Consider the following 230,686-nt stretch of genomic DNA (forward strand, 5'->3'; position numbering starts at 1 on the left):
CCGTCGGGGGTGGGCCGGCGGGGCGGAATGTGGACGGGCCTCCCGTCCGGCCCGGATGTGGAGGGAGGGCCCCGGTCAGCGCTGCACGCCGAGCACCGACGCCTCGACGCCGGTGGTGTCCCACCCCGCGCCGGTCGACTGCAGCACCGACCCGTCGGACATCCGGAGCAGCAGCGCGTTGCCGCTCCCCCCGGCGATCGCCGTCGCGCGACCGTCCGGCTTCGCGAGGGTGTCCCACTGCCCGCCGACGGTGGTGCGGACGATGCTCGAGCCGGCCGTCGTGCGTCCGACCGAGGCGACGTCGAGCTCGTCGACCCAGGCGGCTCCGACGGGGTCACCGTCGGCGGCCTGCACGCGGACGGGCGGGCCGAGCGAGGTCGGCGCACGGTCGGAGCCGCGCGTGATGGCGACGACGTAGAGCGCGGCACCGTCGTCGGTGTCGAGGAGTGCCAGGGCTCGCGTCGAGTCACGGGACACCTGGAACGACACCAGCCTGCCCTCGGGGAGGGTCGAGGCGACGGTGTGCGGGTCACCGCCCAGCCCGTACGCCGTGATCGACCGGGTGTCCGACCGCTGCGCGACCCAGACGAAGCCTTGGTCGTCGATGCTCGGTGGCACGAGGTCCTCGCGGGTGTCGATGCGCAGCGGGTCCTTGCCGGACCGGACCACGAACACACCGTCGTCGTTGCCGACGGCTGCGGACGTGCCGGATGCGGAGAGGGCGAGCGAGTTCGGGTCGAGTCCGGCGATCCGGTCGCTCAGTCCGCCGCCGAGCGCGGTGACGTCCCCGGTGCCCGGTGTGGCGTACCCGGCGACGCGGTCCTGGACGACGAGGGGTCGAGCGTCGACGTCGGGGTTCCGCTGGGCACTCGTGCCGCTGGAGTCGGGCAGGGGCAGGGCGACGCCCTCGACGGTGAGGTCGACCGAGGAGATCGTGGCGACCGAGGAGAGCGAGTCGGTGAGCTGTTCGCGCATCCGGACCTTCTCGACCGTGTTCGCCCGGAGCGCCTCGCTCGACAGGTCGACCTGCGCGCTGCCGCTCTCGATCGTGACGGCGTTCAGGGAGAGCTGCGTCCCCTCTGGGAACGACGAGACGACCGAGCCCTCGAGCCACTCTGCGGGCCCGGCGAGCAGGGCGCTCACGATGCGTGTGCTGGTGGAGGAGCGGGCCAGGAACCAGCGCTCGTCGGGGACGAGGAACCGGTAGGTGGGGTCGTAGAAGTACAGCGCGTGCGGCTGGAACACCGAGGTGAAGTTGACGGGCGACAGGATGATGCCGTCGGGGGCGTAGGCGATGCGCCACTGGCCGTCCTCGCGGACGAACTGGAACGTCAGCGTCGAGGACGTCGGGCGGACCGCCTGGGTGTACTCGCCGTCGGCGTCCACCGAGGCACTCGCGGTGAGCGTGTAGGTGAGTTCCTGGTCGCCGACGCGTTCGACCTGGCCGTCGCCCTGCCGGATGGTGACGCCCTGCCGCGGGTTCCACTTCTGCGAGAAGCCGCTGCTGAGGAACTCGCGGGCGACGGCGTAGTCGTTCTGCGCACCGGTGGCGGCGTCGATGAACTGTGTCAGCAGGTCGGTCTGGTTCGCCCCGTCCTCGGGGCCGGTGGGACGGTAGTCGACGCCGCCGGTGGGCGACTCGTCGGTGATCGACTGGCCGGAGCGCACGGGGCCACCGGTCGGGATGGCGGCGCAGGCGGTCGCGCCGAGCAGCGTCACGGCGGCGAGCGCGGCGGTGAGCACCAGCCGGAGGCGCGCACGGTGGGTCGGTCGGTCCGTCCGGGTCATGCCGGGTCCTCCGTTCCGGTCGGTCCCGCGTAGGACTCGTCGAGCGCGGGCAGCGGGATCGCCGACGTCGGCGGGGTCTCGCTGCTCCGACGCGGCAGGGTGAGCACGAACGCGGAACCCTCGCCCGGTCGTGACCACACGTCGATGCGGCCGCCGTGCAGCTGGGCGTCGCCGAGGCTGATGGCGAGCCCGAGTCCGGTGCCGCCGATGGTGCGCTTGCGGCTGGGGTCGGCACGCCAGAAGCGGTCGAACACCCGGGCGGTGTCCTCGGCCGGCATCCCGACGCCACGGTCGCGAACCGCGATGGCGACGGAGCGGGAGTCGCTGTCGACCACGAGGTCGACGGGTCGGCCGTCACCGTGCTCGATGGCGTTGCCGACGAGGTTCCGGAGCACCCGGCGGATCCGGCGGGCGTCGAGCTGCATGGTGGTGTGTCCGCCCGGGGTGGCCAGGCGCAGCTCGATGCCGGCGCGGTCAGCCAGGGGGCGGAACTCCTCGACGATGTCGGCCGCGAGCGCCGCCGGGACGACGGGCTCGGTCTCGAGTTCGACGGCCTGGGCGTCGTACCGGGAGATCTCGAGCAGGTCCGCGAGCAGCAGTTCGAACCGGTCGACCTGGGCGTGCAGCAGTTCCGCGGACCGGGCGACGGAGGGCTCGAACGCGTGCCGGGCGTCGAAGAGCAGGTCCCCGGCGAGGCGGATCGTGGTGAGGGGCGTCCGGAGCTCGTGGGAGACGTCGGACACGAACCGCTGCTGGACGCGCGAGAGCTCGGCCAGCTGGGTGATTTGGCGGCTGACGGCGTCGGCCATGTCGTTGAAGCTCCGGGCGAGGGTGGCGATGTCGTCCTCGCCCCGGACCGGGATGCGCTCATCGAGACGGCCGGCGGCGATCTTGCGGCTGGTCTCGGCAGCGCCGCGGATGGGGACGACGACCAGGCGCACCACGAGCGAGGTGACCAGCGCGATGAGCACGATGAGGGCGACACCGCCGATCGAGAGGGTCTGGGACACGAAGTCCAGCGTCTGCTGCGCGTCGGACAGGTCGTACACGATGTACAGCTCGTACTGGCCGGCGCTCGGGATCTGCAGTGTGGACCCGACGGCGAGCCCCGGTCCGCGGCCGTCCGGCCCCTCCAGCCGGACGGGTTGCAGACTGAGCTCACCGGTGTCGGCGGCCACCCGTTTCCGCAGGTCGTCCGTGATCACGGAGTCCGGGAACCCGGTGCTGGCGACGTTCTGCAGGATCTGCGGTGTCCGGGCTCCGGGTGTGCGCTCGATCGCGATGCTCGTCCCGCCCGGACTGGTGGTGTTCGAGAGGATCGCGTTCTGCGCCTCGCTCTGCAGCGACTCGAGTTCGGTCTGGTTGTTGTCCTCGGCCGCGGTGGCCGCGTCGAAGATGTTCTGCGCCACGATGGTCGCCCGCGCCGACTCGGCCTCGATCTGGTCGCGGCGCTGCGCGTACACGTTGTTCGAGATGCTCACCATGACGGCGGTGCCGATCACGGCGACGGCGAGTCCCGTGGTCGCCACCGTGATCGCGGCCGAGCGGACCATCAGCGAACGACGCCAGAGGTACGCGATCCCGCGCCAGATCCGGCGGAGCCAGGTGCGGACCCGCCGGCGCACTCGGCGGAACGGCGCTGGGGCCGGGGCCGGGGCCGACGAGGACGACACGCCCGTCAGCTCTGCGCGCCGGCCCGGTACCCGACCCCGCGGACGGTGGTCACGATGCGGGGGTTGTCCGGGTCGTGCTCGATCTTGGCGCGGAGGCGCTGCACGTGCACGTTCACCAGGCGGGTGTCCGCCTTGTAGTGGTAGCCCCAGACCTGTTCGAGGAGCATTTCCCGGGTGAACACCTGGCTGGGCTTCTCGGCGAGCGCACGGAGCAGGTCGAACTCGAGCGGCGTGAGGGCGATGGCCGCGTCACCGCGGCGCACCTCGTGCCCGGGGACGTCGACGACCAGGTCGCCGACGTGCAGGACGGTCGCGTCGGTGGCGGTCGGCCGCAGACGGGTCCGGATCCGGGCGACGAGCTCCTTCGGGTTGAAGGGCTTAACGACGTAGTCGTCGGCGCCGTTCTCGAGTCCTGCGACGACGTCCGCGGTGTCGCCCTTGGCGGTGAGCATGATGATCGGCGTGCCGCTCTCGGCCCGGATGCGACGGCACACCTCGATGCCGTCGATGCCCGGCAGCATGACGTCGAGCAGCACGAGGTCCGGCTTCGTGGCGTGGAAGGCCTCGACGGCGTCGTTGCCGTCCGCGCTGAAGTCGGGCTCGTAGCCCTCCGAGCGGAGGACGATGCCGATCATCTCGGCGAGGGCCTGGTCGTCGTCGACGACGAGGATGCGCGGTGTCATGGGATGCGGACTCCGGAGGGCAGGGTGGGGCACCCAGGGACGGGTACTCTCCGCTCACGATAGCCGAGGCCCCGTCACCGCAGGTTTTCCGACAGGATGGGCACGGTCGCGCGTTCCGGCAGCGGCCAGGCGAGGGGGCAGGTCGATGGTCGACGACGGATGGCAGGTCCCGGGGACGGACCAGCCGCAGCACGGGTCGAACGGCCCGCAGCAGCAGCCGACGCCGTGGGTCGCGTCCGGCCAGCCAGGAGGCACGCCCTCACCCGGCACGTCCGCTCCCCGCACCGGCGGGCCGGCTCCACTGCCGCCGGCGTCCCGTCCGGTGATCCCGCTGCGGCCGCTCGGTCTGGGCGACGTGCTGGCCGGTGCCTTCACGGTCTTCCGCCGCAACGCGCGCGTGCTGCTGCTCTGGGCCGTCCTGCTCTCCGGGGTCCTCGGGCTCTTGGCCACCCTCGGGTCGGCGGTCGGTCAGCGGGTCCTGCAGAGCCGGCTCCTCTCCGCGGTCGACGGCGGCGGTGGTGGGGACGCGGACAGCATCATCGCCGGGACCGTGACCCTGTACGCGGTGCTGTCGATCGGCCTGCCGTTCCTCAGCTACCTGGCACGCGGGTTCCTGGTCGCCCCGGTCGCGGTCGACACCGGGCAGCGGGTGCTCGGACGGCGCGGGACGTTCCGCGGACTGTGGTCCCTGCTCGCCGGTCGTCGCGGGTCGGTCATCGGGTGGATCCTGCTGCAGCTCGCCGCCGGGATCGTGGTCGCCGTCGTCTTCGTCGTCGTCGTGATCGCGTTCGTCGCCGCCCTGGCCGCCGGGGACAGCTCGGCGGGCTGGTTCGTGCTGGTGGTGTTCCTGATGGTCCTCGGTTTCCTGGTGCTCATCGCCTTCCTGGTCACCCGCTTCGCCTTCACGGTGCCGACGATCGCGCTGGAGGGTCGCAGCGTCTTCTCTGCCGCAGGGCAGTCGTGGCGACTCACCCGCGGCGCGTTCTGGCGTACGTTCGGCGTCCTGCTGCTCGTGCAGGTCGTGCTCGGCGTCGCTGCGAGCATCGCCAGCATCCCGCTCACCATCGGGCTCACCCTGTTCTCCGGCGTCTTCGACCCGCTCGGACAGACCGCGGCGACCGGTGCGGCACCCTCGGCCGGCGGGGTCGTGGCCCTGGTCGTCGGCAGCCTGCTCGTGATCGCGGTGCAGTGTGTGACGGACGTCCTGAGCGCCTCCATCGTGACCTTCCTGGCGATCGACCGACGCATCCGCACCGAGGCGCTCGACCAGCGGATCGCTTCCCACATGGACACCGGTCAGCCCGCGGACCCGTTCGCACCGCACGCACCGGTGGCGCGGCCGTCCTGGGCGCCGGGCGCTCCCTGGTCGCCGCAGCAGCAGTGGGCACCGCAGCAGCCGTGGGCACCGCAGCAGCAGGGCTGGCCGCAGCAACAGCCGCAGCAGCCCTGGCCGCCGCACCAGCCCTGGGCCCCGGAGCGGCCGGACCAGCACGACCAGCACGACCCGCAGGACGGCCGCGGGTGAGCACCCCCGGTCCCGGGGAGGCACGCCGACTGCTCGAGCGCGAGCTCGCCCACCGTGACTACCAGGGCGCACAGGAGACCTGGTGGGACCGGGCTTCGCGGTCGTTCCTCGACTGGCTCGGTTCGCTCGCCCCGGACGGCGTCGGCTCCACCGGGTTCGGGCGCACCCTGCTCGTCATCGCGATCGTCGTGCTCGTCGCCGTGGTCGTCCTGGTCGTCGTCACCCGGGGTCTCCCCCACCGCCGTGCGCGTGTCCGTCCGGGTGCCCTCGGCGGTGTCTTCGACGACGACGACCTCCGGTCCGCGCGGGCCCTTTCCGCAGCCGCGGACGACGCCTTCCGCTCCGGCGACTGGGCGACCGCGGTCCTCGAGGGCTACCGCGCCCTCGCCCGCGGTCTCGGCGAACGGGACCTGGTCGTCGTGGTGCCCGGAGCGACCGCCCGAGCCATCGCCGACCGCGCCACGGTGCCCTTCCCGCAGCTCGCTGACCTGCTGCGCGGTGCCTCCGACGCGTTCGACGCCGTCCGCTACCTGGGGGTCGAAGCCGACGAGTCCGCCGCACGTCGCGTGCTCGAGACCGAACGCGCCGTCCGACAGGCCCGGCCCCTCCCCGCGGACCGACCGGCGGTCCCGGCATGAGCGCCGTGACGACGTCGGCGCCGGTGGGCCCGTCGGGTCGGGACACGACCACGTCCGCCACGGGTTCCGGGGGGCCGGGTCCCTCGGACCGCGGCGTCCGGATCGTCACCTGGGTCGCGGTCGTCGTCGTCGGCCTCCTGCTCGCTGCCCTGACCGCCGCGGTCGGCCGGGACGACCGCCAGCGGGACGTCCCGCTCGACCCGACCTCCACCTCGGCGAGCGGTTCGCGCGCGTTGGTCGAGGTCCTCGGACAGCAGGGCACCACGGTCGACGTGGTCCACGGCGCGGACGCCGTCGAGGTCGGGACGGGTGCCACGGTCCTGGTCGACGACTCCGCCGGCGTGCTCGACCGAGGTGTCGCCCGGCGCCTCGCGCGGACCGTCGACGATGTGGTCCTCGTGACGGGCGACCCCGGGGTCCTCGAGTCGTTCGGCGTGGACGCACGTCCGGCCGGCAGCACCTCGTCGACCCGCGTGGCGGCGACGACGACCTGCCCGATCCCGGCCGCGCGGGCCGCGGGTTCCGTCACCGTCGTCGGTGCGACCTACGACACGGACGATGCCGACGTGCAGCGCTGCGCCCCGTCCGGCTCCGGCGCCGACACCCGCTGGGGGCTCCTGCGCGCCGACACGGAGGACGGCCGGGTCACGGTGCTCGGCACGACCGGTGTCCTCCGCAACGACACCGTCACCCGCGCGGGCAACGCCGCCCTCGCGCTCGGGCTGCTCGGCAGCGGTGACCGCCTGGTCTGGTACGTCCCCACCCCGGACGGCACCGATGCCGCGCCGTCCCTCGGCGACCTCGCACCGCCCTGGGTGCCGAGTACCCTCGCCGTCCTCGGGCTGGTCGCCGTCGCCGCCGCGTCCTGGCGTGGGCGTCGGCTCGGCCCCCTGGTCGTCGAACGCCTGCCCGTCGTGGTGCGTGCCGCCGAGACCACCGAGGGGCGCGCGCGGCTCTACGCCCGCGTCCGCGACCGGACCCACGCGCTCGACACCCTCCGGCTCGCGGCACTCCGGCGGATCGGACGGAGTCTCGGACTGCCCCGGTCGGCGCACGTCGACGAGGTCGTCCGGCGGGCCGCCGCAGTGACGGGACGGTCCGCCGCCGAGGTCGGTGCCGTGCTCGTCGGTGGGACCACCGACGACGACCGGGCCCTCGTCGAGGGAGCAGCTGCCCTGGACGAACTCGAGCACGCGGTCGACCGGGCGCGCTCCGGGGACGTGGGACGGGCCTCCCGGCCTGCCCCGGACGAGCTGCCGACGCGACCGACCGGACCGACCGGGTCGCCCGCCGGACCGACGACGGCGACCACCCGCACACGACCAGGAGGACGATCGTGACCGACCTGCCCATCACCACGCCCTCCGGGCGCTCCGCCGGACCGACCCCTGGCACCGATCCGCTCCGCGAGGCGGTCGCCCGCGTCCGCGCCGAGGTCGGCAAGGCCGTCGTCGGGCAGGAGGGCGCCGTCTCCGGCATGATCGTCGGCCTGCTCGCCCAGGGCCACGTGCTGCTCGAGGGCGTCCCGGGGGTCGCGAAGACCCTGCTCGTCCGGAGCCTGGCCGCCGCGATGTCACTCGACACCAAGCGCATCCAGTTCACACCCGACCTGATGCCCGGGGACGTCACCGGCTCGCTGGTGTACGACGCCTCGACAGGCACGTTCCCGTTCCGGGAAGGACCGGTGTTCACCAACGTGCTGCTCGCCGACGAGGTGAACCGGACGCCGCCGAAGACGCAGTCCGCGCTGCTCGAGGCGATGGAGGAACGGCAGGTCAGCGTCGACGGCGCAGCCCGGATGCTGCCCGACCCGTTCTTCGTCGCGGCGACGATGAACCCCATCGAGTTCGAGGGCACCTACACGCTCCCCGAGGCGCAGCTCGACCGGTTCCTCATGAAGCTGACGCTCGACCTGCCGCCGCGCGAGGTCGAGTGGCAGGTCCTCCGACGGCACGCCGACGGGTTCGTGCCGCGCGACGTCCGCTCGGCGGGGATCGTGCCCGTGGTCGGCGTCGAGGAGGTCCGGGCCGCACAGCGCGCTGTCCGGGCGGTCGGCGCCCGTGACGACGTGCTCGCGTACGTCGTGGACCTGGCCCGTGCCACCCGCCAGGCGCCGTCCGTCCGCATCGGCGTCAGCCCCCGCGGTTCCACGGCCCTGCTCGCCGCGGCGAAGGCGTGGGCCTGGCTGACCGGCTACGACGCCATCACGCCCGACCACGTCCAGGCGATGCTGCTGCCCGTGTGGCGGCACCGCCTCCGGATCGCCGCCGACGCCGAACTCGAGGGCGTCGACGCGGACGGGGTGCTCCAGCAGGTCCTCGAACAGGTCCGGGTACCGATCTAGTGGCGCTCTCCGGCCGGTTCGTCGCGCTCCTGGCGGTCGCCGTCGTCCCCACGGTGCTGCTCGGCAGCGGGTGGGGTGCGTCGGCGTGGATCGGGTTGCTGGTCGTCGCGAGTGCCGTCGACCTGCTGCTCGCAGCGGACCTGCGCCAGGTCAGGATCGAACGGCGGATGCCGCGGCTGGCCCGTCGGGACGCCGGTGCCGATGGCACGCTCGTCCTCGCCAACGACGGCCGACGGGTCCTGCGCGGCCTGGTCCGGGACATGTGGGAGCCCTCCGCCGGCCAGGAGCCGCGACGCGTGCGACTGACGGTGCCGGCCGGTGAACGACGCACCGCACAGATGCGCTTCACCCCGTTCCGGCGGGGACGGCGGACCACCACCGGCATCGCGATCCGGGCCTCCGGGCCGCTCGGCCTCGTCGCCCGGCAACGCGTCGTCCCCGCCCCGGCCGAACTCGTCGTCACCCCGCCGTTCCGGTCACGCCGACACCTGCCGTCCCGGCTCGCCCGGCTCCGCGAACTCGACGGCGAGACCACGCTGCAACTCCGTGGTCACGGCACCGAGTTCGACTCGCTCCGCGACTACGTGCGCGGCGACGACGTCCGGTCGATCGACTGGCGTGCCACCGCGCGCCGCCAGGACCTGGTCGTCCGCACCTGGCGACCCGAGCGCGACCGCCGTGTCGTCGTGGTCGTCGACGCCGGACGCGCCGGTGCCGGGCGGGTCGACGACGAGCCCCGCCTGGACACCGCGATCGAGACGGCGCTCCTCGTCGGCGCCCTCGCAGCGGCCGCCGGGGACCGGGTCGATCTCGTCGTGCTCGACGACGCCGTGCGCGGACGGGTCCTCAGCGCGACCCGCTCGGACGTGGTGCAGCGGTTCGGCGAGACCCTCGCCCTGGCCGAACCCGAGCTCCGGCCGACCGACTGGGCCGCGGTGCCCGGGATCGTCGACGCCGTGACCACGCAGCGCGCGCTCGTGGTGCTCGCGACCAGCCTCGACTCCGTGGGTGCCTCCGGTGACCTGCTCACGGTCCTGCCCGTGCTCGCGCGTCGGCACGCGGTGGTCGTGACGAGCGTCGAGGACCCCGCGGTGGCGCGGATGGCGGTCGCCGACGGCAGCCGGGGCCGCACGCCGGGCCTCCTGTCCGGCGCCGGGTCCGCGGCCGGGCTCCGACCAGGACCCGGACACGCGGACGTGTACCGGCGGGCCGCCGCGGAACGGTCGCTGCTCGACGCCGACGGGGTCGCCGACGTCGCCCGCCGGGCCGGTGCCGAGGTGGTCCGAGGACTGCCCGAGGAGGTCCCGCCGCGGACGGCCGACGCCTACCTGCGCGCGAAGGCGGCCGGGAGGCTCTGACCGGCCCGTCCGAGACGTTGCGACACCGGGACGCTGCGACACCGAGACGCTGCGACACCGGGGCGGTCGCGCTGGGTCAGCCGGCGACGATCTCGGTGGCTCCGCGGTCGAACTCGTCGACGTCGCCGCGCTCCCCCGCGCGGTGTGCTCGCCCGCCGACGACCCACTGGTAGCCGAGGACCAGGGCGAGCGCCACCGTGCCGATGCCGATCTTCACCGGCCACGCCCAGTCCTGCCGCGTGACGGTCCCCTCGACGATGCCGGACATGAGCAGGGTGAGCACGAGGCCGATCGCGACCGTGATGAGCGCTCGACCGTCCTCGGCCAGCGCCTGCGCGCGGGTCCGGTGTCCCGGGGCGATCCACGACCACGCGATCATCAGCCCGGCCCCACCCGCCAGGAAGATCGAGTAGAGCTCGAGCTGTCCGTGCGGGGCGATGTAGAGGAAGAAGTCCCCGAGCCGACCCTGCGAGTGCATGATCGACGCCGAGACACCGAGACTCATCGCGTTCTGCACGATCGAGTACGGCACGAACAGTCCGGTGATGCCGAACGCCACCATGCTCGCGGCGATGTACGCGTTGTTCGTCCACACCTGCGCGGTGAAGGCCCCGAGACCGTGGTCGGAGTAGTAGTCGACGAAGTCCTGGGTGGCGTACTGCCGGAGTGCCGAGTCCGTCCCGAACGTGTCGACCGCGCCCGGCGTCGACGTGATCCACACGGCCGTGACGCTGGCGATGACGATCGTGGCGACCGCGACCCAGATCGTGACCCACCGGATCCGGTACAGCGCGGCGGGCAGCTGGAGGGCGAAGAACCGGACGACGGCGGTGACGGGGTCGACCGGCGTCCCCGTGAACCGCAGGCGGGCTCGGTGGAGGGTCAGCGAGAGCCGGTCACCGGTCGCGGAGCGCGGTGACACCTGCCGGATGCGGGCGAGGTCCGTCGCGGCCGCTCGGTAGTCGGTGAGCATGCGATCGACGTCGTCACCCGAGGTGGGGGGGCGTCGGGCGAGCCGGTCGAGCTCGTCCCACCGAGCGCGATGCGCCTCGGAGTAGGCGTCCAGGTCCATGCGCTCCCCCTCGTGCTGGTCGGAGCCACGCTCCGGGTCCACGACCGCTCGTGGTCCTGTTCCGACAGAATGATCCCATGTCGAAGCGCGCCACGCCCCGGGACCTCGCGGACCGCCGCTTCGTCCGCGCCCTGGACGACACCGATGACGCGCTCGTCGTCGGTGAGGCCGTCGCGCTCGACGTCGTGCCGGCGAGCATCGTCCTGCGGGGAGCCGGCGCACTGCTCGACGCGGTGTGCCTCGCGGTGCTCCTCGTGATGCTGCTCATCGGCATGTCCCGGGTCTGGCCGACCGGTGTCGACAGCGGCTGGTCGGCCGCGGCGCAGATCGTCGTGGTGGTCGTCGTCTTCGTGCTCGTCCCGGCGGCCGTCGAGACCGTCACCCGGGGCCGGAGCGTCGGTCGGTACGCCCTCGGGACCCGGGTGGTCCGGGTCGACGGCGGCGCGGTGTCGTTCCGGCACGCGTTCACCCGAGCCCTCGTCGGGCTGCTGGAACTCTGGCTCACGGTGGGCTCCCTCGCCCTGGTCGTCGCGTTGTTCGGCTCCCGCCCTCGACGCCTGGGCGACCTGCTCGCGGGTACCGTCGTGCAGCACGAGCGACTGCGCCGGTCGGTCGACCCGGTCGTGACGCTGCCGCCGTCGCTCATCGGGTGGGCGGGTGTCGCGGACGTCCGTCGGCTGCCGCAACGGCTCGAGAACCGGATCGCAGCGTTCTTCCGGGGTGTGGCCTCGGTGCAGACCGGACTCCGCGCCGAGGTGGCGCGTTCCCTGGCGGCCGAGGTCGCCGAGTACGCGCAGCCGGTGCCGCCGGTCCCGGCCGAGGAGTTCCTGGCCGGGGTGGTCGCACTGCGCCGAGCGCGTGACCTGCGGGCGTTCACCGGCCGGGCGCGCACCCTCGAGCGGGCGAGCACGCTCGCGGGGGCGCGTCCGCCGGGCTTCCCGCGCTGAGGACCCCGACGGACGCTGCCCCGGCACCAGGGCTCAGTAGCGGTACTGCTCCGACTTGTACGGGCCCTCGACCGGGACGCCGATGTACGCCGCCTGCTCCGGCCGGAGTTCGGTGAGCCGGACCCCGAGGGCCTCCAGGTGCAGCCGGGCGACCTTCTCGTCGAGGTGCTTCGGCAGCACGTGGACGCCGACCGGGTACTGCTCGAGCCGGGTGTGCAGTTCGATCTGCGCGAGCACCTGGTTCGTGAACGAGTTGCTCATCACGAAGGACGGGTGACCGGTGGCGTTGCCGAGGTTCATCAGGCGGCCTTCGCTGAGCACCAGGATCGAGCGGCCGTTGGGCAGACGCCACTCGTGCACCTGCGGCTTGATCTCGACCTTCTCGGCGCCGGGCATCGACTCGAGGCCGGTCATGTCGATCTCGTTGTCGAAGTGCCCGACGTTCGCCACGATCGCCAGGTGCTTCAGCGCGAGCATGTCGTCCACGCCGACCACCCCGAGGTTGCCGGTGCAGGTGACGACGATGTCCACCTGGGCCGCGACGTCCTGCAGACGGGCGACCTGGTACCCGTCCATCGCCGCCTGGAGCGCGCAGATCGGGTCGACCTCGCTGACGATGACGCGGGCGCCCTGGCCGCGGAGCGCCTCGGCCGCGCCCTTGCCGACGTCGCCGTAGCCGACGACGAACGCGACCTTGCCGCCGATCAGGACGTCGGTGGCCCGGTTCAGGCCGTCCGGCAGCGAGTGGCGGATGCCGTACTTGTTGTCGAACTTCGACTTGGTGACCGAGTCGTTGACGTTGATCGCCGGGAACCGCAGCCCGCCGGCGCGCGCCAGCTCGTACAGGCGGTGGACGCCGGTGGTGGTCTCCTCGGTGACGCCCTCGATGTCCGCGGCGATCCGGGTCCAGCGGTCGCCGGACTGCTCGAGCGAGGACGCGACCGTGGCCAGCACGATCTCCCACTCGGCGCTTGCGTCGGGGCCGGCGTCCGGGACCCGGCCGGCGGCTTCCGCGTCCGCGCCGGTGTGCACGAGCATGGTCGCGTCGCCACCGTCGTCGAGGACCAGGTTCGGGCCACGCCAGGAGACGGGCTCGGAGTCGGCCCCGGCCTCGGCTGCCTCGGCGCTCCAGTCGAAGACCTGGTTCGTGCACCACCAGTACTCGTCGAGGGTCTCGCCCTTCCACGCGAACACCGGGACGCCGGCGGGGGCGTCGACCGTGCCGGTCGGGCCGACGGCGACCGCGGCCGCGGCTTCGTCCTGCGTGGAGAAGATGTTGCAGCTGGCCCAGCGGACCTGCGCGCCGAGGGCGACCAGCGTCTCGATGAGGACGGCGGTCTGCACGGTCATGTGCAGCGAGCCGGCGATGCGCGCCCCGGCGAGCGGTTGCGCGGCGCGGAACTCGTCCCGGAGCGCCATCAGGCCGGGCATCTCGTTCTCGGCGAGTCGGATCTGGTGGCGGCCGGCCTCGGCGAGCGTGAGGTCGGCGACGCGGAACGGGACGGCGGCGCGGGTGTCGGTCGGCATGCCGCTCAGTCTCCCACGCACCGCCGACCAGGACGGTGTCGCGTGACGCCCGTGGACAGACCCACGGGGACGGCTGACGGTGCAGGAGGGAGCGAGGCGCGCCTCCCGTCAGGACGGGTGACGCTCAGGTGTGCGGGGCGGCGGGTCACGCCGGATCACGCGCCATCCCTGCGGGACCCGCAGCGTCGCGGCGTGCCGTGCGCAGAGGTCGTACCCGTGCGGTTCGACGCGCCCGGAGAGCGGCCCGACGACGACCATCGAGTCGGCGTAGTCGTACGTCAGGGTCGCCGAGGCGCCCGCGCCACAGGCGACCTTGCTGCAGATCCGTACGTCCATACCGGAGTCGACCCTACCGGCCGCGCCCCGGGGAGCCCGCGCGTGGTCCTGCCGCGTACGATGGCGGGATGCGCCGCAAGCCCAGGATCGTCACCCCGGTCGACCGTGCACGCGGTCGTTCCCGCCACGGTCGCGGCCACCGGTCGAGCGTGACCGGGCCGGAACTGGCCCCGGTGATCACCCGGGCCGAGGCCTTCGACCGCGTCGTCGGCGACACCGCGCACTACCTGGTCGGACTGTGGCCGGAGGAACTGACGGGCGTGGTGTTCCAGGTCGCGGACATGCCGACCGACACCGGCCTGCCCGACGAACTCCCCCGATGGCGCATCGACCGGGACGCCCGTCGCGTGACCGTCTTCCGGATCCCGGTCGAGCGGGTCACGCACAGCCCCGAGAAGGACGACGTGGACCGGCGGATCGTCGTCGAGACCGCGGTGTTCCGCGCCGTCGCGGAGCTCATCGACAAGGACCCCTGGGACCTGGCACCGGACCGCTACCGTCACTGGTGACGGACCGGTCGGCACCCGACGGCCTCGCTCGCTACGGGTAGACGCGCACCGGACTGGAGACCTCGGTCTCCGGGCGCACCGGGAACCCGGCGATGCCGTCGTCCCCCTGGTACGTCACTCCGGCCACAAGGCCCTCGGCGCCGCTGATCGTGACCTGCTGCGCACTCGGCACGGTCACGGTGGTGGTCGAGCCGGAGGTGACCTGCACCTCCTGCGCGTCGTCACCGGACCGCACCGTCACGGTCGCGTCCTGCCGCGTCGGGTTGACGAGGTTCAGGCGAGCACCGGAGCCGGCGGCGACCGCCGTGACCGTGGTGGCGGAGAGCGGCTCGGCCGACGCGAACCAGCCGAGGTCGGTCCGCCCGTCGTCGGTCGGGGTCGTCGTGCGTGCCCCCGCGACGATCGGCACGGACGAGTCGATCGTGAACGAGTAGCGGCCGTCCGGGAAGTCGTCGAGCGGCACGTCGGTGACGACGCCCGGCTCGGCGGTGGCATCGACCGTGGTCCCGCCACCGTCGGCCGTGGTGATGCCGAGCGTGACACGCGCGACCTCGGTGCCGGGGACGTAGAGACGCAGCACCGGAGCGGCATCGGCGGTGTCCTCGCCACGTTGCGCCCCCTCGGCGTCCTCGAGCACGACCGCGGGGATGACCTGGGTCCGTGACGGGGCCGCTCCGCCGGAGACGATGTCGAAGCCGCCGGGGGTGAGCGTCCGGACGACGGTCTCCTGCATGTGGGCGACGATCTGGCCGCCGGAGGACGTGACGTGCACGACCGTCGAGCCCTGGTCGGTGACGAAACCGGACAGCGGGACGACCTTCTGCGAGTTCGGGGCGACCACGATGCCGGTGGTCCCCGGTGCGCTGACGGTGCCGCTGGTGTCGGCGATCGACAGGTCGACGGTCGCGTTGACGTCGGTCGGGTTGCTGAGGGTGACGAGGCTGGTGCGACCGGTCTCGGTCGAACCGCCGACGAGCCAGGTCGACTGCGACGGGTCGTCACAGGAGGCTGCCCCCACGCCGACGACGTCGCCGTCGGACACGCTCTGGGAGCTGCTGCCCGCCACCTGCGGAGCGGTGTCGCCCGCCGGTGCGGTGAGGAGCGTCGGGACGCTGCTGCCGGTGCTCGCGCTGCCGAGCTCGCTCCGGTCGACCCGGTCGCCGGTGGTGGCGGTGGCGATCTCCGGCGACCCGATGGTGCTCGCGCGGGTGGCGTCGTTGCCGGCGTCGTCGGACAGACGCAGCGCGCTGCCGGCGCAGACCCGCTCGGCGGCGGCCGGCACCGGGGTGACGGTCCGCCCGGCCGGGTGCCCCGGGTCCGCGGTCGTGCCGATGGTGTGCGCGGCGGCGATCGTGCCGGCCGCGACGACCACGGCCACGACGGTGGCGGTGCCGCGGAGGGCCCAGCGGCGCGCGGTGCTCGTGCTCATTCGTCGCGCTCCTCGTCGAAGGTGGTGGCGGGTTCGTCGGCCTCGAGGACGTTCGACGTCGCACGGCGGCGGCGGGGCGCGGTCGGCACGGCGAGCAGTGCGGCCGCGCCGAAGACCACGCCGATGACCACGAGGTAGAGCACGTGGGTCGCCTTCGCGGCGGCCGAGCCCGTGCTCGTCCGGTCGACGTCGCCCTCGTAGTGGAAGAGCGACCCGCTGGCGGTCTCCCCGATGCTCGTGAAGCGGGCGTCCTGCCCGATCGCCCCGGCGGCCCGATCGTGGACCGCGCGGGCCTCGGCGTCGTCGGGAGCGTCATCGAGCAGGACGAAGCTGATGCCGAGGTCACGGAGCGCCGGCTCGGGGTCGTAGCCGCTGCGGCTCGCCAGGTTGCCGGCGAGCGTCGCCAGGCGGCTGCCGGACCGGCTCAGCGAGAGGGCGGTCGCGTCGAGGGTCCACTGGTCGTCGAGCGTCGAGCCCTGGCCGCGCTCGAGGGCGACCGCGAGCGACCCGTCGGTCTGCGGCTGGACGACGAGCGTGCCGACGTCGGGGTTCGCCTGCGCCTCGGCGTTGACGTACGCACTGAGCACCCGGCCCGAAGTCGGCTGGATGGCCGCACGGTCGAGGTAGAAGGCGGCGAAGGCGGGAGCCACCGCGACGGCCGCGAAGACCGAGGCGACGAGCCCGACGACCGGGGCCGCCCGGGGGACGGTGTCGATGCCGATGCACGCCGCGACGACGATCGCGAGCGCGAACACCGACAGGGCGCTGCCCGGCCAGACGATCGTGGTGGTGGAGCCGACGCCGGTGACGGCGAGGTGCGTCGCCCCGAACGCGGTCGCGTAGCCGAGCAGGGCGGCAACGAGCGCCGTGCCCGCCAGGGACCAGCGGTGGCCGAGGACGGCACCGATGGCGCACGCGGCGACCGGCAGGGCCAGCACGGCCATCGCGACCGGCAGCACGGCGTCGCCGAGGCCGAGCGGCGCGACGGCGGACAGCCAACCGTTCCAGTCCGGCAGCGGTTGCCCGATCGCCAGCTGCAGCGCACTCGGCGCGGGGGTGGCGGAGGGGACTCCCGGGTCCGCGAAGACGGCGAGCGGGTTGCCCCGGGCGATCTGCGCGAGCACGAGCGGGACGAAGAGCACGGCGGCCGGCACCGGCACGAATACCCGTCGGTGTGCGTGCCGCCAGCCGACCACGAGGGCGACGAGCCAGCCGATCAGGAGCACCGGCAGGAGCGACGGTGCCGACGCGGCGACGACCGCGAAGAGCAGCGCAGCCCCGGAGGCCGACGCCCACGACCGGTGCGCCTCGACCAGCGTCAGGAACAGCCAGGGCAGCAGCACGTGGGCGATCACCGCCCCGAGGTGGCCGGTGGTCACCGCGCCGACGAGGGCCGGTGCGACCGTGTAGAGGACGGCGCCGATGACCGGCACCCAGGTCCGCGTCGTCACCTTGCGCACCGCGGCCCACGCGCCGAGGGCGGCGAGCGGGAAGGACAGGAGCATGACGAGCACGATCGAGGTCGACGGCGACCAGAACGTGATCGAGCCGAGCACGGCGAGCACCGCGGCGAAGGGGTCGGACGGGCCGGTGGAGCCGGTGCCGAGGGAGTGCCAGCCGTAGCCGACGTTCCGCCAGAGGTCGCCGACGTCCGTGCTGAGCGGCAGCAGTCCCCCGCCGGTGAGCGCAGGCGAGCCGAGCAGCGGGAAGAGCGTCACGACGCTGAGCACGACGGCGGCCAGGACCACCCAGATGCCGCCGTCCGCCAGGAAGGACGCTCGGGCGATGGGCGCGTCCTCGACGCGCGCGAGTTCGACGTCGCGGGAGGTCGTGCGGTGTTCGTGCACCCGTCGCCAGCTGATCCGGAGCGGTTCGATCGCCCCCCAGCCGAGCTTCCGGTTCGCCGCGAGGGTCCGCCGGGCACGACCGACCCCACCGCCGAAGGCGACCGCGAACGCGGCGGCGAGCTCACCGCCGACCGCCGCCGGGTGCTTCGCGACGAGGTGTCCGATCGCCCGTCCGAGGGCGAACGGCACGAGGGTCAGCCAGTGGATCCAGAGGACACCGGCGGACGAGTAGGTCAGGCGGCGGTGCAGCTGCGCCTGGCGGTGCATCCGCACACGGCGCCGCTCGGAGACCTTCGCGCGGCCGAACTCCTCGATCGGACCGGCGCTGGTGGCCCGGGCGTCCGGGACGACGGCGACGCGGTGGCCGGCGAGGCGGGCACGCACGGAGAAGTCGAGGGCTGCGTCGACGTCCGGCAGCGCGGGGTCGAAGCCGCCGAGGCTGTTCCACACGGACCGGCGGACGAGCATGCCACCCGCGGAGACACCGAGCACGTCGGTGTGCCGGTCGTGCTGGCCCTGGTCGAGTTCGTCCTGGACGAGGGTGATCGAGCGCCCCATCCGCGTCATGCTCTCGCCGAACGCGGCGATGCGGGCCGGGTCGTCGACGTTGACGAGTTTCGGGCCGGCGATCGCGACCGAGGGGGCGATCTCGACGGCACCGAGGAGCGCGGCGAGGGTGCCGGGCGTGGGGCTGTTGTCGTGGCCGACCAGCCAGAGCCACTCGTCGACGCCGTCCTGGGCCTCGGCGCGGGGGGCGACCTGCTCGCCGTGCCGGACCGCCTCACCGAAGGGCCGCCCGGCCGCGATGCGGGACAGCTGGGCGCTGCCGCCGAAGGAGAGCTCGGAGGTCGACCCGTCGGTCGAGCCGACGTCGACCACCACGAGCCCCTCCGGCGGGCGGGTCTGCGCCGCCAGGGCGTTCAGGGTGCGGTCGAGATGGTCCGACCCGTTGGCTGCGACGAGGATCGCGGTGACGCGGGGCGTGGAGGCACTGGGCTGCATGACGGGAGCGACTCTACGGGCCGGGAGGCACGGTGCCGGCCGCGCACGACGGCGCGGCGTGAACCTGTGGGAGCCTCAGGCGCGCTTCCGGAGCTTGCGACGCTCACGCTCGGAGAGACCGCCCCAGATGCCGAACCGCTCGTCGTTCTCGAGCGCGTACTCGAGGCACTGCGACCGGACCTCGCACGAGGTGCAGATCTTCTTCGCTTCGCGGGTGGAGCCGCCCTTCTCCGGGAAGAACGCCTCCGGGTCGGTCTGCGCGCAGAGCGAGTCCACCTGCCACGCGAGCGGGTTCTCCTCGTCGGCCTCGGTCGACCGGCGGACGCCCGGGACACCGAGCGCGACGGGGTCGACGTGCCAGTCGTCCGGCACTCCGGCTTCGAAGTCGGATGCGCTCACCCTGATCACCCCTTGACGTCTCGGTTCGGGAACCTGACGACGATGTCGTCGGTGTAATTACATCGGTGTGATTACCCGGAGTCAAGTCGCGGATCATAGAAGCCCCTCCGGCTTCCGCCGTGGCATGTCCCCCATTCGGGCGTGTCGCGGCGTGTCTGCGGGCCTTTCGGGGGACAGCGACGCCCCGCGCCCGAAGTGGAGGCGGGGCGTGGCGGTCGTGCGCTGTCTACGCGGCGCGCTGCCGGGCCTCCCAGGCGCTCGTCACCATGTCGTCGAGCGTGTGTCGCATCGCCCACTCGAGGTCACGACCGGCCGCCTCGCCGGTGGCGACGATGCGTGCTGGGTCCCCGGCGCGACGCGGCGCGATCTCGGGCCGGAAGTGGATCCCGGTCCCGCGAGCCATCGCGTCCATGATCTGACGGACACTCACGCCGTCACCGCTGCCGAGGTTGTAGGCGCGCTCGAGCGGCTCGCCCGCCTCGAGCTTGCGTGCAGCGACCGCGTGCGAGTGGGCCAGGTCGGCGACGTGCACGTAGTCACGGACGCAGGTGCCGTCCGGCGTGGCGTAGTCGTCCCCGTTGATCCGCGGCGTCCGGCCGGCCAGCAGGGCGTCGAAGACGAGCGGGAACAGGTTGTGTGGGCTGGCGTCGTAGAGGTCCGGCTCCCCCGAACCGACGACGTTGAAGTATCGGAGCGACGTGGTCGTGAAGCCCGCGGCGACCTCCATGTCGCGGAGCAGCCACTCGCCGATGAGCTTCGACTCGCCGTACGGGGACTCCGGCGCCTTCGGGGTCTCCTCCACGACCACGTCGACGTCCGGCGTGCCGTAGACCGCGGCACTCGAGGAGAACACGACCTTGTCGACACCGGCGTCCGCCATCGCCCGGAGCAGGGTCGCCATGCCGGTGACGTTCTGCTCGTAGGTGTGCAGCGGCCGCTCGACCGAGACCCCCGCGTACTTGAAGCCCGCGACGTGGACCACACCCGTCACGTCGTGCTCGCGCAGCGTGCGGGCGAGCAGTCCGCCGTCCAGGATCGTGCCCTCGACGAACGGGACGCTCTCCGGCACGAAGGCGCGGAAGCCGCTCGAGAGGTCGTCCAACGCGACCGTGTCGATGCCCGCAGCGACCAGCGCGCGGACGACGTGGGACCCGATGTACCCGGCACCGCCGGTGACCAACCAACTCATGTCGCCACGCTAGCGGAACGGGCCGGTGGGACGGCGGACCGGCTGCCCCGCCGCCTCCCCGTCCCGGCGCCGCGCTACGCGCTACGCGCCGGTGGCGATGAAGACCGTCGCGGTGCGGCCGCTGCCGGCGTCGGCCTCGACCGACACGTCGCCCTCGTCCGGCGTGATGTAGCAGGACTCCCCCTGACGGAGCAGCATCGCCGAGTTGGTCCCGACCAGCGTGACGACGCCCTCGGTGCAGATCGCGATGGACGGACCCGACAGTGGGGCGGTACCACCCGTGCTGAGCCCGACCGGCCGCCCGTCGCTCGTGACGCGCACCAGTGCGAAACCGACACCCTCGGGCGCGAAGCGGTCGACGGCCGGGCTGAGGTGCTCCGGCTCGAGCAGCGGCGCCGGGTACGCCGTGAAGTCGAGCACCCGGAGCAGCTCCGGGACGTCGACGTGCTTCGGCGTGAGGCCGCCGCGCAGGACGTTGTCCGACGGGGCCATCAGCTCGATGCCCAGGCCGTCGAGGTACGCGTGGATGTTCCCGGCCGGCAGGTACATGGCCTCGCCTCGGGTCAGCGTCACGCGGTGCATGAGGAGCGAGACGACGACGCCCGGGTCCTCCGGGTACGTCCGGGCCAGGTCGGCGGCGGTCGCGGTGTTCGGCGAGACGGCGGTCCCGGCGGCGACGGCAGCGGCCACGGCCTCCTCGGCCAGGTGCCCGACCGCGCCGATCACGGCACGGGCGGAGTCGTCGGTCTCCTCGAGCCAACGCACGGTGTCCTCGAGTCCCTGCTGCAGGTGCACCACGAGCGGTCCGAGTCGGCCGGACCCGGCGTCGAGCGTCTCGACGTCGGCGAGCGCCTCGGCGACCGGACGGAACCCGCTGAGTGCCTCGAACCGGTCACTCAGCGCGACGACGAGTTCGGGCTTCGGGAACGGGTCCTTGTAGTTGCGGGCGGGGTCGTCGATCGGGACGCCGGCCGCTTCCTCGCGGTCGAAACCCTCGCGCGCCTGCTCGGGCGTGGGGTGCGCCTGCAGCGAGAGCGGTGCGGCGGCGGCGAGGACCTTGAGCAGGAAGGGCAGTCCGGTGCGGTCGTCGCCGAGGGCCGTCTGCGGCTCGGCGGCGATCCAGTCGAGCACCGTGTCCGCGCCGCCGACCATCGCGGGGTTGACCACGACGCTCGGGCTGCCGGGGTGGGCGCCGAGCCAGAGTTCGGCCTGCGGGACGCCGGTGACGGTCCGTCCGAGGAGTTCGGGGATCGCGGAGACGGACCCCCAGGCGTAGTCGCGCGGGGTGTTCGTGATGCCGAGGAACATGGGTCGAGCGTATCCGGCGGCGGTGGACGGGAGCGGCACACCACGTGCACGATCCGCGATACATAGACTCTCCGCGATGTCCGAGCCGATCCGCCCCGCCTCCGACCACGCCGACCGGACCCGCTGGGACATCCAGGGGCTGCGGGCGTTCGCGGTCCTCGCCGTCGTCGTCTACCACTTGTGGCCGAACCGAGTGCCGGGCGGGTTCGTCGGGGTCGACGTCTTCTTCGTCGTCTCCGGGTACCTCATCACCGGACACCTGCTGCGGGAGCAGGTCCGCTCGGGACGGATCGCGCTGGCGGCGTTCTGGGCCCGCCGGGCGAAGCGCCTGCTGCCCGGCGCCGCGCTGACGTTGCTCGCCACCGGCACGGCCGTGCTCGTCCTCGTGCCGAGCACCCTGTGGGGACAGTACGGGCGTGAGCTCATCGCGTCGACGGTGTACCTGCAGAACTGGCAACTCGCCTCGGACGCGGTGGACTACCTGGCCTCGGACAACGACCCGTCGCCGTTCCAGCACTTCTGGTCGCTGTCCGTGGAGGAGCAGTTCTACATCGCGTTGCCGGTGCTGCTGGTGGTGCTGGCCGCGGTCCGCCGCCACGCGCGCAGCGGGTCACGCTCCGCGTCCCCGGTCCACACCGCCCGACTGCTGCTCGGCACCGTCGTGGTGCTCTCGCTCGTCTGGTGCGTGGTCGAGACCCGCACCGCGCCGGGCATCGCGTACTTCTCCACCGCCACCCGGGCGTGGGAGTTCGCCCTCGGTGGGCTGGCGGCCACGCTGCGCACGGTCCCCCGCGCGGCGACGCCACGGGGGAACGGAGCCGACCGGCTGCGCGGCGGCGGTGCCTGGCTGGGCGTCGTCATGCTCGTCACGGCCCTGTGGACGATCTCCCCGACGACGCCCTACCCCGGCACCGCCGCCCTGCTGCCCGTGGTCGGCGCGGGCCTCGTGGTCCTCCTCGGCGGGTCGTCGGGCCTGACCGTGCTCGGTCGGTGGGCGCCGGTCGCGGCACTCGGCCGGATCTCGTACGCCGTGTACCTCTGGCACTGGCCGGCCGTCGTCCTGCTGCCGATCGTCACCGGGCACCCGCTCGGCACCCGGAGCAAGGTCGCGATCCTCGTCGGCAGCATCGCCCTCGCGGCGCTCACGACACGCTTCGTCGAGGAACCCCTGCGGTTCTCGGCCCGCGTGACGGCACTGCGGCCACGGCGCGTGGCACTCTGGGGCATCGCCAGCACCCTCCTCGTGGTCGCCCTCGGGGCCTCCACACTCGGCGCGCTCGAGGTGCAGCAGACGCAGGCGGCGGCCTACCAGCGGTCGCTCGAGACCGGCGACGTCCCCTGCTTCGGCGCCGCCGCCGGTGTCGGCACCGCGGACCCGTGCACCGACCCGCGACTGGCGGACGTCCGCGTCCCGGCGCCGGCCGCCGCGGGCACCGACGACGCCAACCGACCCGCGTGCTGGTCGAACACCACGCCCGACCTCGCCGTCTGCCGCCTCGGACCGGCGACCGGCTACACGAAGCACATCGCGGCGATCGGCGACTCGCACAACAACGCGCTGATCAGTGCCTACGCGGCGATCGCGCGCGAACGGAACTGGCGGATCGACGTCGCCGGGCACATCGGCTGCTACCTGACGACTGCCGAGCAGCAGGCACCGTCCGACGCCTACACGGCCAGCTGCAACGGGTGGAAGCAGGCGGCGCTCGCCTGGGTGCGGGACCACCCGGACCTCGACGCCCTCGTCGTCACGCACGCGGCGACGAAGAGCCCCGTGATCGTGCCGGCCGGCTCGACGAACGACGCCACCGTGGTCGACGGCCTGGTCGGTGCATGGCGGAACGCCACGGACGCCGGGGTGCCGGTGATCGCGATCCGCGACAACCCGGTCGCGGGCAACGACACCCTGGACTGCCTCGGTCGGATGACCGGCCCCACGACCGACGTCTGCGACTCACCCCGGGCCGCCGCGCTCGCCGCGTTCGACGGCTCCGCCGAAGCCGTGGCACGGCTCGGCCACCGTGCCGCGCTCGTGGACCTGACCGACCGGTACTGCACCGCCACGACCTGCCCGGCCGTGGTGGGCGGCGTCGTCGTGCACCGTGACCCGACGCACCTCACCGCCACGTTCGCGCGGACCCTGGCCCCGTCCCTCGGCAGCGCGCTCGCCGACGCACTCCGGACGCTCGGGCGGTGAGCGGCACTAACCTGTCCTCCGTGACGAACACCTGGCCACTGGCGCGCGGCTCCGTGCCCGAACGAGAGGCCTTCGCCCTCGCCGCCACGGTCCTGCTGACGCTGTCCGCCGGCGACGCCGTCCCGAACACGATCACGTGGTGGGGTGCCGCGGCGGTCTGGGCGCTCGAGGGCGCCTGGGGCGTCAGCGTCGTGGTCCGTGCCCGCCCACCGCTGTCCCGCACGCCCCGGGCGCTCTGGCTCTTCCTCGCCTGGTGCCTGGTCTCGGTGCTCTGGTCGCACTGGCGGCCGGCGACGCTGGCGAGCACCGTGGCCCAGGTGCTGTGCGCCCTGGTCGCCTTCGCGATCGCCTCGACCCTGACCTGGCGTCGGATCCTCGACGCGATGAGCCTGGCGTTCCGGTGGGTCCTCGGGCTGTCCCTGCTCTTCGAGGCCGTCGTCGCCGTCGTCGTCCGGCACCCGATCGCTCCGATCTGGACCGACTACGGCGACCGGGACGTCCCGGACGCGTTCTACTTCTCGCGCGCCGAGCTCTTCACCGGCGGACGGATCCAGGGGCTGCCGGGGAACGCGAACCTCCTGGCGATGGTGGCCCTGCTCGCCGCGATCGTCGTCGCCGTCCAGCTCGCCGAGGGCCGGATGCGCCGGATGCGGGCGATCGGCTGGCTCGTCGTCGCCGTGCTGGTGACCGCTCTGACCCGTTCGAGCACGGTGCTCGTGGCCGCCCTGGTCGTGCTGGTGGTCCTGGCCCTCGCGCTGTGGATGCGCCGGGTCCCGACCGAACGCCGCGCGCCCCGGTACGGGGCGATCGCGCTCGGCCTGGTGGTCGTGGTGGTCGGCACCGTCCTCGCGAAGGACACGCTGGTCGCCGTGCTGGGCCGGTCCTCGGACCTGACGGGTCGCGGGACGATCTGGACGGCCGTCTGGGGGCTCATCGAGCAGCACCCGGTGCTCGGCTTCGGCTGGATCGGCTACTGGTGGCCGGACATCCCGCTGCTGGCACAGCTCGCACCCCGCAACGGCGTGACCTACCTGCAGGCGCACGACGCCGCGCTCGACGTCTGGATGCAGACCGGCATCGTCGGCCTCGTCCTCTTCGCGGTCTACGTCGTGACGACGCTCAGCCGCTCCTGGGCGGGTGCCACCCGCGTGGGATTCGGCCCCGACCTCGCCCCACGCCCCTTCGACGCGGTCGGGCTGTTCCCGCTGCTCGTCGTCGTGGCACTCCTGGTGCAGGCGATCGCCGAGTCGCGGCTGCTCTACCAGGGGAACTGGGTGCTCTTCGCACTGCTCGCGATCAAGTCGCGGATCGTCCTGGTCACCGAGGAACCACCGTCGGTCGGCGACGGTCCACGGACCCCGATCGCGAAGCGCGCGTTCCGGTGGGCGGCGAACCCCTGACGAGGTGAGGCCTCCGGACGTCAGCCGTCGCGGAGGACGAGCGTGCACGGGACCGCGGCGCCCCACGGCTGGGTGCGGATGTCGAGGACGGCCGTCGGGTCCGCCCGGCAGGTCGCGACCGCGTCCCGGAACTGCGGCTGCCACTCCGGGCCGGTGCTCCGCTGGGCGCTCCCGGGGGCGTTCACCACCCACGTCGTCACCAGGACCGCGACCACGCACCAGCCGACGGCCGCCCCGACGAGGTGGGCCGCGCCTCCTGGCCGGGAGGCCCGCACCGCCACCCGACGACCGCTCCCGCCGGGCGTGACCACCCGGTCGACGAGGACCGCGGCGGCGACCACGACCGCGGCCGTGAGGAGCATCCCGGCCGCGGCCGCGTACCGGGAGGGCGTCGCGGTGAGGAGTGCCGCCGGGGCGACCTGCGACCACCGGCCGTCGGCGGACCGGTTCGCGAGGAGGGCCGCCGTCCAGACCACGGCGGCAGCGACGGCGAGCGCGAGGGCGAGGACCGCGGCGCGACCACGGCCGGTGCGCAGCGCGACCGCGCTGCCGAGCAGGACGACCACGAGGACCAGCGCGGACGGCACGGCGAGCACCCACCAGCCGTGGTCGACGACCTTCCCCGCCACGGCTCCCAGGTCGGCGTCCCAGAGGCCGCCGATCGTCTGCAACAGCCACCCGGCGACGACGTCGGGCACGGTCGGGTGCCCGGGGGTGGAGGCGCGCGGTGTCGTGAGGGCCGTCACGACCTGCGCGGTCGCGGCAGCGACGGCCGCGACGGTCACGGGCAGCGCCAGGAGGCGGCCGCCGCCGCGGGGTGCCGGCAGCCAGGCGAGCACGAGCAGCGGGAGGAACAGGACGGCCTGCGCCTCGGTCGCGAGCACCAGGACCGTGACGACGCCGAGGGCTCCGGCACCCCACCAGGTCCGGCTCCGGTGGGCCAGTGCCCACGGCGCGAGGAACAGCGCGAAGGTGTGCAGGTTCGCCGCGTTGCCGGAGACCTCCCACGGTGCCGTCGGCAGGGCCACCGGGACCACGGCGAGCACGAGCCGGAGCGGCCACGACGGCACGACGTCCCGCGCCAGGACGAACACCGCCGCGCACACCGCACCTGCCAGCAGGCAGGACGTCGCCGAGACGACGAGGGCGTAGTCGGCGACCGGGAACAGCAGCGCGAGGTCCACGACCAGCCGCGGCACGAGGTGCAGGTAGCCCGCGTAGGGGTGGAGCAGGCTCGCCACCGGCCCGAGTGCCAGGTGCTCGCGGAGGAACAGTCCGCCGTCCTCGGCCCACACGGTGCCGCGGGCGACCGGACCGAGGCGGAACCACGCGCTCGCGGCGGCGAGCACGCCCACGAGCACCACGGCGGACACCGCGGCGAGTGCCGACCTCCCGCCCCGCGCCGCGTGTCCCATCGGCCTCGACGGTAGTGCGGAGACCGACGATCCGCGATATCGACGCTCCGGGATGGCGTCGGACGCCCCCAGCGGGGTGCGCCATCATGGACGGATGACGGATGCCCGGACGACGCGAGTCGTGCTCGCGCGCCGGTACCTGTCCGCCTGGATCGGGTTCTCGGCCGGCGGACGGTTCAGCCAGGCGCTCGCGACCGCGATCGTCCTCTTCGCCTTCGGCGAGCCGACCGTGCGGGTGCTCGTGGGGACCGCCGGCACCTGGGCCGTGCTCGTCACGCTCGTCGTCCTGGCCGGCCTCAGCCTGCTCGGGCAGCGCTACCGGATCGAGTGGCACGGCGTCCTGCCGCTGTCACTGCTCGCGTTCGTCGGGTACTGCGGGCTCAGCGTGCTCTGGAGCGAGTACTCCTGGGTCGCGCTCCGTGGCTTCGCCGAGACGCTCGGCTTCGTCGGGCTCGGGCTCTACCTGGCGCTCGGCCGCGATCTCGTGCAGGTCATCCGGGCGTGCGGTGATGCCTTCCGGATCCTGCTCGTCGTCGCGCTCGCGCTGGAGGTCCTCTCCGGCCTGGTCCTCGACGTCCCGTTCCCCGCGTTCGGGATCCACGGCGACATCGCGTACGGCGGCCCGATCCAGGGCATCGGCGGGACGCGCAACGTGATGGGCTTCATCGCCGCCACGGCGCTCGTCACCTTCGTGGTCGAGTACCTCACACGGTCCGTCCCGCATTGGCGCGCCATCGGCTCCACCGCCCTCGCGGTCATCACGCTCATGCTCGTGCAGTCACCGATCACCGGGCTCGCGATGATCGCGCTCACGGTCGCCGCGCTGGCGATGTGGTCGCTCCGGCATGCGAGGCCGGCGTCCCGCCCGGTCGTCAACACGGTCCTCGGGGTGTTCGTGCTCGCGATCGGCACCGTCCTGGTGGTCGCGCGGAACCGGGTCCTGCCCGAGATCGGGGCCGCCGGCGGCACGTCGACGCGGCTGGCGCTCTGGTCGCAGATCCGTGACTTCATCGAGCAGCACCCGGTGCAGGGCTGGGGGTGGGTCGGGTCGTGGCCGAGCGAACCCGTCGTGCCGTACGTCACCTTCGTCGACCCGTCCGGCGTCCGCTTCACCTCGGGTCTCGACGTCGTCGTCGACGCCTGGCTGCAGGTCGGGCTGGCCGGCATGCTGCTGCTGGTGGCCGCGGCGCTGCTCGCGTTCGCCCGCTCCTGGGTCACCGCGACGACCTACCCCGGCGTGGCCTACGTCTGGCCGGCCGCCGTGCTCGTGCTGCTCGGCGTCACGAGCGTGGCCGAGAGCACGCTCCTGCACGGCGCCGGTCTGATGGTGTTCGTGACCGTGCTCGTCGTCTCGGCACGCCGTCGGTCCTGGCGTCGTCGGCTCCTGCACGCCTGAGCCGCAGACGGGCGGACCGGCGACTGCAGGACCGCGGGCGGCCGGATCGCGGGCGGCCGGGAGCGCGCGGGGCGGTCGAGCAGCGCGGCAGGTCTTCGTCAGGCGCGTCGCACCCGCGGGCGGAACCGGCGCTGGAGGCCCCACTGGGTGGTGCGGAGCATCGCCTCGACGACGATGGCCTGGCTCATCTTCGACACCCCGTGGACGCGGTCGCGGAACCGGATCGGGACCTCGACGATCGAGCCGCCGAGGTCGTGCACGCGCAGCGTCATGTCGACCTGGAAGCAGTAGCCCTTCGAGTCGATCTCCTCGAGTGCCATCCGGGCGATCACGTCCGCGCGGTACACACGGAAGCCGGCGGTGATGTCGTGCACGTCGAGCCGGAGCATGATCCGGGCGTAGGCGTTCCCGCCGCGGCTCAGCAGCTCGCGGTGCTTCGGCCAGTCGACCACCGACCCGCCGGTCGTCCAGCGGGACCCGATGGCCAGCATGACGTCGTCGGCCGGGTCCGCGTCGGCGACCGCCGCGATGAGCGCGGGCAGGCGGTCCGCGGGGTGGGACCCGTCGGCGTCCATCTCGACCAGCAGCTCGTACCCGCGCTCGAGTCCCCACCGGAACCCGGCGACGTAGGCCGTCCCGAGGCCGAGCTTGCCCGACCGTCGGAGCAGGTACACCCGGTCGTCGTCGGCCGCGCGGCCCGCCACGAGGTCACCGGTGCCGTCCGGGCTGCCGTCGTCCACGACGAGCACGTGCGCCTCGGGGACGACACCGAGCACCCGGTCGAGGATGTCGGCGACGTTCTCGGCCTCGTTGTAGGTGGGGACGATGACGAGGGTGCGTGGGATCTGGAGGTCAGCCATGGTTCTCTCTGCGGTGTCGTACGGGCACGGGCGCGTCGGCGTCCCCTGCCGGGAAGGCGTCGCTCCGGATGGTCGAGCAGTCTGGGGTCAGGTCAACAGCGCCGCGTCCTCGTCCTGGAGCACGTCCCACACGGCGGCCGACAGCCGGACCCAGGCCACCCCGGCCGCGATCGCACCGACCAGGACCGGCAGCGTAGCCCCGGCATGGTCCGTGCGACGATCGTGGGAGCACGCGCCTCGGGCGGCCGTCGGTGTGGTCACCGTCACGGGCTCGCCGAACGGGCCAGCGGCGACGGGGTTCATCCGGACATGATGCCGGACGGGTACCCGGGTGAGCGAATCCGCAGGGTACCGCGTGTCGGCGCGGCTCAGGACCACAGAGCGGTCGTCCACCCCTGCGCGGTGCCGTCGCCGGTGACCGGCCGGGAGGCCGTGGCCGGCCCCGTCCCGGAGGTCGCGTCCGTCGGCTCGGCGTCCTCGACGGTCCGAGAGCGGCCGCGGATCCCGTGCCCGTCCCCGTGCCCCCGGACGTCAGATCCGTCGAGCGTGGTGCGTGCCTCCGGCGACCGGAGTGCCGCGAGCGTCACGGCCACGGCCACGGCCAGCAGGAAGAGTGCGACCACCGCGACCAGCCCGAACCCGACGGGGCCGAGCGGGGTCTGTCCGGCCAGCAGCCGGAGCCCGAGCGTCGTCACCTTGAGGTGGAAGCCCTCGTAGTAGCCACGGTAGGCGACCGACCAGCCGTAGACCGTCATGAGCGCCGCCACCACGACGACGGTCCGACCGAGTCGGCGGCGGTCGTCCTCGTCCCGGACGAAACGGCGCCAGGCGATCGCGCTGAGCACCGTGAGGACGCCGACGAGGACGAAGTAGTAACGGCCCTGGATGCCGCCGATCGTCGTCGTCCGGAGGTAGGTCGACCAGTTGTTCTGCAGCCCGGCGGCGAGCGTGAAGAGGGGCAGGAGGGCGAGCAGCCAGGCCGTCCGGCGAGCGCCGCTCCGGAAGCCCCAGACCAGCACGACCCCGATGGCGACGACGCTGAGGGCGGCGATGACGATCGGGCTGGAGGGGTACTGCAACAGGCCGTACTGCCCCCAGAACGAGTTCGTCACCCGGTTCCACTCGGTGTTCACGAAACCACCGACGTCGGGGCCCTCCCCCGGAGCGAACTGCTCGGTGCGGATGGACTGCGGCAGGCCGGCGGGCTGCAGGGTGTGGAAGACCAACACGTTGCGCACCCACCACCACGAGGTGGCCAGCACCGGCACGACGAGCACGACGGCTCCGCGGAGCCACCGGCTGCGCCCCTGCCCGGCGATCACGACCGCCACCACGGCGAACGGCACGAGGGGCAGCGCCGTCGCCTTGAACGACACGGCTGCGGAGGCCGCGACCGCGAGCGCCACGAGGGTGACCCAGCCGCGGTCCCCCGTCACGATCCGGCAGACCAACCAGACGACCACCGCGCCGAGGATGATCACCGGGGTGTCGTTCGTGGCTGACGTCCCGATGAACCCGACCTGCGGGATGAGGAACAGCGACGCCGCGGCGACGAGTGCCGTGCGGGGCGAGCGGGTCACGCGCCGGACGGCGGCCCAGACGACCAGCGGCAGGGTGCCGAGGACGGCGACGTTCATGAGCCGCATCGCGTAGAGGTCGAGGTCCCAGCGGAGGTGCATGTACCCGATGAGGTGCAGCACACCGGCGGCCATGGCGTACCAGGTCGGCGGGTGCTGGGTCATCTGGTTCGTCGCGCCGTTGCCCGGCGCCGAGGCCAGGAGCGCCTCGAGCGTCGGCCGGTCGACCTGCAGGAAGCCGAGCCCCTCGGCCTGGCCGGCGCGGGTGGCGGAGAGCAGCTTCAGGTGCGTCGGGTCGGGCCACCCCTGACCCATCGCGAGCTGCACGGCGGCGTCCCAGTGCGCGATCTCGTCCGGCGACCCGAACAGCGGCTGGAGGGACGCCCAGAGCACCAGGACCGCGACGAACGCCAGGACGATCGCGGTGATGGACAGTCGTTCACGTCGGGACGACCGCACAGCGGTCCCAGGTTCGGTAGGCATCCCCGCCACTGTAGGAGATCCGCAGCTACTGCACCGTCACCGACTTGCACCCGAGTGCCGTGTCGGACGCACCGCCGGGGTCGACCGCGGTGACGCAGACCTGTGAGACGCCCGTCGGCGCTGCGACCTTCGCGACGTACCCCGCCTTCGCACCGGCTGCCGGGTACACCTTCTGGACGTCAGGACGCGCGGCGCCCGTCTTCGCAGCGGTGGTGGCCTTGCCGACGGTGACCCGGAGCGCGATCGGAGCGGCACCGGTGTCGGGGTCGTACGCCCAGCCGTTCACCGTCACGGCGCCCGCGCCGGGGGTGACGGAGTCGAGACGCCCGACCGGCGGGCTGGCGACCTGCACGGTCCGGCAGCCGAGCGTCGTGTTGGCGGAGCCGGCTCCGGTGTTGATCGCGTAGACGCAGACCTGGTGCGGTCCCGGCTTCGCCGCCACGGTCGCCTGGTAGCCGTGGGCTGCGCCGAACGCCGGGTAGGCCGCGCCGATGTCCGAGCGCGCGACGTCCGCGGGGAAGCGCTTGCCGACGCCGTCGACGTACACGTCGACGTTGATCGGCTTCGCGGTGTCGCCGTCGATCGCCCATCCTCGGACCGAGACGCCTCCGGACACGGGGGCGACCTGGTCCACACGGCCGTCCGGCGCCGAGGCGACGGCCCGGACCGTGGTGCAGGTGCCGAGCTGGGCGTCGTGCCCGGCGCCGACGTTCACCGCGGTGACGCAGACCTTCGCGTTGCCGCTGACGGCGGGGACCGTCGCCTCGTACCCGTGCACCGATCCGGCCGCCGGGTAGGCCTTGCCGACGTCGGCACGCGTGCGGTTCGCCGGGATCGTCGTCACCTTGCCGCCGACCGAGACCTTGACGGTGAGCGCGGTCTTCGGCTGGTTCGGGTCGTAGGTCCACCCGCGGACCGCGACGCCGCCGACGACGGTCGTGACGGAGTCGACCCGACCGTCCGGCGAGGCCTTGGTCACGGTGACCGACTTGCAGCCGAGGCTCTGGTTCTTCGTCCCGTCGACGCTGATCGCGGAGGCGCAGACCTGATGCTTGCCCGGGGTGGCCGCGATCGTCAGGTCGTACCCGTGGGAGTTGCCGGACCCCGGGTAGGCCTTGCCCACGTCGGGTCGGCTGGCGTTGGCGGTGTAGCCCGCTCCGGAGGAGTCGACGAAGACGTGCACGCGGGTGGCGGCGGTCGTCGTCGGGTCGATGGCCCAGCCGCGCACGGCGACGGCGTCACCGGCGTCCTGGACCGAGTCGAGTCGGCCGATCGGCTTCGCGGACGCGGTCGGGGAACCGAACCAGTCCGTGTACATCCGCCAGAAGTTGCGGTTGCCGTAGGCCGAGCACGAGTCACCGGTGCCGTAGAGGTTGTTCAGTGCCGCCGTGTTCGGCGTGTACGGCGTGTAGTAGTACAGCGCGGCGGTCGCCTTGTTCTGGACTGAGACCGACTTGGTGCCGCAGGAGGTCGGGACGTTGTACTGGATCTGCCGCACGCCGCCCGGGTTGAACCAGGTGAAGTAGTTGCTCGTGCCCGCGGGGTTGCCGTAGCGCTTCCACTGCCAGGCGGACCAGTAGACCTGGTTGCCGACGCCGGCGTACGCGGGATCGCAGTGGCCACCGACGTTGTCGGGGCAGGCGTAGCCCATGGCGCGTTCGAGCCGAGCGGCGGAGGGGTTCCGCGCGGTGGCGCCGCTGACCAGCGTCTGCTCCTTCTGGAGCGTCACGAGGATGACCTTCGGGCTGATGGAGCAGGCCGCCGCCACGCGGGAGATCATCACCGCGGCCGTCAGGTTCGACCCACCGGTCACGGCGCGGCACATCGGGTCGCTGCCGCGGGAGTTCATGCTGAACTTGCCCACGTTGAGGCACGAACTCGACGCGCAGGTGCCGACCTGCGTGTTGAGGAACGACTGGATCTGCGCGGCGGTCATCGCTCCGCCGTCGTAGAAGTTGGCGTCCGAGATGATGTTGCCCGCCGAGAACGACGAGCCCGTCACCGCGGACGCGGGCTCCTGCGAGGCGTTGGGACCGGACAGCTGGAAACCGACCAGCACACTCGCGACCGCGAGCACACTCGCGATGATGGCGACGACCTTCTTCACGTCGTTGGGCCTTCCGTTGGCGTCGACGGGGTTCTGTGGCGTGCGCGATGCGCTCTGCGCAATCGGTCGACCCCTGACGAACGACCGGTGCACACGGGTCACATCAGGCTACCTGGATCACAGTGATCACACAGCCCCCAGTCCGTCCCCCCGAACGGGAGGCCCGGCGCGCCACCGCCCCGCCCGCCGTGCACCGCGGTCCCGCCCTCCCAGGGACGCCTGAGCGTCACTTCAGCCGGGTGCGTCAGCCGATCGGCTCGAGCGCCGCCTCGACCCGACGCCGGACCGCCGCGCCGACACCGTCACGACGCCGGGCGTGACGAGCGTGGCGGAGGACGGCAGGGGCCTCCCGGCAGAGGCGCCACCACGCGGCCGGCGTGAGCTGTGCCGAGCCCGGACGGAGCAGGTCGCGGACCAGGCGCCCCACCGTCCGGAGGACGACCCGCAGGGCGAAGCCGGCCGAGGCGTTCCGCAGGACCACGGCCAGACGGTTCCGCATGCTCTGCGACCGGACGAGTGGAGAGTCGCTCCCCGAGCTGGCGGCGTGGCGGTGCACGACGACCGCGTCGGGGGCGTGCCGGACCTCGTACCCGGCGAGCCGGAGGCGCCACGCGACGTCGAGGTCCTCGTAGTACATGAAGAGGGTCGGGTCGAACCCGCCGACCTCCTCGAGCGGGCCGCGACGGAGGAACGCCGCGCCGCCGGAGAAGCCGAAGAGCGGCGCGGACTCCGGCCCGTCGTCCAGCGGCCGGAGCCAGTCGCGGTCACGTCCGTTGCCGGACCGGTCGAGCACCACACCGGTGCCGTTGACGAGGGTCTGCCCCACTTCTGCACGCCGCCAGCGTCGGCCGTCCGGCGCGACCAAGTCGTCGGCAGACCGCCGGTCACCGGACGCGACGGGGGCGAACCGGCCCTCGAGCACGACCGTCGCGGCGACGGCCGCGACCCGCGGTCCACCCGCGGCGAGGACCGCCAGGCCACGGTCGAGGAACCCGTGGTCGGCGACCGCGTCGTTGTTCAGCAACACGACGACGTCACCCGAGGACGCCGCGATCCCCCGGACCACACCCCCGGCGAACCCGGCGTTGGTCGGGTCGGGGACGACGACGACCGCTGGGTGGTCGGCGCGGTAGGCGGCCACCGTGGCATCGTCCGCCTCGTTGACGACGAGCACCACCTCGACCGAGGCGTCGACCCGCTGGGACAGCACGGAGGCGATCGCGCGGCGGGTGAGCTCGGGCTGGTGCCAGTCGATGATGACCACGGAGACGTCCACCGCGTCAGTCTCCCAGGTCACAGGTGTCCCGAGACCGCGTCGGTATAGTCGTACCCGCCTTCCGCAGGCACCCTCGCCAGCCGACGTATGGAGTCGTTCCGTGTCCACCTCCGCGCCCCGCGTGTCCGTCGTCGTCATCAACTTCCGGGGGACGGACGACACTCTCGAGTGCATCGCCCGCCTGAGCGAGGTCGACTGGCCGGCCGACCGCCTCGAGATCGTCGTCGTCGAGAACGGGTCCGGCGACGACAGCGAACAGCGGCTCCGGGCCGCGCTCGGTGCGCAGCAGAACGTGAAGATCATCGTGTCCGCCGAGAACCTCGGCTTCACGGGCGGCAGCAACCTCGGTGCCCGCGAGGCGAGCGGTGACGTCGTCGCCTTCCTCAACAACGACGCGAAGCCCGACGTCAACTGGGTCAAGGAGGGCATCGCCGGGTTCGCCCCGAGCCCCCGTGTCGCCGCCGTCGCCAGCAAGGTCCTCGACTGGGAGGGCAAGACCATCGACTTCGTCGAGTCCGGCCTCAGCTGGTTCGGCATGGGCTACAAGAACCACATCGCCGAGCTCGACGACGGCCGGTTCGACGAGCCGCAGGACCTGCTGTTCGGCACCGGGTCGGCGCTCTTCGTCCGCCGCGACGTCTTCCTCGAGGTCGGCGGGTTCGACGAGGGCCTGTTCATGTTCTACGACGACGTCGACCTGGGATGGCGCCTCAACCTGCTCGGCTACCGGGTCCGGTTCGCGCCGCGCTCGGTGGTCTACCACAAGCACCACGGCTCGATGAAGTCGTTCGGCGACCACCGCGAGATGTACCTGCTCGAGCGGAACGCCCTGCACCTGCTGTACAAGAACCTCTCCGACGAGAACCTCGGCGTCTTCCTACCCGCAGCCCTCGCGCTGCTCGCCCGCCGCGCGGTGGCGAAGAGCGGTCGCGACTCGGAGGAGTTCGACATCCGCCGCTTCACCGGTGCCCCGGACGAGTTCGACCCGACGACGCCGATGTCGAAGGAGGCGGTGGCCGGGCTGTACGCGCTCGACCAGTTCGTGTCGGACCTCCCCCGCCTGTCGGAGGAGCGCCGCCGCATCCAGGGCCAGCGTGTCAAGACCGACAAAGAGGTCTTCCGCCTGTTCGGTGACGCCTTCAAGCCGCTGTTCGAGGACGGCTACTTCCTCGAGGGCTACCAGGCCATCATCGAGGCCTTCGACGTCGAGCAGCCGATGCACCGCACCCGCGTGCTGGTGATCACGGGCGACGCCCTCGGCGAGAAGATGGCCGGCCCGGGCATGCGGGCGTGGAAGATCGCCGAGGCCCTCAGCGAACACAACGACGTCCGACTCGTGACCTGGAACGTCGCGAACCGCAAGACCGACCGCTTCGAGGTGTCCCGCGTCCCGCTCCAGCACGAGCGCGCCATGCGGGAGCACGAGGAGTGGGCCGACGTCATCTTCTTCCAGGGCTACGCGCTGCACCACTTCCAGACCCTGCAGAACTCGAACAAGATCATGGTCGTCGACCTCTACGACCCGATGCACCTCGAGCAGCTCGAGCAGGCCCGCGACAACGGTGACGTCGGCTGGCGGAACCAGGTGACCTCGACCACCGAGGTGATCAACCGGCAGCTCGAACGCGGCGACTTCTTCCTGTGCGCCTCCGAGCGGCAGCGGCTGTTCTGGCTCGGACAGCTCGCCGCGGTCGGTCGCATCAACCCGGACAACTACCTGGCCGACGACAACCTGAAGAAGCTCATCGCCATCGCACCGTTCGGCATGGACTCCACCCCGCCGGTGCACGAGCGCAAGGCGATCCGCGGGGTGACCCCCGGCATCGGTGAGGACGACAAGGTCGTCATCTGGGGCGGTGGCATCTACAACTGGTTCGACACCCCGTCGCTGGTCCGCGCGATCGCCAAGGTCGCCGAGACGCACGACGACATCCGACTGTTCTTCCTCGGCGTCGCACACCCGAACCCGGACGTGCCGGAGATGGCGATCGTGTCCGAGACCCGTCGCCTCAGCGACCAGCTCGGGCTCACCGGCAAGCACGTGTTCTTCAACGAGCAGTGGGTCGCCCTCGACGACCGCCAGAACTACCTGCTCGAAGCCGACGCCGGCGTCAGCACGCACTTCGCGCACATCGAGACGACGTTCTCGTTCCGTACCCGCATCCTCGACTACATGTGGGCGAACCTGCCGATCGTCACCACCGACGGCGACAGCTTCGGTGACCTGGTGGCCGCCGAGGGCATGGGCGTCGCGGTCGAGGAGCGCGACGTCGACGGACTCGCCGCCGCCCTCGAGTCGATGCTGTACGACCCCGAGGCCGCGCAGGCCGCCCGCGACGCGGTGACCCGCGTCCGCTCCGACTTCACGTGGGAGCAGGCCCTCTCCCCCCTCATCGAGTTCTGCAAGGACCCGCACGTCGCCGCCGACCGCGCGCACGAAGCGGCGGTCCCGGCTGGGTCGCTCGCCGCGGCCGGACGCCCCCGTGTGCAGCTGAGCCCGGCCCGGCAGCGCGAGCTCCAGTTCCACCAGATCGCGAACAGCCGTCACGGCATCTCCCGGGACGTGCGCCTGGCCACCTGGTACCTCCGCGAGAACGGCGTCTCGGGGCTCCGGGACAAGGTCCAGAACCGTGTGCGCATCATGCGGGAGAGCAAGAACGGACGCTGACGCCCGGCGGCCGCTCCCGGTCGCCGATGTACAGTGGTCCGTCGCCCGCGTCGAATGTGAGGAAACACCTTGAGCAACATCGTCACCGAGCGGTTCGATCGGCTCCGCCAGGAGCGGATGATCCCGGCCGGTCGGCCGGCCACCGCCGTCATCGGGTCGATCCGCGAGGTCTTCGCCCACCGGCAGCTGCTCGACCTGTTGATCCGCCGTGACCTGAAGTCCCGCTACAAGGACAGTGCGCTCGGGTTCGCGTGGACGCTGATCCGTCCGCTCGTGCAGCTCGCGATCTACTACTTCGTGCTCGGCAAGATCCTCGGCGCGTCCCGCAACATCCCCGAGTTCGCCGTCTACGTCTTCGCCGGACTGACCCTCTACGGGCTGTTCAGCGAGATCGTGGCCGCGGGCACGGCGTCGATCGTCTCGAACGGCGGGCTGATCAAGAAGATCTACCTGCCGCGCGAGATCTACCCGCTGGCGAGCGTCGGGGCGGCGCTGTTCAACTTCGGCGTGCAGCTGGTCGTGCTCCTCGTCGCGACGCTCCTGCAGAGCGGGTTCGCCTGGATCCGGCCCGACCTGCTCTACTTCTTCCCGTCGACGCTGGTGATCCTGATCTGGGCGACGGCCCTGGCGCTGCTCCTCGCCGCCGCCAACGTCTACCTCCGCGACATGCAGTACCTCGTCGAGGTCCTGGTGCTGCTGCTGATGTGGGCCTCGCCCATCGTCTACAGCTGGCAGCAGGTCGCGAACGCGGCGCCGCAGTGGCTGCTCACGCTGTACACCGCCAACCCGATCACCCTCGCCGTCCTCGGGTTCCACCGGGCCTTCTGGACCGCCGGCCCGGACTCGGAGTACCCCTCGCACCTGCTCCTCCGCCTGGTCATCGCCGGCGTCGTCGGCCTCATCGCGCTGGTGCTGTGCCAGCGGGTGTTCGCCAAGCTGCAGGGCAACTTCGCCCAGGAGATCTGACCCGATGACCCTCGACAACGCCACGCAGGAGACCCGCTCCCCGTTCTCGGACGCCCCCGCGGTCGTCACCGTGAAGAACGTCTCGAAGCGCTTCACGATCCGCAAGGACAACTCGCTCAAGGAGCGCGTCGTCACCCTGGGCCGCGCCGGACGTCGGCACAGCGAGGACTTCTGGGCGCTCAAGGACATCAGCCTCGACATCCCCGCCGGTACGACGATCGGTCTGCTCGGCCCGAACGGCTCCGGCAAGTCGACGCTGCTGAAGACCATCGGCGGCATCCTCGAACCGACCACCGGGTCCGTCGAGCGTCGCGGTCGCCTGGCTGCGCTCATCGAGCTCGGCGCCGGGTTCCACCCCGACCTGACCGGTCGCGAGAACGTGTACCTCAACGCCGCGATCCTGGGCCAGACGCAGGAGGAGACCGAAGCCCGCTTCGCCGACATCCTGCAGTTCTCCGGCATCGGCGACTTCATCGACACGCAGGTGAAGTTCTACTCATCCGGCATGTACGTGCGTCTCGCCTTCGCGGTCGCCATCAACACCGACCCGGACGTCCTGCTCGTCGACGAGGTCCTGGCAGTCGGTGACGAGCAGTTCCAGAAGAAGTGCCTCGACAAGATCCGCGAGTTCCAGGAGCAGGGCCGCACGATCATCCTCGTGTCGCACTCCCTGGGCCAGGTCCAGGAGCTGTGCGACTCGGCGGTCGTACTGCACCACGGCGAGGTCAAGTTCCAGGGCTCGGCCCGACTCGCGGTCAAGAACTTCCGCGAGATCCTCGAGGGCCGTCGTGTGGCCGAGGCCGAGGCCGCGAACCCGGAGGAGGACGCGAACCCCGGCAAGGTCGAGCACGTCGAGCTCGAGATCCCCGGCCGTGCCCCCGGCGCCGAGCACCACCACGGCGACGACCTCGTCATCCGCGCGACGTTCTCGCACGCCGACGTCCTGCCGGAGTGGCGCGCCGGCATCAAGATCGAGAACCACCTCGGTCACCCCGCCTTCGGTGTCGACAGCCGACAGCTCCAGACGCGGCACGACCCGCTCCGGGGTTCGGCCACCGTCGAGTGGCACCTCAACGACCTGCGCCTCGGCGGCGGGCAGTACTTCGTGCACGTGTTCCTCGCCAAGCCGAACGGCGAGCACATCGTCATCGAGCGCGAGGCCGCCCGCTTCGTCGTCGTCGACGAGGACACCCAGTCGGGGATCGCCTGGACGAAGACCACCGAGCGCCAGGTCAAGGGCTGACGTTGGGCGTACTCCCGGTGCTGGTCGACGCCACGTCGGTCCCGCCGAACCGAGGCGGCGTGGCACGGTACATCTCCGGGCTCCTCGCCGGGCTCGACGAACTCGACGAGCACGTCGACGTCGTGGCGAAGCCGGACGACGTCGCGTGGCTCCGTGGGCTCGCTCCAGGTCACCGGTACCACGCGGCTCCGGGCTGGACTTCCTCGCGTCCGCTGCGCCTCGTGTGGGAGCAGACCGGCCTGGTCGCCCTGGCCCGACGGGTGGGGTCCGCCGTCCTGCACAGCCCGCACTACACGTTCCCGGTGATCCGGGCCTCCCGGACCGTCGTCACCCTGCACGACGCGACTTTCTTCAGCGACCCGGCGGCGCACTCGACGCTCAAGGTGCGGTTCTTCCGCGCGTGGACGCGACTGGCACGGCGCTTCGCCCGCGCCACAGTCGCGCCGAGCGCCGCGACCGTCAGCGAACTCGACCGGTTCGCCGGCCGACCGCGTCGCGCGACCGTCGTGGCGCACCTCGGCGTCGACCGTGCGCTGTTCCACCCGCCGACGGACGCCGACCTCGCCGCGTTCCGGGCGGCGCACGAGCTCGCGGCGGACGCCGAGTGGATCGCCTTCCTCGGCACCGTCGAACCGCGCAAGCGCCTCCCGGAACTCATCGCGGCGCACCGGGCGCTCGGCGCCGAGCGGCCGGACGTCCCCGCGTTGCTCGTCGCCGGTGGGCTCGGCTGGGACGAGGCCGCCGAACGCGAGCTGACGGCGGCGGGTGACCGTCCGGGAGCCCCGCTGCGCTACCTCGGGTACCTGCCCGTCGACGAGTTGCGGGCACTGCTCGGCGGGTCGCGCATCGTGGCCTACCCGAGCATCGCCGAGGGCTTCGGCCTGCCGGTGCTCGAGGCCATGGCCTCCGGCGCCGACGTCCTGACCACCGACCGCCTGGCGATCCCGGAGGTCGGCGGCGACACCGTCACGTACACCGAGCCCGACGCCGAGCCCATCCGCGCTGCGCTGGCCGCTCTGCTCGACGGTGACCAGGCCGACCGCGCCGACCGGGTCGCCCGCGCACGTCAGCGTGCCGACGGCTTCTCGTGGGCTGCCTGCGCGCGGGCACACCTCGGGGTGTACCGGTGACCGCCGCCGCTGACGGCACCGTCGGCGACGCCACACCCGACGCCACTCCCGCTGGGTCCGGTCCGCGTGCCGCCATCGTCACCGTCTCGTACAACTCCGGCGACGTCCTTCCGGCGTTCCTCGCCTCCGTGCCGGCAGCGAGCGCCGGAGCCGTCCCGGTGGTCGTGGCCGACAACGACTCGACCGACGCGGACGCGCTCCGCGCCGTGACCGAGGCCGCGGGTGCCCGGTTCCTGGCACTCGGTGAGAACCGTGGGTACGGCGGTGCGGTGAACCGCGCGGTCGCCACGCTCGGGCCGGAGGTCCGCTGGGTCCTCGTGTCCAACCCGGACGTCGTCCTCGAGCCGGGGGCACTCGACCGGCTCCTCGCGACCGCGGAGGCCGACCCGGGCATCGGCGCGGCCGGTCCGCGGCTGCTCGAACCCACCGGCGAGGTGTACCCGTCCGCCCGGCTCGTCCCGTCCCTCCGGACCGGCCTCGGGCACGCGGTCTTCGCGAACGTCTGGCCCGGCAACCCCTGGACCCGGCGGTACCGCCAGGACGGTGAACACGACGGTCGTCGTGACGCCGGCTGGCTGTCCGGGGCGTGTGTCCTGGTGCGGCGCGACGTCCTCGACCGACTCGGCGGCTTCGACGAGGGGTACTTCATGTACTTCGAGGACGTCGACCTCGGCTGGCGCATCGGACGTCTGGGCCTCCGCAACGTCTACGAACCCGCAGCGACCGCCACCCACATCGGCGGGACCGCGACGCAGGGGTCCTCGGAGCGGATGCGCCGTGCCCACCACGAGAGCGCGTACCGGTTCCTGGCACGGAAGTACCCCGCGTGGTGGCTGTGGCCGCTCCGAGTCGTGCTCCGCGCTGCCCTGGCCGTGCGGGCCCACGCCACGAACACCCGCTGACACGGTATCGTCGGCCGATCCGACCGTCTCCCCCGGTGCCCTGAACCCGAACTCGAACCCGAACCCGGAAAGCCTGCCCATGACCCTCGCCGTCACCCTGATGGTCCGCGACGAAGCGGACGTCATCCCCGCCTGGCTCGACCACCACGTGGCCCAGGGGTTCGACGTCTTCGTCATCACCGACAACGGGTCGGTCGACGGGACCACCGACCTCCTCACCGCCTTCGCCGCGCGGACGGACGTCACGGTCGACCTGCGCCACGACCCGGTGCACCGGAAGCAGCAGGGCACCGTCGTCACCGGGATGGCCCGCGACGCCGCGCGCAGCCACCACGCCGACTGGGTCGTCAACGCCGACGCCGACGAGTTCATCCTGCCGGTCGACCGCTCCCTGACGGTGGGTGAGGTGTTCGAGCGCCTGGACCCGGTGGTCGGCGCGTTCACCGTCCCGGTCGTCAACATGACCGGGATGCTCGCCGAGTCCGGTGGTGGCATCGAGCGCCTGCACTGGCGTGACGACCGATCGGTCACGGAACTCCAGGCGATCGGTCTGATCGGCCCGCCGAGCACCAACGCCGTGCACGTCGGTGACCCCGACGTGACGGTCGTGCAGGGCAACCACCAGGTCAGCGTCGCGAACGGCGCCCCGGTGCCCGCCGGACTCGAGCTCGAGGTCCTGCACCTGCCCTGGCGGTCCTGGACCCAGTACGAGCACCGCGTCGACGTCAGCGGGCGCGCCTACGAGGCGAACCCCGACCTCACCCCGAGCCCGCGTCACCACGGCATGCGGGACCTCCGCCGTCTGCGGGAGGGTGTGCTCGAGTCGACGTTCGCGCTCCGCTTCGTCACCGACGACGAGGCGGCCGCGGGTCCTTTCACGCGGGACGACGGCATCGCGGAGGTGCTCCGTCGCGCCGGGTCGACCAGCCTGGACGGGACCCCCGACCCGGTCGTCCCCGAGGACCGACTCCGTCGGCTGCAGCAGGTCGGTCACGCGATCGTCACCCGTGACCGGAGGATCGAGTCCCTCGAGGACAGCGTCCGGGCCGGCGAGGCGACCGCGGACACGCTCCGTGCCACCGTGCAGTTCGAGCGCGACCGTGCGCAGGCGGCGCTCCGCGAGGTCAGGGCACGAGATGCGGAACTCGCGGCGATGCGCGCACGCCGTGTCGTGCGGATCGCGGACCGCGCGGGTGACGTGGCCCGACGGCTCCGCCGGGGCTAGCCAGCAGGCCGGCAGGCGCCGGGGCGCTCGGCATCGGAGCTAGCCGCCCGCCCGCTGCCGTCGCACCGCGTCGAGCAGCACCTCGGCCCGCCGGACGAAGGAGTGCTCGGCACCGACGCGGGTGCCCCGCTCGGCACGTTCCGCAGCCGACGAGGTCTCCCCTTGGTGGACCAACTCGCGGAGCTCGTCTGCGTCACGGTACGTCCGCACGGCACCGTGGAACAGCTCGTCCACGCCCGGCACCGGATCGGTGAGGACGAGGGCCCCCGTGGCCGCTGCGTCGAACAGCCGGTTGGACACGAACCCGTCGCGGGCCATGTCGTCCCAGTGGTCGTTGAGCACCACGCGAGCGCTGCGGTAGAGCGACGGCAGTGCCTCGTTCGCGACGAACACCCCGCGGTGCACGCCGTCCGGCAGCAGGCTCTCCCACCCCTCGCCCCAGACGGCGAGGTCGAGGCCGGCGGCGACGGCGTCCCGCACGACCGGCCGGAAGACCTGCCGGGTCTTGCCGACGAACGCGGTGTCGAGCCCGGCGTACTCGGGCGCCCCTGGCCCCGGGTGGAAGCGGGCGGGGTCCGTGGCCTGCAGGAGCGGGGCGACGTCGAGACCCGTGTCCGCCGCCACGCGGGCCGCCCACACCGGCCCGGCGGCGAACCGCAGGTCGTAGCGGGCCAGTTCGTCCGCCGTGACGAGGTCGGGGTGCGAGATGACCCAGAGCACGTTCGTCGCCGACGGGTGTACGGGGGTGTCGTCGAGTCCGCGGAGCGTCAGGGCGACGTCGTCCAGGTGCTCGGACAGCGGGCGGACGTGCGACTCGCGGTGGTCGACGACGACCTCCTGCCCGAGCGACCGGAGCGCCGTCGCCAGGTCACGGGCGAAGAACGTGTCGCCCCAGTCATCCCCGCCGGGGCCGGGGTGGGCGGCGATCCGGATCGACCAGCGCAACCGTTCTCCTCGGTCCCGCAGCGTGACCCGCTCCGCACCCCGCTCGGCACGGACGACCGGTTCGCGGAGGGCGACCGGGGCTCCCGCGGGGTCGGCGGCCGGGAGGCCCGGGACGAGTCCGGCGCGTTCCAGCGCGGTGATCGCGGTGCCGTCCACCCGCGCCCGCCAGTGGGCGAGGGCCGTGGCGGCGTCGGTGTCGTACCGACGCTCGCGGAAGACGTGTGTGCGGTACACACGGCCGAGTGCGACGACCACGCACGGGCCGCCGCCGGCGTCCGCGCTGTCGCGGGTGAGTCGTGCGACGGCGGTCCGGGTGTCGACCGTGCGGACCGGCAGCGCCAGGTCCGCGGTACGCACCGCGAAGCACGGTTCGTCGGCCGCGAAGACCTCGGCGCCGTCGAGCAGGTCGGCGTCCTCGGCCGGGTGCCCGCGCAGCAGTGCCGCCACCGGTGCCGTGCCCCGGACCAGGACCGCTCCGGCGCTGGCGACGACGTCGTCACCGGTCCGGACCACACCCACGGCCACCGGTGCACGATCGAGTGCTGCCGTCAGTGTCGCGTAGGCCTCGAGGGGCATCGTGACCGACGCGTCCTGCACGACCACCCGGGCGCTCGTGAGGAGTGGCCGAGCCGCGGCCACGGCGCCGCCCCAGGTGGCGGCGACGGTCGCACGGGCGACGACGTGGTCAGCTCCGGCGACGACGGCTGGGTACACGCTCGTCGGGCCCGCGTGGACGTCGTACACGCTGACGACGACGGTCGCGGCACCGGCGTCCCGCGCGGCCCGGACGACCGCCCGGTGTGCACCGTCGCGGAACGTCGTCTCTGCGACGGTGACGACGACGTCGACCCCGTGGTCACCGGGCCGTGACGGCTCGGTGACCAGCGAGGTGTCGACCGGGAGGCGCGGCTCGGCCGGACGGTCCGCCGCCGGTGCCGACGGGGTCGGTGTATCGGCGGGCAGCGGCGCGTCGACTCCGACCGGACGGCCGAGGAGCCGACGCAACCCGGACCGGGCCACCGTCAGCCGCGCAGCAGGTTCTGCAGGTAGACGCCGTAGCCGCCCTTGACGAGCGGCGCGGCGAGGTCGGCGAGCCGGGCGTCGTCGATCCAGCCGTTCCGCCAGGCGATCTCCTCGATGCAGCCGATCTTGAAGCCCTGACGGTCCTCGATGACCTTGACGTACTCGGACGCCTGCATCATCGACTCGAACGTGCCGGTGTCGAGCCACGCGGTGCCGCGGTCCAGGACCTGCACGCCGAGTTCCCCGGCCTCCAGGTAGCGCTCGTTGACGGTCGAGATCTCGAGCTCACCACGGGCACTCGGCTCGATCGTCTTCGCGATCTCGATGACCTTGTTGTCGTAGAAGTACAGACCGGGGACGGCGTAGTTCGACTTCGGCTCGGCGGGCTTCTCCTCGATGGAGACCGCGGTGAAGTCGTCGTCGAACTCCACGACGCCGTACGCCTTCGGGTCCGCCACGTGGTACGCGAAGATCGTCGCGCCCTGCACCTCGGTGTTCTTGCGGAGGTTCGTGCCGAGCCCGGTGCCGTGGAAGATGTTGTCGCCGAGCACCAGGGCGACGCTGTCGTCGCCGATGAAGTCCTCACCGATGACGAACGCCTGGGCGAGCCCGTCCGGGGACGGCTGCACCGCGTACTGGATGTCCATGCCGAGCGTGGAGCCGTCGCCGAGCAGGGCCTTGAACTGGTCGTTGTACTCGGGCGTCGTGATGATCAGCACCTCGCGGATGCCGGACATCATCAGCGTCGACAGGGGGTAGTACACCATCGGCTTGTCGTAGATCGGCATGAGCTGCTTGCTGATGCCCTTGGTGATCGGCCAGAGGCGCGTGCCGGAACCGCCGGCCAGGATGATGCCCTTCATGGGGATGCGTCCTTACTTCTTCGTGGTGCGGAGGGACTCGGTGTAGGCGAGGCACTCCTCGTACGTCGGCAGCAGACCCTGCTCGGCGGCCTGCTCGAGGGTCGGCGCGCTGGTGTCCTTCTCGGACAGGACCGGCTCGCCGATGCCGTCGGGGAGCTCGAGCGCGACGGTCGGGTCGAGGATGCTGATCCCCTTCTCGCGCTCGGGGTCGTAGTGCGCGCTGACCAGGTAGTTGACCGTCGAGGCGTCCTCGAGCGCGACGATGGCGTGCCCGAGGCCCTCGGACAGGTACACGGCGCGGCGGTCGACGTCGTCGATGCGGACGGAGTCCCACTGGCCGAACGTCGGTGACCCGACGCGGATGTCGATGATGTAGTCGATGAAGGCGCCGCGGACGGCCGTGACGTACTTCGCCTGGCTCGGTGCGACGAGGGCGTAGTGGATCCCCCGCGCGACGCCGCGCGACGAGATCGACATGTTCACCTGACGGAGGTCGAGCGGGTGGCCGACGGTCTCCTCGAGCACGTCCGCACGGTAGGCCTCGAGGAACGCGCCCCGGGCGTCACCGTGCTGGACGGGGGTGAACTCCCACGCGCCTTGGATCTTCAGTTCTCGGATCTGCACCGGGGCAGCCTAGCAAGAGGCCCGCACTCAGAGGCCGAGGGCTGCTCGCCAGTCGCCGTCGCCGGTCACCAGTCGCTCTGCGCGGACGTACGCCTGGGCGCGCTGCACCCGCTCGTCGGCCTCCCGGAACGCGGTGCGCAGCGCGTGCTGCCACGCGGCCGGGTCGTTCTCGGCGAGCAGTCCGCCGTGCTCGTCGATGCCGGCGTACGACGGTCGGTCCGAGGCGACGAACGGCAGGCCGAGCATGCTGACCTCGAGGAACTTGAGGTCGCTCTTGGCGTCGTTGAACGGGTCGTCGGTGAGGGGCGCGACACCGGCGGACCAGCGGTGCGCGTTCGCCCGCAGGAACGCCACGAACTCCGGGTAGTGCGTCGCACCGTCGGGCAGGTCCAGCCGGTCGAACCAGTCCGCGTCGGTGTCGGTCACGCCGACGACCTCGAGTCGGACCGCGCGACCGTCGTCGTCGACCAGCCCGTCGAACACGGGCCGCAGCAGCGCGAGGTCGTCGCCGTGCGTGGCGGACCCCATGTAGAGGACCCGGCGCGGGCCGACGGGGCCGGGACGCGACGGCCCGGTGCCCCACAGCCCGGGCTGGACGGCGTTCGGCACCACGACCGCCGTGGTGCCCGCTGCGGCGAGCACGGCGCGCAACGGCTCGGTCGACGTGACCACCACGTCGGCGGCCGCGACCACGCGCTCGACGGACGCGAGCCGCTCGGGGTCGTACTCGGCGCGGACGAGCCGGGCACGGGCCTCCCGGCTGAAGAAGTCGTCGTCCACCTCGGCGACGATCCGGGTGCCCTCGCGCCGAGCGCGCTCGATCGCTGCGTCGAGCGAGGCGAGCGGGAAGGCGTCGCGCTGGACGAGCAGCACGTCGAGGTGCGCGGTGTCCGTGCCGTCCGCCCATCGCACCGGTTCGACCTGCGCGACGCGGGCCGCGCCGGAGGCGGCGAGTGCCGACATGCGGCCGGTCACGCGGATGTGCGCGGACGCGGGGTGGACCCCACCGGCTCCGTGCACGACGAAGCCGACGAGTGGCGGTTCCGGCGCCGGGCCGGAGGCCGGTGCGACGTCCTGGTCGGGGCGTCGGGTGAGGAACCGGGCGACCCGGGAGCGCAAGGACGTCACGCCGTCATCCTGTCACGCGGTGACGGCCGGGACGTCGGCCGTGGGCGGCTGCGGGGCGACCGCCGAGCGCCGGAGCGACGCGGTCCAGACCAGCGTGAGCACCGCGGCGAGCGCCACGATCGCGAGCACGACGGCGACCCGGCTCACCGTCAGCGTCACCGGCTCGTGGAACGCCGGGCCAGTGAGGTCGACGATGGCGAACCAGTCGTACCCGGCGGCGGCCACCCACGCCGTGACGAGCAGCGGCGAGAGCACCCGGCCGAACCCGGAGAGACCGATCGCCATGACGACGGCGAGGACCGGGACGACCGGCAGGCCGTACCGCGCCTGGGCCGCGCCGCCCTGCATGGTGAAGCGGATCTGGAGGAAGACGACGAGCACGACGACCGCGACGAGCATGAGGGCGACGAGCACGTCGGCGACCCGGTCGGTGGCGTCCTGGCGCCGGCGGCGTCCGGTGACGGTCGTCGGGTCGGTGGTCGTCCGGTCGGTGGTCGCCCGGTCGGTGGTCGCCCGGTCGGTGGTCGTCGGGCGGGGCGCCGTCGGTCGGACGCGCCCGTTCCGGCGGAGCGCCGGGACCACCGCGACGACGACCGCGAGCAGGAGCGGTCCGACCAGGAGCACCCACGGCCAGGTCACGTCCAGCGTGAAGTGCCCGCGGAAGACCGAGAAGACGCCGGTCCAGAAGCCCGGGTCCGCCACCGTCTCGACGAAGCCGTGCTGTCGGCGGTGGAGGTGTGCCGCGGCCCACTCCGGCTGACTGCCCGCGATGTTCCCGGTCACACGCTCGTTCCGGAGGAAGAACCACCCGGCGGCGAGGGCCGGTGCGGCGGCGACGACGACGAGCGCGACGAGCTTGCCGACCAGGCCGTTCCACCAGCCGCGACCCCGGGCGCAGACGACGGCGACGAGGACCGCGACGACGAACACCGCGAAGGTGAGTCGGCTGAGCATGCCGGCGGCGGTCACCACGGCCGCGAGGACGACCAGGCGGGTCGAGAGGCCGCGACGGAGGGCCGTGGCCGCGACTCCGATGGCGAGCGCGCCGAAGGCGACGTTCGGCAGGTCGTTGTAGACGGCGCCACCGACCAGCAGGAACATCGACGTCAGGGAGACGACGACGGCGGCGACGCTCGCGGCACCGGGCCGGGTCGGCAGCACCCGGCGTGCGGCCCACCCGGCGGCGAGCACGGTGAGCCCGGCGAACACGGCGTTCAGGACACGCCCCGCGAGCACCGCGTGGTAGTGCTGGCCGCTGTCCCAGAGCGGCCCGACGACCGGCGCGAGGACCGCGTAGAAGAGCGGCGGGTGCTGGGAGACCCACTGCACCGGCGGGATGATGCCGAACGTCGAGTCGATCGTGAGGCCGTCCTCGAACACGGGCAGGTGACCGTGCCACACGGTGACGGCGTAGTCGAGGTGCGCTGCCTCGTCCCCGGAGTTGAACGGCGGGGCGCTGAACCCGATCGCGATCGCGGCGAAGACGGCGAAGAGGGCCGCCGCGAGGACGATGCCGGAGTGGAGGGTCATGGTCGGGCGGCGCACGATGAGCGATCCTCCCACAATGCGTCTCGGTCGGGATCGCCCGCACGGGCACACCGGCACCCTCCTCCGGTAGGTCGACGACATCACGTATGGTGAACGCGGCCTGAAACGCTCCCGCGCGCCATCACCTCGAGCATGCGCGCCCAACGACCAGATCGAGACGCCCGAACGCAGTGAAGCTCTTCATCCAGATCCCGTGCCTCAACGAGGAGCAGACGCTCCCCGCAGTCCTCGAGACGATCCCCCGGTCGATCCCCGGCATCGACGAGATCGAGATCCTCGTGATCGACGACGGTTCGACCGACCGCACCGTCGAGGTCGCGAAGGCCCACGGCGTGACGCACTTCGTCCGTCACGCCCAGAACATGGGCCTGGCGCGATCGTTCCGCGACGGCGTCGACTACGCGCTGCTGCACGGTGCGGACATCGTCGTGAACACCGACGGCGACAACCAGTACCCGCAGGCGCAGATCGCGGACCTGGTCCTGCCGATCCTCGAGAAGCGTGCCGAGATCGTCATCGGTGACCGGCAGACGCGCACCATCGAGCACTTCTCCGGCTTCAAGAAGCTCATGCAGCGCTTCGGCTCCTGGGTCGCCAGCCGCGCCGCCGGCCTCGACCTGCCCGACGCCGCGAGCGGGTTCCGCGCCTACTCGAAGTACTCGCTCATCCGGCTCAACATCGTCACGCGGTTCAGCTACTGCATGGAGACGATCGTGCAGGCCGGCTACAAGCGCATCGCGATCGCCAGCGTGCCGATCACGACGAACGCGAAGACGCGTGAGTCGCGGCTGTTCAGCAACATCTGGCAGCACATGTTCGAGTCCGGGTCCGCGATCGCCCGCGTCTACCTGATGTACCGACCGATGGCACTGTTCGCCTGGGTCAGCGCGGTGCTGGCCGTCTGCGGGCTCATCCCGTTCATCCGGTACCTGGTGCTGCTCGCGACGGACTCCGGCGGCAACCACCTGCAGTCGCTCCTGCTCGGGCTGGTCCTCGTCATCACGGCGGTGCTCGCGATGACGATCGGCGTCGTCGCGGACCTGACGCGGCTGAACCGGACCCTGGCCGAGGAACAGCTCGACCTGCAGAAGCTCGCCCGGTACGGTGACTGACCCCGTCCCTCCGGTGCGACGTCGCGAGTGGGTCGTCGTCGCCGCGGTGACGGCGACGTTCGGCCTGCTGCTCGTGCTCTGGGCGGCTCTCGTCCCGACCTTCCAGGCGCCCGACGAGCGTGCGCACTTCGACGCGGCCGTGCACGTCGCGATCGGCGACGGCTGGCCCGACCCGGGCGACCTCCGCGTGCTCGACGCGGTCCAACAGGCGAGCGGCCCCCGACCCGACAGCGCCCCGACCATGGGTGAGCTCCTGCGCTCGACCGGGGCTTCGTCGTCGGACACCGTCGACCAGATGACCCAGCACCCGCCGACCTACTACCTCGTCGCAGCGGGTGTGCTCCACCTGGTCGACTTCGAGTCGCTCCGGCCGCACGTCGCGCTGCTCGCGGTCCGGCTCCTCGGTGCCCTGTTCGTCCTGCCGCTGCCGGCACTCGCCTGGGCCACCGTCCGGCGGGTGACCCGGTCGCCCCGTGCCGCGCTGGTCGGGGCGTTCGCCGTCCTCGCCGTCCCCGAACTCGCCTCGATCGGTGCCTCGGCGTCGAACGACGCGCCCGTCGTGCTCTTCGCGGCGACCACCGTGTGGCTGGCCGTCCGGGTGATGACCGGCGACGACCGGGTCCGCACCGCGCTCGCCCTCGCCCTGTCCCTCGGTGTCGCGATCGTCTGGAAGGGCACCGCGCTCCCGCTGATCCCGTTCGTGGCGGTCGCCGTGCTCGTCGCGCCGATGCGTCGGGCCGGGGTCCTGCCGCGCGCCGTCCGGGCGCTCTGGGTCCTCGCCCTCGCCGCCGCCGTCGGCGCGTGGTGGTGGGTGCGCAACCTCCTCGTCTTCCACACGCTGCAGCCCAGCGGCTTCTCGGCCATCCGCCCGCCGAAGCCCTTCCCGACCGGGACCGGCCCCGACCCGGCCGCCTTCGCCGACGTGTCGTGGTCGACGATCGCCCGGACGTTCTGGGGCAGCTTCGGCGGACGGGCGCAGTGGATCCTCTCCCCCGTGGTCTTCGAGACCGCGACGGTCCTGGGTCTCGGTGCCCTGCTCGTCTGGGGCTTCCGACGCGCGCCGGGGCTCCGCGTCGCGATCACGCTCGCCGTGCTGCCGGCGACGATCTTCGTGCTGCAGACCGCGAACGCCTGGGGAAGCTACCGCGCCACCACGTTCATCGGCGCGACCCAGGGCCGGTACTACTTCCCCGCCCTGCTCGCGTTCATCACCCTCAGCGCGATCGCCTGGCGCCGTGCTGTCCAGACCGACCGCGGCCGTCGCCGGTTCGCTGTCGTCGTCGCGGCCCTGTCCGCCGCGATGGCGGTCTACGGCCTGCTGTTCACCTACGGGAGCATCGCCGAGCACTCCCGGATCCGGGTGACGCCACTCGGACTCGACGTGCTCGCCACGTCGTCCCCGGTGCCGGTCCCCGTGATGGTGGTCGGGTGGCTCGTCGCGGCCGTGGTGCTCGCCGCCGCGGTGGTGGTCGCCGCCACGCTGCGGCCGTCCGTCGACGACCCGCTCGGTACCGCAGGCGCCGGGACCGAGACCGGAACCGAGACCGAGACCGAGACCGTCCACCGTGGAGGGACGACCGCATGAGCACCACGCGAACGCGGACCCGCGCGGTGGCCGCCCGCCCCGCCGTCGATCGTCGACACGACCGACCGCCCGTGGGCCGTCGCGAGGCCACCACGGTCATCGGCCTGACCGTCGTCTTCGGGCTCGTCCTCACCCTCTGGGCGTACGTCAACCCGTCGCTCCACGGCCCGGACGAGCTCGCGAACGTCGACGCGGTGATCCATCTCGCGATGGGGCAGGGCTGGCCGCCGGCCGGTGACCTGCACTACCTGCAGGGCCTGCTCGCCCAGAACGTCCCGGTGCACCTGCCCGCCGCCACGGACCGTCCGGACTTCGCGACGATCGTCGGTGACGGTTCGGAGAACCCGCTCGTCAACCCGATGTCGCAGCATCCGCCGACCTGGTTCCTGGTGCAGGCGGTGGTCGCCCACCTGCTCGACTTCGCCGGCCGCCGCTGGGACATCGTCGTGCTCGGCATGCGCCTGGTTGACGTCGCGGTCATGCTCCCCGTCCCGGCGCTCGTCTGGGCGAGCGTCCGTCGGGCGACCGGTTCGCCCCGGACCGCCGTGGCCGCGGCCGCGACCCTCCTGGCCGTCCCACAGGTCGCGCAGCTCGGCTCGTCGGTGTCGGTGTGGGTGCCCGTGATCACCGCCGGCGTGCTCGCCACGTGGCTCGCGGTGCGTGTGCTCACCGGGGACCGCTCCTGGTGGACGGTCCTCGCCCTCGGCGGCGCACTGGCCGTGGGGACCGCGGTGATGGCCGGCGGCGCGATCGCCGTCCCGTTCGCGCTCCTGGCCGTGGTCGTGGCGCGGAACGGGTCCGGGCCACTCGGCCGCCTGCTGCGTGCGCTCGTCGTGCTCGCGGTCCCTGCCGTCACCACCGCGTGGTGGTACGTCGCGCTGGCCGTGCAGACCGGCACGCCGCAGCCCGATCCGTTCCCCGCCGTGTCGAGGTCGTGGCCCGCGCACGAGTCGCCCGCCCCGACGCAGTTCGCGGGCGCGTTCTGGAACGGCATGTCCAACTCGTTCTGGGGCCTCCTCGGCCGGTACGAGTGGCCGCTGTCGGCCGTGCTCGTCGACTCCTTCACCGTGATCGCCCTGGCGGCGCTGGTCTGGGGGCTCAGCCGCCGCACCGTGGACCGCCGCACCGTGCTGGTCGCCGCGGCCTTCCCCGTGACGGCCCTCGTCGTCGTGCTCGCCCGCGACTGGGCCACGTACGCCAGCCACCTCGGCGTCACCGTCGACCAGGGCCGGTTCCTCTTCCCGGCGCTGGCCGCGTTGCTCGTTGCCCAGGCCTGCGCGTGGCGTGCCCTCGTCGAGCGCGACGTGGTCCGGGTCCGCCTGGCACGCGCCGCGATCGTCGTGGCGCCGCTGGTCGCGGTCGCCGCGCTGGGGCTGCTCTACTCGGGGTCCTACGAGGAGCTCGTCTTCCGCATCTCGGTCGCGGGACGTCAGACGCTCTTCGGCTCGCTGCCGTACGGCGTCCGTCCGCTCGCGGCCCTCGTCGTCGCCACCGCGCTGGTCAGCCTCGTGACGCTCGTGCTGGCCTGGGGTGCGGTCGGGCGACGGGGACCGCAGCGCGCGTCGACCGCCTCCGCGGTCGGAGCGGACGACGCCGATGCTGCCCGCCCCGTCGGCACCGGCCCGCAGGACGTGCCCGGCGCCGACCAACCCGACCACGACCCCGACCACGACAACGGCGCCCGGTAGACTCACCGCCGACCGACCGCTCACCGATCACTGAAGGAACAACGCGTGAAGATCCTCGTCACCGGAGGGGCCGGCTTCATCGGCTCGAACTTCGTCCGCCGTACGCTGCAGGACGCCTACCCCGGCCTCGAAGGTGCCGATGTCGTCGTGTACGACGCGCTCACCTACTCGGGCAACCTCGAGAACCTCGCGTCGGTGGCGGACTCGCCGCGGTACACCTTCGTGCAGGGCGACATCACCGACGCCGCCAAGCTCGACGAGGTCGTCCCGGGCATCGACGCCATCGTGCACTTCGCCGCCGAGTCCCACGTCGACCGTTCGGTCCGCGACTCCGGCATCTTCGTCGAGACGAACGTCGTCGGCACCCAGCGTCTGCTCGACGCCGCACTCCGCCACGGCACCGAGCGTTTCGTGCACGTCTCGACCGACGAGGTCTACGGGTCGATCAGCGAGGGTTCGTGGGACGAAGAGCGCCCGCTCGAGCCGAACTCGCCGTACTCGGCGTCGAAGGCCGGCAGCGACCTGCTCGCGCGCAGCTACCACCGCACGCACGGGCTGAACCTCTCGATCACGCGCTGCTCCAACAACTACGGGCCGTACCACTTCCCGGAGAAGGTCATCCCGCTCTTCGTCACGAACCTCATCGACGACCGGCACGTGCCGCTCTACGGCGAGGGCGACAACATCCGCGACTGGCTGCACGTCGACGACCACACCCGCGGCATCGCGATGGTCCTGACCAAGGGCCGCGCGGGCGAGATCTACAACATCGGTGGCGGCACCGAGCTCACGAACAAGGAGCTCACCCAGCTGCTCCTCGACGCGACCGGCAAGGACTGGTCGTACGTCGACCGCGTCCAGGACCGTCTCGGCCACGACCTGCGCTACTCGGTCGACATCTCGAAGATCCAGGCCGAGCTCGGCTACGAGCCGCAGGTGCCGTTCGAGCAGGGTCTGGCCGACGTCGTGCAGTGGTACCGCGACAACCGCGCCTGGTGGGAGCCCCTCAAGGAGCGCGCGGCGCTCAGCTGAGCCCGGCGACGACGATGACGCGCACCCTCATCACCGGCGCGGCCGGCATGCTCGGCCGCGACCTCCAGCTCGCGCTGCAGGGCCGTGACGTGACCGCGCTCGGCCGCGCCGACCTGGACATCACCGACCCGGACGCGGTCGACGCGGCCGTCGCCGGCCACGACGTCGTGATCAACTCGGCGGCGTACACGAAGGTGGACGACGCCGAATCACACGAGGACGAGGCCGCCGCGGTGAACGCCACCGGCCCGCGGCTCCTCGCCGAGGCAGCGGTACGCCACGGCGCGAAGCTCGTGACGATCTCGACGGACTACGTGTTCGACGGCAACGGCACCGCGCCCTACGCCGAGGACGCACCCACCGATCCGCTGAACGCGTACGGGCGGACCAAGGCGGCGGGCGAGGCGGCCGTCCGACAGGTCGCGCCGGATTCGTCGTACATCGTGCGGACCGCGTGGATCTACGGCGAGCACGGCCCGAACTTCGCCGCGACCATGCTCCGGCTCGCGGCCTCGCACGACACGGTCTCGGTGGTCACCGACCAGGTCGGGCAGCCGACCTGGACCGGTGACCTGGCCGCCCGCATCGTCGAGCTCGTCGACCGGGACGCTCCGGCTGGCATCTACCACGGCACGAACTCGGGCCAGGGCTCCTGGTACGACTTCACGCGCGCGATCTTCGCCGAGAACGGACTGGACCCCGAGCGCGTGCTCCCCACCGACAGCGCGTCCTTCGTCCGTCCCGCACCGCGCCCGGCGTACAGCGTGCTCGGGCACGACGCGTGGTCCCGAGCCGGTCTCGCCCCGATGCGTGACTGGCGCGAAGCGCTCCACGCGGCGGTCGAGGCGGGGGCCCTGCGCCGCTGACTCGTCCTGACGGGGCGACGACGGACGGGAGGCGCGGTGCCAGCTGGCACCGCGCCTCCCGTCCGTCGTCGGTCCGGCGCGCTCCGTCAGCCGACGATCGCACCCAGCCGCTCGTCGAGCGGTCCGACGGCTGCCTCCGGCCGGAACCGCTCGGCAGCCGCAGCAGCTGCGGACCGGCGTTCGGCGAGGAGCGCCCGGTCCTCCGCCAGGGCACGGAGCGTGGCGGTCAGGGCGGCGGCGTCGCCCGGCGGAACGCCGATCACCGCGTCCCCGAATGCCCGTCGCTGCGGCGCGGTGTCGCTCGTCACGACCGCGAGGCCGGCGGCCGCGCACTGGTAGACCTTGTTCGGCACGACCTTGCGTGCCTTCGGCGTCGTGCCGAGGATGCCGATGCCGACGTCGTGCCCGGCGACGAGGGCCGGCAGCTCCTCGGACCCGACCCACGGGATCCACTCGGTGGGGGCGCCCCCCGCAGCAGCGGCCTGCGCCGCCTCGAGGTCCTGGCCGGAGCCGATCATCGTGACGCGGACGGGGTCCTCCGGCCGGAGTCCACCGATCGCGGCGCCGATCGTCGCCGCACCCTGGAGCGGGGTGAAGAGCCCGAAGAACACCACACGCAACGGCCCGTCGGTGGCGGCCGAGGGCGACGACTCCTGCGCGGCGTCGTACCACTGCGCCGTGGCCCCGACGGGGACGACGACCGCCTTCGTCCGCAACCGCTCGGGCACCAGGTCGCGGTGCTCGTCGGTGTCGAGGACCACCACGTCGGCGATCCGCAGCGCCGCGCCGTCGATCGCGCGGAGCAGCCGCTGCTTGAGGCCGGTGCCACCGACCCCACGGTCCTGCGCGGTCGTCGCGGCGAACACCAGGTGGTCGAGCACGATCGGCGTGCGCGGGAAGAGCAGGCGTGCGAGCCAGACGTCGAAGTGCCCCATGTAGCCGACGAGCACGGCGTCCGGCCGTCCGGCGGCCCGCGCGCGCACCGCCTTCCCGATGAGCCGTGACCAGCTCCGGACGAGTCGCCCGGCCATCTGCGCGGCTCCCGACCGGGCGCCGAGCATGGCGACGCGCTCGCGCGTGGAGAGGCCGAGCGGGACGTTCGCCTCGGCGACCACGTGTCCGCGCGCGCGCAAGCCGTCGGCGAGCACACGCACTCGAGGGTGGTCCGCCGCCTGGTATGTTCCGAAGGCCAAGATCCGCACGTGGGGCTGTCCTCTCCGATGCTCGCGCGCGCCGGATCCGAGCCGGCGCCCGATCAACCCTAGGTGAGAATGACCGAACCCCAGCAGCCCGCCGGACGCTCCCGGACGAAGACGATCGTCCGCGTCGTCGGCCTGGTCGTCGCCCTCGTGCTGTGCGTCGCCTTCCTCGTCCCGCGCGCCGCGGACATCGTCGACGCCTTCGGCCGACAGGACCCGCTGACCCTGGTCGCCGCGTTCGTCACGGGCGGGGCGGCCACCTACGTCACGTTCCTGTCCTGGCGGTCGCTGATGTCCGGGGCCGGACACCGGATCCCCCTGGGTGCTGCGCAGCGGGTGTTCTTCCTGTCGCAGATCGGCAAGTACATCCCCGGCTCGGTGTGGCCGATCGTGGCGCAAGCCGACCTGGGCCGCGAGCACCGGGTCCCCGCGGCGCGCAGTGTCGCGGTGGGCATGCTCACCCTCCTCATCAGCTGCGGCGCGGGCGTCTCGGTCGCGGCGGTGACCATCCCCTTCGTGCAGCCCGACGCGTTCTCGCGGTACTGGTTCGTCGTGCTCCTCGTGCCGGTGGTCCTCGCGGCCCTGCACCCGGCCGTGCTCCGTTTCGGGCTGCGTTTGGCCTCGAAGGTCACCCGCCGGGACCTCGGCACGCTCGAGATCAGCACCGGCGCCGTCGTCCGCGCGTTCGGGTGGGCGCTGCTGGCGTGGGTGGTGTTCGGCCTGCACATCGTCCTGGTGCTGGTGCCGCTCGGACAGGTCGACCTCCGCGTGACGACGCTCACCGTCGGCGCCTACGCCCTCGCCTGGCTCGTCGGCTTCCTGGTCTTCTTCCTGCCGGCCGGGCTCGGCGGACGCGAGGCCGTCCTCACCGCGCTGCTCACCGCCGGGGTGCCGCTCGGCGCGTCAGCGGCGGTCAGCGTCGCCGTGACCTCCCGTGTTCTCCTGACGGTCGTCGACCTGGTGTTCGCCGGGGCTGCCGTGCTCGGGGAACGCCGACGTCGGCGCGCGCCTGCTGTGGACGACACCAGCGACCTCCCCGGTTCTCCCGAACGCCACTGGTAGCCTCGTCAGTCGACCCCGGGACGACCCGGGACGCACCACCGAGGAGCCCTGCCAGATGACCACACTCCGCGTGATCGTGGACCAGGTGCTCGCACCGGTACCCGGCGGCATCGGCCGTTACGCGGAGGAACTGACCCGGCAGCTCATCGCGACCGCCCCGGACGGTTGCGACGTCGAAGCGGTCGTCTCCGCGTCCTCGGCCGCCGAACTGCAGCGTCTCCGGACACTCCTGCCCGGGCTCGCCGACCTCGACCGGCTCGCGCTCCCCCGTCGTGAACTGGCCCTCGCGTGGCAGGGCGGTCTCGCCCACGGCGCCTCGCACGGCATGGTGCACGCACCGAGTGTGCTCGCACCGCTGGTCAAGCACGACCGTGTGCAGGAACCGGGTCGGCAGACGGTCGTCACGGTGCACGACACGGTCCCGTGGACGAATCCCGAGACCCTGACGCCGCGCGGCGTGCACTTCCACAAGGCGATGGTGAAGCGCGCCTACAAGTACGCCGACGCCGTCGTGGTCCCGACCCACGCGGTCGCCGGACAGCTCAACGAGATCCACCGGTTCGACGACCGACTGCGGGTCATCGGCGGCGCACCGAGCGGGCGCCTGCGCGTGCCGGTCGACGCCGACCTCCGCGCCGAGCGCCTGGGCCTGCCCGACCGCTACGTGCTGGCCGTCGGCACGCTGGAGCCCCGGAAGGGCCTCACCGCGCTCATCGACGCGATGGCCCACCCCGACGCGCCAGCGGACGTCCCCCTGGTCATCTCCGGGCCGGACGGGTGGGGCGACGTGGACGTGCACGGCACCGCCGAACGCGCCGGGCTCGACCCGTCACGGGTGAAGGTGCTCGGACGGGTCGACGACGCCGACCTCGCCGTGGCGTACGACCGTGCCACCGTCTTCGTGTTCCCGAGCCTGGCCGAGGGCTTCGGGCTCCCCGTGATCGAGGCGATGAGCTTCGGCGTCCCGGTGATCCACTCCGACGACGAAGCCGTCAGCGAGGTCGCGTCCGACGCCGGTGTGTGCGTCGCACGGAACCCCCGGGACACCTACCCCGAGCGTCTCGCGCAGGCGATGTACCAGGTCGTCAACGACCCGCACCTCGCGGGCCAACTTGCCATCGCCGGTCCGGACCGCGCCCGGATGTTCGACTGGCGGGACTCCGCCCTCGAGACCTGGCAGCTGCACGCCGACCTCTGACTCGGGGCGTCGGTACTGGTCGGCGTCGGTACTGGTCGGCGTCGGTACTGGTCGGCGTCGGTACTGGTCGGCATCGGTACTGGTCGGTCCGGCAGCGTCACGGCTCGGCATCGATCGCCCGCTCCGCCGTGTCCCTGACCGGGAGGCCCGTCCTCGGCTGCCAGGATCGGCTCATGACCCGTCGTCACCCGTCCACGGCCCTCACCGCCGCCATCACCGTCGGCGTCGGGGCGGCCCTGTTCCTGACCGCGTGCTCCGGCGGCGACACCCCGGCACCGACCCGGAGTGCGACCGCGACGACGACCTCGAAGCCGACCCGGACACCCTCGCCCACCCCGCCGGCGACGGCGACGACCCCGCCCGACCCGTCTTCGCCCGCGACGTCGGCACCGGCACCGGGGAACGACGACGGCGCCGACGGCTCCGGACAGGGCAACGGCAACGGCGGTGGCGTCACCGACCCGGTCAGCGTCGACTTCGGCACCGTGAGCCAGCAGGGCATCGCGGCGGCCGGTGGTGGGAAGGTCGTCTCCCTCGCCGGGTCGGGCGACCTCTGGACCGTCGTCGTCGCCGGGCCCGACGGCTCACTGACGCAGTCCGTGGTGTCCGCCACGCTCGGCCGGGTCACCTCCGGACCGTTCCCGAAGGACTCCGACGCCGCGACGAAGACCGTGAACGCAGCACGTGCCGCCGGACTGCGGGTGGATGCCGACGCCGCCGCCGCGAAGGCCACCGCAGCGGTCCCGGGCAGCACCCTCGCCAGCCTGCAGCTCGGCGGGAGCGGTTCCGCGCCGACCTGGACCGCGACGGTGTCCGCGGGTGGGGCCAGCCGCACGGTGACCGTGGACGGCGTGACGGGCGCTGCCCGAGCCTCCTGACCGTCGACCGGTGCCACTGACCTCGCGCGGGCGCGGGCGTCGGGCAGGTCAGCGGGCGTCGCGGAGCGCCTGCGCCTTCCGCTCGACGGCCTGCTCGAGCTCGGTGGCGTACTCGGCGAGCCGGGCCGCGACCGTGGGCTCGGACGACCCGATGATGCGCGCTGCGAGGAGCCCGGCGTTCGCCGCACCGTTGATGGCCATCGTCGCGACCGGGATGCCCGCGGGCATCTGGACGATCGACAGCAGTGAGTCGAGGCCGTCGAGGCGGGCGAGCTGCACCGGGACACCGATGACGGGCAGGGTCGTCACCGAGGCGACCATGCCGGGCAGGTGGGCGGCCCCGCCGGCGCCGGCGATGACGACGCGGATGCCGCGACCGGCGGCCTCACGACCGAAGCGCATCATCTTGTCCGGGGTGCGGTGCGCCGACACGACGTCCGCCTCGTAGGGGATCCCGAGCTCGTCGAGCACGTCGGCTGCGGCGCGCATGGTCGGCCAGTCCGAGTCGGAACCCATGATGACGGAGACGAGGGGGTCGGGAGCGGCGCTGTCGGTCACCCTGCCGAGCCTAGCGGCGGGTGGCGGGCGTCACTCGCCGGGCGAGCCGGGCCAGCCGCACGAGCCGGGCGAGCCGGGCGAGCCGGGTCAGCCGCACGAGCCGGGCGACCGGACGGGTCCGTCAGCGGACCGTCACGGTGCGGCAACCGAACGAGGCGTCCCCGCCGCGGCCGAGCCCGGTCGCCGTGACGCACACGGTGTGCCGACCTGACGCGACGGCCAGCGTCCGCGCGTAACCGTGCGACGATCCGGCGGTGTACACGCGGTCGACGTCGGGACGGGAGCCCGAGGCGGCGACACCCGTCGGGCGCTGACCGTCGATCCGCACGGTGACGGTGACCGGGGTGCTGACCGCGTCCCGGTCGAAGGCCCACCCCGACACGGCCACGCGACGTGTCGCAGGGGACGTCACCGCGTCGAGCCGGCCGACGGGGGCGCTCGCGGCCACCGTCACGGTCCGACACACCGAGGTGGGGACGGCGCGGACGGGGGTGCTCGTGACACCGGGAGCGACGTCGGACACGACCGCGCACACCCGGTGCGTGCCCGCGGGACCCGGCACGACGGTCTGGAACCCGTGTGCTGCTCCGGCACCGGTGGCCCGTGCGACGTCGGGGCGGTCGAGGCCCGCAGTGGTGGTCGCGACGGTCCGACCGTCGACGGTGATGCCCACGGGGAGCGACGCGCCGGGCGCGTCCGCGTCGACCGTCCAGCCCCGGACCGCGATGCCCGCCGGGGCCGTGGTCGCCGAGTCCAGTGCGACCCGCGGCGCCACGGGCTGCCGCGTCGCCGGGGTCGGCGTCGGCGTCGGCGTCGCCGGGGTCGGCGTCGGCGTCGGCGACGGCGTCGGTGTCGGTGTCGGTGTCGGTGTCGGTGTCGGTGTCGGTGTCGGTGTCGGCGTCGGGACCGGGGTACCCAGTGCGGCGTTCGCGACGAGCGCTTGCGCGTACGCCGAGTACCACGTCCCGGCCCGGGGTCCGCCGTTGCAGGTGCCGTCACTCGCGCCGGGCGTCTTCACCCAGAGCAGTGCGTCGAGCGCGGTGCCGTCGGTGGCCACCCGGGGCGTCGTGCCGAGGCCGGCGCCCGGCGCGTTGCACCAGGTCCCCCGCCACCCGGTGCCGTTCCGCGACGTGTCGATCACGTAGTGCGACCCGCCCGTCAGGGCGGAGACCCGCTGTGCGTACGCCTGCTCCTGCGCGACCGGGTAGTAGTTCGCGACGTTGGTGGAGAACCCGCGGGCGGTCTGGACGCCGGCCTTGACGAGGCGGTCCGCCATCGTCGCCGCCGGAACCCAGTTCGAGTTCCCCGCGTCCAGGTACGCGGGGACACCGGCAGCGGTGAAGGCCGCGACCTCGCGCGAGAGGATCCGGTAGCGCTGCTGGTCCAACGACCCGGTGCAGGCACTGTTGCTGAGCATCGCGAGCGAGTCCGGTTCGACGACGACCACCGCACGCTTCCCGGCGACGAGTGACACGACCTGGTCGACCCAGCGGTCGTAGGAAGTCTCGTCGAAACCACCCGCCGAGTAGCCGCCGCAGTCACGCTGCGGGACCGCGTAGGTGACGAAGACCGCGGTCGTGCCGGTGGCGGCGGCACCGTCGGTGGCGGCGGTCACGGTCTCGGTCAGGGTGGTGCCCTGCGTCCATTCACCGAGCCAGGTCGCCACCGGGTAGCGGGCGATCGTCGAGGCGGCAGCGGCTCCGGCCGGGTCGGTCGTGCGGAGCGCCGCGGCGGCCTTCGCGGCCTCACTGGTCGGCGGGTTGTACTGTCCACCGCCGTAGACCTGTGCCGCGGTGCGTGCGCGGAGCTCGGTCGGGGTGGCAGCGGCTGCGGGGCTCGAGTCGGACCCGGACAGGACGAGCCCGGAGGCGACGAGTCCGACCGTCACGACGGCGACGGCGAGCGCGACGGCGGACGCCCTGGTCGTTCGCGGTGCCCTGGTCGAGCGCATGTGGGGTCCCCCGGGAGTCAGCGTGGTCAGCCTCCCCATGGCACCACGGCGCGCCCAGGACGACCACCGCCAGTCCGGGTGCCACCCGATGTGGTGGCAGGCGTCAGCCGTCAGCCATCAGGGGTCAGTCGTCGAAGTGCGCTGCTGCGGCCCGGGCGCGGTAAACGACGTCGTCCACGTCGTCTCCGGTCACCGTGACGTGGCCGATCTTCCGACCGGGGCGCGGGGCCTTGCCGTAGAAGTGGTACTTCGCCTCCGGGAACGCGGCGAGCGCCGCCGGGTACCGACCCGCCAGGTCACCGTCACCGGGCCCGCCGAGCACGTTGACCATGACCGCGACGGGAGCGTTCGTCCCCGTCGCGCCGAGCGGCAGGTCGAGCACGGCCCGCAGGTGCTGCTCGAACTGGCTCGTGGTCGCCCCGTCGATCGACCAGTGGCCGGTGTTGTGCGGACGCATCGCGAGTTCGTTGACGAGGATGCGGTCGTCGTCGGTCTGGAAGAGCTCCACCGCCAGGACCCCGGTGACGTCGAGCTCCTCGGCGACGCGGACGGCGATCGACTCAGCCAGGTCGGCGATCCGACCGGCACTCGCGGGCGCGGGCGCGATCACCTCGGCGCACACCCCGTCACGCTGCATCGTCTCGACGAGCGGCCAGGCGACGATCTGTCCGGACGGCCGTCGGGCGACGGACTGCGCGAGCTCTCGGGTGAAGGCGACGAGTTCCTCGACGAGGAGCGCCTGGTCCCCGCCGGACTCGGCCACCGCGGTGAACCAGTCCTCGACGTCGGCGGGGTCGGTGACGACACGGACGCCCTTGCCGTCGTACCCGCCCCGCGGGGTCTTCACGACGGCGCGTCCGCCGTGCTCGGCGAGGAACGCGCGGAGCTCGTCGGCGTCGTGCACGGCGGCCCAGTCCGGCACCGGGAGCCCGAGCTCGGTCAGCCGACGACGCATCGTGATCTTGTCCTGCGCGACCGCGAGCGGCGCGGGGCCCGGTCGGACCGCCACACCGGCGTCGACCAGCGCGGCGAGGACGTCCTGGGGCACGTGCTCGTGGTCGAAGGTGACGACGTCGACGTCCTGCGCGAACGCCAGGACGGTCTCGGCGTCGTGGTAGTCACCCTCGGCGGTCGCGGCGATGGCCGCGGACATGCCCGGTCCCTCGGCGAGGACCCGGATGTCGAGGCCGAGCTCCACCGCGGCGGGCACCATCATCCGCGCCAGCTGGCCACCACCGATGACCCCGACTCGCAGCGCCATCGATCAGCGTCCCATGCCGTGGTAGGCGAAGCCCGCGGCGCGCCAGGCGTCCCGGTCCAGGCAGTTGCGGCCGTCGATGACGACCGGGGTGGCGACGGCTGCGGCGACAGCGGCGGCGTCGAGCTCACGGAACTCTTTCCACTCGGTGAGCACGAGCACGATGTCGGCGCCGGTGACGGCCTCGGTCACGGTCTCGACGTAGTCCAGCTCGGGGTGCAGACGGCGCGCGGTGACGATGGCCTCCGGGTCGTACGCGGCGACGTCGGCACCGAGTCCACGCAGGCGCGCGGCGATGTCGAGCGACGGCGAGTCCCGGACGTCGTCGGAGTTCGGCTTGAACGCGAGCCCGAGGACCGCGACGCGCTTGCCGGTGACGTCGCCGCCGAGGGCCTGCGTGGCGAGTTCGACGACGTGCGCCCGGCGGCGGAGGTTGATCGCGTCGATGTCGGCCAGGAACGCGAGCGACTCGCCCACGCCGAGCTCGTCGGCGCGGGCCTGGAACGCGCGGATGTCCTTCGGTAGGCAGCCGCCGCCGAAGCCGAGGCCGGCGTTCAGGAACTTCCGGCCGATGCGGGCGTCGTGTCCGATGGCGTCGGCGAGGGCGGTGACGTCGGCGCCGACGACCTCGGCGATCTCGGCCATCGCGTTGATGAACGAGATCTTGGTCGCGAGGAACGCGTTCGCGCTGACCTTGACGAGTTCCGCCGTGGCCAGGTCGACGACGAGACGAGGGGTGTCCTCGGCGAGCGCGACGGCGTACACCTCGTCGAGCGCCGCGACGGCGGCTTCGCCCTCGGGGCCGGCGGGCACGCCGTAGACCAGGCGGTCCGGCGCGATGGTGTCCTGCACGGCGAAGCCCTCGCGGAGGAACTCCGGGTTCCAGACCAGCGTGGCACCGGGGACGGCCGCGCTGACGTCCGCGGCCAGGCGGGCCGCGGTGCCGACGGGGACGGTCGACTTGCCGACGACGAAGTCCCCCGCGGACAGGTGCCCGGTGAGCGAGGCGACGGCGGCGTCGACGTACTTCAGGTCGGCGGCGCCGGTCGGTCCCTGCGGGGTGCCGACGGCGACGAAGTGGACCCGCGCGCCGGCGACCTCGGCCATGTCGGTCGTGAACCGGATCCGACCGGAGGCGAGGGCCTCGGTCAGGATCTCGGGCAGACCGGGCTCGAAGAACGGTGCTTCGCCCGCCGCGAGTCGTTCGATCTTCCCCGGGTCGACGTCCACCGCGACGACGTCGTGTCCGAGCTTGGCCATGGAGGCGGCGTGGACGGCACCGAGGTAACCGCAGCCGATGACAGAGATACGCACGGGACGACGGTACCGGGTCGTCGCCCGGTCCACGAGACGGTGAACCGCAAGAGAACGCGCGGTTCCCCGCAGTGTCTCCGCAGATCCGAGTCGGAGCGTGCGACTAGCGGTCGTGTCGGGCGGTCCCGCGGACGATGTCGTCCCAGTCGGGTTCGCGGTGCCGACGTCGTGCCTCGTGCGCCTCGACCAGGTCGTGCAGCACGGCGACGACGAGGTCCGCGTGCGGGACGTCGGCGAGCACGAGCGCCGGGTCGTCTCCCGGGAACACGAGCACGTCGCCCGAACGGAACAGCCCCTGGGCGCCCTGTCGCCGCACGGTGACGTCGTACCCGCGCGAGTGCAGCAGCTCCCGGCGGGTCCGGGTGCCGAGACCGTGCGAGACCACGAGTCGCCGGGTGGTCACGACGTACCGCTGGGACATCCACCGCAGCAGCGGCACGACGCCGCCGAGCAGGACGAGCACGACGACCACGACCGCGACGACGACGTTGAGCCAGGCGAGTTCCGCGCGGAACACCCCGAAGCCGAACCCGCCGGCGGCCGCGACGAGCACGACGAAGACCGCGGGACGGACGAGTCGTCGGGCGTGTGGCCGGAGCCGGGCGACGACGAGCTCGGGGGCAGGCTCGTCCGTCATGGGCTCATGCATAGCGCAGGTGGGTGACGTCCCCCACCGCGACGCCCCTGGAGGCGCCGGTCCGGTCCCGGATCGTGATGCGGCCGTCGTCGTCGACGCCGGTCGCGTCGGCCTCGACCGTCGATCCGTCCGGCAGCTCGAGGCGCACCCGCTGGCCGACCGTCCCGCACACGGCCCGGACGTGCGAACGGACCGCGTCGGCGGCGGCACCTCCCGCGACGAGCCCGGCCACGGCCTCCTGGAGGCCCGTCCAGAGGTCCGTCAGGACCGCGTCGGCGAGTGCCGTGGCCGGTCCGGTCGCACCGGCCACGAGCAGGGAGGTGGCGGTCGGGGTGGGCAGCGCGCCGGCCCGGATCGTGAGGTTCACGCCGACGCCGACGACTACGGACCCGTCGGCGGCGACCTGGCAGAGCACACCGCTGACCTTGCGGCCGTCGACGAGGACGTCGTTCGGCCACTTCACGAGCACGCGGTCATCCGCGTCCGTCTGCGCGTCTGTGTCCGTCTGAGCGTCCGCGTCCGTCTGCGCGTCGGCGTCGGCGAGCACGCCGGCGACGGCGTCGCGAACGGCGGCTCCGGCGACGAGCGGCAGCCAGCCCCGGTCGCGCGGGTCGAGGTCCGCCCGCACCAGCACGCTCGCGGCCAGGGTCTGGCCCGCGGGGGCCACCCACGACCGGTCCAGCCGTCCGCGTCCGGCGGTCTGGTCGAGGGTCACCACGACGCTGCCGGAGGCCAGGTCCGGTGCGTCACGGAGTAGGTCGGCGTTCGTCGACCCCGTCGTCGGCAGCACCGTCATCGTCGCGCCGGCGCCCTGGACGGCGGCGCTGGCGGAGACGAAGTCGGGTGTGACCGGTGTGGACATGCACGCAAACCTACGGCCCGGAACCGTGGGGGTCCTCCAACGGGGGTGTCCCGCACCGCCGGTAGGGTGAGCGGGTGACCACAGGAGACACCCCCGATCTCTCGACGACCGCAGGCCGTCTGGCTGACCTCCGCGACCGGTACCACGAAGCCGTGACCGCCGCAGGCGAGTCCGCGATCGCGAAGCAGCACGCCAAGGGCAAGATGACGGCCCGCGAGCGGATCGACCAGCTGCTCGACGAGAACTCCTTCGTGGAGCTCGACGAGTTCGTCCGCCACCGCACCCACGCCTTCGGGATGGAGTCGAAGCGTCCCTACGGCGACGCGGTCGTCACCGGCCACGGCACCATCCACGGCCGACAGGTCGCGGTCTACGCGCAGGACTTCACGGTCTTCGGCGGTTCCCTCGGTGAGGTCGCCGGTGAGAAGATCGTCAAGGTGATGCAGCACGCACTGAAGACCGGTGTGCCGATCATCGGCATCCTCGACTCCGGTGGCGCTCGCATCCAGGAGGGAGTGGTCGCGCTCGGCAAGTACGGCGAGATCTTCCGCCTCAACACCGCGGCCTCCGGCGTCATCCCGCAGATCTCGATCGTGATGGGCCCGGCGGCCGGTGGCGCCGTGTACTCCCCCGCCCTCACCGACTTCGTGATCATGGTCGACAAGACCAGCCACATGTTCGTCACCGGCCCGGACGTCATCAAGACGGTCACCGGTGAGGACGTCGGCTTCGAGGAACTCGGCGGCGCGCAGACCCACAACGCGGTCTCCGGGGTGGCGCACTACCTGGCCGAGGACGAGACGGACGCGCTCGACTACGCGCGCTCGCTCATCGGGTTCCTGCCGGACAACAACCTGTCCGATCCGCCGACGTACGACGTCGCGCCGGAGCTCGAGACGACCGACGCCGACCGCGAGCTCGACGTCGTCATCCCGGACTCCACCAACCAGCCGTACGACGTCACCCAGGTCATCGAACACGTGGTCGACGACGGCGAGTTCCTCGAGGTGCAGCCGCTCTTCGCGCCGAACATCATGATCGGCTTCGGCCGGGTCGAGGGCCGCACGGTCGGCATCATCGCGAACCAGCCGCAGGCGATGGCCGGCACGCTGAACATCGACGCCGGCGAGAAGGCCGCGCGCTTCGTCCGGTTCTGCGACGCCTTCGGGATCCCGATCCTGACCCTGGTCGACGTCCCGGGGTACCTGCCCGGGACCGATCAGGAGTGGACGGGTGTGATCCGCCGCGGTGCGAAGCTCCTGTACGCCTACGCCGAGGCCACCGTGCCGCTCGTCACCGTGATCACCCGCAAGGCGTACGGCGGCGCGTACATCGTGATGGGCTCGAAGCAGCTCGGGGCGGACATCAACCTCGCCTGGCCGACCGCCGAGATCGCGGTCATGGGCGGCCAGGGCGCGGTGAACATCCTCTACCGCAGCGAGATCAAGCGTGCCGAGGAAGCCGGCGAGGACGTCGCTGCCGTCCGCACGAAGCTCGCGAACGAGTACACCTACAACGTGGCGTCGCCCTACCTGGCGGCCGAGCGCGGCGAACTCGACGGGATCATCCAGCCGCACGCCACGCGCGTGTCGGTCATCAAGGCGCTCCGGGCGCTGCGCGGCAAGCGGGCGAGCCTGCCGCCGAAGAAGCACGGGAACATCCCGCTGTGAGCCCACGCCACGCTGCCGACGTCCCGGCAGACGCCCCGACCCACGCCACCGCGTCGGTCGCGGACGTGCGTGTCGTCGGCGGGGACCCGACACCCGAGGAGCTCGCGGCCGTGATCGCGGTGCTGCAGCGTCAGGCCGACGACGCTGCCGCTGCCGGGGGTGCCCAGACGGAGTCGTCACCGCGGGACGGCTGGACCCGCTCTGCCCGAGGGATGCGCGGACCGCTCCAGCAGGGCTCCTGGAGCCGGTCTCTCCGCTGAGCCCGTTCGCGTCCGGTACCGGTCCGGTACCGCCGGCGGTCTGTACCCCGTTCGGTACCGACCGGTGTCGACCTCGGCACAGCGGCGGACGCACCGTTCGGTCTCCCCTCACTCGGGGGTCGTCCACGCCAGGAACCGCCGCAGATCGCCCGAATTGTCCCCCGAAATGACGACTGACACCCCCTGGTGCTGTTGGCATCATTGTCTGTGTTCGGTGTTCTTCGTTGAAGTGCATCGCCGGTCGGTGGCCGACTAGGGTACGAAGCCACCGCCGAGACGAGTCAGGGCGATATTCGGGTTGTCGCTCTGCCTCGGGTCGTGAACGGGCCGGTCGGTAGCTCCGACCGGCCCGTTCCCCGTTTCCGGGGCGTTCCCCGTTTTCCGAGGCGTTCGCGGTGTCCGAGGCGTTCCCTGTCTCCGGGGCGTTCGCGGCTCCCGCACCTGCGCTGGCGGATCGGCCGTCAGCCCTGGGTCGCGTACCGGTCGATCTCGAGCCACAGCGCGACGGAGTCGTCGCCGTCGTCGTCCTCGTCGTCGTCCGCTGCCCCGAGGGCTGCGGACTCGCTCTCAGCCGCGTCCAGCCGCAGTCCGACCACGGTCACCGCGGCGTCGGCGTTGTCCGGCACGGTCCGGACGATCACGTTGTCGGCGTCGGCCTCGTACGCGCGTCGCAGTGCGTCGGCGAGCTCGGCGTGCACACGCTCCTGTTCGACCGTGTCGAGGTCGTCCAGGCCGCCGTCGTCGTGCAGCTGCACGACGGCGCCGCGACGGCGCAGGCGCATGACCTCCGCCCGGACGTCGTCGGACAGCAGCGAGCGGCCGCGGATCTCGTCGCGGATCGCCTGCTCGAGGTGCAGGCTCTCGGCACGCTCGTCCTCGTCCAGGCCCCCGCACGTGTCGATGATGCGCTGGAGCATCGGCAGCGCCATCCGCGTCGTCTGGCCGAGCCGGACCTGTCGTTCGGACACGTGCGCGTCCTGCGCCGCCTGCCAGTCGACGGTCTCCTGCTCCGCGCGGACGAAGTCCCGGGTGATCCGGGTGGCGTGGCTCATCGCGATCGCGAACCCGGTGGCGACGGACAACCAGATCACGTTGCCGAGCGCACCCAGCTCGCCCAGTGCCTCCAGGCCGGCCCAGCCGACCGAGTGCACCGTGCAGAAGGCGACGCCGACCCAGGCGAAGCGACCGCGCTGCCGGACGGCCAGCACGACCATGAGCGTGCCGACGGCGGCGATCCACCACGTGGCGTACGTCGGGGCCACCGCCAGGTCGACGACGGTCGAGCAGACGAGGGGCATCACGACGGCGGTGGCGAGTGCGAACCACGCCACCCACACCGGCAGGACCGGGCCGCGCACCAGCAGCGCGAGAGCGGTCGCCGCCGCGTAGAGGACCATGCAGGCGACGATCGGTGCGGCCTTCGCCGGCGTCCCGGGCAGCGTGGTGACGGCGAGGACCAGGTGCAGCAGCGAGAAGAGCGCCGCGAGTCCGATGGCGACACCCGCCGGGATGGAGGCCCTCATGCGTCCGCTCCCGCCTGGCGGACCGAGCCGGTCCGGTGAGCGGAACGGTCGTCGGCGCGGAGCGCCGGCCAACGGAGCACGATGCGGGTGCCGGAGCCGGGGGCGGTGCGGAGATCGGCCTCGCCGTCGGCGGCGGCCATCCGCTCGATGATCGAGCGCCGGACACCGAGGCGTTCGGCCGGGACCGCGTGCGCGTCGAACCCGGTGCCGTCGTCGGCGACCTCGACCTGCACGGACGAGCCGTCCGCGGCGATCGTCACCCAGCGCGAGACGTCGTCGCCGGCGTGCTGCACGCTGTTCACCGCCGCCTGGAGCGCGGCCGAGGCGATCGCGTCCGCCGCCGAGAACGGCAGCGCCGGACCCGCCATCGGGAGGCTTCGCACCTCGACCGGGGCGCCGAGGGACGTGACGGACGTGGCGATCCGGTTCCGCAGGACGTCGAACGGCACGACCTGGTCATCCCCCGGGCCGTCGGCGGCGGCCGCGGCGAGGTGGTCGATCGCGTTCCGTGCCATGCGTGCGGCGAGGGTCTTCGCGTCCGGGGTGTCCGCACGCGCTGCGGACAGCAGCGTCGTGAGCACGCTGTCGTGCACGATGGCGTCGACCTGGACACGCTCGACCTCGGTGGCGTGCTCCCGGATCGCCCGTGAGTACCGACGGACCGCGGTGGCCTGGGCGACGTCGACCGCCGCCGCCGCACGACGCAGCACCACGATGAGGATCAGCGCCGCGATGCCGAGGACCGCGGTGTAGGCGCCGTCGAGGAACGCCCGCTGCGGGCCGACCGCACCGCCGGCCGGCGAGAGCCGCAGCACGACGTAGATGATCGGCACGAGGGCGTTGTAGACCGCGGCACGCCACGTGGCGAAGCTCAGCGAGGCGGCGATCGTGCCGACGTTGCAGAGCCACCACGGCCACGGGGACTGGTCGACCGGCAGCGATCGGTCGACCGTCAGCGGAAAGGTCAGCAGCGCGACGAGGAACAGCAGCGCGCAGACGGTCTGCGCCGCCTGGGACCAGCGCTGCACGATCGCCGAGACGCCGACCGCGACGAGCGACAGCGCCATCACGATCGCCGTCGTGGGTGCCCAGACCGGGTCGAGGTACGGCAGTTGCTTGAGGAGGCCGGGGACGTTCACCGCCCCGAACCCGATCGCGGCGATGGCCATCAGGATCGTGAACGCCCGGTCGAGCGACGCCTGGGTGATCGTGGCGCGGACCGACCGCGACGGATCGGCCCAGCCGGCGCCGCGGACGTGACCCGGACCGTTCCCGTCAGGTCCGGCGGGCCCGGCATCGATCGGACCGGCCGCGGCGGGTCCGGTGGCTGCGGGGGACGACGGACGCCGGGCCGCTGCCGGCCCGGCGTCCGCCGATGCGTCGGTGGTCACGAGGACCGACCGGCGCGGGTGTCGTCAGCGACCATCGCCGTCGGGGTCGATGCCGGAGTCGAGCCCCGGCAGGATCCCGTCCTCGACGGCACGGCGGAGCAGGTCGACCTTGGTCGGGGCGGGGCGACCCACCTCGACGTACTTCACGCGGATGCGGTCCAGGTACTCCCGGGCCGTGGAGTACCCGATGCCGAGCTGCTGCGCCGCCAGCTTGAGCGGCAGGCCCGAGGCGTACAGGTGCAGGATCTCACGTTCGCGACGCCCGAGCTGGGCCTTCGCGAAGTCCCGGTCCGCATCGATGGCGCTCGCCCACTCGAGGTTGTTGAGCACGTCACCCCGGGCCACGGTCGCGACGGCGGCCATCACGGTCTTCGTCGCGGACGACTTCGGGATGACACCGGCAGCCCCTGCGGCCAGAGCCTCCCGCACGTTCGCGACGCGGTCGGCGATGCTGTGCACGAGCACGGCCGAACCGGTGCCCTGCACGCCCTTGACGTTCTCGGTCACCGTCGAGCCGTCACCCAGCGACAGGTCGAGGACGACGACGTCGACCTCGCGCCCGCCGAGTTGGGCGATGTACTCCGGGACGCTCGCGGCGGTGAGGACCACCTCGAACCCCTCGTTCTGACAGGCCGCCTGGATCCCCAGTCGGACGGACTCGTGGTCGTCGACGATGGCGACCCGGACCGGCCGGGTCTCGGGACCGGCAGTCCCTGTCGTGCCGGTCGATGTGCTGGTGGTCGTGTCTCCCACGGTTGCCTCTCGTTCCGACAGCGCGCCGGGCCCTGATCCCGGTTGCCGTCGTCACCAAGGATACCCAGGTCAACCTCAGCTTCGTACCCCGCAACGGGACCCGGCGGAGCCGATCACCCGCCGGGGCTCAGGCGACCGGCACCAGCCGCGCCACGGTCTCCAGGTGGTGGGTGTGCGGGAACAGGTCGAAGGCGCGGAGTGCCTCCAGGCGGTACCCGAGATCAGCGAACGTCGCGACGTCGCGCGCCAGGGCGACGGGGTCGCAGGCGACGTAGACGACCTGGGCCGGCTGCAGCGCGGCGATCGACACGACGACCTCGCGACCGGCACCGGACCGGGGCGGGTCGAGCACGATCGTGCCGGCGCGGAAGCGATCGCGCTCCGGACGGGAGGCCGACTCGACGGTCCGGGACAGCCACCGGTCGACACGGCCGGTCTCGGCACGGGCGCCGATCCACTCGGACAGGTTCTCGAGCGCGTGCTCGGTCGCGCGGGTCGCACTCTCGACGCTCGTCACGCGGGCGCGCGGCCCGACGACGTCGGCGAGGGCCGCGGCGAGCAGCCCGACGCCGCCGTAGAGGTCGAGGTGCTGACCATCCGGGTCGAGGCGGTCACGATCGACCAGGTCCTGCACCGCGGCGGTGAGGACGGCGGGGGCCTGCCGGTGCACCTGCCAGAAGCCGTCGTCGTCCACGTCGAAGGTCCGTTCGCCGACGACCTCCTGCACGACCGTGGGGCGCTGGGCGTCGATGACCAGGCGTGCGCCGCCGGAGCCGCTCGGGCTGAGGACGTCGACGACCTCGGCGCCGGGCATCGAGCCGCGGCCGAGCGGCGCTGAGCCCTGCACGGTGGCGGTGGCCAGCGGGAGCGAGGTGACCGGGACGACGGTGTGCGACCGGGCGGCGAAGGGTCCGGGCGTGCCGTCGGCGTCGACGTGCAGGCGGACCCGGGTGCGCCAGCCGAGGCCGTTCGCCTCGTCGTCGCCGGGTGCGGCCTCGACGACGACCGGCGCGCCGAGCACGGCGTCGAGGTCGATGCGGCCGAACCGGGAGAACGAGTCGACGAGCACGTCGCGCTTGAGGGTCCGCTGGTGGGCGAGGGCGATGTGCCCGAACTCCGCACCACCGGGACGCACGGCGGGGTCGCGGTCCAGGCCGGCCTCGGGCCAGACGTGGTCCACCCGGTGCTCGCTCGGTTCGAGGACGCTCACGGTGTCGGCGCGCCAGAACGACTTCTTCCGGTCCTCCGTCACCCGGGCCACGACCCGCTCCCCGGGGATCGCGTCCGTGACGAACACCACGCGCCCCTCGTGCCGTGCCACCGAGATGCCGCCGTGAGCGATCCCGGTGACGTCGAGTTCGAGCAGTGTGCCGACGGATTCACCCATGGTTCGATGTTCCCATGCGTCTGTACCTCGCGAGCACCTCCCCCGCCCGTCGCGCGCTCCTGGCGCAGTCCGGGATCGAACCGGTGCTCGTCTCGCCGGGGGTCGACGAGGACGCAGTGGCGGCCACCGAGCGGGACCGACTCGGTCGCGGACTCACCGGACCGGAACTCGTGTCGCTGCTCGCGGTCGCGAAGGCGACGGCGGTCGCGGACGGGCGCGTCGAGCTGGCGGACGGCACCGACACCGGCCTCGACGGCATCGTCTTCGGCGGCGACTCCGCCTTCGAGGTCGACGGGGTGCTGTACGGCAAGCCGCACGACCCGGAGGTGGCCCGCGAGCGGTGGCGGCAGATGCTCGCCGCGGGCGGCGGCACGCTGTGGAGCGGGCATTGCGTCGTGGACCGGCGCGCCGGGGTCGGGGTGACCACTGCCGGGACGGGGGGCGCGGGACGGGCTGGTGACGCGCCTCCCGTCCGCCCCGTGGGCGACCTGGGGCCGGTCACACCGGGCGGTTCCGCGCTCGTCGTGGACGGTGACCGGGTCGTCGCGGTGGACAGCGCCGTGCTGACGTTCGCCGACGACATGACGCCCGCGGAGATCGACGCGTACGTCGCGACCGGCGAGCCGCTCGAAGTCGCCGGCGCGTTCACGATCGACGGGCGCGCCGCCGCCTTCATCACGCGGATCGACGGAGCACCCTCGGCCGTCGTCGGTCTGTCGCTGCCGATGCTGCGGTCGATGCTCCTGCGGGGGTTCGGGATCGCCTGGCACGACCTCTGGACACGGTAGGAGCCCGCCGGCGCGCTCGCCACCTCCCCGCCTGTAGAGATCCACCTGCTGCGCGCGGTGTTTCTTGTGGATGGCGGTCAAAACACGACCCTGGTGCACGAATACGCTGATGTCCCATGACCCGCATCAGCAAGGTCCTCATCGCGAACCGCGGCGAGATCGCCGTCCGCATCGTCCGAGCGGCCCGCGATGCGGGCAAGGCCTCGGTGGCGGTCTACGCCGACCAGGACCGCGACGCCCTGCACGCCCGCCTCGCCGACGAGGCCTACGCGCTGAACGGCACCACGAGCGCCGACACCTACCTGGTGATCGAGAAGATCATCTCGGTCGCCCGACGATCCGGCGCCGACGCCGTGCACCCCGGGTACGGCTTCCTCGCCGAGAACGCCGACTTCGCGCGCGCCGTCATCGACGCCGGGCTCACCTGGATCGGGCCGTCGCCCGACTCGATCGAGCGTCTCGGCGACAAGGTCTCCGCACGGCACGTGGCCGAGAAGGTCGGCGCCCCCCTCGCCCCCGGCACGATCGAGCCGGTGCAGGACGTGTCCGAGGTCGTCGCCTTCGCCGACGAGGTCGGGCTGCCCGTCGCGATCAAGGCCGCCTTCGGTGGCGGTGGCCGTGGCCTGAAGGTGGCGCGGGACCGGGCCTCCATCCCCGAGTTGTTCGAGTCCGCCACGCGCGAGGCCATCGCCGCCTTCGGCCGAGGCGAGTGCTTCGTCGAGAAGTACCTCGACAAGCCGCGGCACGTCGAGACCCAGTGCCTCGCGGACGAGCACGGCAACGTCGTCGTCGTGTCCACACGCGACTGCTCCCTGCAGCGGCGCCACCAGAAGCTCGTCGAGGAAGCACCGGCGCCGTACCTCACCGAGGCGCAGCAGACCCTGTTGTACGAGTCGTCGAAGGCGATCCTCCGCGAGGTCGGCTACGTCGGTGCCGGTACCTGCGAGTTCCTCATCGGCGCCGACGGCACGGTCTCGTTCCTCGAGGTCAACACGCGCCTGCAGGTCGAGCACTGCGTCTCCGAAGAGGTCACCGGCATCGACCTCGTCCGCGAGCAGTTCCGCATCGCCGAGGGCGGCACGCTCGACTACGCCGACCCGACCCCGCGCGGCCACTCGTTCGAGTTCCGCATCAACGGCGAGGACCCGGGCCGCAACTTCTTCCCCGCGCCGGGCCCCGTCCACGTGTTCAACGCACCGTCCGGCCCCGGCGTCCGCGTCGACTCCGGCGTGGTGTCCGGCGACGTCGTCTCGGGCTCGTTCGACTCGATGCTCGCGAAGCTCATCGTCACCGGTTCCACGCGTGCAGAGGCGCTCGAGCGGTCCCGTCGTGCCCTGGCCGAGTTCGAGGTCGCCGGCCTGCCGACGGTCATCCCGTTCCACCGTGCCGTCGTCGCGGACCCCGCGTTCGCCACCGACGACGCGACGCCGTTCTCGGTCTACACGCAGTGGATCGAGACGGACTTCGTGAACGACATCCCGGCCTGGAGCGGTTCCCCCGAGGAGCTGCCCGCGCCGGGCGAGCGCGAGAGCGTCGTCGTCGAGGTGCAGGGCAAGCGCATCGAGGTGACCATGCCCTCGATCGTCGGTGGTGGTGCCGGCGGCGCGCGTCGTCCGTCCGGCCCGTCCGCTCCCCCGAAGCGTCGGTCCTCCGGCGTCAAGGGTGGCCGTGCGGCGTCGGGTTCGTCGGTCGCGTCGCCCATGCAGGCCACCGTGGTGAAGCTCGCGGTCGCCGAGGGTGACACCGTGGTGAAGGGCGACCTGCTCGTCGTCCTCGAGGCCATGAAGATGGAGCAGCCTGTCCAGGCACACAAGGACGGCATCGTCACCGGCCTGAACGCCCCCGTCGGCCAGACGGTCTCCTCGGGTCACGTCCTGCTCGAGCTCACGTAGGTCCCCCCGCGGCGCCCGGCGCCCGGTGCCGATCGGCTGCGCACAACAGGAACCGCCCCGAACCACGGCTTCCCGCGGTTTGGGGCGGTTCCTGTTGTGCGGCGCAAGCTGGAACCAGCGGACGCAGCGTCAGCGGATCCGGCGGAAACGTCGGGTCTCGAGCGGGAGGCCCAGCCCCAGCAGCAGCGCTCGGAGCCGCTCCGTGTCCTGCGTCTCCGGCCACCCGAACCGACCGATTCGACGGACGTCGGACACACGGCGGAGCCGGTCCTCGCGGCGCTTCTCCTGGAGGAGGACGTCCTCCGCGGTGAGGCCCGCGGCGCGCATGGCCGGGTCCCGGTACTTCGCGGCACCGTCGAACTCGAGGACGACGCCGTGGTCGGGGAACCAGAAGTCGACCCGCGCCACGAAGCCCGCCGCGTCGTGGAACTCGGTCTGGAGTTCGGCCCGCGGCGCTCCGAGCTCGTCCAACGCCACACGGGCGATCGACTCCCCCACCGAGCCACTGCCCGGGTCGGCGAACTCGATCGCGAACCGTGCACGATCCCGGCCGTGCACGGCCCTCTTGACGTTCAGCTCAGCTCGGAGCGTCGACCGGTCGACACCGCGCTGGAGCGCGACGTCGAGGACGGGCACGGAACGTCGGAGGTCCTGCGTGAGCGCGATGTCGACGACGGTGCTCCGGAGGTCCGTGACCGGCCGGCCCGAGGACGCCCGGGCGAGACCCATCGACCGGCCCTTCCCGGGGTGCTTCCGCAGCAGCCGGAGGGACTGGGACGTCTCCCGCTCGGGATCGATGACATCGACGACCTCGGGGAACTCACCGCTCCAGGGCAGCCCGTGCAGGGCGAGGGCTGACACATGGGACAGCACGAGGCGCGGAGCGATCAACTCGTCGACCACGTCGAGGCGAGCAAGATGGCGGACGCGGGCGTCCGCCGCCCGCCAGTGCTCTGCGTCGACGAACCTGCCGGGTGCGAGCCGGACGAGTGCGCCCCGGTCGGCCGCTGCGACGAGGTCCCGACCGCGACGGCCGGTGGGGTCGACGCTCCCACCCCTGATGATCTCGAGTCGTTGCATCTCCTCAGCCTCACGGACGCCCACCGCCACCGCAGGACGTTCGCCGACCCTGTGGACGACCGCGCTGGCTCCCGCTGTCGTGCAGGAGCCCGGTTTCGACTGACGCCGCACAACAGGAACCCGCTCGAACCGCGGGATGCAGCGGCGCGAGCGACTTCCTGTTGTGCGCAGGCCAGGCGCAGGCGCAGGCGCAGGCGCGACGCGGCGACGCGGCGACGCGGCGGCGCCGCGGCGCCGCGGCGCCCTACGAGACCAGCGGGCGGACGGCCGCGGCCAGACGGTCGGCCAGCGCGGTGGCTTCGGCGGAGGTCCCAGCGACCGTGTCGATGTAGACCTTCACCTTCGGCTCGGTACCACTCGGGCGGACGATGACCCGCGCGCCACCGTCCAGGTCGAAGCGCAGGATGTCCGACGGCGGGAAGCCCTCGACCCCGTCGAGGAAGTCCGTCACCGACGTGATCTCGACACCGCCGAGGTCCGTCGGGGTGGACGTCCGCAGCGACGCCATGATCTCCCCGATGCGTGACAGGTCGTCCACGCGTGTGGCCACCTGCCCGGAGGCGAAGGCACCGAACCGCTCAGCGAACGCCTCGAGCTGGTCCGCGATGGTCTTGCCCTCGGCAGCGAGTTCGGTCGCCAGCGACAGCAGCTCCAGTGCAGCGGAGATGCCGTCCTTGTCGCGGATGACCTGCGGGTCGACCAGGTACCCGAGCGCCTCTTCGTACCCGAAGAGCAGGTCGGGCACGCGGGACACCCACTTGAAGCCCGTCAGCGTGTCCCGGTGCCCGAGTCCGTACTGCTCGGCGACGCGTGCGAGGGCGGGCGAGCTCACGATCGACGCGGCGAGCACCCCGGTCACGCCGGCGTCGGCGGCCCGTGCGGCGGCGCGCCAGCCGAGGAGCCATCCGACCTCGTTGCCGGCGAGACGCCGGTACGAGCCGGAGCCGTCCGGGATCGCGAGTGCCAGTCGGTCGGCGTCCGGGTCGTTCGCGATCACCAGGTCGGCGCCCACCGCGACACCCCGGGCGATCGCCAGGTCCATGGCTCCCGGCTCCTCGGGGTTCGGGAACGAGACGGTCGGGAAGGCGCCGTCCGGCTCGATCTGCTCCGGCACGACGGCCGGCTCGCGGAAGCCCGCCTGCGCGAACACCGCGCGGGCGGTCTCCCACCCGACGCCGTGCATGGCCGTGTAGACGACGGACGGCTGCGCGTCGGCCGGGAGGCCCGGGGCCGGTACGGTCGCAGCCGTCGCGTCCACGTAGGCCTGGACGAGCGACGCATCGGCGACGGTGTAGTCCGTCGCCCGGGTGAGCGAGCGGATGTCCCCGGATGCGACGACGTCGATGGCGGCGGCGATCTCACCGTCGACCGGCGGCACGATCTGCGAGCCCTCGTCGTCCCCGCCGAGGTACACCTTGTAGCCGTTGTCCCGCGGCGGGTTGTGGCTCGCCGTCACCATGACGCCCGCGCCGACGCCCAGGTGCCGGACGGCGAACGCGACGAGCGGTGTCGGCAGCGCCGAGGGCAGCAGCGTCACGTCGAGACCCAGGCCGCGCATGACCTCGGCCGAGTCCCGCGCGAAGACGTCCGAGTTGACCCGGCCGTCGTAGCCGATGACGACGCTGCGATCGCGGCCGGAGTCGATCAGGAAGCAGGCGAGCCCCGCGGCGGCCTGCGTCACGACGACGCGGTTCATGCGGAGCGGACCCGCTCCGAGCTCGGCCCGGAGGCCCGCGGTGCCGAACTCCAGCCGTCCGGCGAAGCGGGCTGCGAGCTCCTCCGTGTCCCCGGCGTCGACGAGCTGCTGGAGCTCGGCCCGGGTCTCGTCGTCGGGGTCCTGCTCGATCCAGGCCCTGGCGGTGTCGACGACGCTCACAGTGCCGCCACCACGCGGGCGAGCAGGTCGGCGATGACCGGCTCGGCCTGCTTGCCGGCCTCGAGCACCTCGGTGTGGGACAGCGGCGTCTTCTGGATGCCGGCTGCCAGGTTCGTGATGAGCGAGAAGCCGAGGATCTCCATGCCGGCCTGACGAGCGGCGATGGCCTCGAGCGCCGTCGACATGCCGACGATGTGCCCGCCGATCGCTTTCGCCATCTGGACCTCGGCCGGGGTCTCGTAGTGCGGGCCGCGGAACTGCGTGTAGACGCCTTCGTCGAGGGACGGGTCGACGGACTTCGCGACCGCACGGAGGCGTGCCGAGTACAGGTCGGTCAGGTCGACGAACGTCGCACCCTCGAGCGGGCTGTCGGCGGTCAGGTTGATGTGGTCGCTGATGAGGACCGGGGTGCCGGGCGTCCAGGTCTCCTTGATGCCCCCGGCACCGTTGGTGAGGACCATGACCGAGGCACCCGTGGCAGCGGCGGTCCGCACGCTGTGCACGACGCGACGCACGCCGTGGTTCTCGTAGTAGTGGGTCCGGGCACCGATGACGAGCGCGTGCCGTCCGTCGGCGAGACGGATCGACCGGACAGTGCCGGAGTGCCCGGGGACGGCCGAGGCACTGAACCCGGGGACGTCCGCCGCGGGGATCTCGGAGACGGTCTCCCCGAGCAGGTCGGCGGCCTTGCCCCAGCCGGAGCCGAGCGTCAGGGCGACGTCGTGGCGTTCGATACCGGACCGCTCAGCGATCACTGCCGCGGCGTCCCGGGCCACGTCGAAGGGGTCGACGGCGGGGTCGTTCAGGGGGTTCTCGGTGCTGACCATGCGCCGATCGTACCGGGCGGCCGGTCAGCCCAGCGCCTTCTCCACAGCCGCCGTGATCTCGCTCTGGTCGAAGTGGTTCCGGATCAGGATGACCTCGGCGTACGTCGTCCCGATGGCCTCGACGAACTCCTGGCTCGTCAGGATCACGTTGGCGTCGTCGGACACGTCCCGCACCGAGGCGACGTCCGCCGCGACGACCTCGGCCGTCAGTCCGAGCGAGGCGAGCGCCTTCTCCGCGTTCACCTTGAGGATGGCGCTCGCACCGATGCCCGCGCCGCAGATGGTCACGATCTTCATGCCGTCGTCACTCCCATGATGGCCCGGACCTCGTCGGCCGTGACGGCGGCAGCGAGCCGCCCGGTGACCGAGGCGTCGTTGAACAGGTTCGCGATCGCGCCGATCGACTCGAGGTGCGTCCCGACCTCGGCCACGGCCAGGCCGAGCACGACCGAGACCGGGTCGTTGTGCGGGTGCCCGAACACGACCGGTGCGGCGAGGGTCACGACCGCCAGACCGTCGCGCAGCACGCTGGACCCGGGCCGGGCGTGCGCGAACGCCAGCCCCGGCGAGATGACGATGTACGCCCCGTGTTCCTCCACCATGCCGATCATGGCGTCGGTGTACGCGTCGGTGGTCGCGCCGGAGGCCACGAGGGCGCCGCCGGCCGTCCGCAGCGCGTCACGCCACGACGACGCGGACGCCCCGAGGACGACGGCCGGGTCCGGCAGCGGCGGCAGGCCCATCGACTCAGGCCTCCGCGTACCCGGCGGTGATCGCGGCGATGATCTCCTCGCGGTCCTCCAGCGGCAGGAAGGTCCCGAGCGCGGCGTTGATCTGGAACGCGGCCAGGTCCTCGAGGTCGTAGCCGAACGTGCCGGCCAGCAGCGCGAGTTCCTTCGACAGCGAGGTGTTGCTCATCAGGCGGTTGTCGGTGTTCACCGTGACGCGGAACCCGAGCTGGTACAGGACGTCGATGGGGTGGTCGGCCAGGTCGTCACCCCACGCGGCGATGGCGCCGGTCTGCAGGTTCGAGGACGGCGAGACCTCGAGCGGGATCTCACGGTCGCGGACCCAGGACGCGACCTCGCCGAGGGTGGCGAGCATCGAGCCGTCGCCGCCGTCCGCCAGCGAGACGTCCTCGAACACGCGGACACCGTGGCCGAGTCGCAGTGCGCGACCGTCGACGAGCGCCGAGCGGATCGACGCGAGACCGTCGGCTTCACCGGCGTGCACCGTGACCGGGAACAGCTCGGAGGCCAGGTAGTCGAACGCCGCACGGTGGTCCGACGCCGGGAACCCGGCTTCGGCGCCGGCGATGTCGAAGCCGACGACGCCGTGGTCGCGGTGGCGGACGGCGAGCTCGGCGATCTCCATCGACCGGTCGGCGTGCCGCATGGCGGTGACGAGCTGGCCGATCCGGATGGACCCGCCGGCGGCGTCGACCGCTTCCTCGATCCCGGCCTGCACGGCTTCCACCGTCTGGTCGAGGGTCAGGCCACGCTGCAGGTGCTGCTCCGGCGCCCAGCGGATCTCACCGTAGACGACGCCGTCCGCGACGAGGTCCTCGACGAACTCCTTCGCGACGCGGGTCAGACCGGCTGCGGTCTGCATGACCGCGGTGGTCACGTCGAAGGTCTTGAGGTACTCGACCAGGGAGCCGGAGTTCGCCTGGTCGGCGAACCACGTGGCGAGCTCGGTCGGGTCGGTGGTCGGCAGCTCGACGCCGTCGGTCGCGGCGAGCTCGATGATCGTCGCGGGGCGGAGGCCGCCGTCCAGGTGGTCGTGCAGCGAGACCTTGGGGAGGTCGTTGATGACCGCTCCGGCGTCGGGCAGGCGGTAGATGGGGGCGGCGTCGCTCATGCGCCCAAGGCTACCGGTGGTCACCGGCCCCCGCAGGGCGCCGTCGACAACGGTGTGGACGACGACACTGGAGGCTCCTCACACGTCGTGTGGGGAGCCTCCAGTCCGGATGGTGCGATGCGGGCAGGCGGGCCGCTACTGGATCCGTTCGCGGACGATCGGTCCGCGCTCGGGCGCGGACTCCCCGATCGACCAGGCCCCCTCGAGCGACTCGAGGGCCCGCTCGAAGCGGGCCGGCTCGTCGGTGTGCAGCGTCCACAGCGGCTGGCCGGCGGTGACGGTGTCACCCGGCTTGACGTGCAACTCGATGCCGGCGCCGGCCTGCACCGGGTCCTGCGCCCGGGCCCGTCCGGCACCCAGGCGCCAGGCCGCGATGCCGAAGGGGAGCGCTTGCTGGGTGGTGAGCACACCGGACTCGGTGGCGGTGACGACGTGCGTCTCCGCTGCGACCGGCAGTGCGACCGAGGCGTCGCCGCCCTGCGCCTCGATCATCCGCCGCCAGGTGTCCATCGCCCGGCCGTCGGCGAGTGCGGCGGCCGGGTCGGCGTCGGTGACCCCGGCCAGGCGCAGCATCTCCTCGGCGAGCGAGAGGGTCAGCGACACGACGTCGGCGGGACCGCCGCCGGCGAGGACCTCGACGGACTCACGGACCTCGAGGGCGTTGCCGATCGTCAGGCCGAGCGGGACCTCCATGTCGGTGAGGAGCGCCGAGGTCGCGACCCCGGCGTCCTTGCCGAGGTCGACCATCGTCTGCGCCAGGAGCTTCGACTGCTCGAAGTCCGCCATGAACGCACCGGAGCCGAACTTCACGTCGAGGACGAGCGCAGCAGTGCCCTCGGCGATCTTCTTCGACATGATGCTCGACGCGATGAGCGGGATGCACTCGACCGTGCCGGTGATGTCACGGAGGGCGTAGAGCTTCTTGTCGGCGGGTGCCAGGCCGGAGCCCGCGGCGCAGATGACGGCACCGACGTCCTGCAGCACCGACGTCATGCGCTCGTTCGAGAGCGCCGCCTGCCATCCCGGGATCGACTCGAGCTTGTCGAGCGTGCCACCCGTGTGCCCGAGCCCGCGGCCGGAGAGCTGCGGCACCGCGACGCCGAACGTGGCGACGAGGGGCGCGAGCGGCAGGGTGATCTTGTCGCCGACGCCTCCGGTGGAGTGCTTGTCGACCGTGGTCTTGCCGAGCGAGCCGAACGACATCCGCTCCCCCGACGCGATCATCGCGAGCGTGAGGTCCCGGATCTCCCGACGCTCCATGCCGTTGAGGAAGATCGCCATCGCGAGCGCGGCCATCTGCTCGTCGCCGACGTAGCCGCGCGTGTACGCGTCGACGAGCCAGTCGATCTCGGCGGTGGACAGGGTCCCGCTGGAGCGCTTCGTGCGGATGAGGTCGACGGTGTCGAACGGCTCGACGGCCATGTCAGTGCTCCTGCCGGTAGGTGGCGAGGGTCCGCGGGCCGAAGGCGTCCGGCAGGACCTCGTCGATGGTTCGGATGCCCGAGACCGTCTCGAGGAGCATGCCCTCGGTGGAGTGCTCGAACAGCAGCTGGCGACAGCGGCCGCACGGCATCAGGGTCGCCCCGTCGCCGTCGACGCAGGTGAACGCGACGAGCTTGCCGCCGCCGGTCATGAACAGCTGCGACACGAGCGAGCACTCGGCGCACAGGGTCACACCGTACGAGGCGTTCTCGACGTTGCAGCCGGAGACGATCCGGCCGTCGTCTGTGAGCGCCGCGGCCCCCACCGGGAAGGACGAGTACGGCACGTAGGCGCGGCCCATCGCGGTCGTGGCCGCCTCGCGGAGAGCATCCCAGTCCACGTCGACGTCGACCTGGGCGCTCCCGTCGATCGGTGCCTCGGCGTCGGCCGGGAGGCTCGTGGCCGGGTCCGTCCAGACCGGCTCGCCGGTCTCGGGGTCGGTGCCGGCCCCGTGGTCTCCCGCAGCGTTCGTGTCGGTCATGTGGCGTGCCTCCCGTGCGTGGTGCGGTGTCGCGCGCTCTCGCGCGCCGTCGTGCGGTGTCGTACAGCGGGACACCGGTGTCGGTCCATCGAACCGCGTGTCGACGCGGTTCGACCGACGGACACCGGTGTCCCGCCGATCAGCTCAGTTCTTGATGTAGGGCTTGCCGGACGCCGCCGGACCGCGCGACTGCCCGACCAGACCGGCGACCGCGAAGATCGTCACGACGTAGGGCAGCATCAGCAGGAACTCGCTCGGCACCGGCGAGTTGATCGCACCGAGCGTGTTCTGCAGGTTCGACGCGAAGCCGAACAGCAGGGCTGCCAGCGTCGCCTTGATCGGGTCCCACCGGCCGAAGATGACCGCGGCCAGGGCGATGTAGCCCGCGCCCGCCGTCATGTCCTTCGTGAACGGACCGACCGCGTCGAGCGTGAAGTAGGCGCCGCCCAGACCCGCGATCGCACCGGCGAGCGAGACGTTCCAGAAGCGGGTGCCGGTGACGTTGATGCCGACGGTGTCCGCCGCCTCCGGGTGCTCGCCGACCGCGCGGAGGCGGAGGCCCCAGCGGGTCTTGAACAGGGCGAAGGTCACCAGGGCCACCGCGATGTACGCCAAGTAGACGATGACGGTCTGCTCGAAGAACACCGGACCGATCACCGGGATCTGGTGCAGCACCGGGATCTCGGTCTTCGGGAAGCGGATGCCGATGTTCAGCGTCGTCTCGGACGGCGAGAGCACCTGTGAGTACAGGAACCCGGTGAGCCCGGAGATGAACGCGTTGATGACCACACCGACGATGACCTGGTCGACGAGGTACTTGATGCTGAACGCCGCGAGGACGAACGACACGAGCACACCCGCGATGAGCGCACCGATCAACCCGACCCAGGCGGACCCGGTCAGCGAGGCGATGAGCGCCGAGGTGAACGCACCGGCGAGGAACTGCCCCTCGATGGCGATGTTCACGACGCCGACGCGCTCGGAGATGACCCCGCCGAGGGCGCCGAACACCAGCGGGACGCTGAGGCCGATCGCGCCGACCAACAGGCCGGGCAGCGGGATCGTCTTGCCGGCGGCTGCCCAGGTGAGGAACCCGACGACGAAGACGACCGCGAAGACGCTCGTCAGCCACAGCGGCACCGGACGGTACCGCCCGACGAGGAAGAAGGCGACGGCGGTGCCCAACGACAGCAGGACGACGACGACCACGCCGGTCGCCAGCGACGGCAGACCGACGTTCGGCAGCTGCACGAAGTCACCGGCGTTGGCGAGTCGGAACGTGGTCGTACCGCCACGGCGGACGCCGAGGAACAGCACGGCGGCGAGCACCGAGAACACGGCGAACGCGATCGGCGCCTTCCAGCTGCGGGTGGTCTCGACGGCTCGGTCGGCGACGGGGGTCGCCGGGACCGCGGTGGGACTGAGGGTGCTCACGCGGCGACCGCCTTCCGCTTGGTGCTCTTCGGGGTGCGACGCCGAGCGCCCGGCTGCGGGATCCGGAAGACCGCGCGGACGAGCGGCGGGGCCGCGATGAACAGGACGATGAGGGCCTGGATGACGCCGACGATGTCGATCGGGATGCCGTTGGCGGCCTGCATGGCGTAGCCACCGTTCTTGAGCACCCCGAACAGGATCGCGGCCCAGAAGGTGCCCCACGGCTTCGAGCGGCCGAGCAGCGCGACGGTGATCGCGTCGAACCCGATGCCGGCGTCGATGCCCGAGGTGAAGCCGGTCGTGACGGCTCCCTCGACCTGGTAGGCGCCGGCGATGCCGATGAGGGCACCCGAGATGACCATCACCCAGATGGTCAGCATCGGGACGCTCATGCCGGCGACGCGAGCGGCACGGGGGTTCTCGCCCACCGTGCGGAAGCGGAACCCGAGCGACGACTTGTTCATCAGCCACCACACGACGACGACCGCGATGAGGGCGACGATGAAGCCGAGGTCGATGCCGAACCGCGAGCCGAACAGCGACGGCAGGACCGCCGAGTCGCGGGTCGCCGGCGAGATCGGGTTCGGGCTGCCGCCGGCCTGCAGGAGGCCGGGGGTGCGGAGCATGAAGCTCACCAGGTACAGGGCGACGTAGTTGAGCATGATCGTCAGGACGACCTCGTTGGCACCGGTCCGGGCCTTGAGGAGCCCGACGATGCCTGCCCACACCGCACCGCCGACGATGCCGGCGAGGATCGTGAGCGGGATGTGCACGACGGCTGGCAGGTCGAACGAGAACCCGACCCAACCGGCGGCCGCGGCGGCCATCAGGACCTGTCCCTGGCCACCGATGTTGAACAGCCCCGTGCGGAACGCCACCGCGACGCCGAGACCGGCGGCGATGAGCGGCACCGCGTAGTCGACGGAGCGCGTGATCGGGGCGATCGCGGTCGCGAACGACGGGGCACCGAAGTTGATGACCGAGCCCTGGAACAGCGACGAGTACGAGCCACCGACGGCCGTCCCGACCGCCCGGAGCGTGTCGAGCGGACGGGCGAAGAAGTACCCGGCTGCGGCCTGGACGTCCTTGTCGGTGAGGGCGATGAGGACACCGCTGGCGACGAGGGCCAGGACCACTGCGAGGACGGTGGTCAGGACCGAGCCGTTCACGATGCTCCGCAGCGCGTCGCTCCAGCGTCCTTCGCGGCGCTCGCTGTCGGTCGCCGAGTCGGTCATCAGGTGCGGTGCGCCGGTGACCTCCTGCAGGCGGTCGTCGACGGCGGGGGTCACGTCGGCACGCGCCGTGTCGGCACGCGTCGTGTCGGCGTCGGCCGGGAGGCCCGTGGTCGCGTGGGTGGGTGTGGTGCGGTCCGACGGCGTGGTGCCGTCGTGCTGCGGCGTGGGGTCGCTCACGCGGCGAGCTCCGTTCCTGCGGGCAGTTCGCCCGCCATCATGAGTCCGAGGACGTCCCGGGGTGTGGACGCGGGGACGATGCCGACGATCGCGCCGCGGTACATCACGGCGATCCGGTCGGCGAGCGCGACGACTTCGTCGAGCTCGGTGGAGACGACGATCACCGGGACGCCGCTGTCGCGGGTCTCGACGATGCGCTTGTGGACGAACTCGATCGAGCCGACGTCGATGCCACGGGTGGGCTGCGCGGCGACGAAGAGTCGCAGGGGGCGGCTCAGTTCGCGGGCCAGGACGATCTTCTGCTGGTTGCCGCCGGAGAGCCGGCCGGCCGCGGTGGTACGGCCGGGCGTGCGGATGTCGAACTCGGCGATCTTCTCGTCGGCGAAGGCGTCCCGCTCGGCGGCGCGGATGGTGCCGGCACGGACGAAGTCGGCGGCGTCGGCGCGGTCGAGCATGAGGTTCTCGGCGATCGTGAACTCGCCGACCAGACCGTCTTCCTTGCGGTCCTCGGGGACGAACCCGACACCGGCGTCCAGGATCTGCTTGACACTGCGGCCGGTGACCTCGCGCCCGTCCAGGGTGATCCGGCCGGAGCGCACCGGCTCGAGGCCCATGATCGCCTCGGTCAGCTCGGTCTGGCCGTTGCCCTGCACGCCCGCGATCGCGAGCACCTCACCCCGGCGGACCGTGAACGAGACGTCGTCGACCAGCACGAGGCCGGTGGGGTCGGTGACGGTGAGACCCTCGACGACCAGGGCCGCTTCGCCCGGGGTGGCCGGGGCCTTCTCGACGACGAGTTCGACGCTGCGGCCGACCATCAGCGCCGCGAGCTCGCTGTTCGACGCGGTCGGGGACGCTTCCCCCACGACCTTGCCGAGGCGGATCACGGTGATGCGGTCGGCGACCTCACGGACCTCGCGGAGCTTGTGCGTGATGAAGACGATGGCGGTGCCGGCCTCGCGGAGCTGGCGCATGATGCCCATCAGCTCGTCGGTCTCCTGCGGGGTGAGGACGGCCGTCGGCTCGTCGAACACCAGCACGGAGGCGTCACGGGAGAGCGCCTTGATGATCTCGACACGCTGCTGGACACCGACCGGCAGGTCTTCGACCCGGGCGTCGGGGTCGACGTCGAACCCGAACCGCTCGGAGATCTCACGGACACGTCTGCGGGCACCGGCGAGGTCGAGACGGCCACCGAACGCCGTCTCCTCCTGCCCGAGCATGACGTTCTCGGCCACGGTGAAGACGGGGACGAGCATGAAGTGCTGGTGCACCATGCCGATGCCGGAGCGCATGGCGTCGCCCGGTCCGTCGAAGTGCTGGACGACGTCGTCGAGCAGGATCTCGCCCTCCTCGGCCTGGTACATGCCGTAGAGGACGTTCATCAGGGTCGACTTGCCCGCACCGTTCTCGCCGAGGAGACAGTGCACCTCGCCCGGTTCGACGGTGATCGAGATGTGGTCGTTGGCGACCAGGCTGCCGAACCGCTTCGTGATGCCGCGGAGTTCGAGCTTCATGTCGGTGAGTCTATTTCTGTCTCGGGCGCGCACGGGTCCCCGTGCGCGCGAGAACGCGGGCGGAGGAGTGATCCCCCGCCCGCGTTCGTCGGACTACTTGACGGATGCCTCGGTGTCGACCTTGACCGAGCCGTCGATGATGCCGGCCTTGATCTCGTCGAGCTCACCCTGCAGACCCGAGTCGACCTTGGACTCGTAGTCGTGGAACGGCGCGATGCCGACGCCGTCGTTCTTCAGCGTGCCGACGTAGGGGGTCTTCGAGTAGTTGCCCTTCGCGGCCTGCTCGACGACGTCCTTGACCGCGGGCTTCATGCCCTTCTCGATGGAGGTGAAGGCGATGTCCTTGTAGCGGGGGTCGGCCTCGTAGAGGTCGCTGTCCGCGCCGATGAGGACGGAGCCGTTGTCGGCGTCCTTGATCGCCTCCGCGGCGGACTGGTAGATCGGGCCACCGACGGGCAGGATCACGTCGGCGTCCTGGTCGAGCAGCGACTGCGCGACCGACTTCGCCTGGGTGCCGGCCTCGAAGCCACCGGTGAAGGAGCCCTTCTGGCTCTCGACGTCCCAGCCGACGACCTTGACGTCCTTCTTCTTCTGCTCGTTGTAGTACGCGACGCCGTCCGCGAAGCCGTCCATGAAGATGGTGACGGTCGGGATCTGCATGCCGCCGAAGGTACCGACGGTGCCGGACTTCGAGTACGACGCGGCCGCGTAGCCGGCGAGGAACGCCGCCTGCGAGGTGTCGAAGGTGATCGGCTTGACGTTCTTCGCGTCGATCGAGTTGTCGTCGATGATCGCGAAGTCGGTGTCGGGGTTCGCCGCGGCCTGCTTCTTCGTCGAGGCGGCGAGGTTGAAGCCGACCGTGACGATGAGGTTGCAGTTCTGGTTGACGAGCTGCTGGATGTTCGAGTCGTAGACGGTGGCGTCCTTGGACTCGGCGTCCTTGTACTGGGCACCGAGCTCGGACGCGGCGTCCTTCATGCCCTCGAAGCCGAGCTGGTTAAACGACTTGTCGTCGAAGCCGCCCGCGTCGGACACCATGCAGGGCAGGAAGTCGGACTTCTTGGACGATGTCGAGTCGGACGGTGCGGATGCGCAGCCGGCGAGCACGGCGACGGTGCCGACGAGCGCGAGGCCGCTCATGGCGACGCGGCGGGTACGAGATGACACGGGGGTTCCTCCGGGGAGATCGGGAGTCGGCCCGGAGTCACTGCGCACCGGGCGATCGTGAGGACAGTACACGACCGGCCGGGCGGTACAGGACCGGTCCGGAGCCCCTCCGACATCGGTTACGCGATCGCGACCGCGTCGTAACGCGCCGGAAACGCGATGGCTCGTCCGTGACCCCAGTTCGCGGGGTTTCGTGATGGAGCGCTACAGCCGGGCCCCGGTCTGGAGGATCGTGCAGGCATCCCGCACATCCGCCGGTCCGCAGGGTGGTTCAGAAGTCCTCGTCCGCGTCGCCGGGGAAGCACAGCGAGAGAGCCTGGACCGCGTACTGCCCCTCCGACACCGTCAGCCGGATCGAGTCGGTCCGCCCGCCACCACGACCCACGATGGTCGGGCGGTCCGCCGTCCCCCAGTGGTCGATCGTCATCCCCCAGTCGATCGCCATCCCCTGGTGCTGCCACCATGCCTCGGTCGCAGCGACGTCGCCGGCCGCGTCGCCCGGTGCCCGCGCGGGTGACGAGGTACCGCCACTTCGCACCCTGGTCGCCGCCGGGGAGCCGGCAGTCCTCCAGGTAGTCGGGGCCGGTCCGCGGCTGCCACCTCCCGCCGAGACGGCCGGTGACCGCCTCGACGTCGTCGACCATCTGCTGCTGCGCGACGTCCCGGTTCACGGTCGGTGCCCGGGTCGTCGTCGGTTCGGGTGCCGGTGCGTGCGCAGTGCAGCCGACGAGCGCCAGGACGACGAGAGTGCCGAGCCCGACAGCCCCCGCTTGCCAGCGGCGGCGCCGGCGGATCACGGTCTCACAGTTCATCGGCGTCCCCCGGGAAGCAGAGCGAGACGGCCTCGACGCCGTACAGGTCCTTCGCGACCGAGAGGCTGATCGACTTCGTCGTCCCACCGCCGCGTCCCGTGATCGTCGGCTCGTCGGCCGTGCCCCAGTGGTCGATCGACATGCCCTGCTTCCGCCACCGGGCCTCCGTCGCGGCCACGTCCGACGCGACCTCGCCGACCGAGGGACGCGTGACGAGGAAACGCCACTGTGCCCCCTGGTCCCCGTTCGGCAGTCCGCAGTCCTCGGCGTACTCGGGGCCGGTCTCGTGCTGCCACGCGCCGCCCAGCGCGGTGGTCGTCTCGTCGACCGCGGCGACCATCTGCCGTTGCGCGGTGACCTGATCGACGACCGGTGCCGCGGTCTCGTTCCCGGGCGGTGCCGGAGCGGGGGACGCACAGCCGACGAGCGTGCCGACGACGAGCACGCCCAGCGTGGCAGCGGTCCAACGTCGTGGAGTGGCCAGGTCAGAGTTCATCGGGGTCTCCCGCGAAGCACCGCGACAGTGCCTGGATCCCGTACTGCTGGTCAGCAACCGAGAGACTGATCGAGTCGGTGGCGTCCCCACTACGACCCACGATGGTCGGATGAGCGGTGAATCCCCAGCGCTGGATGGTCATGCCCTGCTGCTTCCACAGCCCCTCGACCTCGGCGAGGTCGCTCGAGACGTCCCCGACCGGACCGGTCCCCTGCCGCCAGTCTCCGCCCAGGCGTCCGGTCAGGTCGTCCACGGCGTTGATCATCTGCTGCTTCGCGTCGCGCTCGTTCACCGCCGGTGTCGCCGGAGGTGTCGGCTCGGGCACGCCTGCCGGACGACACCCGGTCAGCAGCAGGACCACCCCGAGCACCAGGGCTGCGGTACTCGCCGTCGCCAACGACCCGCTCGCTCTGCGGCGTACTCGGTCAGAGTTCATCGGCATCGCCAGGGAAGCAGAGCGATACGCTCTGGATCACGTACAGGTCCGGCGCGACGGAGAAGCTGATGGAGTCGGTGCGATCGCCGCCGCGGCCCACGACCGTCGGCTCGGTCTTGGTTCCCCAGCGATCGACGGACATGCCCTGCTCTCTCCAACGCGCTTCGACCTTCGCGACGTCTGCGGCGACGTCTCCGATCTGCGCGCGCGTGACGAAGAAGGTCCACTCCGCTCCGCGATCGCCGTTCCGCAGTTCGCACGCCTCGGCGTAGTCCGGCCCCGAGCGCACGCGCCAGTCGCCACCGAGACGCTCGGTCGCGTCGTCGACGACCTCGACGATCCGTTGCTGCGCGCTCTCGGAATCCACGACGGGGGTGCCGTCCGATTGCGGTCCGGGGGTCGTGTGTTGCGCGCAGCCAGCGACCGCGCCGCTGAACAGTGTGAGCATCAGGAGTGCTGCGGCCAGCCGACGATGACGCGTCCCCGTCGACACATCCCCGTCGTCGTACTCGATGTCGACCATCTGCTCCCCCCAGGTCACCCGCGGCCCCCCGCTGCGACCACCCACGGTAGTGCGGCATGCCACTCCTGGCACGCTGACGGGCGCTCCTCAGAGCACGTCGTCCCGCCCACTGATCTTCAGCGCGTCCACCACGCCCTTGACCCGCTGCGCGTTCGCGCTCGTGGTGACGAGCAGCGCGTCCGGGGTGTCGACGACGACGATGTCCTCGACCCCGATCAGCGAGATCAGCCGGTTGCTCTGCGACACGACGATGCCGCTCGCCGAGTCGGCCAGGATGCGGGCGTTGTCGCCCAGCACGGCCAGGTTGTTCTTGCGCCCACCGGACTGCAGCTTCGCGAGCGAGGCGAAGTCGCCGACGTCGTCCCAGTCGAAGTCGCCGGGCACGACCGCCATGCGTCCGGCGGCGGCTGCGGGCTCGGCGACGGTGTAGTCGATCGCGATCTTCTTCAGGGTCGGCCAGATGCGGTCGACCACGATCCCGCGCGCGGAGGTGTCCCACGCGGCGGCGAGCTCCTCGATGCCGGCCAGCAGCTCGGGCTCGTTGCGCCCGATCTCGGCGAGGAGCACATCGGCGCGGCTGATGAACATGCCCGCGTTCCAGAGGTACGACCCGTCGGCGACGTACTTCTTCGCGGTCTTCAGGTCGGGCTTCTCGACGAAGGACCGGACGGCGTGTGCGGTGGTCGCGCCCGCGACGTCGAGCGACTCGTCGGCGGCGTGGATGTAGCCGAAGCCGATGGCCGGCTCGGAGGGCGTGATGCCGATCGTCGTGATGAACCCGGCGCGGGCGGCGGCGACGGCTTCGCGGACGGACCGGCGGAACCCGCGGGCGTCGCCGATCACGTGGTCGGCGGCGAACGAGCCGATCACGACGTCGGGCTCGCGGCGGTGCAGGACCGCGGCGGCCAAGCCGATCGCCGCGGTGGAGTCCTTGGGCTCGCTCTCGAGCACGACGTTGTGGTCCTCGACCCCGGGGAGCTGCGACTCGACGGCGACGCGGTGGGCGCGGCCGGTGACGACCATGATGCGGTCGGGTCCGGCGAGCGGCTCGAGCCGGTCCCATGTCTGCCGCAGCAGGGACGACCCGGAACCAGTCAGGTCGTGCAGGAACTTCGGGGCGTCGGCGCGCGAGAGCGGCCACAGGCGCGATCCGATGCCGCCGGCCGGGATGATCGCGTAGAAGTCGTCGAGTGCGTCCGTCACGCGCCCACCGTACCGGCGCACCCATGCGGCAGCTGCGCGTCGTCTGGACGTGTCGTGGACGACCCCGGTGTCGGCGCACGGTCTGTTCACCCCTCGCGCGCACCGCGTTCACGTCGCACCCCCCGGTCGTCCACGCGTCGGCGTGAGCATGGGCCGTGCCATGAACGCACGCAGCGTGGAGCGAGGCAACGAGTCCCCCCGGACCGTCGCCGTCGTGACCGAGAGCTTCCTGCCCACCCTCAACGGCGTCACCACGAGCGTCCTCGCGGTGCTCGAACACCTGCGACGTCGCGGCCACCGGGCCGTCGTCATCGCCCCGGACACCCCCGGCCTGGCGGCCTGGCGGTCGCGCTCCGAGCAGGAGCGGCACCTGGGCTTCGACGTGCACCGGATCCCCGCGGTCGCGTACCGGCAGTTCCCGGTCGCGCTCCCGCACCCGGTCCTCGACACGATCCTCGCCGCCTCGGGCGCGGACGTGCTGCACGCCGCCAGCCCCTTCCTGTTGGGTGGGCGCGCGATCACGGCGGCCGGGAGGCTCGGCATCCCCTCCGTCGCCGTCTTCCAGACCGACGTGGCCGGGTTCGCACAACGGAACGGCCTGTCCGCAGCGGCCCCACTGGTCCGCCGGGTCCTCGGGCGCATCCACGCGGGAGCGTCGCTGACGCTGGCGCCGTCCTCGGCGACGGCCGCGATGCTCGCGGAAGCGGGCGTCCCACGGGTGGCCCGCTGGGGTCGTGGTGTGGACACGGCCCTCTTCCACCCGGACCGTCGCTCCTCCGCCCACGTCCGGGCCCTGCGCCGGCGGATCGCCCCGAACGGGGAGACCGTCGTCGGCTACGTGGGTCGGCTGGCACCGGAGAAGGAGGTCGAACGGCTCGCGGAACTCGGCGGCATGCCGGGCATCCGGGTCGTGGTCGCAGGAGGGGGTCCCTCCCGGGCGCTGCTCGAGCGGCGCCTGCGCCACCTGGACGTGACCTTCACCGGTCCGCTGCGCGCCGATGCGCTGGCGGACGCGTACGCGATGCTCGACGTGTTCGTGCACACCGGGGCCGCTGAGACGTTCGGGCAGACCCTGCAGGAGGCCCACGCGGCCGGCCTGCCGGTGGTGGCCCCGGCCGCCGGCGGACCGCTCGACCTGGTGTCGCCGGGTCTGGACGGCGAGCTGTACGACCCGGCAGCGCCGCTGGCGCTCCGCGCGGCGGTGGCGCGGTTGCACGCCGACCGGGCACTCGCCGAGCGGATGGGCTCCGCGGGTCGGCTTCGGGTCGAGGGCACGACGTGGGAGTCGGTCGGTGACGAGTTGCTCGCCCACCACGAGACGGCGCGGACGATCGGGGCTCCGCCGGCCGTGCCCCGCACCGCCCGCACCGGGTGGCACGAGAACGTCGGTGCCCGGACGTAGGATGGTGTCGTTCCACACGAACACGACGGCAACGGCGCGCCGATCGGTGCGCCGGCCCTACGGGAAGGCGAGCTCATGGCCGAGCAGACCGCAGGCGGGACGGCGACAGCCACCCCGCAGGTGACCATCGACGGTACGTCGATCGACGCACCTCGGACGCGAGCGCCGCAGGGCACGCTCTACCGCGGCTCGATCGGGATGTGGTCGTGGGTGCTGCACCGGATCACCGGCGTCGCCATCTACTTCTTCCTGCTGGTGCACATCCTCGACACGGCACTGGTCCGGCTCTCGCCCGAGGCCTACAACGCCGTCATCGGCACGTACAAGACGCCGCTGATGAACCTGGGCGAGATCGCCCTCGTCGCCGCCATCGTGTTCCACGCGTTCAACGGGCTGCGGATCATCCTCATCGACTTCTGGTCGAAGGGGCCGAAGTACCAGCGCGCCATGTTCTGGGTCGTCCTCGTGCTCTGGGCAGTGGCGATCGCGGGCTTCCTGCCGCGCCAGCTCATGAACCTCGTCGCCGACTTCAACTGAACCGAGGGCCGTCATGACCACCGAGACCGTCGCACCGCCCCGCAGCGCCGACGCCGCCCGCCGCACCACCAACTGGGAGAAGTGGGGCTGGATCTACATGCGGGCGTCGGGCGTGCTGCTCGTCGTCCTCATCTTCGGCCACCTCTTCGTGAACATGGTCGCCGGCGAAGGCGTCAAGCAGATCGACTTCGCCTTCGTCGCCGGTAAGTGGGCGAGCCCGTTCTGGCGGATCTGGGACACGCTGATGCTCTGGCTCGCGCTGATCCACGGCTCGAACGGCATGCGCACGATCATCAACGACTACGTCGGCAAGGCCGGGGTCCGCAAGACCCTGCTCGGCGCCGTGCTCGTCGCGTGTGTCCTCCTCATCGTCCTCGGCACGCTCGTGTGCTGGACGTTCGACCCGTGCCCCGCCGGCGCTGCCGCTGCGGACCTGCCGTCCTTCTGCCCCGCGCAGTAGACGTCGTACCGCACCCGCCGACGCCCCGCACGCTCCACCTCCTGATCGAAAGACCCCTGTGACCGACATCACCGTGCACCACCACCAGTTCGACATCGTCATCATCGGCGCAGGAGGCGCCGGCATGCGGGCCGCCATCGAAGCCGGGCCGAAGGCGAACACCGCCGTCATCTCGAAGCTGTACCCGACGCGCTCCCACACCGGAGCGGCGCAGGGCGGCATGGCGGCCGCCCTCGCGAACGTCGAAGAGGACTCGTGGGAGTGGCACACCTTCGACACCATCAAGGGCGGCGACTACCTGGTCGACCAGGACGCCGCCGAGATCCTGGCGAAGGAGGCCATCGACGCGGTCATCGACCTCGAGAACATGGGCCTGCCGTTCAACCGGACGCCCGAGGGCAAGATCGACCAGCGACGGTTCGGTGGCCACACCCGTGACCACGGCAAGGCCCCGGTCCGCCGTGCCTGCTACGCGGCCGACCGCACCGGCCACATGATCCTGCAGACGCTGTTCCAGAACTGCGTGAAGCTCGGCGTCAACTTCTTCAACGAGTTCTACGCGCTCGACCTCATCATGGTCGACGTGGTGGGCGACGACGGCGTCACCCGCAAGCAGCCGGCCGGCGTCGTCGCGTTCGAGCTCTCGACCGGCGAGCTGCACGTGTTCCACGCCAAGGCGATGGTCTTCGCGACCGGTGGCTTCGGCAAGATGTACAAGACCACCTCGAACGCGCACACCCTGACCGGCGACGGCGTGGGCATCGTCTGGCGCACCGGGCTGCCGCTCGAGGACATGGAGTTCTTCCAGTTCCACCCGACCGGGCTCGCGGGCCTCGGCATCCTGCTGACCGAGGGTGCCCGTGGTGAGGGCGCGATCCTCCGCAACGCCTCGGGTGAACGGTTCATGGAGCGCTACGCCCCGACCATCAAGGACCTCGCGCCGCGTGACATCGTCGCCCGCTGCATGGTGCAGGAGGTCGCCGAGGGGCGTGGAGCCGGGCCGAACAAGGACTACGTGCTGCTCGACTGCACGCACCTGGGCGCCGAGGTCCTCGAGACGAAGCTGCCCGACATCACCGAGTTCGCCCGCACCTACCTGGGCGTCGACCCGGTCGTCGAGCCGGTGCCGGTGATGCCGACCGCGCACTACGCCATGGGCGGCATCCCGACCAACGTCAAGGCCGAGGTCCTCTCGGACAACGACACCGTCGTCCCGGGTCTCTACGCCGCCGGCGAGTGCGCCTGCGTCTCGGTGCACGGCTCGAACCGTCTCGGTACGAACTCACTGCTCGACATCAACGTGTTCGGCAAGCGCTCGGGCAACAACGCCGCCGAGTACGTGCAGACGGCCGAGTTCCTGCCGTTGCCCGAGGACCCCGCGGCGAACGTGCGCGGCATGCTCGAGCAGCTCCGGGCCTCCACCGGGACCGAACGGGTCTCCGTGCTCCGCAAGGAGCTGCAGGAGGAGATGGACAAGAACGCGCAGGTCTTCCGCACTGACGAGTCCCTCGCCCGCGTGACGGAGACGATCCACACGCTCCGGAACCGCTTCATGCAGGTCTCGGTGCAGGACAAGGGCAAGCGGTTCAACACCGACCTACTCGAAGCGGTCGAGCTCGGGTTCCTGCTCGACCTGGCCGAGGTCGTCGTGTACTCGGCACGGAACCGCAAGGAGTCCCGCGGCGGCCACATGCGTGACGACTACCCGAAGCGCGACGACGAGAACTACATGCAGCACACCATGGCGTACCTGACGGGCGACCCGCACTCGTCCCTCGCCGACGACCACATCACGCTCGACTGGAAGCCGGTCGTGATCACCCGGTACCAGCCGATGGAGAGGAAGTACTGAGATGACCGACACCCTGGTCTCCGACGCGCCCCGCACCGACACCGTGCAGGACGCCCCTCCCGGATCGTTCTCCGTCACGGTGATCGTCCGCCGGTTCGACCCGGACGTGGACGACGAGCCGCGCTGGCAGGACTTCGACGTCATGATGCTGCCGACCGACCGCATCCTGGACGCGCTGCACAAGATCAAGTGGGAGCAGGACGGGTCCCTGACCTTCCGACGTTCCTGCGCCCACGGCGTGTGCGGCTCCGACGCGATGCGCATCAACGGCCGCAACCGCCTGGCGTGCAAGACGCTGATCAAGGACCTCGACATCTCGAAGCCGATCTACGTCGAGGCGATCAAGGGCCTGCCGCTCGAGAAGGACCTCATCGTCGACATGGAGCCCTTCTTCAAGTCGTTCCGGGAGGTGCAGCCGTTCCTGCAGCCGAAGTCGGCGCCGGAGAAGGGCAAGGAGCGCATCCAGTCGGTGGCCGACCGTGCCCGCTTCGACGACACCACCAAGTGCATCCTCTGCGCCGCGTGCACGTCCTCGTGCCCGGTGTTCTGGACCGACGGCCAGTACTTCGGCCCCGCGGCGATCGTCAACGCGCACCGCTTCATCTTCGACTCCCGCGACGACGCGGCCGACGTGCGCCTGGACATCCTCAACGACAAGGAAGGCGTCTGGCGCTGCCGCACGACCTTCAACTGCACCGACGCCTGCCCCCGCGGTATCCAGGTGACGAAGGCGATCTCCGAGGTCAAGCAGGCAGTCATGCGCGGCCGGGCGTAGCACTCCGATGCCGACAGGAACGTCATGGGCGGGCGCGCTAGGCTCCCGCTCATGACGTTCGCGGACACCCGCCCCATCCTGGATCAGCTCGGCTACACGGTCCGGTACGTGCAGCTCCCCGGCGAGACGCTCCACGAGCCGCCGGTGGAGGGTGCACTGCGCATCGTCCCGGTCGACGCCGGCTCCTTCGCGCTCGAGGTCGTCGACTACGGGACCGCCCGTCGCCTGGCCACGGCCGGCAACGAGGCCGACGCGGTCGAGATGCTCCGTCGCTTCCTGAACCGGCCGTTCCCGGACGCGCGCGACATCCGTCGCAGCGACCTCGACCAGATGCGGGACGGGTCGGCGTCGACCTACCCGCAGCTGGCGCAGCAGGTCGCCGCGACCGGTGACGCCGGTCTGACCATCCAGATCCCCGCCGGCGTCCCCGTCGACCGCATCGGCGGACCGGACGGCTACCTCCTGCACCCGCTCGAGACGCCGCTGCCGGCACGATCGCTGCCGCCGCACACGGCCGCCTCCCCCGAGGTGCACCGGTACGTCGTCGAGCGACCGTTCCTCGTCACCGTCCGGTTCGTGCGGCCGTGGTTCGACCAGCCGGGCGGTGCGCTCCGGTTCGAGATCGCGAACCCGACCTCGACCGTCCGCGACCTGGTCGTCGACGGATCGCTGGCCCGCGTCCGCGTGGTCTGAGTCGTCAGTCCGTTTCGTCCCGCGATGAAGCCCTCCTCCCCGACCGGGGCAGGAGGGCTTCGTCGTGGCGTGGTGCGTCAGCCGCGCTCGGGGCGGTCGAACCGCTGGCCCTCGGGCTTCGAGGGCAGGACCGTCAGCACGAGCACGATGATGCCGCCGACGATCGGGATGAACCCGAGGAAGTAGAACGGACCGGCCAGGTTCGCGTCGTGCAGACGCCGCCAGGTGATGGCGAGGTTCGGGATGACCACCGCGAGGCCGAAGACGACCAGGAGCACGGTAGCGATCCAGTACAGCGCGCTGAACGATCCGGTGGTCGTTCCCGTGGTCGGGTCAGTCCGCAAGTCCGACATGGCGCCACCGATGCCGAGCAGCGCGTACAGCACGGCCACCACGATGAAGCTGGCGAGGGACCACCACCAGAACTCGCTCCGGCTGGCGCGACCGTCGAACCGGACGTACTTCTTGAAGAACCGCTTGACCGCGTTCGGGAACGAGATGCCGTACCACGGGGCCCACAGCGGCGGCTCACCGTTCGGCCCGGTCTGGACGCCCTGACCGTAGCCCTGCGGCTGCTGGCCGTACTGGCCCTGCTGGCCGTACTGCTGCTGCTGGCCGTACTGCTGCTGGCCCTGCTGGCCGTACTGCTGTCCCTGCTGCTGCTGTCCGTAGGGGTCCTGCTGCCCGTACGGCTGCTGGTCGTCCGGCTTGCCGTACGGCTGCTCCGGGTTGTCGCTCACGGTGTCTCCCCTGGTGTCGAGTGGTGCTCGGCTCTGAGTCAACCAGGAACGGTCCACACCGGGGGGAACGTGACGACCCCCGACCGAGGGGCAGCCCCACGGGTCACGACGGCGGCCCAACCACCTGGCAGGGCCGCCGTGAGACGTCGATCAGCCGCGGTTCGGCTGGTCGAAGCGGGCACCCTCACGGACGGACGGGATGCAGCCGATCACGATGGCGAAGAGCACACCGATCGGCGGGATGATGAACAGCAGCGCCAGCAGGCCCGAGAAGTTCACGTCGTGCAGGCGGCGCACGGTGAGCGCGATGAACCCGACGAGGGTCGCGAGCGCCCAGAGTCCGCCGACCACGTTCGAGTCGCTGCCGCCGATGACGGTGTCGATCAGGTTCGTGACGATGTTGCCGATTGCCCACCAGAGCGCCCAGAACCAGAACTCGCTGCGGCTGGCACGACCGTCGAAGCGCACGTACTTCTTCCAGAAGCGCGTGAACGCCTTCGGGAACGGGATGCCGTACCAGGGCGCCCAGAGCGGGGGTTCGCCCTGCGCCACCGGCTGCTGCCCGTACGACTGCGGCTGGGCGAACTGCCCCGGCTGCTGACCGTACTGGCCAGACTGACCCGGCTGCCCGGGCTGCCCGTACGGCGACTGCTGCCCGTACTGCCCGGGCTGCGCGTACGGGGCCTGCTGGCCGTACGGCGGCTGCTGCGTCGGCTGCCCGGAGGGCTGCTGGCCGTACGGCGGCTGCTGCGTCGGCTGCTGCCCGTAGGGAGACCCGGAGGGCTGCTGCCCGTACGGCGACCCCTGCGACGGGTCGGGCTCGTCACCCGGACGCTTGGCGTACGGGTCCTGGGGGTACTGGTCGCTCACGGCGGTTCCTTCCGGGGTGCGGGGTCGGTGTACCCGCGGCGATCCGGACGGTGGTGCCGACCGCCGGGACCCGTGTCCCGCCGTCCTGCTCCCCCGCACACTGACCCCGCGCGCTGGACCCAGTGTGCCAGCCCCGGCTCCGTCAGGACAGCAGCGCCGCGACGGCACAAGTCCACGACACCCGCACAGCACCTGCCCGCGTCGACACCGCTCAGGGCCAGGGGTCAGGGCAGCAGCGCCAGCTTCCCGCCCGGGTGCCCCGACTCGAGCAGCTCGAGGGCTGCCCGTGCCTCGGTGAGTGGGTAGGTCCGGGCGACCGGCACGACGAGCTCGCCGCGCCCGGCCAGGTCGATGAGGCGCGCCCGCACCGAGTCCCGGAACGCGGCGCTGTCGGGCTGCGCTCCGCCGATCGCGGTGATGCCGGCCGCCTCCGCACGCCCGAAGGCGGCGATGGTCGCGATGCGACTCCGGTCCGCCACCAGGGACAACGAGACGTCGACGGCTTCGTCCGACCCGACGCAGTCCAGGGCCACGTCGACACCGGAGGCGGCGAGTTCGCGGACGCGGGCCTCCAGTCCGTCCCCGTACGCGACCCACGTACCGCCGTGTCCGCGGACGGTGTCGGCGTTCGCCTCGGAGGCGGTGCCGATCGCACGCGCGCCGACCGCGCGGAGCTGCTGGAGCAGGCTGACCCCGACCGCCCCGGAGGCGCCGTGCACGAGCACCGTGTCGCCCGGCCGCACGCCCGTGACGCGGATGAGGTCCGCCGCCGTCGTGCCCGCGAGCAGCAGGTTCGCGGCCTCCGGGAACCCGAGCGACGGCGGCTTGGCGAACACGTCCGCTGCGGGCAGCGTGAGCTCCTCGGTCCAGCCACCGCGGACCCGAAATGCCAGGACCTCGTCCCCGACGGTGACCGGGCCGGACGCGATCGTCGTGTCGGGTCCGACGGCGCTGACGACGCCGGCGACCTCGTACCCGATCGGCACGGGGAAGTCGGACGGGTCGCCCCGCTGCGTGTGCTTCGCGTCGGCGGGGTTCATCCCGGCGGCCCGGACGCGGACGGTCACCTCGCCGGGGCCCGGGGCCGGCACCTCGACGTCGACCAGTTCGAACACGTCACTGCCGCCCGGACGCGGTGCCACCCACTGCTTCGTCATGTCCGCGACGGTACTCGCGGACGTGACGGCGTCGTCGAGCGTTCGGTAGACCCGCACCGAGACGCGACGGGAGGCCCGGTACCAGCTGGTACCGGGCCTCCCGTCGGGTCAGATGACGCCCGTCAGGCGCGGGCGGCGCCGACCCGGCCCGTGAACGAGGCGTGCAGCGGGTGCTCGCCACCGAGGCCGGTGATCTCGGAGGCGATGTCGGCGTCCGATCGGTCCGAGTGCAGCAGCGCCTGCAACTCGACGCTCTGCTCGTCGTCCGCGACGTCGAACCGGAGTGCGGCACCCATCGCGTCGAGGAGCGCGGTCGGCTCGGTGCCGTTCTCGGCGAGGGCGGCGGCCGGCGACACGAACCGCTCGTCGCGGGAGAGCTTGCGCAGCGGCTGGCGGCCGACGCGGGTGACCGTGTCCGGCAGGTGCGGGTTCTCGAAGCGGCCGATGATGGCCTCCACGTAGGCCCGGTGCACCTCGGGGTCGAGCTCGTGTCGACGGACGAGCAGGTCGCTCGTCTCGGCGAGCACGGCCTCGAGCGCCGAACGGACCGCGGGCATCGCGACGGCGTCGGAGATCCGGTCCGCACCGGCGAGGAACCCGTGGTAGGCGACGGTGGCGTGCCCGGTGTTCACCGTGAAGAGCTTGCGCTCGATCGACGCGGCGAGGCCGTCGACGTAGTGCGCGCCCGGCAGCTCCGGCTCGGCACCGTGGAAGGGCGTGCGGTCGATGGCCCATTCGAAGTAGGTCTCGACGGTGACGTCGAGCCCGCCGCCCGGAGCCTGTGCCGGGACGATGCGGTCCACGGCGGTGTTCGCGAAGACGGCCTTCGCCAGGGCCTCCGCCCGCTCGTCCTCCGGCAGCGCGTCGACGATGAACTCGCGGAGACGGTCGGTGGCGTTGATCGCGTTCTCGCATGCCATCACGGCGAGCGGCGCGGCGTCGACGGAGCGCTGCTGCAGCCCCCTCGCGATGACGGGGGCGATGAACTTCAGGACCGTCGGGCCGACGGCGCAGGTGACGATGTCGGCGGTCGCGATCTCGGCGACGACACCGGCCTCGTCCTGTGCGCTGTTCACGGCGCGGAACCCGGTGACGACGTGGTCCTGGGCGCCCGCGCCGACCTCGTGCACGGTGTACGAGTCGGCAGCGGCCAGGGCGTCGATCAGCGGAGCGGCGACGTCGGCGAAGACGACTTCGTACCCGGCCTGGTGGAGCAGCAGACCGACGAAACCGCGGCCGATGTTGCCCGCACCGAAGTGGACGGCGGTGCTCACTCGTTGACCTCACCGAGGATCGCGAGGACGGCGGCCGCGTCGGGGGCCTCGGTCAGTGCCTGCACCTGGTCCTCGTCCGAGAACACGATCGCGATCTTGCTGAGGATGTCGAGGTGCTCGTTGTTCACGCCCGCGATGCCGACGACGAAGCGGACGTCGTTGCCGTCCCAGTCGATCGGGGTGGCGTAGCGGACGAACGACAGCGCAGAGGCCTTGATGGCGTCCTTCGCGTCGTTCGTGCCGTGCGGGATCGCCAGGTAGTTGCCCATGTACGTCGAGACGCTCTTCTCGCGCTCGAGCATGGCGGGGTAGTAGTCCGCGGTGACCGCGCCGACCTCCTGGAGGATCGCAGCCGCCTCCTTCATCGCCTCCGACTTGGTCGGCGCAGCGTCCTCGGTGTGGATGCGGATCTGGCTCTCCTGCAGGACGGGCATACGGTTCTCCTTGTTCGTGGTGGACGGCGGAAGAGGGGACGGTCGCCCGTCCCCTCCCCCATCGTGCTCTTGTCTTACTGGTTCTTGAGCTGGTCGACGACCTGGTCGTACTGCGGCGCGTTCATGAAGTTGCCGACCGACACGTGCTGTGCGTTCGGGTTCTTCTGCTTCGCGCGGTCCGTGAGCTCCTCCTGGGTGATGATGAGGTCCTCGTCACCCGAGAGGTTCGCGATCGCCTTGTTGACGACCGTGACACCCTCGATACCAGCCTTCTTGATCTTGTTCCGCAGGACACTCGCACCCATGGCGCTCGAGCCCATGCCGGCGTCGCAGGCGAAGACGACGTTCTCGACGCGCGTCGCCGTGGCGGTGCTGGCGGAACCGACGCCCCCGAGGGAGGCCTCGGCCTCTTCCTCGTTGGCCGGGGAGTTGGTGCCGAGCAGGCCCGAGGTCGCGGCGTTGACGTCGCGGCCCTTGTTCTGCTGGAGCTTCGCCATCGCGGCGCTCATGTCGCCGCCGTTGCCGGAGGCCAGGTCACGCTTGCGGCTGGCGATCAGGAAGAACGACGCGACCGCGAAGGACACGGCAGCCGACAGGACGACGGACAGGATGACACCGACGTAGCTGTCCTTCGCCGTCGCGGTCAGGACCGCGATGATCGAACCGGGCGACGCCGGGGCGACGAGGCCGGACTGGAAGGCGACGTTCGTGGCGACACCGGTCGCACCGCCGAGGATGACGGCGACGAAGAGGATCGGCTTCTGCAGCACGTACGGGAAGTAGATCTCGTGGATGCCACCGAAGAACTGGATGAGGATCGCGCCGGGAGCGGTCGAGCGAGCGATGCCGACACCGAAGAAGGTGAAGGCGAGCAGGATGCCGAGACCGGGGCCGGGGTTCGCCTCGAGGAGGAACAGGATGGACTTGCCGGACTCCTGCACCTGCTGCGCACCGAGCTGGTCGAGCACGCCGTGGTTGATCGCGTTGTTGAGGAAGAAGACCTTCGCCGGCTCGATGATGACGCTGGCGAGCGGCAGCAGCGAGCTGTCGACGAGGAACTTCACCGCGGCGCCGAGGCCCTCGGCGATGAGCTTGAACAGCGGGGCCAGCCAGAAGAAGCCGATCAGCGCGAGCACGAAGCCGAGGATGCCGGCCGCGTAGTTGTTGACGAGCATCTCGAAGCCGGGCTTGATCTTGCCGTCCCAGATCTTGTCGATCTGCTTGATGAGGTACGCACCGAGCGGACCGCAGATCATCGCGCCGAGGATCATGATCGTGCCGTTGGCGCCGATGATGACCCCCATGGCCATCACGGAACCGACGACCGCGCCGCGGGTCTCGTAGACCATCCGGCCACCCTGGAAGGCGATCGCGAGCGGGATGAGGTAAGTCAGGATCGGGCCGACGAGGCCGATGTTGGCCACGCCGTTCGTCTCACCGAAACCGCCGAGGACGCCCACGGGCGTCCAGCCGGTCTCGATGAAGAAGGCGGTGATGAGGCCCCACGCGATGAAGATCGCGATGTTGGGCATCACCATGCCGGACAGGAACGTGCCGAACTTCTGGACGGCGACGCGAGCGCCACCCCGCGACTTGTCGCGGGTGTCTGGCGCTGCAACGGACGACGTTGTCATGTGCGTTGACTCTCTGTGTGTGGTGCTGCTGCAGGGATCGGGTGTGGTGCTGTGGGATGGGGCGGGGTGCGGGCTCAGACGGCGTGCGCTGCGGAGGCAGCGGACTTGGCGGCCGCTGCCGTGCTCGCGGCGAGTGCTGCCTGGGCCATCCCGCGGGCTTCGTCGAGGGTGTGCTTGCCGAGTTCGGCGCGCACGTCGGCGAGGGCCGCGGGGGTCATGGAGAGCGTGGTGGCGCCGAGGCCGACGAGGACGACGGCGAGCAGCGGGTCGGCCGCGGCCTCGCCGCAGATGCCGACCGCCTTGCCCGCGTCCGCTCCGGCCGTGCCGAGTTGGGCGACGAGGCGCAGGACGGCGGGGTGCCACGGGTCCTGGTAGTGCGCGACGGTGCCGAGCATCCGGTCGGCCGCCATCGTGTACTGGGTCAGGTCGTTCGTGCCGATCGAGACGAAGTCGGCGGACTGGAACACCTGCTCGGCCATCAGCGCCAGGGAGGGCACCTCGGCCATCACGCCGGCGGTGCGGATGCCGAGCTCGCGAGCGAGGTCGACGAAGTACTCGGTCTCCTCGGCGTCGGCGACCATCGGGGCCATCACCCAGAGGTCGGCCTCGGTCGCGGCGTCGGCCTGCGCGAGGGCGGTCAGCTGGTCGCGGAGCACCTGCGGGTGGTTCCGGAGCGCCCGGAGCCCACGGCGGCCGAGCGCCGGGTTCTCCTCGTCCTTGTCGGTGAGGAAGGGCAGCGGCTTGTCGGCGCCGGCGTCGAGCGCCCGGACGACGACCTTCTTGCCGGGGAACGCTGCGAGCAGCTGCTCGTACGACGCCTGCTGCGAGGCGACGGTCGGGGCGGTGGGCGAGTCGAGGAACAGGAACTCGGTGCGGAACAGGCCGACACCCTCGGCGCCGAGGTCGACGGCGGCCTGCGCGTCGGCCGGGCTGCCGAGGTTCGCCAGCAGCGGGACGACGTGACCGTCGGCGAGGGCGCCGGCGGTCAGGGGTGTGGCAGCGGCGGCGCGGCGCTCGGCAATACGTTGCTCGACGTCGGCGACGAGCTCGTCGGACGGCTCGGTCACCACGGTGCCGGCGCCGGCGTCGACGACCACGTGCTGGCCCTCGACCAGGTCGTCGGCACCGGTGACGCCGACGATCGCGGTGATGCCCTTGGCCCGGGCGAGGATCGCGGTGTGCGAGGTCGGGCCGCCGTCACGGGTGACGAGGGCCAGGACCTTGTCGAGGTCGAGCAGGGCGGTGTCCGCCGGGGCGAGGTCGCGGGCGACGAGCACGAAGGGGGTCTCCGACTCGGGCACGCCCGGCGCGGGGACACCGCGGAGCTTCGCGACGATGCGCTGGGCGACGTCGTCGAGGTCAGCCGCGCGCTCCCCCATGTAGCCCCCCATGCCGACGAGCAGGTCACGGAACTGCGCGAACGCCTCGTGCACTGCGCGCTCGGCGTTGGTGCCGCCGTCGATGCGGATGTGCACGTCGTCGAGGAGGGTCGGGTCCTGGGCCATCAGCGCCTGGGCCTCGAGCACGGCCTGGGCGTCGCCGCCGGCGAGCTGTCCGCGCTTGTTGAGGTCCTCCGCCACCGCGGCGAGCGCCGTGTGCACGGCCTGCTTGGCGTCGTCGGCCGAACCCTCGAGCGGGGCGGTCGAAGGGGTTCCCAGAGGATCCGCCATCCGGAGCACCGGGCCGTGGGCAACGCCGCGGCCGACGCCGGTTCCGAGCAGATCGGACATGGGGAGACTCCTTCATCTCACGCGCAGCTGCGGTGGGTGGTTCGGGGGCGGTGCTGCGTCCGGTGCGTGGTGCGACCGGACGGCTCTGCAGCACCATACATCGCGTCGCGTTGACAAACAAACACATCCGGGGATAAAAATGCAGAAACAGATGCCCGTTTGCGTTTGCCGTCCAGGAGCGCCCCGGGCCTCCCGGTCGGATCGTGCCCGAGCATGTCCGTTCCGCTCCACATGACCGCCCCCGACCGGACACGCTGACCGACCCGAGCGACCCGCTCGACCAGATGAGGCCCGATGTACGCACCAGAACGCCACCAGCGCATCGTCGAACAGGCGCGCGCCCACGGCCGGGTCGACGTCAAGGACCTCGCCGAACTGCTCGCCGTCACACCGGAGACCATCCGCCGCGACCTGACGAGCCTCGAGCGCCGCGGGCTCGTCCGTCGCGCCCACGGCGGTGCGATCCCCGTCGAGCGGATCACCCTGCACCCGGGCGTCGGCGACCGCGGTGGCATCAACCAGACCGAGAAGATGGTGATCGCCGAGGCGGCACTCGCCGAGCTGCCGGAGAACGGCTCCGTGATGATCGACGCCGGCACGTCCACGATCTGCCTGGCCGAGATGCTGCCCACCGACCGCGGTCTCACCGTCGTCACGCACTCGCTGCCGGTGGCGATGGCCGTCGCCAACCGACCGGGCATCGACCTGCACCTGCTCGGCGGCAACATCCGGAGCGATTCGCTCGCCGGCGTCGGCACGTGGACGCACCAGCTCATCGGCATGGTCAGCGTCGACGTCGCCTTCGTCAGCATCAACGGGATCACCCCGGAGCGCGGGCTGACGACGCACAACATGGCCGAGGCCGCCGTGAAGTCCGCCATGATCAAGTCGGCCCGCCGGAGCATCCTGCTCGCCGACCACACCAAGTTCGGTCGCGAGGAGTTCGGCCGCGTGGCCCCTCTCGCCGCGATCGACACGATCATCACCGACCCCGGCGTCAACCTGGACCTGGTTCGCGAGGTCGAGGCCGCCGGCACCGAGGTCTTCTGGCCCGGGCGCGACTGACCACGGGACGTCGACCACGCCGGCCCGTCCGCGCCCCACCAACCCCGGGAACCACCCGCCAGGCGCTCGCTACCATGAGCGCACCACCCATCGACAGGAGCCCATCGATGTCCGAAGCCACCCGCACCGTCACCGTCGCCAGCGCGTCCGGCCTGCACGCACGACCCGCGTCGCTGTTCGTCCAGACCGTCACCGCGTCCGGCCACCAGGTCACCATCACCAAGGGTGAGAAGTCGGCGAACGCCGGCAGCATCCTCGGCCTCCTCGGCCTCGGGGTCGAGAACGGCGACGAGGTCGCGCTGACCGTGTCCGGCGACGACGCCGAGACCACCGCGGACAGCCTGGTCGACTTCCTGCAGACGGACCACGACGCGGCCTGACGCGCGTCCTGAGTCCGCGCGACCACTCGGTCGCCGTCCCGACGGGAGGCCCGTCACCAGCCGGTGACGGGCCTCCCGTCCGTCGTCCGGTCGCCCCCTCGTGGGCACGTCCGGGGCGTCGGGGCGCGCCGGTAGGGTTGGTGCATGACACGCCTGCGCCTCGCGACCGTCAACGTCAACGGCATCCGTGCCGCGTTCCGGAAGGGGATGGGCGACTGGCTCGCCGAGCGCGACGTCGACGTGCTCGCCCTGCAGGAGGTCCGCGCCTCGACCGAGGACCTGACCGGCCTCCTCGGCGACGAGTGGGACGTCGTGCACGACCCCGCGTCGGCGAAGGGCCGCGCCGGTGTCGCCATCGCCTCGCGGCACCGGGCGCATCTGCACCGGGTCGAGCTCGGGGCCGAGGACTTCGACTCCGCCGGCCGCTGGCTCGAGGCCGACTACGAGATCGGCGGACGGACGGTCACGGTCGTCTCCACCTACGTGCACTCGGGCGAGGTCGACACCCCGAAGCAGGACGAGAAGTGGAAGTTCCTCGACGCCATGACCGCGCGGCTGCCCGCGCTCCGCGAGCACAACCCGCTCGCCGTCGTCGTCGGTGACCTCAACGTCGGCCACGACCAGCGGGACATCAAGAACTGGAAGGGCAACGTCAAGCGCGCCGGCTTCCTGCCGCGCGAGCGCGCCTACTTCAGCCGGTTCTTCGGCGCCGACGGCGAACCGGTCGAGGGTGCCGACGGCAGCACCGCACCCGGCCTCGGTTGGGTCGACGTCGGCCGTGCCCAGGCCGGTGAGGTCGACGGGCCGTACACGTGGTGGTCCTGGCGCGGGCAGGCCTTCGACAACGACTCCGGCTGGCGCATCGACTACCAGGTCGCGACGCCCGAACTCGCCGCGACGGTGACCTCGTACACCGTCGACCGGGCCGCTGCGTACGACCAGCGATGGTCCGACCACGCCCCCGTGGTCGTCGACTACGAACTCTGATCCCCCACTCGCTCCCGAGCACCAGGACTCCCGCATGACCAGCACCCGCATCTTCTCCGGCATCCAGCCCTCGGCCGGGTCCCTCCACCTCGGCAACTACATCGGCGCCCTCATGCAGTGGCGCGACCTGCAGGACGACCACGACGCCGTGTACTGCGTGGTCGACATGCACGCCATCACGTCCCCGCAGGACCCGGCGGCGCTCCGCGAGAACACCCGACGGACCGCGGCGCAGTACATCGCCGCGGGCATCGACCCGACGAAGTCGACGCTCTTCATCCAGTCGCACGTGCCCGCACACGCCCAGCTCGCCTGGGTGCTCAACACCATTACGGGCTTCGGCGAGGCGAGCCGGATGACCCAGTTCAAGGACAAGTCGGCGCGACAGGGTGCCGAGGCCGCCTCGGTCGGGCTGTTCACCTACCCGATGTTGATGGCCGCCGACATCCTGCTCTACGACGCCCAGGTGGTGCCGGTCGGCGACGACCAGCGCCAGCACGTCGAGCTGACCCGGGACCTCGCCGGCCGCTTCAACTCCCGCTTCGGTGACACGTTCGTCGTGCCGGAAGCGCGGATCCTCGGCGACACCGCCCGGATCTACGACCTGCAGGAGCCCACGAGCAAGATGAGCAAGTCGGCGGCGTCGGACAGCGGCCTGGTGCTGCTGCTCGACGAGCCGAAGCGCACCGCGAAGAAGATCCGGTCGGCGGTCACCGACACCGAGCGGGAGATCCGCGCCGACCGGGCCGGGAAGCCCGGTGTCACGAACCTGCTGGCGATCCTCTCCGCGTTCACCCACACCCCGGTCGCCGAGCTCGAGGCCTCGTTCGTCGGCAAGGGCTACGGCGACCTGAAGGGCGAGGTGGCCGACGCGGTCGTCGCCGAGCTCGAGCCGGTCCGCACCCGGACGCTCGAACTCCTCGACGACCCCGCCGAGCTGGACCGCCTGCTCGAGGTCGGCGCCGAGCGGGCCGAGTCGATCGCCGAGGCCACGCTCGCCCGCGTGTACGACGCGATCGGCTTCGTGCCCCGCGCCCGCTGACCGGCCGTGCTCCCCGTCACCCTCGAGTCTGCACGGGTCCGGCTCGACATGCCGACCCGTGCCGACACGGCCGCCATCACCGAGGCCTGTCAGGACCCGGAGATCGTCCGCTGGACGACGATCCCGCAGCCGTACCGGGCGCAGGACGCGCAGTCCTTCGTCGACGCGCTCGTCGGACCCGGATGGGCGTCGGACCGCGAGTACACCTGGGCGATCCGACGGCAGGGGTCGACCTGGCTCGACGGTGTCATCAGCTACCGGACGGCCCGCCGGGACCTCGGGTTCTGGCTGGCGCCCGCGGCCCGCGGTACCGGACTCGTGCACGACGCCGTCGAACTCGTCGTGGCGTGGGCGTTCGCGCAGGGCGCCCCGGACGTGTACTGGGAGTGCTACGTCGGCAACACCGCGTCGGCCGCGGTCGCCCGTCGTGCCGGCTTCGCGTACACCGGAAGCGGTGACGCCCTCGTGCCGAACCGTGACGGCTCGCCGGCCCCGGCGTGGAAGGGCCTGCGGCGCGCGGACGGGACGCCCGCGTCCGACCTGCCCTGGCCTCCCGGATCGACGTCGCAGACCGCCGGTAGTCTCGCTCCGTGAGCCACACCGCACCCGACACGGCCCCGGAGCCGCACGGCCTGCCCGCCAGCGACGCCGAGGTCCGCGCGATGCGCCGCGCACTCGAGCTCGCGGCCCGGGGCCCGGCCGTCGGCGACCACGCCCGGGTCGGCGCCGTCGTGCTCTCCCCCGACGGCGACGTCCTCGGCGAGGGTTGGCACCGCGGTGCGGGCACCCCGCACGCCGAGGTCGACGCGATGCGGAAGGTCGACCCGGCGCGGCTCCGTGGCGCGACCGCGGTGGTGACCCTCGAACCGTGCGACCACGTCGGCCGGACCGGGCCGTGCTCCGTCGCCCTCATCGAGGCCGGCGTCGCGCGGGTCGTGTACGCCGTCGACGACCCCGGTCCCGCCGCCCACGGTGGCGCGGACCGACTGCGAGCCGCCGGCGTCGACGTGGTGCCGGACGTCCTCGCCGACCAGGCCGAGGCGTTCCTCGAGCGCTGGCTGCTCTCCGTCCGTCTCGGGCGTCCCTGGGTGACCGTGAAGTGGGCCGCCAGCCTGGACGGTCGTGCCGCCGCGGCCGACGGGTCGAGTCAGTGGATCACCGGCGCCGCCGCCCGCCAGCACGTGCACGAACAACGGGCCGCGCACGACGCCGTCCTGGTCGGTACCGGTACCGCCCTGGCCGACGACCCCAGCCTGACCGCACGCGGCGACGCCGGGGAGTTCCTCGCCGACCAGCCGTTGCCCGTCGTCCTCGGCGACCGAGCCCTGCCGGCGGACGCCGCCCTGCACCGGCATCCCCGCGGGGTCGTCACGATCTCCGGACACGACCTCGACGCCGCGCTCCGCTCGCTCCGAGCACGCGGGGTGCACAGCGTCCTCGTCGAGGGCGGCCCGACCGTCGCCTCGGCGTTCATCGCCGCCGGACTGGCCGACGAACTGCTCGTCTACCTGGCCCCGGTACTGCTCGGCGGACCCCGCGTCGCACTCGGCGACATCGGGGTGGGAAGTATCCAAGAGGCGCGGACGTTGCGTGTACTGTCGACGTCCAGCCTCGGCCCCGATCTGCTGGTCCGCGCCCGCACGGTCCCGCAGCGGCCTGACGGCGCGGTCGACGGGGCCCCCACCGACCGGAGCACCACATGACCGACGCACTGACCTCCGCCACCCCCGGGAGCCCGGTGTCGTTCGAGGTGTCCACGAACGTCCCCACCACGCACGGCCTCTTCGAGATGCGCGCCTACCGCGACCTCGTGACGAGCGCGGAACACGTCGCCGTGATCGCGAAGACCCCCGACGGCCAGGCACCCTCGGACGGCGCACTCGTGCGGGTGCACTCCGAGTGCCTGACCGGTGAGGCCTTCGGGTCGCTGAAGTGCGAGTGCGGCCCGCAGCTCGACGCCGCCCTCGACACCATCGCCGCCGAGGGCGGGGTCGTCGTCTACCTGCGGGGCCACGAGGGTCGCGGCATCGGCCTCATCAACAAGCTCAAGGCCTACCGCCTGCAGGAGGACGGGCTCGACACGCTCGACGCGAACCTCGCGCTCGGCCTCCCGGCCGACTCCCGCGAGTACGGCGGCGCCGCCGGGATCCTCGCCGACCTCGGCATCACCCGTGTGCGGCTGCTCTCGAACAACCCCGAGAAGCGCCGACAGTTGGTGGAGCACGGCATCACGGTGGACTCCCTCGTGCCGCTGGTCGTCGGGATCTCCGCGCAGAACGCCGGGTACCTGGACACCAAGCGCGACCGCATGGGCCACACGCTGCCGTCGCACCTCGGCACCGGCGCGAGCAACTGACGGACCGGCAACCGTCCGACCGGGCGAACTGACGGCCAGCTCAGGGTCGATTCGCAGCTGCCCGACATCCGTCGTACACTGAGGACCCCGTCACGAGCGGGACCACCACCTCCGAACGCACCCGACCCGGTGTCCGCGCCACCCCGCGCGAACCGTGTCGCCAGTCCGCCGTCCGGTCACCGCAGCGCTCCTCGAACGCGCGCACCTCGAAGGTCCTCACACGCATGTCCGCCGCCCCGGCCACCCCGACGTCCGCCACGAAGACGAACCCGCGCTCGCGCGTCGTCATCGCGAGCCTCGTCGGCACCTCCATCGAGTTCTACGACTTCTACGTCTACGCGACCGCCGCCGTCCTCGTCTTCCCCACCCTGTTCTTCCCGAACGAGGACCCGACGGCGTCGCAGCTGTCCTCGTTCGTGACGTTCGCGCTGGCGTTCTTCGCCCGTCCGGTCGGATCGATCCTGTTCGGTCACTTCGGTGACCGCGTCGGACGGAAGACCACCCTCGTCGCCTCCCTGCTCGTGATGGGCACCGCGACGTTCCTCATCGGCTGCCTGCCGACCTTCGGCTCGGTCGGGGTCCTGGCGCCCGTGCTCCTCGCCGTCCTCCGCTTCGCCCAGGGCGTCGGACTCGGCGGCGAGTGGTCCGGCGCGGCACTGCTCGCGACGGAGAACGCCCCCGAGGGCAAGCGCGGCGTGTTCGGTTCGATGCCGCAGCTCGGCGCCCCGATCGGCTTCCTGCTCGCCAACGGCCTGTTCATCATCATCAACGCGGCGCTGCCCGCCGGTGCCGACGGCACCCCGAACGCCGACTTCCAGGCGTGGGGATGGCGCATCCCGTTCCTGGTGTCCTCCGTGCTCGTCCTCATCGGGCTCTACGTGCGCTTCCGTCTGGTCGAGTCCACCGTGTTCCGTGGCGTCCAGGAGTCCGGCTCGGTCGCGAAGGTCCCGCTCGGCCGGGTGTTCCGCACCTCCTGGCGCGCGGTCGTCGTCGGCACCTTCGGCATGGTCGCGACCTACGTGCTCTTCTACTTCATGACGACCTTCACGCTGAACTACGGCACGGCGGGCGACACCGCGTCGAAGCTCGTCCCGAAGATCGGGCTCGGGTACTCGCGCGGCGAGTTCCTGTCACTGCTCATGATCGGTGTCGTCTTCTTCGGCATCTGCACGCCGATCGCGGGCCTGCTCGCCGACCGGTTCGGACGCCGCCGCACGCTCATCCCGACCACCATCGGCATCGCGCTCTTCGGCCTGACGTTCCAGTTCTGGTTCGCGGCGGCTCACGGACCGATCACCGTGGTCACGTTCCTGATCGTCGGACTGTCACTGATGGGGCTCACATTCGGTCCGATGGGCGCGCTGCTGCCGGAGCTGTTCCCGACCAACGTCCGGTACACCGGCTCCGCACTGGCGTACAACGTCGCGTCGATCCTCGGTGCCTCGCTCGCGCCGACCATCGCCCTCAAGCTGTGGCAGCCGGACGGGAACATCTTCCTCGTCGGCCTCTACCTGACCATCGCGGCGGTCGTGACGCTGGTCGCGCTGTTCCTCGTCCGCGAGACCCGCGGGAGCGACCTCGCGGACACGGTCGACGACCAGCCGGCCGTGGAGCGCGTCGCCCCGTAGCGCGAGCGCTCCTCCGCGAGCACCTGACGGACGGGAGGCTCCCCACCACACCGGTGGGGAGCCTCCCGTCCGTCTGTCGGTCCCGCGGTGAGAGAATCGACCCACGATGAGCAACCCGTTCGCACGCCCGAAGAAGACCGACGGGCCCCGCGCCACCTTCGGTCGCCTGCTGTCCTACCTGTTCGAGAACAAGCCGGCGATGGTCGTCATCATCGTGCTGAGCATCCTCGGGGCAGGAGCGTCCCTGGCGCAGCCGCTGCTCGTGAACCAGGTCGTGACCGCCGTCCAACAGGGCACCGGCATGTCGGCGCTGGTGTGGGCGCTCGTGGTCCTGGTGCTCGTCGCCGGCGTCCTGAACGGTGTCCAGCACTTCCTGCTGCAGCGTGCCGGCGAAGGCGTCGTGCTCTCCACCCGGCGCAAGCTCATCGCACGGATCCTCAACCTGCCGATCTCGGAGTTCGACGTCCGACGCACCGGGGACCTGGTGTCCCGCGTCGGCAGCGACACCACGCTCCTCCGGGCCGTCCTGACGCAGGGGCTGATCGAGTCCATCGGCGGCGCGCTCACCTTCGCCGGCGCGGTCATCGCGATGGCGATCATCGACCCGCTGCTCCTCGTCGTGGTGATCGTCATCGTCATCGTCGCGGTGGTCGTCGTCGGCGGCCTCAGCCGGCGCATCCGGGTCGCCTCGAAGGCCGCGCAGGAGAAGGTCGGCGACCTCACCGCCGCGGTCGAGCGCGGCATCGGCGCCGTCCGCACCATCCGTGCCGCGGGTGCCACGGCGCGCGAGGTCAGTGAGGTCGACCAGCACGCGACGGAGGCCTACCAGCGCGGGCTCGTCATCGCCCGGATGTCAGCGTTCGTGGTGCCGGTCGCGAGCATCGTCATGCAGGTCGCGTTCATCGCCGTGCTCGGCATCGGCGGCGCGCAGGTCGCGGCGGGGACGATCACGATCGCGACCCTCATCACGTTCATCCTGCTGCTCTTCATGATGATCATGCCGCTCGGTCAGGCCCTCGGCGCGGTCGTCGCCGTGGCGCAGGCCCTCGGTGCCCTCGGCCGCATCGAGGAGGTCCTGCACCTGCCGACCGAGGACCAGGACGACGCCGCGGTCCGGCCGGCCGCCGCGATCGCCACGGACGACGCGATCACGTTCGAACACGTCACCTTCCGGTACGCGGTGTCCCCGGACGCGGTCGGCACGGACGGGGCCGAAGGGGCGGGCGACGTCAGTGCGGTGGCACCGAGCGCCGAGGACGACCAGGTCGTGCTGCGCGACGTGTCGTTCAGCGTCCCGCGCGGCTCCCGTGTCGCGCTGGTCGGTCCGTCCGGTGCGGGCAAGTCGACGACGCTCGCGCTCATCGAGCGCTTCTACGACCCGACCGACGGCGTCATCCGACTCGGTGGTCTGGACGTCCGCGGCCTCGACCGCGCCGAACTCCGAGCGCAGATCGGGTACGTCGAACAGGATGCCCCCGTGCTGGCCGGCACGATCCGAGCGAACCTGCTGCTCGGGTCGCCGGACGCGTCCGAGTCCGAGTGCGTCCGGGTGCTCGAGGCCGTGAACCTCGGCGACGTGCTGCACCGCGACCCCCGCGGCCTCGACGCGCAGGTCGGTGAGGACGGCGTGATGCTCTCCGGCGGGGAACGGCAGCGCCTCGCCATCGCGCGGGCCCTGCTCGCCGCTCCCCCGATCCTCCTGCTCGACGAGTCGACGTCCTCGCTCGACGGTGTGAACGAGCAGAAGATGCGCCTGGCGATCGACGCCGTCGCCGAGGACCGCACCCTGCTCGTCATCGCCCACCGACTGTCCACCGTGGTGGACTCCGACGTCATCGTCGTGCTCGAGCACGGCCGCGTCGTCGGTGTCGGCACCCACTCCGAACTCGTGCAGAGCACCCCGCTCTACCGCGACCTGGCGAAGCACCAGCTCCTCGTCTGAGGCCACCTCTGCGAGGGGCTCAGGCGGCGAAGGGGTCCGGCGTCAGGACGTAGACCGTCTCCAGGTACTCCTCGAGGCCCTCGTGCGAGCCCTCGCGGCCGAGACCGGAGGCCTTCACGCCGCCGAACGGGAACGCCGCGTTGGACACGACCCCCGTGTTCCATCCGAGCATCCCCGTCTCGAGCCGTTCGGCCAGCCGCTGCCCACGGCGCATGTCCTCAGTGAACGCGTATGCGACGAGGCCGTACTCCGTGTCGTTGGCGAGGCGGATGCCCTCCTCCTCCGTCGCGAAGCGCGTGATCGACACGACCGGTCCGAAGATCTCGGTGGTCAGGATGTCCGAGCCGGGCTGGACGTCGTCCAGGAGCGTCGGTGCGTAGAAGGTGCCCTCGCGCTCGAGCCTCGCCCCACCGGTGACGAGTCGTGCTCCGCGCTCGACGGCGTCGTCCACGAGCCCCGCGGCCTTGTCGACCGCGCGAGAATCGATGAGCGGGCCGATGTCCGTACCGTCCTCGGTGCCCCGACCGATGCGCAGCGCGTCGATCCGCTCGGTGAGTGCCGCGGTGAACGCGTCGGCGATGCCCTCCTGCACGAAGAAGCGGTTGGCCGCGGTGCAGGCTTCGCCGACGTTGCGGAACTTCGCCTGCATCGCGGCGTCCACCGCGCGGTCGAGGTCGGCGTCGTCGAACACCAGGAGCGGGGCGTTGCCCCCGAGCTCCATGCTCGTCTTCAGGACGTTGTCGGCCGCCTGCTTGAGCAGCGCCGAACCGACCGGGGTCGAGCCGGTGAAGGTGAGCTTCCGCAGCCGGCGGTCGGCGATGACCGGCGCGGACAGGGCCTTCGCGTCCGAGGCCGGCACCACGTTGAGGACACCGTCCGGCAGCCCGGCGCGACGGAACAGCTCGACCAGGTACAGCGTGGTCAGCGGGGTGAGGTCGGCGGGCTTCAGCACGACCGTGCACCCGGCGGCCAGCGCCGGTGCGAGCTTCCGGGTGGCCATCGCCAGTGGGAAGTTCCACGGCGTGATCGCGTAGACGGGGCCGACCGGACGCTTGAGGACGATGCCGCGACCGGTGCCCTCCGGGTTCGTGCGGTAGTCGCCGCCGATGCGCACGGCTTCCTCCGAGAACCAGCGGAGGAACTCGGCACCGTAGACGACCTCGCCGCGGGACTCTGCGAGCGGCTTGCCCATCTCGAGCGTCATGATCGCGGCGATGTCGTCGGCGTGCTCGTGCACGAGGTCGAACGTGCGCCGGAGCAGGTCGGAGCGGTGCCGGGGTGCGGTCGCCGCCCACTCGGCCTGTGCGGCGACGGCGGAGTCGAGTGCGGCGATGCCGTCCTCCGGGGTGGCGTCCGCGACGCTCGCGAGGACCGCGCCGGTGGAGGGGTCGCGGACGTCGAAGGTCGCGCCGCCGCTCGCGGGACGCCAGGAGCCGCCGATGAAGAGACCGGTGGGCACGTCGGCGACGCTGACGTGCTCGTCACCGACCGTGGTGCTGGTGGCGGCCGTGGTACTGGTCGTCTGCTCGTCGGTCACAGGACCGCTCCTCCCGGACGCTGACGCCCCTCGTCCATGTCGCTGCGCCCGGTGTGCCCGCCCTCGTCTCGGACCTCTTCGAGCGCGGCGTCGCTGCTGGCCGGGACGATGCCCACGACGAGGTCCTCGTAGACGAAGACGTCGAGGCCCGCGTGCACCCCGTCGAGCGCGGACGCCCGGACGCAGTGGTCGGTCGCGATGCCGACGATGTCGACGGCGTGGACCTCGCGGTCGAAGAAGACGTCGACGAGGTCGGCCCCGGCTTCGGTCGTGCCCTCGAACGCCGAGTACGCCGGCTCACCCTGCCCCTTGCGGACGTGGACGTCGACGAAGGACAGGTCGAGCGCCGGGTGGTACTCGGCGCCCGGCGTGCCGGCGACGCAGTGCGGCGGCCAGGTCGTCCGGAAGTCCGGACCCTCCGGACCCGCGAAGTGTCCGCCGTTGTCCCCGGTGGCGTCGTGCCAGTCCCGGGAGGCCACGACGAGGTCGTACTCGTCCGCATGCCGACGGAGGAACGCGGTAATCCGCTCGGCGAGTGCCGCTCCCCCGTCGACCGCGAGCGCACCGCCTTCGGTGAAGTCGTTCTGGACGTCGGTGATGAGCAGTGCCCTTGCCATGCCCCCATCCAACACCCGTCGGGTCAGGACCCGGTGAGCGAACCTCCGCACCGGTAGACCGCGGCCGTGACCGCGTCGAGTGCCGGGAGCGCGGCGGCCCGAGGCGACCCGATGGCGTAGAACGCGAACGTCAGCTTCGTGCCGTCGGCAGCGTCGATGTACCCGCCGAGGGTGTTGGCGCTGTCGATCCACCCGGTCTTCGCGTGCACCTTGCCGCGCGCCACGGCGTTCGCGCCGGTGAACCGACTCGAGAGCGTGCCGGACACGCCGGCCACCGGCAGGACCTGCGCGAGTGTCCCGAGCCCCTTGTCACCCCGGGTCACCGGGACCATGAGGTGTGCGACGAACGAGGGCGAGACGGCGTTCGACGCGCTCTCGCCGGAGCCGTCGACGATGCGGATGCCGGACGGGTCCACGCCGTACCCGCGGAGGGCACTGCTGTAGACACCGGTCAGTGACGCTGCGGTGCCACCGGCGCCGGCCTGCTTCGACGACACGCGCGCGAGCATCTCGGCGAGGGTGTTGTCCGAGTTCGGGATCATCTGCCCGATCAGCGTCGACACCGGCTGGGACTGCACCTGCGCGATCGTGTTCTGTGAGGTCGTCGCCCGCTGCGTCACCTGCGCGGTCGACGCTCCGACGACTCCGGCGTTCGCGAGGGCCGTCCGGAAGGCCACACCGGCCCGGCCGATCGGGTCCTCGGAGCGCGGCGAGGTCGCGGCCGCCGGGTTCGCGCGGTCGCCGTCGACCATCAGCGCGGTGACGTTCGGCTGGTACCCGATGGTCCGCTCGCTGACGGGCCAGGTCGGGTCCCAGGCGTCGGATGCACTCCACCAGGTGCCGTCGGCGACGATCGTCGTCACCGGCGTGCCGCCGAGCCGCCCCTTCACCTGCTGGGCGAGTTGCGCGAGGCTCGGCGCCCCCGGGTAGACCGTGCCGTTGCCGGCCGTCAGGGTCGCGTCACCGTGTCCGACGAGGGCGATCGTCCCACCACCCTCGTCGGTGACGGTCGTCGGGATGGTGTGCCCGGCACCGAGGACCGCCAGCGCGGTCGCGCTCGTCAGGGTCTTCATCACGCTGCCGGTCTGCGCCGGCGTCCCACCGTCGCGCGAGAACAGCTCTTCCCCGGTGGCCGCGTTCATGACGTAGCCCTCGAAGCGGCCGAGCCCACTCGCGGAGGCTGCGCCAGCGACCGAGCAGGTGCGGGCGGCAGCCTTCGCCGACGGGGTCGGTGTCGGGGTCGCAGTCGGTCTCGCGGTCGGCGTGGCCGTCCGGGCTGCCGACGGGGTCGGGGACGACGCCGGTGTCCGGGTGCCGAGCGGCGTCCGGGAGGCGCTGGCCGACCCGATCGCGCTGGGCTGGTCCGCGGTCGCCGCGTTCACCGCGACCACACCGCCGGAGGCGACCGCGAGGACGACGACGAGCCCACCGACTCCCCACGGCACCGGCTTCCGGCGGACGGAGGCGCGCAGGGCTGCGACGGAACGGTGGACGGGGCCGCCGGTGGGCGGCTGGGGTGACTGCTCGGACATCCAGGCGATCCTACGAGACGCGGGTCCGTGCCTCCAGGCCCACCGTCGTCAGCCGCCGGGCTGCGAGGTGTTCAGTGCCCGGGATCGGCCAGGTACCGGACGCCGACCTGCCGGCGGGCCTCGTCCATCACGGCCATGATCGCGACCGTGTGGTCGATGTGCGTGGTGCTGTCGGCCGGCACCCCGGCCGTGATCGCGGCCTCGAAGCCACGGGCCTCGTGGTTGTAGCCGGCGAGCTCCTCGCGCCCGTCGAACTCCTCCACGACCGCACCGTCGGCGTCCCGGATGCGCCAGGTGGTCGGCGTGCACCACGTCGGGTCGAGGTCGATACGCCCCTCGGTGCCGATGATCGACGCACTGTTCGGGCTGCGCAGGTCCAAGGCGAAGTGCACCGTCGACTGCGCCCCACCCGGATGGGTCATCACGATGCCCATCTGCGTGTCGACGTCCTGGTCGCTGAGGGTGCCGGACGCTGTGACCGCGGTCGGGACGCCGAGCACGTCGACCGCGAACGACACGGGGTAGACGCCGAGGTCGAGCAGCGCGCCACCGCCGAGAGCGGGGTCGTTGAGCCGGTGGCGCGGATCGGTCGGCAGCGCCTGGTGGTGCGTCGCCTGCACCAGTCGGGGGGTGCCGATGCGGCCCTCGGCGAGGACCCGCCGCATCATCGCGGTCTGCGGCAGGAAGCGGGTCCACATCGCCTCCATCACGAGCACACCGCGGTCGTGCGCCGCGTCGCGGACCCGTCGGGCCTCCTCCGCGGTGATCGTGAAGGCCTTCTCGACCAGGACGTGCTTCCCTGCGGCGATCGCGAGCAGGGCGTCCTCGGCGTGGCGGGAGTGCGGCGTCGCCACGTAGACCGCGTCGACCTGGTCGTCCGCCACCAGTGCGGCGTAGTCACCGTGCGCGTGCGGGATGTCGTGTTCGTCCGCGAAGGCCCGCGCGGACTCGTCGGTCCGTGAGCCGACCGCGGTGAACACCACCCCCGCGGCACTGCAGTCGCGGACGAAGGACCGGGCGATGCCGCCGGTCCCGAGTACTCCCCATCGGATGGCCATGGGTCGTGTCTACCAGCCGCTCCCGCGCAGGTCGTCGCGCGATCGCCCCGCTGCGGACAGGCCAGCTGTCCACAGGGGCTCGTGCAGCGGTGTCAGGACCGCCGGAGTACCGTGCGGGTGACCAGCCGATCGACTGGAGGCCCGACACCGGAACGCAGGACGGGCCTCCGGTCCGACGCACTGGTGGGCATGCGCGTAGGGGCGCGCACCGACGCGAGGAGGCGCCGTGACCGGACCGGAACCATGGTGGACGGGAGCCGTCGTCTACCAGGTGTACCCGCGGAGCTTCGCGGACGGCAACGGCGACGGCGTCGGCGACCTCGCCGGGCTGCGGCAGCACCTGGACCACATCGCCGACCTCGGCGTGGACGTCGTCTGGCTGTCGCCGGTCTACCGATCGCCCCAGGCCGACAACGGGTACGACATCGCCGACTACGAGGACATCGACCCGCTGTTCGGCACCATCGACGAGTTCGACGCGTTGCTGGTCGAGGTGCACCGGCGCGGCATGAAGCTCGTCATGGACCTCGTCGTCAACCACTCCAGCGACCAACACCCCTGGTTCCGCGCCGCCCTGCAGTCCCGCACCTGCCCGAAGCACGACTGGTACATCTGGCGCGACCCCGTCGACGGCCACGAGCCGAACGGGTGGCGTGCCGCCTTCGGCGGACCAGCCTGGTCGTGGGACCCCGGTACCGGTCAGTACTACCTGCACATGTTCACGCCGCAGCAGCCGGACCTGAACTGGGAGAACCCCGACCTCCGCGCCGCGGTCTACGACATGATGAACCGCTGGCTGGACCGCGGGGTCGACGGCTTCCGGATGGACGTCATCAACCACATCGCCAAGGACGACGACGCCCTCTCCGGTGACAGCGACGCGTACGTCATGCAGCCGCGCATCCACGAGCACCTGCAGGAGATGCACGAGCGCGTCTTCGCCGGTCGGGAGGCCCTGCTCACCGTCGGCGAGATGCCCGGTGTCACCGTGGAGGACGCGGCGCTCTTCACCGACCCGGAACGCCACGAGCTCGACATGGTGTTCCAGTTCGAACACGTCGGCCTCGACCACGCACCGTCGTCGAAGTTCACCCGGAACGAGACCGACCTGCCGGAGTTGAAGCGCTCACTGGCCCGGTGGCAGACCGGGCTCGAGGACCGCGGGTGGAACTCGCTGTACCTGTCGAACCACGACCAGCCGCGGCCGGTGTCGCGGTTCGGCGCGGCGGCCTCCGGCGGCGACCCCTTCGCGTTCCGGTACGAGTCGGCCACGCTGCTCGCCACCGTGCTGCACCTGCACCGCGGCACCCCGTACGTGTACCAGGGCGACGAGATCGGCATGGTGAACGCCGCCTTCACCAGCATCGACCAGTACCGGGACATCGAGTCGCACAACTGGTTCCGCGGCGCCGTCGGCCGCGGCATGCCGGAGTCCGAGGCGCTCGAGGCCCTCGCCTTCCGCAGCCGCGACAACGCGCGCACGCCGATCCCGTGGGACGACAGCGCACCCGCCGGCGGGTTCTCCACCGCCGAACCGTGGATCGGCATGGGGCAGGGGTGGCCGCGCGTCACCGTCGCGGGCGACCGGGCAGCCGGGCAGCGCTCGGTGTACGAGCATCACCGTCGACTCATCGACCTCCGACACCGCTCCCGCACCGTGCGGTTGGGGACGTTCACACTGCTCGAGGCGGAACACCCGACGCTGTGGGCGTTCACGCGGGCCTCGGCGGATGCGGACGGGCCGCCACTCGTCGTCGTCGCGAACCTGTCCGACGTGGACCTGGAGCTACCGGAGTCGGTCGGGAGGCTCGTGGGGGCGTTCGTCCTGGGGAACCTCGGGGAGCCGCCGGTCGCCGGAACGCTGCGTCCCTGGGAGGCGCGCGTGCACGAGTGCCGGTGACGGGCCTCCCGGGTGGGGCTGGTGGGGCTGGTGGGTTGCCTGGCCTCGCTCGCCTGCCCGCCCGCTCGCCTGCCTGGCCGCTCGCTGCCTGGCCGCTCGGGGAACGCAGAACCCCCTCGCTCCGGGAGGAACGAGGGGGTCTCGGAGCCGCCTGTCGGAATCGAACCGACGACCTATTCATTACGAGTGAATCGCTCTACCGACTGAGCTAAGGCGGCGGACGCCCCGGTGATCCGGAGCGGCACGAGAAATCACTGTACAGGATCAGACGAGCGAGCGCGAAACGAGCGCGCCGAGGTCGGCGAAGGACCGCTCGAGCTCGTCGACGAGGTGTGCGTCCGCGTCCGACTCGGACCACTCCCACCAAGCGTGACGGAGCGCTGCCATGCCGACGAGTGACGCCAGGCGGGCGCGGCGGCGCACCGCGTCGTCCTCGTCCGACCGACGCGGACTGCCGTCCCCGGTCAGGTCACCGGTCTCGGGCAGACCGTCCTCGAGCCGCAACCGCTGCTCGACGACCGTCTGGATGCCGGCCTGGAACTCCTTCATCGACGCCATCCGCTGGCTGAAGAGCTCGGGGTTCGCGCGGAGGACCTGCTGTCGCTCCCCGATCAACCCGCGTTCGTCGATGAGTTCGTGCGCCGAGTGCACCAGCAGCGTGCCGAGGTCCGCGAGCAGTTCACCCGTCGGGCCGCCGGCGACGAAGGTCTCGACGTCCTCGCCCTGCGGCAGGGTCGGGTCGTCACCGAGGATCGCCTGCTCCTTGCTCGGGAAGTAGTTGAAGAACGTCCGCGGCGAGACGTCCGCCCGGCGGGAGACCTCGTCGACGGTGACCGCGGACAGACCGTGCTCGATCGCGATGCGGAGCGCGGCCTGCTGGATCGCCAAGCGGGTGGCGCGCCGCTTCCGTTCGCGGAGGCCCGGTGCAGCGTCGGTCATGGGCCGATCCTCCCACGCCGAGCATCGCGGACGGCCTGAGAACCCTGTCGGGATCGCCAGGCCGAGCAGCCCCGGTCAGCCGGTCAGCGGACGGCGCGGGCGACCGTGACGAGCAGCGCTTCGAGCGCCAGGAGCGCGGCGACGTTCGCACCGATGCGCTGCCGCGCGGTCGCGATCGCGTCGAGGACCTCGAGTGCGGCCGCGGGCGGGACGGACGGCAGCGCCCGCTCGAGCTCGTGACGGATCGCCAGGTTCACCGGCTCGGTAGGAGCGCCGAGTCCGAGCAGCAGCAGGTCGCGGTACAGCGAGGAGACGTCGACGAGGATGCGGTCCAGGCCGTCGCGGAGGCTCCGGGTCGCGCGACGCTTCTGGTCCTCTTCGAGCACCCGGAGCTGGGACCGGAGCGCCGGCGGGACGGTACCGCCCGGTTGGACGCCCAGGGACCGGAGTGCGGCGTCGCGTTCCTCGGCGTCACGCTCGAGCGTGATCGCCTTGGCGTCCTCGTCCGCCACGGCCAGGAGCGCGGCCGCGGCGTTCACGGCGTCACCGACACTGCGGATCGCGAGGACCGTGGTCAAGGTCCGACGACGACGGTCACGGGCGTCCTCGCTCGTCGCGAGGCGCTGCGCCATGCCGATGTGGCTCTGCGCCTGACGCGCCGCATCGGTGGCGAGGACACGGTCCACGCCGGTCCGGGCCACGATGAGGTCGGCGACCGACTCGATGCCCGGGACACGCAGGCGGACCGAGCGCACGCGCGAGCGGATCGTCGGCAGCAGGTCGGCCTCGCTCGGAGCGCAGAGGATCCACACCGTGCGCTCCGGCGGTTCCTCGAGTGCCTTCAGCAGCAGGTTCGAGGTCCGCTCCGTCATCCGGTCGGCGTCCTCGACGATCATCACGCGGTACCGGCCGATCGACGGCGAGAAGTGTGACGAGGTCACGAGCTGCCGGATCTCGTCGATCGTGATGATGACGCGCTGGGTGGTGAGCCGGGCGACGTCGGGGTGGGTGCCGGCGGTGATCAGACGCAGCGTGTGGTCGTCGTCGGGGCCGTTGCCGACCAGGGCGGCGGCGAAGGCCGCGGCGACGTTCGAGCGTCCGGAGCCGGGAGGCCCGGTGATCAGCCACGAATGCGTCATGCCACCCGTGCCGTCGGTCGACTCGGCGGCACTCCGCAGCGCAGCCACGGACTCTTCCTGTCCGGTCAGGCCCTCCCACACGCTCACGGGAGGATCCTGCCAGGAGCCACCGACGGGACCGGCCGGTCGTCGGCGCCCGCGCACGTCGTCGCGGTCCGCAGCATCAACCGACCCCGACCAGGCGTGCCACGGCCGAACGGATCCGCTCCTGCACGACGTCGGCCGACTCGGAGGCGTCGACGACGAGGAACCGCTCCGGTTCGGCGCGGGCCATGTCGAGGAAGGCCTGCCGGACGGACTCGTGGAACGTTGCCGCTTCGGACTCGAGGCGGTCGAACACGTCACCGCGGGCGGCCGCGACACGCGCCCGCCCGAGGCTCACGTCGAGGTCGAGCAGCACCGTGAGGTCCGGCGTCATGCCGTCCGCTGCCCAGTTCGACACCGACCGGATCTGCTCGGCGCCGAGGCCGCGGGCCACGCCCTGGTACGCGACCGAGGAGTCGATGTACCGGTCCTGCAGCACGACGTCACCGCGGGCGACGGCAGGCCGGACGACCGTCTCGACGTGGTGTGCACGGTCGGCGGCGTAGAGCAGCGCCTCGGCCCGGGGCGTCACGTGGCCGCGGTCGTGCAGGACGATCTCGCGGATGCGCTGGCCGAGGTCTGTGCCACCGGGTTCCCGGGTCCGGACGACCCGCCGGCCGTGCGCCCCGAGCCACTGCTCGAGGCGCTCGGCCTGCGTGGTCTTGCCCGCGCCGTCACCGCCCTCGAGGGTGATGAACCAGCCGCGGGAGTCGTCCGTGCGCACTGCTCCGTCCGTGCTCACTTCTTCTTCGCGGGGGCGCGTCGGGCCGGTGCCTTCTTCTTGACCGGGCCCTTGGCACGCTTGTCCGCGAGGAGCTGGACCGCACGCTCGAAGTCCACCGTCTCGACCTCTTCGCCGCGCGGGATCGTGGCGTTCGTCTCGCCGTCGGTGACGTACGGGCCGAAGCGGCCGTCCTTCACCTTGATCGGCTTGCCGGACACCGGGTCCGCGTCGAACTCCTTGAGCGCCGCGCTCGCGGCACGCTTGGCCCCGTACTTCGGCTGCGCGAAGAGCTCGAGGGCACCGGGCAGGTCGACGTCGAAGATCGCGTCCTCGCTCGGCAGGGTCCGGGTGTCCGTGCCCTTCTTGAGGTAGGGCCCGTAGCGACCGTTCTGCGCGGTGATCTCGTCGCCGGACTCCGGGTCCGTCCCGACCGTGCGCGGGAGGTCGAGGAGCTTCAGCGCGGTCTCGAGGTCGACCGACCCCGGGTCCATCGACTTGAAGAGGGAGGCCGTGCGCTCCTTCGGGGCCGCTGCCTTCTTGGCCGTGGCCTTCTTCACGGGCGTCTTCTTCGCGGCGGCGGTCTTCGTGCCGGCGGTCTTCGTGCCGGTCTTCGTCGCGGTCTTCGCGCCCGTCGTCGTGCTCGCTGCCGCCTCTGCAGCCGGTTCTGGTTCAGCCGCCAGGACCTCGCCCGTCGCCGGGTCGACCGTCGGCTCGGGCTCCGGAGTGCGCTCGGTCACGTACGGACCGAAGCGGCCGTCCTTCGCCAGGACCTCCTTGCCCGTCTGCGGGTTGATGCCCACCACGCGGTCGCTGACGACCGGCGCCTCGACGAGTTCGCGGGCCTTGTCGAGGGTGAGCTCGTCCGGCGCGATGTCCTCCGGCACGTTGACGCGGCGCGGTTTCTCCGGGTCGTCGCTCGGGGTCTCGATGTAGGGGCCGTACCGACCGATGCGCAGGGTCAGGCCCGGCGCGAGCTCGACCGAGTTGATCTCGCGGGCGTCGATCTCACCGAGGTTGTCGATGACCGTGCGGAGTCCGCGCTGGTCACCGCCACCGAAGTAGAACTCCTTGAGCCAGTCGACACGGTCCTCCTCGCCGCTGGCGATGCGGTCGAGGTCGTTCTCCATCTCGGCCGTGAAGTCGTACTGCACGAGGTCCCCGAAGTAGTCCTCGAGCAGACGCACGACGCTGAACGCGATCCAGTTCGGCACCAGGGCGGTCCCGCGCTGCGTCACGTACCCGCGGTCCATGATCGTGGAGAGGATCGCGGCGTAGGTCGACGGGCGCCCGATCCCGAGCTCTTCGAGCGTCTTGACCAGGCTGGCCTCGGTGTAGCGCGGAGGTGCGGAGGTGTCGTGCCCCTTGGCCGCCACGTCGGAGACGCCGAGGTGGTCACCTTCGGCCATCTGCGGCAGCTTCGCGTCGTCCGCGGAGTCGCCCGAGGAGCGCTCTTCGTCACGGCCTTCTTCGTAGGCGTTGAGGAACCCACGGAAAGTGATGACCGTGCCGGACGCCGTGAACTCGACGTCGGTGCCGTTCGCCGTGGACGCCAGGCCCTCGATCGACTCGGTCGACGCGATCCCGAGCACCACGGACGCGGTCGAGCCCTTGGCGTCGGCCATCTGCGACGCCACCGTGCGCTTCCAGATGAGGTCGTAGAGACGGAGGTCGTTGCCGCGGAGGACACCCTCCATCTGCGACGGCGTCTTGAACGTGTCGCCGGCGGGGCGGATCGCCTCGTGGGCCTCCTGCGCGTTCTTGCTCTTGCCTGCGTAGGAACGGGGCTTCGCCGGGATCGAGTCCGCGCCGTAGAGCGCGGTCGCCTGCTTGCGTGCCGCGGTGATCGCCTGCTGCGACAGCGACGCGGAGTCGGTACGCATGTAGGTGATGTGGCCGTTCTCGTACAGCGACTGCGCGACGCTCATGGTCTGACGGGCCGAGAAGCGGAGCTTGCGCGCGGCTTCCTGCTGCAGCGTCGACGTGGTGAACGGAGCTGCCGGTCGGCGTGTGTACGGCTTCGACTCGACGCTTCGGACGACGGCGTCGCCGGCGCGGTCGAGGACCGCGGAGAGCGAGCTCGCCGAGCCCTCGTCGAGACGGACGACGTCCGCCGTGGTCTGACCACGGTCGTCGAAGTCACGGCCGGAGGCCACGCGCTTGCCCTGGATCCGGGCGAGGCGAGCCGTGAAGGCCCCCTCGTCGGACTTCTCGAAGCGCGCCGTCAGGTCCCAGTAGTTCGCCGAGACGAAGGCGAGACGCTCGCGCTCACGGTCGACGACGAGGCGGGTCGCCGCGGACTGGACACGACCGGCGGAGAGGCCCGGGCCGACCTTGCGCCAGAGCACCGGCGAGACCTCGTACCCGTAGAGCCGGTCGAGGATGCGACGGGTCTCCTGGGCGTCGACCAGCGCGGTGTCGAGTTCCCGCGTGGCTTCCTGGGCACGCTGGATGGCTTCCTTGGTGATCTCGTGGAACACCATGCGCTTGACGGGCACCTTGGGCTTCAGCACCTGCAGCAGGTGCCACGCGATGGCCTCGCCCTCGCGGTCCTCATCTGTTGCGAGGTAGAGCTCGTCGGCGTCCTTCAGCGCACGCTTGAGGTCCGCGACGGTCTTCTTCTTCGCATCGGAGACGACGTAGTACGGCTCGAACCCGTTGTCGACGTCCACGGAGAACTTACCGAGGGAGCCCTTCTTGAGCTCGGCCGGCAGGTTCTTGGGCTCGACGAGGTCACGGATGTGTCCGACAGACGCCTGGACGTCGTATCCGTCACCGAGGTATTGCGCGATCGTCTTCGCCTTCGCGGGGCTCTCGACGATCACGAGCTTCTTCGTGCCTGGCACGTGACTCCTTGATCGATGGTGCTGATCGGCCGACGGACGTCGTGGAAGTGTCCGGGTCGACCGGGAATTCGGTGACCGGCGGGCCGACAGGCACACCATACACACTCCGGTGGGGATGGCCGGTGGAGCCGGAGCGAGTCCGCCGGACGTGGCTGAACCGCGCGGGCTGCCCACGGCGCGTCGGCCGACCGTCGCCGCAGCAGGCCGTGGGCCGGCCACGGCGACGGCGTGGGCGGACGGCAGGCCACCGCCGGCAGCCACCTCGACCCGGGCTACCACCCCGTCCACACCGCAGGCGACGAGGACGGCTCCGTTGGCCCGAGCGAGGCGTCCAGCAGCACGGCAGGGCGGGCCCGACACCAGGCCGATGGCCGATGCCGCCGCGGCGAGCGCCGCCGCGTCGGCCGCTCCCCGCGCACGAGCGGCCCCGACCCGGTGTCCGGCCGCGCCGAGGAACGAGCCCGTCACGAGGATGACCACCGCGAGGACGGCCGCGAGCGCCACCGTGGCGGATCCCTGCTCACCAGCCCGCAGGGTGCCGGCCCGCATGGTGCTGGCCCGCGCGTTCCTGGGCCGCAGGCCACCGCGGTGGCGCCCCGTCGTGGACCGTGTCGGTCCGGTCGCGTCAGGACCGGTCACCGGTGTCGGCCTCGTCCACGGCGCAGCCGCTCCCCTGCAGGACGACGTCCGAGAACGGCCCCGTGCCGGCGGGTCGTGCGGCACGGACGCAGACGAGTCCCGCCGCACGTTCGACACGGACCGTGCCGGCGTCGGCTCGCTCGAGGGCCTGTCGCGCAGCCGGGTCGTCACCGCGCGCGAATGCCCGGGCAGCGACGGCGGCGGCGGTCTGCAGCCGCCCCTGCCCGTCGACGGCCATCACCCCGGCGATCGCCGCGGCCAAGACCACGGCGAAGACCGGCAGGGCGAGGGCGAACTCGACCGTCACCGATCCGCGGTCACGGCCGTCGTCCTGGTGCTGGTTCCGGCGGTGATCCTCGTGCTCGTCCCGGTCGTGGCTGACGCGTCGTTCCCCTTTCATGGTGTGAGCGCCGTCCGGACGAGGTCCGTGAGGATCGCCTGCACCTCGCCGGACCGCATGACCGCGACGAGGACGCCGGCGAAGGCCACCGCCGCCAGGATGACGACGGCGTACTCGGCGGTGGCGGATCCCTGGTCATCGGACAACCGGCTCGGCGACGCTGGGCTCGGCGATGGATGCCGTCCGAGCCGCTGTGCTCGTTCGGCCGACGGTGTGTCCGGGGCAGCGTCGGAGTGTCCTTCCTGCATGGCGTCGTTCCTCTCTCTCGCGGCACCGGTCGGTCCGGTGCTCGTGACCGGCCCCGCGCGAGGTGCTTGCGGCGCGGGGACCTGCCTCCACCTTCGGCGGACGCGCCCTTCGGCAGGGGCCAACCGACGGGTCCGTGCAGAGTTCAACGGAGGCCTGTGGATGTGGAGGAGAGGATGCCGAGCACGACGGGCACCACTCCGACCGACACGAACGCCGGCAGCACGCAGACGCCGAGCGGCAGCACCAGTCGCACCCCGAGTCGTTCAGCACGCACCAGGCCCTCGGCGGCTGCATCAGCACGACGGTCGACGGCGCCGGCGCGGAGGAGACCGGCCGCCGGGACCCCCGCGTGGTCGGCCAGGGCGAGGGTCTCGACGAGGCACTCCCGGTCAGCGTCGGGCCAGGCCCGGTCGCCGTAGACCGCTTCGACGGTGTGCGCCGCGTCGATCCACGCGCCGCCTCCGGACAGCGCGACGGCCCACACCTCGAGCAGGAGGCCGGGTGTCGGTCCGCTGTCGGAGGCCTCGGCGAGCAGGTGGCGGGTCCACCGCGCGGCCACGACCACGAGGGCCACAGCGACGAGGATGCAGCACCACCCGACCGACGTCCGGGTGAGCACCCCGACGGTGTCGACGCCCCATGCCGAACCGAGCAGCACGCCGAACGCCGGGAGCGCCAGGACCACCCTGGCGCTGGCCCGTGGCCCGGCCGACGCCGTACGGATCGCTCGTTCCGCCGCCGCCCGGTCCCGTAACGACCCCGCGAGCGCCCGGAGTGCGGGCACGACGGGCGCTCCTGTCCGTGCCGCCACGGCGAGCACTCCGTCGATCTCCGGACGGCCCCCAGCCGCCACGGTGGGTGCTCCCGGCCCGGGTCCGGCCACGAGTGCCACGGCCCGGGACGGCGGGACGCCGGCGGACACGAGCACGGCGACCCGGTCCAACGCCCGCGCCGCGGCGAGCGCGTCATCCGTCCGCGTCACGCTCCGCGGGTCCGTCGATGTGCTCCACCAGCGGCGCGCGGACCGCCGATCGCCGAGCCGACCGGACCGGGGCCACCCGCGATCACGCCGTCTCCCCGCTCGCCGTCGCCGTCACCACCCGGACCAGCTGTCCCCAGGGAACCCGCCGGCACCGCGCGAGCCCGTCGCGCCCGTTCCCGCCCGGGCATCCCCAGTCCCCCGGACGCACCGATCGAGACCGGCATGACCTCGAGCCGCCCCTGCCGGTCCACCCCGAAGCGCCCCACCTCGGCGAGCCGTCGCACCCCGTTCCGACGCTCCACGTGCAGGACGAGGTCGAACGCACTCGCCGCCTGCCGCGCGAGCGACCCCGGGGTGAGACCGGCGAGCGCCCCGAGCGCCTCGAGCCGCGCCGCGACGTCGTCGACCCCGTTCGCGTGGACCGTCCCCGCTCCCCCGTCGTGCCCGGTGTTGAGCGCTGACGTGAGTTCCCGGACCTCGGCGCCCCGACACTCCCCCACGACGATCCGGTCGGGCCGCATCCGCAGCGCTTCCCGGAGGAGTCGTTCGGTGCCGAGCGCTCCGGCACCCTCCGCGTTGGCCTGTCGTGCTTCGAGTGCGACGACGTGGGGGTGGTCGATCCGGAGTTCGGCGACGTCCTCCACCGTGACGATCCGCTCGTCGGTCGGGACCAGGCCGAGCATCGCCGCGAGCAGGGTCGTCTTGCCACTGCCGGTCGCTCCGGTGACCAGGACGTTCCGTCGTTCCTGCACGGCGCGGTCGACCACGGTCCGCGGGATCCGCTCGAAGAACCCGCCGCCGACGAGCCGGGCGATGCTCGGCAGCGCGTTCTGTGGCAGCCGGATCGAGATCGCCGTGCCGAGGACACTCACAGGAGCGAGGACCGCGTGGACGCGGATGCCGTCGCCGTGTCGGACGTCCGCACACGGCGTGGTCTCGTCGATGTGCCGCCCGCCGCGGGCCACGAGGGAACGGGCGAGGTCGCGGGCGCGGGTCTCGGACAGGACGAGTCCACCGACCGCGGTGAGGCCCGTCCCGCGGTCGGTCCACACCCCGCGCCCCCCGAGCACCAGGACGTCGGTGACACGGTCGTCGGCGACGAGGGGCGCGAGCTCCTCGAAGTCGACGAGCGACGCAGCCTGCCGCTGGTGGTCCGGTCGTGGTGTGCCGGGCAGGAACGGTGCGCGATGCCGGTGCATGTCGAGGACGGTACGGGCGTGGTCGACGGCGGGCGGGCCTCCTGACCGGATCGGTGGAGAACGCATCCGGCGGGCCCGATCGTGCCGGACTTGTACCCCGATCTCGTCGGCCGTACCCCGTCGCCTGCAGCGCGCTGCGGAGTCGCCGCCGGTCGGCCAAGAGGGGGACACGACAGGCACGGACCGCGCTGTCCTCAGGTCGACCAGGACGCAGCGAGCAACTCTGCTGGTGGACCGTTCTGTTCACCGTTCCGCGTCCCTCCGCGGATCGAGCCGGGTCGGACCCGCCGCGTGGGCGCCGTCACACATGAGGGAACCACGGGAAAAAGAAGAGGCGGCACCTGTTGGGGGGAACGGGTGCCGCCAGGACACCGGCGGATTGGGGGGAATCTTGACCGGCGCCACCGGGAACGAGCCCGGCACGGACAACTGTACCCCAGGAACGGGATGCGACGACACCGCTGACCGGAGAACGCGATCCTGCGCGCGGATCGGCCTCCCGGCTGCGCGAGGCTGCACCCGAGCATCGCCGGTGACCGAGTCGTCCACCGGCGCCTCGGCTGCGGTGTCGCCCGGAGTAGTCTGCGAAGGCGCCCGGTCGTCGACTGCCTCGGTGGGTCCGACCACGCCCCGGGCGGACGAGACGAGAGGACATCGATGACGATGCCGCAGCAGGACCAGATCCACGACGACCAGACGACCTTCCCGCCGTCCCCGGAGTTCGTGGCCGACGCGGTCGCCGACAGCGGCCTGCACGACGCGGCCAGCGCCGACCGTGTGGCCTTCTGGGCCGAACAGTCCCGAGCACTGCTGGACTGGCGGACGCCGTTCACGAGCGCGCTCGACTGGTCGGCGGCACCGTTCGCCCGCTGGTTCGCCGACGGCGAGTTGAACGTCGCCGAGAACTGCCTCGACCGTCACGTCCGCGCCGGCAACGGTGACCGCGTCGCCATCAACTTCGAGGGGGCGAACGGCGACACCCGCACCATCACGTACGCGCAGCTGACCGCGGACGTCCAGCGGGCCGCGAACATGCTCGAAGGGCTCGGCGTGGGTCAGGGCGACCGCGTCGTCGTCTACCTGCCGCTCATCCCGGAGGCCGTGGTCACCATGCTGGCCATCGCACGCCTCGGCGCGATCCACTCCGTCGTCTTCGGTGGGTTCAGCGCCGAGAGCCTGCGCGCCCGTATCGAGGACGCGGGCGCCAAGGTCGTCGTGACGGCGGACGGCGGCTGGCGACGTGGCGCCGTCTCACCGCTCAAGCCCGCGGTCGACGAGGCCCTGCAGGGCGAGGGCACCGCCAGCGTCGAGCACGTCCTGGTGGTGCAGCGCGGCGGCAACGACGTCGACTGGACGGACCGGGACCGCTGGTGGCACGACGATTTCGCCGCCGCCGCTCCGGAGCACGAGGCGCAGGCCTTCCCCGCCGAGAACCCCCTCTTCATCCTGTACACCTCGGGCACGACCGGGAAGCCCAAGGGCATCGTGCACACCTCGGGCGGCTACCTGACGCAGGCGGCGTACACGCACAAGAACGTGTTCGACATGCACCCGGAGAAGGACGTGTACTGGTGCACGGCCGACATCGGCTGGATCACCGGGCACACCTACGTCGTCTACGGACCGCTGGCGAACGGCGTGACGCAGGTCCTCTACGAGGGCACGCCGGACGAGCCGAAGCCCGGCCGCTGGTGGGACCTGGTCGACGCGTACGGCGTCACCGTCCTCTACACGGCTCCGACGGCCGTGCGGGCGGCGATGAAGGCCGGCCGTCAGATCCCGGAGGCACGCAGCCTCGAGACCCTGCGCCTGCTCGGCAGCGTCGGCGAACCGATCAACCCCGAGGCGTGGCAGTGGTACCGGCAGGTCATCGGCCACGACCGGACGCCGATCGTGGACACGTGGTGGCAGACCGAGACCGGCGGGATCATGATCTCCGCCCTGCCCGGCGTCACGAAGCTCAAGCCCGGCGCGGCCCAGACGCCGCTGCCGGGCATCGTCGCCGAGATCGTCGACGACGACGGACACCGCGTCGACCCCGGCGGCAGCGGCTACCTCACCATCACCGAACCGTGGCCGTCGATGGCACGCGGTATCTGGGGCGACCCGGACCGGTTCGTCGAGACCTACTGGTCCCGGTTCCCCGGCAAGTACTTCGCCGGCGACGGGGCGAGACTCGACGGACAGGGCGACATCTGGGTGCAGGGGCGCGTCGACGACGTCATGAACGTCTCCGGGCACCGCCTGTCCACCGCCGAGATCGAGTCGGCGCTGGTCGGACACGAGGGCGTCGCCGAGGCGGCCGTCGTCGGTGCCGCCGACGAGACGACCGGGCAGGCCGTGGTCGCGTTCGTGATCCTCACCGCCGAAGCAGCCGCCGACGTCGACCGCGACTCCGCAGCGACGGAACTCCGCAACTGGGTCGGCAAGCGGATCGGCCCGATCGCGAAGCCACGCCAGGTCGTCATCGTCCCCGAGCTGCCGAAGACGCGCTCCGGCAAGATCATGCGGCGCCTCCTCCGCGACGCGGCCGAGGGCCGCCGAATCGGTGACACGACGACGCTGGCCGACCCGACGATCATGGCGACGATCGCGGAACTGATGTAGCTCGCGGGACGCAGGAAGAGCCTCCAGGCCGGTCTGTCTGGAGGCTCTCCTGCTGTCCGCGGACGGCTTCCGTCCGCCGGTGGTTCAGTCCGTCAGCTCGACGATCAGTTCCACCTCGACGGGGGCGTCGAGCGGCAGCACCGCGACGCCGACGGCACTGCGGGCGTGGACGCCCGCTTCACCGAAGACGTCGCCGACGAGCTGCGAGGCACCGTTCGCGACCCCGGGCTGACCGGTGAACGACGGGTCCGAGGCGACGAAGACCGTCACCTTGACGACCTTCGCCACCCGGTCGAGCGACCCGGCGACGCTCTGCACGGCGGCGAGGCCGTTCAGCGCGGCCTGACGTGCCTGCGCGGTCGCGGTCGCGGCGTCGACCCCCGAGCCGACCTTGCCGGTGACCGGGAGGGCGCCGTCGACGAAGGGCAGCTGCCCCGCTGTGAAGACGTGACGGCCAGAGACGACAGCCGGGACGTAGGCGGCGACCGGGGCCGCGACGGCCGGGATCGTGAGGCCGAGCTCGCGCAGGCGGTCCTCGATGCTCACGCGTCGGCCTTCGGACGCTTCAGGTAGGCGACCAGGCCGCCCTCGGGGCCGGTGACGACCTGGACCAACTCCCAGCCCTCGTCACCGAAGTTGTTGAGGATGGCAGTGGTGTTGTGGATGATCAACGGAGTCGTGAGGTATTCCCAGCGGCGCATGCGGTTCCTTGCCAGCCTTTCAGTCCGAGGTGTCGTTTAGGCTGCATCCTATGTCTGCCCAGAAGACGTCTGCCCGTCGGACCAAGCCCGTCTCCGCAGTCGGCGCCTTCATCGGTTTCGTCGGCTTCAGCGCGCTCGCCGGTCTGCTCGTCACCATCGGTGTCACGCCGGCCATCGCCGTCGCCGGTGTCACGACGACCTCGACGATCGGTGTGTTCGAGTCCCTGCCCGAGTACATCGAGCTCGGTGACCTGCCCCAGCGCAACGAAGTCCTGGCCTACCAGGGCGGCAAGCCCGTGCACCTGGCGACGGTCTACGACCAGAACCGCCAGGAGCTCAAGTACGACCAGATCAGCGACAACCTGAAGAACGCGGCCATCGACGGCGAGGACAAGCGCTTCTGGGACCACGGCGGTGTCGACATGACCTCGCTGGTCCGCGCGGGTGTGGGCACGGTCGCCGGGGGTGGCCTCGGCGACTCGGGCGGTGGCTCGACGCTGACGATGCAGCTGGTCCGCAACATCAAGATGCAGCAGGCCCTCGAGCTCCCGACTCCGGAGGAGCGTCTCAAGGCCTACAACGAGGCGACGAAGGTCTCGGTCTCCCGCAAGCTCGAGGAGATGAAGCTCGCGATCGGGCTCGCGAAGAAGTACTCGAAGAAGGACATCCTCACCGGGTACCTCAACATCGCCTTCTTCGGTGACCAGACGTACGGCGTCCAGGCGGCAGCCCAGCACTACTTCGGCAAGAACGCCACCGACCTCACGCCGGCCGAGGGCGCGTCGATCCTGGCGATCGTGCAGTCCCCGAACACCCGCAACCTGTCCGACCCCAAGTTCTACGACGCCAACGTCGCCCGACGTGACGTCATCCTCAAGTCGATGTACGCGCAGAAGCACATCGACAAGAAGCAGTTCGACGAGGCCATCGCGTCCAAGCCTGCTGACTACGTGCACCTGACCGACCCGACGCAGGGCTGCAAGGCCGCCGCGGGCAACGGCGCGCAGTTCTTCTGCGACTACGCGGTACAGGTCGTCAAGGAGATGTCGCAGCTCGGCGCGACGCAGAAGCAGCGCGACGCCGCTTGGCGCAACGGTGGCTACACGATCCAGACCACGCTGAACCTTGACATCAACAACGCGCAGAAGGACCTGATCAACGCGTACGCCCCGAACACCGAGTCCCGGTTCAAACTCGGCGGCGTCATCAACTCGGTCGAGGCCGACACCGGTCGGGTGCTCACGATGGTGCAGAACAAGAACTACAACCAGCTCTCCGCCTGTGCCTCGGAAGGTGCGGACCCCAACGCCTGCGCTCCGGCCACGGACACCGGTCTGAACTTCAGCGTCGACCAGCAGTACGGCGGCGGTGAGGGCTTCCAGACCGGTTCGACGTTCAAGCCGTTCACGCTGTTGAACTGGCTGCAGAACGGCCATGGACTGCAGGAGATCGTGAACGGTACACCGCGCACCTTCTCGAGCTTCACCCAGTGCAAGACGCCGATCTACACCCCCTACACGGTGAAGAATGATGCGCCCGGTGAAGGCGGCAACATGACCGTCGAGAACGCCACCTACCGCTCGATCAACAACTCCTACGTCCAGATGGCCCAGAAGCTCGATTTCTGCGACATCCGCGACACGGCCGAGAGCCTCGGTGTCCACGTCGCGAAGCCCCGCGCGACCTCGACCGAGTACGCGGACGACATGTCGAAGAAGACGACCAGTGACGTCCGGACCAACCCGTCGTTCGTCCTCGGAACGAACTACATCGCTCCGCTGACGATGGCCGCGGCCTACGCCGGCATCGCGAACAAGGGCACGTTCTGCCGGCCGATCGCGATCGACAACGTCACGAACGCCGACGGCAAGTCGCTCGGCGGCCAGCCGAAGGAGTGCAAGCAGGCGATCGACCCGCAGGTCGCGGCGACTGCGATCTTCGCGCTGAAGAAGGTCCTGACGGTCGGAACCGCCGTCGGGGGTCGGACTGCCGACGGCTTCGACGAGTTCGCCAAGACCGGCACGACCGACGAGGCAGACCAGATCTGGCTGGTCGGTGCCACCACCAAGACCGCGACCGCCGCGTGGCTCGGGAACATCGAGGGCAAGCAGAGCCTTCGCTTCGTCTACGGCCCGAACGGCCAGTACGCCGGCTCCCGCACTGCACTCTGGCGACAGGCCCAGACCGCGGTGAACACCCAGTACCCGGGCGGCCAGTTCGAGACCCCGACCACAGCGGCGATCCGCGGCAACAGCATCACCGTCCCGAACGTCGCCGGTCAGACCCCCGACGCAGCACGAGCGGCGCTGGCCAACGCGGGACTGACCTACGTCGACGGTGGCGTCCAGGCTGGCGGCGGGACCGCGGGGACGGTCTCCACCACGAGCCCCGCGGCCGGTCTGCAGCTCTCCAGGGGCTCGAGCGTGACCGTCTACACGACTGACGGCTCGCAGGCCTCGGTTCCCGACGTCGGGGGCGAGAAGGTCGACGACGCTCGTTCCGAACTGTCGGGGGCCGGCTTCACGAACGTGGCGATAGCCGGCGAGTACGAGCGTGGCGACGGCAAGAACGAGTGCACCGTGGCGGCGATCGCCCCGGGCGCCGGGACCGCTGTCGCCAAGGGCAGCGGCGTGACCCTGAAGCTGTTCGGCAACAAGGACGGCAAGGCTCCGAAGGCCTGCCGATGACGCGCGGCCGCGGCGCCCTCGGCGTCCTGGCCGCGGGTGCCGCGGTCGGCGTCGCCTCGGCTGCGTGGGGGTCACTGGTCGAGCGTCGACGGTTCGGCATCCGGTGGGAGACCGTCCCCGTCCTGCCCGCGGGTTCTCGGGACGTAACGGTGCTGCACCTCTCCGACATCCACATGGCTCCGTGGCAGGCCGACAAGCAGCAGTGGATCCGCGATCTCAGCCTGGTCGAGCCGGACTTCATCGTGAACACCGGCGACAACCTCGGGCACGAGACCGCCAACACTGCCGTCGAGTACGCCCTCGAGCCGTTCCGCGGTGTCCCCGGTGCCTTCGTGTACGGCTCGAACGACTTCTTCGCGCCGTCGCCGCGCAACCCCGTGAAGTACCTCTCCGGCCCGAGTTCGATGCGGCCGGAGACCCAGCCGGTCAGGCTCGACGTCGACCGGCAGACGGCGTTCTTCGAGTCGCTCGGGTGGCTCGACCTCAACGACCACGCCCGCGCGATCGAGGTCCGCGGTTCGCGCTTCGAGCTCTTCGGGACCTCCGATGCACACCGGGACTGGGACCGCCTGGACCTGCTGCCGGCGAACGTCGACGAGATGCGCTCCGAGGTCCCCTGGTCGGAGGACGAATCCGGCCCCTCCCCCGTCTCCGTCGGGGTCACCCACGCGCCGTACCGCCGTGTGCTGGACGCCTTCGTCACACAGGGTGCGGACGTCGTTTTCGCCGGACACACCCACGGCGGGCAGGTCGCGGTCCCCGGGGTCGGGGCACTGGTGACGAACTCGGACCTCCCCCGTCGGTACGCCAGCGGTCTGCACCAGTGGCAGAACCGCACGCACTGGTCATGGCTCAACGTCTCGGCCGGTCTCGGGACCTCGATCTACGCCCCGGTCCGGTTCGCGGTGCGGCCCGAGGCCGTCGTCGTCACCCTCACCGCCCGAGGCTGAGGTCGCGCCGACACATCGCGCTGTCCCTCCGCGTCCCCGCACGCCGGTTCCGGCACCCGCTGGCGCCGCCGCGGGATGGTTGGTGCGACAGTCCCCGAGTCGAAAGCGACAGATGTGTACGGTCCAGCGGCGCGGTTCTGTCGCTTTCGCGTCCGGATCCCGCGCACCGGTCCGCAGGGATCGCGACGGGCTGCGAGGCAAGCACTGGAGGCGCGGCTCAGCCCGCCCCGCCGCCGCCGGACCGCGACGCGCCCGGCTGACATCGTGTGGTCGTGTGCACCCCCGAACGTCGGGTAGACTTCTGGGGTTGCTCCGGGAACGGAGTGATCACACCGCGGGGTGTGGCGCAGCTTGGTAGCGCGCGTCGTTCGGGACGACGAGGTCGCAGGTTCAAATCCTGTCACCCCGACAGCCACGGCCCTGGTTCCACTCGGAACCAGGGCCGTTCTGCATCCCAGGGGTCGGTCCGGACCTCCCGCCGGAGGCATCGCCCGCAACCGCCTCCGCCGCCGCACAACGAGAACCGATCCGCACCAAGGTCTCCCGCGGCGCGAACCGGTTGCAACCCGACGGATCCGCGCGGATGCTGCCCGCACTCGGCGAGCCCGCTCCCTAGCCGGCCGCGACGCCCGCTCGGACCAGCCGCCCTTCGGCGTGCAGTCCGGCGACGACCTCGAGCGCCTGGTGCCGGTAGCGCGACTGCGCCGCTCCCGGAGCGACGATCACGCCGTCTGCACCGGTGGACTGAATCAGGTCGTTGATCTTCGCCGCGACCTCGTCCCGGGTGCCGTACGCCTGACGCTCGGTGCGCGCGGCGACGAACCGACGCTCGAGGTCCGAGAACTGGTAGGCGCGGGCCTCGTCCATCGACACCGGCTCGGGCTTCGTGCCCTGACGCATGCGGATGAACGAGATCATGCCCGGGGCACTCTGCTCCTCGACCACGGCCGGGTCCTCGTCGGTGACGACCTGCACGCCGATCAGGGCGAGCGGCTGGGACCGGAAGCGGGAGGGTCGGAACGACTGGTGGTAGAGCGCGAGCGCTGCTTCGGTGTTGTCCGAGGCGAAGTGGTGCGCGAACGCGAAGGCGATCCCGAGCGCACCGGCGACCTGTGCACTGTAGCCGGAGGAACCGAGCAGCCAGAACTCGGGAACGTCGCCGTAGCCGGGGACGGCGCGGATCCGGGAGAGCGGGTTCGACTCCTCCATACCGGTGAAGAACCCGACCAGGTCGGCGAGCTGCTGCGGGAAGTCGTCGACGTCCAGTCGGTCCGTGCGACGCAGGGCCATCGCCGTCGCACCGTCCGTCCCGGGTGCCCGGCCGATGCCGAGGTCGACGCGGTCGCCGTACAGCGCGCGGAGGGTGCCGAACTGCTCGGCGATGACGAGGGGTGCGTGGTTCGGCAGCATCACGCCACCGGAGCCGATGCGGATGGTGGAGGTCGCAGCTCCCACGGCACTGAGCAGGACGGCGGGCGCCGACGAGGTGATCCCGGGCATGCCGTGGTGTTCGGCGACCCAGAAGCGTTCGTAGCCGAGCTGCTCGGCCCGGACGGCCATGTCGATCGAGCCCTGCAGGGCCTCGGTGTTCGACTGGCCGTACTCGCGCGTGGCGAGGTCGAGGACGGAAAGGTGCAGGGGTGCGTCGCTCATGACGAAGCCAACGTGGGCCGACCCGCGGCCATTCCGCGCCTCCCGTCCTGCCGCGCTGTCAGCGCCCGGTCTCGCCGTCCAGCCGCCCGCCGGACTCGGTGAGGTAACAGTTGGCGCAGAGGGACTCGTACTCGACGTCGGCGCCGTCGATGGCGACCTGCGACCCGTCGAACACGAACTGTCCGTCGATCTTCCGCGCGTTGAAGACGGCCTTCCGTCCGCAGCGGCAGATCGTCTTCAGCTCCTCGAGGGAGTGCGCGACCTCGAGCAGACGTCGGCTGCCCGGGAACGCCTCGGTGCGGAAGTCGGTGCGGATGCCGTACGCCAGGACCGGGATCTGATCGAGGACGGCGATGCGCAGCAGGTCGTCGACCTGACGAGGGGTGAGGAACTGCGCCTCGTCGACGAGCACGCAGCTGACCGGTCGGACCATGCCGTCCAGGCGCGCCGACTCCGGGTCGGTCGCGCCGGCATCGGCGACGGCAGCCCGGACATCGGCGTCGGCTGGCAGGACGACGTCGACGGTCCGCGTCACGCCGAGCCGAGAGACGATCTCGCGGTCGCCCTTCGTGTCGACCGCGGGCTTCGCGAGCAGGACGCGCTGGCCGCGCTCCTCGTAGTTGTAGGCGGCCTGCAGGAGTCCGGTGCTCTTGCCGCTGTTCATCGCGCCGAAGCGGAAGTAGAGCTTCGCCACTACGCGAGGAAGCCGTCCTCCGCCGCACGACGGATCAGGTCGGACTTCTTCGACGCCGGACGACCGACCTTCGCGTACTTCTCTCGGACGCGGCGCAGGTAGGTCTTCGCGGTCTCGTACTGCACGTTCATCTGCGCGGCGACCTCGTTCGTGGAGTACCCGGAGACGTAGAGGCGGAGTGCTTCCTCTTCGCCGTGGCTGAGCTTCGGCCGCTGGTGTGCGCTCGCCCCCGTCGGCAGTGGCCGCCATTCGCGCTGTGCGGGCGTCTCACGGGCGACGCCCATGACCTCGCGGGCGATGTCCATGACCTCGCGCATCGGCAGCGACTTCGACAGGAAGGCAGCGGCACCGGCGGCCAGCGACCGGTCGCGGGACTCGCGGGCGTCGACGCTCGAGAGCACGATGACCTTCGCGCCGGCGGCACGGCAGGTGCGGACCCGGGCCTCGATCGAGACGGGCTCCTTCAGCTGGAAGTCGAGGAACACCAGGTCCGTCGGGAAGCTGTCGCTGTGCACCATCTCGAGCCAGGTGTGCGCGGTGAGGGCCAGGTCGAAGTCGAAGGCGTTCACCGCGATCCAGCTGGACAGGCTGTCGAGCAGGACCTCGTGGTCGTCGAGGATGGCCAAACGCACCCGGCGCGCGCCCGGGGTCGGCATCGACGGACCGCCCTCCACGAGCCGGTTCGGGTCAGTGCTGGTCATACGAGAACCTTAATGTCAGTGACGACGGCCGGACAGCGACGTCGGTGTCGGGGAACGTCACGCGGAGGACGGCGAAGTAGGGGTCGAAGGTCCGGTGGATGCCGACGTCCGAGTCGGCGACCGCGACGTCGAAGGTCATCCCCACCCGCGGTCTCGTCGTCCCCCTGACCGCGGGGCCGTCCGCGCCCCGACCGGGAGCGAGACCGCCGACGGGGGCGACGGTGACGCGAACGCCGGCCGGGTCCACCGTGGCGGCATGGAGCAGGGCCCGCACGAACGTGCGGACGACGGTCCGCTGGTCAGCGTCCATCGCGGCAGCCAGCCCGTCGGGGTCGTGAACGGTCGCCGCAGCGTCCCCGGACACCCGTACCGCGTACTCGAGCCAGGTACGGTCCGCTTCCGCGACCATCACCTGACGGATGCCGTCGGCGATCGCACGGGCCCGTTCCCGGTCGGCGTCGGAGATCGATGCACGCGTCCGGAGTTCGGCGAAGAACGGCGCGACGTCGCGCGCCAGGATCGTGGACCGGTCCTGCTGCACGCTCGCGGTGATGCCGTCACGTTCGGCCCGCTCGACGGAGTAGGAACCGGCGCGGATCTGCACGCGTTCGGCCAGTCCGGCGAAGGTCCGCGCGAACACGGCCGACGCGGCGGTCAGGACGAGGGTCGGCGCTGCGGCGAGGAACGCACCCACGCTGACCGGCACGCCCGCCGGGTACACGGCTGCGACGGTGCCGGCGGTCGCCGCGTTGACCGCCGCCAGCACGACCCCGCCGACCACCAGATCGGTCCACGGTCGGTACGGCGCGACGGCGACGATGCCGATCGCGGAGAGCAGCACCATGAAGTCGTTGACCAGCGAGCGGTCCGGCCCCCACTGCGCCGCCGCGCTGGTCACGGTCGCGGCGGAGAGCAAGGCGACGTGTGCGACGAACGCCCAGCGGGTGAACGGCGCACGGAACGGGCTGGAGGCACTGATCACCACGACCGCGGAGGCGGCCAGCAGCAGGACCGTCAGGGCGCTGACGGTCGGGGCGCCGACGACGTCACGGTCGAACAGCGAGACCAGCGTCGCCCAGAGCACCCCGCCAGCGCCGATCACGACCGCGAGGGGTCGCGACCCCATCGAACCGAGCGGGTCGTACTGCTGCGCGGTCCGGCTCCCGCCGGTGCGACCGTCGACCTTCCGACCGCCATTCACGAGGCACGCTCCACGTCGTCGTCCCCGGCGAGGTGCAGGACCGACGCCGAACCGACCGACGCAGCGAACGGCACGCTCATCATGACGCTCGTGCCGGACCCGGGCGACGACCACACCTGGACGTCACCGCCAACGCGCCCGATGCGTTCACGGACGGAGTTGCGCAGCCCCATCCGGTCCGCCCCGGTCGCCTGCTCGTCGAACCCGCGGCCGTCGTCGACGACCATCACCGTGCAGGCGACACCATCGTCGAAGACGCTGACCTCGGCGGCGTCGGTGCCGGCGTGCTTCAGGACGTTCGCCAGACACTGTCCGACGGCACGGACGACCGCGGTCATCGCGTGCGGGTCCAACCGTCCGACCGACGTGGGATCGCCCGTCACGGTGATCTGGAGGCCCGAGGCCCGCTGCTCGTCGAGCATGCGCTCGAACGCCGCCACCCCGTCCGACGTCGCGTCGGCCGGACCGGTACCGTCCGCCACGGTCTCGCCCGCCAGCCAGGCCCGCCCGGTGAGCATCGCGACGTCGGACTCCATCGTGCGGGCGAGGTGCTCGTCCATCGGACCGGCGGGAGCGAGTGCGATGGCGTTGAGGTGGTTGAGGACGGTGTCGTGCAGGATCGCGGCGGCTTCGGCTTCGATGCCGGCTCGGTACGCGGTGACGTGCTCTTCACGGGCCGATCGCAGCAGCTCGGGTTGGACGCGCTCCGAGCGCGCGGTCGACCGACTGACCGCGACGACGAGCGCGATCACGAAGCCGAGCGTCACCCAGGCGAGGACGAGGGGGTGATCGGGCCCCCCGGACTGCACGGCGGCGATCGCGGTGACGATCCGCCCGACGACGAACCCGGAGACCGACCAGAGGACGACCCGGACGGTTCCGCTGCCGGAGCCGCCGATGAGGACGAGCGGCACCACGACCAACGACAGCACGTACGAGCTCACCCAGGGCACGTCGGTGAGTTCGCGTTGCACGACGGTTGCGAACCACCACGCACAGATCCCACCGACGACGAGGAACGCGGCACCGGAGCGCCAGGTGCCGACGTGCGTGTGCACGCCGATCATCACGAGCATCGGCACGACGGCCAGGACCGCGCCGAGGACGTGGTCGTCCGGGGCGTCGAGTCGGTAGAGCAGCAGCAGGAGCGCCGCGGCCGCGAGGGACCCGATGGCTGCCGCGTGGAAGGCGCGCACGGTCGACCACGCGTTCACCCGAGGGGCGAGATGCGTGGGGATGCCGAGCACCGGGGCTGTCCTTCCGTGTGGTCGATGGGTCACGGAGCACCCGGCCAGCGAGTGCTCTCCGCGTCCGACGACCGTTGGGGAGGCCGTTCAGCTGCGGGGGCGCCGCTTCCGATCCAACCACGATGCACGGGGTGGTGTACCCCGATCAGATCCTCAGGCGGCAGACGGGACCATGGTAGCGGCGACCACCGACCCTCCGCTGTCCCCCGGACACGGGATCCTGGACCGACAGCGACTCAGAACAACCGTGTCCCGCCCGGAACGGAGGGCTCCGGCCGGAGTGTGTTCGACGGCGGTGTCGACACCACGGCCGGACGTTGCCCGTTCGTCGGCCGGTACTCGGCCGGGTGGGTGTACCCGGGGTCGGCGCGCTTCAACGGCGACTGATCGGACGTGCGCGGGACGGCGTCGTCCGAGAAGCCCATCGAGCCCGTGGCGGGGTCGACCTGTCCGAGCGACAGCCCGTGCTCGCGGAGGATCGGCCGGACCCGCTCCGCCAACCAGCGCCGGTAGTCCTTCGGCGCGTAGGTGTTGTCGAGGTACATCGCCCGGTACCGGCCGACCAGGTCCGGGTGGGTGCGGCCGAGCCACTCGTACCACCACGGCTTGATGCCCGGCTTGAGGTGCAGCGCCGAGTACATCAGGCTCGTGGCACCGGATGCCGCTGCGCGCCCGACGGCGTCCTGCAGGTGTGCCCTGGTGTCCGTGATGTAGGGCAGGACCGGCATGAGGAAGACCGAGCAGTCGAGCCCGGCGTCACGGACGGCCCGGACGGTCGCCAGTCGGGCCGAGGTCGTCGGGGTGCCCGGTTCGACGGACTGCTGCAGGTCGTCGTCGTACACCGCGATGGACATGGCGATGTCCACCGGCACCGACTTCGCCGCCTCGACCAGGAGCGGGATGTCCCGGCGGAGCAAACTGCCCTTCGTGAGGATGCTGAACGGCGTCCCCGAATCCGCGAGCGCTCGGATGATGCCGGGCATGAGTCGGTACCGACCCTCCGCGCGCTGGTACGGGTCGGTGTTCGTCCCGAGCGCGACCGGGTGCCGGTCCCAGCTCGGCTTCGCCAGCTCGCGCGTCAGGACGTCCGCCACGTTCGTCTTCACGACGATCTGCTGGTCGAAGTCCGCGCCGCCGTCGAACTCCAGGTAGGTGTGGGTCGGACGGGCGAAGCAGTACACGCACGCGTGACTGCACCCCCGGTAGGGGTTGATGGTCATCCCCCAGGTGCCGCCGTCCGCTCCGCCGACCTTGTTCAACGCCGACTTGGCCAGGACCTCGTGGAAGGTCACACCGGCGAACTCCGGCGTCGTCACACTGCGGACGAATCCGCTGTTCGATTCGAGCCCGGGGAGCATGTCGCTCCGCTCGGCCGTGATCGCCTGTCCGTCCCACCGCATGCCCTCATTCGAACACACCTTCGAACGAGATGCAACACAGCGGAGGTCAGCGGTGCAGTCCGAGGACCGCCGCGGTGCGGTCCAGCGTGGCGTCCGCGAGCGCCGCGTCCTCCCCCAGGTCATGCCCGTAGGTCGGGACCATCTCGTGCACCGCGCCCTGCCAGCCGTCCCATCGGTCCGGGAAGCACTTGCGGAGCAGGCTCAGCATGATCGGCACGGCCGTCGACGCGCCCGGCGAAGCCCCGAGCAACCCGGCGATCGACCCGTCCGCCGACGTGATCACCTCGGTCCCGAACTGCAGGACGCCACCCTTGTCCTCGTCCGGCTTGATGACCTGGACGCGCTGCCCGGCCGTGATCCGGTGCCAGTGCTCCGGCTCGGCGGCGGGCATGAAGTCACGGAGCGCGTCGAACTTCGTCTGCTTCGAGGCGAGCAGTTGCCCGATCAGGTACTTGACCAGGTCGAAGTTCGAGAACGCCACCGCGAGCATCGGCCGCAGGTTGTGCGGGCGGATCGAGGTGAACAGGTCGAGGACCGAGCCCTGCTTGAGGAACTTCGGGCTGAACCCGGCGTACGGGCCGAACATGAGCGAGGCGCTGCCGTCGACGATGCGGGTGTCCAGGTGTGGCACGGACATCGGCGGAGCGCCGACGCTCGCCTTGCCGTACACCTTCGCCGAGTGCTTCTGCACGACTTCCGGGTCGTCGGTGCGCAGGAACTCACCGGACACCGGGAACCCGCCGTACCCGCGGATCTCCGGAATGCCGGACTTCTGCAGGAGTTGCAGGGCGCCGCCGCCGGCCCCGACGAAGACGAAGTCCGCGGCGATGCGCTGCTTCGTGCGACCGACCTCGTTGCGGACGTCGAGCACCCACCCGTCGGACACCTTCGAGCGGACGATCTTCGTGACGCGGTGGGACGGCTCGAACTCGAGCCCCGCGATCTCGAGCTGGTCGAACAGCTGCCGCGTGAGCGAACCGAAGTCGACGTCGGAACCGGCTGCCGAGTACGTCGCCGCGATCGGCTGGTCCTTCTTGCGGCCGGGGATGAGCGCCGGCGCCCACTTGCGGATCTGCTCAGCGTCCTCGCTGTACTCGAGACCGGCGAACAGCGGGTGGTCCTTCATCGCCTCGTAGCGAGCGCGCATGTAGGCGACGTTGTCCGCGCCCCAGACGAACGAGATGTGCGGCGTCGGGTTGATGAAGCTCTTCGGGTCGGGCAGCGTGCCGTCCTCGACCAGGTGCGACCAGAACTGGCGCGACACCTGGAACTGCTCGTTCACCGTCACGGCCTTCGCGATGTCGACCCGACCGTCGGGCAACTCCGGCGTGTAGTTCAGTTCGCAGAGCGCGGAGTGGCCCGTCCCGGCGTTGTTCCACGGGTTCGACGACTCCTGCGCAGGCGAGCCGAGCCGCTCGTAGACCCGGATCTTCCAGTCCGGCTCGAGTCGGTGGATGATCGCGGCGAGCGTGGCGCTCATGATCCCTCCCCCGACGAGGACGACATCGATCGGGTCCACCTGCTTCACTGCCACCCGTCGAGCCTACCTCCGACCGCTGACGGCCGGCCCGTCGCGCCGGAGAACAGACGGGAGGCCCGTCACCAGCTGGTGACGGGCCTCCCGTCCGGCGGACGTGCCGCCGTCGGTGCAGTTCCGGGATGCCTCAGGCGCGGACTGCGCGCCGTGCGACGACGACCTCGGCGATCTGCACGGCGTTCAGGGCCGCACCCTTCCGCAGGTTGTCGTTGCTGACGAAGAGGACGAGGCCGTGCCCGGCCGGAGCGGACTGGTCGGCGCGGATGCGACCGACGAAGGTCGGGTCCTGGCCGGCCGCCTGCAGCGGGGTCGGGACGTCGGACAGCTCGACGCCCGGGGCCGCCGCGAGCACCTCGGTGGCGCGCTCGGGCGAGAGCGGACGGTCGAACTCCGCGTGCACCGAGATCGAGTGACCGGTGAAGACGGGCACACGGACGCAGGTGCCGGCGACGAGCAGGTCCGGCAGGTCGAGGATCTTGCGGCTCTCGTTGCGGAGCTTCTGCTCCTCGTCGGTCTCGCCCGAGCCGTCCTCGACGATGCTGCCCGCGAGCGGGACGACGTCGAAGGCGATCGGACGGACGTACTTGACCGGCTCCGGGAACGTCACGGCCGACCCGTCATGGGTGAGCGCCGCGGTGTCCTGCTCGAGCGCGGCACGGGCCTGACCGAGGAGTTCCTCGACCCCCGCGAGCCCACTGCCGGAGACCGCCTGGTAGGTGGTCGCGACCAGGCGGCGCAGGCCGGACTCGGTGTCGAGCGCCTTGAGGACCGGCATGATCGCCATCGTCGTGCAGTTCGGGTTCGCGATGATGCCGTTCTCGGCGTCGTCGATCGCCTCCGGGTTCACCTCGCTGACCACGAGCGGGACCTGCGGGTCGAGCCGCCAGGCGCTCGAGTTGTCGATGACGAGCGCGCCGGCGGCGGCGAACCGGGGTGCCAGCGAGCGGGAAGCGGTCGCACCGGCAGAGAACAGCGCGATGTCGATGCCGGACGGGTCAGCGGTCTCGGAGTCCTCGACCACGATCTGCTGACCGCGGAACGGCAGGCTCGTCCCGGCGGAACGGGCACTCGCGAAGAAGCGGACCGTGTCCGCCGGGAATTCGCGCTCCTCGAGCAGACGGCGCATCACGGCGCCGACCTGGCCGGTGGCGCCGACGACGGCGACGGTGAACTGGGTGTCGGTCATGGTGCTCCTGCTCGGGTTCAGCGGCCGGTGCCGGCGTAGACGACGGCTTCGTTGTCGGCGTCCAGGCCGAATGCTTCGTGCACGACCCGCATCGCCTCGTTGAGGGTGTCGGCACGGGTGACGACCGAGATCCGGATCTCCGACGTCGAGATCATCTCGATGTTGATCGACGCGTCGTGCAGCGCGCGGAACAGCTGGGCCGAGACACCGGCGTTCGTCCGCATGCCGGCACCGACCAGGGCGAGCTTGCCGATCTGGTCGTCGTACTGGATGCCCTCGTAGCCGATGTCGGACCTCGAGACCTCGAGCGCCGTCAGGACGCTCTGGCCCTGGTCCTTCGGCAGCGTGAACGAGATGTCGGTCCGGCCGGTCGAGGCCGCCGAGACGTTCTGCACGATCATGTCGATGTTCGCGCCGGCGCGCGCCACGATCGTGAAGATCTCAGCCGCCTTCCCGGGCTGGTCGGGCACACCTACGACGGTGATCTTGCCCTCGGAGAGGTCGCCGGCGATGCCGGTGATGATCGGTTCTTCCACGGTTTCCCCCTCGGCAGGGTTGTAGACGATGGTGCCCTCGGCGTTGCTGAACGAGGAACGGACGTGCAGGGTGACACCGTGCCGACGGGCGTACTCGACGGCGCGGATGTAGAGGACCTTCGCACCGGACGCTGCGAGCTCGAGCATCTCCTCGGTGGTGACCCGGTCGATCTTGCGGGCCTTCGGCACGATGCGGGGGTCGGCGGTGAAGATGCCGTCGACGTCGGTGTAGATCTCGCAGACGTCGGCGTCGAGCGCTGCCGCGAGGGCGACGGCGGTGGTGTCGGAGCCGCCGCGGCCGAGGGTGGTGATCTCCCCCGTGGTGCGGTTGAAGCCCTGGAAGCCGGCGACGATCGCGACGTGGCCGGCGTCGAGCGCCTCACGGACGCGCTTCGGGGTGACGTCGACGATCCGGGCCTTGCCATGCTGAGCGTCGGTCAGCATGCCCGCCTGGCTGCCCGTGTACGACGAGGCTTCGACGCCGAGGCTCTTGATCGCCATCGCCAGGAGCGCCATCGAGATCCGCTCGCCCGCGGTGAGGAGCATGTCGAGTTCGCGACCCGCCGGGATCGGCGTGACCTCGTGCGCGAGGTCGACGAGTTCGTCGGTCGTGTCGCCCATCGCGGACACCGCCACGACGACGTCGTTGCCGGCCTTCTTCGTCTCGACGATGCGCTTCGCGACGCGCTTGATGCTCTCGGCATCCGCGACGGACGAACCACCGAACTTCTGCACGATCAAGGCCACGGGCACGCACTCCTGGGGACGGTTCACCGCGACGTCACGCGGCTCGACAATCGTAGACGGTGTTCCACGGATGTTGCGTCCGAGCGGGTCGCGACGCAAGGATCCCGCGCGGACGACCGCGTCGCCCCGTCCCCGGACGGTCCGGATGCGGTCCGCTCAGCCGCCGACGACCCGGCGCCCTTCGAACGCCCGGCCGAGCGTGACCTCGTCGGCGTACTCCAGGTCGCCGCCGACCGGCAGCCCCGACGCCAGACGGGTCGTGCGGATGCCCATCGGCACGAGCAACCGGCTGAGGTAGGTCGCGGTCGCTTCGCCCTCCAGGTTCGGGTCCGTGGCGATGATGACCTCGTCCACCGTGCCGTCGGCGAGCCGCACCATGAGTTGCTGGATCCGGAGGTCGTCCGGTCCGATGCCGTCGATCGGGCTGATCGCACCGCCGAGCACGTGGTACAGCCCGCGGAACTCGCGGGTGCGCTCGATGGCGGCGACGTCCTTCGCCTCCTCGACCACGCAGATTGTCGCCGGGGAGCGACGGGGGTCACGGCAGATGCTGCACTGCACGTTCTCGGTGACGTTGCCGCAGATCTCGCAGAAGCGGACGCGCTCCTTGACGTCCGCCAGGAGCTCGGACAGCCGGCTCGGGTCGAACGACTCCGTCTGGAGGATGTGGAACGCGATCCGCTGCGCCGACTTCGGACCGATGCCGGGCAGGCGTCCGAACTCGTCGATGAGGTCCTGCACGATGCCGTCGTACATCAGATCGTCCCCTCGGTCAGTGACGTCTCCTCGATGAACTGGGCGCCGAGGATCTCACGCACCACCGCCTCGCCGTAGCGCCCGGGGACGGGAGCACGGCGCGCGCCGGACTGCCCAGGTGCCTGCTGCGTCTGCTCCTGCTGCGCCTGGCGAGGCTGCTGCGCCGTCGCCTGCTGCGTCGGGGCGCTCCGCTGCGGAGCGCTCTGCTGCGGAGTCGTCGGCCGCGACGGCGCGCGGGTCGCCCGTGCGGACCGGCCGTGGTCCGGGTCCGGGAACGGAGCGCCGTCGTCGAACGGCTCGTCGTCCAGCGGGTAGTCGTCCACCGGGATGCCGTCGGCCGGACCGGAAGGCGCGGCGGACACAGCCGTCGTCGCTGCAGCCCGATCGCGGCCACCGGATGTCGCCCCGGTCGTCGACTGGGACGGCTCGGGCGGCGAGGTGGTCCCGGCAGGCGAGGTGGGCGCGGCCGGCTCGACCGGTTCGGCCGGTCCGGCCGGCGCGACCGTGGCGTCCGACGGCACGACGCCGAAGGGGGCACCCCAGGCGGGGACGACGTCCTCGGGCACCGCACCGGTGGTCGGGTCCGAGGCCGGGATCGTCGCAACGGCCCACTCGGTCACGGGGCCGGAGTCCTGGGTCGCAGGCTGCTCGGCTGCCGGTCGCTCGGGAGCGGGTCGCTCCGGGGCCCGTCGCTCGGACGCAGATCGCTCGGCCGCGGCCTGCGACGGAGCAGCCGTGGGCGGCGCGGTCCGCTCCGACGACGGACCGTCCGATGCGGACGGCTGCGACGACTGCGCGCGGTCAGACCGTGGCCGCGCCGTTGCGTCGGACACCGTGCTCGTCTGCGCCACCGCCTCCTGCGGCGTCGGACCCTGCGGCCGGTCCTGCTTCGGCTGCTCAACCTGCTGCTGGGTCGAGGCGCTCCCCGTCGACGGCGCCGGTGGAGCTGCCTGCTGAACGGGTGCCTGCTGCGTCAGGCTTTGCTGCGTCGGGGTTTGCTGCGTCGGGGTTTGCTGCGCCGGGCGGGCACCGGCAGCGCCCGGCCCACGCGCCACGAACTTCACCCGGAAGCCGAGCAGGTCCGTGATCGCGCTCCGGAGGTGTTCGCTGACGCTGGTGTCCGGCCCGCTCATCTCCTTGAAGGAGGCGACGTCCTGTTGGCTCGGGAACGTCAGGGTCAGGACGTCGTCCTTGAGCGCGGTGACCTGCGCCGTCGCGACGACCGCCCACGCCGACCGCTTGGCGCGCTGGACGTGCTCGACGATCTGCGGCCAGGTGTCCCGCATCTGCTGCAGGCCGACCGGGGTGACGGAGCGGACCGCGGGCTCGGCGCCGATGACGGTGCCGACGCCGGTGGAGGACGGCGAAGCCTGCCCCTCCGGCTCGGCGCCGGCAGCCGGCTCGGCGCCCGCAGCGGGTTCAGCCGGTGCTGCGGGCTCGGCCCGGGCTGCGGAGGCGTTCGACGGGACGGCTGCTGCCCAGGAAGCTGCGGCGTCCCGCGCGGCTTCGCCAGGACCTTCGTCGGTGTGTGCGGCCGGGGTCTCGGGAGCAGCAGACGCCGTGGAGGCAGCGGGCGCGGCAGTCGGCGCGGTGCCGACCGGGGCGGCACTCGACGGAGCCGTCCGGACAGGCGGCGCAGCGGACGGCACCGGGGTCGATGCAGCGGCCGGCACCGCCGTCGGCAGCGTCTCCGGCGGCGCCTGGTGTCCCCCGGCATCGCCGACACCGACGCGCCGCTCGAGTCGCTCGACGCGAGCGAGGGCACCGCGCTGGGTGTCGTCCGCCTCGGGCACGAGCATGCGGGCGACCATGAGTTCGAGGTGCAGACGTGGCGAGGTCGCGCCGGTCATCTCGGTGAGGGCACGGTTCGCGATGTCCGCACCACGGGACAGCGCGGTGGCGCCGAACACCCCGGCCTGCCGTGACATCGTGTCGAGCTCTTCCGGCGAGATGCCGCGCAGCACCGCTCCGGCGCTCTCGTTCGTCGCCGCGACGACGATCAGGTCGCGCAGTCGTTCGAGCAGGTCCTCGACGAAGCGCCGCGGGTCCTGCCCGGTCTGCACCACGCGGTCGATCGCCGAGAACGCCGACGCCGGGTCGGCCACGGCGAGCGCGTCGACCACGTCGTCCAGCAGGGCGGCGTCGGTGTACCCGAGCAGGGCGACGGCTCGCTCGTACGCGATCGCGCCGTCCTCGCTGCCGGCCATCAGCTGGTCGAGCAGCGAGAGGGTGTCACGCACGGAGCCGCCACCGGCCCGGACCACGAGCGGCAACACGCCAGGTGCGACCGAGACGGACTCCTGCGCGCAGAGCTGCTCGATGTACTCGAGCATCGTGGCGGGCGGGACCAGGCGGAACGGGTAGTGGTGGGTCCGCGACCGGATGGTGCCGATGACCTTCTCGGGCTCGGTGGTCGCGAAGATGAACTTGACGTGCTCCGGCGGCTCTTCGACGAGCTTGAGCAGGGCGTTGAAGCCCTGCGGCGTGACCATGTGGGCCTCGTCGAGGATGAAGATCTTGTAGCGGTCGCGCGCGGGGGCGAAGACGGCGCGGTCCCGGAGGTCACGCGCATCGTCGACGCCGTTGTGGCTGGCGGCGTCGATCTCGATCACGTCGAGGGACCCGCTGCCGCCGCGGGCGAGTTCGACACAGCTGGGGCAGACGCCGCACGGGGTGTCGGTCGGGCCCTCGGCACAGTTCAGGCAGCGCGCGAGGATGCGTGCCGAGGTCGTCTTGCCGCAGCCGCGGGGGCCGCTGAACAGGTACGCGTGGTTGACGCGGTTGGTCCGGAGTGCGGTGCGGAGCGGGTCCGTCACCTGCGACTGCCCGATCAGCTCGGCGAAGTTCTCGGGCCGGTAACGGCGATACAGGGCGGTGACCACGCGACCAGGGTAGTCGGGACCGCCGACACCTCGACACCGCTCTCCACAGGGCATGAAGTCCGGGCCGGAAACGAAGAAGACCCCGCACGCACGCAACCAACACAGCCCCGGTTGCCCTGCGCTCATCTCACCCGAAAACGAAAGAAGACCCCTCACGCACGCAACCAACACAGCCCCGGTTGCCCTGCGCTCATCTCACCCGAAAACGCAAGAAGACCCCGTACGCACGCAACCAACACAGCCCCGGTTGCCCTGCGCTCATCTCACCCGAAACCGAAAGAAGACCCCTCACGCACGCAACCAACACAGCCCCGGTTGCCCTGCGCTCATCTCACCCGAAAACGAAAGAAGACCCCTCACGCACGCAACCAACACAGCCCCGGTTGCCCTGCGCTCATCTCACCCGAAAACGAAAGAAGACCCCTCACGCACCCGCCAGAGCCCGGTTACCCTTGCTGCGTTTCCGCCCTGGGGGAGTTGGCCTGGATGGCGTCACGTGAGGAGCCGCTGAACACTCTACCGGACGGAAGGAGCAGCATCGAACCCATGAAGATCGCCATCGCAGGGGGACACGGCCAGATCGCCCTGATCCTCGAACGCCTGATCACCGACGCCGGTCACGACGCCATCGGCATCGTCCGGAACCCCGCGCACGTCTCCGACGTCGAGCAGACGGGTGCGCGAGCTCTCGTCGCCGACCTGGAGCAGCTCAGTGAGGAGGAACTGGCGCTCCGGCTCCGCGGGGTGGACGCGGTGGTGTTCGCCGCGGGCGCCGGGCCGAACAGCGGTGCCGAGCGGAAGCTCTCGGTGGATCGGGACGCCGCCGTGCTGCTCGCCGAGGCCGCGGTGCGTCTGGACATCGAGCGGTTCGTGATGATCTCGGCGATGGGTGCCGACGCCTACGATCCCGAACGTGCGAAGCTGCCCGCGCAGAACGAGGACGACGTGTTCCAGGTCTACCTCCGCGCGAAGGCCGAGGCGGACGCGAACGTCCGGATGCGCCGGTTCCAGTGGACGATCGTCCGCCCCGGCGCCCTCCTCGACACGCCACCGCAGGGCACGGTGACGGTCGGCAGCACGGTCCCCCGTGGGTCAATCCCCCGCGCGGACGTGGCGGCCGTGGTCCTGCACGCGCTGCTGGACGACTCGGCCGTGGGTCGGCAGTTCGAGGTCACCAGCGGCGACACGCCGATCCCGGCAGCGCTGCACGCGCTCGGCTGACGGACGGGCCCCGCTGTCGGGACTGGCCGGTGACGGACGGGAGGCCCACCACCGGACCGGTGGCGGGCCTCCCGTCCGTCAGGGCGTCACCCTGGACGCGACGCTGGTCAGAGCGCGGCGGCAGCCGACTGCCGTGCGATCTCGAGCTCCTCGTCGGTCGGGATCACGAGGACCGCGACGCGGGAGGCGTCCGTCGAGATGCGACGGGCTTCCTTCGAGTGCAGCTCGTTGCGGTCCGGGTCGATCTCGATGCCCAGGTGCTCGAGCCCGGCGAGCACGCGACGGCGGAGCAGCGCGTTGTTCTCCCCCACGCCCGCCGTGAACACGACGGCGTCGAGCCCGCCGAGCTGCGCGGTGTACGCGCCAACGTAGCGGCGGATCCGGTGGCGGTACACGGCGAGCGCCGCCTCTGCCGTCTCGTCGCCCTTCGTCGCGGCGTCCTGCACGTCCCGCATGTCGCCGCTGCCGGTGAGGCCGAGCAGGCCGGACTGCTTGTTGAGCATGGTGTCGAGGTCCTCGAAGGACAGGCCGGCCTCGCGGTGCAGGTGGATGAGGACGGCCGGGTCGAGGTCGCCGGAGCGGGTGCCCATCACGAGCCCCTCGAGCGGCGTGAGCCCCATCGACGTCTCGATCGACCTCCCGCCGTCGACGGCTGCGGCGGACGCGCCGTTGCCGAGGTGCAGGACGATCGTCTTCAGCTCGGACAGCGGCCGGTCGAGGAAGACCGCGGCCTGCTCGGACACGTACTTGTGGCTCGTGCCGTGCATGCCGTACCGGCGGATCTGGTACCGCTCGGCCAGGTCGGCGGGGATCGCGTAGGTGTACGCGTGCGGCGGCATCGTCTGGTGGAACGCGGTGTCGAAGACGGCGACGTTCGGGACGTCCGAGAACACCTGCTTCGCGGCCCGGATGCCCTCGAGGTTGGCCGGGTTGTGCAGCGGGGCCAGGGTTGACAGGTCGTCGATCTGCTGCTCGACCTCGTCGGTGACGACCGTGGCGGCGTCGAAGCGGGTGCCGCCGTGCACGACGCGGTGTCCGACGACCGCCGGGGGGTGCTCGTCGAAGGACGGCCCGACCTTGCCGAACGCGTCGATCATCGCCTGGAAACCCGCGGCGTGGTCCGGGACCTCGGCGCTGTCGTTCGACGACGTCTCCCCCGTCAGCACGTTCGTGTGCTTCCAGGACCCCTTGGACTCGCCGATCCGTTCGACGAGCCCGGACGCGAGGGTGCTCTCGTCGTCGAGTTCGATGAGCTGGTACTTGAACGAGCTCGAGCCGGAGTTGACGACGAGTGCTGCACTCACGAGGGGTCGCTTTCTGTTCGGGCGGTCGGGACGGCAGCGGTCGACGCTGCGGCGGTCGGCGCTGCGGCGGTCGGCGCTGCGGTGCCCGCCTGGATCGCGGTGATGGCGACGGTGTTCACGATGTCGCTGACCAGGGCACCGCGGGACAGGTCGTTGATCGGCTTGCGCAGCCCCTGCAGGACCGGCCCGATCGCGACCGCACCGGCCGAGCGCTGCACGGCCTTGTAGGTGTTGTTGCCGGTGTTGAGGTCGGGGAAGATGAACACGGTCGCCTGCCCCGCCACCGGGGACCCCGGCATCTTCGTGCTCGCGACCGTCGGGTCGGCGGCGGCGTCGTACTGGATCGGCCCCTCGACGGGTAGGTCGGGCCGGCGCTCGCGGACGAACGCGGTGCCGGCGCGGACCTTCTCGACGTCCGCCCCCGAACCGCTGTCGCCGGTCGAGTAGCTGAGCATCGCGACCCGCGGTTCGATGCCGAACTGGGTCGCGGTCTCGGCGGACGAGATCGCGATGTCGGCGAGCTGCTCGCTGGTGGGGTCCGGGATCACGGCGCAGTCGCCGTAGACCAGGACCCGGTCGGCCAGTGCCATCAGGAACACGCTCGACACGATGGAGGTGTCCGGCCGCGTCTTGATGATCTCGAACGACGGCCGGATGGTGTGCGCGGTGGTGTGCTTCGCGCCGGACACCATGCCGTCGGCCAAGCCGAGTTGCACCATGAGCGTGCCGAAGTACGACACGTCGGTGACGGTGTCGCGGGCGAGCTCGACGCTCATGCCCTTGTGGGCACGGAGGGCCGTGTACTCCTGCGCGAAGCGCTCCCGCAGGTCGGGGTCGAACGGGGAGAGCAGCTGCGCAGCGTCGAGGTCGAGCCCGAGCTCGGTCGCCCGTGCCCGGATGGCGGCCGGGTCGCCGAGGATCGTCAGGTCGCACACCTGCCGCTGCAGCAGTGTGGACGCTGCCCGGAGGATGCGGTCGTCGTCACCTTCGGGCAGGACGATGTGCTTCCGGTGCTCGCGCGCCCGGTCGATCAGGCCGTGCTCGAACATCAGCGGCGTCACCACTCCGGACGGCGTCAGCTGGAGTCGGGCGAGCAGCGCCTCGGCGTCCACGTGCCGTTCGAACAGTGCCAGCGCCAGCTCGGCCTTCCGGGGCGAGTCCGCGGCGAGGCGGCCGCGCGTCTGGGTGATGCGGAGCGCCGTGTCGTACGTGCCGAGGTCGCTCTGCGCGATCGGCAGGGAACTCGACAGCCCCTCGAGCAGGCGGGAGATCTGCGGCGCCGTCTCGAAGCCGCCGTTGAGGATGACACCAGCGATGCTCGGGAACGTCTCCGACTCGTTGGCGAGCAGCGTGGCGATGAGGACGTCGTTGCGGTCGCCGGGGACGACGACGATGCCGCCCTCGATGAGGCGCGGCAGGACGTTCTCCATGCTCATGCCGGCGACCACGGTGCCCAGGGCCTCCCGGTCCAACAGGGCGTCGTCACCGCGGACCAGGGTTGCCCCGGTCGCCCCCAGGAGCGCCCGGACGGTCGGGGCGACGAGGACAGCGTCCTCCGGGATCGCCCAGACCGGGGCGTCGGGGTGGTGGTCGTGCACCGCTGCGGTGACGCTCGCGACGATCGGGCCGAGGGCATCCGGGTCGGCACGGTTCACCACGACACCGAGGAGCTGGGCGTGCTCGGCGCGGAGTTCGCTCGTGGTGACGTCGGCGACCTGGGCCATGTCGTCCGCGGTGCGGGGCGCGCGCTCGGCCGAGTCACGCCCGCCGAGCACCAGGAGCACCGGGGCCCCGAGGTTCGCGGCGACCTTCGCGTTGAAGGACAACTCGGTCGGGCTGCCGACGTCGGTGTAGTCCGAGCCGAGGACGACGACCGCGTCGCAGCGTCGCTCGACCTGGCCGAAGCGCGTGATGATGGTCGCCAGGGCCGCGTCCGGGTCGGCGTGCACGTCGTCGTAGGTCACCCCGACGGCGTCGTCGTACGGGATCTCGACGGCTGTGTGCTGGAGCAGGAGCTCGAGGACGTAGTCGGGTTCGGCGACGGACCGCGCGACCGGTCGGAAGACGCCGACGCGTCCGACGGTGCGGGCGAGCGTCTCGAGCACCCCGAGGGCGACGGTGCTCTTCCCGGTGTGTCCTTCTGCTGACGTGATGTAGATGCGGGTCGACACCCTCCCCAGGGTAGACCTCGCGTCGACACGGACCTCCGGGGCGCCCGTGAGCGGCGGCGGTCGCGGCCGGTGGTCGGACGGGTGGTCGGGCGCGTGGTCTCGACGGGCGGTCGGACGGGTGGTCGTGAGCACCCCTTCGGACCTGTACCATGGGGTGTCGTCACCGCGAGGTGGTGGCTCGGAGGATTCGCCTAGTGGCCTATGGCGCACGCTTGGAAAGCGTGTTGGGTGCAAGCCCTCGGGGGTTCGAATCCCCCATCCTCCGCAGAGCGAGACCGGAACCCCCGCAGCATCAGCTGCGGGGGTTCCGTCGTCTCGGCAGTGCCGTCGTCCGGTCAGTGCCGTGGTCCGGGCAGTGCCGTCGTCCGGGCCGCGGCACCGATCCGCTCGCGCCGCTGATCCGGTCGCTTCCGTCCGGCCGGGAGGTCCGCCCACCGCTGGTCCCCCAGCCGACGGACCGCCACGCCCCCCGTCCGCTGGGCACCGTCCGCAAAGCGGCATCCGGCCTGTTCCGAGGGCCGTCTCTCCCCTATGCTGACCGGACCGAGCACGCCGGAGGGACCCGGTCGGCTCACCAGCATCGGACGGCACAGGCGCCGTCACGGGAACGGCGACGAGTCGTGCCCGGCGCGATCGTCGCTCGCGCAGTCGAGCCCCGGCATGCGGGGCCGGCTGTCGGGCGATCCGGCGCAGTTCGGGGACGAGGAGGCCTGCCGTGGGGGCAACGACGGCGCGAGCGACACCGCTCGACACCAGCACCGCAGACGTGGTCATCCGACCGCGCGCCGCCCTCGTGCGTTCGACGGCACTGAGCATGGGGTTCTCGGCCGTCCCGATCGCCGTCGCCGTCGTCTGGGTGGCCGTGCCGAACGGCCCCTGGCTCGTCGTCAGCGCGGTGGTCGGGATCTTCACCGTCGCCGTCCTCACCGTGTTCCTGCGCCTCCGGTCGTCGTTCGTGGCCGTCGACCCGGAGCGGGTCGCGATCCGAGGCGTCCTCAGCCCGCGGCGCTCCTGGTTCCGCTCGCAGGTGCACGAGGTGGTGCTGGCCGCCACCCACGGACCCGCGGTCGACCGCACCAGCCGGGAACTCGTGGCCTTCGACGCGAACGGCGACACCCTCTTCCGGATGCGCGGTGAGGTCTGGGGCGACGACGGCATCGACCGCCTGGTCGACACGCTCGACGTCCGCACCACCCAGCTCCCCCGACCGATGTCGACGCGGGAGTTCACCCGACGCTGGCCCGGCATCCGTGCCTGGTACGAGCAGCCCCGCGCGTACGTGTTCGTCGGGGGTGTGACCGCGCTCGCGGTCGCCGGTCTGCTGGTGGCCGAAGCCGTGGGCCTCGCGCGCCGCTGAACAGCACGGCGCCAGACGAACCGGTGTCGGACGAACCGGTGTCAGACGAACCGGTGTCAGACGAACCGGTGTCAGACGAACCGGTGTCAGACGAACCGGTGTCGGACGAACCGGTGTCGGATGAACCGGTGTCGGACGAACCGGTGTCAGATGAACCAGTCTCGGAGACCGCACGCGGCGTCGGAGGCAGGCGGAGCCTCCCGTCCAGGCGAAGCGCTGCCGCGAGCGCCCGCGCCGCCGTGCCACCCACCGTCGGACCCGGCGGACGCCCGGGTCAGTGCGTCAGCGCCGGCACGGTCCTCGGCCGCACCACGAACCACAGCACCAGGACCGCGACGGCCGCGGTGCACCCCATCACCAGCGCCATCGGCGTGGCGGTCGAGATGCCGAGCAGCCCCACGACCGGGGAGATGATCCCGGCCACGCCGAAGTTCAGGGCGCCGAGCAGCGAGGCGGCGGTCCCGGCTTCCTTGCCGTGGGACGCGAGTCCGATCACCTGCACGAGCGGGAACGAGAACCCGCAGGCGGCGATGTAGAACCACAGCGGGATGAGGACGCCGATGAGCCCGGCCCCGAGCTGGTCGAGGACGACGATGGCCACGGCCGCCAGGAACAGCGTCGCCGTAGAACAGGCCAGGATCCACTGCGGGCCGACCCGCTGCGCCAGCCGCGACGAGACCTGCACGCCCAGGACGACGCCGACCGAGTTCACCGCGAACAGCAGCCCGTACTGCTGCGGATCGAGCCCGAACACGCCCTGGAACAGGAACGGGGACGCGCTGAGGTACGAGAACAACCCGCTGAACACCATCGCACCGATCAGGGCGACGCCGACGAAGATCCGGTCCGAGAAGAGCGCCCGGTACCGCTGCCCGATGGTGGAGTGCCCGGCCTCCTGGCGACGCTCCTTCGGCAGGGTCTCGACGATGAGCAGGATCGACGCGATCACGACGGCGGTGCCGTAGCAGGCGAGGAACACGAAGATGCCGCGCCACGAGACGAACCGCAGCATCTGCGATCCGATGAGCGGCGCCAGGATCGGGGCCAGGCCGTTCACCATCGCCAGGCGCGAGAGCATCCGGACGAGCGGCTTGCCGCCGAACAGGTCGCGAACGGTCGCCATCGCGACGACACCGCCGGCCGCGGCCCCCATGCCCTGCAGCACGCGGAACACGGCGAGGACCTCGACGTTCGGCGCGAGGGCGGCGCAGATCGAGGCGGCGACGTGCACGCTGGTCGCGATGATGAGCGGCAGTCGACGGCCGACCTTGTCACTCCAGGGCCCGACGAGCAGCTGGCCGATCGCGAAGCCGATGGTCGTGGCCGTCAGGGTGAGCTGGACGGCTCCCTCGGAGATGCCGAGGTCACGCTCGAGCGACGGGAACGCCGGCAGGTACAGGTCGATGGTGAACGGCCCGAGCGCGGTGAGCGCGCCGAGCACGAAGACGTAGACCAGGCGCTGGGCACGGGTCAGGGAATCGCCGGGGTGCAGGATGGTCTTCTGGGAGCCGGTGGTCGCGGGCGCGGACACGAGGGGATCCTCCGAGGGGGACGAGAGAGTGGGATCGGCCGCTCGAATCGATTCGGTCCGTTCCACCATGGTACGGGTTCGTCCGGACGGCGGACAAGCGTCGATCCGATGCTCCGCGCTCCTCGTACCGGCCCCGCGTGGTCCCACCGCGACGCCGCCGGGAGGCCCGCCCTCCGTCCTCGACGCCGGTGCGGCGGACGCGTGCTCGGGCCGGACGGTGCGGTACCGTCGGACTCCCGACCGCGCACCGTCGCGGGACAGATCGAGATGGGAGGAGCGTCATGGTCGACGCTCGGATCCTGCACACCACGGCCGCGCTCCGCGAAGCCGTCCTGCGCCTCGCCGCCGACCGTCCGGTCTCGCAGATCACGGTCGCCGACGTCACCCGTGCCGCCGGGATCAACCGCGCGACGTTCTACTCGCACGCCGTCTCCCCCGGCTCGTTGCTCGCCGACGTCCTGACCCCGGAACTCGACCGGATCCGCGAGGACGACGCCGTCGCCCGTCGGGTCGCCGTCGAGCACGGTGCCGGACCGGACGACCTCGCCGCCATCACCCGTCGCGGCATCGACGCCGTCGTCGACCACGTGACGGCACATCGCGCGATCTACGCGCTCGCGCTCCCCGACCCGGCGGACGCCTCGCTGCACCGCCTGCTCGTCGACCACTTCACGGTGTCGAGCACGATGCACATCCGAGAGCTCGACCCACGTGCGAAGCCGGAGATCATCGACGAGGTCGCCGCGGGCTTCGTGGCGCAGGGCTTCGTCGGCGCCATCGAGGCGTGGCTCGGCGGCCCGCGGCGGTCGCGGAAGGCGCTGGTCGAGACGATCACCCGGTCGTTCCCGGCCTGGTGGAGCTGACGACCCCTACTCCGTCGACGGTTCCTCGCCACGCTGCAGCGACGTCACCATGTCCACAGCCCGGCTGACCAGCTGCGCGTCCGAGTCGCCGCCATCGACGCGGTAGTCCGAGGACAGTCCGTCGTTGCCGCCGCCGGAGGACGGCAGCGCCCCGTCCAGCGCGACCACGACCACGCCCGCGTCGTGTGCGGTGCGGAGTTCGGTCCGGAGCGAGGACGGGTCCGCGGCGCGGACGAGCAGCGCCTTCGCCCCGGTCCGCACCAGGTCACGGACGGCCGAACGTTGGCGCGCGGCCTGATCGGCTCCCGCGACGCGGACGTCCGGCCGGAACCCGGCCTCGGTCAGTTCCTCGTGGAATCGGGTCGCGAGCGAGCGACCGTCCTCGGAGTCACCGGGTGTCGCCGCGTCGCCGGTCAGCACCACACCGACCACCGCGTTCTTCGCGAAACCGCCGTCGGAACTCGTCAGGTCGGTGCTCCGGACCGGGGTCGGTGCGGCCGTGGTCGTGCCCGTGCACCCGGCGAGCGCGACCGTCGTCGCCGTGAGTGCGACAGTCAGGACGGCAGCGGCGGTGCGGCGCACGGTTCCTCCTCGTTCCGGGTCTGCCACGCTACCCGCCCGGCCGCGGCGGCGGCGGGACCGCGCCGAGTCGTCGGACGGCGACGAGCCCCACGAGGGCGATCAGGGTCATCGCCACGAACACCAGTGTGAACGCGAGGGGCTCGTCCCGACCACCGGCGCCCGTGAACAGCAGCCCGGCCACCGCGAGCCCGACGACGCTCCCCGACGCATCCGCGATCGTCAGCGCTGAGCTCGCGAACCCGTCGTCGCCCTCGCGCGAGAACCGGAGCGTGAGCATCGAGGTCCGCGGGTAGGCGACTCCCATCCCCGCGCCGCCGACGAACCACCCGGCGACGAGCACCCAGGCGGGCAGGTCGAACAGCGCCACCGCGAGCGCCGACAGCAGGCTGACCAGGACCAGCCCGAGACCCGCGCCGAACGCACGGGCGGCGGGCAGCCGGCTCTCGCCGAGACGTCCGTGCGCCCAACTCGCCGACGCCCAGCTCAGTGCCGCCACGGTCAGGGCGAGTCCGGCAGCCGAGGCGCTCAGTCCGTGCTGCGCTTGGAGCAGGAACGGGACGTAGGCCTCGCTGCCGAAGAACCCGGCAGCCAGGACCCCGCGGAGCAGGACCACCGACGGCAGGCCGGGCCCGCCGGTGAAGGTGCCCCTGGGCAGCAGTGGGCGCAGCGCAGACCAGGCGCCGACGAGCCCGACCAGCACCGCGGCGACCCGGACCGGGACGGGCAGGTCCGGGGCCAGGTTGAGCAGCAGCACCGCGGCAGCGGCGGCGACCGACCACCCGATGCGCCCGCGGTGCCATGGCGGGCGGGCATCCAGGACGGGTGGGTGCAGGCGGCGGAGCGTCGGAACCAGGCACGCGAACGCGACCACCGCGATGCCGAGGGCACCCGCGAAGACCCAGTGCCAACCGAACGCGTCGGTCACGATGCCCGCCAGCGCCGGACCGATCAGTGCCGGCACGACCCACGCGGCCGCGAACCCGGCGAACACCGCCCCGTGCAGTTCCGCGGGGAAGACCCGCGCGACCAGCACGTAGAGGACCACGTCGATCGCGCCCGCGCCGAAGCCCTCGACCAGACGCCCGGCGAGGAACACCGGCATCGTCGGGGCGAGCATCACGATGGCGGTGCCGAGCGCGAACAGCGCGGCGGACACCCATGCGACCACCCGGCCGCCCGCCCGGTCGGTCCAGTTGCCCGCCAGGACCATGCCCGGCACGCCGGCCGCGAGCGGTGCCGCGAAGCTCAGGGAGTACAGCGCCTCGCCGTCCAGGTCGGCGGCGATCACCGGCATGATCGTCGTCATCGCAAGGTTCTGGAACGCCGAGACCGCCACGATCGCGACCATGCCCACGGTGGCGACGAGGCGCCGGCGCTCGAAGAGGCTCGGCCGCGGCGCCGTCGTGGAGGTCACCCGTTCATCGTAGGACGGGGTCAGCGCTCGAGTGCCTGCTGCACGTCCGCGACGAGGTCACCGGCGTCCTCGATGCCGACCGACAGGCGGACGACGTTCTCCGGAACGGCGAGCTCGGTGCCCTTGACCGAGGCGTGCGTCATCTCGCTCGGGTACCCGATGAGGGACTCCGCGCCGCCGAGCGACTCCGCCAGCGCGAACAACTCGGTCGACTCGGCGAACCGCTTCGCCGCCTCGGGGCCACCGGCGAGTGCCACCGACAGCATGCCGCCGAAGCCGCGCATCTGCTTGGCCGCGACGTCGTGTCCCGGGTGCTCCGGCAGGCCCGGGTAGTAGACGTGCTCGACGGCCGGGTGGGCGAGCAGCGCCTCGGCGACGGTCTGGGCGTTCGCGGAGTGCCGTTCCATGCGGACGCTGAGGGTCTTGATGCCCCGGATCGTCAGCCAGGCGTCGAACGGGGACGAGATCGCGCCGCCGCCGAACTGCACGAACTGCACCGTGTCCGCGAGCTCCTGGTCACGCAGCACGACAGCGCCGCCGACGACGTCCGAGTGCCCGCCGAGGTACTTCGTCGTCGAGTACACGACGACGTCGGCACCGAGCGACAGCGGCTGCTGCAGGGCCGGCGACGCGAAGGTGTTGTCGACGACGACGAGTGCACCGGCCTCGTGTCCGATGGCGGCGAGGGTCTCGATGTCCGCGATCTTCATGAGCGGGTTCGTCGGGGTCTCCACCCACAGCACGGTCTTCGCCGGGCTGTCGGCGAGCGCGGCACGGACACGGTCCGGCTCGCTCATCTCCACCGTGACGAGGTCGATGCCCCACGGCACGTGCAGGCGGTTCGCCAGGCGGTGGGTGCCGCCGTAGACGTCGTTGCCCATCACGATCCGGGCGCCCGGCTCCAGGTAGGCGCGGAGCAGGGCGTCCTCCCCCGCCAGGCCGGACGAGAACGAGTACGCCGCGACGCCGCCGTCCAGGTCGGCCAGCAGGGTCTGCAGCGAGTCCCGCGTCGGGTTGCCGGAGCGGGAGTACTCGTAGCCGCCCCGCAGCCCGCCGATGCCGTCCTGCACGTAGGTCGACGTCAGGTACAGGGGCGGGATGACGGCGCCGGTGGGGCCGTCGGGCTCCTGGCCGGCGTGGATGGCGCGGGTGCTGAACTCGGTCATGTCGTGGGTGCCCCTTCCTGGAGGCTCGGTGCGGTCTGGGTGGGGCGGTGCGGGTGGGCAGCGTGGTGCGGTGCTGCGGCCCTGCGGGCGGCTGTCGTGCGGGCTGCGGTCGTGCTTGCTGCTGTCGTGCGGGCTGCCGTCGTGCTTGCTGCCGTCATGCCGTCGCCGTCTGGGCGGCGTTCGCGGCGGCGGCCGTCACTCGGACAGGTAGGTGAGGAGGTCGTGGCGGGTGAGGACCGTGACCGGCTTGCCGTCGCCGACGACGAGCAGGGCGTCGGCCCCTTCGAGGGCGCGACGGGCTGCGGACACGGACTCGCCGATGCCGATCAGGGGCAGCGGGTCGCCGACGAACGGGGACAGAGCGTCGGCCATGGCCGCGGCTCCGGTGAAGACCTGCTCGAGCAGGGCCTTCTCCTCGATCGCGCCGACGACCTCGCCCATCACGACGGGAGGTTCGGCGCTGAGGACGGGCATCTGCGAGACGCCGTACTTCGTCATGATGTCGACCACGTCGCGGATGGTGTCCGACGGGTGCGCATGCACGAGATCGGGCAGGCGGCCGTCCTTGCCGGCGATCAGGTCCCCCACGGAGCGCTCGTCGTCGGTCTCCGCGAAACCGTAGGACCGCATCCACCGGTCGTTGAAGATCTTGCCGAGGTAGCCGCGTCCCCCGTCGGGCAGCAGGACCACGACGACGTCGTCCTCGGACAGCGACTCGGCGGCACGGAGCGCGGCGACCACGGCCATGCCACTCGACCCGCCGACGAGCAGTCCCTCTTCACGGGCGAGGCGCCGCGTCATGGCGAACGAGTCGGCGTCCGAGACGGCGATGATCTCGTCCGGCACACCGGCGTCGTACGCGGGCGGCCAGAAGTCCTCGCCGACGCCCTCGACGAGGTACGGACGGCCGGTGCCGCCGGAGTAGACGGAGCCCTCGGGGTCGGCGCCGACGATCCGGACGCGTCCGTCGGAGGCTTCCTTGAGGAACCGACCGGTGCCGGAGATCGTGCCACCGGTACCGACACCCGCGACGAAGTGGGTGAGCTGCCCTTCGGTGTCGCGCCAGATCTCGGGACCCGTGGTCTCGTAGTGGCTGCGGGGGCCGTTCGGGTTGGCGTACTGGTTCGGCTTGTAGGCGCCGGGGATCTCGCGCACCAGGCGATCGGACACGGAGTAGTAGGACTCCGGGTCCTCGGGAGCGACGGCGGTCGGGGTGACGACGATCTCGGCGCCGTAGGCGGTCAGGACGTTCCGCTTGTCCTCGCCGACCTTGTCGGGGAGCACGAACACGCAGCGGTACCCGCGCTGCTGGGCGACCAGGGCGAGGCCGACACCGGTGTTGCCCGAGGTCGGTTCGACGATCGTGCCGCCGGGGCGCAGGTCACCGGACGCTTCGGCAGCGTCGATGATCCGCGTCGCGATGCGGTCCTTCGCGGAGCCGCCCGGGTTGAAGTACTCGACCTTGACCAGGACGGTCGCCCGGAGCCCGGCGGTGACCCGGTTCAGCTTGACCAGCGGGGTGTCGCCGACGAGGTCGACGACGGAGTTCGCGTAACGCACCCGACGAGTCTAGGCGGGCGGTTCCGCTGTGCGTCCTCCGGCGACGGATGCTCAGCCAGGGCACACCTGGCGCCGCTCCGACCGGGCACCGGTGGTCGGCCGCGGTCGGCCGCAGGTCTGCACGCCAGGTGGGCCGCCGGTCAGCCGCCGCGTCAGCTCCGGGCGGTCACGACCGGGTCGCTCTGCTGCTCGTGCAGCGTCGAGTACGTGCCACCGAGCGCGAGGAGTTCGTCGTGCGTCCCCTGCTCGATGATCTGGCCGTGGTCGAGGACGAAGACGACGTCGGCATCACGGATGGTCGACAGCCGGTGCGCGATCGAGATGGTCGTCCGCCCGCGGGCCGCGGTGTCCAGCGCCGCCTGTACGACACGCTCCGAGATCGAGTCGAGCGCACTCGTCGCCTCGTCGAGCACGAGGACCGGCGGGTCCTTGAGCAGCACACGGGCGATCGCGATCCGCTGCTTCTCGCCGCCGGAGAGCCGGTACCCCCGCTCCCCGACGATCGTGTCGTAGCCGTCCGGGAACGACGCGATCGTCTCGTGGATGTTCGCCGCCCGTGCCGCACGCTCGAGCTCGGCATCAGTCGCGTCCGGCTTGGCGTACCGCAGGTTGTCGCCGATCGACGAGTGGAACAGGTAGGTCTCCTGACTGACGATGCCGATGTGCGCCATGAGGTCCTCGTGCACGATGTCGCGGACGTCCTGCCCGGCGAACCGGACGGAGCCCGCCGTCGCCTCGTACAGCCGCGGGACCAGGTACGAGATCGTGGTCTTGCCCGCGCCCGAGGGTCCGACGAAGGCCGCGAACTGCCCCGGCTGCAACTCGAACGAGACGCCGCGCAGGGTCGGCTTGTCCGGCTCGCCGTCCGGGTAGGCGAACGAGACGTCGTCGAAGGCCACGTGCCCGACCCGACGCTCGTCGACGGGCTTCGCCGTGGGGGCGTCCGTGATCGCGGGCTCGAGGTCGAAGTACTCGAAGATGCGGGCGAACAGCGCGCCGGAGGTCTGCAGGTCGAGGACGACCCGGAGCAGGCCGACCGTCGGGAACAGCAGCCGGGACTGCACGGTCGTGAACGCCACGATCGTGCCGGCGGTGATCGGGATGCCGCCTTCGATGAGGTACGCGGCCACCAGGTAGATCACCGCGGGGATGATGGACAGGAAGATCTGCACGATCGCGAAGAACCACTGACCGGACATCTGCTGGCGGACCTGCAGCCCGATCTGGTTGCGGTTCTCGTCGCCGTAGCGGTGGATCTCGCTGCGCTGCTGGTTGAAGCTCTTCGCGAGCAGGATCCCCGACACGCTCAGGGTCTCCTGCGTGATCGTCGTCATGTCCGACAGCGACTCCTGGGTCTGCGCGGCGATGCGTGCGCGGACCTTGCCCACCTTGCGCTGCGCGATCACGAGCAGCGGGAGGAGCACGACGGCCACGAGGGTCATCTGCCAACTCAGCAGCAACATCGCGACGACGGCCGCGATGACCGTGACGGTGTTGCCGAGCACCGACGAGATCGTGTTGTTCAGCACGCTCGCGACGCCGCCGACGTCGTTCTGCAACCGGCTCTGGATCACGCCGGTCTTGGTCCGGGTGAAGAACGCCAGCTCCATGCGCTGCAGGTGCCCGAACAGCCGCATCCGCATGGCGCCCATGACCCTGTTGCCGACCGTCGCGGTCAGGTAGGTCTGCCAGACGCCGATGCCGGCGCTGAGGATCCACAGCCCGATCATGCCGCCGACCAGTTCGGCGAGGACCGGCACGTCCGGACGTCCGCCGGGCGGGAACAACCCGCGGTCGAAGGCCTGCTGGGTCAGGAGGGGCGGGATCACCGAGACCGCGGCCCCGACGAGGACGAGGACGACGGTCAGGCTGATCGAGCGACGGTGCGGGACGAAGAGCGCCGCGATGCGCCGGAGCAGGTGCGGGATCCGGGGCGCTTCCGCGTTCGCGGCACGCTGCGCGTCCGGGTCCCCACTGGAGATCCGGCTGCGGCCGTGCCCGCCGCCCGGCCCACCACCACGCATCCCGCCGCCACCGGCGACGGAGCCCATCTGACTCATCGACACCCTCTCCACGCCTCGCGGCGTCGTCCTCGCACGAATGTACGCCCGCCCACCGACCCGGCCCGACGCGTTCGCCGACGGCTGTGGACGGAGGTGATCCGGGCCTCCCGCGTGGAGGACCGGACGCGTCCGGTTTGGACCCCGTCCGGGGGCCGTGGGACGATGACCCGTCCCCCGCCAGCGCTCCCGTGAGGTCCCATGTCGTCCGCGCCGTCACTCGCCCGTCAGCTCCTCCGGCGGAAGCCCGTGGAGCAGCTCCGCGCAGAGGCGGCGGAGGGGGTCGACGGACAGCCGCTCCGCCGGACCCTGGGGGTGTGGCACCTGACCATGATCAGCGTCGGCGCGACCCTCGGCACCGGCATCCTGGTCGTCCTCGGCACCGCCGTGCCACTCGCCGGGCCCGCCGTCTGGATCTCCTTCGTCCTCGCCGGCGTCGCTGCGCTGCTCTCGGCACTGTCCTACGCGGAGATGGCCGGTGCCGTCCCCACCTCCGGGTCGAGCTACTCCTACACGTACGCGACGATGGGCGAGGGCATCGCCTGGGTCTGCGGGTGGTGCCTGGTCCTCGAGTACGCGGTGTCCGTCGCCGCCGTCGCCGTCGGTGCCAGCGAGTACGTCGACGAGACCCTGCGCGTCTTCGGACTGCACCTGCCGACCGCGCTGTCCGCGCCTCCGGGTGACGGCGGGATGGTCAACCTGCCGGCGGCCGCGCTCGTCCTCGTCGCGATGCTGATCCTGCTGCCCGGGGCGAAGGAGAGCGCCTGGGTGAACACGCTGATGGTGCTCGTGAAGATCGCGCTGCTGGTGTTCTTCGTCATCGTGGTGTTCTCGGCGTTCCGGGTCGGGAACTTCGAACCGCTCGCCCCGATGGGCGCGGCGGGCGTCAGCGCGGCGGCCTCTCGGCTGTTCTTCTCGTACATCGGGTTCGACGCCGCATCAACCGCCGGCGAAGAGGCGAAGGACCCCCGCCGCGACCTGCCGCGCGCCATCATCGGGTCGATCGCGCTCATCACCGCGCTGTACATCCTGGTGGCCGTCGCGGCGATCGGCGCGCGGTCGTGGACGTCGTTCTCGGCCGACGAGGCCTCACTCGTCCGCATCGTCGTCGACGTCACCGGGCTGCCCGTCGTCGCGCTCGTGTTCTCGGTCGGTGCCGTCATCGCGATCGCCAGTGTCGTCCTCACCGTGCTCTACGGCCAGACCCGCATCCTGCTCACCATGGCGCGTGACGGTCTCGTGCCGAAGGTGTTCGGCCGGGTGTCCCCGCGCACCGGGACCCCGATCGCGAACACGCTCATCGTCGGCATCGTGGTCACGATCGTGTCGGCGCTCCTCCCCCTCGGGGAGCTCGCCGACGCGACCAGCATCGGCACCCTCATCGCGTTCGCCCTCGTGAACGTCTCGGTGATCGTGCTCCGTCGGACCCAGCCGGACCTGGAACGGTCGTACCGCGTGCCGTTCTTCCCCGTGGTGCCGGTGCTCGGAGTCCTGTTCTGCCTGTTCCTGGCGGCGACACTGGGCGCGGGGACGTGGATCGCGTTCGGCATCTGGATGGTCGCCGGCGCCGTGCTCTACGTGGCCTACGGCCGCCGCCACAGCACGCTCGCGTAGCGGCCCTGGCCCGCGGCCGCCCTGGCCCGAGTTTCGCGCCCAGCGACACCACTCGCGCTCAGGAGCCCGAACGGTGTCGCTGGGCGCGAAACGTACTCGTCCTCCACAGTGGCGCCACCACGGGCCGCCGTCCACAGCGCGAGCATGGCGAGACCGACGGAGCGATCCGGAGCCACACGATGGGCCATGGAGCACCACCGGAAGCGACCGCACCTCCTCCGAACCGACATGGCCGATCGCAGTGCCGCGAGAGCAACGCAGCGAGCGCACCGGTCTGGCGACGTCGTCCTGATCCGGCAGGGCGTGTACATGCCCCGCGGAGAGTGGGAGGCGCTCGAGGAGACCGGACGGCACCTCGCCCGGGCTCGTGCGGTGGCTCCCGAGCTGGAGGAGGGAACGGGTTTCTCGCACGTCACGGCTGCCCTCGCTCTTGGCTGGCCGTTGATCGGGCCAGCGCCAGAACGCGTGCACGTCATCGATGACCGCCGCACCACGACCGTGCACCGAGCCGGCCTGGTGCGGCACGCGGGTCCGCTCCCCGCAGTGGACCCCGTGCGACTCGACGGCGTACCGGTGACGGCTCCGGTCCCCACGGCTGTCGCGCTCATCGTCAGTGCGCCGGTGCACGTCGCAGCAGTCGCCGTCGACGCCGCGGTCCGAGCACGGGTCATCGAGCCATCCCGTCTCGCCGAGGAGCTCCCCCTCGGTCCGGCCCGCGGCTCAGCCCGTGCTCAGCTCGTCCTGTCCGCGCTCGACGAGCGACACGAGTCACCCGGGGAGTCGTTCACGGCGATCCGTCTGGTCGAGATCGGAGCGCCGGCGACGATCCCGCAGCACGAGTTCGTCCTGCCTGACGGGCGACGTGATCGCGTCGACTTCTGGCTCCCGAGCCGGGGAGTCGTGGTCGAGTTCGACGGGAAGCAGAAGTACCGCGATCCGACGATGATCGGCACGTCGGACCCGGCGGAGGTGCTCTGGCGCGAGAAAGTCCGGGAAGACCGGATCCGGTCTCGGCCGGAGGTCCGAGCGGTCATCCGCGTGACCTGGTGGCATCTCGTCGAGCCAGACCGCCTGCGAGCACTCTTCCGGGCGCACGGTGTCCGGCTGTGAGCGGTGGGACTTTTCGCGCTCAGCGACACGGTTCGCGGGTCCGGCCGCGAACCGTGTCGCTCAGCGCGAAAAGTCGCCGCCCCCGGCCCGCCCCCGGCCCGCACACGACGAAGGCCGCCGCCCGGAGGGGCAGCGGCCTTCGTGACCAGAAGGTCGGACTCAGACGAGCTCGACGGTGGCGCCGACGGCCTCGAGGGCAGCCTTCGCCTTGTCGGCAGCTTCCTTGTTCGCACCTTCGAGGATCTTCGCGTCAGCGGTCTCGACGAGCGCCTTGGCCTCGCCCAGGCCGAGCGACGTGAGGCCACGGACCTCCTTGATGACCTGGATCTTCTTGTCACCGGCCGACTTGAGCACGACGTCGAACTCGGTCTTCTCCTCGACCTCCTCGGCGGGGGCAGCAGCGCCACCGGCCGCGGCGACCGCGACGGGGGCAGCAGCGGTGACCTCGAAGACCTCTTCGAACTTCTTCACGAAGTCCGAGAGCTCGATGAGCGTGAGCTCCTTGAAGGCCTCGATGAGCTCGTCCTGCGAAAGCTTCGCCATGATTTTCTCCTACTACTCAGTACGTGATGTGGTTGTGGAACGCGTGCCTGGTCAGGCCGCGGACTCCTGCTTCTCGCGGAGGGCGTCCACCGTGCGGACGGCCTGCGAGAGGGGTGCGTTGAACAGGTACGCAGCACCGAACAGCGAGGCCTTGAAGGCGCCGGCGAGCTTGCCGAGCAGCACTTCGCGGGACTCGAGGTCGGCGAGCTTGTCCACCTCGGTCGCGGAGAGCGGGTTACCGTCGAAGTAACCACCCTTCACCACGAGCTCGGGGTTCGCCTTGGCGAATGCACGCAGCGACTTCGCGACGGCGACGGTGTCACCGTGGACGAAGGCGAGAGCGGACGGACCGGCGAGCTCGTCGTCGAACGACGTGATGCCTGCCTCGTTGGCCGCGATCTTGGTCAGCGTGTTCTTCACCACGGCGTACGTGGCGTGCTCACGGATCGAGTTGCGGAGCTCCTTGAGCTGCGCGACCGTGAGACCGCGGTACTCGGTGAGCAGAACGGCGTTCGAGCTACGGAAGGACTCCGTGAGCTCGGCGACCGCAGCTTCCTTGTTCGCCATGGTTCTCCTTGGGGTTCTTGCTGGCAGCCCCGGGTCCCATGGCTGTGGTGAACACAACCCGCACACGAAAAAAGCTCCGGCGCAGAGGCTCGGAGCTGCTCCCGCACGATGTGTGGGAGTGGTTCTGAACACCTGCGCGGGCTGCCTCGTGACGAGGACCTTCGGTCACTGTCCGTGCGTGAGCACGGCAGCGACGACCAGCGGTCTTTGGCTGAACAGAACGGTACCACAGCCCGGGCGCGTTCCGGAACCTCGGGTCCGGCCTGGAGGCCCGCCCCACCTCCGCCCCGCCGGTCCGGTCAGGAACGCCCCGGCACCTCGGCCCACGCGTCCGACGCGCCCGATGCCACGGAGTCCGACGCGTCCGATGCCGCGGAGTCCGACGCGTCCGATGCCGCGGAGCCGACCGCTGCACCGGCCGTACCCGCATCGGTCACACCTGCGCCAGCAGCAGCACCACCAGCACCAGCCGTCTCCGCGCCGCGCTCCGGCAGGTGCACCGTGAACACCGTGTCCCCCGGCTCGCTCGCCACGCTGACCCGCCCGCCGTGCGCCTGCACGACGGCGTCGACGATCGCGAGTCCGAGTCCCGTCGACCCCGCGGTCCGCGACCGCGAGCTGTCGGCGCGGGCGAACCGCTCGAAGAGCTTCGGCAGGAACTCGGGGTCGATCCCCTGCCCGTCGTCGCGGACGGTGAGGTCGACACCGCCGTCCGACGCCGGCGCGATGCCGACCGTGATCCGCGTGCCGTCGGGCGTGTGGGTCCGGGCGTTGGTGACGAGGTTGACGATCACCTGGTGCAGGCGTGCGGCGTCGCCGACGACCTCGACGGGTTCGGACGGCAGGTCGACCTCGATCGGGTGGTCCGGCGAGGCAGCGTGGGCGTCGTTCACGGCGTCGAGCACGAGACCGGTCAGGTCGACGTCGGCGAACTGGATCTCGCGGCCCTCGTCGAGGCGGGCGAGCAGCAGCAGGTCCTCGACCATCGAGGTCATCCGGACGGACTCCGACTCGACCCGGCTCATCGCGTAGACGACGTCCGGCGGCAGGTCGGCACCCATCCGTCGGGTGAGTTCGGCGTACCCGCGGATCGATGCCAGGGGCGTCCGGAGCTCGTGGGAGGCATCCGCGACGAACTGCCGGACCTTCTGCTCGGACCGCTCCCGGGCCTGCATGGCGTTGCCGATGTGCCCGAGCATCCGGTTGAACGCGGTGCCGACCCGGCCGACCTCGGTCGCGGGGTCGGCGTCGGGGACACGGACGCCGTCGAGGGCGTTGCTGCGGTCGAGCGGCATCCGGGCGACGGTGGAAGCGGTCTCGGCGACGCGGTCGAGTGGCCGGAGCGCTCGTCGGACCGCGGCGGCCGCGACCAGGGAAGCGGCGAGGAGGGCGAGCCCGGTGACCACGAGCACCACCCCGAACAGCTTCCACACACTCTCGTACACCGGGGCGAGGGGCAGGCCGACGACGAGGACCGCGGGCCCGACAGCGGCCGCCGTGACCCGGTAGCGCCCGACGTCGGAACCGAGGGCGATCGTGTGCGGGCGCCCGTCGACACGGAGCCCGCTCAGTGGCCGGACGACCGCGCTCGACAGCTGGTCGACCTTGCCGGAGTTGTCGAGCAGGCTCCCCGCGACCACGTTGCCGTCGACGACGTAGACCGTGAGCGTCCCGGCCGCCTGGCCCGACGGACGACCGAACTCCGACCCCGGCCCGTTCGGCCCCTGCTGCTCGACCGACCGCTGCGCTCGGTTCGTCGCGTACTGCAACTGCTCGTCGATCGCCGAGCGTTGGATGGAGAACAGCGCGACGATGCTGCCGCCCCCGATCACCGCGCTGACGGCGACGACGAGGGCGACGATGCTCAGGACGAGCCGGCGACGGAGGGTCATGAGGGCGCCCGGCGTCAGGCGGTGGGCTTGATGACGTAGCCGACGCCACGCACGGTGTGGATCATCGGCTCCTCGCCGACGTCGATCTTCTTGCGCAGGTACGAGATGTAGATCTCGACGACGGAGGACTTGCCACCGAAGTCGTACGACCACACCCGGTCGAGGATCTGCGCCTTCGACAGGACGCGGCGCGGGTTGCGCATGAGGAAGCGGAGCAGCTCGAACTCGGTGGCGGTCAACTCGACGGCGCGGCCGGCGCGGGTCACCTCGTACGACTCCTCGTCGAGCACCAGGTCCCCGACGACGATGCGGGAGTCCCCGGCCTCGCTGACGGAGATCTGCGAGCGACGGATGAGCCCTCGGAGGCGCGCGACGACCTCTTCGAGGGAGAACGGCTTGGTGACGTAGTCGTCGCCGCCGGCGGTGAGCCCGGTGACGCGGTCCTCGACGGAGTCCTTGGCGGTGAGGAACAGCACCGGGGTGTCGTCGTTGTTCTGCCGGAGTCGGCTGAGGACCTGCAGTCCGTCGAGGTCCGGCATCATCACGTCGAGCACCATCGCATCGGGGCGGAACTCGCGGGCCTTGGTGAGGGCGTCCTGGCCGCCGTTCGCGCTGCGGACGTCCCAGCCCTCGTAGCGGAGCGCCATCGAGAGCAGGTCGGTGAGGCTGGCTTCGTCGTCGACGACCAGGATGCGCAACGGGGAACCGTCGGCACGTGTGAGACGCGGGGGTGCGGAGGGCTGGGAGATGGTCACGTCTTCGAGTATCGAGAGATTCCTATGAGCCGTCTGTGGCCCGTCCCAGTGCGCCCTGTGCATCGAACTCGCAGTGAGAGGGGTCGTGATCAGCCAGGCGCACGGCGCGAGCACGAGCGGCCGGTTCCACGGCCGGACGCCCGGCGGGTACGCGGAGCACCTCCGGCGGACCCACGGCGACGCGTCCTGACCTCCATGGCGTCCTCATAGCGGACCGAAGGGGTGCCCTTGGCGGCGCTTCCTAGGTTCTCCTCGTCGGCCCCCGCCGCGCGATCCGCGCGACCGGTGCTCCCCGAGCCGGCCCCCACCGAGGAGAACCATGTTCCTGACCTACCTCAGGCGCGAACTGACGAACCGCAAGAAGCAGACGGTGATCATCGCCGTCGGGATGGCACTGGCCATCGCGCTCGTCGTCATCGTGTCGTCGATCGCGAGCGGCGTGCAGTCCGCCCAGTCCAGCGTCCTGCAGTCCGTGTACGGCGTCGGCACCGACATCACGGTCACGAAGACCGAGACCCCGTCGTCGAGCAGCACCGGGCGTCCGTCGTTCGACTTCGGCGACCAGGGCTCGTCGGACAGCAGCAGCGGGTCGACGGACCTGTCCCAGTCCCGCCTCGCGGTGTCCCGCGGGTCGAGCACCCTGAGCGCGGCGAACGTGGCGACGGTCACCGGCACGGACGGGGTCGAGGCCGCGACCGGGGTCCTGACGCTCGAGAACAGCACGTTCTCGGGGCAGGTCGAGCAGAGCGACGGCAGCAGCAGCAGCAGCAGCAGTGACAGCACAGCACAGGGCGGGCCGCCGAGCGGCACCGACCAGGGCGGCGGCGGCTTCGGCGGCGGCTCGTTCAGCGTCGACTCGTTCACCGTGACCGGCATCCCGGTGTCCGGCGACACGGTCGGCCCGCTCACCAGCACCGAGACCACGAAGGGCCGGACCTTCACCACGGCGGACGCCGGCAAGGACGTCGCCGTGCTCGACTCCGCGTACGCGAAGAGCGAGTCGAAGGCCGTCGGCGACACCGTCTCGATCGGTGGGAAGACGTTCGACGTGATCGGGATCGTCGCCTCGACCGGGTCCGCGTCCACCACCGGATCGAACACGTACATCCCGCTCGACACCGCGCAGACGCTCGCCGACCTGACCGGGAAGGTGACCTCGATCTACGTGTCCGCGGAGTCGTCCTCGGACGTCGCGACGATCAAGACCGCGCTGCAGAAGGCGTTGGCGAGCGCGACCGTCTCCACCGAGTCCGACCTCGCCTCGAGCGTGTCCGGTTCCCTCGCGACGGCGTCGACGCTCGTGTCGAACCTCGGCCGGTGGCTGTCGATCGTCGTCCTGGCGGCGGCGTTCCTCATCGCGATCCTGTTCACCATCTCGGGTGTCACCCGACGGACCCGAGAGTTCGGCACGCTGAAGGCCATCGGCTGGTCGAACGGCCGCATCACCCGGCAGGTCGCGGGCGAGTCACTCGTGCAGGGCCTGATCGGCGGCGTGATCGGCGCCGCGGCCGGACTCGTCGGCATCCTCGTGGTGAACGTGATCGCCCCCACGGTCTCGGCGAGCGCCGCCACCAGCACCCGGAACGGGCCCGGCGCCGGCGGTGCCGTGCCCGGAGCGGCCGCGACGGCAGCGGCCGGCAGCGGCACGACCGGCGGCGCCCCCGCGGGCGGCTTCGGCGGTGGCGGGCAGACGGCGGCGACCACGGACGTCGTCCTGCACGCCCCCGTCACGGTCGAGGTGATCCTGCTCGCGATCGGGCTCGCGGTCCTCGGCGGACTGCTCGCCGGCGCGCTCGGCGGGTGGCGGGCCTCCCGTCTCCGCCCCGCGGAAGCGCTGCGGAGCGTGGCGTGATGCGGTCGACGAACCGCGAACACCCGGCAGCACCCACCACCCAGACGACCGATCCAGGAGCCATCGTGACCACCACCGAGACCGCAGCCACCACGGGTGGCGTGCCCATCGCCTCCCGACCCGCGTACCGCTTGTCGGGCGTGACGAAGACGTACCGGCAGAAGAACCGCACCGTCACCGCGCTGGCCGGGGTGGACCTCGAGATCCCGCAGGGGCAGCTCGTCGCCGTCCAGGGGCCGACCGGCGGCGGCAAGTCGACGCTGCTGCAGATGCTCGGTGCGCTCGACCGGCCGAGCAGTGGCTCGGTGCACCTGGGCGACCGGGACGGCGCCTCCCTCGGCGACCGTGCCCTCACCGACGTCCGGGCCACCGAGATCGGCTTCGTGTTCCAGAGCTTCAACCTCATCCCGACCCTGACCGCGCTGGAGAACGTCGAGACCGCGTTCGCGGGCAGCCTGGCCAACCGGTCCCGTGCCGAGGTCCGCGGACGTGCCACGACCGCACTGCGTGAGGTCGGCCTCGAGGAACGTCTCGACCACCTGCCCGCCGAGCTCTCCGGCGGCCAGCAGCAGCGCGTCGCGATCGCCCGCGCGCTGGTGAAGGACCCGACCGTCCTGCTGGCGGACGAGCCGACCGGTGCGCTGGACGAGGGCACCCGTGACGAGATCATGGGCCTCATCGAACGGCAGTGGAAGGACCGCGGGCTGACGGTCGTCATCGTGACACACGACTCGTGGGTGGCGCGGCGGGCGGAGCGCCGGCTCCACATCAAGCAGGGACAGGTGCGCGACGTCTAGTCGCGGCTGATCCGCCGGGCGGGAGGACCGGTCAGTGGCGGGACACCGGTGTTCGTGCGTCGCACCGCGGATCGCCGCGGCGCGGCGCACCGACACCGGTGTTCCCGAGTCAGCCCGCCGTCGTGACCGGGTAGTCGCAGTACGCGAACCACGACGAGTCCGGCGCCCACGGTGGGACGTTCACGGTCCCCTGCCCGCCGTCGAGGGTGACCAGGGTCTCGGGCACCACCGCGATCCGCGCACCCCGTGCCAGGACCCCGGGCAGCAGTCGGAGCTCCACGCGGTGGTCGGCGGGGTGCCCCTGCACGCCCGGCTCGTACGACAGGTACAGCAGGTGTGTGCCGTCCGGGGAGACGTGCGGGAACCAGTTCACCCGCTCGTCGCCGGTGATCTGCACGGGCTCGGTCGACCCGTCCCGCAGCGCGGCGAGCTGTGCGGTGCCGGGGGTGAACCGCTCGGTGTTGAACAGCAGGACGTCTCCGGCGTACGAGCAACCGTCCGTCGGGTGTTCGTCCCGGGTGAGGAAGGTCGGCTCTCCCGTCACGGGGTCGACGAGCGCGACGTCGGTCGTCCAGACGCCGTCCTCGGACAGGTCGCCGACGATGGCGGCCAGCGTCGACCCGTCCGGGGCGATGCCGTGCAGGTAGTACTTCCGCACCACGGGCAGGGCGCGTGCGGTGTCCGTGATCCGGACGCCCGCTCCCCCGGCGGGCAGCGGCACGCGGTACAGCTCGCCGTCGCGGGCGCTCACGACGACGGACTCCCCCGACGGGTCGAGCACGTGGTCGTTGTTGATCTCGGGCACGCCGTCCATCGGCACCGGCACCAGGGCGGTCTCGTCGAGGACGGTCCCGGCCTCCGGCAGCGGCAGCAGCCAGAGGTCCCCGTCGCCGTTCAGGACGAGCGTGTCGGCGTCCAGGACGTTCGGGGCCTCGACGAGCACCGTGTCCGAGGCGAACACCAGCCGCGCGGTCCGCGTCTCGACGTCGTACACGTGCACGCGGCTGGTCTGGCCGGGCAGCAGCTGCCGCCCACGGGTCTCGGTCATGTGTCCATCCTGTCGTGCGTGGTCGGTCGAGCGAGCGGCCGACTGGCGAGCGAGCGGCCGGCTGGGAGGCAGGACACCGGTGTCCGTCGGAAACGCCGCAGCAAGCCGCGATGCGACGCACGAACACCGGCGTTCTGCGGCTGGGGCCGCATGACGGACGGGAGGCGCGGTGCGGGACGGACCCGCGCCGCGCCTCCCGTCAGTGGGGTACGGCTACTTCACCGCACCGGCGGTCAGACCGGCGACGAACTGGCGCTGCACCACGAGGAACGCGATGACGACCGGGATCGACACGACCAGCGACGCGGCCATGATCTGGTTCCAGTACACGTTCGTCTGCGTCGAGTACTGCTGCAGACCGACCGCGAGCGTGGAGCCGAGACCGTTCGTCATGACGGAGGCGAAGAGCACCTCACCCCAGGCCGTCATGAACGAGTAGATGCCGACGGCCACGAGACCCGGGCGGGCCGACGGCAGGATGATGCGGAACAGCGCGCCCATCGGGCCGGACCCGTCGACCATCGCGGCCTCGTCGAGCTCCCGCGGGATCGTCTCGAAGTAGCCCGCGAGCATCCAGATCGAGAACGGCAGCGTGAACGTCAGGTACGTGATGATCAGGCCGAGCCAGCTGCCGACGAGCTGGATGCCGAGTGAGTTGCCGAGGTTCGTGAAGATCAGGAACAGCGGCAGCAGGAACAGCACGCCGGGGAACATCTGGGTCGAGAGCACCGTCGTGGTGAAGGCGCTCTTGCCCTTGAAGTTCCACCGCGACACCGCGTAGGCGGCGAACGTGGCGATGATCAGCGAGAACACCGTCGCGACCGTGCAGACCACGAGCGAGTTGACGAAGTACCGCGCCAGCGGGACGGTCGACCACATGTCGATGAACGGCTGGAAGGTGATGTTCGACGGGATCCACGTGAAGTCGTTCTGCACGTCACCGAGCGGCTTGATCGCCGTGGTGACCATCACGTAGAGCGGCACCACCGTGAAGACGGTGAGCAGGACGAGGACGATGACCTTGAAGGACTTTGCGCCCACTGTTTCACGCACGGACGGACCTCCGGTTGGTGACGGCCAGGTAGATGCCGGTGACGACGAGCAGGAAGAGGAGGAGCAGCACGCTCATCGCGGCCCCGGAGCCGAAGTTCCAGGTGATGAACGACGCGTTGTAGATGTGGAAGCTCAACAGGTCGGCGGCCGGGGGCTGTGCGGTCGAACCGAACAACACGAACGGTGTGTTGAAGTCGTTGAACGTCCAGAGGAACATCACGAGCACGAGGGTGACGTTCACCGGGCGGACCATCGGCAGGGTGATGGAGCGCCACTGGCGGAAGGGCTTGGCACCGTCGACCGACGCGGCCTCGTACACGTCGGCCGGCACGGACTGCAGACCCGCCATGAGCATGAGGAACGCGAACGGCCAGGTCTTCCAGATGGCGACGACCACGACGGCCACGAAGGCGTTGTTGCCGATCAGCCAGAACGGCGGGTTGGCTCCGAACAGGTGCAACTGGTCCACGAGGATGTGGTTCAGGGCTCCGGAGTCACGCTGGAACATGAACTTCCAGGTGATCACACCGGCGTACATCGGCAGCGCGTAGGGGATCAGGAAGAGCGTGCGGAACAGGCCTCGGCCGAGGAACGGCTTCTGCAGCGCGACGGCGGCGGCCATGCCGAAGCCCCAGGAGAGCCCGACCACGAGGATCGTGAACGCGCAGGTGATGAGGAACGAGTTGAGCAGCCCACGACCGATGGCCTGATCGAAGTCAACCGCGACGGAGTAGTTGCGCAGCCCGGCGAACGGGGCGGCGCCCCAGTTCGCGATGAAGTACTTGGTGAGCTGGACGAAGCTGATCCAGATGCCGACGAGCATCGGCACGATGTGGATGAGCAGTTCGAAGAGGATCGCGGGACCGACGAGCGCGTACGGGAGCCACGGGACGCGGCGCTTCCCACGGGGCGGACCCGACAGGGTCGGCGCCTTCGTGTGCGTCAGGTCGATGGCCTCGGAGTCTGGCAGGACCGTCGTGGACATGGGCAGGCCTTCCGGCTGGGGTGGAGGTGGTTCGAGCGGTGGGGCGGGAGGCCCGGACGGCGCCCTCGCGGACGCGATCCGGGCCTCCCGTCAGATCAACCTGCGGCCTGGGAGACCTGGTCCTGGGCCGTCTGCAGCGCGTCCTTGATGTCCTTGTCGGACACCTTCGAACCCGTTGCGATCTTGGCGAACATGTCGTTCATCGCCTTGCCGACCGTGGACTCGAACTGGTCCTCGGCGGGCACCAGCGGGAGCGGCTTCGCCTTGTTGTTGTAGATGTCGAGGAACGTCTTCGTCTGCTCGTCCGTGACGGAGTCGGCCGCGGCAGCGAGCACCGGCAGCGCCGCGTACGGCTTGTCGAGCGTGGTCTGCGTGTCGGGGCTCGTCATGTACTTGACGAACTTCAGCGCGCCCTCCTTGTTCTTCGTGTTCTTGAAGATCGAGAGGTTGATGCCGGCCGGGAAGCTGGCGATCTGCTCGCCGCCACTCGGTGCCGGCAGCGGCACCACACCGAACTCGTCGGACTTCATGCCGAGCGATTCGATGGTGGTGTTCGCGTTGTTCTGGTTGAGGATCATCGCGGCCTTCTTGTTCGCGAAGTCCGCGACCGACTGGTTCGCGTTGTCGTACTGCGCGTTCGAGGGGTTCGCCGCCTTGGTGTCCTGCATCAGGTCGATGTAGCGCTTGATGCCGTCGACGTTCTCGTCCGACGCGAAGGTCGGCTTGCCGTCCTTGTCGAACCACTCGCCGCCGTTCTGCGCCGAGTTGATGAACGCGAAGTGCGCGTTCTCGGTGTACGAGCCACCGGCGAGGCTGAAGCCGTACTTGCCACCGGTGGTGAGCTTCTTCGCCGCGGCGGTCAGCTCCTCCCAGGTGGTGGGGGCTTCGACGCCGGCGTCGGCGAGCATCTGCTTGTTGTAGAACAGGCCGTAGGCGAGGCCGTAGAGCGGGACGCTCGTGACGGTCTTGCCGGGGGCACCACCGGTGGAGAGCGCGACCTTGCCGAACTTGTCGGCACCGCCGATCGCCTTCATCTCCGAGTCACCGAACTCCTGGAAGGCGCCGGTGGCCTGGAGCGAGGTCGCCCAGGTGTTGCCGATGTTCACCACGTCCGGGCCCTGGCCCGACGTGACGGCGGTCTGGATCTTCGTCTGGAGGTCGTTCCAGCCGATGACCTGGAGGTCGACCTTGATCCCGGTCTCCTTGGTGAACTTCTTCAGGACGGGGGTCAGCACCTCCTTGTCGTTCTGCAGGGAGGTGCCCTGGTTCGACGCCCAGTAGGTGAGCGTCTTCGAGTCGCCGGCGGAACCGGACGACCCGGAGGAGCAGGCTGCGAGGCCGGACACGGTGAGTGCCGCGGCCGCGGTGATGGCCAGTGCGCGGATGGCAGTGCGCATGACTCTCTACTTTCTCGTCGTTGAGATGGTGCAGGAGGGTGGTGCTCGGTGGTGGTGCTGGGTGCTGCTGTGTGGGACGGGGCAGGGTCGGGTCGGACCAGGGTCCGGCCGGCTGGACCTGGTCAGGCCAGGGTCTGCTCCGCGGGGTCCCAACCCTCGGGGAGGGTCGGGGAGGGTGCGACCGTGCTCTCGACGAGCACGGTCTCACCACGTTCGGCGGCCTCGGCGATGGAGACCATCACGTCGAGGACGTGGAAGGCGAGGGCACCGGGGACCCGGTTCTCCTCACCAGCGCGGAGGGAGCGAGCCAGGTCGACCACGCCCGTCCCCCGCGAGTAGGTGGACCCGACAGCGGGGACCGTCTCGGGCTCGTCGGCGCCGAGCGCGTACAGCTCGGTGTCGCCGTCGAAGTTGTTCGGGTCGGGGAACACGACCGTACCGGTCTCGCCCGCGATCTCGACGAAGCCGGTGCGGCCGCGGTCGGACTCGAACGAGAAGACGCTCTGGGCGCTGCCGCCGTTCTCGAACTGGATCAGTGCCGAGTGGTTCGTCGGGACGTCGACCGGGAACTCGGTGCCGGCCTTCGGGCCCGAGCCGATCGTGCGGGTCGCGCGGGACTTCGATGCGGTGGCGGTGACCTTCGCGACGGGTCCGAACGCCTGCACGAGGGTCGTGATGTAGTACGGGCCGATGTCGAACAGCGGGCCGGCGCCGTAGGCGAAGAGGAACTCGGGGCTCGGGTGCCAGGACTCCGGGCCGGGGCTCTGGAACAGGGTGAGCCCGTTCAGCGGCTTCCCGATGCGACCGTCCCGGATGGTCCGGAGCGCGGTCTGCAGTCCGGCACCGAGGAACGTGTCGGGGGCAACGCTGACCGTCTTGCCTGCGGCGACCGCGGCGTCGCGGAGCTGCGCCGCGCTCTGTCGGTCGAGCGCGTAGGGCTTCTCGCCCCACACGTGCTTGCCGGCGGCCAGGGCCTGCAGGGCGACCTCGACGTGCGCGGCCGGGATCGTGAGGTTCACGACGATCTCGATGTCGTCGATCGCCAGCAGCTCGTCGACCGTGCCGGAGCCCGCCACGCCCCACTTCTCGGCCTGCGACGCTGCGCGGGGCAGGTCGATGTCAGCGATGAAGAGGACCTCGACGTCGGGGAAGACGGTCAGGTTGGACAGGTACTGGTCCGAGATGACGCCGGCGCCGATCACGCCGACGCCGACGCGTCCCGCGGCGCTCATGCGTGTGCTCCGGCGAGGAAGGCGTACGAGTCGCGCACAGCCTGCACGACGTCGCCGTCGTGGTCGTCGAGCTCGATGACCTGCTGGGCGTCGGGTGCGGCGGCGACGATGTCGCGCACCGGCATGATCCCCTTGCCGACCGCAACCTGCTGCTTGTCGTCGTGCGAGCCGTCGCCGTCCTTGACGTGCAGGAAGCGGACCTGGTCACCGAGCCGGCCGAGGACGGCCACGGGGTCGTCACCGCCGACCTTCGCCCAGTAGGTGTCGAGCTCGAGGACGACGGCGTCGGAGAGTGCCCCGGCGAAGACCTCGAAGGCGCTCGTGCCGTCGATGCGGTTCGAGAACTCGAACGCGTGGTTGTGGTACCCGAGCGCCAGGCCGTGGTCGGCGGCGCGCGGGGCGAGGTCGTTGAACTGTCGGGCGATGGCCTCGACGTCCTCGCGGGTGGTCCAGCGGGCTTCGTCGACGTGCGGGTCGATCAGGGTGCCGAGCCCGACGGTGACACTCGCGCCGAGGATGCGCTCGAGTTCCTGCTGGTCTGCGTCCAGCAGACGTGCGTGCCCGCTGGGCGCGGTCAGACCGGCCTGCTGCAGAGCGGCCGCGTACTCGTCGGCACGCTCCACGAAGCCGAAGAGTTCGACGTTCGTGAAACCGATGTCGGCGATCGTCGCCAGGGTTCCGGGGAGGTCCGTCGTCAGTGCGTAACGCACCGTGTAGAGCTGGACCGAGAGCGGTTGGGGCACCAGGTGTTCTCCTCATCGAGATGTGGTCTTCGCTGACCGCTCGCCACACTATGGGCCCTTTTGTCGGCGGTCAAGCAAAAGTTCGGAGAAGTTCGACGACCTTCGTTGCGTGGCTCGGAGGATGTGTGGTTCACTCCGAGCATGGTCGACTTGACTCGGACGGCAACGACGCCGCCGGTCGGGGCCAGTGAGCTCTTCCAGATCCTGCGAGACGGCGTCCCGCGGACCCGTGGTGAACTCGCTGCCCTCACCGGGATGGCGCGCTCGACCATCGGCGTGCGCATCGACGCACTCGTCGACGTCGGACTCGTCGGTGCCGTCGACACCGCCGCCTCCACCGGCGGACGTCCCCCCGCACAGATCGCCCTGCGCCCCGCCGCCCGGCTCGTCGTCGCCGCGGACCTCGGCGCCTCGCACGGTCGCGTGGCCGTGACCGACCTCGTCGGCACGCAGCTCGCCAGCCGTGACGCTCGGATCGACATCGCCGCCGGCCCCGTCCCCACCCTCGAGTGGCTGGTCGGCGTCGTGGACGAGCTCCTCGACTCGGTCGGCCGCGTCCGCGACGACGTCATCGCGTTCGGCATCGGCCTGCCCGGCCCCGTCGAGTTCTCCACCGGACGTCCCGCGAACCCGCCGATCATGCCCGGCTGGGACGGCTTCGACGTCCCCGGATGGCTCCGCCAGCACGTCCGTGCCCACGTGCTCGTCGACAACGACGTGAACATCGCCGCGCTCGGGGAACGCGCGCACGGCTGGCCGGACCTCGACCACCTGCTCTTCGTCAAGGTCGCCACCGGCATCGGGTCCGGCATCGTGTCGGAGGGCCGGCTCCAGCGTGGCGCGCAGGGCACCGCAGGTGACATCGGGCACGTCCGTGTCTCCCGTGCGGGTGACGTCCCGTGCCACTGCGGCAACACCGGTTGCCTGGAGGCCGTCGCCTCCGGCCCGGCGATCGCCCGGTCGCTCCGCGCGAAGGGGCACGACGTCCACACCAGCGCGGACGTCGTCGACCTCGTCGCACGGTCCGACCTCGACGCGATCGGGGCGGTCCGCCAGGCGGGCCGCGACATCGGCGAGGTCCTCGCCACCTGCGTCTCGTTGATCAACCCGTCCGTCATCGCCCTCGGCGGCTCGATCACCCAGGCCGGGGAGCACCTGCTCGCCGGCGTCCGGGAGGTCGTCTACTCCCGCTCGATGCCGCTCGCCACCGAACACCTCGTGATCGCACAGTCCCGCGCCGGGTCGATCGCCGCGCTGCAGGGTGCCGCAGCCCTCGCCATCGCGTACGCACTCTCCCCCGCGGGCGTCGACGAGTTGGTCACCCTGGCCGAGGGGCGGCAACTGACCGAGGGCCGGCACCTCGCCGAGGGGCGGCAGCTGGTCTCCTGACCGGCACCGTCCGACCGCGTGCCGGTTTCGCCCCTGCCGGTGGTCGGGTGGACAATCGTGGGGTGACGATCGTGCAGCCCACTCTCTGGGGCGACCTGGATGACGGGTGGGAGGCCCAGCCCGGCTCCGGCACGTCGGCAGGCTCCGGCACGTCGTCAGGCTCCGGCACGTCGTCCGGCGGGCGGTCCGCCGGCACTGCTCGACCCGCCCGCGCGCACGACACCTTCACGGCTCTCCGCGGACACACCGAGCGGATCGTCGCACACTCCTCGGACCGCGTCGCCTGGCTCCGCGCCCGCGCCATGGGCATCACGGCGACCGACGTCGCCCGCCTCGCCTCGCTGCGTGCCGTCGATGCGGTCGTCGCCGACAAGCGGTACGGCTCCCGGTTCGCCGGGAACGTCTACACCGAGCACGGCAAGGAACGCGAACCCGTGATCGCCTCGTGGGTCGCCGCGACGCACGGCATCCAGCCTTCCGCACACCTGTTCCACGCGGCGACGAACCGGGCACACCTGGCGACGCCGGACGGCGTCGGCCTGGACCGCGACGGACGCCTGCTCCTCGCCGAGATCAAGACCACCGCGAACGGGTTCACCCGGGTCCCCCGACACTACATGCGGCAGGTCTGGTGGCAGCAGTACGTGCTCGGCGCGGACCGGACGCTGTTCGTGTGGGAGAAGCACGACGACTTCGTGCCGGTCGCCGACGAGCCCGAGTGCCGGTGGATCGACCGCGACGACGACGCGATCCGGGGTCTCATCGCCCTCGCGGACCTGGTGCTCGACCGACTGCGGGACGCTCGCTGACCGGGATCAGCCGCAGTCTGGACAGCGCGACGACGATCAGCCCCATCAGGCCGATGAACACCGCGACGCCCAGGCAGTACAGCGCGACGACGCCGTAGCCGGACTCCGGGTCGAGGAACGGGTACGGCACCCAGCCGTCGGTCGCACCGCGGCTGACGACCACGACCAGCCAGACCGCCGGGTAGACCAGGAAGCACCAGACGTCGCGGAAGGCCAGGCGGCTGCGGTCGGAGAACAGCAGCCAGTCCAGCACGACGTACAGCGGGATCCACCGGTGCAGGACGTCGCTCGACCAGGACGCCCCCACGGCCTGTCCGACCTGGGCGAGCAGGGTGTTGTAGACCAGGCCCGTCGTCGCGATGTACACCGTGGCCGCACCACGGAAGAGGTCCAGGCGGCGGCCTGCCTCGCGGCGGCGGATCACTGCCACCACGGTGAGGACCAAGACGACGGCGACCAGGATGTTCGACTGGTTCGTGAAGTACCCGAAGAAGTTCCAGAACACGAACCCGTTCTGGAGCGCCCGCTGCAGGTCGTCCACGATGGCGGCGACGATGGCGATCACGGCAGCGAGCCGCAGGGGGTTCACGAGGATCCGCACGGGCCCACGGTACTGGTCCGTCGACTCGTCCGGGAACGACGAACGGCCCGCACCGGAGTGCGGGCCGTTCGTGTGGTGCTGTTCTGCTGTTCTGCTGCGGGTCAGGACGATCCGCCGCTGACCAGGATCAGAAGACGTTGACGTCCAGCGGGATGCCCGGGCCGAAGGTCGTCGAGACGGCGCCCTTCATGATGTAGCGGCCCTTGGCGGCGCTCGGCTTGAGTCGGACGATCTCGTCCAGCGCGGTGGTGATGTTCTCGTCGAGCTGCTCCGGCGTGAACGAGGCCTTGCCGACGACGAAGTGCACGTTGGAGTGCTTGTCGACGCGGAACTCGATCTTGCCGCCCTTGATGTCGTTCACGGCCTGGGCCACGTTCGGCGTCACGGTGCCGGTCTTCGGGTTCGGCATGAGGCCGCGCGGGCCGAGCACCTTGCCGAGACGACCGACCTTGCCCATGAGCTCCGGGGTGGAGACCGCGGAGTCGAACGAGGTGTAGCCCTCGGCGACCTTCGCGATGAGCTCGTCGCCACCGACCTCGTCGGCGCCGGCGGCGATGGCGGCCTCAGCGGCTGCACCCGTCGCGAAGACGATGACGCGGGCGGTCTTGCCGGTGCCGTGCGGGAGGATGACGGTGCCGCGCACCATCTGGTCCGCCTTGCGCGGGTCCACGCCGAGCTTCAGTGCGACCTCGACGGTGGAGTCGGTCTTCGCAGAGCCGGTCTCCTTCGCCAGGGCGACTGCCTCGGTCGGGGTGTAGAACTTGTCGGCCTCGATCTTCGCGGCCGCGGCGCGGTACGCCTTGGACTTCTTCGCCATGGTGGTCTCCTTGCGAGATACGTGGTTGGCGAGCCGGCGCGGCTCTCCCACGGTGAGTACTGGGGTGTGGAGGGTGAGGCTCAGGCCTCGACCGTGATGCCCATCGAACGAGCGGTACCGGCGATGATCTTCGTCGCCTGCTCGATGTCGTTGGCGTTCAGGTCCGCCTGCTTGGTCTCGGCGATCTGACGGATCTGGTCCGCCGTGATGCGTCCGGCCTTCACCGTGTGCGGCGTCGCGGAACCCTTGTTCACACCCGCGGCCTTCTTGATGAGTTCGGCGGCCGGCGGGGTCTTGAGGATGAACGTGAACGAACGGTCCTCGTAGACGGTGATCTCCACCGGGATGACGTTGCCGCGCTGCGACTCGGTCTGGGCGTTGTACGCCTTGCAGAACTCCATGATGTTCACGCCGTGCTGACCGAGCGCCGGACCGATCGGCGGTGCCGGGTTGGCGGCGCCCGCGTTGATCTGCAGCTTGATCAGGCCCGTGACCTTCTTCTTCGGTGCCATGTTTCGCTTTCCTCCTGGGATCGAACGCACGGGGATCCGTGCACTCTCCCGCGTCTCCGGCGGTTCCGGATCGCGGTGACGGACCCGCAGCGCACCAGGCGCGCGGACCCAAACTCGAACAGTCTAGTGGATGGTGTCCAGCTCTAGAGCTTGGTCACCTGGTCGAAACTGAGCTCGACCGGCGTCTCGCGCTCGAAGAGCGAGACGAGCACGGTGAGCTTGCCGCTCTCCGGCTTGATCTCGGAGATCGACCCCGGCAGACCCGCGAACGAGCCTTCCTTGATGGTGATCGTCTCGCCGACCTCGAAGTCGACCTCAGCCTGGGGCTGCGCCTGTGCGGCACCGCCACCCTTCGCGCCACCCTTGGTCGGGGCGGTCTCGGCGACCTGGACGAGGGACTTCAGCATGCCGAAGGCCTCGTCGAAGCGGAGCGGGGTCGGGTTGTGGGCGTTGCCGACGAAGCCGGTCACACCGGGGGTGTGACGGACGACCGACCACGAGTCCTCGTCGAGGTCCATGCGGACGAGCACGTAGCCGGGGATCCGGACGCGGGTGACCAGCTTGCGCTGCCCGTTCTTGATCTCGACGACGTCCTCCATCGGGACCTCAGCCTGGTAGATGTAGTCCTCCATCGACATCGAGACCATGCGGTTCTCGATGTTCGCCTTCACGCGGCGCTCGAAGCCCGCGTAGGAGTGGATGACGTACCACTTGCCCGGCTTCATCCGCAGTTCGGCCTTGAACGCCTCGTACGGGTCGACCTCGGACTCTTCTTCGTCGTCCTCGGCCGTGATCGTGACCTCGGCGTCAGGGGCGACGTCGACCTCGGACTCCGGGGCGATCGCTCCGAGGGCGTCCGCGGACTCCTCGGCAGCGATGGTCTCGTTCGCCTCGGCGGCGGTTTCGTCCTCGAGTTCGGACTCTTCTTCGTCCTCAACGGCCTCGACGGCGGCTTCGGCCTCGTCAGCGGTGTCGATCTCGAGCGCGTCGTCGACGACCGCGTCGGCCTCGGGGTCACGCGACTCGGCGAGGGCGGCGAGCGTCTCGTCGAGCTCGGCGGCGACCGTGCCGTCGTCCGGCTCGTCACTCAGACCGAGGGACTCGTCGTCCTCGTCCTCGACCGAGATCGCGCGCTCCTCGGCGGAGTCGATCGAACGGAGTTCGCTCGTCTCGACGTCGCCTTCCTGGTTCTCCTCGACCTCGGAAGACTGCTCGGCAGCGGTCGCGAGGTCGATGTCGTCGCGGGAGTAGTCAGACACAGTCGGTTCTTTCCGTTCGATGGTGCGGATCGGGTTGGCGCTCGCGTCCCGGGCGGGGAACGGGTCGCCGTCTCCGGGAGACCGTACCCCGAGGAGGACCGGAGCGGTCGGACCTGCGGACAGGCCGGGCGCGCCAGGAGTGCAACGCGCCGGGGTTCATGCCGGCTGGGTCAGGCCGTGGGGCCGTTGCCGAACACGTAACCGACGCCGAGACCGAACACGAAGTCGAGGACCGACACGAGGATCATCATCACGACGACGAACACGAGCACGACACCCGTGTAGCTGAAGAGTTCCTTGCGGGTCGGTGTGACGACCTTGCGCAGTTCGCCGAAGACCTGGCGGATGAACAGTGCGATCGCGGCGAACGGGCCGCGGCGCTGTGCGCGGTCGACCTTTGCCTGGGCGACGACGTCGTCGGTCGTCTCCACGTCTTTGCTCGCCACTTCAACCCTTCCCGATGTGCAGGGCGGACAGGACTTGAACCTGCAACCTGCGGTTTTGGAGACCGCTGCTCTACCAATTGAGCCACCGCCCTTCGGAACGTCCACCCGTGCGGGATCCGGTCGTTCCAGGGAGAAGAAGTCCGATTTCCACAGACTTCAACCGCCGCAGAACAGTGTACGGGAGTCGCGACGGCGGTGTCCACTTGACGGATGCTCCGGCGCGGCGCGTCGGTAGGCTGAACCCGTGAGCACCGACGCCGCCAGCCCTCAGCCCACCGACAGCCCCGACACCAGCACACGGCCCCGTGTCGCCTCCCGGATCGCCGCCATAGCCGAGTCCGCCACCCTCAAGGTCGATGCCAAGGCCAAGGCGCTGAAGGCCTCCGGTCGCCCGGTGATCTCCTTCGCCGCCGGCGAGCCGGACTTCGCCACTCCGGCACACGTCGTCGACGCGGCCGTCGCGGCGGCGCAGGACCCGGCGAACCACCGGTACACGCCGGCCACGGGCCTCCCGGACCTCAAGCGCGCCGTCGCCGACAAGACCGCGCGGGAGTCCGGCATCGCCGTCGACCCGTCGCAGGTCGTCGTGACGAACGGCGGCAAGCAGGCCGTCTACCAGGCGTTCCAGACCGTGGTCGACGCCGGCGACGAGGTCCTGCTGCCGGCGCCGTACTGGACCACCTACCCCGAGGCCGTGCGGCTCGCCGGCGGTGTCCCGGTCGACGTCTTCGCCGGCAGCGACCAGGGCTACCTGGTCACCGTCGAGCAGCTCGAGGCGGCGCGGACCCCGCGCACGAAGGCGCTGCTCTTCTGCTCCCCCTCGAACCCGACCGGCGCCGTCTACTCGGCTGAGCAGACCCGCGCCATCGGCGAGTGGGCGCTGGAGCACGGCATCTGGGTGATCAGCGACGAGATCTACCAGGACCTCGTCTACGACGGCATCACGTTCTCCGGGGTGCTCGAGCAGGTCCCGGCCCTCGCGGACACGACCATCCTGGTCAACGGCGTCGCCAAGACGTACGCCATGACCGGCTGGCGGGTCGGGTGGATGATCGGCCCGTCCGACGCGATCAAGGCCGCGTCGAACCTCCAGTCCCACCTGTCGTCGAACGTCTCGAACATCTCGCAGCGGGCCGCGATCGCGGCGTTGAACGGCCCGCAGGAGCCCGTCATCGCGATGCGCGAGGCCTTCGACCGCCGTCGGAAGGCGATCGTCGCGGGCCTCAACGCGATCCCGGGCTTCGTGACGCCGGAGCCGCAGGGCGCCTTCTACGTCTACCCGGACGTCACCGCGCTCCTCGGTCGCGAGTGGGCCGGCAGCACGCCGACCACGACCCTCGAACTCGCCGACCTGATCCTCGAGCACGCCGAGGTCGCGGTCGTCCCCGGTGAGGCGTTCGGTCCCTCCGGCTACCTGCGGCTGTCGTACGCACTGGGCGACGACGACATCGCCGAGGGCGTCGCGCGGCTGGCTCGCTTCTTCGGCTGACCTCAGCGCGATCACACCCCGCCCGTCGCGCCCCGCTTCGCACATCGCGCCCCGTCGAGACGGGGCGCGATGTCGTTCACGGGGCGCGATGTCGTTCACGGGGCGAGACCACCGAGCACGGGGCGCAGTGGCCGGGCACGACGGGGCGGGATCACCGGGCGCGGTGCGGCGTCGGCGCGCCGGATGTCAGGCGAACAGGTCGCCGACCACGACCGGCTCCGGGACGAGCGTCACCCCGAAGCGGTTCGCCACGGTCAGCTGCACGTACCGCGCGAGCTCGGCGACCTGGGCCGCCGTCGCTCCCCCACGGTTCGTCAGCGCCAGGGTGTGCTTCGAGGAGATCGCCGCTCGGGACCCCGGCACGCCGTACCCACGGTGGATCCCGGCGTGCTCGATGAGCCACGCTGCGCTGAGCTTCACGTCGTCGCCGGCCGGCCAGCGCGGTGCGTCGGCGGGCATCGTCTCGGCGAACCCGGCCGAAACGATCGGGTTGGTGAAGAAGGACCCGGCGCTCCAGGTGTCCGGGTCGGCGTCGTCGAGCACCATGCCCTTCGACCCGCGGAGCCGCAACACCTCGGCGCGGACGTCGGCGGGGGCGACGCGGCTGCCGAGCTCGACGCCCAGGGACCCGGCGAGCTGGGCGTACCGCACGGGCACGCCGTCGTCGGTGGCCGTGCCGAGCCGGAACTCGACCGTCAGGACGACGCCGCGGCGCCCGTGCTTCAGCGTGCTCGTGCGGTAGCCGAGCGCCAGCTCGGACGCGGGGACCCAGGACCGCTCCCCGGTCTCGGCGTCCAGGAAGTCGACCGCGGTGAGCACGTCGGACAGCTCGACCCCGTAGGCGCCGATGTTCTGCACGGGGGCGGCGCCGACCGTGCCCGGGATGCCGCTGAGGGCCTCCAGGCCGGTCCACCCGCGCTCGACGGTCGTCGCGATGAACGCGTCCCACGGCTCCCCCGCCGCGACGCGGACGGTGACCCCGTCGTCGTCGGACTCGGCGCTGACCCCGCGGGTGCGGACCACGACGACGGTGCCGGGGAAGCCCTGGTCGGCGACCAGCAGGTTGCTGCCGCCACCGAGGACCAGCCAGTCGTCCTCGTCCGACCACGCCTCGACGACGTGGGCGACGAGGTCGTCGGTCGTGTCCGCGACCAGGAGGCGGCCGGCCGGGCCGCCGACGCGGAGGGTGGTCAGCTCGGCGAGCGTCGTGTCCGTCACGGTCGGCGGAACGCCACCGTGACCTGAGCCTTGCCGAGCACGGTCTGCCCGGCGGCGGTCACGGTGAGGTCGATGCGCAGCGGTCGGCCCTGCTCGTCGAGTGTGCCGACCTTGGCGACGACACCGACGTCGGCCCCGTCGGTCGGGTCCACGACGACGGGACGGGTGAAGCGGACGCCGTACGAGGCGACCCAGCCGCGGTCGCCGAGCCACTCGGCGACCGGCTGGACAGCCGAGCCCATCGTGAGCATGCCGTGCGCCAGGACACCGGGCAGGCCGACCGACGCGGCGACGTCGTCACGGTAGTGGATCGGGTTGAAGTCGCCGGAGGCGCCGGCGTACCGGACGAGCGAGTCGCGCGTGAGGTGCACCTGTCGCTCCGCGACGACGGTGCCGACCTGCAGGTCGGAGGCGGTGTCGGTCATGCGTCATCTCCTCGGACGACGAGGGTGGACGTGGCGGTGACGACGTGCTCGCCGTCGGCGTCGACGACCGTCGACTCGGCGGTGACCATCGCGTTGCCGCCGAGGGTCTTGACGCTCGTCACGGCCAAGGTGGCGGTCAGCTCGTCACCGGCGACGATCGGGCGTGCGTAGGCGAACCGCTGCTCACCGTGCACGACGCGGGAGAAGTCGATGCCGGCGTCCGGCTCGGCGAGGAGCTGAGCGAGCGTGGCTTCCTGCACGACGACCGCGAAGGTCGCCGGTGCGACGACGTCGGCGTGCCCGGCGGCTCGGGCAGCTGCGGGGTCGGAGTGGATCGGGTTCGTCGCGAACACGGCGCGGGAGAACTCGCGCACCTTCTCGCGACCGACCAGGTACGGCGGGGCCGGCGGGAACGTCCTGCCGACGAGCTCGGGGTTCACTGACACCGCAGCAGTCTACCGAGGCCCTCGCACGCCCGGACATACATGAGTTTGCATCGGTTAAGCTGCCGAGGCGTTGGTCGGGGGACGACCGAGCGGACCCGCGGGGAGTGGCGATGGAGACGACGACCGAGTACACGGTGCTCGAACACCACCGGTGCACCGCGGTGGAACTCGTCGACGCCGCCCTGCGCGCGCACGGGCACCACGTCGTCACCGAGAGCGGACGCCTCGTCGTCGTCGCCGGAGACCGGATCGCGACGGCGTTGTTCGGCGCGTTCGTCCGTCCCGCACGGCAGTACCGGCGGTACGAGGTCGCCCTGTCCGCGACGCCGGGCCACGCGGTGCTCACCCTGCGCCACGCGGGCCACGGAGCGGCCGTCGCGGGCGGCATGATCGGCGCGAAGCAGCGTCGGGAGGCCTGGCACCACGTCACGGCCCTCGTCGAGACCACCCTGCACGGCGGTGGGGTCCTGCTGCACCGGACCGACCGCGTCGACGTGTCGGGCACCTCGCTGCGCTGAGGCAGCGGCTGGCGGCGGCGCGCCCCGACGCAGACGCGAAAGCGACAGATGTGCGCGGTGAGACGGCGGAGATCTGTCCGTTTCGCGCCCCGATCCCACCAGACCGTGACGGGGCACCCCCACCGCTGGCCGGTGGCGGCGGGCCCCGACGCGGACGCCAGAGCGACAGATGCGCGGGGTCGGACGGCGCAGGTCTGCCGGTTTCGCGCCCGGTGCCGGTCGCGCCCCGGCGCCGGTCCCGGCCGCGCCGCGGTTCGGCCCCGGTCCCGCCAGACAGCGGCCGGACGGGAGGCGCGGGACGGGTCCTCGGGGAGCGGCCGACCGCGCAGGACGGGGCGGGAACGACGAAGGCCCGGCGCTGCTGCGCCGGGCCTTGCCGTCTTCACGTCGTTCCCGCTGGCGACACATGTTCGACCAGCGCGGTAGCGAGGGCGGGACTTGAACCCGCGACACCACGATTATGAGCCGTGTGCTCTAACCAACTGAGCTACCCCGCCATGGATCCGCAGTGATCACCGCGAAGTGACGACACTGCGAGTCAGAGCCCCGAGTCAGGATTGAACTGACGACCCCTTCCTTACCATGGAAGTGCTCTACCACTGAGCTATCGGGGCGAGTACCGCGAGCGGCACCACACGAGGATAGCAGACCCGCGACGGTGGTCCGGAACCGACCGTGACGCCCGGGCGTGCCGTCCCTGAGGGCTAGTTCGCGTTCGCCCGGAGCCAGGCCAGCGGGTCCACCGGGACACCGTCGATGCGGATCTCGAGGTGCAGGTGCGGCCCGGTCGAGTTGCCCGAGCTGCCGACCAGGCCGACGGTCTGGCCGACCTTCACCTGCTCGCCCTGCACGACCTGGAACGAGTTGTCGAGCATGTGCCCGTAGACGCTGACGAACTGCTTGCCGTCGACGTCGTGCTCGACCCAGACGTCGTTGCCGAAGCCGCCGTCGTTCGCCTGCACCTTGATGACGGTCCCGTCGGCCACGGCTCCGATCGCGGTGCCGGCACCGGGGGCGAAGTCGACGCCCTGGTGGAACGTCGAGCAGAACGAGCACCCGGCGACCTGCCGGCCACCGAAACCCGAGGAGATCGGCACACCGACCGGGAACGGCCACTGGATCGTGCCGTTCGCGTCGTTCGTGAACGTCGAGGAGTCGGTCGCCGTGCCGGCCGCCGGGGTGACGCTCCGCTGCGCTTCGGACACGGTGTACGCGTCACGGTCCACCGGACCTTCGACGGCGTCACCGACGGACAGCGACTGTGCGTCCTGCACTGAGGCGCGGACGGTCGCGGCGCCCGGCTGCGGGACGTAGAGGGCCTGTGCCGGCAGCGAAGTCGAGACCACGAGACCAGCGGTGAAGAGCAACGCGCCGACGACCGTCACGCGGGACGCCGTCCGACGGAAGGACACCCCGGAGGCCCGGGTCGCACGACCGGTAGCGGGAACGGTGCGGGCGATGTGCCGCGTGGCACGGTCCACCCGAGGGCCGTCGGCGATCACCGGGACGGTCGGGGCGGCGGAGCGGGCCGCCTTCGGGGTCGCGCTGCGTGTGGCCTGCTTCGTCACCGGGGCCCGACGGGCAGAGGCGCGACGAGTGGCACGCGGCACCGGAGCGCGCTCGGCGAGCGGCGCGACGACCGGCGAGGACGGCGCCGGCGGCGTCAGCGGTGCGGCGCTCGAGGCGGGGAGGACCGGCGACGAGGGGGCCGGCGGCGTCGCGGGGCCGGAGCTGACGGGCGCCGGACGAGCCGCGTCACGGGAGGTTCCGGCAGCCGAACGGTCGACGTCCGACCGACGGCGGGACGTCTTCGCGGCGGCACGTTCGGCTTCGATCCGAGCTCGTCTCGTCAGGTGCACGGACGGGACCGCCCCGGGGGCGGTGCGGTCGATGGTCGTGGGCGTCTGCGAGGAGTCGAGCATGCGTTCGGTGATGATCCTGAGTTCGAGGCACGGGCGCTCGTCGGTAACGAGCAGGTAACGGGACTCATGAACGCTAGCAAAGGACCCCGGTCCTCGCCAGTCGCCTGCACGCCTGTGCATGCCCCCCAGAGCGGGTGTCGAGCACGGGGACGTCAGCCGGTGCGTCAGCGCGTGGCCGGACTCAGGACCCCAGGACGTCGTCCTCGAGCGTGCGGACCAGGGTGGCGAGGTCCTCGACGATGCTCGGCGCGGCGAAGAGGAAGGACCGCGTGTCGCCGACCTCCCACGTCCGGACGTCCGCTCCGGCAGCGGCGGCCACGATCGAACCGGCTGCCATGTCCCACGGGTTGATGCCCCGCTCGTAGTAGGCGTCGACCGTGCCGACCGCCACGGCGCAGCAGTCCAGCGCGGCTGCTCCGGCGCGGCGGACGTCGCGCACCTCGGTGATGAGTCCGGCGAGGACGGCCGCCTGCTCCCACCGACGCTCGGCCGTGTACCCGAAGCCCGTGGCGACGAGCGTCTCGGCCAGGGACTCCGGCGTGGCGACCGCGATCGGCCGTCCGTCCAGGCTCGCCGCTCCCCCGGCGACCGCGCGGTACACCTGCCCGGTGGCCGGGGCGATGACGACACCGGCGACGGGCTCCCACATCGCCGGGTCGGGCACGCCGCGGACGACGCCGATGCTCACGGCGTAGACGGGGCTGCCGTAGAGGTAGTTGACGGTGCCGTCGATGGGGTCGACCACCCAGGTGAGGCCGGAGGTGCCGGAGGCGGCGCCGGACTCCTCGCCGAAGAAGGCGTCGTCGGGGCGTGCTTCGGCGATGCGTCGGCGGATCAGCGCCTCGACCTCGCGGTCGGCAGCGGTCACGACGTCCGCGATGCTCGACTTGCGGTCCGCGACCTCGACCCCTTCGGCGCGGCGCTGCGCGGCGAGCGCGGCGGCTTCGCGGGCGATCGCCTCCGCCAGGTCGGCGAGGGCATCAGGAGCAGCGGACACGACCGAGGGGTTCGACATACCCCGATCCTGCCCCACCGCAGCTCTGCCGCGGCCCCGGCTCCGCGAGAGCACCGGCAGCAACGCGAATGGCCCCGTCCGGAGACGGGGCCATTCCGACGAGCCGACAGAGGACTGCGGCTGACACGTGGCGAGTGAGGGATTCGAACCCCCGGAGGCATACGCCGGCTGATTTACAGTCAGATCCCTTTGGCCGCTTGGGTAACTCGCCATGTGCGCACCCGGCCCGTGTCGTCACCGACCGAAGGCGCGGTGAAGAGCATAGCCGATGTTCGGAGGTGGTCGCGACCACGGCCGGGCGGAAGACACTCGCACCGGGCCGGGTCGGGCCTCCGGCACGGGGCGGCGTGGCGCCCGATAGGCTGGACGGTATGGCAGACAGCTCCTTCGACGTGGTCAGCAAGGTCGACAAGATGGAGGCGGAGAACGCCCTCAACCAGGCGGCGAAGGAGATCGAGCAGCGGTACGACTTCAAGGGTGTCGGTGCATCCGTCGCGTTCAGCGGCGAGGACGTCCTCATCAAGGCCTCGACCGAGGAGCGCGCCCTGGCCGTCCTCGACGTGCTGCAGACGAAGGCGATCAAGCGCGGCATCAGCCTGAAGAGCCTGGACGCCGGCGAGCCGTTCCCCTCGGGCAAGGAGTTCCGCATCGAGGTGAAGTTCAAGAACGGCATCGAGCAGGACATCGCGAAGAAGATCGGTGCGGTCATCCGTGCCGAGGCGCCGAAGACCGTGAAGAGCCAGGTGCAGGGCGACGAGCTGCGGGTCTCCTCGAAGAGCCGTGACGACCTGCAACAGACCATCCAGCTGCTCAAGGGCCAGGAGTTCGACGTCCCCCTGCAGTTCATCAACTTCCGCTGACCGCGCTCCCCCGCGCAGAGACAGGCCCGACACCGTGGAGCACTGGCTCGTCGTTGCGCTGATCATCGTCCTGGTCCTGTTGGACCTGGCGATCCGCGCCTTCTCACTCGTCATCGTCCCGATCAACCGGAAGCCGCAGACGGCGACGGGCTGGTTGCTGGCGATCTTCCTCATCCCCTACATCGGGTTCGTCGTGTTCCTCCTGCTCGGGTCCTCGAAGCTCCCCCGGGCCCGCCGCGAGAAGCAGACCGAGATCAACCGCTACATCCTCGAGCAGACCGAGGGCATCGAGCGGGTGCGCCGCGACCACCCGTGGCCGACGTGGCTCGAGAGCATCACGAAGTTGAACCGGCAGCTCGGGTCCATGCCGCTGGTCGGCGGCAACCAGGCCGAGCTGTACCCGCACTACGACGACGCGTTCGCGGAGATGACGCACGCCGTCGACGCCGCGCGACGATTCGTGCACGTGGAGTTCTACATCGCGTCCCTCGACGACACCACCCGGCCGTTCTTCGAGTCGCTGGCACGTGCACAGGCACGTGGCGTGACGGTCCGGTTCCTCATGGACCACTGGGCGAGCAAGAGCTACCCGTACTTCAAGGACACCCTGGCGTTCCTCGACGCGGCGGGCATCGAGTGGCACCTGATGCTGCCGCTGCTGCCGCTGGAAGGGAAGTTCCAGCGTCCCGACCTCCGCAACCACCGGAAGATCCTGGTCGTCGACGGGTCTGTGGCGTTCACGGGGTCGCAGAACCTCATCGACCGTTCGTACGACACCAAGGCCAACATCGAGCGCGGGCTGCGGTGGCGCGACCTGTTCGCCCGGTTCGAGGGCCCCGTCGTCGCGGGCATCAACGCCCTGTTCGTCACCGACTGGTACAGCGAGACCGACGAGCTGCTGCTCCGCGAGAGCGACCCCGTGCACCGGGCGGACCGGCATGACTCCCTGGACTGCCAGGTCGTGCCGTCCGGGCCGGGCTTCGACGGTGAGAACAACCTGCGCCTGTTCAACGCCCTGCTGTACTCGGCGCAGAAGCGGGTGTCGATCACGTCGCCGTACTTCGTCCCGGACGACTCGATGCTCTACGCGATCACGACGACCGCGCAGCGCGGGGTCGAGGTCGAGCTGTTCGTCGGTGAGATCGGCGACCACGCGATGACGTGGCACGCCCAGCGCTCCTACTACGAGGGGCTGCTCCGGGCGGGCGTGCGGATCTGGCTGTACCGTGCGCCGACCGTGCTGCACGCCAAGCACTTCACGATCGACGACGACGTCGCGGTGATCGGGTCGAGCAACATGGACATGCGCTCGTTCACCCTGAACCTCGAGATCTCGGTGATGGTGCGCGGGAAGTCCTTCGTGGACGCGCTGCGGGACGTCCAGGACGACTACCGCGCCGCCAGCCGCGAGCTGACGCTCGACGAGTGGCTCACCCGACCGCGTCGGTCGCGGGTGTTCGACAACGTGGCGCGGTTGACGGCAGCGTTGCAGTAGCGGTCGGCCGGGAGGCCCGCCCCACGCCCGCCCCGTCGCCACCGGTCAGCTGGTGGGCGCGGGCACCGCCGAGGCGATCCTCGCGGTCAGGCGTTCGAGCGGCCCACGTCCGAGGAACCGTCGCCACACCATCGCGAACAGCACCGCGCCGACCACGAACCCCCACCAGGTCGAGGGTCCCTGCGGCATGTCGGGCCACAGGGCGATGACGACGAGGTGCAGCGCGTAGACGGTCAGCGGCATCGACCCCACCGCCGCCAGGGGGAACGCGATCCGGGTGACGAACGGCCCGTGCCCGTCGACGAGCAGCCGGCACAGGGCGATCACGGCGACGGCGACGGCAGCGGTGCCGGCCACGTCCACGATCGACGACGAATGGTCACGTGGTGAGAGGAACACCTGCGCGAACGTCTGACCGGCGTCGGAGCCGGACGGCACGAAGGGCACGCCGGGGAAGGCGTACGTCGTGTCGGACGGGATCGGTGCAGTGGCGTTCCCGATGAGGTACGCCGCGGCCGCGACCACGATGCCGGACACGAGGAGCAGGACCTGCCGCATCGAGTCTCCCCCCACCAGCACGGCCCAGGCGCCGCTGGCGTGTCGCCCGGGAGTCGGCGGTGCGGACCCGGGTCGGGACCGCGCCACGGCGAGCCCGACCAGCACGTACGTGGCGAAGGTGACGACGGGGTAGACCAGCCCGAGCTGGACGCCGAACATGCCCGCCTCGGCGTAGAGCGGCAGGATCGCCAGCGCGACCGGTGCGGCTGCGACCGCGCAGGCCACGGCGAGCAGGAGCAGTGCCCACGGCCGCCAGCGAAGCACGGGCAGGGCCAGCAGGAACAGGGCGCCGTAGGTGGGCAGCACCACGTACACCGGCGTCTGCAGTGCCATCAGCAGCAGCCCGACGACGACCACCACGACCGCGCGGAGTGCCAGGCGTGCCCGGACCCGACCGATGTCGGGCGGCCCGGGCGGTCGGTCACGGCCGCTGACGAGTCCGATCGACACCCCGGCGAGCACCGCGAAGAGCGCGGCGGACCGGCCGTTCACCACGGCGCCGAAGCTCGTCGGGTCCGCCCAGTCGACGTTCTCGGCGACGTCACCGACGTGCGCGGCCATCATCCCGAAGAGGGCGAGGGACCGGGCCACGTCGACCCCGACGAGCCGGCCGGACGATGCATCGCCCGGCACCCCGCGTCGGGGTACCGGGCGCAGCGTGGTCATGCTCGGACCTGCGAGGCGTTCAGGCCTGCGAGTCGGCGCGGGAGCGGCGCAGCGAGACGTCGATCATCTCGTCGCGGGGCACGACCTTGACGCGCGCACGGCCCTCGGCCTCGCCGAGTGCGATCTCGTGCTGGTCGAGGGCGTGCCACCCGTCGAGGTCGGTGAATTCGACGCCGCGTTCGCGGAGCAGTGCCGGGATCGCCTCTTCCGAGGGGTCCTCCGGGCTCCACCAGGTGCCCTGGTCGGTGACGACGTGCTGCACGGTCTCCATCGCGTCGGACTTGGTGTGCCCGATCAAGCCGACGGGTCCGCGCTTGATCCACCCGGTGGCGTAGACGCCCGGGATGCGGTTGCCGTCGGTGTCGAGAACCTGACCCTCGTGGTTCGGGATGATCCCGTAGCGCTCGTCGAACGGCACGCCGGGCAGGGGTGACCCGACGTAGCCGACCGCGCGGTAGAGGGCCTGGATCGGGATCTCGCGGATCTCGCCCGTGCCCTCGACGCCGCCCTGGCCGTCCGGACGGGTGCGCTCGTACCGGATGGCGCGGAGCGCACCGTCGTCGTCACCGAGCAGTTCGAGCGGCTTGGCGTAGAAGTGCAGGTGCAGGCGACGGCTGGCGGTGCCGACCTCGCGCGTGCGCCACTGCTGCAGCACGCGGTCGATGACGGTGACCTGCTTGTTCGTGGCGATCGCGAGCTTCGAGGCCTCGTCGTGGTCGAAGTCCTCGTCGTACACGACCATGTCGACGTCGCGCAGTTCGCCGAGTTCACGCAGCTCCAGCGGCGTGAACTTCACCTGCGCCGGTCCACGGCGTCCGAAGACGTGGACGTCGGTGACCGGCGAGGCCTTGAGGCCCTCGTACACGTTCGCCGGGATCTCGGTCGGCAGCAGGTCGTCGGCGTGCTTCGCCAGGATGCGGGACACGTCGAGCGCGACGTTGCCGTTGCCGATGACCGCGACGCTCTCGGCCGTGAGCGGCCAGGTGCGGGGGACGTCGGGGTGCCCGTCGAACCAGCTGACGAAGTCGGCGGCGCCGTAGGAGCCGTCGAGGTCGATGCCGGGGATGTCCAGGTCGGCGTCCTTGATCGCGCCGGTCGAGAACACGACCGCGTTGTAGTGACGCTTCAGGTCCTCGAGCGTGATGTCCTCGCCGAAGCGGACGTTGCCGAAGATCCGGATGTCACCGCGGTCCAGGACGTCGCGGAGGGCGTTGATGATCCCCTTGATGCGGGGGTGGTCGGGCGCGACGCCGTAGCGCACCAGACCGTACGGGGCCGGGAGCTGCTCGAACAGGTCGATCGAGACGTCGAAGCCGCGTGCCTCCCGCAAGAGGATGTCCGCGGCGTAGATGCCGGCCGGACCGGCGCCGACGATGGCGAGTCGGAGGGTGGGCACTGATCGGTCTCCAGTTTCGTTCGGGTCAGCGGCTGCGGTCGACGACCGTCTCCGCGAACCGGGTGAGGGCTCGTTTGACGGTGCCGTCCGGCAGGGGCGCCAGGGCGGCGACCGCTTCGTCGGCCCAGTTCGCGGCCAAGGAACGGGTCGCCAGGGTCGCGTCGTGCGCGCGGAGCTCGGCGACGGCGCTCTGGTACGCGTCCGAGTGGACAGCGTCGTCGGGTGCGTCGCGGACGTCCCGCTCGATGCGGGCGAGGAGGGCCGCAGCACCCTCGTCGGTGGCGGCACGACGACGGAGCTGCAGCAGGGGCAACGTGTCCACGCCGGCACGGAGGTCGTTCCCGGCGATCTTGCCGGTCTTGTCCTTCGCCGGTGCCAGGTCGATGACGTCGTCGACGAGCTGGAAGGCGACGCCGACCTTCTCGCCGAAGGTGCCGACGGCCTCGAGCAGGGATCGGTCGGCACCGGAGAACATCACGCCGGCGCGGGCGGCGGTGGCGATGAGGGACCCCGTCTTGTCGCTGAGCACCTGGATGTAGTGCTCGACCGGGTCGTCCTCCGGCTGCGGGCCGGTCGTCTCGTGGAGCTGACCCATGCAGAGGCGCTGGAAGGTCTCCGCCTGCATCCGGATGCCCTCCGGCCCCAGGTCCGCGGTGATGAGCGAGGCGCGGGCGAAGAGCAGGTCCCCCGTGAGGATCGCGATGTTGTTGCCGTAGGTGACGTGGGCGGCCGGGACACCGCGGCGCACCGGTGCCTCGTCCATCACGTCGTCGTGGTACAGCGACGCCAGGTGCGTCATCTCGACGCTGACCGCGGCCTTCACCACGTGGTCGGTCACACCGTCGCCGAGTTGCGCGATGAGCAGCGTCAGGGTCGGACGGATGCGCTTGCCGCCCGCGGCGAGCAGGTACCGGCTGGTGGTGTCGGCCAGGGTGTCGGCGGAGCGCATGGCGTCCTCGAGCCCCTGCTCGACGTGTTCGAGCCCGTCGTCGACCGCGGCGATGAAACGACGGTCGGCCGGGGTGGCGAACAGACGCTCGCCGATGCCCAGGGACGCTCGGAGACTCGGTGCGCGTCGGGCGACCGGGACACTCGGGTTCAACTGCTGCTCCGTACTCGCGGGGTGGCGGTGGGGACCTGGGCCGCGGGCCTAGGCCTCGGGCTCCACGCGGGGCTGCTCACCCGTGGGCTGGTGCTCGCGACGTGCCTTCGCACGGCGGGCGGCGGACTCGCGCACGCTGCCCTCGACTGGCTTGCGGCCACGGTGCAGGGCGACGATGCCGGCGGTCAGGTTGCGGTGCGCGACCATCGTGAAGCCGACACCGCGGAGCCACTGGCTGAGGACCTGCTGGTCCGGCCAGGCCTCGATCGACTCGGCGAGGTAGCGGTAGGCGGCCGGGTTGCTGCTCGAGAGCCTTGCGATGCCCGGCAGGACGCGCTTGAGGTACGTGTTGTAGCCGAAGCGCAGTGCGGCGAACGGCGGCGTGGAGAACTCGCAGATGACGAGACGGCCGCCGGGCTTGAGGACCCGCAGCATCTCGGTCAGGGCCTGCATCGGGTCGTTCACGTTGCGCAGCCCGAACGAGATCGTGACCGCGTCGAACGACTCGTCCGAGAAGGGCAGGTGCTCGGCGTCGCCCTCGACGAAGGTGATCTCGGCGTGGCGTTCGCGGCCGACCGCGATCATGCCGGACGACAGGTCGAGGGCGGTGACCTCCGCGCCCTTCTTCGCCAGGGCCGCGGAACTGGTCCCGGTGCCGGCGGCGAGGTCGAGCACACGCTCGCCCGGCTGGGGGTCGACGGCCTTGACCGTCGCGACGCGCCACAGCGGTGCGTTGCCCGCCGACAGGATGTCGTTGGTCAGGTCGTACTTCGCTGCGACGTCGTCGAACATGGCCGCCACTTCGTCCGGCCGCTTGTGCATGTCCGCTCTGCTCACCCGGTCATCCTAGAGGCCGCGGCCCGACGCTTCCCGGTAGGCGTGCAGGAGCGGGACAGCCCGGGCGCGCCCTGACGCGTAGCATCGGTCCGTGACCCGTCCCACCACAGCGGTCCAGCCGCTCACGGTCTCGACCCGCATCCTCGACGACCCGGGAGCCGTGCTCCGCCACACCCTCGCCGGAGCGCCGTTGGCCTTCGTGCGGGGCGGTGACGGGATCGTCGGGATCGGCGAGGCCATGCGCTTCGAGTTCTCCGGCCCGACCCGGATGCGCGACGCCTCCGCCCGGTGGCGGCAGATCGTCGCCGCCGCGGTGGTCGACGACCCGGTGCGGCTCCGCGGCAGCGGACTGGTGGCGTTCGGGACGTTCGCGTTCGCTGATGACTCGAGCGCGACGAGTGTCCTCATCGTGCCGCGGGTCGTGGTCGGCCGGCGGCGGGGTCGGGCGTGGATCACCGCGGTCGACACCACCGACGCCCCGGCTCCCCTGCCGTTCACGAGCACCTCGGTCCCGGTCCCCCGCGTCGGCCCGCACGTCTCCGTCGCACTCCGGCCCGGCGCGGTCGACGAGGACGCCTACGCCGCCTCGGTCGCCGCCGCGGTCACCGCGATCACGGCCGGGCGCGCGCAGAAGGTGGTCCTGGCCCGCGACCTGGTCGGCAGCCTGCCGCCCGGCGCCGACCGCCGTGCCGTGCTGCTCGACCTGGCCGCCGCCTACCCGACTTGCGTGACCTTCGCCGTCGACGGGCTCATCGGGGCCACTCCCGAGACGCTCGCCCGGACCGAGGGGCGCACCCTCACCGCCCGGGTCCTGGCCGGCAGCGCTGCACGGGGTGTGGACGCCGAGAGCGACCGGGTCGCCGCCGAGACCCTCGCCGCGAGCAAGAAGGACCTCGAGGAGCATGCCTTCGCGATCTCGAGCCTGGTCGCCTCGCTGCGACCGATCGCAGCCGACCTCCGGGTGGACCCCGAGCCGTTCCGCCTGCAGCTGCCGAACGTGTGGCACCTCGCCAGCGACGTCGAGGCCGTCCTGCCCGCCGGTGTGACCGCACTCGACGTCGCCGACGTGCTGCACCCGACCGCGGCCGTCGCCGGGACCCCCACCGACGTCGCGGTGCGGCTCGTCGCCGAGCTGGAGGGTGTGGACCGCGGACGCTACGCCGGTCCCGTCGGCTGGCTCGGCGCCTCCGGGGACGGTGAGTGGATGCTCGCACTCCGCAGCGCACAGATCGAGGACGACGGCACCGTCCGCGCGTGGGCCGGGGCCGGGATCGTCGCGGGCTCCGAGCCGGCTCGGGAGGTCGCGGAGACGCGGCTGAAGTTCCGACCGATCGTCGACGCCCTGGCCTGACAGCGGCACCGGCACCGGCCGGAGCCCTCGCCGGTCAGTCGGCCAGCGGCACCTCGATGACCACGCGCTCGGCGGGGTCGGTGAGGACCCGTTCCAGGTCGCCCCAGGTCTCGGCGCGGCGGTACTCCCAGCCGAGGCCCGTCACGACGCGTTCGACGTCGACGTGCTGCGGCGTCGTCATCATCCGCCGCATGTCCTCGGGTGCGGTCGTCGCCGCCACCTCGAGTCCGCGGAAGATCGCACCACCGCCGTCGTTGCCGACGACGACCTGCAGCCGCGGGCGCGCCTCCTCGGTCCCGGTGACGAGTCCGCCGAGGTCGTGCAGGAACGTGAGGTCCCCCACCACGACCCGGGTGGTGCCGACGGCGCCGGACTCGGCCTCGAGCGCCGTCGCGATGCCGAGGGCCGTCGAGATCGTGCCGTCGATGCCCGCCAGCCCGCGGTTGGCGTGCACGCGGATCTTCTTGCCCGCGACGGTCGTGTCCGCGACCCGGATGATCTGCGAGGCGCCGAACACCAGACGGTCGTGCGGCCAGGTGGCACCCCACACCGCCTCGGCGAGCATCGCGCGGTCGACGGGCCGACGGCGGAGCGCGACCTCGTCCTTCAGGAACCGGTTCCGCTCGGCGCGGTCCTCGGACCGCTTCGCGTCGAGGTCCGGTCCGGCGTCGCCCTCGCCGAGCAGCGAGCGGCTCGCCGCGACCCAGCGGCCGACCCACGCACGGTGCGCCGGCCCGGTCCGCCCGGTGACGCGGACGTCCGAGACGACCTGCGTGGCGGCATCCGGCCGGGAGGCGCGCGCCGGGTCGTACACGTCGGCTCCGGCACCGCGGACCACGACCGTCTCGACGTCGGCGCGCTGCAGGAGCGCCGGGACCTCGCGACTGAGGGTCGGGTGGCCGAGGACGACCGCACGCCGCACCCGGCCGCCGAAGTCGTCGTCCCGGAGCAGCTCGCGGTAGGCGGCCGCCAGGTTCCGGCCGAACCGGGCACCGCTCGACACCTCGGCCAGGAGCGGCGCCCCGAGTTCCCACGCGATCCGCTCGGCGTCTGCGCCGGCGTCGTGTCCGGCGATCACCACCGTCGCGGGGTCGTCGTCGGGGGCGAGCTCCGCGACCGGCAGCGGGCTGGTCGTCCGCCGGGTCGCGTACGCGCGGTCCACCTGGTCGTCGGGCACGCCGTCGACCCGGTCGAGACCGGCGCTGAGGGGTTCGCGGAAGGCGAGGTCGAGCTGCACCGGACCGGCTTGCCCGGAGTGCCCCGCAGCGGCAGCGACGGCCTCGCGCACCAGACCGCGGACGGTCGCGCGGACGTCGTCGTCGACACCGTGCGCACTCGGTGCCTGGACGTCGCGGACGAACGACACGGCCGGCCCGAAGACCCCGGGCTGCACCGTGGTCTGGTTGCTGCCGATGCCGCGCAGTTCGGCCGGGCGGTCGGCGGAGACGACGATCATCGGCACACCCGAGTGGTGCGCCTCGAGCACGGCGGGGTGGAGGTTCACGACCGCTGTCCCCGAGGTCGTGACGACCGCGGCGGGCCGCCCGGACTCGACGGCCAGGCCGAGTGCGAAGAACCCGGCGGTCCGCTCGTCGAGGCGGACGTGCACCGTGATGCCACCGGCGCGTTCGAGGGCGGCCGCAGCGAGGGCCAGGGCCTGCGACCGCGACCCCGGACTGACCACGACGTCGGTCACACCGGCGCGGGCCAGTTCCTGCAGGAAGGCGAGGGCGAAGTCCGTCGCGGGACTGCCGGAACTGCCGGAGCCCGGCCGCCCATCAGCGACTGCGCCGTCAGCGGCCGCGCCGTCAGCGATCGCGCCGTCAGCGATCGGGGCGGCCGTCGTCGTCGCCGTCGTGGAACTGTTCTTCGAGGGATCGGAGGGTCGCGTCGTCCTGGTCCTTGTCATCGCTCTTCCGCCCGGGAGGCTTCGTGCCACCGAGGAAGTCGGGGTCGTCTTCGGGACCACGGTACCCGGCACCACCGCCGCCGTTGCCTCGCTGAGCCACGGCCGGGGTCCGGCCGAGCAGGAACCACAGCACGCCGCCGAGGACGGGCAGCACGACGACCAACAGGACCCAGATGCCCTTGCGCAGGGACCGGACGCGGGTCCGCGGCATGGTGGCGCAGTCGATCAGGGCGAACACCGTGAACGCCACGGCGGCGACGACGATGACGAGCCACAACCTGACCATCTTCGAAGTCTAGGTCGGGAGGCTGTGACCGTCCTGGCCTTCGTCCGGCCGCCGTGGAGACCGGCGTCCGTACACTTGCAGGGTGAAAGCGTGGCTCGTCTACACCCTGGCTCGGCTCGGCATCTTCGTCGTGGCACTCGTCGTGCTGCTCGTGATCGGGCTGCCCTGGTACTGGGCGGCGATCGGGGGGGCGCTCATCGGCCTGCTCGTCTCGTACATCGCGCTCCCGGGGTTGCGCGGGGCCGTGACGACCACCATCGCCGAGCGCCGTGCCCGTCCCGAGCGCGATGCGGACAGTGACTTCGAGGACGACTTCGTCGACACCGCCGACGCGACCGACACCGACGTCACGCTCCGGAAGCACCCCGACGAGGCCTGACCGACAGCGCCCGGCCGACGGTTCCCGTCCGACGGTGGCCGGCCGACAGCGCTCGCGCGCAGCTACGGCTGGACGGCGAGCGTGATGCCGAGGACCACGCCGTACACCAGCGCCGAGAACGACGACAGCTGCAGGGCCGTGATGAGTTCGCGCGGCTTCCGCGACGTCACCCCGATCACCAGCGCCGGCAACGCGAGCAGCAGCGAGAAGTACGTGAAGCCGGACCGGAAGTACAGCAGCACGAACCAGACCAGCACGACGTAGGGCAGCAGCAGGAAGAGCGCGAAGAGCACCCGCGCCACCGGCCCGCCGACCACGACGGCGAGCGTGCGCTTGCCGGCCGCGGTGTCCTCGTCGATGTCGCGGATGTTGTTCACCATGAGCACCGCGCACGCGAACAGGCCGGCAGCCACGGCCGCTGCCCAGCCGCTGAGGGTCGCCTGCCCGATCAACACGTACTGGGTGCCGAGGACCGCGACGAGTCCGAAGAACACGAAGACGAAGACCTCGCCCAGGGCGTTGTACCCGTAGGGCTTCTTGCCGCCGGTGTAGAACCAGGCGGCGACGATCGCGGCCGCGCCCACGAGCAGGAGCCACCAGAGCTGGGTGAGCGCCACGATGACGATGCCGGCGACCGCGGCGAGCCCGAAGAACGCCAGCGCGACGGCGAGCACGGTGTGGGGCTTCGCCAGGCCCGCTCCGGTCAGCCGGGCGGGGCCGACGCGGAACTCGTCCGTGCCGCGCACCCCGTCGGAGTAGTCGTTGCTGTAGTTCACGCCGATCTGCAGGAACAGCGCGACGGCGAGCGCGAGCAGGGCGATCGCCAGGTGTGCGTCCGTACCGAGGAAGGCGCCGAAGTCACCGGTCGCCTTGCTGTCGACGTAGGCCACTGCGGTGCCGAGCACCACGGGCACGACGCCGAGGGTCAGGGTCCGCAGACGCGCCCCGCCGATCCAGTCGCGCGCCGTCGCCCGCCGGGCAGTGCGCTGCGGGGCAGCGGCCTTCGCCGGGTTGCCGGACCGGCCCTTCGGACGTGTCGTGTTCTTCGCTCGTGCCACGACCGCCAATCGTACCGGCGTGTGACGTGCCGCCCGCGCGGGCCGGCCGCCGGGTGGGTGTCAGGGCCGGGAGTCCCGTTTCACCCCTGCGGGTCGGCCAGCGTCCGCACCGCGCGCCGGTCGGGTTTGCCGGACGCCAGCATCGGCATCCGGTCCACGACGATCACCTCGCCCGGTCGGGCCGCCCGTCCGAGGGCGTCCCCGACGCGGGAGCGGACGAGCTGGAGGTCGACGGGCTGCTCGGTCACGACGACCGGCACCTCGCCCCACTCCCCCGACGTCCGCCGGGTGACGACGGCACCGTGCTGTCCGGGGAGCTCCCGCACGATGCGCTCGACCGCGCCGAGCGGCACCTTCTCACCCCCGGAGATGACGACGTCGTCGAGACGACCGGTGACCCGTATCCGACCGTCGACGATCGTCGCGGCGTCACCGGTGCGGTACCAGCGGTGCCCGTCGCGTTCGGTGAAGGTCGCTGCCGTCCGCGCCGGGTCGTCGAGGTACCCCTCGGCGAGCATCGGCCCGGTCAGCTGCAGTTCCCCGTCGACGAGCTCGGCGTGGACCGTGCCCAGCGGCGCGCCGTCGTACACGCAGCCGCCGCTGGTCTCGCTCGCGCCGTAGGTCGTCACCACGCGGATGCCGGCGGCACGGGCACGCTCCCGCAGGGCCGTCGGCGTCGCCTGACCGCCCACCAGGACCGCGTCGAACCGGCTGAGCGCCGCCGTCGCCCGCGGGTCGTCGAGGACCCGGGCGAGCTGCACCGGCACCAGCGACGTGTACCGCCGAGGTGCCGCGGGTCCGACGACGAGCCGGTCGGCCGCGTCGGCGAACACCCCCGCGTCGAAGTGCCCGGACGGCAGCACGACGGGAGTCGTCCCCGCGGCGATCGACCGCGTCAGGACGTTGAGCCCGGCGATGTAGTGCGTCGGCAGCGCGAGGACCCAGACGCCCGGGCCGCCGAGGGCGGCGTCCGCGGCAGCAGCGCCCGCGAGCAGCGCGTCCGAGGAGAGGGCGACGCGCTTGCCGGTCCCGGTGGAGCCGCTCGTCTCGACGACCAGGGCGACCCGCTGCGGGACGGCGGCCGGTGGCGGTGTCGGCAGCGCCGGAGCCCCCTCGGCGACCGGGAGCAGTGCGGGGCCGCCGGCGAGTGCCGCCTCCAGTCCGCGCAGCACCGCCGTCGGGTCGGACGCACCCAGCGCGACGAGCGGACGGGCCATCAGTAGTGCCAGGGGAACGCGGTCCAGTCGGGCGAGCGCTTCTCGAGGAACGAGTCGCGGCCCTCGACGGCCTCGTCGGTGCCGTAGGCGAGGCGCGTGGCCTCACCGGCGAACACCTGCTGACCGACCATGCCGTCGTCGACGGCGTTGAAGGCGTACTTGAGCATCCGGATCGCCGTCGGGGACTTGCCGAGGATCGTCTCGCCCCAGCGGATGGCCTCGCGCTCCAGGTCCTCGTGCGGCACCACCCGGTTGACGGCACCCATCTCGTAGGCGCGCTGGGCGGAGTACTCCTCGGCGAGGAAGAAGACCTCGCGCGCGAGCTTCTGGCCGATCTGCTTCGCGTAGTAGGCGCTGCCGTAGCCGCCGTCGAACGACCCGACGTCGGCGTCCGTCTGCTTGAACCTGCCGTGCTCGGCGCTGGCGATCGTCAGGTCGCAGATCGCGTGGAGGGAGTGACCACCGCCCGCGGCCCAGCCGGGCACGACCGCGATGACGACCTTCGGCATCATCCGGATCAGCCGCTGGACCTCGAGGATGTGCAGCCGTCCCATCGAGGCCTGCGCGGCAGCGGGATCGACGCCCTCGGGCGGAGCACCCTCGTCGCCGACGTACTGGTAGCCGCTCCGGCCCCGGATCCGCTGGTCGCCGCCGGAGCAGAACGCCCAACCGCCGTCCTTCGGGCTGGGGCCGTTGCCGGTCAGCAGCACGACCCCGACGCGCGGGTCCTGGCGGGCGTCGTCGAGGGCGCGGTACAGCTCGTCGACGGTCCGCGGACGGAAGGCGTTGCGCACCTCGGGGCGGTCGAAGGCGACGCGCACCATGCCGCCGGAGACGTGCTTGTGGTACGTGATGTCGGTGAACCGCTCGGCGATCGGAGCGGTGGTCCAGACGTCGGGGTCGAACAGGTCGGAGACGGCAGAGGGCATGCTCCGAACCTACCGCTGGGCTCCTGCCCGGGCCGTCGCGTGCGGGCTGTCTAGTCGCCGCCCATCCCGGAGAGCATCTCGGGAGCGACGATGACGAGCAGGACGATGAGGATCACCGGGTTGGCGAAGAACGCCAGGACCACGCCGATGACGCCGTACCAGCGGCCGAACGAGCCGACCGCGGCGATGAAGCCCAGGACCGCGGCGACCAGGGTGAGGAACACCACGACGAAGCAGATGCCGAACGCGAAGGTCGTGTCACCGCCCACGAACACCGCGAAGGCGCTCGCGTCCACCGCGGCGCCGACCACCGCGAGGCCGAGGGCGATCTTGCCGGTGATCGGGTTCTTCCGACCCCGAGCTGCGGGCTGCCGGGTGACGTCGACGGTGCCCTGACGCATCAGCCGCGCGAACTCGTCCGTCGCCACCGAGCCTCCTCGTCCGTCCCGACCGGCGATCCTGATCGGCGCCGGCACCGCCGACCGGTGGTCGACCGCAGCGATGCTAGTGCGCTGCCCTGGCGGTCCCCTCGGAGGAACCGTGAGGCGCCCTGGACGCTCCTGCGAAGATGGCCGGGTGCCCGATGTGACCCCGCCGCACCCGTCCGTCCCCGCCGACGTGCCCGAGCTCCGCGACCTGCTCGCCACAGCCCGGGTCGTCGCCCTGCCGATGCGGGTCCGGTTCCGCGGCATCACCGTCCGCGAGGCGCTCGTGTTCCGCGGACCCGCGGGCTGGACCGAGTTCTCCCCCTTCGTCGAGTACGACGACACCGAGTCGGCCGCCTGGCTCCGCGCCGCGGTCGACTTCGGCTGGACCCGGCACGAACCCGGCGCCGACAGCGTCCCCGTCAACGCCACGGTGCCCGCGATCGCCGCAGCGGACGTCGCGGACCTGCTCCGTCGCTACCCCGGCTGCACCACCGCGAAGGTGAAGGTCGCCGAACCCGGCACGACCATCGAGGACGACGTCGCCCGGGTCGCCGCGGTCCGCCGCGTGATGGGCGATGACGCCGACGTCCGGGTCGACGCGAACGGCCTGTGGTCGCTCGACCAGGCGACCACCGCCCTCGAGCAGCTGGCACCGTTCCGACTGCAGTACGCCGAGCAGCCCGTCGCCACCGTCGCGGACCTCGCCGCGCTGCGCACCCGGGTCGCCGGTCTCGGAGTCCGGATCGCCGCGGACGAGAGCGTCCGGAAGGCGTCCGACCCGCTCGCCGTCGCCCGTGCCGGCGCCGCGGACGTACTGATCGTCAAGGCGCAGCCCCTCGGCGGGATCACCGCGGCCCAGGCCGTGATGGCCGAGGCCGGACTGCCCTGCGTGGTCTCCAGCGCGATCGACACGTCGATCGGCCTGGGCATGGGGGCGTTCCTGGCGTCGCGGGCGATGGCACCCGGCTACGCGGCCGGACTGGGCACCGCGGCGATGTTCACCGGAGACCTCACCGCCGAGCCGCTGCTGCCGGTCGGGGGCCGCATCGCCGTGCACCGGATCGAGCCGGACCCCGACCTCCTCGACCGGTGGGCGGCCTCCCCCGAGCGGACCGGGTGGTGGCTGGCGCGGCTCCGGCGGGTGCACGCGCTGCTCGTGGGTCGGCCGTAGGTCCGCGGCACAGACGGACGGGAGGCCCGACACCAGCTGGTGTCGAGCCTCCCGTCCGTCTGCGGCCCGTCTGCCGAGCCGGGCCGTCCGGTCACAGACCGGAGTAGCTGTGCAGCCCCTTGAAGAAGACGTTGACCACCGAGAAGTTGAACATCACAGCGGCGAAGCCGATGAGCGCGAGCCACGACGACCGGGCGCCACGCCAGCCGCGGGTCGCCCGGGCGTGGATGTAGCCGGCGTAGAGGACCCAGATGATGAACGTCCAGACCTCCTTCGTGTCCCACCCCCAGTAGCGACCCCAGGCCCGCTCGGCCCAGATGGCACCGGCGATGAGCGTGAAGGTCCAGAGCACGAAGCCGACGAGGATCACCCGGTAGCTGAGCACCTCGAGCCGGTCGGCGTCGGGCAGCGTCTCCATGAAGCGGAGACCGCGCGAGACCGGACGGCCCTGGCGGTACGTCTGGACCAGCTGGGACACCGCGAGGCCCGCGCCGAGGGCGAAGAACCCGGTGCCGGCGATGGCGACGAAGACGTGGATGACGAGCCAGTAGGACTCGAGCGCGGGCACCAGCGGGCGCACCGGAACGTAGTAGTTCACGGTCGCGATGCCGAGCAGGATGATCACCAGACCGGTGATGAACACCCCGAGGAACTTGAGGTCCTGCCAGAACTGCACGAGCAGGAACACGGCGATGATCAGGCCCGTGCCCGTCAGCGAGAACTCGAACATGTTGCCCCACGGCACACGGTCGGCCGCGATGCCACGGAGCACGATCGCGCCGATGTGCACGACGAGGGCCAGGATCGTCATGGCCATGCCGACACGCTCGAACTTCGAGCCACGCTGGCCACGGCCCCCGCCGACGTCGTCACGCCTCTGCTGGACACGTTCGAGGACGACGGTGCCGCCCTGGACGGTCGCGACCGTGGTGGCCGTCGCGTCGTCGCGGTCCGAGGACGAACCGCCGCGCGTGGTCTCGAGCCCGACGTCGCCGGCACGCTTCGCCATGTCGAGCGCAAAGGAGATGAACGCGATGACGTAGACCGCCATCGCGGAGTACGTCAGCACGACCGAGTAGGTCGCAAGGGTCGTCGTGTTCACTTGCTGATCCTAACGCCGAGGTCCGACATGTGCTTCTGGGCGATGTCCGCGACCGCGCGTTCGAGGTTGGGGTCCTCGCCGCGGGCGAGCCCGGCGTACTCGAGGTCGAACCCGCCGTCCTCGGCCCCGGTCCGGCGCACCGCCTTGACCCACACGCGACGGCGCGGGACGAACAGCGAGGTGAGCAGGCCGAGGACCGACAGGATCGCGAAGAACGCGACCCAGAGCTGCGACGGGTCGTGGTGTACGTCGAGGGACACGTACCGCTTGACCCCGTCGAACGTGATCGAACCGGCGCCGTCCGGCAGTTGCTTCGTCTGCCCGGGCTTCATCGCGATGCTCGCCGTGTCGGACTGCCGGCCCGCGATCTGCTGCAGGCCCTTCGTCGAGAGCTGGTAGACGCTCTGCGGCACGCCGTCGTCGAGGCCGAGGTCGCCGGTGTACACCTGCAACGACAGCATCGGGTTCTTGACGTCCGGGTAGTTCGAGGTGAAGGCGCCGGCGTTGGTGCCGCTGGTCTGCTGCACGGCGGTCGGGTAGAAGAACCCGATCATGCCGAGCTGGTCCGGCGACGCGTCCGGCACCTTGATGACACCGGTGGAGGTGTAGTTCCCGTCCTCGGGCAGGAACGGCACGACGTCCTGGAACGCCACGTTGCCCTTGCCGTCGCGGACGGTGACCTGCATCGCGTACCCGTTGCCGAGCAGGTAGACGTTCGTCCCGCCGATCGCCAGCGGCTCGTTCACGCCGAGGCGGCTCGTCTTCGCGGTGCCGTCCTTCGTGCGCGCCGTGACGGTCGCCGAGTAGTCGGTCGCCTGGCCGAGGGCGTCGAGGTTCGTCTCCTCGTACTTCGTCGTGAACCGGTCGAGGGTCAGGTTGTAGCCCTTGAGGTCCGACTGCGAGAACCACCGTCCGGGGTTGAACGAGTCGTACGAGCCGAGGACGTTGGTGAACGTCTGTCCCTCGACCAGGAGCCGCTGCCCGGTGTAGCTGAACCCGCCGCCCAGGCCGACCGCGAGCAGCACGCCGACGAGCGCCGCGTGGAACACCAGGTTGCCGGTCTCGCGGAGGTACCCGCGTTCGGCGCTGACCGAGTCACCGAACCGCTCGACGCGGTAACCCGACTTCCGCAGCTGCGTCATGGCCGTCGTGACCGCGTGGTCGACGGACGGGAGGCCCGTGGTCGCGCCCGCAGCGCCGCCGACGGTCTCGGGACTGATCGTCACGGACCGGTAGCCGGCCAGGCGGCCGAGTCGCGCCGGGGTCCTCGGCGGCCGGGTGCGGAGCGCCTGCCAGTGGTGCCGGGTGCGCGGCACGATGCAGCCGATGAGCGAGATGAAGAGGAGCAGGTAGATCGCCGAGAACCACACCGAGGTGTAGGTGTCGAAGACCTGCAGTTTCTCGAGCACCGGGGACAGCTGCGGGTGGCTGTTCTTGTACTGCACGACGCCGTTGGGGTCCGCCTGGGTCTGCGGCACGAGGGAACCCGGGATCGCCGCGAGGGCGAGGAGCATGAGCAGGAAGAGCGCCGTCCGCATGCTCGTCAGCTGCCGCCAGGCGAACCGGAGGGAACCGACCAGACCGAGCTTCGGCTGCGTGATGCCGTCGGCGTCGCCGGCCACGACGGGCGTGCCGTCGACGTGGTCGGACGGGCGCTGCGGGTCGGACGACCTGTCGGCACCGGTGGTGCCGGCGTCCGTCCGGCCGTCTTCGCCGAGGTCAGACCGCGGGGACATAGCTCTGGATCACCGCCCCGACGCTCGACATGACGGCCGACCAGATGCCGGTGACCATGAGCAGACCGATGACGATCAGGATCGCTCCTCCGATGATGTTGACGGTGCGCATGTGCCGCTTGACGACACCGATCGCGCCCGAGGCCCAGCCGGCGCCGAGGGCGACGAGCAGGAACGGGACGCCGAGTCCGATGCAGTACGCGATGCCGAGCACGACGCCCTGCCAGGCGCTGCCGGACTGGAAGCTGATGAGGTTGATGGCCGCCAGGGTCGGGCCGATGCAGGGCGTCCACCCGAGTGCGAAGACGATGCCGAGCAGCGGTGCGCCGAGCAGGCCGGTGCGGGGGGTGAAGTTCGTCTTGACGGTGCGCTGCAGGAACGTGAACCGGCCGATGAACACCAGGCCCATCGCGATCACGACGATGCCCATGAGCTGGACGATGAGGTCACGCCAGCGCACCAGCCAGAAGCCGACGGCGCCGGCGGCCGCGGACCCGAGGACGAAGACGACCGTGAACCCGAGCACGAAGAGGAGCACGCCGAGCAGCACCCGTCCCCGGGAGTGGCGGGTGCCGTCCGCGATGCCGCTGACGTAGCCGAGGTAGCCCGGCACGAGCGGCAGGACGCACGGCGACAGGAAGGACACCAGCCCGGCGAGCGCCGCCACCGGCAGGCCGATGAGGAGCTGCCCGCTGAAGATGGCGTCGGCGAAGGGGTTCCCGCTGGACACGGGTCAGGACGCCTTGCCGGTGAGCTCGTCGTCCACCAGGGTCTTCAGGATGCTCGGCCCGTCGACGGCTCCGAGCACGCGGGCCGCGACCCGTCCCTGCTTGTCGAGGACGATCGTGGTCGGCACGGCGTTCGGGGCGATCTCACCGGAGAGCGCGAGCTGCATGGTGCCGGTGCGGGCGTCGAGCACGGTCGGGTAGTGGACGCCGAACTTCCGCTCGAACGCCTTCGCGGTGCCGGCCTCGTCGCGGACGTTGACGCCGATGAAGTGGACGTCGTCGTCGGCGAACTCGTCCTGGACCGTGTTGAGGTGCCCGGCTTCGGCGCGGCAGGGCGGGCAGCCGGCGTACCAGAAGTTGATGACCACGACGTCGCCGCGCATGGCCTTCGCCGAGAGTTCGTCACCGTCCATCGACTTCGCGGTGAAGTCGATCGGGTCGGTCCGCTTGTCGACCGCGACCTCGGTGACCGCTCCGGTGCCGGAGATGTAGTTCTGGGTGCTGCCCTTGCCGTACTGCTGGGCGAGTGAACCGTCGGCCGAGGTGCACCCGACCAGCACGAGTGCGGCGGCGAGGGCGATCGCGGCGGCCCCGGTGGTCCGGAGACGTGCGGTGCGGACACGGCTCGATCGGGTTGTGCGGGTCACACTGCTCCTTCGTCGACGGCTGACCCGCGGAGGTCGGCCGCCGGGTCCGCGTACCCGACCTCGGTGAAACGACCGGCGGCGGTGTCGGGTACCCGCTGGAGGCTCGTGATGCTGGACAGGTCGCAGCGGCGCTTGCGCGGGTCGTGCCAGAGCGGTTCCCCCGCCAGGCGTCGGTGCACCATCCAGATCGGCAGTTGGTGGCTGACGAGGACGACGTCCCCGCTGTCGACGCTCTCCCACGCGGTGGCGACGGCGGCGAGCATGCGGTTCGCGATCGACTCGTACGCCTCCCCCCAGCTCGGTCGCCAGGGGTTCGCGATCCACGGCCACTCCGCCGGGCGGCGGACGGAGCGCTTGGTGAACCCGGGGGGCTGACCCTCGTACCGGTTCGTCGGCTCGATCAGGCGTTCGTCGAGACGGACGTCCAGGCCGTACGCGGCTGCCCATGGAGCGGCGGACTCCTGCGTGCGCTGCAGCGGCGAGGCGACGATCGCGCGGACGTCGACCCCGGCGTCCTTCCAGGCGGCGGCGGACGCCCCGGCCATCCGGGTGCCGAGCTCGCTCAGACCGAAGCCCGGGAGCCGCCCGTAGAGCACACGGTCGGGGTTGTGGACCTCGCCGTGGCGCACGAGGTGGATCGTGTTCGCGGGCATGGGTTCCAGTGTAGGTCGGTCCGGCTCACCCACCCGCCGCACAGCAGATCCACGGCTGCGCAACCGTTCAGCGGGCCGTCACCCGAGGTGGCCGGAGAGCCGTCCGTGCAGGGCGATCGACGCGGTGTCCAGGTTGACGACCTCGACGCTCGAACCGTGCTTGGCGAACCGCTGCTCGACCCCGTCGAGGGCGGCCACGGTGCTGGCGTCGAAGACGTGCGCGTCGGTCATGTCGATGACCACGTGTTCGGGGTCCTCGGCGTACGAGAACCGGGTGACCAGGTCGTTCGACGACGCGAAGAACAGGGCACCGCGGACCCGGTAGCGGACCGTGTTCTCGTCGACGGGCTCGCGGACGACCTCGACCACGTGCGCGACCCGGCGGGCGAAGACGAGCGCGGCGACGACGACACCGGCCAGGACCCCGGTCGCCAGGTTGTTCGTCGCCAGGACCACCAGCACGGTGATGACCATCACGGCGGTCTCCCCCAGGGGCATCCGGCGGAGCGTGCGGGGCCGGATGCTGTGCCAGTCGAAGGTCGCGACGCAGACCATGAGCATGACGGCGGTCAGCGCGGCCATCGGGATCTCGGCGACCACGTCGTGCAGCACGATCGTGAGCACCAGGATCGCGGCCCCCGCGGTGAAGGTCGACACGCGCGTCCGGGCACCGGCGGTCTTCACGTTGACGACGGTCTGGCCGATCATCGCGCACCCGCCGGTGCCGCCGAAGAAGGCCGAGGCGATGTTCGCGATGCCCTGGCCCCACGACTCCCGCCAGGCGCTCGACCGGGTCTCGGTGACGGCGTCGACCAGCTGGGCGGTGAGCAGGGTCTCGATGAGCCCGACGATCGCGACACCGAACGCGTACGGCGCGATGAGCCGCAGGGTGTCGAGCGTGAACGGCACCGTCACACCGTTGAACCCGGGCAGCGCGGTCGGCAGCGCGCCCTCGTCACCGACGGTCGGGACCGCGACACCGAACAGGATCGTGATGCCGGTGATCACGACCACGGCGATGAGCGGTGCCGGGACAGCCCTGGTGAGGAACGGGACACCGATGATGAGCCCGATCCCGAGCGCGGTCAGCGGCCAGACGACGAACGGGACGTCGTCACCGAACAGGTTGGGCAGCTGCGCGGTGAAGATCAGGATCGCGAGCGCGTTCACGAAGGCGACGTTCACGCTCCGCGGGATGAAGCGCATCAGCCGGGCGACCCCGAGGAACCCGAGCACGAGCTGGAAGACGCCGCCGAGCACGATCGTCGGGACCAGGTAGGCGACGCCGTGGTCGCGCACGAGCGGGGCGATGACGAGCGCGACGGACCCCGCGGCGGCGGAGATCATCGCCGGACGCCCACCCACGATCGAGATGACGATCGCGAAGACCACGCTCGAGAAGAGCCCGACGGCCGGATCGACACCCGCGACGACCGAGAACGAGATCGCCTCGGGGATGAGGGCGAGCGCGGTGACGATCCCGGCCAGGACCTCGCGGGTCAGGAGGCGCGGCGAACGCAGGGCGGACAGGACGCTCGTCGCGCCGGGGACGGTGCTGGTCATCGACATCGGCGGCGACTCTACCGCCACGTGAGGGTTGGCGCGACGACCACGCTCTCGATCCGCTCTGCCACGATGTCCGACATGACCGCCACGGACGTCCCCGCCACCATGCACATCGGCGAACTCGCCGAGCGCACCGGGATGTCGCTCCGGTCGATCCGGCACTACGACGAGGTCGGGCTCCTGGTGCCGAGCGGTCGGACGTCCGGCGGGTTCCGGGTGTACACCGCCGGGGACCTCGAGCGCCTGCTCGTCATCCGCCGCATGAAGCCCCTCGGGTTCACGCTCGACGAGATGGCCGGACTGCTCAGGGTGGTCGACGGACTGGCCACGGCGGACCCCACCGAGGCACCGGCACTGGCAGCACGGCTCGACGAGTTCCTGGCCGACGCCCGAGCCCGGCACGCCAGGTTGCTGGAGCGGGCCGCGATGGCCGAGGAGTTCATCGGCACCCTCGGACGACTGCGCTCCTCGGTCTGAACTGCGCTCCTCGGTCTGACCTGCGCTCCTCGGTCTGATCCGTCCCGTCGGCTACTGCTGCCGGTGCGAGGTGGCCAGGCCGCAGCACCCGGGACCCTCCGTCATGGGTCCCTCCCCGTGTCGTTCCGCGACCTGGCCACGACGACGACGGTAGGAGCCTGGCGGAGCCGGGACGGGCCTCCCGTCCGTCCTTGTGGATGAGTGCTGCGACCCGTCCCGCTGTGCAGGAGAGGGCACCGACGAACCGCAGCACTCCCCGTCACCGCACGGGCGCGCCCGGCCGGTAGACTCGACGACCGTGATCGAACGCACCCGCATCGCCGACCTCGCAAGCCTCCCCGACGGCCCCGTCTCCGTGGCCGGATGGGTCGAGACCGTCCGCGATCAGAAGAAGGTGCAGTTCGTCGTCCTCCGCGACGAGAGCGGCGCCGTCCAGCTGGTCAACCCCGCCACCCGTGAAGCCGTCGAGGGGGACGACACCTCCGCCGCGGCCCTCGCCACGACCGAGTCCGTCTCGGGCCTGGCGCACGGGTCGTTCATCCACGTGACGGGCACCCTCAAGCACGACGAGCGCGTCAAGCTCGGCGGGCTCGAGGTCAAGGTCGGCACCCTGACCGTGGTGAGCGCCGCGATCCCGGAGACGCCGATCGCCGACGACTCCTCGCTCGACAAGCGCCTCGACTGGCGCTTCCTCGACCTGCGCAACCGCAAGCAGAACCTGATCTTCCGCATCCAGACCACGCTGGAGCACGCGTTCCGCACGTACTGGGTCGAGCGCGACTACATCGAGATCCACACGCCGAAGCTGATGGCGTCGGCGTCGGAGTCCCGCGCCGAGCTCTTCCAGCTCGAGTACTTCGAGACCACCGCGTACCTGGCGCAGTCGCCGCAGAACTTCAAGCAGATGGCGCAGCCCGCCGGCTTCGGTGCCGTGTTCGAGATCGCGGACGCCTTCCGCGCGGACCCGTCCTTCACCTCCCGGCACGCGACCGAGTTCACCAGCGTCGACGCCGAGTTCTCGTGGATCGAGTCCCACGAGGACGTCATGGCGATGCACGAAGAGGTCCTGGTGGCCGGCATCACCGCCGTCAAGGAGAAGTACGGCGACGCCATCCAAGAGGTCTTCGGCTTCGAGCTGCAGGTCCCGTCCACGCCGTTCCCCCGCGTCACCCTGGCCGAGGCCCGGGAGATCGTCGCCGACAGCGGCTACGAGGTCGTCCGCGCCGACGGCGACCTGGACCCCGAGGGCGAGCGTCGCGTGTCGGCCTGGGCGAAGGAGCACCACGGCTCGGAGTTCGTCTTCGTCACCGACTACGACGCCTCGATCCGCCCGTACTACCACATGCGTCACGCCGACGACCCGACGCTCACGAACAGCTACGACCTGCTGTTCAACGGCGCCGAGATCTCGACGGGCGCCCAGCGTGAGCACCGGGTCGACGTCCTCACCGCCCAGGCGGAGGAGAAGGGCCTGGACCCCGCCGAGCTCGGCTGGTACCTCGACTTCTTCCGCTACGGCGTCCCGCCGCACGGTGGCTTCGGCATGGGTCTGGCCCGTGTGCTGATGCTCATGCTCGGCGAGCCGTCCATCCGCGAGGTCACCTACCTGTTCCGCGGCCCGACCCGTCTCACGCCCTAGGCACTCCGGCGGCGCGAACCGCCTTTGCACAACAGGAACCGGCTCGAACCACGGACATCCGTGGTTCGAGCCGGTTTCCGTTGTGCGGTGCCACGGCGCACCGCGCGGGGGCGTCGGCGCGGGGGCGTCGGCGCCGAACCGTCAGGGCCGGAGTCAGTCCTGCCAGTCGATGGCCGCGCGACTCGTCACCATCGCCCGGATCTCGGCAGCGGCGGCCTGGTGCTCGGGGTGGAACTGGTACTCGTCGAGCCCGGCGAGGTCGTCGAACGTCGCGACGACCGCCAGGTCCTGGTTCTTCCCCGGGTAGGCGACGTTCTCGACGACCTCGAGCGACCGGATCGACCCGATGACGCCGACCAGACCGGTCAGCAGCTCACGGACTCGTGCGACGGCCACCGCACGGTCCAGGTCCTCACGCAGGGTCCAGGAGACGACGTGACGGATCATGCGTGGGCCCCCGCGAGTTCGATCGCCCGGGCGAGTCGCTCGGCGTCGACGTGCCAGTTGCTGTGCACGCGGCCGTCGACGAGCACGACGGGGATGTCCTCCGCGTACTCCTCCCGGAGTGCGTCGTCATCGAGGATCGACCGCTCCTGGAGGGTCGTGCCGGGGTGGGCGGACACGACCTGTTCCACGACGGGTCGCGCGTCGTCACAGAGGTGGCATCCGGGCTTGGTCAGGAGCGTCACAGCGGGCATGGCACCAGGGTAGTCCGGCGGGACCTCCGGCTGCCGAGCAGCCCGGCATCCGCGGAACGGCAGGCATCGAGGCCGGTCCGGCCGGCGACGACCGGGCCCGGGAAATGCGAAAGCCCCGGCGAACCGGGGCTTCTGCGGCAAGTCTTGCGACTTACTTCTTGTTGCGACGCTGGTGACGCGTCTTGCGAAGGAGCTTGCGGTGCTTCTTCTTCGCCATGCGCTTGCGACGCTTCTTGATGACAGAACCCATGTGGACCTCGCTCGGACTGATGGTGATGTACGGACACCGGGCCGATGAAGCCGCGGAAAATCAACCTGCCCGAGTCTACCGGAGGGCTGTCGCGATGTCGAACGGCGCCGGGACGGACGATGGACGCCCGGGGCGGAGGGGTCGGGGTCAGCCGACGTCGGCGATGCCGCCGCGGAGGAGTTCCGCGACCGCCGACTCGGGGACCCGGAAGGAACGACCGAACCGGATGGCGGGGAGCTCACCGGCGTGCACCATGCGGTAGACGGTCATCTTGGAGACCCGCATCATCTCGGCGACCTCCGCGACGGTGAGGAATCGCACGTCGTCGAAACTGCCGGTCATGATCCGCCTTCGGGTGGCTTGCTTGTTGTGACCTGTGTGGTCTCTGGACACTGTAGAGGCGCGTGAGCCTCGCTGTCCAGCAGCTGCTCAGTCGTCCTCGGGCCGCTTCGTGAACCGGCGCCGGCTGCGGTCGACGACACGCTCCCAGCCCTGCTGTGCGCCGGTGAACGCGACGGTCGCGCGGTGCGACGCCTCGGCCATCACGCGGCCGAGTTCGGTGCCCACCTCGACGGTCGCCTTGCCGGCCGGACCGCTCCGACGGAAGGACACCGGCTGGCCGTCGAGCGTCCACGACGTCGTCGCCGGTGTGCCGTCGGCGTCCACCGCGTTCGTGAACGGGACCACCCACTCCTCGATGCCGAGCAGCGGTTCCGGGTCCAGGCGGTAGTAGCGGTGCTGGCCCTCTTCGCGGCTGGTGACGAGCCCGATGTCCCGGAGCACCCGGAGGTGCTTGGACACGGTGGGCTGCGTCACGCCGAGCCGCAGCACGAGTTGTCCGACACTGAGCTCGCCGCCGGTCGCGTCCGCCCCGTACGCGGTGAGCAGTTCGCCCAGCAGTGCACGCCGGGTCGGGTCCGCGACGACGCTGAAGATGTCGGCCATGGGGGAGAGGCTAACCGCCGCGGTGCGGATGTACCATGACGCTCTGTCCCGCCCATGTCCTCGGAGGCATACGATGCTCGACCGCACCGAGCCGGTCCCCGCCCTGGGCACCGCGGCGGCCCGGCGACGCCCCGGCCGGATCACCACCGCGCTCCGATCGTCGCCCTCCCGCCTGGCGATCCTCGTCTTCATCGTGCTGATCTTCCTGTTCACGGTGCTGTTCATGACGCCGATGGCCGCGGCGGACGGCACGACGACGCACTTCTCCGACGCCCTGTTCACCGCGGCCAGCGTCGTCTGCGTCACCGGGCTCGCGACGGTCGACATGGCGACGCACTGGTCGGTGTTCGGCAAGGTCCTGGTCGTCATCGGGACCCAGATCGGTGCGCTCGGGGTGCTCACCTTCGCGTCGATCCTCGGCCTGGTCGTCACGCGGCGGCTGGGCCTCCGCGCGAAGCTCATCGCCGCCGGTGACTCGAACCCGCTGCGGACGCACCACGGCGCCGTCCCGGAAGGACAGGCGGTGCGGCTCGGTGACGTCGGCACACTGCTGCTCACCGTCGCGGTGAGCACCCTGTCGATCGAGATCGTCCTGGGCCTCCTGCTCCTGCCGAGCGTCCTGGTGACCGGCCTCCCGTTCTGGTCGGCGGTCGGCGACTCGTTCTACTACGCGGCGATGGCGTTCACGAACACCGGGTTCGCCCCGAACGCCGACGGACTCGACCCGTTCGCCCATGACTACTGGTTCCTCAGCCTGCTCATGGTCGGCGTCGTGGCCGGCTCGATCGGCTTCCCGGTGATCCGCACACTGACCAAGCAGCTGCGCTCCCCCAGGCGCTGGCCGATCCACGTGAAGCTGACACTGGTGACGAGCGGCATCCTGCTGCTCGGCGGTGCCGTCACGTACATCGCACTCGAGGCCTCGAACCCCGCCACCTTCGGTCGTGAGGGTGCGGGGCGCACGGCCTTCCAGGCGCTGTTCCTGTCGACGATGACCCGGTCCGGTGGCTTCTCGCTCGTCGACTTCGACGAGCTGCACGGGTCGAGCCTCCTGGTCACGGACATGCTCATGTTCATCGGCGGTGGCTCCGCCTCCACGGCCGGCGGCATCAAGGTCACGACGCTCGCGGTGCTCTTCCTGGCGGCCGTCGCGGAGGCCCGTGGCCGGCAGAGCATGGAGGTGTTCGGTCGCCGGATCCCCAGCGACGTCCTCCGCGTCGCCGTGGCGATCGTCCTGTGGGGTGCCACCATCGTCGCGGTCGCCACCGTCGTGCTGCTGCAGATCACACACGAGCCGCTCGACCGGGTCCTGTTCGAGGTGATCTCCGCGTTCGCCACGTGCGGGCTGTCCTCCGGGGTGTCCGGCGACCTGCCGGACTCCGGGAAGTACGTGCTCGCCGCCACGATGTTCCTCGGGCGGGTCGGTACAGTGACCATCGCCGCCGCGCTCGCAGCGAGTCAGAGCCGGCAGCTGTTCCGCCGTCCCGAGGAGAGGCCGATCGTTGGCTGACCGAAACCGCACGCACCACCAGCAGGGTCCTGTCAGCCACGACGCGCCCGTGCTGGTCATCGGCCTCGGCCGCTTCGGCGCCGCCACCGCCGGGCAGCTCGAGCGTCAGGGCCGGGACGTCCTGGTCGTCGACACCGACGCCGCCCTGGTGCAGAAGTGGTCGGACCGGGTCACCCACGCCGTGCAGGCGGACGCGACCGACATGGACGCGCTCAGGCAGATCGGCGCGCAGGACTTCGCGATCGCCGTCGTCGGGACCGGCTCGGACCTCGAGTCGAGCGTGCTCATCACGGCGAACCTCGTCGACCTCGGGGTGCCGCAGATCTGGGCGAAGGCGATCAGCCGGTCGCACGGCACGATCCTCAGCCGCATCGGCGCGAACCACGTGGTCTACCCGGAGCGCGAGGCCGGCGAGCGGACGGCGCACCTGGTGTCCGGCCGGATGCTCGACTTCATCGAGTTCGACGACGACTTCGCCGTGGTCAAGATGTTCCCGCCGCGAGCCGTCCGCGGCCGGGACCTGGCGACGACGGTGATCCGCACACGCTTCGGCCTGACGGTGCTCGGGATCAAGCCGCCCGGGCAGGCCTTCGTGCCGGCGAACCCGGACAGCGTCATCGGCGAGGACGACCTCATCATCGTCTCCGGCACCGAGACCGACCTCGAACGGTTCGCCGCGCTCGAGTAGCCCGGTCGGCTGGCCGCCCCGCCGTCAGAGCCGGGACAGCTCCTCGGCGCGCGCGACGGCGGCCCTGGCGGCGCGTTCGAGCGTCCCGGCCAGGTCCGCGTCCTGCAGCACGGCGATCGCCCGCTCCGTGGTGCCCTTCGGGCTCGTCACCGCCCGGCGCAGGTCCGCCGGCTCACTGCCGGAGCGGGCGAGGAGCTCGACGGCTCCCCGGACGGTGCCCTGCACCATGGTGCGCGCCTGCTCGTGGGTGAACCCGAGCGCCTCGGCGGCCTGCTGCCACTGCTCGACGAGCAGGAAGACGTAGGCGGGTCCGGAGCCGGACACCGCGGACAGGGCGTCCAGCTGCGACTCGGGGACCTCGATGACCTCGCCCGAGACGGCGAACACGTGCGCGGCCAGCGCCGTCGCGGCAACGTCCGCCGACGCTCCGGCGCTGATGCCGGTCACCCCGAGGCCGACGCCGATCGGGGTGTTCGGCAGCGCGCGCACCACCCGGACACCGGCGGGCACGTGGGCCTCCATCGTGGTCGTGGTCACGCCGACGGCGACGCTGACGACGACCGCGTCGGGCGCGAGGTCCGCTGCGACCTCGTCGAGCAGGTCCACGATGCCGAAGGGCTTCACCCCGAGCACGACGAGCCCAGCGCCGCGGACCGCTGCCCGGTTGGCGTCGGGATCGGTCTCGGTCGCGGTGGCGTCGAGCCCGGCGGCACGGTGTGCGTCGGCCGAGGACTCCGAGCGGGTGGTCACCACGACGGCGTCGGGCGCCACGCCGGCGGCCAGGAGGCCCTGCAGGACCGCGCCGGACATGGAACCGACGCCGAGCATGGCGACGCGGGGCAGTTCGATGGTCATGGCCCCCAACCTAGCGAGGACCGGCAGCCTAGGATCGTGGTCCAGGTCGGTGAGAGAAGGGGTCGGACAGCCACATGAGCGCTTCCGGAGGGACGAAGGCGATCTTCGCCGCACTCGGTGCGAACATCGGGATCGCGATCGTGAAGTTCATCGCCGCGGCGATCAGCGGATCCGCGTCGATGCTCGCGGAAGGGGTGCACTCCCTCGCGGACTCCGCGAACCAGCTGCTCCTGCTGCTCGGCGGCCGGAAGGCGAAGAAGGCCGCGGACGAGGAGCACCCGTTCGGCCACGGCCGTGAGCGCTACGTGTACGCCTTCGTCGTCTCGATCGTGCTGTTCTCGGTGGGCGGGGTGTTCTCGCTCTACGAGGGCATCGAGAAGTTCGCCCACCCGCACCCGCTCGAGAACTGGTGGCTGCCGATGGTGGTGCTCGTCATCGCGATCGGGCTCGAGGGCTTCTCGCTCCGGACCGCCCTCAAGGAAGCCGCACCGCACAAGGGCGGACAGTCCTGGATCCAGTTCGTCCGCCGCGCCAAGGCCCCGGAACTGCCGGTCGTCATGCTCGAGGACACCGCAGCCCTGATCGGCCTGGTCTTCGCGCTGTTCGGCGTCGGTCTGACGGCCCTCACCGGCAACGGGGTGTTCGACGCGATCGGCACGGTCCTCATCGCCGTGCTGCTCATCGCCGTGGCGCTCGTGCTCGGCGTCGAGACGAAGAGCCTGCTGGTCGGCGAGGGTGCCGGTCCCGGCGACGTCGCCCGCATCAAGCAGGCCGTGCTCGACGGCCCGGAGGTCGACTCGATCATCCACCTCAAGACCCTCTACCTCGGGCCCGAGGAGCTGATGGTCGGCATGAAGGTCGCCGTCGACGGGGACCGCCGTCTCGGTGACGTCGCCGCCGGCATCGACACGGTGGAGCAGCGCGTCCGTGCAGCCGTGCCGATCGCCCGGGTCATCTACATCGAGCCGGACGTCCGCCGAGACGGCCCGCACCCGTCGACCGAGGCGATCGTCCTGCGCGCAGCCGACTGACGGCGCTCATCGACGCGGGCTCAGCGCCGCTCGGCGAAGAACGCGTCGAGCACCGCGGCGCACTCGTCCTCGAGCACGCCGGCGACCACCTCGGCCCGGTGCGGCAGCCGACGGTCCCGCGCGATGTCGTAGACGCTGCCGCTCGCACCGGCCTTCGGGTCCCAGGCGCCGAAGACGATCCGGGGCACCCGCGCCGCGAGGGCCGCGCCCGCGCACATCGGGCACGGCTCGAGCGTCACGACGAGGGTGTGCCCGGCCAGGTGCCAGTCACCGGTGACCGCCGCGGCGGCGCGGAGCGCGAGGACCTCGGCGTGCGCGGTCGGGTCCTGGCGGGCCTCCCGCTCGTTCCGTCCGACCGCGACCACCGCACCGTCCGCGTCGAGGACGACGGCACCGACCGGGACGTCGTCGGTCGTGAGACAGGCGCGGGCCTCGTCCAGGGCGCGTTCCATCGCGGGGACGAAGGGCCGGTGCGCCGGGTGCTCCACGCGTGCTCCGATCGTGCGGTGGGACCGCGACCGCCGGGAGTGGTGCGGCACGGTACGCTCGACCCTATGCGAGTCCACGTCGCCGACCACCCGCTCATCACCCACAAGCTCTCGGTGCTCCGCGACCGGACCACTCCCTCCCCCACCTTCCGGGCCCTGACGGAGGAGCTCGTCACGCTCCTGGCGTACGAGGCCACGCGCAACGTCCGGGTGACGGCCACACCGATCACCACCCCGGTCGCGCAGACGATGGGCGTCGCGATCGCGAAGCCGCGTCCGCTCGTCGTACCGATCCTCCGCGCCGGCCTCGGCATGCTCGAGGGCATGGTCAAGCTCGTCCCCACGGCCGAGGTCGGGTTCCTCGGCATGGCCCGGAACGAGGTCACCTTCGAGCCGCAGACGTACGCCGAGCGCCTGCCCGACGACCTGTCGAACCGGCAGTGCTTCGTGCTCGACCCGATGCTCGCGACCGGTGGGACACTCGCCGCCGCGATCGACTTCCTGTTCGAGCGCGGTGCCGTCGACGTGACCTGCGTCTGCATCCTCGGCGCGCCCGAGGGTCTCGCCGCGCTCGAGAAGGCCGTCGGCGACCGTGACGTGACCATCGTCCTGGGTGCGCTCGACGAGCGTCTCGACGAGAACGGCTACATCGTGCCCGGCCTCGGCGACGCCGGCGACCGCCTCTACGGCCTGGCCGAGTAGCCACCGCACTGCTCCACCGACGGGAGGCCCCCACCGGACCGGTGGGGGCCTCCCGTCCGTCGTCTCCGCGACTGTCCACAACCGTCACCGTCCGCGCGGACGGTTGACACGGCGTTGGTATACCGCCGATACTCATGCCATGACTGCAACCGTGTCCACTCGCGCCCTCCACGAGGCCTCGGGGACCGTCGGCATCATGATGCCGACCACGGCGGTCATGCGTTGTCGAATGTGTGCCTGATCGGTACCCGTTCCAGCCGGATCCCCCGCGACACCACCCCCGTCGCGCGCGTGTGATCCCCCGGTGACGACCCCGTCGACGACGCGCACCACCGTCACGAGGTCGGACCCCGCTCCCCCGGATCCGCCCCGGTCCCCACGGACCGCAGGACGCCTCGGCGAACGCTGTCGCAGCGACCGCCGTCGTGGCCACGGCTGATCCGGCCGACGCATTCGACACCGGCCGAAGCACCACCACACCGCTCGGCCCCCGCACCACCCGGAGACCGCACCATGTCGCTCACCATCGCCCAGCCCCGCACCACCCCCGATCTCCGCAGCGCCGCGTCGACCACGACCGACCTCGGCAGCGTCACCCCGATCCGCGGCCGTCGCCCCGCAGCCCTGCCGACGCAGCCCGCCCGTCCGGTCACCGACCGCGCTGCCGTCCCGACCAGCCCGGTCGTCGCCCCGGCCCGCAACCGTGCGCTGCCGGAGGGCACGGAGGCCCGCGGGTTCGCCCTCTACGTCGGACTCGACGAGGCCGCGGCCGCTGCCGCCGGCACGACCCTGGCCGCCGTCGTCGAGCAACTGAAGGCGTTGACCGCCCAGCTCGTCCCGACCGCCGAGACGTACGCGGCGGTCGCCGTCGCTGCCGAGGGCTCCGGCGGGCGTGACGTCGACGTGGTCCGCCTGGCCCTGCAGGACCGCTCGGCGGTCGCGGCGCGCAAGCAGACCGAGAAGCCCGAGCCGGAGGAGACCGGGGTCGTCATCGACATCTCCCGGAAGCGCGTCGTCCTCGACGGCGAAGCGGCGCCGCTCACCTTCAAGGAGTTCGAGCTCCTGCAGTTCCTGGTCCTCCGCGAGGGCCGCACGGTGGACCGCTCGGCCATCATCGAGGGTCTGTGGTCCGACGGCGAGGACGAGACCCCGAACGAGCGCACCATCGACGTGCACGTCCGGCGCCTCCGGTCGAAGCTCGGCGCCTTCGAGGAGATCGTCCGGACGGTCCGCGGCGTCGGGTACCGGTTCGACCGCCACGCCGACGTCTCGGTCCGCTACGCCTCCACCCCCTCCCCCGACCTCTTCTGAACCTGCTCTCGTGCGCCGATCGGACAACTCGCAGGATTCGTCGGCGAGGCGCCCTTCCCCGGCGTTACCGCACCGTTATACAGTCGGTCGTGCAGACGGTGTTTGCTGTGGCATCGGCTGTGGAATGTGATTGCAGGAATCTCTTGGTGCAAGGGAGCGGGCCGGTCGTCCACCAGGACGGCCGGCCCGCGTTCTGTGTCCGACCCCGTCGGTAGGGTGGTGGTCCACCAGACGGAGGGAAAGACCCGTGAGCGATCACCGCAGCGAGAAGGCCACAGCGGTCGCGGCATGGGAGTCGTTGTTCCGCGCCCAGGTCACCGTCATGCGGAACCTCAACACCGAGTTCCCGTCGGCCGAGATCTCCTTCAACGAGTACGACGTGTGCTTCAACCTGTCGACGCAGCCCGGCCGTCGCTGCCGGATGCGTGACCTGACCGGTCACCTCCTGCTCACGCAGCCGAGTGTCAGCCGTCTGGTCGACCGACTCGCCGCGAAGGGCATCGTCGAGAAGCAGCCGGACCCGACGGACGCCCGCGGGGTGATCGTCGCCCTCACGCCGCACGGGTTCGACGTGTACCGCGCGGTCGCGGTGCAGCACGCCTCCACCATCGCGGCGCAGGTCGGCGCCGGGCTCGACGACGCCGAGCTCCGGACGCTCACCGAGCTCTGCACGAAGCTCCGCGTGGCCGCAGCGGCGACCACGACGACCCGTCGCTCGGTCGGGAGCCCGGCATGAGCGGCTCCGTCGTCTGGCTGCGCGACGACCTGCGACTGGCGGACAACCCGGCGCTCCGCTCCGCCACCGACCGCGACGGACCGGTGACGGTCGTCTACGTGCTCGACGAGCAGAGCGACGGCATCCGCCCGTTCGGTGCCGCGGCACGGTGGTGGCTCCACCAGTCCCTGAGCGCGCTCGATGCAGACCTCCGCGAGTACGGTTCGCGGCTCGTGCTCCGTCGCGGGCCGGCGGCCGAGGTCGTCCCCGCCCTCGTGACGGAGACCGGTGCGGACGCCGTGTTCTGGAACCGGCGGTACGGCCTGGTGGAGCGAGAGCTCGACGCGGGCATCAAGGCCGGCCTGATCGCCAGCGGCATCGAGGCGCACAGCGCCGCAGCCAACCTGCTCTGGGAACCCTGGACGGTCCTCAGCGGCAAGGGCGAGCCGTTCAAGGTGTTCACCCCGTTCTGGCGTGCGGCACAGGCGATGCCCGAACCCCGGCACCCGTGGGCCGAGCCGGACACCATCACGGCACCGCCGGACGTGGCGTCCGACGCCCTCGACGACTGGGCTCTGCTGCCGACGGCACCGGACTGGGCCGGCGGCATGCGGGACTCCTGGACCCCGGGTGAACACGGCGCGTCCGACCGGCTCGAGCGGTTCATCGACGAGGCCCTCGCCGACTACGACCAGCGGGACGAACCCGCGCAGGCCGCGACGAGCAGTCTGTCCCCGCACCTGCGCTGGGGCGAGATCAGCCCGTACCAGGTCTGGCACCGGATGCACGAGACGCTGGAGCCCGACCAGCGCCGGGCCGCACCCGAGTTCCTCCGGCAGCTCGCGTGGCGGGAGTTCAACTGGAACGAGTACTTCCACTGCGACGACATCGCGCGCACCAACGTCCGGCGGGAGTTCGACGCGTTCCCGTGGCGTGACGCCTCGGAAGCAGAGCTCGACCGCTGGCGGCACGGCACCACGGGCTTCGACCTGGTGGACGCCGGCATGCGGGAGCTCTGGCACACCGGCGCGATGCACAACCGGGTCCGCCTGGCCACGGCGAGCTTCCTCGTGAAGAACATGCTCGTCGACTGGCGCACGGGCGAGCAGTGGTTCTGGGACACCCTCGTCGATGCGGACGCTGCCAACAACGCGGCGAACTGGCAGTGGGTCGCGGGCTCCGGCTTCGACGCCGCGCCGTACTTCCGCGTGTTCAACCCGGACCGGCAACTCGAGCGCTTCGACCCGCACCGGGAGTACGTCCGCCGTTGGGTGCCGGCCGACGAGGAGCGCCCGGAGCCGATGGTCGACCTCAA

General features: G+C 71.5%; 204 protein-coding genes, 7 tRNA genes, 1 other RNA gene and 1 pseudogene (1 of these 213 cut by a window edge). 74 read left to right on the forward strand and 139 right to left on the reverse strand.

Going from position 1 to position 230,686, the window contains the following annotated elements:
- Positions 1–75: 75 nt before the first annotated feature.
- Genes DEJ25_RS07415 through mtrA form a run of 3 tightly spaced genes read right to left on the reverse strand, consistent with a single transcriptional unit; the run spans position 76 to position 4,144 of the window.
- A complete protein-coding gene (locus DEJ25_RS07415) occupies positions 76–1,788 on the reverse strand; it encodes an LpqB family beta-propeller domain-containing protein (RefSeq protein ID WP_111044293.1) in 1,713 nt (570 codons plus the stop codon).
- Positions 1,785–3,461 carry an MtrAB system histidine kinase MtrB gene (gene mtrB / locus DEJ25_RS07420; RefSeq protein WP_258366444.1) on the reverse strand — a complete coding sequence of 559 codons (1,677 nt, stop codon included), beginning with the start codon at positions 3,459–3,461 and terminating at the stop codon, positions 1,785–1,787. Before mtrB ends, DEJ25_RS07415 begins: the two co-directional genes overlap by 4 nt.
- Before the next feature lie 5 nt (positions 3,462–3,466).
- On the reverse strand, positions 3,467–4,144 hold the full coding sequence (gene mtrA, locus DEJ25_RS07425) for an MtrAB system response regulator MtrA (RefSeq protein WP_110904734.1): 678 nt from the start codon (positions 4,142–4,144) through the stop codon (positions 3,467–3,469).
- A gap of 145 nt (positions 4,145–4,289) precedes the next feature.
- Here mtrA and DEJ25_RS07430 point away from each other — a divergent pair, with 145 nt between their 5' ends.
- From DEJ25_RS07430 to DEJ25_RS07450, 5 genes are read left to right on the forward strand one after another with little or no spacing between them, the layout of a single operon-like run.
- Positions 4,290–5,669 carry a glycerophosphoryl diester phosphodiesterase membrane domain-containing protein gene (locus tag DEJ25_RS07430; RefSeq protein WP_146240631.1) on the forward strand — a complete coding sequence of 460 codons (1,380 nt, stop codon included), beginning with the start codon at positions 4,290–4,292 and terminating at the stop codon, positions 5,667–5,669.
- Positions 5,666–6,307, forward strand: a complete 642-nt coding sequence (locus DEJ25_RS16630) for a DUF4129 domain-containing protein (protein ID WP_111044296.1) — start codon at positions 5,666–5,668, stop codon at positions 6,305–6,307. The genes DEJ25_RS07430 and DEJ25_RS16630 overlap by 4 nt, the downstream gene beginning before the upstream one ends.
- On the forward strand, positions 6,304–7,647 hold the full coding sequence (locus DEJ25_RS07440) for a DUF4350 domain-containing protein (protein ID WP_111044297.1): 1,344 nt from the start codon (positions 6,304–6,306) through the stop codon (positions 7,645–7,647). The genes DEJ25_RS16630 and DEJ25_RS07440 overlap by 4 nt, the downstream gene beginning before the upstream one ends.
- The gene (locus tag DEJ25_RS07445) at positions 7,644–8,651 is read left to right on the forward strand and encodes an AAA family ATPase (RefSeq protein WP_375334546.1); all 1,008 of its coding nucleotides are present in this window, start codon (positions 7,644–7,646) and stop codon (positions 8,649–8,651) included. Before DEJ25_RS07440 ends, DEJ25_RS07445 begins: the two co-directional genes overlap by 4 nt.
- Complete coding sequence (locus tag DEJ25_RS07450; protein WP_111044298.1) at positions 8,651–10,009, forward strand: DUF58 domain-containing protein; 1,359 nt, start codon at positions 8,651–8,653, stop codon at positions 10,007–10,009. The genes DEJ25_RS07445 and DEJ25_RS07450 overlap by 1 nt, the downstream gene beginning before the upstream one ends.
- A gap of 76 nt (positions 10,010–10,085) precedes the next feature.
- Here DEJ25_RS07450 and DEJ25_RS07455 read toward each other — a convergent pair whose 3' ends face one another.
- Complete coding sequence (locus DEJ25_RS07455) at positions 10,086–11,123, reverse strand: stage II sporulation protein M (RefSeq protein WP_375334547.1); 1,038 nt, start codon at positions 11,121–11,123, stop codon at positions 10,086–10,088.
- A 35-nt stretch (positions 11,124–11,158) separates the two neighbouring features.
- On the opposite strand from DEJ25_RS07455, the gene DEJ25_RS07460 reads away from it, so the two are divergent.
- Positions 11,159–12,028, forward strand: a complete 870-nt coding sequence (locus DEJ25_RS07460; RefSeq protein ID WP_111044299.1) for an RDD family protein — start codon at positions 11,159–11,161, stop codon at positions 12,026–12,028.
- A gap of 33 nt (positions 12,029–12,061) precedes the next feature.
- Here the strand turns inward: DEJ25_RS07460 and ahcY are convergent, their stop codons facing one another.
- Together ahcY and DEJ25_RS07470 are read right to left on the reverse strand one after the other, a co-directional pair.
- Entirely contained in the window at positions 12,062–13,555 is a 1,494-nt protein-coding gene (gene ahcY, locus DEJ25_RS07465) for an adenosylhomocysteinase (RefSeq protein WP_111044300.1), read from the reverse strand.
- Between the two features lie 108 nt (positions 13,556–13,663).
- Positions 13,664–13,891, reverse strand: a complete 228-nt coding sequence (locus DEJ25_RS07470) for a DUF3499 family protein (RefSeq protein ID WP_110904719.1) — start codon at positions 13,889–13,891, stop codon at positions 13,664–13,666.
- A 68-nt stretch (positions 13,892–13,959) separates the two neighbouring features.
- On the opposite strand from DEJ25_RS07470, the gene DEJ25_RS07475 reads away from it, so the two are divergent.
- Positions 13,960–14,400 (forward strand): metallopeptidase family protein, encoded by a 441-nt coding sequence (locus DEJ25_RS07475; RefSeq protein ID WP_110904720.1) that lies wholly within the window; start codon positions 13,960–13,962, stop codon positions 14,398–14,400.
- 31 nt (positions 14,401–14,431) lie between these two features.
- On the opposite strand, the gene DEJ25_RS07480 is transcribed toward DEJ25_RS07475, so the two are convergent.
- From DEJ25_RS07480 to manA, 5 genes are all read right to left on the reverse strand, one after another.
- Positions 14,432–15,829, reverse strand: coding sequence for a DUF5719 family protein (locus DEJ25_RS07480; RefSeq protein WP_110904721.1), 1,398 nt, complete (start codon positions 15,827–15,829; stop codon positions 14,432–14,434).
- Positions 15,826–18,678, reverse strand: coding sequence for a glycosyltransferase family 2 protein (locus DEJ25_RS07485; protein ID WP_111044301.1), 2,853 nt, complete (start codon positions 18,676–18,678; stop codon positions 15,826–15,828). The genes DEJ25_RS07480 and DEJ25_RS07485 overlap by 4 nt, the downstream gene beginning before the upstream one ends.
- A 75-nt stretch (positions 18,679–18,753) precedes the next feature.
- A complete protein-coding gene (locus DEJ25_RS07490) occupies positions 18,754–19,086 on the reverse strand; it encodes a WhiB family transcriptional regulator (RefSeq protein ID WP_375334548.1) in 333 nt (110 codons plus the stop codon).
- Between the two features lie 217 nt (positions 19,087–19,303).
- Positions 19,304–20,266 (reverse strand): UDP-glucose 4-epimerase GalE, encoded by a 963-nt coding sequence (gene galE / locus DEJ25_RS07495; RefSeq protein WP_110904724.1) that lies wholly within the window; start codon positions 20,264–20,266, stop codon positions 19,304–19,306.
- A gap of 81 nt (positions 20,267–20,347) precedes the next feature.
- Positions 20,348–21,574 carry a mannose-6-phosphate isomerase, class I gene (gene manA, locus DEJ25_RS07500; RefSeq protein ID WP_110904737.1) on the reverse strand — a complete coding sequence of 409 codons (1,227 nt, stop codon included), beginning with the start codon at positions 21,572–21,574 and terminating at the stop codon, positions 20,348–20,350.
- A gap of 76 nt (positions 21,575–21,650) precedes the next feature.
- Here manA and DEJ25_RS07505 point away from each other — a divergent pair, with 76 nt between their 5' ends.
- Both DEJ25_RS07505 and DEJ25_RS07510 read left to right on the forward strand, forming a co-directional pair.
- Entirely contained in the window at positions 21,651–23,771 is a 2,121-nt protein-coding gene (locus tag DEJ25_RS07505; RefSeq protein ID WP_181427371.1) for an acyltransferase family protein, read from the forward strand.
- Positions 23,768–25,171, forward strand: coding sequence for an O-antigen ligase (locus DEJ25_RS07510; RefSeq protein WP_146240632.1), 1,404 nt, complete (start codon positions 23,768–23,770; stop codon positions 25,169–25,171). The genes DEJ25_RS07505 and DEJ25_RS07510 overlap by 4 nt, the downstream gene beginning before the upstream one ends.
- Before the next feature lie 20 nt (positions 25,172–25,191).
- Here the strand turns inward: DEJ25_RS07510 and DEJ25_RS07515 are convergent, their stop codons facing one another.
- Positions 25,192–26,586 (reverse strand): hypothetical protein, encoded by a 1,395-nt coding sequence (locus DEJ25_RS07515; RefSeq protein WP_111044304.1) that lies wholly within the window; start codon positions 26,584–26,586, stop codon positions 25,192–25,194.
- A 94-nt stretch (positions 26,587–26,680) separates the two neighbouring features.
- Between DEJ25_RS07515 and DEJ25_RS07520 the strand changes: the two genes are divergently transcribed.
- Entirely contained in the window at positions 26,681–27,982 is a 1,302-nt protein-coding gene (locus DEJ25_RS07520; RefSeq protein WP_111044305.1) for an O-antigen ligase family protein, read from the forward strand.
- Between the two features lie 98 nt (positions 27,983–28,080).
- Here DEJ25_RS07520 and DEJ25_RS07525 read toward each other — a convergent pair whose 3' ends face one another.
- From DEJ25_RS07525 to DEJ25_RS16855, 5 genes are all read right to left on the reverse strand, one after another.
- Positions 28,081–28,842, reverse strand: a complete 762-nt coding sequence (locus DEJ25_RS07525) for a polyprenol monophosphomannose synthase (RefSeq protein WP_111044306.1) — start codon at positions 28,840–28,842, stop codon at positions 28,081–28,083.
- An 87-nt stretch (positions 28,843–28,929) separates the two neighbouring features.
- A complete protein-coding gene (locus DEJ25_RS07530) occupies positions 28,930–29,145 on the reverse strand; it encodes a hypothetical protein (protein ID WP_111044307.1) in 216 nt (71 codons plus the stop codon).
- 65 nt (positions 29,146–29,210) lie between these two features.
- Entirely contained in the window at positions 29,211–30,902 is a 1,692-nt protein-coding gene (locus tag DEJ25_RS07535; RefSeq protein WP_111044308.1) for a DUF2142 domain-containing protein, read from the reverse strand.
- Positions 30,903–30,927: 25 nt separating this feature from the next.
- On the reverse strand, positions 30,928–33,009 hold the full coding sequence (locus DEJ25_RS07540; RefSeq protein WP_110904732.1) for a hypothetical protein: 2,082 nt from the start codon (positions 33,007–33,009) through the stop codon (positions 30,928–30,930).
- A gap of 244 nt (positions 33,010–33,253) precedes the next feature.
- A complete protein-coding gene (locus DEJ25_RS16855; RefSeq protein ID WP_220033186.1) occupies positions 33,254–34,285 on the reverse strand; it encodes a glycosyltransferase family 2 protein in 1,032 nt (343 codons plus the stop codon).
- Positions 34,286–34,385: 100 nt separating this feature from the next.
- Here DEJ25_RS16855 and DEJ25_RS07550 point away from each other — a divergent pair, with 100 nt between their 5' ends.
- From DEJ25_RS07550 to DEJ25_RS07575, 6 genes are all read left to right on the forward strand, one after another.
- Entirely contained in the window at positions 34,386–36,953 is a 2,568-nt protein-coding gene (locus tag DEJ25_RS07550) for a glycosyltransferase (protein WP_220033187.1), read from the forward strand.
- A gap of 69 nt (positions 36,954–37,022) precedes the next feature.
- Positions 37,023–37,919 (forward strand): ABC transporter permease, encoded by an 897-nt coding sequence (locus tag DEJ25_RS07555; protein ID WP_258366266.1) that lies wholly within the window; start codon positions 37,023–37,025, stop codon positions 37,917–37,919.
- A gap of 4 nt (positions 37,920–37,923) precedes the next feature.
- The gene (locus DEJ25_RS07560; RefSeq protein WP_110902745.1) at positions 37,924–39,162 is read left to right on the forward strand and encodes an ABC transporter ATP-binding protein; all 1,239 of its coding nucleotides are present in this window, start codon (positions 37,924–37,926) and stop codon (positions 39,160–39,162) included.
- 59 nt (positions 39,163–39,221) lie between these two features.
- Positions 39,222–40,292 (forward strand): glycosyltransferase family 1 protein, encoded by a 1,071-nt coding sequence (locus DEJ25_RS07565; RefSeq protein ID WP_220033188.1) that lies wholly within the window; start codon positions 39,222–39,224, stop codon positions 40,290–40,292.
- Positions 40,289–41,194, forward strand: a complete 906-nt coding sequence (locus tag DEJ25_RS07570) for a glycosyltransferase family 2 protein (RefSeq protein WP_181421481.1) — start codon at positions 40,289–40,291, stop codon at positions 41,192–41,194. The genes DEJ25_RS07565 and DEJ25_RS07570 overlap by 4 nt, the downstream gene beginning before the upstream one ends.
- Before the next feature lie 79 nt (positions 41,195–41,273).
- A complete protein-coding gene (locus DEJ25_RS07575; RefSeq protein ID WP_110902744.1) occupies positions 41,274–42,419 on the forward strand; it encodes a glycosyltransferase family 2 protein in 1,146 nt (381 codons plus the stop codon).
- Between the two features lie 39 nt (positions 42,420–42,458).
- On the opposite strand, the gene DEJ25_RS07580 is transcribed toward DEJ25_RS07575, so the two are convergent.
- Genes DEJ25_RS07580 through DEJ25_RS07600 form a run of 5 tightly spaced genes read right to left on the reverse strand, consistent with a single transcriptional unit; the run spans position 42,459 to position 48,547 of the window.
- Complete coding sequence (locus tag DEJ25_RS07580) at positions 42,459–44,369, reverse strand: glycosyltransferase (RefSeq protein WP_111044309.1); 1,911 nt, start codon at positions 44,367–44,369, stop codon at positions 42,459–42,461.
- A gap of 17 nt (positions 44,370–44,386) precedes the next feature.
- The gene (gene rfbA, locus DEJ25_RS07585) at positions 44,387–45,250 is read right to left on the reverse strand and encodes a glucose-1-phosphate thymidylyltransferase RfbA (RefSeq protein WP_111044310.1); all 864 of its coding nucleotides are present in this window, start codon (positions 45,248–45,250) and stop codon (positions 44,387–44,389) included.
- A gap of 12 nt (positions 45,251–45,262) precedes the next feature.
- On the reverse strand, positions 45,263–45,874 hold the full coding sequence (locus DEJ25_RS07590) for a dTDP-4-dehydrorhamnose 3,5-epimerase family protein (RefSeq protein WP_111044311.1): 612 nt from the start codon (positions 45,872–45,874) through the stop codon (positions 45,263–45,265).
- Positions 45,875–45,901: 27 nt separating this feature from the next.
- Positions 45,902–47,002 carry a glycosyltransferase gene (locus DEJ25_RS07595; RefSeq protein ID WP_111044312.1) on the reverse strand — a complete coding sequence of 367 codons (1,101 nt, stop codon included), beginning with the start codon at positions 47,000–47,002 and terminating at the stop codon, positions 45,902–45,904.
- A gap of 12 nt (positions 47,003–47,014) precedes the next feature.
- Positions 47,015–48,547 carry a glycosyltransferase family 39 protein gene (locus tag DEJ25_RS07600; protein ID WP_181427372.1) on the reverse strand — a complete coding sequence of 511 codons (1,533 nt, stop codon included), beginning with the start codon at positions 48,545–48,547 and terminating at the stop codon, positions 47,015–47,017.
- Between the two features lie 173 nt (positions 48,548–48,720).
- On the opposite strand from DEJ25_RS07600, the gene DEJ25_RS07605 reads away from it, so the two are divergent.
- From DEJ25_RS07605 to rfbD, 5 genes are read left to right on the forward strand one after another with little or no spacing between them, the layout of a single operon-like run.
- Positions 48,721–49,662, forward strand: coding sequence for a glycosyltransferase family 2 protein (locus tag DEJ25_RS07605; RefSeq protein ID WP_111044314.1), 942 nt, complete (start codon positions 48,721–48,723; stop codon positions 49,660–49,662).
- Positions 49,663–49,675: 13 nt separating this feature from the next.
- On the forward strand, positions 49,676–51,247 hold the full coding sequence (locus DEJ25_RS07610; protein WP_181427373.1) for a glycosyltransferase family 39 protein: 1,572 nt from the start codon (positions 49,676–49,678) through the stop codon (positions 51,245–51,247).
- On the forward strand, positions 51,244–52,935 hold the full coding sequence (locus DEJ25_RS07615; RefSeq protein WP_146240634.1) for a glycosyltransferase family 39 protein: 1,692 nt from the start codon (positions 51,244–51,246) through the stop codon (positions 52,933–52,935). The genes DEJ25_RS07610 and DEJ25_RS07615 overlap by 4 nt, the downstream gene beginning before the upstream one ends.
- 45 nt (positions 52,936–52,980) lie before the next feature.
- Positions 52,981–53,967, forward strand: coding sequence for a dTDP-glucose 4,6-dehydratase (gene rfbB / locus DEJ25_RS07620; protein ID WP_111044317.1), 987 nt, complete (start codon positions 52,981–52,983; stop codon positions 53,965–53,967).
- Positions 53,968–53,981: 14 nt separating this feature from the next.
- Positions 53,982–54,833: a dTDP-4-dehydrorhamnose reductase gene (gene rfbD, locus DEJ25_RS07625; RefSeq protein ID WP_111044318.1), complete on the forward strand. Its 852-nt coding sequence runs from the start codon at positions 53,982–53,984 to the stop codon at positions 54,831–54,833.
- Positions 54,834–54,919: 86 nt separating this feature from the next.
- Here the strand turns inward: rfbD and DEJ25_RS07630 are convergent, their stop codons facing one another.
- The gene (locus DEJ25_RS07630; RefSeq protein ID WP_258366445.1) at positions 54,920–56,035 is read right to left on the reverse strand and encodes a glycosyltransferase; all 1,116 of its coding nucleotides are present in this window, start codon (positions 56,033–56,035) and stop codon (positions 54,920–54,922) included.
- Positions 56,036–56,104: 69 nt separating this feature from the next.
- On the opposite strand from DEJ25_RS07630, the gene DEJ25_RS07635 reads away from it, so the two are divergent.
- The 3 genes from DEJ25_RS07635 (at position 56,105) to DEJ25_RS16640 (ending at position 59,170) form a co-directional block, all read left to right on the forward strand.
- On the forward strand, positions 56,105–57,094 hold the full coding sequence (locus tag DEJ25_RS07635; RefSeq protein ID WP_111044319.1) for a YbhN family protein: 990 nt from the start codon (positions 56,105–56,107) through the stop codon (positions 57,092–57,094).
- Between the two features lie 55 nt (positions 57,095–57,149).
- A complete protein-coding gene (locus DEJ25_RS07640; RefSeq protein WP_110902732.1) occupies positions 57,150–58,292 on the forward strand; it encodes a glycosyltransferase family 1 protein in 1,143 nt (380 codons plus the stop codon).
- Positions 58,293–58,465: 173 nt separating this feature from the next.
- Positions 58,466–59,170 carry a hypothetical protein gene (locus DEJ25_RS16640; protein WP_111044320.1) on the forward strand — a complete coding sequence of 235 codons (705 nt, stop codon included), beginning with the start codon at positions 58,466–58,468 and terminating at the stop codon, positions 59,168–59,170.
- A gap of 48 nt (positions 59,171–59,218) precedes the next feature.
- On the opposite strand, the gene purE is transcribed toward DEJ25_RS16640, so the two are convergent.
- From purE to DEJ25_RS07680, 6 genes are all read right to left on the reverse strand, one after another.
- Positions 59,219–59,728, reverse strand: a complete 510-nt coding sequence (purE, locus tag DEJ25_RS07650; protein WP_258366264.1) for a 5-(carboxyamino)imidazole ribonucleotide mutase — start codon at positions 59,726–59,728, stop codon at positions 59,219–59,221.
- 121 nt (positions 59,729–59,849) lie between these two features.
- On the reverse strand, positions 59,850–61,679 hold the full coding sequence (locus tag DEJ25_RS07660) for a glycoside hydrolase family 6 protein (RefSeq protein WP_181427374.1): 1,830 nt from the start codon (positions 61,677–61,679) through the stop codon (positions 59,850–59,852).
- A 124-nt stretch (positions 61,680–61,803) separates the two neighbouring features.
- Positions 61,804–62,940 carry a 5-(carboxyamino)imidazole ribonucleotide synthase gene (locus DEJ25_RS07665; protein WP_111044323.1) on the reverse strand — a complete coding sequence of 379 codons (1,137 nt, stop codon included), beginning with the start codon at positions 62,938–62,940 and terminating at the stop codon, positions 61,804–61,806.
- 3 nt (positions 62,941–62,943) lie between these two features.
- A complete protein-coding gene (locus DEJ25_RS07670) occupies positions 62,944–64,251 on the reverse strand; it encodes a UDP-glucose/GDP-mannose dehydrogenase family protein (protein WP_111044430.1) in 1,308 nt (435 codons plus the stop codon).
- A gap of 103 nt (positions 64,252–64,354) precedes the next feature.
- Complete coding sequence (locus DEJ25_RS07675; RefSeq protein ID WP_110902728.1) at positions 64,355–64,888, reverse strand: PH domain-containing protein; 534 nt, start codon at positions 64,886–64,888, stop codon at positions 64,355–64,357.
- Between the two features lie 4 nt (positions 64,889–64,892).
- Positions 64,893–65,750 carry a biotin--[acetyl-CoA-carboxylase] ligase gene (locus DEJ25_RS07680; RefSeq protein WP_258366263.1) on the reverse strand — a complete coding sequence of 286 codons (858 nt, stop codon included), beginning with the start codon at positions 65,748–65,750 and terminating at the stop codon, positions 64,893–64,895.
- A gap of 74 nt (positions 65,751–65,824) precedes the next feature.
- Here DEJ25_RS07680 and DEJ25_RS07685 point away from each other — a divergent pair, with 74 nt between their 5' ends.
- Positions 65,825–67,420 carry an acyl-CoA carboxylase subunit beta gene (locus DEJ25_RS07685; RefSeq protein WP_111044324.1) on the forward strand — a complete coding sequence of 532 codons (1,596 nt, stop codon included), beginning with the start codon at positions 65,825–65,827 and terminating at the stop codon, positions 67,418–67,420.
- Positions 67,417–67,680, forward strand: coding sequence for an acyl-CoA carboxylase subunit epsilon (locus tag DEJ25_RS07690; RefSeq protein ID WP_111044325.1), 264 nt, complete (start codon positions 67,417–67,419; stop codon positions 67,678–67,680). Before DEJ25_RS07685 ends, DEJ25_RS07690 begins: the two co-directional genes overlap by 4 nt.
- A 461-nt stretch (positions 67,681–68,141) precedes the next feature.
- On the opposite strand, the gene DEJ25_RS07695 is transcribed toward DEJ25_RS07690, so the two are convergent.
- From DEJ25_RS07695 to DEJ25_RS07710, 4 genes are all read right to left on the reverse strand, one after another.
- On the reverse strand, positions 68,142–69,203 hold the full coding sequence (locus DEJ25_RS07695; protein ID WP_181421478.1) for a hypothetical protein: 1,062 nt from the start codon (positions 69,201–69,203) through the stop codon (positions 68,142–68,144).
- Complete coding sequence (locus tag DEJ25_RS07700) at positions 69,200–70,594, reverse strand: sensor histidine kinase (RefSeq protein WP_110902725.1); 1,395 nt, start codon at positions 70,592–70,594, stop codon at positions 69,200–69,202. Before DEJ25_RS07700 ends, DEJ25_RS07695 begins: the two co-directional genes overlap by 4 nt.
- Before the next feature lie 24 nt (positions 70,595–70,618).
- Positions 70,619–71,347 carry a response regulator gene (locus DEJ25_RS07705; RefSeq protein WP_375334549.1) on the reverse strand — a complete coding sequence of 243 codons (729 nt, stop codon included), beginning with the start codon at positions 71,345–71,347 and terminating at the stop codon, positions 70,619–70,621.
- Positions 71,348–71,474: 127 nt separating this feature from the next.
- Positions 71,475–72,734 (reverse strand): class I SAM-dependent RNA methyltransferase, encoded by a 1,260-nt coding sequence (locus DEJ25_RS07710; protein WP_111044326.1) that lies wholly within the window; start codon positions 72,732–72,734, stop codon positions 71,475–71,477.
- Between the two features lie 14 nt (positions 72,735–72,748).
- Between DEJ25_RS07710 and DEJ25_RS07715 the strand changes: the two genes are divergently transcribed.
- Positions 72,749–73,522, forward strand: a complete 774-nt coding sequence (locus DEJ25_RS07715) for a nucleoside triphosphate pyrophosphatase (RefSeq protein WP_111044327.1) — start codon at positions 72,749–72,751, stop codon at positions 73,520–73,522.
- A 116-nt stretch (positions 73,523–73,638) separates the two neighbouring features.
- Positions 73,639–75,414, forward strand: coding sequence for a biotin carboxylase N-terminal domain-containing protein (locus tag DEJ25_RS07720; protein WP_111044328.1), 1,776 nt, complete (start codon positions 73,639–73,641; stop codon positions 75,412–75,414).
- Positions 75,415–75,543: 129 nt separating this feature from the next.
- On the opposite strand, the gene DEJ25_RS07725 is transcribed toward DEJ25_RS07720, so the two are convergent.
- The 17 genes from DEJ25_RS07725 to DEJ25_RS07800 form a co-directional block, all read right to left on the reverse strand.
- Complete coding sequence (locus DEJ25_RS07725; protein WP_146240635.1) at positions 75,544–76,494, reverse strand: hypothetical protein; 951 nt, start codon at positions 76,492–76,494, stop codon at positions 75,544–75,546.
- A 244-nt stretch (positions 76,495–76,738) separates the two neighbouring features.
- Entirely contained in the window at positions 76,739–78,370 is a 1,632-nt protein-coding gene (locus tag DEJ25_RS07730) for a phospho-sugar mutase (RefSeq protein ID WP_111044330.1), read from the reverse strand.
- Entirely contained in the window at positions 78,367–79,197 is an 831-nt protein-coding gene (locus DEJ25_RS07735) for a purine-nucleoside phosphorylase (protein WP_110902719.1), read from the reverse strand. Before DEJ25_RS07735 ends, DEJ25_RS07730 begins: the two co-directional genes overlap by 4 nt.
- 24 nt (positions 79,198–79,221) lie before the next feature.
- A complete protein-coding gene (locus DEJ25_RS07740; RefSeq protein ID WP_111044331.1) occupies positions 79,222–79,494 on the reverse strand; it encodes a PTS sugar transporter subunit IIB in 273 nt (90 codons plus the stop codon).
- On the reverse strand, positions 79,491–79,940 hold the full coding sequence (locus DEJ25_RS07745; RefSeq protein WP_110902717.1) for a PTS sugar transporter subunit IIA: 450 nt from the start codon (positions 79,938–79,940) through the stop codon (positions 79,491–79,493). The genes DEJ25_RS07740 and DEJ25_RS07745 overlap by 4 nt, the downstream gene beginning before the upstream one ends.
- Positions 79,941–79,944: 4 nt before the next feature.
- Complete coding sequence (locus DEJ25_RS07750; RefSeq protein WP_111044332.1) at positions 79,945–81,057, reverse strand: adenosine deaminase; 1,113 nt, start codon at positions 81,055–81,057, stop codon at positions 79,945–79,947.
- 135 nt (positions 81,058–81,192) lie between these two features.
- Entirely contained in the window at positions 81,193–82,479 is a 1,287-nt protein-coding gene (locus DEJ25_RS07755) for a thymidine phosphorylase (RefSeq protein WP_111044333.1), read from the reverse strand.
- Between the two features lies 1 nt (position 82,480).
- Entirely contained in the window at positions 82,481–83,020 is a 540-nt protein-coding gene (locus tag DEJ25_RS07760; protein WP_111044334.1) for a cytidine deaminase, read from the reverse strand.
- A gap of 144 nt (positions 83,021–83,164) precedes the next feature.
- Complete coding sequence (locus DEJ25_RS07765; RefSeq protein ID WP_111044335.1) at positions 83,165–84,454, reverse strand: ABC transporter permease; 1,290 nt, start codon at positions 84,452–84,454, stop codon at positions 83,165–83,167.
- Positions 84,451–85,866: an ABC transporter permease gene (locus tag DEJ25_RS07770; RefSeq protein ID WP_375334550.1), complete on the reverse strand. Its 1,416-nt coding sequence runs from the start codon at positions 85,864–85,866 to the stop codon at positions 84,451–84,453. Before DEJ25_RS07770 ends, DEJ25_RS07765 begins: the two co-directional genes overlap by 4 nt.
- Positions 85,863–87,383, reverse strand: coding sequence for an ABC transporter ATP-binding protein (locus DEJ25_RS07775; RefSeq protein ID WP_111044336.1), 1,521 nt, complete (start codon positions 87,381–87,383; stop codon positions 85,863–85,865). Before DEJ25_RS07775 ends, DEJ25_RS07770 begins: the two co-directional genes overlap by 4 nt.
- Positions 87,384–87,476: 93 nt before the next feature.
- A complete protein-coding gene (locus DEJ25_RS07780; protein WP_111044337.1) occupies positions 87,477–88,550 on the reverse strand; it encodes a BMP family protein in 1,074 nt (357 codons plus the stop codon).
- A gap of 271 nt (positions 88,551–88,821) precedes the next feature.
- Positions 88,822–88,995, reverse strand: a complete 174-nt coding sequence (locus DEJ25_RS16645) for a hypothetical protein (protein ID WP_181427375.1) — start codon at positions 88,993–88,995, stop codon at positions 88,822–88,824.
- Between the two features lie 356 nt (positions 88,996–89,351).
- Positions 89,352–89,858 (reverse strand): hypothetical protein, encoded by a 507-nt coding sequence (locus tag DEJ25_RS07785; protein WP_146240636.1) that lies wholly within the window; start codon positions 89,856–89,858, stop codon positions 89,352–89,354.
- Complete coding sequence (locus DEJ25_RS07790) at positions 89,848–90,255, reverse strand: hypothetical protein (protein WP_111044339.1); 408 nt, start codon at positions 90,253–90,255, stop codon at positions 89,848–89,850. The genes DEJ25_RS07785 and DEJ25_RS07790 overlap by 11 nt, the downstream gene beginning before the upstream one ends.
- A gap of 28 nt (positions 90,256–90,283) precedes the next feature.
- Positions 90,284–90,817: a hypothetical protein gene (locus DEJ25_RS07795; protein WP_146240637.1), complete on the reverse strand. Its 534-nt coding sequence runs from the start codon at positions 90,815–90,817 to the stop codon at positions 90,284–90,286.
- Positions 90,818–90,904: 87 nt separating this feature from the next.
- Positions 90,905–92,020, reverse strand: a complete 1,116-nt coding sequence (locus DEJ25_RS07800; RefSeq protein WP_111044433.1) for a mannose-1-phosphate guanylyltransferase — start codon at positions 92,018–92,020, stop codon at positions 90,905–90,907.
- A 160-nt stretch (positions 92,021–92,180) separates the two neighbouring features.
- On the opposite strand from DEJ25_RS07800, the gene DEJ25_RS07805 reads away from it, so the two are divergent.
- The 6 genes from DEJ25_RS07805 (at position 92,181) to DEJ25_RS07830 (ending at position 97,739) form a co-directional block, all read left to right on the forward strand.
- Positions 92,181–93,422, forward strand: coding sequence for a glycosyltransferase family 1 protein (locus tag DEJ25_RS07805; RefSeq protein WP_258366446.1), 1,242 nt, complete (start codon positions 92,181–92,183; stop codon positions 93,420–93,422).
- Between the two features lie 75 nt (positions 93,423–93,497).
- The gene (sdhC, locus tag DEJ25_RS07810; protein ID WP_110902704.1) at positions 93,498–93,959 is read left to right on the forward strand and encodes a succinate dehydrogenase, cytochrome b556 subunit; all 462 of its coding nucleotides are present in this window, start codon (positions 93,498–93,500) and stop codon (positions 93,957–93,959) included.
- 13 nt (positions 93,960–93,972) lie between these two features.
- Positions 93,973–94,419, forward strand: coding sequence for a succinate dehydrogenase, hydrophobic membrane anchor protein (sdhD, locus tag DEJ25_RS07815; protein WP_111044342.1), 447 nt, complete (start codon positions 93,973–93,975; stop codon positions 94,417–94,419).
- 58 nt (positions 94,420–94,477) lie between these two features.
- Complete coding sequence (sdhA, locus tag DEJ25_RS07820) at positions 94,478–96,271, forward strand: succinate dehydrogenase flavoprotein subunit (protein ID WP_111044343.1); 1,794 nt, start codon at positions 94,478–94,480, stop codon at positions 96,269–96,271.
- Position 96,272: 1 nt separating this feature from the next.
- On the forward strand, positions 96,273–97,046 hold the full coding sequence (locus tag DEJ25_RS07825) for a succinate dehydrogenase iron-sulfur subunit (RefSeq protein WP_110902701.1): 774 nt from the start codon (positions 96,273–96,275) through the stop codon (positions 97,044–97,046).
- Between the two features lie 51 nt (positions 97,047–97,097).
- Positions 97,098–97,739, forward strand: a complete 642-nt coding sequence (locus DEJ25_RS07830) for a TNT domain-containing protein (protein ID WP_181427376.1) — start codon at positions 97,098–97,100, stop codon at positions 97,737–97,739.
- A 77-nt stretch (positions 97,740–97,816) separates the two neighbouring features.
- Here DEJ25_RS07830 and DEJ25_RS07835 read toward each other — a convergent pair whose 3' ends face one another.
- The 7 genes from DEJ25_RS07835 to ptsP all read right to left on the reverse strand — a co-directional run bounded on the left by DEJ25_RS07835 (position 97,817) and on the right by ptsP (position 105,578).
- Positions 97,817–98,479 (reverse strand): DUF805 domain-containing protein, encoded by a 663-nt coding sequence (locus tag DEJ25_RS07835; protein ID WP_111044345.1) that lies wholly within the window; start codon positions 98,477–98,479, stop codon positions 97,817–97,819.
- 150 nt (positions 98,480–98,629) lie between these two features.
- The gene (locus tag DEJ25_RS16990) at positions 98,630–99,349 is read right to left on the reverse strand and encodes a DUF805 domain-containing protein (protein ID WP_258366447.1); all 720 of its coding nucleotides are present in this window, start codon (positions 99,347–99,349) and stop codon (positions 98,630–98,632) included.
- A gap of 224 nt (positions 99,350–99,573) precedes the next feature.
- Positions 99,574–100,506, reverse strand: a complete 933-nt coding sequence (locus tag DEJ25_RS07845) for an NADP-dependent oxidoreductase (protein ID WP_110902769.1) — start codon at positions 100,504–100,506, stop codon at positions 99,574–99,576.
- Between the two features lie 122 nt (positions 100,507–100,628).
- Positions 100,629–101,780, reverse strand: a complete 1,152-nt coding sequence (locus DEJ25_RS07850; protein WP_110902699.1) for a mannitol-1-phosphate 5-dehydrogenase — start codon at positions 101,778–101,780, stop codon at positions 100,629–100,631.
- Positions 101,777–102,214 (reverse strand): PTS sugar transporter subunit IIA, encoded by a 438-nt coding sequence (locus tag DEJ25_RS07855; protein ID WP_110902698.1) that lies wholly within the window; start codon positions 102,212–102,214, stop codon positions 101,777–101,779. The genes DEJ25_RS07850 and DEJ25_RS07855 overlap by 4 nt, the downstream gene beginning before the upstream one ends.
- Positions 102,215–102,288: 74 nt before the next feature.
- On the reverse strand, positions 102,289–103,848 hold the full coding sequence (locus DEJ25_RS07860; protein ID WP_181421476.1) for a PTS mannitol transporter subunit IICB: 1,560 nt from the start codon (positions 103,846–103,848) through the stop codon (positions 102,289–102,291).
- 74 nt (positions 103,849–103,922) lie between these two features.
- Positions 103,923–105,578 (reverse strand): phosphoenolpyruvate--protein phosphotransferase, encoded by a 1,656-nt coding sequence (gene ptsP, locus DEJ25_RS07865; RefSeq protein WP_111044346.1) that lies wholly within the window; start codon positions 105,576–105,578, stop codon positions 103,923–103,925.
- A 294-nt stretch (positions 105,579–105,872) separates the two neighbouring features.
- Between ptsP and DEJ25_RS07870 the strand changes: the two genes are divergently transcribed.
- The 9 genes and pseudogenes from DEJ25_RS07870 (at position 105,873) to DEJ25_RS07910 (ending at position 114,978) form a co-directional block, all read left to right on the forward strand.
- Complete coding sequence (locus tag DEJ25_RS07870) at positions 105,873–106,643, forward strand: DeoR/GlpR family DNA-binding transcription regulator (RefSeq protein ID WP_110902695.1); 771 nt, start codon at positions 105,873–105,875, stop codon at positions 106,641–106,643.
- Positions 106,644–106,750: 107 nt separating this feature from the next.
- On the forward strand, positions 106,751–107,023 hold the full coding sequence (locus DEJ25_RS07875; protein WP_110902694.1) for an HPr family phosphocarrier protein: 273 nt from the start codon (positions 106,751–106,753) through the stop codon (positions 107,021–107,023).
- A 144-nt stretch (positions 107,024–107,167) separates the two neighbouring features.
- Positions 107,168–108,010 carry an exodeoxyribonuclease III gene (locus DEJ25_RS07880; RefSeq protein ID WP_111044347.1) on the forward strand — a complete coding sequence of 281 codons (843 nt, stop codon included), beginning with the start codon at positions 107,168–107,170 and terminating at the stop codon, positions 108,008–108,010.
- A 34-nt stretch (positions 108,011–108,044) separates the two neighbouring features.
- A complete protein-coding gene (gene trpS / locus DEJ25_RS07885; protein ID WP_111044348.1) occupies positions 108,045–109,052 on the forward strand; it encodes a tryptophan--tRNA ligase in 1,008 nt (335 codons plus the stop codon).
- 6 nt (positions 109,053–109,058) lie between these two features.
- A complete protein-coding gene (locus tag DEJ25_RS07890) occupies positions 109,059–109,646 on the forward strand; it encodes a GNAT family N-acetyltransferase (RefSeq protein WP_110902691.1) in 588 nt (195 codons plus the stop codon).
- A 68-nt stretch (positions 109,647–109,714) separates the two neighbouring features.
- Entirely contained in the window at positions 109,715–110,755 is a 1,041-nt protein-coding gene (gene ribD / locus DEJ25_RS07895; RefSeq protein ID WP_110902768.1) for a bifunctional diaminohydroxyphosphoribosylaminopyrimidine deaminase/5-amino-6-(5-phosphoribosylamino)uracil reductase RibD, read from the forward strand.
- A pseudogene (ribA, locus tag DEJ25_RS07900) lies at positions 110,743–111,408 on the forward strand (GTP cyclohydrolase II); the annotation flags it as partial. The gene ribD and the pseudogene ribA, both read left to right, overlap by 13 nt.
- Before the next feature lie 224 nt (positions 111,409–111,632).
- A complete protein-coding gene (locus DEJ25_RS07905; RefSeq protein WP_111044349.1) occupies positions 111,633–113,036 on the forward strand; it encodes an MFS transporter in 1,404 nt (467 codons plus the stop codon).
- A 106-nt stretch (positions 113,037–113,142) separates the two neighbouring features.
- On the forward strand, positions 113,143–114,978 hold the full coding sequence (locus tag DEJ25_RS07910; RefSeq protein ID WP_111044350.1) for an ABC transporter ATP-binding protein: 1,836 nt from the start codon (positions 113,143–113,145) through the stop codon (positions 114,976–114,978).
- Positions 114,979–114,997: 19 nt separating this feature from the next.
- Here the strand turns inward: DEJ25_RS07910 and DEJ25_RS07915 are convergent, their stop codons facing one another.
- The 4 genes from DEJ25_RS07915 to DEJ25_RS07930 all read right to left on the reverse strand — a co-directional run bounded on the left by DEJ25_RS07915 (position 114,998) and on the right by DEJ25_RS07930 (position 119,722).
- Positions 114,998–116,437 (reverse strand): NAD-dependent succinate-semialdehyde dehydrogenase, encoded by a 1,440-nt coding sequence (locus tag DEJ25_RS07915; RefSeq protein WP_111044434.1) that lies wholly within the window; start codon positions 116,435–116,437, stop codon positions 114,998–115,000.
- Positions 116,438–116,511: 74 nt separating this feature from the next.
- The gene (locus DEJ25_RS07920) at positions 116,512–117,132 is read right to left on the reverse strand and encodes an isochorismatase family protein (RefSeq protein WP_110902687.1); all 621 of its coding nucleotides are present in this window, start codon (positions 117,130–117,132) and stop codon (positions 116,512–116,514) included.
- A 23-nt stretch (positions 117,133–117,155) separates the two neighbouring features.
- Positions 117,156–118,664, reverse strand: a complete 1,509-nt coding sequence (gene dacB, locus DEJ25_RS07925; RefSeq protein WP_111044351.1) for a D-alanyl-D-alanine carboxypeptidase/D-alanyl-D-alanine-endopeptidase — start codon at positions 118,662–118,664, stop codon at positions 117,156–117,158.
- A 71-nt stretch (positions 118,665–118,735) separates the two neighbouring features.
- Complete coding sequence (locus tag DEJ25_RS07930; protein WP_111044352.1) at positions 118,736–119,722, reverse strand: Gfo/Idh/MocA family protein; 987 nt, start codon at positions 119,720–119,722, stop codon at positions 118,736–118,738.
- A 226-nt stretch (positions 119,723–119,948) separates the two neighbouring features.
- Here DEJ25_RS07930 and DEJ25_RS07935 point away from each other — a divergent pair, with 226 nt between their 5' ends.
- Positions 119,949–121,622 (forward strand): alpha-glucosidase, encoded by a 1,674-nt coding sequence (locus DEJ25_RS07935; RefSeq protein ID WP_111044353.1) that lies wholly within the window; start codon positions 119,949–119,951, stop codon positions 121,620–121,622.
- 145 nt (positions 121,623–121,767) lie between these two features.
- Here the strand turns inward: DEJ25_RS07935 and DEJ25_RS07940 are convergent.
- The 9 genes from DEJ25_RS07940 to DEJ25_RS07980 form a co-directional block, all read right to left on the reverse strand.
- Positions 121,768–121,840 (reverse strand) — tRNA-Thr (locus tag DEJ25_RS07940).
- Between the two features lie 46 nt (positions 121,841–121,886).
- Positions 121,887–122,561 (reverse strand): TetR/AcrR family transcriptional regulator, encoded by a 675-nt coding sequence (locus tag DEJ25_RS07945; RefSeq protein WP_111044354.1) that lies wholly within the window; start codon positions 122,559–122,561, stop codon positions 121,887–121,889.
- A gap of 83 nt (positions 122,562–122,644) precedes the next feature.
- The gene (locus DEJ25_RS07950; RefSeq protein ID WP_111044355.1) at positions 122,645–123,787 is read right to left on the reverse strand and encodes a DNA polymerase III subunit delta'; all 1,143 of its coding nucleotides are present in this window, start codon (positions 123,785–123,787) and stop codon (positions 122,645–122,647) included.
- Between the two features lie 76 nt (positions 123,788–123,863).
- Complete coding sequence (gene tmk / locus DEJ25_RS07955) at positions 123,864–124,508, reverse strand: dTMP kinase (RefSeq protein ID WP_111044356.1); 645 nt, start codon at positions 124,506–124,508, stop codon at positions 123,864–123,866.
- Positions 124,509–124,522: 14 nt separating this feature from the next.
- Positions 124,523–127,351: a type I DNA topoisomerase gene (topA, locus tag DEJ25_RS07960; RefSeq protein WP_111044357.1), complete on the reverse strand. Its 2,829-nt coding sequence runs from the start codon at positions 127,349–127,351 to the stop codon at positions 124,523–124,525.
- Positions 127,352–127,976: 625 nt separating this feature from the next.
- Positions 127,977–128,390, reverse strand: coding sequence for a TadE family protein (locus tag DEJ25_RS07965; RefSeq protein WP_111044358.1), 414 nt, complete (start codon positions 128,388–128,390; stop codon positions 127,977–127,979).
- Positions 128,387–128,638, reverse strand: coding sequence for a DUF4244 domain-containing protein (locus DEJ25_RS17220; protein WP_110902678.1), 252 nt, complete (start codon positions 128,636–128,638; stop codon positions 128,387–128,389). The genes DEJ25_RS07965 and DEJ25_RS17220 overlap by 4 nt, the downstream gene beginning before the upstream one ends.
- Positions 128,639–128,781: 143 nt before the next feature.
- The gene (locus DEJ25_RS07975; protein ID WP_111044359.1) at positions 128,782–129,621 is read right to left on the reverse strand and encodes a type II secretion system F family protein; all 840 of its coding nucleotides are present in this window, start codon (positions 129,619–129,621) and stop codon (positions 128,782–128,784) included.
- The gene (locus DEJ25_RS07980) at positions 129,618–130,820 is read right to left on the reverse strand and encodes a CpaF family protein (RefSeq protein ID WP_111044435.1); all 1,203 of its coding nucleotides are present in this window, start codon (positions 130,818–130,820) and stop codon (positions 129,618–129,620) included. Before DEJ25_RS07980 ends, DEJ25_RS07975 begins: the two co-directional genes overlap by 4 nt.
- Before the next feature lie 657 nt (positions 130,821–131,477).
- On the opposite strand from DEJ25_RS07980, the gene acs reads away from it, so the two are divergent.
- Positions 131,478–133,427, forward strand: coding sequence for an acetate--CoA ligase (gene acs / locus DEJ25_RS07985; RefSeq protein ID WP_181427378.1), 1,950 nt, complete (start codon positions 131,478–131,480; stop codon positions 133,425–133,427).
- Between the two features lie 84 nt (positions 133,428–133,511).
- Here acs and DEJ25_RS07990 read toward each other — a convergent pair whose 3' ends face one another.
- On the reverse strand, positions 133,512–133,973 hold the full coding sequence (locus DEJ25_RS07990; protein ID WP_110902676.1) for a RidA family protein: 462 nt from the start codon (positions 133,971–133,973) through the stop codon (positions 133,512–133,514).
- Positions 133,970–134,128 (reverse strand): hypothetical protein, encoded by a 159-nt coding sequence (locus DEJ25_RS16650; RefSeq protein ID WP_166781082.1) that lies wholly within the window; start codon positions 134,126–134,128, stop codon positions 133,970–133,972. The genes DEJ25_RS07990 and DEJ25_RS16650 overlap by 4 nt, the downstream gene beginning before the upstream one ends.
- Before the next feature lie 50 nt (positions 134,129–134,178).
- Here DEJ25_RS16650 and DEJ25_RS07995 point away from each other — a divergent pair, with 50 nt between their 5' ends.
- The 3 genes from DEJ25_RS07995 to DEJ25_RS08005 all read left to right on the forward strand — a co-directional run bounded on the left by DEJ25_RS07995 (position 134,179) and on the right by DEJ25_RS08005 (position 138,174).
- Entirely contained in the window at positions 134,179–136,815 is a 2,637-nt protein-coding gene (locus DEJ25_RS07995; protein WP_111044360.1) for a transglycosylase domain-containing protein, read from the forward strand.
- A complete protein-coding gene (locus tag DEJ25_RS08000; RefSeq protein ID WP_111044361.1) occupies positions 136,812–137,765 on the forward strand; it encodes a metallophosphoesterase in 954 nt (317 codons plus the stop codon). The genes DEJ25_RS07995 and DEJ25_RS08000 overlap by 4 nt, the downstream gene beginning before the upstream one ends.
- A gap of 335 nt (positions 137,766–138,100) precedes the next feature.
- Positions 138,101–138,174: transfer RNA gene (locus DEJ25_RS08005), tRNA-Pro, on the forward strand.
- A 203-nt stretch (positions 138,175–138,377) separates the two neighbouring features.
- Here the strand turns inward: DEJ25_RS08005 and DEJ25_RS08010 are convergent.
- The 12 genes from DEJ25_RS08010 to ffs form a co-directional block, all read right to left on the reverse strand.
- The gene (locus tag DEJ25_RS08010) at positions 138,378–139,418 is read right to left on the reverse strand and encodes an LLM class flavin-dependent oxidoreductase (protein WP_111044362.1); all 1,041 of its coding nucleotides are present in this window, start codon (positions 139,416–139,418) and stop codon (positions 138,378–138,380) included.
- Positions 139,419–139,476: 58 nt separating this feature from the next.
- A complete protein-coding gene (locus DEJ25_RS08015) occupies positions 139,477–140,112 on the reverse strand; it encodes a thymidine kinase (RefSeq protein WP_110902672.1) in 636 nt (211 codons plus the stop codon).
- Entirely contained in the window at positions 140,112–140,813 is a 702-nt protein-coding gene (locus tag DEJ25_RS08020) for a response regulator (RefSeq protein ID WP_258366259.1), read from the reverse strand. The genes DEJ25_RS08015 and DEJ25_RS08020 overlap by 1 nt, the downstream gene beginning before the upstream one ends.
- Positions 140,800–142,014 carry a hypothetical protein gene (locus DEJ25_RS08025; RefSeq protein ID WP_111044363.1) on the reverse strand — a complete coding sequence of 405 codons (1,215 nt, stop codon included), beginning with the start codon at positions 142,012–142,014 and terminating at the stop codon, positions 140,800–140,802. Before DEJ25_RS08025 ends, DEJ25_RS08020 begins: the two co-directional genes overlap by 14 nt.
- Positions 142,011–143,261, reverse strand: a complete 1,251-nt coding sequence (locus tag DEJ25_RS08030; protein ID WP_111044364.1) for a sensor histidine kinase — start codon at positions 143,259–143,261, stop codon at positions 142,011–142,013. The genes DEJ25_RS08025 and DEJ25_RS08030 overlap by 4 nt, the downstream gene beginning before the upstream one ends.
- A 236-nt stretch (positions 143,262–143,497) precedes the next feature.
- Positions 143,498–144,661 (reverse strand): Rv2578c family radical SAM protein, encoded by a 1,164-nt coding sequence (locus DEJ25_RS08035; protein WP_111044365.1) that lies wholly within the window; start codon positions 144,659–144,661, stop codon positions 143,498–143,500.
- A gap of 46 nt (positions 144,662–144,707) precedes the next feature.
- Positions 144,708–146,195: a malate:quinone oxidoreductase gene (locus DEJ25_RS08040; RefSeq protein ID WP_110902668.1), complete on the reverse strand. Its 1,488-nt coding sequence runs from the start codon at positions 146,193–146,195 to the stop codon at positions 144,708–144,710.
- A gap of 130 nt (positions 146,196–146,325) precedes the next feature.
- The gene (locus tag DEJ25_RS08045; RefSeq protein WP_110902667.1) at positions 146,326–147,384 is read right to left on the reverse strand and encodes an aspartate-semialdehyde dehydrogenase; all 1,059 of its coding nucleotides are present in this window, start codon (positions 147,382–147,384) and stop codon (positions 146,326–146,328) included.
- 17 nt (positions 147,385–147,401) lie between these two features.
- Positions 147,402–148,667, reverse strand: coding sequence for an aspartate kinase (locus DEJ25_RS08050; RefSeq protein WP_110902666.1), 1,266 nt, complete (start codon positions 148,665–148,667; stop codon positions 147,402–147,404).
- Between the two features lie 156 nt (positions 148,668–148,823).
- Positions 148,824–149,423, reverse strand: coding sequence for a recombination mediator RecR (gene recR, locus DEJ25_RS08055; RefSeq protein ID WP_110902665.1), 600 nt, complete (start codon positions 149,421–149,423; stop codon positions 148,824–148,826).
- On the reverse strand, positions 149,423–152,305 hold the full coding sequence (locus DEJ25_RS08060) for a DNA polymerase III subunit gamma and tau (protein WP_258366448.1): 2,883 nt from the start codon (positions 152,303–152,305) through the stop codon (positions 149,423–149,425). The genes recR and DEJ25_RS08060 overlap by 1 nt, the downstream gene beginning before the upstream one ends.
- A gap of 412 nt (positions 152,306–152,717) precedes the next feature.
- Positions 152,718–152,814, reverse strand: an RNA gene (ffs, locus tag DEJ25_RS08065) — signal recognition particle sRNA small type.
- A 37-nt stretch (positions 152,815–152,851) separates the two neighbouring features.
- Here ffs and DEJ25_RS08070 point away from each other — a divergent pair.
- Positions 152,852–153,526 carry an SDR family oxidoreductase gene (locus DEJ25_RS08070; protein WP_110902663.1) on the forward strand — a complete coding sequence of 225 codons (675 nt, stop codon included), beginning with the start codon at positions 152,852–152,854 and terminating at the stop codon, positions 153,524–153,526.
- Positions 153,527–153,633: 107 nt separating this feature from the next.
- On the opposite strand, the gene DEJ25_RS08075 is transcribed toward DEJ25_RS08070, so the two are convergent.
- Together DEJ25_RS08075 and pta are read right to left on the reverse strand one after the other, a co-directional pair.
- Positions 153,634–154,830: an acetate/propionate family kinase gene (locus DEJ25_RS08075; RefSeq protein ID WP_111044367.1), complete on the reverse strand. Its 1,197-nt coding sequence runs from the start codon at positions 154,828–154,830 to the stop codon at positions 153,634–153,636.
- Positions 154,827–157,001, reverse strand: coding sequence for a phosphate acetyltransferase (gene pta / locus DEJ25_RS08080; protein ID WP_111044368.1), 2,175 nt, complete (start codon positions 156,999–157,001; stop codon positions 154,827–154,829). The genes DEJ25_RS08075 and pta overlap by 4 nt, the downstream gene beginning before the upstream one ends.
- 180 nt (positions 157,002–157,181) lie before the next feature.
- On the opposite strand from pta, the gene DEJ25_RS08085 reads away from it, so the two are divergent.
- Positions 157,182–157,266: transfer RNA gene (locus tag DEJ25_RS08085), tRNA-Ser, on the forward strand.
- Positions 157,267–157,716: 450 nt separating this feature from the next.
- Positions 157,717–158,358 (forward strand): hypothetical protein, encoded by a 642-nt coding sequence (locus DEJ25_RS08090; protein WP_110902661.1) that lies wholly within the window; start codon positions 157,717–157,719, stop codon positions 158,356–158,358.
- A gap of 274 nt (positions 158,359–158,632) precedes the next feature.
- Here DEJ25_RS08090 and DEJ25_RS08100 read toward each other — a convergent pair whose 3' ends face one another.
- On the reverse strand, positions 158,633–159,889 hold the full coding sequence (locus tag DEJ25_RS08100) for a multidrug effflux MFS transporter (protein WP_258366449.1): 1,257 nt from the start codon (positions 159,887–159,889) through the stop codon (positions 158,633–158,635).
- A 281-nt stretch (positions 159,890–160,170) separates the two neighbouring features.
- Between DEJ25_RS08100 and DEJ25_RS08105 the strand changes: the two genes are divergently transcribed.
- Positions 160,171–160,752: a TetR/AcrR family transcriptional regulator gene (locus tag DEJ25_RS08105; RefSeq protein WP_110902659.1), complete on the forward strand. Its 582-nt coding sequence runs from the start codon at positions 160,171–160,173 to the stop codon at positions 160,750–160,752.
- A 6-nt stretch (positions 160,753–160,758) separates the two neighbouring features.
- Here DEJ25_RS08105 and DEJ25_RS08110 read toward each other — a convergent pair whose 3' ends face one another.
- From DEJ25_RS08110 to DEJ25_RS08130, 5 genes are all read right to left on the reverse strand, one after another.
- On the reverse strand, positions 160,759–161,334 hold the full coding sequence (locus tag DEJ25_RS08110) for a substrate-binding domain-containing protein (RefSeq protein WP_181427379.1): 576 nt from the start codon (positions 161,332–161,334) through the stop codon (positions 160,759–160,761).
- 28 nt (positions 161,335–161,362) lie between these two features.
- Positions 161,363–162,748, reverse strand: coding sequence for an MFS transporter (locus DEJ25_RS08115; protein WP_111044370.1), 1,386 nt, complete (start codon positions 162,746–162,748; stop codon positions 161,363–161,365).
- A 20-nt stretch (positions 162,749–162,768) separates the two neighbouring features.
- Entirely contained in the window at positions 162,769–163,914 is a 1,146-nt protein-coding gene (locus DEJ25_RS08120; RefSeq protein ID WP_111044371.1) for a cystathionine gamma-synthase, read from the reverse strand.
- Between the two features lie 195 nt (positions 163,915–164,109).
- Entirely contained in the window at positions 164,110–165,474 is a 1,365-nt protein-coding gene (locus tag DEJ25_RS08125; protein ID WP_111044372.1) for a cystathionine beta-synthase, read from the reverse strand.
- Positions 165,475–165,626: 152 nt separating this feature from the next.
- A complete protein-coding gene (locus DEJ25_RS08130) occupies positions 165,627–167,525 on the reverse strand; it encodes an ABC transporter ATP-binding protein (RefSeq protein ID WP_111044373.1) in 1,899 nt (632 codons plus the stop codon).
- A 210-nt stretch (positions 167,526–167,735) separates the two neighbouring features.
- Here DEJ25_RS08130 and DEJ25_RS08135 point away from each other — a divergent pair, with 210 nt between their 5' ends.
- On the forward strand, positions 167,736–169,148 hold the full coding sequence (locus DEJ25_RS08135; protein ID WP_111044374.1) for an APC family permease: 1,413 nt from the start codon (positions 167,736–167,738) through the stop codon (positions 169,146–169,148).
- A gap of 228 nt (positions 169,149–169,376) precedes the next feature.
- Positions 169,377–170,258 (forward strand): hypothetical protein, encoded by an 882-nt coding sequence (locus DEJ25_RS08140; RefSeq protein ID WP_181427380.1) that lies wholly within the window; start codon positions 169,377–169,379, stop codon positions 170,256–170,258.
- A gap of 159 nt (positions 170,259–170,417) precedes the next feature.
- Here DEJ25_RS08140 and rplL read toward each other — a convergent pair whose 3' ends face one another.
- From rplL to DEJ25_RS08160, 4 genes are all read right to left on the reverse strand, one after another.
- Positions 170,418–170,801 carry a 50S ribosomal protein L7/L12 gene (gene rplL / locus DEJ25_RS08145; RefSeq protein WP_110902651.1) on the reverse strand — a complete coding sequence of 128 codons (384 nt, stop codon included), beginning with the start codon at positions 170,799–170,801 and terminating at the stop codon, positions 170,418–170,420.
- A gap of 51 nt (positions 170,802–170,852) precedes the next feature.
- Positions 170,853–171,368: a 50S ribosomal protein L10 gene (rplJ, locus tag DEJ25_RS08150; protein ID WP_110902650.1), complete on the reverse strand. Its 516-nt coding sequence runs from the start codon at positions 171,366–171,368 to the stop codon at positions 170,853–170,855.
- 299 nt (positions 171,369–171,667) lie between these two features.
- On the reverse strand, positions 171,668–173,260 hold the full coding sequence (locus DEJ25_RS08155) for a cell wall metabolism sensor histidine kinase WalK (protein WP_111044376.1): 1,593 nt from the start codon (positions 173,258–173,260) through the stop codon (positions 171,668–171,670).
- 14 nt (positions 173,261–173,274) lie between these two features.
- On the reverse strand, positions 173,275–174,015 hold the full coding sequence (locus tag DEJ25_RS08160; protein WP_181421472.1) for a response regulator transcription factor: 741 nt from the start codon (positions 174,013–174,015) through the stop codon (positions 173,275–173,277).
- A 319-nt stretch (positions 174,016–174,334) separates the two neighbouring features.
- Here DEJ25_RS08160 and DEJ25_RS08165 point away from each other — a divergent pair, with 319 nt between their 5' ends.
- Both DEJ25_RS08165 and DEJ25_RS08170 read left to right on the forward strand, forming a co-directional pair.
- The gene (locus tag DEJ25_RS08165; protein WP_111044377.1) at positions 174,335–175,867 is read left to right on the forward strand and encodes an ABC transporter permease; all 1,533 of its coding nucleotides are present in this window, start codon (positions 174,335–174,337) and stop codon (positions 175,865–175,867) included.
- Between the two features lie 65 nt (positions 175,868–175,932).
- Complete coding sequence (locus tag DEJ25_RS08170) at positions 175,933–176,664, forward strand: ABC transporter ATP-binding protein (RefSeq protein WP_258366450.1); 732 nt, start codon at positions 175,933–175,935, stop codon at positions 176,662–176,664.
- A 109-nt stretch (positions 176,665–176,773) separates the two neighbouring features.
- Here DEJ25_RS08170 and DEJ25_RS08175 read toward each other — a convergent pair whose 3' ends face one another.
- From DEJ25_RS08175 to DEJ25_RS08200, 6 genes are all read right to left on the reverse strand, one after another.
- Positions 176,774–177,712 carry a hypothetical protein gene (locus tag DEJ25_RS08175; protein ID WP_110902646.1) on the reverse strand — a complete coding sequence of 313 codons (939 nt, stop codon included), beginning with the start codon at positions 177,710–177,712 and terminating at the stop codon, positions 176,774–176,776.
- A gap of 213 nt (positions 177,713–177,925) precedes the next feature.
- Positions 177,926–178,765, reverse strand: coding sequence for a carbohydrate ABC transporter permease (locus tag DEJ25_RS08180; RefSeq protein WP_110902645.1), 840 nt, complete (start codon positions 178,763–178,765; stop codon positions 177,926–177,928).
- Positions 178,758–179,750 (reverse strand): carbohydrate ABC transporter permease, encoded by a 993-nt coding sequence (locus DEJ25_RS08185; RefSeq protein WP_181421471.1) that lies wholly within the window; start codon positions 179,748–179,750, stop codon positions 178,758–178,760. Before DEJ25_RS08185 ends, DEJ25_RS08180 begins: the two co-directional genes overlap by 8 nt.
- Positions 179,751–179,845: 95 nt before the next feature.
- Positions 179,846–181,147 carry an ABC transporter substrate-binding protein gene (locus DEJ25_RS08190; RefSeq protein ID WP_111044379.1) on the reverse strand — a complete coding sequence of 434 codons (1,302 nt, stop codon included), beginning with the start codon at positions 181,145–181,147 and terminating at the stop codon, positions 179,846–179,848.
- Positions 181,148–181,269: 122 nt separating this feature from the next.
- A complete protein-coding gene (locus tag DEJ25_RS08195; protein WP_111044380.1) occupies positions 181,270–182,379 on the reverse strand; it encodes a Gfo/Idh/MocA family protein in 1,110 nt (369 codons plus the stop codon).
- On the reverse strand, positions 182,376–183,122 hold the full coding sequence (locus DEJ25_RS08200) for a sugar phosphate isomerase/epimerase (protein ID WP_111044381.1): 747 nt from the start codon (positions 183,120–183,122) through the stop codon (positions 182,376–182,378). Before DEJ25_RS08200 ends, DEJ25_RS08195 begins: the two co-directional genes overlap by 4 nt.
- Positions 183,123–183,263: 141 nt before the next feature.
- Between DEJ25_RS08200 and DEJ25_RS08205 the strand changes: the two genes are divergently transcribed.
- Together DEJ25_RS08205 and DEJ25_RS08210 are read left to right on the forward strand one after the other, a co-directional pair.
- Positions 183,264–184,511, forward strand: coding sequence for an ROK family transcriptional regulator (locus DEJ25_RS08205; RefSeq protein ID WP_110902641.1), 1,248 nt, complete (start codon positions 183,264–183,266; stop codon positions 184,509–184,511).
- Positions 184,512–184,765: 254 nt separating this feature from the next.
- Positions 184,766–185,320 carry a YqaJ viral recombinase family protein gene (locus DEJ25_RS08210; protein ID WP_110902760.1) on the forward strand — a complete coding sequence of 185 codons (555 nt, stop codon included), beginning with the start codon at positions 184,766–184,768 and terminating at the stop codon, positions 185,318–185,320.
- Here the strand turns inward: DEJ25_RS08210 and DEJ25_RS08215 are convergent.
- From DEJ25_RS08215 to DEJ25_RS08240, 6 genes are all read right to left on the reverse strand, one after another.
- The gene (locus DEJ25_RS08215; RefSeq protein ID WP_111044382.1) at positions 185,271–185,921 is read right to left on the reverse strand and encodes a Pr6Pr family membrane protein; all 651 of its coding nucleotides are present in this window, start codon (positions 185,919–185,921) and stop codon (positions 185,271–185,273) included. The two genes, DEJ25_RS08210 and DEJ25_RS08215, sit on opposite strands and share 50 nt — an antisense overlap.
- Positions 185,922–186,048: 127 nt before the next feature.
- Positions 186,049–186,738: a 50S ribosomal protein L1 gene (rplA, locus tag DEJ25_RS08220; protein WP_110902639.1), complete on the reverse strand. Its 690-nt coding sequence runs from the start codon at positions 186,736–186,738 to the stop codon at positions 186,049–186,051.
- A gap of 80 nt (positions 186,739–186,818) precedes the next feature.
- Positions 186,819–187,250 (reverse strand): 50S ribosomal protein L11, encoded by a 432-nt coding sequence (gene rplK / locus DEJ25_RS08225; RefSeq protein ID WP_110824626.1) that lies wholly within the window; start codon positions 187,248–187,250, stop codon positions 186,819–186,821.
- A 143-nt stretch (positions 187,251–187,393) separates the two neighbouring features.
- Entirely contained in the window at positions 187,394–188,509 is a 1,116-nt protein-coding gene (nusG, locus tag DEJ25_RS08230; protein ID WP_110902638.1) for a transcription termination/antitermination protein NusG, read from the reverse strand.
- A 170-nt stretch (positions 188,510–188,679) separates the two neighbouring features.
- A complete protein-coding gene (gene secE, locus DEJ25_RS08235) occupies positions 188,680–188,955 on the reverse strand; it encodes a preprotein translocase subunit SecE (protein WP_111044383.1) in 276 nt (91 codons plus the stop codon).
- Positions 188,956–188,974: 19 nt separating this feature from the next.
- Positions 188,975–189,047: transfer RNA gene (locus DEJ25_RS08240), tRNA-Trp, on the reverse strand.
- Positions 189,048–189,199: 152 nt separating this feature from the next.
- Here DEJ25_RS08240 and DEJ25_RS08245 point away from each other — a divergent pair.
- Positions 189,200–190,444 (forward strand): pyridoxal phosphate-dependent aminotransferase, encoded by a 1,245-nt coding sequence (locus DEJ25_RS08245; RefSeq protein WP_111044384.1) that lies wholly within the window; start codon positions 189,200–189,202, stop codon positions 190,442–190,444.
- Between the two features lie 186 nt (positions 190,445–190,630).
- Here DEJ25_RS08245 and DEJ25_RS08250 read toward each other — a convergent pair whose 3' ends face one another.
- The 3 genes from DEJ25_RS08250 to DEJ25_RS08260 are packed head-to-tail and all read right to left on the reverse strand — an operon-like array spanning position 190,631 to position 192,533.
- On the reverse strand, positions 190,631–191,662 hold the full coding sequence (locus DEJ25_RS08250; protein ID WP_110902635.1) for a UDP-N-acetylmuramate dehydrogenase: 1,032 nt from the start codon (positions 191,660–191,662) through the stop codon (positions 190,631–190,633).
- A complete protein-coding gene (locus tag DEJ25_RS08255) occupies positions 191,659–192,087 on the reverse strand; it encodes a MaoC/PaaZ C-terminal domain-containing protein (RefSeq protein WP_110902634.1) in 429 nt (142 codons plus the stop codon). Before DEJ25_RS08255 ends, DEJ25_RS08250 begins: the two co-directional genes overlap by 4 nt.
- Positions 192,084–192,533, reverse strand: a complete 450-nt coding sequence (locus DEJ25_RS08260) for a MaoC family dehydratase N-terminal domain-containing protein (RefSeq protein WP_110902633.1) — start codon at positions 192,531–192,533, stop codon at positions 192,084–192,086. The genes DEJ25_RS08255 and DEJ25_RS08260 overlap by 4 nt, the downstream gene beginning before the upstream one ends.
- Before the next feature lie 110 nt (positions 192,534–192,643).
- On the opposite strand from DEJ25_RS08260, the gene DEJ25_RS08265 reads away from it, so the two are divergent.
- A complete protein-coding gene (locus DEJ25_RS08265; RefSeq protein ID WP_111044385.1) occupies positions 192,644–193,051 on the forward strand; it encodes a hypothetical protein in 408 nt (135 codons plus the stop codon).
- A gap of 423 nt (positions 193,052–193,474) precedes the next feature.
- Here the strand turns inward: DEJ25_RS08265 and DEJ25_RS08270 are convergent.
- The 5 genes from DEJ25_RS08270 to DEJ25_RS08290 all read right to left on the reverse strand — a co-directional run bounded on the left by DEJ25_RS08270 (position 193,475) and on the right by DEJ25_RS08290 (position 196,199).
- Positions 193,475–193,548, reverse strand: a tRNA-Met gene (locus DEJ25_RS08270).
- A 45-nt stretch (positions 193,549–193,593) separates the two neighbouring features.
- Positions 193,594–193,665 (reverse strand) — tRNA-Thr (locus DEJ25_RS08275).
- Positions 193,666–193,755: 90 nt separating this feature from the next.
- Positions 193,756–194,973: a M23 family metallopeptidase gene (locus DEJ25_RS08280; protein WP_111044386.1), complete on the reverse strand. Its 1,218-nt coding sequence runs from the start codon at positions 194,971–194,973 to the stop codon at positions 193,756–193,758.
- A gap of 181 nt (positions 194,974–195,154) precedes the next feature.
- On the reverse strand, positions 195,155–195,988 hold the full coding sequence (locus tag DEJ25_RS08285) for an inositol monophosphatase family protein (protein WP_110902630.1): 834 nt from the start codon (positions 195,986–195,988) through the stop codon (positions 195,155–195,157).
- 128 nt (positions 195,989–196,116) lie between these two features.
- Positions 196,117–196,199: transfer RNA gene (locus DEJ25_RS08290), tRNA-Tyr, on the reverse strand.
- 160 nt (positions 196,200–196,359) lie between these two features.
- On the opposite strand from DEJ25_RS08290, the gene DEJ25_RS08295 reads away from it, so the two are divergent.
- A complete protein-coding gene (locus tag DEJ25_RS08295) occupies positions 196,360–196,848 on the forward strand; it encodes a YajQ family cyclic di-GMP-binding protein (RefSeq protein ID WP_110902629.1) in 489 nt (162 codons plus the stop codon).
- A 34-nt stretch (positions 196,849–196,882) separates the two neighbouring features.
- Entirely contained in the window at positions 196,883–198,343 is a 1,461-nt protein-coding gene (gene cls / locus DEJ25_RS08300) for a cardiolipin synthase (RefSeq protein ID WP_111044387.1), read from the forward strand.
- Between the two features lie 45 nt (positions 198,344–198,388).
- Here cls and DEJ25_RS08305 read toward each other — a convergent pair whose 3' ends face one another.
- Genes DEJ25_RS08305 through DEJ25_RS08320 form a run of 4 tightly spaced genes read right to left on the reverse strand, consistent with a single transcriptional unit; the run spans position 198,389 to position 202,902 of the window.
- A complete protein-coding gene (locus tag DEJ25_RS08305; protein ID WP_111044388.1) occupies positions 198,389–199,567 on the reverse strand; it encodes a heparan-alpha-glucosaminide N-acetyltransferase domain-containing protein in 1,179 nt (392 codons plus the stop codon).
- 19 nt (positions 199,568–199,586) lie between these two features.
- Entirely contained in the window at positions 199,587–200,963 is a 1,377-nt protein-coding gene (locus tag DEJ25_RS08310) for an FAD-dependent oxidoreductase (protein WP_110902626.1), read from the reverse strand.
- 25 nt (positions 200,964–200,988) lie between these two features.
- Entirely contained in the window at positions 200,989–202,065 is a 1,077-nt protein-coding gene (locus tag DEJ25_RS08315; RefSeq protein WP_111044389.1) for a polyprenyl synthetase family protein, read from the reverse strand.
- A 48-nt stretch (positions 202,066–202,113) separates the two neighbouring features.
- Positions 202,114–202,902, reverse strand: coding sequence for a demethylmenaquinone methyltransferase (locus DEJ25_RS08320; protein WP_111044390.1), 789 nt, complete (start codon positions 202,900–202,902; stop codon positions 202,114–202,116).
- Between the two features lie 91 nt (positions 202,903–202,993).
- Between DEJ25_RS08320 and DEJ25_RS08325 the strand changes: the two genes are divergently transcribed.
- A complete protein-coding gene (locus DEJ25_RS08325) occupies positions 202,994–204,253 on the forward strand; it encodes an isochorismate synthase MenF (RefSeq protein WP_111044391.1) in 1,260 nt (419 codons plus the stop codon).
- Positions 204,254–204,287: 34 nt separating this feature from the next.
- Here the strand turns inward: DEJ25_RS08325 and menD are convergent, their stop codons facing one another.
- A complete protein-coding gene (gene menD / locus DEJ25_RS08330) occupies positions 204,288–206,162 on the reverse strand; it encodes a 2-succinyl-5-enolpyruvyl-6-hydroxy-3-cyclohexene-1-carboxylic-acid synthase (protein WP_110902622.1) in 1,875 nt (624 codons plus the stop codon).
- Entirely contained in the window at positions 206,077–206,448 is a 372-nt protein-coding gene (locus DEJ25_RS08335) for a PLDc N-terminal domain-containing protein (protein ID WP_110902621.1), read from the reverse strand. Before DEJ25_RS08335 ends, menD begins: the two co-directional genes overlap by 86 nt.
- Before the next feature lie 82 nt (positions 206,449–206,530).
- Here DEJ25_RS08335 and DEJ25_RS08340 point away from each other — a divergent pair, with 82 nt between their 5' ends.
- A complete protein-coding gene (locus DEJ25_RS08340) occupies positions 206,531–206,827 on the forward strand; it encodes a DUF4229 domain-containing protein (protein ID WP_111044392.1) in 297 nt (98 codons plus the stop codon).
- 62 nt (positions 206,828–206,889) lie between these two features.
- Here the strand turns inward: DEJ25_RS08340 and DEJ25_RS08345 are convergent, their stop codons facing one another.
- From DEJ25_RS08345 to DEJ25_RS08360, 4 genes are all read right to left on the reverse strand, one after another.
- Complete coding sequence (locus tag DEJ25_RS08345) at positions 206,890–207,894, reverse strand: 1,4-dihydroxy-2-naphthoate polyprenyltransferase (RefSeq protein WP_111044393.1); 1,005 nt, start codon at positions 207,892–207,894, stop codon at positions 206,890–206,892.
- 71 nt (positions 207,895–207,965) lie between these two features.
- Positions 207,966–209,102 (reverse strand): AMP-binding protein, encoded by a 1,137-nt coding sequence (locus DEJ25_RS08350; protein WP_111044394.1) that lies wholly within the window; start codon positions 209,100–209,102, stop codon positions 207,966–207,968.
- Positions 209,102–210,031, reverse strand: coding sequence for a 1,4-dihydroxy-2-naphthoyl-CoA synthase (locus DEJ25_RS08355; RefSeq protein ID WP_110902617.1), 930 nt, complete (start codon positions 210,029–210,031; stop codon positions 209,102–209,104). The genes DEJ25_RS08350 and DEJ25_RS08355 overlap by 1 nt, the downstream gene beginning before the upstream one ends.
- Positions 210,032–210,081: 50 nt before the next feature.
- Entirely contained in the window at positions 210,082–210,459 is a 378-nt protein-coding gene (locus DEJ25_RS08360) for a hypothetical protein (protein WP_110902616.1), read from the reverse strand.
- A gap of 148 nt (positions 210,460–210,607) precedes the next feature.
- Here DEJ25_RS08360 and DEJ25_RS08365 point away from each other — a divergent pair, with 148 nt between their 5' ends.
- Complete coding sequence (locus tag DEJ25_RS08365; RefSeq protein WP_258366255.1) at positions 210,608–211,630, forward strand: o-succinylbenzoate synthase; 1,023 nt, start codon at positions 210,608–210,610, stop codon at positions 211,628–211,630.
- Positions 211,631–211,721: 91 nt separating this feature from the next.
- Here the strand turns inward: DEJ25_RS08365 and ccsB are convergent, their stop codons facing one another.
- The 6 genes from ccsB to DEJ25_RS08395 all read right to left on the reverse strand — a co-directional run bounded on the left by ccsB (position 211,722) and on the right by DEJ25_RS08395 (position 218,059).
- Positions 211,722–212,732, reverse strand: a complete 1,011-nt coding sequence (gene ccsB, locus DEJ25_RS08370) for a c-type cytochrome biogenesis protein CcsB (protein ID WP_375334551.1) — start codon at positions 212,730–212,732, stop codon at positions 211,722–211,724.
- Positions 212,729–214,468, reverse strand: coding sequence for a cytochrome c biogenesis protein ResB (locus DEJ25_RS08375; protein ID WP_111044396.1), 1,740 nt, complete (start codon positions 214,466–214,468; stop codon positions 212,729–212,731). The genes ccsB and DEJ25_RS08375 overlap by 4 nt, the downstream gene beginning before the upstream one ends.
- Entirely contained in the window at positions 214,452–215,198 is a 747-nt protein-coding gene (locus tag DEJ25_RS08380; protein WP_110902613.1) for a cytochrome c biogenesis CcdA family protein, read from the reverse strand. The genes DEJ25_RS08375 and DEJ25_RS08380 overlap by 17 nt, the downstream gene beginning before the upstream one ends.
- A gap of 3 nt (positions 215,199–215,201) precedes the next feature.
- Entirely contained in the window at positions 215,202–215,843 is a 642-nt protein-coding gene (locus tag DEJ25_RS08385) for a TlpA disulfide reductase family protein (protein WP_110902612.1), read from the reverse strand.
- A complete protein-coding gene (locus tag DEJ25_RS08390) occupies positions 215,840–216,496 on the reverse strand; it encodes a histidine phosphatase family protein (RefSeq protein WP_110902611.1) in 657 nt (218 codons plus the stop codon). Before DEJ25_RS08390 ends, DEJ25_RS08385 begins: the two co-directional genes overlap by 4 nt.
- A gap of 78 nt (positions 216,497–216,574) precedes the next feature.
- Positions 216,575–218,059: a SulP family inorganic anion transporter gene (locus DEJ25_RS08395; protein WP_375334552.1), complete on the reverse strand. Its 1,485-nt coding sequence runs from the start codon at positions 218,057–218,059 to the stop codon at positions 216,575–216,577.
- 81 nt (positions 218,060–218,140) lie between these two features.
- On the opposite strand from DEJ25_RS08395, the gene DEJ25_RS08400 reads away from it, so the two are divergent.
- Both DEJ25_RS08400 and aspS read left to right on the forward strand, forming a co-directional pair.
- Positions 218,141–218,539, forward strand: coding sequence for a MerR family transcriptional regulator (locus tag DEJ25_RS08400; RefSeq protein ID WP_111044397.1), 399 nt, complete (start codon positions 218,141–218,143; stop codon positions 218,537–218,539).
- A gap of 298 nt (positions 218,540–218,837) precedes the next feature.
- A complete protein-coding gene (gene aspS / locus DEJ25_RS08405; protein ID WP_110902608.1) occupies positions 218,838–220,178 on the forward strand; it encodes an aspartate--tRNA(Asn) ligase in 1,341 nt (446 codons plus the stop codon).
- A gap of 153 nt (positions 220,179–220,331) precedes the next feature.
- Here the strand turns inward: aspS and DEJ25_RS08410 are convergent, their stop codons facing one another.
- The 5 genes from DEJ25_RS08410 to DEJ25_RS08430 all read right to left on the reverse strand — a co-directional run bounded on the left by DEJ25_RS08410 (position 220,332) and on the right by DEJ25_RS08430 (position 222,071).
- Positions 220,332–220,625: a Dabb family protein gene (locus DEJ25_RS08410; protein ID WP_110902607.1), complete on the reverse strand. Its 294-nt coding sequence runs from the start codon at positions 220,623–220,625 to the stop codon at positions 220,332–220,334.
- On the reverse strand, positions 220,622–220,876 hold the full coding sequence (locus DEJ25_RS08415) for a glutaredoxin family protein (RefSeq protein WP_110902606.1): 255 nt from the start codon (positions 220,874–220,876) through the stop codon (positions 220,622–220,624). The genes DEJ25_RS08410 and DEJ25_RS08415 overlap by 4 nt, the downstream gene beginning before the upstream one ends.
- Before the next feature lie 151 nt (positions 220,877–221,027).
- On the reverse strand, positions 221,028–221,126 hold the full coding sequence (locus tag DEJ25_RS08420; RefSeq protein WP_003792170.1) for a 30S ribosomal protein bS22: 99 nt from the start codon (positions 221,124–221,126) through the stop codon (positions 221,028–221,030).
- A gap of 147 nt (positions 221,127–221,273) precedes the next feature.
- Complete coding sequence (locus tag DEJ25_RS08425) at positions 221,274–221,468, reverse strand: helix-turn-helix domain-containing protein (protein ID WP_058729786.1); 195 nt, start codon at positions 221,466–221,468, stop codon at positions 221,274–221,276.
- A gap of 87 nt (positions 221,469–221,555) precedes the next feature.
- Positions 221,556–222,071 (reverse strand): helix-turn-helix transcriptional regulator, encoded by a 516-nt coding sequence (locus tag DEJ25_RS08430; protein WP_110902605.1) that lies wholly within the window; start codon positions 222,069–222,071, stop codon positions 221,556–221,558.
- A gap of 73 nt (positions 222,072–222,144) precedes the next feature.
- On the opposite strand from DEJ25_RS08430, the gene DEJ25_RS08435 reads away from it, so the two are divergent.
- Positions 222,145–223,581: a TrkH family potassium uptake protein gene (locus DEJ25_RS08435; protein WP_111044398.1), complete on the forward strand. Its 1,437-nt coding sequence runs from the start codon at positions 222,145–222,147 to the stop codon at positions 223,579–223,581.
- Positions 223,574–224,269, forward strand: a complete 696-nt coding sequence (locus tag DEJ25_RS08440; protein ID WP_181421470.1) for a TrkA family potassium uptake protein — start codon at positions 223,574–223,576, stop codon at positions 224,267–224,269. The genes DEJ25_RS08435 and DEJ25_RS08440 overlap by 8 nt, the downstream gene beginning before the upstream one ends.
- A gap of 24 nt (positions 224,270–224,293) precedes the next feature.
- Here the strand turns inward: DEJ25_RS08440 and proC are convergent, their stop codons facing one another.
- A complete protein-coding gene (proC, locus tag DEJ25_RS08445) occupies positions 224,294–225,124 on the reverse strand; it encodes a pyrroline-5-carboxylate reductase (RefSeq protein ID WP_110902602.1) in 831 nt (276 codons plus the stop codon).
- A 74-nt stretch (positions 225,125–225,198) separates the two neighbouring features.
- Here proC and DEJ25_RS08450 point away from each other — a divergent pair, with 74 nt between their 5' ends.
- Complete coding sequence (locus DEJ25_RS08450) at positions 225,199–226,155, forward strand: cation diffusion facilitator family transporter (protein WP_110902601.1); 957 nt, start codon at positions 225,199–225,201, stop codon at positions 226,153–226,155.
- 20 nt (positions 226,156–226,175) lie between these two features.
- Here DEJ25_RS08450 and DEJ25_RS08455 read toward each other — a convergent pair whose 3' ends face one another.
- Positions 226,176–226,607: a nucleoside deaminase gene (locus tag DEJ25_RS08455; RefSeq protein ID WP_110902758.1), complete on the reverse strand. Its 432-nt coding sequence runs from the start codon at positions 226,605–226,607 to the stop codon at positions 226,176–226,178.
- Between the two features lie 102 nt (positions 226,608–226,709).
- Here DEJ25_RS08455 and upp point away from each other — a divergent pair, with 102 nt between their 5' ends.
- The 4 genes from upp to DEJ25_RS08475 form a co-directional block, all read left to right on the forward strand.
- Positions 226,710–227,345: a uracil phosphoribosyltransferase gene (gene upp, locus DEJ25_RS08460; RefSeq protein ID WP_110902600.1), complete on the forward strand. Its 636-nt coding sequence runs from the start codon at positions 226,710–226,712 to the stop codon at positions 227,343–227,345.
- Between the two features lie 513 nt (positions 227,346–227,858).
- Positions 227,859–228,656, forward strand: a complete 798-nt coding sequence (locus DEJ25_RS08465; protein ID WP_110902599.1) for a winged helix-turn-helix domain-containing protein — start codon at positions 227,859–227,861, stop codon at positions 228,654–228,656.
- A gap of 247 nt (positions 228,657–228,903) precedes the next feature.
- Positions 228,904–229,392, forward strand: coding sequence for a MarR family winged helix-turn-helix transcriptional regulator (locus tag DEJ25_RS08470; RefSeq protein WP_258366293.1), 489 nt, complete (start codon positions 228,904–228,906; stop codon positions 229,390–229,392).
- Positions 229,389–230,686: the 5' portion of a deoxyribodipyrimidine photo-lyase gene (locus DEJ25_RS08475; protein WP_111044399.1), read on the forward strand. Its footprint extends 52 nt past the window's final position; 1,298 of the gene's 1,350 nt are visible here — the first part of the coding sequence; the start codon lies at positions 229,389–229,391; its stop codon lies off the right edge, out of view. The genes DEJ25_RS08470 and DEJ25_RS08475 overlap by 4 nt, the downstream gene beginning before the upstream one ends.

It is taken from the genome of Curtobacterium sp. MCPF17_011, from assembly GCF_003234145.1.
In the GTDB taxonomy this organism is placed as follows: Bacteria; Actinomycetota; Actinomycetes; order Actinomycetales; family Microbacteriaceae; genus Curtobacterium.

What these genes read in the sequence shown, in the direction of transcription:
- DEJ25_RS07415 (WP_111044293.1), bottom strand. Translation starts at nt 1,788, where the DNA reads ATGACCCGGACGGACCGACCGACCCACCGTGCGCGCCTCCGGCTGGTG.
- mtrA (WP_110904734.1), bottom strand. Translation starts at nt 4,144, where the DNA reads ATGACACCGCGCATCCTCGTCGTCGACGACGACCAGGCCCTCGCCGAG.
- DEJ25_RS07430 (WP_146240631.1), top strand. Translation starts at nt 4,290, where the DNA reads ATGGTCGACGACGGATGGCAGGTCCCGGGGACGGACCAGCCGCAGCAC.
- DEJ25_RS07440 (WP_111044297.1), top strand. Translation starts at nt 6,304, where the DNA reads ATGAGCGCCGTGACGACGTCGGCGCCGGTGGGCCCGTCGGGTCGGGAC.
- DEJ25_RS07460 (WP_111044299.1), top strand. Translation starts at nt 11,159, where the DNA reads ATGTCGAAGCGCGCCACGCCCCGGGACCTCGCGGACCGCCGCTTCGTC.
- ahcY (WP_111044300.1), bottom strand. Translation starts at nt 13,555, where the DNA reads ATGCCGACCGACACCCGCGCCGCCGTCCCGTTCCGCGTCGCCGACCTC.
- DEJ25_RS07470 (WP_110904719.1), bottom strand. Translation starts at nt 13,891, where the DNA reads ATGGACGTACGGATCTGCAGCAAGGTCGCCTGTGGCGCGGGCGCCTCG.
- DEJ25_RS07475 (WP_110904720.1), top strand. Translation starts at nt 13,960, where the DNA reads ATGCGCCGCAAGCCCAGGATCGTCACCCCGGTCGACCGTGCACGCGGT.
- DEJ25_RS07480 (WP_110904721.1), bottom strand. Translation starts at nt 15,829, where the DNA reads ATGAGCACGAGCACCGCGCGCCGCTGGGCCCTCCGCGGCACCGCCACC.
- DEJ25_RS07485 (WP_111044301.1), bottom strand. Translation starts at nt 18,678, where the DNA reads ATGCAGCCCAGTGCCTCCACGCCCCGCGTCACCGCGATCCTCGTCGCA.
- galE (WP_110904724.1), bottom strand. Translation starts at nt 20,266, where the DNA reads ATGAGTTGGTTGGTCACCGGCGGTGCCGGGTACATCGGGTCCCACGTC.
- manA (WP_110904737.1), bottom strand. Translation starts at nt 21,574, where the DNA reads ATGTTCCTCGGCATCACGAACACCCCGCGCGACTACGCCTGGGGGTCC.
- DEJ25_RS07505 (WP_181427371.1), top strand. Translation starts at nt 21,651, where the DNA reads ATGTCCGAGCCGATCCGCCCCGCCTCCGACCACGCCGACCGGACCCGC.
- DEJ25_RS07515 (WP_111044304.1), bottom strand. Translation starts at nt 26,586, where the DNA reads ATGGGACACGCGGCGCGGGGCGGGAGGTCGGCACTCGCCGCGGTGTCC.
- DEJ25_RS07520 (WP_111044305.1), top strand. Translation starts at nt 26,681, where the DNA reads ATGACGGATGCCCGGACGACGCGAGTCGTGCTCGCGCGCCGGTACCTG.
- DEJ25_RS07525 (WP_111044306.1), bottom strand. Translation starts at nt 28,842, where the DNA reads ATGGCTGACCTCCAGATCCCACGCACCCTCGTCATCGTCCCCACCTAC.
- DEJ25_RS07530 (WP_111044307.1), bottom strand. Translation starts at nt 29,145, where the DNA reads ATGAACCCCGTCGCCGCTGGCCCGTTCGGCGAGCCCGTGACGGTGACC.
- DEJ25_RS07535 (WP_111044308.1), bottom strand. Translation starts at nt 30,902, where the DNA reads ATGCCTACCGAACCTGGGACCGCTGTGCGGTCGTCCCGACGTGAACGA.
- DEJ25_RS07560 (WP_110902745.1), top strand. Translation starts at nt 37,924, where the DNA reads ATGACCCTCGACAACGCCACGCAGGAGACCCGCTCCCCGTTCTCGGAC.
- DEJ25_RS07575 (WP_110902744.1), top strand. Translation starts at nt 41,274, where the DNA reads ATGACCCTCGCCGTCACCCTGATGGTCCGCGACGAAGCGGACGTCATC.
- rfbA (WP_111044310.1), bottom strand. Translation starts at nt 45,250, where the DNA reads ATGAAGGGCATCATCCTGGCCGGCGGTTCCGGCACGCGCCTCTGGCCG.
- DEJ25_RS07615 (WP_146240634.1), top strand. Translation starts at nt 51,244, where the DNA reads ATGAGCACCACGCGAACGCGGACCCGCGCGGTGGCCGCCCGCCCCGCC.
- rfbD (WP_111044318.1), top strand. Translation starts at nt 53,982, where the DNA reads ATGACGCGCACCCTCATCACCGGCGCGGCCGGCATGCTCGGCCGCGAC.
- DEJ25_RS07635 (WP_111044319.1), top strand. Translation starts at nt 56,105, where the DNA reads ATGACCGAACCCCAGCAGCCCGCCGGACGCTCCCGGACGAAGACGATC.
- DEJ25_RS07640 (WP_110902732.1), top strand. Translation starts at nt 57,150, where the DNA reads ATGACCACACTCCGCGTGATCGTGGACCAGGTGCTCGCACCGGTACCC.
- DEJ25_RS16640 (WP_111044320.1), top strand. Translation starts at nt 58,466, where the DNA reads ATGACCCGTCGTCACCCGTCCACGGCCCTCACCGCCGCCATCACCGTC.
- DEJ25_RS07660 (WP_181427374.1), bottom strand. Translation starts at nt 61,679, where the DNA reads ATGCGCTCGACCAGGGCACCGCGAACGACCAGGGCGTCCGCCGTCGCG.
- DEJ25_RS07665 (WP_111044323.1), bottom strand. Translation starts at nt 62,940, where the DNA reads ATGGCGCTGCGAGTCGGGGTCATCGGTGGTGGCCAGCTGGCGCGGATG.
- DEJ25_RS07675 (WP_110902728.1), bottom strand. Translation starts at nt 64,888, where the DNA reads ATGACGGACGAGCCTGCCCCCGAGCTCGTCGTCGCCCGGCTCCGGCCA.
- DEJ25_RS07680 (WP_258366263.1), bottom strand. Translation starts at nt 65,750, where the DNA reads ATGTCCACACCGGTCACACCCGACTTCGTCTCCGCCAGCGCCGCCGTC.
- DEJ25_RS07695 (WP_181421478.1), bottom strand. Translation starts at nt 69,203, where the DNA reads ATGAGGGCCTCCATCCCGGCGGGTGTCGCCATCGGACTCGCGGCGCTC.
- DEJ25_RS07710 (WP_111044326.1), bottom strand. Translation starts at nt 72,734, where the DNA reads ATGGGTGAATCCGTCGGCACACTGCTCGAACTCGACGTCACCGGGATC.
- DEJ25_RS07715 (WP_111044327.1), top strand. Translation starts at nt 72,749, where the DNA reads ATGCGTCTGTACCTCGCGAGCACCTCCCCCGCCCGTCGCGCGCTCCTG.
- DEJ25_RS07720 (WP_111044328.1), top strand. Translation starts at nt 73,639, where the DNA reads ATGACCCGCATCAGCAAGGTCCTCATCGCGAACCGCGGCGAGATCGCC.
- DEJ25_RS07725 (WP_146240635.1), bottom strand. Translation starts at nt 76,494, where the DNA reads ATGCAACGACTCGAGATCATCAGGGGTGGGAGCGTCGACCCCACCGGC.
- DEJ25_RS07735 (WP_110902719.1), bottom strand. Translation starts at nt 79,197, where the DNA reads ATGGTCAGCACCGAGAACCCCCTGAACGACCCCGCCGTCGACCCCTTC.
- DEJ25_RS07740 (WP_111044331.1), bottom strand. Translation starts at nt 79,494, where the DNA reads ATGAAGATCGTGACCATCTGCGGCGCGGGCATCGGTGCGAGCGCCATC.
- DEJ25_RS07745 (WP_110902717.1), bottom strand. Translation starts at nt 79,940, where the DNA reads ATGGGCCTGCCGCCGCTGCCGGACCCGGCCGTCGTCCTCGGGGCGTCC.
- DEJ25_RS07750 (WP_111044332.1), bottom strand. Translation starts at nt 81,057, where the DNA reads ATGAGCGACGCCGCCCCCATCTACCGCCTGCCCGACGCCGGAGCGGTC.
- DEJ25_RS07755 (WP_111044333.1), bottom strand. Translation starts at nt 82,479, where the DNA reads ATGGCCGTCGAGCCGTTCGACACCGTCGACCTCATCCGCACGAAGCGC.
- DEJ25_RS07760 (WP_111044334.1), bottom strand. Translation starts at nt 83,020, where the DNA reads ATGACCGACACGAACGCTGCGGGAGACCACGGGGCCGGCACCGACCCC.
- DEJ25_RS07775 (WP_111044336.1), bottom strand. Translation starts at nt 87,383, where the DNA reads ATGAAGCTCGAACTCCGCGGCATCACGAAGCGGTTCGGCAGCCTGGTC.
- DEJ25_RS16645 (WP_181427375.1), bottom strand. Translation starts at nt 88,995, where the DNA reads ATGGCGATCGACTGGGGGATGACGATCGACCACTGGGGGACGGCGGAC.
- DEJ25_RS07785 (WP_146240636.1), bottom strand. Translation starts at nt 89,858, where the DNA reads ATGAACTCTGACCTGGCCACTCCACGACGTTGGACCGCTGCCACGCTG.
- DEJ25_RS07795 (WP_146240637.1), bottom strand. Translation starts at nt 90,817, where the DNA reads ATGGTCGACATCGAGTACGACGACGGGGATGTGTCGACGGGGACGCGT.
- DEJ25_RS07805 (WP_258366446.1), top strand. Translation starts at nt 92,181, where the DNA reads ATGAACGCACGCAGCGTGGAGCGAGGCAACGAGTCCCCCCGGACCGTC.
- sdhC (WP_110902704.1), top strand. Translation starts at nt 93,498, where the DNA reads ATGGCCGAGCAGACCGCAGGCGGGACGGCGACAGCCACCCCGCAGGTG.
- sdhD (WP_111044342.1), top strand. Translation starts at nt 93,973, where the DNA reads ATGACCACCGAGACCGTCGCACCGCCCCGCAGCGCCGACGCCGCCCGC.
- DEJ25_RS07825 (WP_110902701.1), top strand. Translation starts at nt 96,273, where the DNA reads ATGACCGACACCCTGGTCTCCGACGCGCCCCGCACCGACACCGTGCAG.
- DEJ25_RS07830 (WP_181427376.1), top strand. Translation starts at nt 97,098, where the DNA reads ATGACGTTCGCGGACACCCGCCCCATCCTGGATCAGCTCGGCTACACG.
- DEJ25_RS07845 (WP_110902769.1), bottom strand. Translation starts at nt 100,506, where the DNA reads ATGACGAAGCAGTGGGTGGCACCGCGTCCGGGCGGCAGTGACGTGTTC.
- DEJ25_RS07855 (WP_110902698.1), bottom strand. Translation starts at nt 102,214, where the DNA reads ATGCCCGTCCTGCAGGAGAGCCAGATCCGCATCCACACCGAGGACGCT.
- DEJ25_RS07860 (WP_181421476.1), bottom strand. Translation starts at nt 103,848, where the DNA reads ATGACAACGTCGTCCGTTGCAGCGCCAGACACCCGCGACAAGTCGCGG.
- ptsP (WP_111044346.1), bottom strand. Translation starts at nt 105,578, where the DNA reads ATGTCCGATCTGCTCGGAACCGGCGTCGGCCGCGGCGTTGCCCACGGC.
- DEJ25_RS07870 (WP_110902695.1), top strand. Translation starts at nt 105,873, where the DNA reads ATGTACGCACCAGAACGCCACCAGCGCATCGTCGAACAGGCGCGCGCC.
- DEJ25_RS07875 (WP_110902694.1), top strand. Translation starts at nt 106,751, where the DNA reads ATGTCCGAAGCCACCCGCACCGTCACCGTCGCCAGCGCGTCCGGCCTG.
- DEJ25_RS07880 (WP_111044347.1), top strand. Translation starts at nt 107,168, where the DNA reads ATGACACGCCTGCGCCTCGCGACCGTCAACGTCAACGGCATCCGTGCC.
- trpS (WP_111044348.1), top strand. Translation starts at nt 108,045, where the DNA reads ATGACCAGCACCCGCATCTTCTCCGGCATCCAGCCCTCGGCCGGGTCC.
- ribD (WP_110902768.1), top strand. Translation starts at nt 109,715, where the DNA reads ATGCGCCGCGCACTCGAGCTCGCGGCCCGGGGCCCGGCCGTCGGCGAC.
- DEJ25_RS07905 (WP_111044349.1), top strand. Translation starts at nt 111,633, where the DNA reads ATGTCCGCCGCCCCGGCCACCCCGACGTCCGCCACGAAGACGAACCCG.
- DEJ25_RS07910 (WP_111044350.1), top strand. Translation starts at nt 113,143, where the DNA reads ATGAGCAACCCGTTCGCACGCCCGAAGAAGACCGACGGGCCCCGCGCC.
- DEJ25_RS07920 (WP_110902687.1), bottom strand. Translation starts at nt 117,132, where the DNA reads ATGGCAAGGGCACTGCTCATCACCGACGTCCAGAACGACTTCACCGAA.
- dacB (WP_111044351.1), bottom strand. Translation starts at nt 118,664, where the DNA reads ATGTCCGAGCAGTCACCCCAGCCGCCCACCGGCGGCCCCGTCCACCGT.
- DEJ25_RS07930 (WP_111044352.1), bottom strand. Translation starts at nt 119,722, where the DNA reads ATGGCCATCCGATGGGGAGTACTCGGGACCGGCGGCATCGCCCGGTCC.
- DEJ25_RS07945 (WP_111044354.1), bottom strand. Translation starts at nt 122,561, where the DNA reads ATGACCGACGCTGCACCGGGCCTCCGCGAACGGAAGCGGCGCGCCACC.
- DEJ25_RS07965 (WP_111044358.1), bottom strand. Translation starts at nt 128,390, where the DNA reads ATGAAAGGGGAACGACGCGTCAGCCACGACCGGGACGAGCACGAGGAT.
- DEJ25_RS17220 (WP_110902678.1), bottom strand. Translation starts at nt 128,638, where the DNA reads ATGCAGGAAGGACACTCCGACGCTGCCCCGGACACACCGTCGGCCGAA.
- DEJ25_RS07980 (WP_111044435.1), bottom strand. Translation starts at nt 130,820, where the DNA reads ATGCACCGGCATCGCGCACCGTTCCTGCCCGGCACACCACGACCGGAC.
- acs (WP_181427378.1), top strand. Translation starts at nt 131,478, where the DNA reads ATGACGATGCCGCAGCAGGACCAGATCCACGACGACCAGACGACCTTC.
- DEJ25_RS16650 (WP_166781082.1), bottom strand. Translation starts at nt 134,128, where the DNA reads ATGCGCCGCTGGGAATACCTCACGACTCCGTTGATCATCCACAACACC.
- DEJ25_RS07995 (WP_111044360.1), top strand. Translation starts at nt 134,179, where the DNA reads ATGTCTGCCCAGAAGACGTCTGCCCGTCGGACCAAGCCCGTCTCCGCA.
- DEJ25_RS08000 (WP_111044361.1), top strand. Translation starts at nt 136,812, where the DNA reads ATGACGCGCGGCCGCGGCGCCCTCGGCGTCCTGGCCGCGGGTGCCGCG.
- DEJ25_RS08010 (WP_111044362.1), bottom strand. Translation starts at nt 139,418, where the DNA reads ATGAGCGACGCACCCCTGCACCTTTCCGTCCTCGACCTCGCCACGCGC.
- DEJ25_RS08020 (WP_258366259.1), bottom strand. Translation starts at nt 140,813, where the DNA reads ATGACCAGCACTGACCCGAACCGGCTCGTGGAGGGCGGTCCGTCGATG.
- DEJ25_RS08035 (WP_111044365.1), bottom strand. Translation starts at nt 144,661, where the DNA reads ATGCGGTGGGACGGACAGGCGATCACGGCCGAGCGGAGCGACATGCTC.
- DEJ25_RS08045 (WP_110902667.1), bottom strand. Translation starts at nt 147,384, where the DNA reads ATGACCGACACCCAGTTCACCGTCGCCGTCGTCGGCGCCACCGGCCAG.
- recR (WP_110902665.1), bottom strand. Translation starts at nt 149,423, where the DNA reads ATGTACGACGGCATCGTGCAGGACCTCATCGACGAGTTCGGACGCCTG.
- DEJ25_RS08070 (WP_110902663.1), top strand. Translation starts at nt 152,852, where the DNA reads ATGAAGATCGCCATCGCAGGGGGACACGGCCAGATCGCCCTGATCCTC.
- DEJ25_RS08105 (WP_110902659.1), top strand. Translation starts at nt 160,171, where the DNA reads ATGGTCGACGCTCGGATCCTGCACACCACGGCCGCGCTCCGCGAAGCC.
- DEJ25_RS08120 (WP_111044371.1), bottom strand. Translation starts at nt 163,914, where the DNA reads ATGACCGAGTTCAGCACCCGCGCCATCCACGCCGGCCAGGAGCCCGAC.
- DEJ25_RS08130 (WP_111044373.1), bottom strand. Translation starts at nt 167,525, where the DNA reads ATGGGCTCCGTCGCCGGTGGCGGCGGGATGCGTGGTGGTGGGCCGGGC.
- DEJ25_RS08135 (WP_111044374.1), top strand. Translation starts at nt 167,736, where the DNA reads ATGTCGTCCGCGCCGTCACTCGCCCGTCAGCTCCTCCGGCGGAAGCCC.
- DEJ25_RS08140 (WP_181427380.1), top strand. Translation starts at nt 169,377, where the DNA reads ATGGCCGATCGCAGTGCCGCGAGAGCAACGCAGCGAGCGCACCGGTCT.
- rplL (WP_110902651.1), bottom strand. Translation starts at nt 170,801, where the DNA reads ATGGCGAAGCTTTCGCAGGACGAGCTCATCGAGGCCTTCAAGGAGCTC.
- rplJ (WP_110902650.1), bottom strand. Translation starts at nt 171,368, where the DNA reads ATGGCGAACAAGGAAGCTGCGGTCGCCGAGCTCACGGAGTCCTTCCGT.
- DEJ25_RS08155 (WP_111044376.1), bottom strand. Translation starts at nt 173,260, where the DNA reads ATGACCCTCCGTCGCCGGCTCGTCCTGAGCATCGTCGCCCTCGTCGTC.
- DEJ25_RS08165 (WP_111044377.1), top strand. Translation starts at nt 174,335, where the DNA reads ATGTTCCTGACCTACCTCAGGCGCGAACTGACGAACCGCAAGAAGCAG.
- DEJ25_RS08175 (WP_110902646.1), bottom strand. Translation starts at nt 177,712, where the DNA reads ATGACCGAGACCCGTGGGCGGCAGCTGCTGCCCGGCCAGACCAGCCGC.
- DEJ25_RS08185 (WP_181421471.1), bottom strand. Translation starts at nt 179,750, where the DNA reads ATGTCCACGACGGTCCTGCCAGACTCCGAGGCCATCGACCTGACGCAC.
- DEJ25_RS08190 (WP_111044379.1), bottom strand. Translation starts at nt 181,147, where the DNA reads ATGCGCACTGCCATCCGCGCACTGGCCATCACCGCGGCCGCGGCACTC.
- DEJ25_RS08195 (WP_111044380.1), bottom strand. Translation starts at nt 182,379, where the DNA reads ATGAGCGCCGCGGGACGCGTCGGCGTCGGCGTGATCGGCGCCGGCGTC.
- DEJ25_RS08205 (WP_110902641.1), top strand. Translation starts at nt 183,264, where the DNA reads ATGGTCGACTTGACTCGGACGGCAACGACGCCGCCGGTCGGGGCCAGT.
- rplA (WP_110902639.1), bottom strand. Translation starts at nt 186,738, where the DNA reads ATGGCGAAGAAGTCCAAGGCGTACCGCGCCGCGGCCGCGAAGATCGAG.
- rplK (WP_110824626.1), bottom strand. Translation starts at nt 187,250, where the DNA reads ATGGCACCGAAGAAGAAGGTCACGGGCCTGATCAAGCTGCAGATCAAC.
- DEJ25_RS08255 (WP_110902634.1), bottom strand. Translation starts at nt 192,087, where the DNA reads ATGACCGACACCGCCTCCGACCTGCAGGTCGGCACCGTCGTCGCGGAG.
- DEJ25_RS08265 (WP_111044385.1), top strand. Translation starts at nt 192,644, where the DNA reads ATGGAGACGACGACCGAGTACACGGTGCTCGAACACCACCGGTGCACC.
- DEJ25_RS08280 (WP_111044386.1), bottom strand. Translation starts at nt 194,973, where the DNA reads ATGCTCGACTCCTCGCAGACGCCCACGACCATCGACCGCACCGCCCCC.
- DEJ25_RS08285 (WP_110902630.1), bottom strand. Translation starts at nt 195,988, where the DNA reads ATGTCGAACCCCTCGGTCGTGTCCGCTGCTCCTGATGCCCTCGCCGAC.
- DEJ25_RS08295 (WP_110902629.1), top strand. Translation starts at nt 196,360, where the DNA reads ATGGCAGACAGCTCCTTCGACGTGGTCAGCAAGGTCGACAAGATGGAG.
- DEJ25_RS08305 (WP_111044388.1), bottom strand. Translation starts at nt 199,567, where the DNA reads ATGACCACGCTGCGCCCGGTACCCCGACGCGGGGTGCCGGGCGATGCA.
- menD (WP_110902622.1), bottom strand. Translation starts at nt 206,162, where the DNA reads ATGACAAGGACCAGGACGACGCGACCCTCCGATCCCTCGAAGAACAGT.
- DEJ25_RS08335 (WP_110902621.1), bottom strand. Translation starts at nt 206,448, where the DNA reads ATGGTCAGGTTGTGGCTCGTCATCGTCGTCGCCGCCGTGGCGTTCACG.
- DEJ25_RS08350 (WP_111044394.1), bottom strand. Translation starts at nt 209,102, where the DNA reads ATGGCCCGTCCGCTCGTCGCGCTGGGTGCGTCCGACCCGACGGCGGTG.
- DEJ25_RS08355 (WP_110902617.1), bottom strand. Translation starts at nt 210,031, where the DNA reads ATGCCCTCTGCCGTCTCCGACCTGTTCGACCCCGACGTCTGGACCACC.
- DEJ25_RS08375 (WP_111044396.1), bottom strand. Translation starts at nt 214,468, where the DNA reads ATGTCCCCGCGGTCTGACCTCGGCGAAGACGGCCGGACGGACGCCGGC.
- DEJ25_RS08390 (WP_110902611.1), bottom strand. Translation starts at nt 216,496, where the DNA reads ATGCCCGCGAACACGATCCACCTCGTGCGCCACGGCGAGGTCCACAAC.
- DEJ25_RS08395 (WP_375334552.1), bottom strand. Translation starts at nt 218,059, where the DNA reads ATGACCAGCACCGTCCCCGGCGCGACGAGCGTCCTGTCCGCCCTGCGT.
- DEJ25_RS08400 (WP_111044397.1), top strand. Translation starts at nt 218,141, where the DNA reads ATGACCGCCACGGACGTCCCCGCCACCATGCACATCGGCGAACTCGCC.
- DEJ25_RS08410 (WP_110902607.1), bottom strand. Translation starts at nt 220,625, where the DNA reads ATGATCCGTCACGTCGTCTCCTGGACCCTGCGTGAGGACCTGGACCGT.
- DEJ25_RS08415 (WP_110902606.1), bottom strand. Translation starts at nt 220,876, where the DNA reads ATGCCCGCTGTGACGCTCCTGACCAAGCCCGGATGCCACCTCTGTGAC.
- DEJ25_RS08420 (WP_003792170.1), bottom strand. Translation starts at nt 221,126, where the DNA reads ATGGGTTCTGTCATCAAGAAGCGTCGCAAGCGCATGGCGAAGAAGAAG.
- DEJ25_RS08425 (WP_058729786.1), bottom strand. Translation starts at nt 221,468, where the DNA reads ATGACCGGCAGTTTCGACGACGTGCGATTCCTCACCGTCGCGGAGGTC.
- DEJ25_RS08430 (WP_110902605.1), bottom strand. Translation starts at nt 222,071, where the DNA reads ATGGCCGACATCTTCAGCGTCGTCGCGGACCCGACCCGGCGTGCACTG.
- DEJ25_RS08435 (WP_111044398.1), top strand. Translation starts at nt 222,145, where the DNA reads ATGCTCGACCGCACCGAGCCGGTCCCCGCCCTGGGCACCGCGGCGGCC.
- proC (WP_110902602.1), bottom strand. Translation starts at nt 225,124, where the DNA reads ATGACCATCGAACTGCCCCGCGTCGCCATGCTCGGCGTCGGTTCCATG.
- DEJ25_RS08450 (WP_110902601.1), top strand. Translation starts at nt 225,199, where the DNA reads ATGAGCGCTTCCGGAGGGACGAAGGCGATCTTCGCCGCACTCGGTGCG.
- DEJ25_RS08455 (WP_110902758.1), bottom strand. Translation starts at nt 226,607, where the DNA reads ATGGAACGCGCCCTGGACGAGGCCCGCGCCTGTCTCACGACCGACGAC.
- upp (WP_110902600.1), top strand. Translation starts at nt 226,710, where the DNA reads ATGCGAGTCCACGTCGCCGACCACCCGCTCATCACCCACAAGCTCTCG.
- DEJ25_RS08465 (WP_110902599.1), top strand. Translation starts at nt 227,859, where the DNA reads ATGTCGCTCACCATCGCCCAGCCCCGCACCACCCCCGATCTCCGCAGC.